197 protein-coding genes, 32 tRNA genes, 9 rRNA genes, 1 pseudogene and 1 riboswitch (2 of these 240 running past the window's edge) are annotated in these 230,686 nt (G+C 58.8%); of the genes and pseudogenes, 45 read left to right on the top strand and 194 right to left on the bottom strand.

Annotated features, from left to right (window positions below; genetic code table 11):
* The 43 genes and pseudogenes from QDI87_RS09950 to QDI87_RS09750 all read right to left on the bottom strand — a co-directional run.
* Positions 1–635: the 5' portion of an RNA-guided endonuclease InsQ/TnpB family protein gene (locus QDI87_RS09950; RefSeq protein WP_081828417.1), read on the bottom strand. Its footprint begins 574 nt before the window's first position; 635 of the gene's 1,209 nt are visible here — the first part of the coding sequence; it begins with the start codon at positions 633–635; its stop codon lies off the left edge, out of view.
* A pseudogene (locus tag QDI87_RS11780) lies at positions 574–798 on the bottom strand (IS607 family transposase); the annotation flags it as partial. The pseudogene QDI87_RS11780 and the gene QDI87_RS09950, both read right to left, overlap by 62 nt.
* Positions 799–875: 77 nt before the next feature.
* Positions 876–1,919 carry an ABC transporter substrate-binding protein gene (locus QDI87_RS09945; protein WP_036375948.1) on the bottom strand — a complete coding sequence of 348 codons (1,044 nt, stop codon included), beginning with the start codon at positions 1,917–1,919 and terminating at the stop codon, positions 876–878.
* A gap of 21 nt (positions 1,920–1,940) precedes the next feature.
* On the bottom strand, positions 1,941–2,897 hold the full coding sequence (locus QDI87_RS09940; protein WP_036375945.1) for a CvfB family protein: 957 nt from the start codon (positions 2,895–2,897) through the stop codon (positions 1,941–1,943).
* A 52-nt stretch (positions 2,898–2,949) separates the two neighbouring features.
* A complete protein-coding gene (rsfS, locus tag QDI87_RS09935) occupies positions 2,950–3,294 on the bottom strand; it encodes a ribosome silencing factor (RefSeq protein ID WP_036375943.1) in 345 nt (114 codons plus the stop codon).
* A 58-nt stretch (positions 3,295–3,352) separates the two neighbouring features.
* A complete protein-coding gene (locus tag QDI87_RS09930) occupies positions 3,353–4,369 on the bottom strand; it encodes an LCP family protein (RefSeq protein WP_036375940.1) in 1,017 nt (338 codons plus the stop codon).
* A gap of 3 nt (positions 4,370–4,372) precedes the next feature.
* Entirely contained in the window at positions 4,373–4,993 is a 621-nt protein-coding gene (gene yqeK / locus QDI87_RS09925) for a bis(5'-nucleosyl)-tetraphosphatase (symmetrical) YqeK (protein WP_036376108.1), read from the bottom strand.
* A gap of 8 nt (positions 4,994–5,001) precedes the next feature.
* Positions 5,002–5,604, bottom strand: a complete 603-nt coding sequence (nadD, locus tag QDI87_RS09920; protein WP_036375937.1) for a nicotinate-nucleotide adenylyltransferase — start codon at positions 5,602–5,604, stop codon at positions 5,002–5,004.
* A gap of 3 nt (positions 5,605–5,607) precedes the next feature.
* Complete coding sequence (locus QDI87_RS09915) at positions 5,608–5,757, bottom strand: hypothetical protein (RefSeq protein ID WP_169737571.1); 150 nt, start codon at positions 5,755–5,757, stop codon at positions 5,608–5,610.
* Positions 5,754–7,010 carry a glutamate-5-semialdehyde dehydrogenase gene (locus tag QDI87_RS09910; RefSeq protein WP_036375934.1) on the bottom strand — a complete coding sequence of 419 codons (1,257 nt, stop codon included), beginning with the start codon at positions 7,008–7,010 and terminating at the stop codon, positions 5,754–5,756. Before QDI87_RS09910 ends, QDI87_RS09915 begins: the two co-directional genes overlap by 4 nt.
* A 14-nt stretch (positions 7,011–7,024) precedes the next feature.
* Positions 7,025–8,149, bottom strand: coding sequence for a glutamate 5-kinase (gene proB / locus QDI87_RS09905; protein WP_036375931.1), 1,125 nt, complete (start codon positions 8,147–8,149; stop codon positions 7,025–7,027).
* A gap of 16 nt (positions 8,150–8,165) precedes the next feature.
* Positions 8,166–8,468: a ribosome assembly RNA-binding protein YhbY gene (yhbY, locus tag QDI87_RS09900; protein ID WP_036375928.1), complete on the bottom strand. Its 303-nt coding sequence runs from the start codon at positions 8,466–8,468 to the stop codon at positions 8,166–8,168.
* 42 nt (positions 8,469–8,510) lie between these two features.
* A complete protein-coding gene (gene obgE, locus QDI87_RS09895) occupies positions 8,511–9,791 on the bottom strand; it encodes a GTPase ObgE (protein ID WP_036375925.1) in 1,281 nt (426 codons plus the stop codon).
* Between the two features lie 207 nt (positions 9,792–9,998).
* Positions 9,999–10,289: a 50S ribosomal protein L27 gene (gene rpmA, locus QDI87_RS09890; RefSeq protein WP_036375921.1), complete on the bottom strand. Its 291-nt coding sequence runs from the start codon at positions 10,287–10,289 to the stop codon at positions 9,999–10,001.
* Positions 10,290–10,303: 14 nt separating this feature from the next.
* Positions 10,304–10,615: a ribosomal-processing cysteine protease Prp gene (locus tag QDI87_RS09885; RefSeq protein ID WP_036375916.1), complete on the bottom strand. Its 312-nt coding sequence runs from the start codon at positions 10,613–10,615 to the stop codon at positions 10,304–10,306.
* Between the two features lie 6 nt (positions 10,616–10,621).
* Positions 10,622–10,933: a 50S ribosomal protein L21 gene (rplU, locus tag QDI87_RS09880; protein WP_036375913.1), complete on the bottom strand. Its 312-nt coding sequence runs from the start codon at positions 10,931–10,933 to the stop codon at positions 10,622–10,624.
* Positions 10,934–11,079: 146 nt separating this feature from the next.
* Positions 11,080–12,411, bottom strand: coding sequence for an NCS2 family permease (locus tag QDI87_RS09875; protein ID WP_036375910.1), 1,332 nt, complete (start codon positions 12,409–12,411; stop codon positions 11,080–11,082).
* A 153-nt stretch (positions 12,412–12,564) separates the two neighbouring features.
* Positions 12,565–12,655: transfer RNA gene (locus QDI87_RS09870), tRNA-Ser, on the bottom strand.
* A 7-nt stretch (positions 12,656–12,662) separates the two neighbouring features.
* Positions 12,663–12,738: transfer RNA gene (locus tag QDI87_RS09865), tRNA-Trp, on the bottom strand.
* 9 nt (positions 12,739–12,747) lie between these two features.
* Positions 12,748–12,823, bottom strand: a tRNA-His gene (locus tag QDI87_RS09860).
* 6 nt (positions 12,824–12,829) lie between these two features.
* Positions 12,830–12,946: ribosomal RNA gene (gene rrf / locus QDI87_RS09855) — 5S ribosomal RNA — on the bottom strand.
* A 68-nt stretch (positions 12,947–13,014) separates the two neighbouring features.
* Positions 13,015–15,926: ribosomal RNA gene (locus QDI87_RS09850) — 23S ribosomal RNA — on the bottom strand.
* 163 nt (positions 15,927–16,089) lie between these two features.
* Positions 16,090–16,166: transfer RNA gene (locus QDI87_RS09845), tRNA-Ile, on the bottom strand.
* Positions 16,167–16,170: 4 nt separating this feature from the next.
* A tRNA-Ala gene (locus tag QDI87_RS09840) sits at positions 16,171–16,246 on the bottom strand.
* A 109-nt stretch (positions 16,247–16,355) separates the two neighbouring features.
* A 16S ribosomal RNA gene (locus QDI87_RS09835) occupies positions 16,356–17,916 on the bottom strand.
* The 16S, 23S and 5S rRNA genes sit together here with 7 tRNA genes alongside, the layout of an rRNA operon.
* Positions 17,917–18,394: 478 nt before the next feature.
* Positions 18,395–18,471 (bottom strand) — tRNA-Met (locus tag QDI87_RS09830).
* 5 nt (positions 18,472–18,476) lie between these two features.
* Positions 18,477–18,562: transfer RNA gene (locus QDI87_RS09825), tRNA-Tyr, on the bottom strand.
* Between the two features lie 73 nt (positions 18,563–18,635).
* Positions 18,636–19,775, bottom strand: a complete 1,140-nt coding sequence (gene ftsZ, locus QDI87_RS09820) for a cell division protein FtsZ (protein ID WP_423791146.1) — start codon at positions 19,773–19,775, stop codon at positions 18,636–18,638.
* Positions 19,776–19,924: 149 nt separating this feature from the next.
* The gene (locus QDI87_RS09815; protein WP_081828480.1) at positions 19,925–20,698 is read right to left on the bottom strand and encodes a cell division protein FtsQ/DivIB; all 774 of its coding nucleotides are present in this window, start codon (positions 20,696–20,698) and stop codon (positions 19,925–19,927) included.
* A 121-nt stretch (positions 20,699–20,819) separates the two neighbouring features.
* Positions 20,820–21,284, bottom strand: a complete 465-nt coding sequence (gene tnpA / locus QDI87_RS09810) for an IS200/IS605 family transposase (RefSeq protein ID WP_055161056.1) — start codon at positions 21,282–21,284, stop codon at positions 20,820–20,822.
* Positions 21,285–21,504: 220 nt separating this feature from the next.
* Positions 21,505–22,443, bottom strand: coding sequence for a D-alanine--D-alanine ligase family protein (locus QDI87_RS11775; protein WP_036378553.1), 939 nt, complete (start codon positions 22,441–22,443; stop codon positions 21,505–21,507).
* 79 nt (positions 22,444–22,522) lie between these two features.
* A complete protein-coding gene (murC, locus tag QDI87_RS11770) occupies positions 22,523–23,920 on the bottom strand; it encodes a UDP-N-acetylmuramate--L-alanine ligase (RefSeq protein WP_036378554.1) in 1,398 nt (465 codons plus the stop codon).
* Between the two features lie 34 nt (positions 23,921–23,954).
* Positions 23,955–25,064, bottom strand: a complete 1,110-nt coding sequence (murG, locus tag QDI87_RS09800) for an undecaprenyldiphospho-muramoylpentapeptide beta-N-acetylglucosaminyltransferase (RefSeq protein ID WP_036378555.1) — start codon at positions 25,062–25,064, stop codon at positions 23,955–23,957.
* Between the two features lie 22 nt (positions 25,065–25,086).
* Positions 25,087–26,481, bottom strand: coding sequence for a UDP-N-acetylmuramoyl-L-alanine--D-glutamate ligase (murD, locus tag QDI87_RS09795; protein WP_036378564.1), 1,395 nt, complete (start codon positions 26,479–26,481; stop codon positions 25,087–25,089).
* Positions 26,482–26,532: 51 nt separating this feature from the next.
* Positions 26,533–27,486 (bottom strand): phospho-N-acetylmuramoyl-pentapeptide-transferase, encoded by a 954-nt coding sequence (mraY, locus tag QDI87_RS09790; RefSeq protein WP_036378556.1) that lies wholly within the window; start codon positions 27,484–27,486, stop codon positions 26,533–26,535.
* Between the two features lie 47 nt (positions 27,487–27,533).
* The gene (locus tag QDI87_RS09785) at positions 27,534–28,907 is read right to left on the bottom strand and encodes a UDP-N-acetylmuramoyl-tripeptide--D-alanyl-D-alanine ligase (protein WP_036378557.1); all 1,374 of its coding nucleotides are present in this window, start codon (positions 28,905–28,907) and stop codon (positions 27,534–27,536) included.
* Between the two features lie 41 nt (positions 28,908–28,948).
* Complete coding sequence (locus QDI87_RS09780; protein WP_036378558.1) at positions 28,949–30,448, bottom strand: UDP-N-acetylmuramoyl-L-alanyl-D-glutamate--2,6-diaminopimelate ligase; 1,500 nt, start codon at positions 30,446–30,448, stop codon at positions 28,949–28,951.
* A gap of 127 nt (positions 30,449–30,575) precedes the next feature.
* Positions 30,576–30,944: a cell division protein FtsL gene (locus QDI87_RS09775; RefSeq protein ID WP_036378559.1), complete on the bottom strand. Its 369-nt coding sequence runs from the start codon at positions 30,942–30,944 to the stop codon at positions 30,576–30,578.
* A complete protein-coding gene (gene rsmH / locus QDI87_RS09770; protein ID WP_036378565.1) occupies positions 30,944–31,921 on the bottom strand; it encodes a 16S rRNA (cytosine(1402)-N(4))-methyltransferase RsmH in 978 nt (325 codons plus the stop codon). Before rsmH ends, QDI87_RS09775 begins: the two co-directional genes overlap by 1 nt.
* Before the next feature lie 34 nt (positions 31,922–31,955).
* A complete protein-coding gene (mraZ, locus tag QDI87_RS09765; protein ID WP_036378560.1) occupies positions 31,956–32,393 on the bottom strand; it encodes a division/cell wall cluster transcriptional repressor MraZ in 438 nt (145 codons plus the stop codon).
* A 181-nt stretch (positions 32,394–32,574) separates the two neighbouring features.
* Positions 32,575–38,970, bottom strand: coding sequence for a beta strand repeat-containing protein (locus tag QDI87_RS09760; RefSeq protein WP_148485503.1), 6,396 nt, complete (start codon positions 38,968–38,970; stop codon positions 32,575–32,577).
* Positions 38,971–39,038: 68 nt separating this feature from the next.
* Complete coding sequence (locus QDI87_RS09755) at positions 39,039–39,710, bottom strand: filamentous hemagglutinin N-terminal domain-containing protein (protein ID WP_081828497.1); 672 nt, start codon at positions 39,708–39,710, stop codon at positions 39,039–39,041.
* Between the two features lie 193 nt (positions 39,711–39,903).
* Positions 39,904–40,764, bottom strand: coding sequence for a polysaccharide deacetylase family protein (locus QDI87_RS09750; protein ID WP_036378942.1), 861 nt, complete (start codon positions 40,762–40,764; stop codon positions 39,904–39,906).
* A gap of 199 nt (positions 40,765–40,963) precedes the next feature.
* Between QDI87_RS09750 and QDI87_RS09745 the strand changes: the two genes are divergently transcribed.
* Positions 40,964–41,161 carry a DUF1858 domain-containing protein gene (locus QDI87_RS09745; RefSeq protein WP_036378940.1) on the top strand — a complete coding sequence of 66 codons (198 nt, stop codon included), beginning with the start codon at positions 40,964–40,966 and terminating at the stop codon, positions 41,159–41,161.
* A 117-nt stretch (positions 41,162–41,278) separates the two neighbouring features.
* On the opposite strand, the gene tnpA (QDI87_RS09740) is transcribed toward QDI87_RS09745, so the two are convergent.
* The 13 genes from tnpA (QDI87_RS09740) to rpsB all read right to left on the bottom strand — a co-directional run bounded on the left by tnpA (QDI87_RS09740) (position 41,279) and on the right by rpsB (position 52,365).
* On the bottom strand, positions 41,279–41,743 hold the full coding sequence (gene tnpA / locus QDI87_RS09740; protein ID WP_055161056.1) for an IS200/IS605 family transposase: 465 nt from the start codon (positions 41,741–41,743) through the stop codon (positions 41,279–41,281).
* 190 nt (positions 41,744–41,933) lie between these two features.
* Positions 41,934–43,649, bottom strand: a complete 1,716-nt coding sequence (locus QDI87_RS09735) for a proline--tRNA ligase (protein ID WP_036378254.1) — start codon at positions 43,647–43,649, stop codon at positions 41,934–41,936.
* Complete coding sequence (gene ispG, locus QDI87_RS09730; RefSeq protein WP_391510240.1) at positions 43,636–44,733, bottom strand: flavodoxin-dependent (E)-4-hydroxy-3-methylbut-2-enyl-diphosphate synthase; 1,098 nt, start codon at positions 44,731–44,733, stop codon at positions 43,636–43,638. Before ispG ends, QDI87_RS09735 begins: the two co-directional genes overlap by 14 nt.
* A 27-nt stretch (positions 44,734–44,760) precedes the next feature.
* Entirely contained in the window at positions 44,761–45,798 is a 1,038-nt protein-coding gene (rseP, locus tag QDI87_RS09725; RefSeq protein ID WP_036378258.1) for an RIP metalloprotease RseP, read from the bottom strand.
* Positions 45,799–45,858: 60 nt separating this feature from the next.
* The gene (locus tag QDI87_RS09720) at positions 45,859–47,007 is read right to left on the bottom strand and encodes a 1-deoxy-D-xylulose-5-phosphate reductoisomerase (RefSeq protein ID WP_036378260.1); all 1,149 of its coding nucleotides are present in this window, start codon (positions 47,005–47,007) and stop codon (positions 45,859–45,861) included.
* A gap of 10 nt (positions 47,008–47,017) precedes the next feature.
* Positions 47,018–47,848: a phosphatidate cytidylyltransferase gene (locus QDI87_RS09715; RefSeq protein ID WP_036378262.1), complete on the bottom strand. Its 831-nt coding sequence runs from the start codon at positions 47,846–47,848 to the stop codon at positions 47,018–47,020.
* 16 nt (positions 47,849–47,864) lie between these two features.
* Positions 47,865–48,662 carry an isoprenyl transferase gene (locus tag QDI87_RS09710; RefSeq protein ID WP_036378265.1) on the bottom strand — a complete coding sequence of 266 codons (798 nt, stop codon included), beginning with the start codon at positions 48,660–48,662 and terminating at the stop codon, positions 47,865–47,867.
* An 85-nt stretch (positions 48,663–48,747) separates the two neighbouring features.
* Positions 48,748–48,918 (bottom strand): DUF362 domain-containing protein, encoded by a 171-nt coding sequence (locus QDI87_RS09705; protein ID WP_036378266.1) that lies wholly within the window; start codon positions 48,916–48,918, stop codon positions 48,748–48,750.
* Between the two features lie 24 nt (positions 48,919–48,942).
* Positions 48,943–49,161 carry an RNA-3-phosphate cyclase gene (locus tag QDI87_RS09700; protein ID WP_244881914.1) on the bottom strand — a complete coding sequence of 73 codons (219 nt, stop codon included), beginning with the start codon at positions 49,159–49,161 and terminating at the stop codon, positions 48,943–48,945.
* Between the two features lies 1 nt (position 49,162).
* Complete coding sequence (gene frr, locus QDI87_RS09695; RefSeq protein WP_036378267.1) at positions 49,163–49,720, bottom strand: ribosome recycling factor; 558 nt, start codon at positions 49,718–49,720, stop codon at positions 49,163–49,165.
* Positions 49,720–50,460: a UMP kinase gene (gene pyrH, locus QDI87_RS09690; RefSeq protein ID WP_036378268.1), complete on the bottom strand. Its 741-nt coding sequence runs from the start codon at positions 50,458–50,460 to the stop codon at positions 49,720–49,722. The genes frr and pyrH overlap by 1 nt, the downstream gene beginning before the upstream one ends.
* A 223-nt stretch (positions 50,461–50,683) precedes the next feature.
* Complete coding sequence (tsf, locus tag QDI87_RS09685) at positions 50,684–51,553, bottom strand: translation elongation factor Ts (protein ID WP_036378269.1); 870 nt, start codon at positions 51,551–51,553, stop codon at positions 50,684–50,686.
* A gap of 86 nt (positions 51,554–51,639) precedes the next feature.
* The gene (gene rpsB, locus QDI87_RS09680) at positions 51,640–52,365 is read right to left on the bottom strand and encodes a 30S ribosomal protein S2 (RefSeq protein ID WP_036378270.1); all 726 of its coding nucleotides are present in this window, start codon (positions 52,363–52,365) and stop codon (positions 51,640–51,642) included.
* Between the two features lie 468 nt (positions 52,366–52,833).
* On the opposite strand from rpsB, the gene QDI87_RS09675 reads away from it, so the two are divergent.
* Both QDI87_RS09675 and QDI87_RS09670 read left to right on the top strand, forming a co-directional pair.
* Positions 52,834–54,048: a dicarboxylate/amino acid:cation symporter gene (locus QDI87_RS09675; RefSeq protein ID WP_036378271.1), complete on the top strand. Its 1,215-nt coding sequence runs from the start codon at positions 52,834–52,836 to the stop codon at positions 54,046–54,048.
* A 161-nt stretch (positions 54,049–54,209) separates the two neighbouring features.
* Positions 54,210–54,725, top strand: a complete 516-nt coding sequence (locus QDI87_RS09670) for a hypothetical protein (protein ID WP_148485479.1) — start codon at positions 54,210–54,212, stop codon at positions 54,723–54,725.
* A gap of 82 nt (positions 54,726–54,807) precedes the next feature.
* On the opposite strand, the gene QDI87_RS09665 is transcribed toward QDI87_RS09670, so the two are convergent.
* Positions 54,808–56,187, bottom strand: coding sequence for an amino acid permease (locus QDI87_RS09665; protein WP_036378274.1), 1,380 nt, complete (start codon positions 56,185–56,187; stop codon positions 54,808–54,810).
* Positions 56,188–56,395: 208 nt separating this feature from the next.
* Here QDI87_RS09665 and QDI87_RS09660 point away from each other — a divergent pair, with 208 nt between their 5' ends.
* The 4 genes from QDI87_RS09660 to QDI87_RS09645 all read left to right on the top strand — a co-directional run bounded on the left by QDI87_RS09660 (position 56,396) and on the right by QDI87_RS09645 (position 60,046).
* The gene (locus tag QDI87_RS09660; protein ID WP_036378276.1) at positions 56,396–57,034 is read left to right on the top strand and encodes a YigZ family protein; all 639 of its coding nucleotides are present in this window, start codon (positions 56,396–56,398) and stop codon (positions 57,032–57,034) included.
* 95 nt (positions 57,035–57,129) lie between these two features.
* A complete protein-coding gene (locus tag QDI87_RS09655; RefSeq protein WP_036378277.1) occupies positions 57,130–58,269 on the top strand; it encodes a trans-sulfuration enzyme family protein in 1,140 nt (379 codons plus the stop codon).
* A 48-nt stretch (positions 58,270–58,317) separates the two neighbouring features.
* A complete protein-coding gene (locus tag QDI87_RS09650) occupies positions 58,318–59,493 on the top strand; it encodes a MalY/PatB family protein (protein WP_036378278.1) in 1,176 nt (391 codons plus the stop codon).
* A 28-nt stretch (positions 59,494–59,521) separates the two neighbouring features.
* Positions 59,522–60,046, top strand: a complete 525-nt coding sequence (locus QDI87_RS09645) for a DNA-deoxyinosine glycosylase (RefSeq protein ID WP_036378279.1) — start codon at positions 59,522–59,524, stop codon at positions 60,044–60,046.
* A 207-nt stretch (positions 60,047–60,253) separates the two neighbouring features.
* Here the strand turns inward: QDI87_RS09645 and feoB are convergent, their stop codons facing one another.
* The 3 genes from feoB to QDI87_RS09630 all read right to left on the bottom strand — a co-directional run bounded on the left by feoB (position 60,254) and on the right by QDI87_RS09630 (position 64,507).
* Complete coding sequence (gene feoB, locus QDI87_RS09640) at positions 60,254–62,599, bottom strand: ferrous iron transport protein B (protein ID WP_036378280.1); 2,346 nt, start codon at positions 62,597–62,599, stop codon at positions 60,254–60,256.
* 172 nt (positions 62,600–62,771) lie between these two features.
* The gene (locus QDI87_RS09635) at positions 62,772–62,972 is read right to left on the bottom strand and encodes a Sec-independent protein translocase subunit TatA/TatB (RefSeq protein WP_036378305.1); all 201 of its coding nucleotides are present in this window, start codon (positions 62,970–62,972) and stop codon (positions 62,772–62,774) included.
* 134 nt (positions 62,973–63,106) lie between these two features.
* On the bottom strand, positions 63,107–64,507 hold the full coding sequence (locus QDI87_RS09630) for a PLP-dependent aminotransferase family protein (protein WP_036378281.1): 1,401 nt from the start codon (positions 64,505–64,507) through the stop codon (positions 63,107–63,109).
* Between the two features lie 138 nt (positions 64,508–64,645).
* Between QDI87_RS09630 and QDI87_RS09625 the strand changes: the two genes are divergently transcribed.
* Positions 64,646–65,170, top strand: coding sequence for an ECF transporter S component (locus tag QDI87_RS09625; protein ID WP_036378283.1), 525 nt, complete (start codon positions 64,646–64,648; stop codon positions 65,168–65,170).
* On the opposite strand, the gene QDI87_RS09620 is transcribed toward QDI87_RS09625, so the two are convergent.
* Complete coding sequence (locus QDI87_RS09620) at positions 65,167–65,628, bottom strand: methylated-DNA--[protein]-cysteine S-methyltransferase (RefSeq protein ID WP_036378306.1); 462 nt, start codon at positions 65,626–65,628, stop codon at positions 65,167–65,169. The two genes, QDI87_RS09625 and QDI87_RS09620, sit on opposite strands and share 4 nt — an antisense overlap.
* Positions 65,629–65,750: 122 nt before the next feature.
* Positions 65,751–66,425, bottom strand: coding sequence for a hypothetical protein (locus QDI87_RS09615; protein WP_036378285.1), 675 nt, complete (start codon positions 66,423–66,425; stop codon positions 65,751–65,753).
* A 184-nt stretch (positions 66,426–66,609) separates the two neighbouring features.
* Here QDI87_RS09615 and QDI87_RS09610 point away from each other — a divergent pair, with 184 nt between their 5' ends.
* Positions 66,610–66,972, top strand: coding sequence for a heavy-metal-associated domain-containing protein (locus QDI87_RS09610; protein WP_036378286.1), 363 nt, complete (start codon positions 66,610–66,612; stop codon positions 66,970–66,972).
* Positions 66,973–67,041: 69 nt separating this feature from the next.
* Here the strand turns inward: QDI87_RS09610 and QDI87_RS09605 are convergent, their stop codons facing one another.
* The 8 genes from QDI87_RS09605 to thiD all read right to left on the bottom strand — a co-directional run bounded on the left by QDI87_RS09605 (position 67,042) and on the right by thiD (position 74,069).
* Positions 67,042–68,433 (bottom strand): GDSL-type esterase/lipase family protein, encoded by a 1,392-nt coding sequence (locus QDI87_RS09605; protein ID WP_036378288.1) that lies wholly within the window; start codon positions 68,431–68,433, stop codon positions 67,042–67,044.
* 219 nt (positions 68,434–68,652) lie between these two features.
* A complete protein-coding gene (locus QDI87_RS09600; RefSeq protein ID WP_036378289.1) occupies positions 68,653–69,471 on the bottom strand; it encodes an SDR family oxidoreductase in 819 nt (272 codons plus the stop codon).
* Between the two features lie 84 nt (positions 69,472–69,555).
* Positions 69,556–69,924, bottom strand: a complete 369-nt coding sequence (locus QDI87_RS09595) for a PTS glucitol/sorbitol transporter subunit IIA (RefSeq protein ID WP_036378290.1) — start codon at positions 69,922–69,924, stop codon at positions 69,556–69,558.
* Between the two features lie 35 nt (positions 69,925–69,959).
* Complete coding sequence (gene srlE, locus QDI87_RS09590; protein ID WP_036378291.1) at positions 69,960–70,976, bottom strand: PTS glucitol/sorbitol transporter subunit IIB; 1,017 nt, start codon at positions 70,974–70,976, stop codon at positions 69,960–69,962.
* A 71-nt stretch (positions 70,977–71,047) separates the two neighbouring features.
* A complete protein-coding gene (gene srlA, locus QDI87_RS09585) occupies positions 71,048–71,602 on the bottom strand; it encodes a PTS glucitol/sorbitol transporter subunit IIC (protein WP_278743150.1) in 555 nt (184 codons plus the stop codon).
* A 41-nt stretch (positions 71,603–71,643) separates the two neighbouring features.
* Entirely contained in the window at positions 71,644–72,063 is a 420-nt protein-coding gene (locus QDI87_RS09580; protein WP_244881915.1) for a transcriptional regulator GutM, read from the bottom strand.
* An 18-nt stretch (positions 72,064–72,081) separates the two neighbouring features.
* Positions 72,082–73,020 (bottom strand): sugar-binding transcriptional regulator, encoded by a 939-nt coding sequence (locus QDI87_RS09575; protein WP_036378295.1) that lies wholly within the window; start codon positions 73,018–73,020, stop codon positions 72,082–72,084.
* 242 nt (positions 73,021–73,262) lie between these two features.
* The gene (thiD, locus tag QDI87_RS09570; RefSeq protein WP_036378296.1) at positions 73,263–74,069 is read right to left on the bottom strand and encodes a bifunctional hydroxymethylpyrimidine kinase/phosphomethylpyrimidine kinase; all 807 of its coding nucleotides are present in this window, start codon (positions 74,067–74,069) and stop codon (positions 73,263–73,265) included.
* A 258-nt stretch (positions 74,070–74,327) separates the two neighbouring features.
* Between thiD and QDI87_RS09565 the strand changes: the two genes are divergently transcribed.
* Positions 74,328–75,671 (top strand): MFS transporter, encoded by a 1,344-nt coding sequence (locus QDI87_RS09565; protein WP_036378297.1) that lies wholly within the window; start codon positions 74,328–74,330, stop codon positions 75,669–75,671.
* A 163-nt stretch (positions 75,672–75,834) separates the two neighbouring features.
* Positions 75,835–76,464, top strand: a complete 630-nt coding sequence (locus QDI87_RS09560) for a flavodoxin family protein (RefSeq protein WP_036378298.1) — start codon at positions 75,835–75,837, stop codon at positions 76,462–76,464.
* Between the two features lie 64 nt (positions 76,465–76,528).
* On the opposite strand, the gene QDI87_RS09555 is transcribed toward QDI87_RS09560, so the two are convergent.
* Positions 76,529–76,936 (bottom strand): hypothetical protein, encoded by a 408-nt coding sequence (locus tag QDI87_RS09555; RefSeq protein WP_036378299.1) that lies wholly within the window; start codon positions 76,934–76,936, stop codon positions 76,529–76,531.
* Positions 76,937–77,002: 66 nt separating this feature from the next.
* Positions 77,003–79,168, bottom strand: coding sequence for an ATP-dependent helicase (locus tag QDI87_RS09550; RefSeq protein WP_278743147.1), 2,166 nt, complete (start codon positions 79,166–79,168; stop codon positions 77,003–77,005).
* A gap of 195 nt (positions 79,169–79,363) precedes the next feature.
* Here QDI87_RS09550 and QDI87_RS09545 point away from each other — a divergent pair, with 195 nt between their 5' ends.
* Positions 79,364–79,690, top strand: coding sequence for a YibE/F family protein (locus QDI87_RS09545; RefSeq protein ID WP_278743386.1), 327 nt, complete (start codon positions 79,364–79,366; stop codon positions 79,688–79,690).
* Between the two features lie 103 nt (positions 79,691–79,793).
* On the opposite strand, the gene QDI87_RS09540 is transcribed toward QDI87_RS09545, so the two are convergent.
* The 26 genes from QDI87_RS09540 to deoC all read right to left on the bottom strand — a co-directional run bounded on the left by QDI87_RS09540 (position 79,794) and on the right by deoC (position 109,381).
* The gene (locus QDI87_RS09540) at positions 79,794–80,033 is read right to left on the bottom strand and encodes a hypothetical protein (protein WP_036378302.1); all 240 of its coding nucleotides are present in this window, start codon (positions 80,031–80,033) and stop codon (positions 79,794–79,796) included.
* A gap of 168 nt (positions 80,034–80,201) precedes the next feature.
* On the bottom strand, positions 80,202–82,418 hold the full coding sequence (locus tag QDI87_RS09535; RefSeq protein WP_391510241.1) for an ATP-dependent RecD-like DNA helicase: 2,217 nt from the start codon (positions 82,416–82,418) through the stop codon (positions 80,202–80,204).
* Between the two features lie 21 nt (positions 82,419–82,439).
* Positions 82,440–84,425 carry an ABC-F family ATP-binding cassette domain-containing protein gene (locus tag QDI87_RS09530; RefSeq protein WP_036378310.1) on the bottom strand — a complete coding sequence of 662 codons (1,986 nt, stop codon included), beginning with the start codon at positions 84,423–84,425 and terminating at the stop codon, positions 82,440–82,442.
* An 89-nt stretch (positions 84,426–84,514) separates the two neighbouring features.
* Positions 84,515–85,816: an LCP family protein gene (locus QDI87_RS09525; protein WP_248617176.1), complete on the bottom strand. Its 1,302-nt coding sequence runs from the start codon at positions 85,814–85,816 to the stop codon at positions 84,515–84,517.
* A gap of 157 nt (positions 85,817–85,973) precedes the next feature.
* Positions 85,974–86,090 (bottom strand): 5S ribosomal RNA (gene rrf / locus QDI87_RS09520).
* Between the two features lie 68 nt (positions 86,091–86,158).
* A 23S ribosomal RNA gene (locus tag QDI87_RS09515) occupies positions 86,159–89,237 on the bottom strand.
* A 225-nt stretch (positions 89,238–89,462) separates the two neighbouring features.
* Positions 89,463–91,023 (bottom strand): 16S ribosomal RNA (locus QDI87_RS09510).
* A 449-nt stretch (positions 91,024–91,472) separates the two neighbouring features.
* Positions 91,473–91,715, bottom strand: coding sequence for a pro-sigmaK processing inhibitor BofA family protein (locus tag QDI87_RS09505; protein ID WP_036376365.1), 243 nt, complete (start codon positions 91,713–91,715; stop codon positions 91,473–91,475).
* Complete coding sequence (gene recR / locus QDI87_RS09500) at positions 91,715–92,311, bottom strand: recombination mediator RecR (protein WP_036376362.1); 597 nt, start codon at positions 92,309–92,311, stop codon at positions 91,715–91,717. Before recR ends, QDI87_RS09505 begins: the two co-directional genes overlap by 1 nt.
* Positions 92,311–92,646 (bottom strand): YbaB/EbfC family nucleoid-associated protein, encoded by a 336-nt coding sequence (locus tag QDI87_RS09495; protein ID WP_005840407.1) that lies wholly within the window; start codon positions 92,644–92,646, stop codon positions 92,311–92,313. Before QDI87_RS09495 ends, recR begins: the two co-directional genes overlap by 1 nt.
* Positions 92,647–92,865: 219 nt before the next feature.
* A complete protein-coding gene (locus QDI87_RS09490; protein WP_278743146.1) occupies positions 92,866–94,656 on the bottom strand; it encodes a glycoside hydrolase family 9 protein in 1,791 nt (596 codons plus the stop codon).
* A gap of 10 nt (positions 94,657–94,666) precedes the next feature.
* On the bottom strand, positions 94,667–95,449 hold the full coding sequence (gene bglS / locus QDI87_RS09485) for a beta-glucanase (RefSeq protein ID WP_036376356.1): 783 nt from the start codon (positions 95,447–95,449) through the stop codon (positions 94,667–94,669).
* A 56-nt stretch (positions 95,450–95,505) separates the two neighbouring features.
* A complete protein-coding gene (locus QDI87_RS09480; RefSeq protein ID WP_036376353.1) occupies positions 95,506–96,921 on the bottom strand; it encodes a 6-phospho-beta-glucosidase in 1,416 nt (471 codons plus the stop codon).
* 21 nt (positions 96,922–96,942) lie between these two features.
* Positions 96,943–97,269 carry a PTS lactose/cellobiose transporter subunit IIA gene (locus QDI87_RS09475; RefSeq protein WP_036376351.1) on the bottom strand — a complete coding sequence of 109 codons (327 nt, stop codon included), beginning with the start codon at positions 97,267–97,269 and terminating at the stop codon, positions 96,943–96,945.
* Positions 97,270–97,322: 53 nt separating this feature from the next.
* A complete protein-coding gene (locus tag QDI87_RS09470) occupies positions 97,323–97,625 on the bottom strand; it encodes a PTS sugar transporter subunit IIB (protein WP_036376349.1) in 303 nt (100 codons plus the stop codon).
* An 80-nt stretch (positions 97,626–97,705) separates the two neighbouring features.
* A complete protein-coding gene (locus tag QDI87_RS09465) occupies positions 97,706–99,082 on the bottom strand; it encodes a hypothetical protein (protein WP_278743142.1) in 1,377 nt (458 codons plus the stop codon).
* A gap of 105 nt (positions 99,083–99,187) precedes the next feature.
* Positions 99,188–100,537: a PTS sugar transporter subunit IIC gene (locus QDI87_RS09460; protein WP_278743140.1), complete on the bottom strand. Its 1,350-nt coding sequence runs from the start codon at positions 100,535–100,537 to the stop codon at positions 99,188–99,190.
* Between the two features lie 78 nt (positions 100,538–100,615).
* On the bottom strand, positions 100,616–100,771 hold the full coding sequence (locus QDI87_RS09455) for a hypothetical protein (RefSeq protein ID WP_182405968.1): 156 nt from the start codon (positions 100,769–100,771) through the stop codon (positions 100,616–100,618).
* A complete protein-coding gene (locus QDI87_RS09450; protein ID WP_270528541.1) occupies positions 100,744–101,583 on the bottom strand; it encodes a MurR/RpiR family transcriptional regulator in 840 nt (279 codons plus the stop codon). Before QDI87_RS09450 ends, QDI87_RS09455 begins: the two co-directional genes overlap by 28 nt.
* Positions 101,580–103,484 carry a DNA polymerase III subunit gamma/tau gene (gene dnaX / locus QDI87_RS09445; RefSeq protein ID WP_278743136.1) on the bottom strand — a complete coding sequence of 635 codons (1,905 nt, stop codon included), beginning with the start codon at positions 103,482–103,484 and terminating at the stop codon, positions 101,580–101,582. The genes QDI87_RS09450 and dnaX overlap by 4 nt, the downstream gene beginning before the upstream one ends.
* A 680-nt stretch (positions 103,485–104,164) precedes the next feature.
* Positions 104,165–104,256: transfer RNA gene (locus QDI87_RS09440), tRNA-Ser, on the bottom strand.
* Between the two features lie 160 nt (positions 104,257–104,416).
* Positions 104,417–105,616 carry a NupC/NupG family nucleoside CNT transporter gene (locus QDI87_RS09435; protein WP_036376339.1) on the bottom strand — a complete coding sequence of 400 codons (1,200 nt, stop codon included), beginning with the start codon at positions 105,614–105,616 and terminating at the stop codon, positions 104,417–104,419.
* 85 nt (positions 105,617–105,701) lie between these two features.
* Positions 105,702–106,088 (bottom strand): cytidine deaminase, encoded by a 387-nt coding sequence (locus tag QDI87_RS09430; RefSeq protein ID WP_036376337.1) that lies wholly within the window; start codon positions 106,086–106,088, stop codon positions 105,702–105,704.
* Between the two features lie 20 nt (positions 106,089–106,108).
* On the bottom strand, positions 106,109–107,431 hold the full coding sequence (locus QDI87_RS09425) for a pyrimidine-nucleoside phosphorylase (RefSeq protein WP_278743123.1): 1,323 nt from the start codon (positions 107,429–107,431) through the stop codon (positions 106,109–106,111).
* Between the two features lie 69 nt (positions 107,432–107,500).
* The gene (locus QDI87_RS09420) at positions 107,501–108,679 is read right to left on the bottom strand and encodes a phosphopentomutase (protein WP_055161119.1); all 1,179 of its coding nucleotides are present in this window, start codon (positions 108,677–108,679) and stop codon (positions 107,501–107,503) included.
* Positions 108,680–108,727: 48 nt separating this feature from the next.
* Complete coding sequence (gene deoC, locus QDI87_RS09415; protein ID WP_278743118.1) at positions 108,728–109,381, bottom strand: deoxyribose-phosphate aldolase; 654 nt, start codon at positions 109,379–109,381, stop codon at positions 108,728–108,730.
* A 290-nt stretch (positions 109,382–109,671) separates the two neighbouring features.
* On the opposite strand from deoC, the gene QDI87_RS09410 reads away from it, so the two are divergent.
* Positions 109,672–113,499, top strand: coding sequence for an EAL domain-containing protein (locus QDI87_RS09410; protein ID WP_278743116.1), 3,828 nt, complete (start codon positions 109,672–109,674; stop codon positions 113,497–113,499).
* 76 nt (positions 113,500–113,575) lie between these two features.
* Here the strand turns inward: QDI87_RS09410 and treC are convergent, their stop codons facing one another.
* Together treC and QDI87_RS09400 are read right to left on the bottom strand one after the other, a co-directional pair.
* Positions 113,576–115,195, bottom strand: a complete 1,620-nt coding sequence (gene treC, locus QDI87_RS09405) for an alpha,alpha-phosphotrehalase (RefSeq protein WP_278743114.1) — start codon at positions 115,193–115,195, stop codon at positions 113,576–113,578.
* A 78-nt stretch (positions 115,196–115,273) separates the two neighbouring features.
* Positions 115,274–115,810 carry a GNAT family N-acetyltransferase gene (locus QDI87_RS09400; protein ID WP_036376312.1) on the bottom strand — a complete coding sequence of 179 codons (537 nt, stop codon included), beginning with the start codon at positions 115,808–115,810 and terminating at the stop codon, positions 115,274–115,276.
* A gap of 194 nt (positions 115,811–116,004) precedes the next feature.
* Here QDI87_RS09400 and QDI87_RS09395 point away from each other — a divergent pair, with 194 nt between their 5' ends.
* The 3 genes from QDI87_RS09395 (at position 116,005) to nrdG (ending at position 118,305) form a co-directional block, all read left to right on the top strand.
* Positions 116,005–117,030 (top strand): mechanosensitive ion channel family protein, encoded by a 1,026-nt coding sequence (locus QDI87_RS09395; protein ID WP_051652205.1) that lies wholly within the window; start codon positions 116,005–116,007, stop codon positions 117,028–117,030.
* A 393-nt stretch (positions 117,031–117,423) separates the two neighbouring features.
* A complete protein-coding gene (gene nrdD / locus QDI87_RS09390) occupies positions 117,424–117,708 on the top strand; it encodes an anaerobic ribonucleoside-triphosphate reductase (RefSeq protein WP_036376309.1) in 285 nt (94 codons plus the stop codon).
* Positions 117,709–117,792: 84 nt separating this feature from the next.
* A complete protein-coding gene (gene nrdG / locus QDI87_RS09385; protein WP_036376306.1) occupies positions 117,793–118,305 on the top strand; it encodes an anaerobic ribonucleoside-triphosphate reductase activating protein in 513 nt (170 codons plus the stop codon).
* Between the two features lie 140 nt (positions 118,306–118,445).
* Here the strand turns inward: nrdG and QDI87_RS09380 are convergent, their stop codons facing one another.
* The 3 genes from QDI87_RS09380 to QDI87_RS09370 are packed head-to-tail and all read right to left on the bottom strand — an operon-like array spanning position 118,446 to position 119,731.
* The gene (locus tag QDI87_RS09380; protein ID WP_051652201.1) at positions 118,446–118,796 is read right to left on the bottom strand and encodes a hypothetical protein; all 351 of its coding nucleotides are present in this window, start codon (positions 118,794–118,796) and stop codon (positions 118,446–118,448) included.
* A 44-nt stretch (positions 118,797–118,840) separates the two neighbouring features.
* A complete protein-coding gene (locus QDI87_RS09375) occupies positions 118,841–119,257 on the bottom strand; it encodes a universal stress protein (protein WP_005840368.1) in 417 nt (138 codons plus the stop codon).
* A 27-nt stretch (positions 119,258–119,284) separates the two neighbouring features.
* On the bottom strand, positions 119,285–119,731 hold the full coding sequence (locus QDI87_RS09370; protein WP_278743108.1) for a universal stress protein: 447 nt from the start codon (positions 119,729–119,731) through the stop codon (positions 119,285–119,287).
* A 209-nt stretch (positions 119,732–119,940) separates the two neighbouring features.
* Here QDI87_RS09370 and ilvA point away from each other — a divergent pair, with 209 nt between their 5' ends.
* The 7 genes from ilvA (at position 119,941) to QDI87_RS09335 (ending at position 127,800) form a co-directional block, all read left to right on the top strand.
* Positions 119,941–121,194, top strand: coding sequence for a threonine ammonia-lyase (gene ilvA / locus QDI87_RS09365; protein ID WP_036376295.1), 1,254 nt, complete (start codon positions 119,941–119,943; stop codon positions 121,192–121,194).
* A 204-nt stretch (positions 121,195–121,398) separates the two neighbouring features.
* Positions 121,399–122,931, top strand: coding sequence for an L-lactate permease (locus tag QDI87_RS09360; RefSeq protein ID WP_278743106.1), 1,533 nt, complete (start codon positions 121,399–121,401; stop codon positions 122,929–122,931).
* A gap of 109 nt (positions 122,932–123,040) precedes the next feature.
* Positions 123,041–123,955, top strand: a complete 915-nt coding sequence (murQ, locus tag QDI87_RS09355; RefSeq protein ID WP_278520524.1) for an N-acetylmuramic acid 6-phosphate etherase — start codon at positions 123,041–123,043, stop codon at positions 123,953–123,955.
* The gene (locus QDI87_RS09350; protein ID WP_278743104.1) at positions 123,952–125,418 is read left to right on the top strand and encodes a PTS transporter subunit EIIC; all 1,467 of its coding nucleotides are present in this window, start codon (positions 123,952–123,954) and stop codon (positions 125,416–125,418) included. The genes murQ and QDI87_RS09350 overlap by 4 nt, the downstream gene beginning before the upstream one ends.
* A gap of 47 nt (positions 125,419–125,465) precedes the next feature.
* Positions 125,466–126,569 (top strand): DUF871 domain-containing protein, encoded by a 1,104-nt coding sequence (locus QDI87_RS09345; protein WP_341460091.1) that lies wholly within the window; start codon positions 125,466–125,468, stop codon positions 126,567–126,569.
* 34 nt (positions 126,570–126,603) lie between these two features.
* Positions 126,604–126,984, top strand: coding sequence for an ArsR/SmtB family transcription factor (locus QDI87_RS09340; RefSeq protein WP_172674675.1), 381 nt, complete (start codon positions 126,604–126,606; stop codon positions 126,982–126,984).
* Between the two features lie 48 nt (positions 126,985–127,032).
* A complete protein-coding gene (locus tag QDI87_RS09335; protein WP_278743102.1) occupies positions 127,033–127,800 on the top strand; it encodes an NlpC/P60 family protein in 768 nt (255 codons plus the stop codon).
* A gap of 46 nt (positions 127,801–127,846) precedes the next feature.
* Here the strand turns inward: QDI87_RS09335 and pdxT are convergent, their stop codons facing one another.
* Positions 127,847–128,413, bottom strand: a complete 567-nt coding sequence (gene pdxT / locus QDI87_RS09330; protein ID WP_278743100.1) for a pyridoxal 5'-phosphate synthase glutaminase subunit PdxT — start codon at positions 128,411–128,413, stop codon at positions 127,847–127,849.
* 1 nt (position 128,414) lies between these two features.
* Positions 128,415–129,299 carry a pyridoxal 5'-phosphate synthase lyase subunit PdxS gene (gene pdxS, locus QDI87_RS09325; RefSeq protein WP_278743098.1) on the bottom strand — a complete coding sequence of 295 codons (885 nt, stop codon included), beginning with the start codon at positions 129,297–129,299 and terminating at the stop codon, positions 128,415–128,417.
* 238 nt (positions 129,300–129,537) lie between these two features.
* On the opposite strand from pdxS, the gene QDI87_RS09320 reads away from it, so the two are divergent.
* On the top strand, positions 129,538–130,416 hold the full coding sequence (locus QDI87_RS09320) for an aldose 1-epimerase family protein (RefSeq protein ID WP_278743096.1): 879 nt from the start codon (positions 129,538–129,540) through the stop codon (positions 130,414–130,416).
* A gap of 358 nt (positions 130,417–130,774) precedes the next feature.
* Here QDI87_RS09320 and hemL read toward each other — a convergent pair whose 3' ends face one another.
* From hemL to QDI87_RS09260, 12 genes are all read right to left on the bottom strand, one after another.
* Positions 130,775–132,094 (bottom strand): glutamate-1-semialdehyde 2,1-aminomutase, encoded by a 1,320-nt coding sequence (gene hemL, locus QDI87_RS09315; RefSeq protein ID WP_278743094.1) that lies wholly within the window; start codon positions 132,092–132,094, stop codon positions 130,775–130,777.
* A 3-nt stretch (positions 132,095–132,097) separates the two neighbouring features.
* A complete protein-coding gene (hemB, locus tag QDI87_RS09310) occupies positions 132,098–133,078 on the bottom strand; it encodes a porphobilinogen synthase (RefSeq protein ID WP_278743093.1) in 981 nt (326 codons plus the stop codon).
* 85 nt (positions 133,079–133,163) lie between these two features.
* Positions 133,164–134,690 carry a uroporphyrinogen-III C-methyltransferase gene (cobA, locus tag QDI87_RS09305; RefSeq protein WP_278743092.1) on the bottom strand — a complete coding sequence of 509 codons (1,527 nt, stop codon included), beginning with the start codon at positions 134,688–134,690 and terminating at the stop codon, positions 133,164–133,166.
* Between the two features lie 75 nt (positions 134,691–134,765).
* The gene (gene hemC / locus QDI87_RS09300) at positions 134,766–135,707 is read right to left on the bottom strand and encodes a hydroxymethylbilane synthase (protein WP_278743091.1); all 942 of its coding nucleotides are present in this window, start codon (positions 135,705–135,707) and stop codon (positions 134,766–134,768) included.
* Positions 135,667–136,986 (bottom strand): glutamyl-tRNA reductase, encoded by a 1,320-nt coding sequence (gene hemA / locus QDI87_RS09295; RefSeq protein ID WP_278743089.1) that lies wholly within the window; start codon positions 136,984–136,986, stop codon positions 135,667–135,669. The genes hemC and hemA overlap by 41 nt, the downstream gene beginning before the upstream one ends.
* Complete coding sequence (locus tag QDI87_RS09290; protein WP_278743087.1) at positions 136,955–137,635, bottom strand: precorrin-2 dehydrogenase/sirohydrochlorin ferrochelatase family protein; 681 nt, start codon at positions 137,633–137,635, stop codon at positions 136,955–136,957. Before QDI87_RS09290 ends, hemA begins: the two co-directional genes overlap by 32 nt.
* A 139-nt stretch (positions 137,636–137,774) precedes the next feature.
* The gene (locus QDI87_RS09285; RefSeq protein WP_415949922.1) at positions 137,775–139,082 is read right to left on the bottom strand and encodes a type II secretion system protein GspD; all 1,308 of its coding nucleotides are present in this window, start codon (positions 139,080–139,082) and stop codon (positions 137,775–137,777) included.
* 39 nt (positions 139,083–139,121) lie between these two features.
* Positions 139,122–139,745, bottom strand: a complete 624-nt coding sequence (locus tag QDI87_RS09280; RefSeq protein WP_036376257.1) for a hypothetical protein — start codon at positions 139,743–139,745, stop codon at positions 139,122–139,124.
* Between the two features lie 148 nt (positions 139,746–139,893).
* Positions 139,894–141,357 carry a glucose-6-phosphate isomerase gene (locus QDI87_RS09275; RefSeq protein WP_036376253.1) on the bottom strand — a complete coding sequence of 488 codons (1,464 nt, stop codon included), beginning with the start codon at positions 141,355–141,357 and terminating at the stop codon, positions 139,894–139,896.
* 155 nt (positions 141,358–141,512) lie between these two features.
* Complete coding sequence (locus QDI87_RS09270) at positions 141,513–143,195, bottom strand: phospho-sugar mutase (RefSeq protein WP_036376250.1); 1,683 nt, start codon at positions 143,193–143,195, stop codon at positions 141,513–141,515.
* Between the two features lie 121 nt (positions 143,196–143,316).
* On the bottom strand, positions 143,317–144,660 hold the full coding sequence (locus QDI87_RS09265) for an MATE family efflux transporter (RefSeq protein WP_036376247.1): 1,344 nt from the start codon (positions 144,658–144,660) through the stop codon (positions 143,317–143,319).
* Entirely contained in the window at positions 144,657–145,415 is a 759-nt protein-coding gene (locus tag QDI87_RS09260; protein ID WP_036376244.1) for a YdcF family protein, read from the bottom strand. The genes QDI87_RS09265 and QDI87_RS09260 overlap by 4 nt, the downstream gene beginning before the upstream one ends.
* Before the next feature lie 144 nt (positions 145,416–145,559).
* Here QDI87_RS09260 and QDI87_RS09255 point away from each other — a divergent pair, with 144 nt between their 5' ends.
* Positions 145,560–145,895: a cupin domain-containing protein gene (locus QDI87_RS09255; RefSeq protein WP_036376241.1), complete on the top strand. Its 336-nt coding sequence runs from the start codon at positions 145,560–145,562 to the stop codon at positions 145,893–145,895.
* 62 nt (positions 145,896–145,957) lie between these two features.
* On the opposite strand, the gene sstT is transcribed toward QDI87_RS09255, so the two are convergent.
* Positions 145,958–147,208, bottom strand: a complete 1,251-nt coding sequence (gene sstT / locus QDI87_RS09250; RefSeq protein WP_036376237.1) for a serine/threonine transporter SstT — start codon at positions 147,206–147,208, stop codon at positions 145,958–145,960.
* Positions 147,209–147,429: 221 nt separating this feature from the next.
* On the bottom strand, positions 147,430–148,305 hold the full coding sequence (rfbD, locus tag QDI87_RS09245) for a dTDP-4-dehydrorhamnose reductase (protein ID WP_036376380.1): 876 nt from the start codon (positions 148,303–148,305) through the stop codon (positions 147,430–147,432).
* Positions 148,306–148,585: 280 nt separating this feature from the next.
* Between rfbD and QDI87_RS09240 the strand changes: the two genes are divergently transcribed.
* On the top strand, positions 148,586–149,845 hold the full coding sequence (locus QDI87_RS09240; protein WP_036376234.1) for an SLC13 family permease: 1,260 nt from the start codon (positions 148,586–148,588) through the stop codon (positions 149,843–149,845).
* 53 nt (positions 149,846–149,898) lie between these two features.
* Positions 149,899–151,215 carry a hypothetical protein gene (locus QDI87_RS09235; RefSeq protein ID WP_036376231.1) on the top strand — a complete coding sequence of 439 codons (1,317 nt, stop codon included), beginning with the start codon at positions 149,899–149,901 and terminating at the stop codon, positions 151,213–151,215.
* Between the two features lie 69 nt (positions 151,216–151,284).
* On the opposite strand, the gene QDI87_RS09230 is transcribed toward QDI87_RS09235, so the two are convergent.
* The 3 genes from QDI87_RS09230 to QDI87_RS09220 all read right to left on the bottom strand — a co-directional run bounded on the left by QDI87_RS09230 (position 151,285) and on the right by QDI87_RS09220 (position 154,512).
* The gene (locus QDI87_RS09230) at positions 151,285–152,703 is read right to left on the bottom strand and encodes a sensor histidine kinase (protein WP_278743382.1); all 1,419 of its coding nucleotides are present in this window, start codon (positions 152,701–152,703) and stop codon (positions 151,285–151,287) included.
* Between the two features lie 43 nt (positions 152,704–152,746).
* Positions 152,747–153,454 carry a response regulator transcription factor gene (locus QDI87_RS09225; RefSeq protein WP_278743082.1) on the bottom strand — a complete coding sequence of 236 codons (708 nt, stop codon included), beginning with the start codon at positions 153,452–153,454 and terminating at the stop codon, positions 152,747–152,749.
* 146 nt (positions 153,455–153,600) lie between these two features.
* Positions 153,601–154,512 carry a LysR family transcriptional regulator gene (locus QDI87_RS09220; RefSeq protein ID WP_278743080.1) on the bottom strand — a complete coding sequence of 304 codons (912 nt, stop codon included), beginning with the start codon at positions 154,510–154,512 and terminating at the stop codon, positions 153,601–153,603.
* A 252-nt stretch (positions 154,513–154,764) separates the two neighbouring features.
* On the opposite strand from QDI87_RS09220, the gene dhaL reads away from it, so the two are divergent.
* The 6 genes from dhaL to QDI87_RS09190 all read left to right on the top strand — a co-directional run bounded on the left by dhaL (position 154,765) and on the right by QDI87_RS09190 (position 158,091).
* Positions 154,765–155,388, top strand: coding sequence for a dihydroxyacetone kinase subunit DhaL (gene dhaL / locus QDI87_RS09215; protein ID WP_270528514.1), 624 nt, complete (start codon positions 154,765–154,767; stop codon positions 155,386–155,388).
* Positions 155,389–155,524: 136 nt separating this feature from the next.
* Positions 155,525–156,985 carry a glutamate--tRNA ligase gene (gene gltX, locus QDI87_RS09210; protein ID WP_226867651.1) on the top strand — a complete coding sequence of 487 codons (1,461 nt, stop codon included), beginning with the start codon at positions 155,525–155,527 and terminating at the stop codon, positions 156,983–156,985.
* 24 nt (positions 156,986–157,009) lie between these two features.
* Positions 157,010–157,084, top strand: a tRNA-Glu gene (locus QDI87_RS09205).
* Between the two features lies 1 nt (position 157,085).
* A tRNA-Glu gene (locus tag QDI87_RS09200) sits at positions 157,086–157,160 on the top strand.
* A 2-nt stretch (positions 157,161–157,162) separates the two neighbouring features.
* A tRNA-Glu gene (locus QDI87_RS09195) sits at positions 157,163–157,237 on the top strand.
* 95 nt (positions 157,238–157,332) lie between these two features.
* Positions 157,333–158,091 (top strand): sulfite exporter TauE/SafE family protein, encoded by a 759-nt coding sequence (locus tag QDI87_RS09190; RefSeq protein ID WP_278743381.1) that lies wholly within the window; start codon positions 157,333–157,335, stop codon positions 158,089–158,091.
* 73 nt (positions 158,092–158,164) lie between these two features.
* Here the strand turns inward: QDI87_RS09190 and QDI87_RS09185 are convergent, their stop codons facing one another.
* From QDI87_RS09185 to hydF, 6 genes are all read right to left on the bottom strand, one after another.
* Positions 158,165–159,067 (bottom strand): ROK family protein, encoded by a 903-nt coding sequence (locus QDI87_RS09185; RefSeq protein ID WP_278743076.1) that lies wholly within the window; start codon positions 159,065–159,067, stop codon positions 158,165–158,167.
* Between the two features lie 39 nt (positions 159,068–159,106).
* Entirely contained in the window at positions 159,107–160,153 is a 1,047-nt protein-coding gene (hydE, locus tag QDI87_RS09180; RefSeq protein ID WP_278743074.1) for a [FeFe] hydrogenase H-cluster radical SAM maturase HydE, read from the bottom strand.
* Between the two features lie 27 nt (positions 160,154–160,180).
* Positions 160,181–160,840 carry a hypothetical protein gene (locus tag QDI87_RS09175; protein WP_278743072.1) on the bottom strand — a complete coding sequence of 220 codons (660 nt, stop codon included), beginning with the start codon at positions 160,838–160,840 and terminating at the stop codon, positions 160,181–160,183.
* A gap of 75 nt (positions 160,841–160,915) precedes the next feature.
* A complete protein-coding gene (gene metA, locus QDI87_RS09170) occupies positions 160,916–161,851 on the bottom strand; it encodes a homoserine O-acetyltransferase MetA (RefSeq protein WP_055161001.1) in 936 nt (311 codons plus the stop codon).
* A 144-nt stretch (positions 161,852–161,995) separates the two neighbouring features.
* The gene (locus QDI87_RS09165) at positions 161,996–162,874 is read right to left on the bottom strand and encodes a hypothetical protein (RefSeq protein ID WP_278743070.1); all 879 of its coding nucleotides are present in this window, start codon (positions 162,872–162,874) and stop codon (positions 161,996–161,998) included.
* Between the two features lie 88 nt (positions 162,875–162,962).
* Positions 162,963–164,189 (bottom strand): [FeFe] hydrogenase H-cluster maturation GTPase HydF, encoded by a 1,227-nt coding sequence (gene hydF, locus QDI87_RS09160; RefSeq protein ID WP_036376204.1) that lies wholly within the window; start codon positions 164,187–164,189, stop codon positions 162,963–162,965.
* A gap of 103 nt (positions 164,190–164,292) precedes the next feature.
* Between hydF and QDI87_RS09155 the strand changes: the two genes are divergently transcribed.
* On the top strand, positions 164,293–164,880 hold the full coding sequence (locus QDI87_RS09155; RefSeq protein WP_036376200.1) for a hypothetical protein: 588 nt from the start codon (positions 164,293–164,295) through the stop codon (positions 164,878–164,880).
* A gap of 71 nt (positions 164,881–164,951) precedes the next feature.
* On the opposite strand, the gene QDI87_RS09150 is transcribed toward QDI87_RS09155, so the two are convergent.
* The 3 genes from QDI87_RS09150 to QDI87_RS09140 all read right to left on the bottom strand — a co-directional run bounded on the left by QDI87_RS09150 (position 164,952) and on the right by QDI87_RS09140 (position 167,103).
* Positions 164,952–165,164, bottom strand: coding sequence for a hypothetical protein (locus tag QDI87_RS09150; RefSeq protein WP_036376198.1), 213 nt, complete (start codon positions 165,162–165,164; stop codon positions 164,952–164,954).
* 280 nt (positions 165,165–165,444) lie between these two features.
* Positions 165,445–166,299: a histidinol-phosphatase gene (locus tag QDI87_RS09145; protein ID WP_036376194.1), complete on the bottom strand. Its 855-nt coding sequence runs from the start codon at positions 166,297–166,299 to the stop codon at positions 165,445–165,447.
* A complete protein-coding gene (locus tag QDI87_RS09140) occupies positions 166,300–167,103 on the bottom strand; it encodes an HAD family hydrolase (RefSeq protein ID WP_036376189.1) in 804 nt (267 codons plus the stop codon). It abuts the gene before it with no gap.
* A 173-nt stretch (positions 167,104–167,276) separates the two neighbouring features.
* Between QDI87_RS09140 and nagA the strand changes: the two genes are divergently transcribed.
* Positions 167,277–168,440 carry an N-acetylglucosamine-6-phosphate deacetylase gene (nagA, locus tag QDI87_RS09135; protein WP_036376186.1) on the top strand — a complete coding sequence of 388 codons (1,164 nt, stop codon included), beginning with the start codon at positions 167,277–167,279 and terminating at the stop codon, positions 168,438–168,440.
* A 56-nt stretch (positions 168,441–168,496) separates the two neighbouring features.
* On the opposite strand, the gene QDI87_RS09130 is transcribed toward nagA, so the two are convergent.
* Positions 168,497–169,873: an MFS transporter gene (locus tag QDI87_RS09130; RefSeq protein WP_036376183.1), complete on the bottom strand. Its 1,377-nt coding sequence runs from the start codon at positions 169,871–169,873 to the stop codon at positions 168,497–168,499.
* Between the two features lie 145 nt (positions 169,874–170,018).
* Between QDI87_RS09130 and QDI87_RS09125 the strand changes: the two genes are divergently transcribed.
* A complete protein-coding gene (locus QDI87_RS09125) occupies positions 170,019–171,464 on the top strand; it encodes an MFS transporter (RefSeq protein ID WP_278521256.1) in 1,446 nt (481 codons plus the stop codon).
* Between the two features lie 104 nt (positions 171,465–171,568).
* A complete protein-coding gene (locus tag QDI87_RS09120) occupies positions 171,569–171,808 on the top strand; it encodes a DUF4405 domain-containing protein (protein ID WP_036376178.1) in 240 nt (79 codons plus the stop codon).
* 82 nt (positions 171,809–171,890) lie between these two features.
* Here the strand turns inward: QDI87_RS09120 and nirJ2 are convergent, their stop codons facing one another.
* From nirJ2 to QDI87_RS09105, 3 genes are read right to left on the bottom strand one after another with little or no spacing between them, the layout of a single operon-like run.
* On the bottom strand, positions 171,891–172,889 hold the full coding sequence (gene nirJ2 / locus QDI87_RS09115; protein ID WP_036376175.1) for a putative heme d1 biosynthesis radical SAM protein NirJ2: 999 nt from the start codon (positions 172,887–172,889) through the stop codon (positions 171,891–171,893).
* Positions 172,886–174,076, bottom strand: a complete 1,191-nt coding sequence (gene nirJ1 / locus QDI87_RS09110) for a putative heme d1 biosynthesis radical SAM protein NirJ1 (RefSeq protein ID WP_036376172.1) — start codon at positions 174,074–174,076, stop codon at positions 172,886–172,888. Before nirJ1 ends, nirJ2 begins: the two co-directional genes overlap by 4 nt.
* 45 nt (positions 174,077–174,121) lie before the next feature.
* Positions 174,122–174,733: a TetR/AcrR family transcriptional regulator gene (locus tag QDI87_RS09105; RefSeq protein WP_036376368.1), complete on the bottom strand. Its 612-nt coding sequence runs from the start codon at positions 174,731–174,733 to the stop codon at positions 174,122–174,124.
* 234 nt (positions 174,734–174,967) lie between these two features.
* On the opposite strand from QDI87_RS09105, the gene QDI87_RS09100 reads away from it, so the two are divergent.
* Both QDI87_RS09100 and QDI87_RS09095 read left to right on the top strand, forming a co-directional pair.
* A tRNA-Arg gene (locus tag QDI87_RS09100) sits at positions 174,968–175,045 on the top strand.
* Positions 175,046–175,120: 75 nt separating this feature from the next.
* Complete coding sequence (locus QDI87_RS09095) at positions 175,121–175,516, top strand: hypothetical protein (protein ID WP_036376170.1); 396 nt, start codon at positions 175,121–175,123, stop codon at positions 175,514–175,516.
* Positions 175,517–175,572: 56 nt separating this feature from the next.
* On the opposite strand, the gene QDI87_RS09090 is transcribed toward QDI87_RS09095, so the two are convergent.
* The 9 genes from QDI87_RS09090 to dcuC all read right to left on the bottom strand — a co-directional run bounded on the left by QDI87_RS09090 (position 175,573) and on the right by dcuC (position 180,881).
* Positions 175,573–176,976 carry a glycoside hydrolase family 1 protein gene (locus tag QDI87_RS09090; protein WP_036376167.1) on the bottom strand — a complete coding sequence of 468 codons (1,404 nt, stop codon included), beginning with the start codon at positions 176,974–176,976 and terminating at the stop codon, positions 175,573–175,575.
* Between the two features lie 146 nt (positions 176,977–177,122).
* A tRNA-Tyr gene (locus tag QDI87_RS09085) sits at positions 177,123–177,208 on the bottom strand.
* 4 nt (positions 177,209–177,212) lie between these two features.
* Positions 177,213–177,290, bottom strand: a tRNA-Arg gene (locus QDI87_RS09080).
* A 24-nt stretch (positions 177,291–177,314) separates the two neighbouring features.
* Positions 177,315–177,391: transfer RNA gene (locus tag QDI87_RS09075), tRNA-Ile, on the bottom strand.
* 37 nt (positions 177,392–177,428) lie between these two features.
* Positions 177,429–177,503 (bottom strand) — tRNA-Gly (locus tag QDI87_RS09070).
* A gap of 3 nt (positions 177,504–177,506) precedes the next feature.
* Positions 177,507–177,581, bottom strand: a tRNA-Gly gene (locus tag QDI87_RS09065).
* Positions 177,582–177,731: 150 nt separating this feature from the next.
* A complete protein-coding gene (locus QDI87_RS09060) occupies positions 177,732–178,397 on the bottom strand; it encodes a trimeric intracellular cation channel family protein (RefSeq protein WP_036378313.1) in 666 nt (221 codons plus the stop codon).
* Positions 178,398–178,429: 32 nt separating this feature from the next.
* Entirely contained in the window at positions 178,430–179,560 is a 1,131-nt protein-coding gene (locus QDI87_RS09055) for a M20/M25/M40 family metallo-hydrolase (protein WP_036378351.1), read from the bottom strand.
* 49 nt (positions 179,561–179,609) lie between these two features.
* Entirely contained in the window at positions 179,610–180,881 is a 1,272-nt protein-coding gene (gene dcuC, locus QDI87_RS09050; RefSeq protein WP_036378314.1) for a C4-dicarboxylate transporter DcuC, read from the bottom strand.
* Positions 180,882–181,102: 221 nt separating this feature from the next.
* Between dcuC and QDI87_RS09045 the strand changes: the two genes are divergently transcribed.
* Positions 181,103–181,570, top strand: a complete 468-nt coding sequence (locus QDI87_RS09045; RefSeq protein WP_036378315.1) for a low molecular weight protein-tyrosine-phosphatase — start codon at positions 181,103–181,105, stop codon at positions 181,568–181,570.
* 80 nt (positions 181,571–181,650) lie between these two features.
* Here the strand turns inward: QDI87_RS09045 and rbr are convergent, their stop codons facing one another.
* The 3 genes from rbr to QDI87_RS09030 all read right to left on the bottom strand — a co-directional run bounded on the left by rbr (position 181,651) and on the right by QDI87_RS09030 (position 183,857).
* Positions 181,651–182,199 carry a rubrerythrin gene (rbr, locus tag QDI87_RS09040; protein ID WP_036378317.1) on the bottom strand — a complete coding sequence of 183 codons (549 nt, stop codon included), beginning with the start codon at positions 182,197–182,199 and terminating at the stop codon, positions 181,651–181,653.
* A gap of 97 nt (positions 182,200–182,296) precedes the next feature.
* On the bottom strand, positions 182,297–182,881 hold the full coding sequence (locus tag QDI87_RS09035) for a hypothetical protein (RefSeq protein WP_036378319.1): 585 nt from the start codon (positions 182,879–182,881) through the stop codon (positions 182,297–182,299).
* A gap of 22 nt (positions 182,882–182,903) precedes the next feature.
* Positions 182,904–183,857: a LysR family transcriptional regulator gene (locus tag QDI87_RS09030; RefSeq protein ID WP_036378321.1), complete on the bottom strand. Its 954-nt coding sequence runs from the start codon at positions 183,855–183,857 to the stop codon at positions 182,904–182,906.
* A 146-nt stretch (positions 183,858–184,003) separates the two neighbouring features.
* Between QDI87_RS09030 and QDI87_RS09025 the strand changes: the two genes are divergently transcribed.
* The gene (locus QDI87_RS09025) at positions 184,004–185,014 is read left to right on the top strand and encodes a YeiH family protein (protein ID WP_278743059.1); all 1,011 of its coding nucleotides are present in this window, start codon (positions 184,004–184,006) and stop codon (positions 185,012–185,014) included.
* A gap of 79 nt (positions 185,015–185,093) precedes the next feature.
* Complete coding sequence (locus QDI87_RS09020; RefSeq protein ID WP_278743058.1) at positions 185,094–185,327, top strand: hypothetical protein; 234 nt, start codon at positions 185,094–185,096, stop codon at positions 185,325–185,327.
* Between the two features lie 22 nt (positions 185,328–185,349).
* On the opposite strand, the gene QDI87_RS09015 is transcribed toward QDI87_RS09020, so the two are convergent.
* Positions 185,350–187,203 carry a M48 family metalloprotease gene (locus QDI87_RS09015; RefSeq protein WP_423791166.1) on the bottom strand — a complete coding sequence of 618 codons (1,854 nt, stop codon included), beginning with the start codon at positions 187,201–187,203 and terminating at the stop codon, positions 185,350–185,352.
* Positions 187,204–187,431: 228 nt separating this feature from the next.
* Here QDI87_RS09015 and QDI87_RS09010 point away from each other — a divergent pair, with 228 nt between their 5' ends.
* Together QDI87_RS09010 and QDI87_RS09005 are read left to right on the top strand one after the other, a co-directional pair.
* Positions 187,432–188,757: a threonine/serine ThrE exporter family protein gene (locus tag QDI87_RS09010; RefSeq protein ID WP_278743054.1), complete on the top strand. Its 1,326-nt coding sequence runs from the start codon at positions 187,432–187,434 to the stop codon at positions 188,755–188,757.
* A gap of 188 nt (positions 188,758–188,945) precedes the next feature.
* Positions 188,946–190,490: an SLC13 family permease gene (locus QDI87_RS09005; RefSeq protein ID WP_278743052.1), complete on the top strand. Its 1,545-nt coding sequence runs from the start codon at positions 188,946–188,948 to the stop codon at positions 190,488–190,490.
* 59 nt (positions 190,491–190,549) lie between these two features.
* On the opposite strand, the gene QDI87_RS09000 is transcribed toward QDI87_RS09005, so the two are convergent.
* The 13 genes from QDI87_RS09000 to QDI87_RS08940 all read right to left on the bottom strand — a co-directional run bounded on the left by QDI87_RS09000 (position 190,550) and on the right by QDI87_RS08940 (position 204,942).
* Positions 190,550–191,131: a hypothetical protein gene (locus QDI87_RS09000; RefSeq protein WP_278743049.1), complete on the bottom strand. Its 582-nt coding sequence runs from the start codon at positions 191,129–191,131 to the stop codon at positions 190,550–190,552.
* A 172-nt stretch (positions 191,132–191,303) separates the two neighbouring features.
* Positions 191,304–191,987 (bottom strand): formate dehydrogenase subunit gamma, encoded by a 684-nt coding sequence (locus QDI87_RS08995; protein WP_036378330.1) that lies wholly within the window; start codon positions 191,985–191,987, stop codon positions 191,304–191,306.
* A complete protein-coding gene (locus QDI87_RS08990) occupies positions 191,987–192,793 on the bottom strand; it encodes a 4Fe-4S dicluster domain-containing protein (protein ID WP_055160938.1) in 807 nt (268 codons plus the stop codon). The genes QDI87_RS08995 and QDI87_RS08990 overlap by 1 nt, the downstream gene beginning before the upstream one ends.
* Positions 192,794–193,729: a formate dehydrogenase accessory protein FdhE gene (locus QDI87_RS08985; protein ID WP_278743046.1), complete on the bottom strand. Its 936-nt coding sequence runs from the start codon at positions 193,727–193,729 to the stop codon at positions 192,794–192,796. It abuts the gene before it with no gap.
* Between the two features lie 10 nt (positions 193,730–193,739).
* A complete protein-coding gene (fdnG, locus tag QDI87_RS08980; protein ID WP_278743044.1) occupies positions 193,740–196,757 on the bottom strand; it encodes a formate dehydrogenase-N subunit alpha in 3,018 nt (1,005 codons plus the stop codon).
* Between the two features lie 64 nt (positions 196,758–196,821).
* Entirely contained in the window at positions 196,822–197,622 is an 801-nt protein-coding gene (gene fdhD / locus QDI87_RS08975; RefSeq protein WP_278743042.1) for a formate dehydrogenase accessory sulfurtransferase FdhD, read from the bottom strand.
* A gap of 168 nt (positions 197,623–197,790) precedes the next feature.
* Positions 197,791–198,891 carry a molybdopterin-guanine dinucleotide biosynthesis protein B gene (gene mobB, locus QDI87_RS08970; RefSeq protein WP_278743041.1) on the bottom strand — a complete coding sequence of 367 codons (1,101 nt, stop codon included), beginning with the start codon at positions 198,889–198,891 and terminating at the stop codon, positions 197,791–197,793.
* A gap of 21 nt (positions 198,892–198,912) precedes the next feature.
* Positions 198,913–199,839: an MOSC domain-containing protein gene (locus tag QDI87_RS08965; RefSeq protein ID WP_278743039.1), complete on the bottom strand. Its 927-nt coding sequence runs from the start codon at positions 199,837–199,839 to the stop codon at positions 198,913–198,915.
* 50 nt (positions 199,840–199,889) lie between these two features.
* Positions 199,890–200,879 carry a GTP 3',8-cyclase MoaA gene (gene moaA / locus QDI87_RS08960; protein ID WP_278743037.1) on the bottom strand — a complete coding sequence of 330 codons (990 nt, stop codon included), beginning with the start codon at positions 200,877–200,879 and terminating at the stop codon, positions 199,890–199,892.
* A gap of 9 nt (positions 200,880–200,888) precedes the next feature.
* Complete coding sequence (gene glp, locus QDI87_RS08955) at positions 200,889–202,088, bottom strand: gephyrin-like molybdotransferase Glp (protein WP_278743035.1); 1,200 nt, start codon at positions 202,086–202,088, stop codon at positions 200,889–200,891.
* Positions 202,089–202,101: 13 nt separating this feature from the next.
* Positions 202,102–203,133 (bottom strand): molybdopterin-binding protein, encoded by a 1,032-nt coding sequence (locus QDI87_RS08950; RefSeq protein ID WP_278521154.1) that lies wholly within the window; start codon positions 203,131–203,133, stop codon positions 202,102–202,104.
* Positions 203,134–203,233: 100 nt separating this feature from the next.
* Positions 203,234–203,361: riboswitch (molybdenum cofactor riboswitch) on the bottom strand.
* A 45-nt stretch (positions 203,362–203,406) separates the two neighbouring features.
* Positions 203,407–204,591 carry a DNA polymerase IV gene (locus QDI87_RS08945; protein ID WP_278743033.1) on the bottom strand — a complete coding sequence of 395 codons (1,185 nt, stop codon included), beginning with the start codon at positions 204,589–204,591 and terminating at the stop codon, positions 203,407–203,409.
* Positions 204,592–204,756: 165 nt separating this feature from the next.
* Positions 204,757–204,942, bottom strand: coding sequence for a hypothetical protein (locus tag QDI87_RS08940; protein WP_155948119.1), 186 nt, complete (start codon positions 204,940–204,942; stop codon positions 204,757–204,759).
* Positions 204,943–205,146: 204 nt separating this feature from the next.
* Between QDI87_RS08940 and QDI87_RS08935 the strand changes: the two genes are divergently transcribed.
* Positions 205,147–206,037, top strand: coding sequence for a LysR family transcriptional regulator (locus tag QDI87_RS08935; RefSeq protein WP_278743031.1), 891 nt, complete (start codon positions 205,147–205,149; stop codon positions 206,035–206,037).
* 31 nt (positions 206,038–206,068) lie between these two features.
* Here QDI87_RS08935 and fliB read toward each other — a convergent pair whose 3' ends face one another.
* The 33 genes from fliB to QDI87_RS08770 form a co-directional block, all read right to left on the bottom strand.
* Entirely contained in the window at positions 206,069–206,974 is a 906-nt protein-coding gene (gene fliB / locus QDI87_RS08930; RefSeq protein WP_278743029.1) for a flagellin lysine-N-methylase, read from the bottom strand.
* Positions 206,967–208,202 (bottom strand): phenylacetate--CoA ligase family protein, encoded by a 1,236-nt coding sequence (locus QDI87_RS08925; RefSeq protein WP_055160909.1) that lies wholly within the window; start codon positions 208,200–208,202, stop codon positions 206,967–206,969. The genes fliB and QDI87_RS08925 overlap by 8 nt, the downstream gene beginning before the upstream one ends.
* A 40-nt stretch (positions 208,203–208,242) precedes the next feature.
* Positions 208,243–208,836 (bottom strand): indolepyruvate oxidoreductase subunit beta, encoded by a 594-nt coding sequence (locus QDI87_RS08920; protein ID WP_216597383.1) that lies wholly within the window; start codon positions 208,834–208,836, stop codon positions 208,243–208,245.
* Positions 208,833–210,683: an indolepyruvate ferredoxin oxidoreductase subunit alpha gene (gene iorA / locus QDI87_RS08915; RefSeq protein WP_278743026.1), complete on the bottom strand. Its 1,851-nt coding sequence runs from the start codon at positions 210,681–210,683 to the stop codon at positions 208,833–208,835. The genes QDI87_RS08920 and iorA overlap by 4 nt, the downstream gene beginning before the upstream one ends.
* 135 nt (positions 210,684–210,818) lie before the next feature.
* A complete protein-coding gene (locus QDI87_RS08910) occupies positions 210,819–211,352 on the bottom strand; it encodes a universal stress protein (protein WP_278743024.1) in 534 nt (177 codons plus the stop codon).
* A gap of 12 nt (positions 211,353–211,364) precedes the next feature.
* On the bottom strand, positions 211,365–212,573 hold the full coding sequence (locus QDI87_RS08905) for an ABC transporter permease (RefSeq protein ID WP_278743023.1): 1,209 nt from the start codon (positions 212,571–212,573) through the stop codon (positions 211,365–211,367).
* Positions 212,548–213,660 (bottom strand): HlyD family secretion protein, encoded by a 1,113-nt coding sequence (locus QDI87_RS08900; protein WP_278743021.1) that lies wholly within the window; start codon positions 213,658–213,660, stop codon positions 212,548–212,550. Before QDI87_RS08900 ends, QDI87_RS08905 begins: the two co-directional genes overlap by 26 nt.
* A gap of 29 nt (positions 213,661–213,689) precedes the next feature.
* The gene (locus QDI87_RS08895) at positions 213,690–214,184 is read right to left on the bottom strand and encodes a MarR family winged helix-turn-helix transcriptional regulator (RefSeq protein ID WP_278743019.1); all 495 of its coding nucleotides are present in this window, start codon (positions 214,182–214,184) and stop codon (positions 213,690–213,692) included.
* 104 nt (positions 214,185–214,288) lie between these two features.
* A complete protein-coding gene (locus QDI87_RS08890; protein ID WP_278743017.1) occupies positions 214,289–214,729 on the bottom strand; it encodes a GGDEF domain-containing protein in 441 nt (146 codons plus the stop codon).
* Positions 214,726–216,768 (bottom strand): sensor domain-containing phosphodiesterase, encoded by a 2,043-nt coding sequence (locus tag QDI87_RS08885; protein WP_278743014.1) that lies wholly within the window; start codon positions 216,766–216,768, stop codon positions 214,726–214,728. Before QDI87_RS08885 ends, QDI87_RS08890 begins: the two co-directional genes overlap by 4 nt.
* Positions 216,765–217,889 carry a DUF362 domain-containing protein gene (locus QDI87_RS08880; protein WP_211248200.1) on the bottom strand — a complete coding sequence of 375 codons (1,125 nt, stop codon included), beginning with the start codon at positions 217,887–217,889 and terminating at the stop codon, positions 216,765–216,767. Before QDI87_RS08880 ends, QDI87_RS08885 begins: the two co-directional genes overlap by 4 nt.
* Positions 217,890–218,271: 382 nt before the next feature.
* Complete coding sequence (locus QDI87_RS08875; protein ID WP_278743011.1) at positions 218,272–219,621, bottom strand: lipase family protein; 1,350 nt, start codon at positions 219,619–219,621, stop codon at positions 218,272–218,274.
* Positions 219,622–219,692: 71 nt separating this feature from the next.
* A tRNA-Leu gene (locus QDI87_RS08870) sits at positions 219,693–219,778 on the bottom strand.
* A gap of 6 nt (positions 219,779–219,784) precedes the next feature.
* A tRNA-Leu gene (locus QDI87_RS08865) sits at positions 219,785–219,871 on the bottom strand.
* Positions 219,872–219,919: 48 nt separating this feature from the next.
* Positions 219,920–220,005: transfer RNA gene (locus tag QDI87_RS08860), tRNA-Leu, on the bottom strand.
* Between the two features lie 24 nt (positions 220,006–220,029).
* A tRNA-Leu gene (locus QDI87_RS08855) sits at positions 220,030–220,115 on the bottom strand.
* 34 nt (positions 220,116–220,149) lie between these two features.
* Positions 220,150–220,238 (bottom strand) — tRNA-Leu (locus QDI87_RS08850).
* Positions 220,239–220,258: 20 nt separating this feature from the next.
* Positions 220,259–220,332: transfer RNA gene (locus QDI87_RS08845), tRNA-Gly, on the bottom strand.
* A gap of 11 nt (positions 220,333–220,343) precedes the next feature.
* Positions 220,344–220,419 (bottom strand) — tRNA-Thr (locus QDI87_RS08840).
* Between the two features lie 8 nt (positions 220,420–220,427).
* Positions 220,428–220,503: transfer RNA gene (locus tag QDI87_RS08835), tRNA-Phe, on the bottom strand.
* 49 nt (positions 220,504–220,552) lie between these two features.
* Positions 220,553–220,629, bottom strand: a tRNA-Asp gene (locus QDI87_RS08830).
* Between the two features lie 19 nt (positions 220,630–220,648).
* Positions 220,649–220,724, bottom strand: a tRNA-Val gene (locus QDI87_RS08825).
* A 6-nt stretch (positions 220,725–220,730) separates the two neighbouring features.
* Positions 220,731–220,806 (bottom strand) — tRNA-Lys (locus QDI87_RS08820).
* A gap of 7 nt (positions 220,807–220,813) precedes the next feature.
* Positions 220,814–220,888 (bottom strand) — tRNA-Glu (locus tag QDI87_RS08815).
* Between the two features lie 31 nt (positions 220,889–220,919).
* Positions 220,920–220,995 (bottom strand) — tRNA-Lys (locus tag QDI87_RS08810).
* Positions 220,996–220,999: 4 nt separating this feature from the next.
* A tRNA-Gln gene (locus QDI87_RS08805) sits at positions 221,000–221,076 on the bottom strand.
* 23 nt (positions 221,077–221,099) lie between these two features.
* Positions 221,100–221,175: transfer RNA gene (locus QDI87_RS08800), tRNA-Asn, on the bottom strand.
* Positions 221,176–221,179: 4 nt separating this feature from the next.
* A 5S ribosomal RNA gene (gene rrf, locus QDI87_RS08795) occupies positions 221,180–221,296 on the bottom strand.
* 60 nt (positions 221,297–221,356) lie between these two features.
* A 23S ribosomal RNA gene (locus tag QDI87_RS08790) occupies positions 221,357–224,277 on the bottom strand.
* 225 nt (positions 224,278–224,502) lie between these two features.
* Positions 224,503–226,153 (bottom strand): 16S ribosomal RNA (locus tag QDI87_RS08785).
* Positions 226,154–226,710: 557 nt separating this feature from the next.
* A complete protein-coding gene (locus QDI87_RS08780; protein ID WP_278743008.1) occupies positions 226,711–226,965 on the bottom strand; it encodes a hypothetical protein in 255 nt (84 codons plus the stop codon).
* 145 nt (positions 226,966–227,110) lie between these two features.
* Complete coding sequence (locus tag QDI87_RS08775) at positions 227,111–227,560, bottom strand: CAP domain-containing protein (RefSeq protein ID WP_051652274.1); 450 nt, start codon at positions 227,558–227,560, stop codon at positions 227,111–227,113.
* 236 nt (positions 227,561–227,796) lie between these two features.
* A protein-coding gene (locus QDI87_RS08770) for a filamentous hemagglutinin N-terminal domain-containing protein (protein ID WP_278743006.1) crosses the window boundary here: on the bottom strand, positions 227,797–230,686 show its 3' portion. The gene runs 5,420 nt beyond the window's last position; only the last 2,890 of its 8,310 coding nucleotides appear in the window; its start codon lies beyond the right edge, outside the window; it ends in the stop codon at positions 227,797–227,799.

Raw genomic sequence — 230,686 nt, 5'->3', positions numbered from 1 at the left:
GCAAGCGATTTGACACCGAGGTCCACACCGATGCCATCCGTCTGCGGATGGTACGATGCTTCCAAGTCGTTGTTATAGCGGCTCGTCTCCTCAATCTCAGCTGTGACCGAGACGTAGTAACGGCCCGCTTCATAGGAGACATGCCCATTCTTGATGGTCACGCCCTGCGGCAGGTAGCCCAATTCTTTCAGGCGTACCTTGCCGATGGTCGGGACCTGGATCTTGTGCCGCCAGATGGTCCAGTCGCCCTTATTGTTCTTCGGGAAGTAGAGCTTCACGTTCTGCTGGTTTTTCCGCTTGAAGCGCGGGAAGTGCGCCTGTCCTTTGAAGAAGCGCTTGAACGCCTGCTCCGCATTGACGAGGACCTTCTTGCGCGCCTTGGACCCGCACTGGTCAATCCAAGGGAATTTCTTCTTTAGTACATGGTTGACGTACTTGTCGAAGTTATTGGCGGTGACGAAATGGCGCTGCTTCTCATCGAGGACGCCGCGCTGATACAGGCGGTACAGCCAGATGTTGCGGGCGATGTACTGATTTGCGAGGAAGCGGCAGATACCGAGTGACCGACGTATCTTATCCTTTTGGCTTTCGGTGAGACGGAGTTCGGTCTTGAAGGATCTGAGCAACCGTTTCATCTCCTTTCAGCTTCCCTTCGTATTTCTGCAACACATGGATGCGGTTGGAAAACATACGGATGATGCTGATTAGGTCTTGGATCATCTCGCATTCCGGGCTGAGGTCCTCGTTGTTGACGACAATGATCTTTGCACCGTGTTCAGCCAGATGACGCTCGAACCAGCTGCAAGCTCCCTAGTATTGGTAGATGCAATCACACAAACCATACAAAGGAGGATGCCGCAAGGCATCCTCGCCAATCATTTGAATCGGATCTCGCGCGCCCACGTGTCGAGCAGGTCGTGCTTCTGCTGAGCCGAGAACTGCGGGTTCTGCGTGAAAAGCGTGAGATTCTTGCCGGGGAAGGACTGGTAGGCCATCGTCCCCGGATTTGTCGGCACGAAGAAGTAATTGTGGCTCTGCAGGGCGAGCTGCGCCTCATCGGAGAGCAGCCAGTCCGCAAAGTTCTGGGCGAGCCCCCGCTCTCTGTCCCCGCTGCCCGCGAGGATGCCCGTGCCGGTGATCCACGCCGTCGTGCCGTCTGCCGGATAGATGATCTGCAGCGGGTAGCCGTCGTGGATGTAGCGCAGCGTCTCGCTCTCGACGGCAATCGAGATGTCGACCTCTCCCATGCCGGCCTGGCGCACGGGATTCGAGAGGTAGCGGGCGTACTGCACGACGCGCGGATGGATCTTGTCGAGGAGCTCCAGCGTCTTCTCGTCGCCGAATTCCGCATCCATCGCGTAGAGCAGGTTCGAGGAGGCATCCGCGGCCATGAAATCCGTGATGCCGATGCGCCCGTCCTGGTCTGCGAGCGCCTGCCAGGTGTCGGGGATGTCTGTGTGCAGCGATATCAGGTAGTCCCTGTTGATGCAGAAGATGATGGGATCATACCAGACGCCCATCCAGTAGCCGTCATCCTGGCGGAAGGCTGCAGCGACCATGTCGCCGCGCTCCGACAAGTACGGCACGAGATAGCCGCTGCGCGACGCCTGGCCGAGCGTCTGCCAGTCGGCCAGCACCATCGCCGGGCCAGACTTCTGCGGCGAACCGGCCTGCGCCTTCGCGCGCTCGAGGACATCTGCCGAAGAAAGCGGCACAAACGTCACGTGGACACCAGAGCTGTCCTCATACGCCTGTGACAAGATCTCGGCTTCCTCCGCCGGCAGCGTTGTCAAGACTGTGATTTCCTGCTCTCTCGTCCGGTGGTCGATGTGTCCGGTGCCGGCGAGGTAGGCAGAACCAGCGATGACGATGGCCAGCAGCAGGAACGCTGTCAGCAGGAGTGTCGTATAACGTCTCATGAAACGCCCCCCATAATCGCGTTAATCTCTATCCTTCTCGCTTTTCTCGCTTTTCTCGCTGTCCGCTGCAGCGCTCACGTCGAGCAGATACGTCCAGCCGTCCTTCTCGGCGACACGGCCCTCTTTCATCAGATGACCGAGCGCGCGCTTGAAGGCGGCCTTGCTGATCTGGAACTTGTCGCGGATGACTTCAGGCGACGTCTCGTCGCTGTAGGGCATGCGGCCCTTGCGGCTCTCGAGAAGCTCAAGGATGCGGCTTGAATCCGTGACGAGTGCCTTCTCCTTGGCCTCGCGCAGCGAGGCGTTGAGGCGTCCGTCAGAGCGGACGAAGGTGACACGTGCCGTCACGATCTGCCCGACGCGCGGGCGCTCCTGCTCCTTCATCTCCTTGTTGGCGATGAAGACGATGTAGCGCTCATTCGAGAACAGGAAGGCACCGGCGTCCGTATAGTTGTAGATGGCCCCCGTGACCATCTGGCCGACCTTGACGTGTGTCGCCGGCTTCGAAGCGCGGCGCATCTCGTCCTCGACTTCCATCGTCACAGCCAGTCGGCCGGACTTGTCGGTGTAGAGCTTTGCCCAGACGACTTCGCCGACCTGCGGGCGGCCGCGCATGCCGGCGTACGGCATGAAGATGCCGCGCTCCGCGCCGACATCGAGGAAGGCGCCGTCCCGCGTCACATTGATGACGCGCAGGCGGGCAATCTGCCCCTCCTTCATCTTCGGCACGCGCATGCTGGCCGTCAGGCGGCGCTTCGGGTCCAGATAGAGGAATACATCGACGAGATCGCCGACGGCGACGGGATGCGTCTGCTGCGTCTTGTGCAGCAGGATATCATCCGAGGTATTCCCCGTCTGGGCATCGAGGAAAGCGCCCATCTCGCTGACGCGCGCAACCTGCAGGCGGGCGACCGTGCTCGGTCCGAACTTCCGCTTGGGGCGCGCAGCCTCCTGGGGCATTTCCGTCTTATCGTTCATAGTCTCCATCCTTCTGTACGGTTTCCCGCTGCTGTTCTCATGATTCATAGTCTCACTCTTCATAGGCCGTGAGCTTCGCATCGCCCCAGAGCTGTTCGAGCGCATAGTACTCGCGCATCTCCTGGCGGAAGACGTGGACGACGACATCGCCGAAGTCTAAAAGGACCCAGTCGCCCTCACGATAGCCTTCCTTGTGGCTGAAAGCAACGCCGTCCTTGGCGAGCTCTTCTTCGATGTTGTCGGCGATTGCGCGCACCTGCGTAGCCGTATTGGCCGAGCAGATGACGAAGTAATCCGGCGAGATCATGAGGCCCTGCATGTCCATCGTCACGATGTCACGCGCCTTCTTGTCGCTGGCAGCCTTGCAGATGGCCTTGCACATTTCCTGTTCCGTCATATTGTACCTCCTGTACCTTTATTCTCTATCAAAATCTTCACGTTATCAGGCAGTAGGCTCAGTTTCCCGCATCCGGGAAGAGCTCCTGCATCGCATGGCGGATGGCGTCCTGGTCCGGCATCCAGACCGTATCGTCGCCGAGCGCCGGCGAGCCCGGCAGGATGACCCCCTGCGGCTGGTCGCTCGAGAGATGGCGCACGACATTGGCGAGGTGCGCCGAGTCAAAGACCTCTGCGCTCGTCTTTACGTGCCTGCGCATCGTCTCGGCGATGAGCGGCAGCTTCGGCACCGTCTCGAGGCGCATGACCTGCTGGTAGAGCGACTTGACGAAGCGCTGCTGGCGCTGCTCGCGTCCGACATCGCCGAGCTCCGGGCTGCGGTAGCGCAGGTACTGCTGGGCCTGATTGCCGTCGAGATGCTGGTAGCCCTGCTTGAGATGGATGTTGAGCCCCCCCTCGGGGTCCTCGTAGTCCATGTCGCTCTCGACGTAGATGTCGATGCCGCCCAAAGCGTCGATGAGCGCCGAAAAGCCCTTGAGGTCGAGCACGACGTACTGGTGGATGGGGATGCCGAGCAGCTGGTTGACCTCGCGGACCATCAGCGGTGCGCCGCCCTCTGTGTAGACGGAGCGGATGCGCATGAAGTGCGCATTGCCCGGCGGATTGACCCAAGTGTCGCTCGGGATCGTGATGCAGCGGACCTTGCCGCTGCTGTTCTCCATGCTCAGGACGAGGATCGTGTCGGCCTTCGCTCCCTCCGTGTTCGTCGGGTCGGCGCCGTCGTCGATGCCCATGACGAGCACGTTCGTGTAGCCATCAAAGCTCGGGTTGACAGCGCCCTGCCAGGACGCGCGGCGCTCGGTGTAGCCGGCGTACATCGTCTGGTATTCCTGCACGAGGTATTCCGTTCCGCGCACGAGCGCGTAGATGCCGCCCGCCGCCAAGAGCAGCAGCACCGTGAAGATGACCATTGCGAGCAGGCGGCGCAGGAAACGGCGCCTGCGCAGGCGCGCGATTTCCCGCTTCTTCTGCTCGATATGGCGCCATGTTACGTTGTCCTCTTTCCGTTTCCCCATCGGTCAATCTTCCTTCTTTGCCTTCTTCGCCTGCTCTGCCTCTGCGTCCTTCCTCTTCATCTGCCCGAGCAGGATCTCGTTGCGCGCCAGCACCGTCGCCGGATGGACGAGATGGCCCTTCTGGACGACGAAGATGATGGAGTGGCTGAGCCCGGCGAGCATCATCTCGTCGAGCGAGGCCGTCTTGGCGAGTTCGCGCAGCTTGTCGACGCCGGGGAAATCCCGGTTCGGCTCGATCATGTCGGCGTACCAGATGATCTTGTCGAGCGGCGTCATCTGCGCGCCGCCGACCGTGTGGCGCGCGATGGCCTGCGAGATGGCAGGATCCTCCACGCCGTAGATCTCGCGCACGCGCACGGCGCCGATATCGGCGTGGAGCAAGAGCGGCATCGAGCGCTCGACCTCGCCGATAGCGATGCCGCGCTTCTCTGCCTCCTCGACCATAGCTTCATTGCGGAACTCTCTTGCGCAGTCGTGCAGGAGTCCGGCAACCCGCGCCTTCTCTTCGTCCACGCCGAAGCGGTGCGAAAGCTTCACAGCCGTCTCGGATACGCCGAGTGAATGGCGGAAGCGGCTCGGCTTGAGCCTTGCTTCCAGTTCCGCCTGCATCTGTTCTAACGTCATGCCATAACTCATCGATAAAGCCCTTCTTTTCTGATGTATGTCTCTACGGATTCCGGCACCATGTAGCGGATGGAGCGGCCCTCTCGGATGCGCCCGCGTATCTGTGTCGAGGAGATCTCCAGTTCCGGCGTCGCGAGCTCATGGATGTGCGCATCGCAGAGGCTGCCGAAAAAGCCGCGGAGCTTCGCCATGTCGAGCGCCGTGCCCTGGCGCCGCGCCGCGATGAAGTGGCACGATGCCAGGAGTTCCCGCGGTTGGTGCCAGTCCGGCAGGTCGTTGATGGCGTCCGCACCTGTGATGAAGTAGAGCGGCACCTCCGGGCCGAAGCGCTCAGCGAGCAGGGCGATCGTATCCGATGTGTAGGAGACGCCCTCGCGGCACATCTCGATGTCCGATGCCTCGAAGTGCGGGTTGCCCGCCACCGCGAGCTCCGTCATCGCGAGCCTGTCCTCTGCCGAGGCGACGCGCTTGTCCAGCTTGAAGGGCGAATGCGCCGCAGGGATGAACAGGACCTTCTCGAGTTCATACGCATCCCGCACGAATTCCGCCGTCAGCAGGTGGCCCGTGTGGATTGGGTCAAACGTGCCGCCCATGATACCGATGCCTTTCATGACTCACTCCCCCAGAAACAGCTCGACGACAAGCGCCAGGGCGGCCATGCTCAAGAGCATGAGCCCTGCCGCCTTCAAGTAATCCCTCGCGTCAAAGGCGCCCTTCGGCGTGGCGAGGTACTGGCGCATTGTGCGCAGATACCCGCCAATCATTCGCGGATCTGCCCTTCGCCGTAGATCAGGTATTTCGTGCTCGTCAGCGCCGTAAGGCCCATCGGGCCGCGCGCGTGGAGCTTCTGCGTGCTGATGCCGATCTCTGCACCAAAGCCGAACTCAAAGCCGTCCGTGAAGCGCGTCGAGGCGTTGACGTAGACGGCCGCTGCATCGACTTCCCGCTGGAAGCGATGCGCGTTCACGAGGTCCTTCGTGATGATGGCCTCGGAATGGCCCGTGTTGTAGCGGTTGATGTGCGCGATGGCCATCGTGAGGTCGTCGACGACGCGCACGGAGAGGATGAGGTCGCCGTACTCCGTCGACCAGTCCTCCTCCGTCGCCGACTCCATCTCCGGGCAGATGGCGCGCGCCCGCTCGCAGCCGCGCAGCACGACGTGCTTTGCCGTCATCGCCGCCATGAGCTTCGGCAGGAACTCCGCTGCGATGTCCTGATGGACGAGCAGCGTCTCCATGGCATTGCAGACCGAGCAACGGCTGGCTTTCGCATTGACAGCGATAGAGATTGCCATCTCCTGGTCAGCCGAAGCGTCAACATAGGTGTGGCAGACACCCGTGCCCGTCTCGATGACCGGCACCGCCGCGTTCTCGGTAACGTGCTTGATGAGTCCGGCGCCGCCGCGCGGGATGATGACATCGAGATAGCCGCGCAGGTGCATCATGACATCGACGGCCTCGCGGTCCGTGAAGTCGACGAACTGGATGGCGCCCTCGGGGATGCCCGCCTTGTAGGCAGCCTTGGCAAGCAGGGAGCTGATGGCGATATTCGAGCGGATGGCCTCAGAGCCGCCGCGCAGGATGACGGCGTTGCCGGCCTTGAGGCAGAGCCCCGCGGCATCGGCCGTGACATTCGGGCGCGCCTCGTAGATGATGCCGATGACGCCGAGCGGCACACGCACGCGGCGGATCTCGAGGCCGTTGGGGCGGACCGTCGAGTAGTCGCCCGTCGCAACGGGGTCCGGCAGGGCTGCCGTCTGGCGCAGGCCCTCCGCCATCGAGGCGATGCGGCCCTCGTCGAGCAGCAGGCGGTCGAGGTACGAGCGCTTGACCTTCTTCTGGCGCGCGTCCTCGATATCGAGCGCATTGGCCTGCAGGATGACCTCGCTGCGCTTCTCGAGCGCGTCGGCCATCGCCAGAAGCGCCTTGTTCTTGACATCTGCGCCGAGCAGAGCGAGCTTTGCCGCTGCGCCCTTCGCCGCCTCTGCCTTCTTCTTCATTTCTGCCTGGATATCCATCTCAGTATTCCCCCTCAGACCATCAGGACCATGTTATCCCGATGAATGACCTCTTCGTGGACAGCGCCCGCGACGAGATGCTCAAAGTCCTCCGTCTTGTGGCCGATGAGCCGGCGGAGGTCTTCTGTATTGTAGTTGACGATGCCGCGCGCGATCTCGCGGTTGTCCTCGGCGAGGACGCGCACCGTGCTGCCGGCCTCGAAGTCGCCGTCGACAGCCTTGATGCCGGCGGCCAGCAGGCTCGAACCACCTTCGAGCGCCTTGACGCAGCCCGCATCGACGACGAGATCGCCCTGCAGCCGCTTGCCAAAGGCCAGCCAGCTCTTGCGCACGCGCAGATGCGATTCGCGCGCGGCAAAGACCGTGCCGACCTCCTCGCCCTGCAGGATGCGGCGCAAAGCGCCCTCTTCACTGCCCGAGGCGATGACCATGTTGACGCCGGCGCTCATGGCCACCTGAGCGGCCTGCAGCTTCGTCGCCATGCCACCCGTGCCGAGCGAGGAGCCCGCGCCGCCGGCCATCTCGATGACCTCCGGCGTGATCTCCTCGACCTCGTGGATGAGGCGGGCATCTGGATGGGTTGCCGGATTTGCCGTGTAGAGGCCCTCGATGTCCGAGAGGATGATCAGCGCATCGGCATCGACGAGCGTCGCGACCATCGCCGAGAGATTGTCGTTATCCCCGATCTTGATCTCGTCGACGGCGACGGCATCGTTCTCATTGATGACTGGCACGGCCCCCATCGCGAGCAGGGCAAGCAGCGCATCGCGCGAGTGGCGGTACTGGTGGTGACGCACGGCGTTCTCCTTCGTCAGGAGCACCTGGCCGATGGTCTTGCCGTACTCGGCGAAGAACTTCTCGTAGATATGCATGAGCACGCCCTGGCCGATGGCGGCAACCGCCTGCTTTTCCGGAATGGAGTCCGGCTTCTTCGCGAGGCCGAGCTTGCTGAGGCCCGCCGCGATGGCGCCCGAGGAGACGAGGATGATCTCGCGCCCCTCATTCATGAGGTCGGCCAACTCCCGCAGGAGATGGTCGATGCGGTAGAGGTTGAGCATGCCCGTATCATGGGCAAGCGTACTCGTGCCGACTTTGACGACGATGCGCCTGGCTTCCCTGAGCCTCTGACGTGCGTCCATACTGCATCCCTCCGTCTTACGGCAGCTCGATCTTCGGCTTCTCGAAATTGCGCTTGAAGAGCAGGCCGTTGCGCCCGATGACCTGCACGAGGTTAGCGTCAGCGCGCTCTGCGAGCATGGCGATGGCATCGGCCGGCAGTTCCATGCAGTTCTGCAGCACGCGTACCTTGATGAGCTCGCGCTTCTTGATTGCCTCGCGTGCCGCCTGTACAACGGTCGGCGTCACGCCCTCCTTGCCAATCTGGACGACCGGCTCGAGCTTCATGCCCATTGAGCGCAGGAAGCTCTTCTGTTTTCCTGTCAGTGAATTGCGGATCAAATCGATTCCTCCGTATCCTATATGATATATCTCTTACTCGTCTCACTCACGGTACTCGAATTCCATCTCGCCGATGTGGACGGTCTGGCCTTCCTTGATGCCGCGCTCCTTGAGCTTCTCGTCGATGCCCTTGATGCGCCAGATGTACTGGAAGCGGCGCACAGCCTCATCGTTGTTGAAGTTCGTCATGATGACGAGCTTCTCGATGGCCTTGCCGTGCACGATGAAGTCGCCCGCATCATTGCGCGTGATCGTGATCTTGTCCGGGTCTTCGGCCGTCTCATCGTAGACCTTGACCTCTTCCTCCTGCTCCGGCTCCTCGACGTAGTTGTCGAGCCATTCACCGACGTAGGAGATGAGTTCCTTGACGCCCTCGCGCGTCGCCGCCGAGATGGCGAAGAACTTCAGGCCCTCCTTCTCGGCCAGCTCCTTGAGGCGCGGCAAATTCTCCTGCGCCTCCGGCAGGTCGATCTTGTTGGCCACGAGGATCTGCGTGCGGCGCGCGATCTTCTCGCTGTACTTCTTGAGCTCTGCATTGATCTTGTAGTAGTCGTCAACCGGGTCGCGGCCCTCGATGCCAGAGGCGTCAACGATGTGCAGGATGAGCTTCGTGCGCTCGACGTGGCGCAGGAAGTCGTGGCCGAGGCCGACGCCGTCGGCCGCACCCTCGATGAGCCCCGGGATATCCGCCATGACAAAGCTCTTCTCGTAGTCCGTCTTGACGACGCCGAGCACCGGCGTGATCGTCGTGAAGTGGTACTCCGCTATCTCCGGGCGCGCCGCGCTGACACTGGCGACGAGGCTCGACTTGCCGACCGACGGATAGCCGACGAGGCCGACATCTGCGAGCAGCTTGAGCTCGAGGATCAGGTTGCGCGCCTCACCCGGCTCGCCGAACTCCGCAAACGTCGGCGCACGGTTGGCGGCATTCGCGAATTTCGCATTGCCGCGGCCGCCGCGTCCGCCCTTGCAGATGACAGCCTCCTGGCCGATCTCCGTGAGGTCTGCGAGCACCTCACCCGTCTCCTCATCCTTGACAATCGTACCGGCCGGCACCTTGACGTAGCAGGCCGGTGCATTCTTGCCGTACTGGTTCTTGATATCGCCGTTCTCACCGTTCTCCGCCTTGAACTTGCGGTGGTAGCGGAAATCGAGCAGAGTATTCATGTTCTGGTCCACGACGAAGATGATGTCGCCGCCGCGTCCGCCGTCACCGCCAGACGGGCCTCCCTTCGGGATGAACTTCTCGCGGCGGAACGCCGATTTGCCGTGACCGCCATCGCCCGCCTTGACGATGACGCGTGTCCTGTCGATAAACTGCATGATAGCCTCCTTTTTCTCTTGAGATTTCTTGTCTATTTCAACAACTGCCTGCTGCATTCCTGTTTGTCATGCATAAAAAGCCGGCATTGTGATACCCAACACCGGCTTTTTATCCATCACAACGCAACTTAACGCCGTTTTATCTAGCAATATGCAGCAATATAACAATACCTGCGCCTTCCCGGAGGAATGCGCAGGTATCTTTCATTACATAGCCTCTTCAGCCGTGTAAACACTGATCTGACGGTTATAGCGGCCTTTGCGCTCGATAGCGACCTTGCCGGCAACCTTTGCGAACAGCGTATCATCCTTGCCGATACCAACATTGTGGCCCGGATGGAAATGCGTGCCGCGCTGACGAACGAGGATGCTGCCAGCCGTTACGATCGTGCCGGCATGCTCCTTGACGCCGAGGCGCTTGGATTCACTGTCGCGGCCGTTACGCGTGGAGCTGACGCCCTTCTTATGTGCGAAACGCTGAAGTTCAAACTTAAACATGGAATTCACCTCCACTATTTCAGGATACGTACAGCCTTGGGATACGCCTCAGCAATGGCTGAGAGCCCCAATAGCATCGTTTGCAGAATCGATTCTGTCTGCTCGTCTGGACTGTCCTTGAGTTCCATTCTGAGCTTCCCGCTCGCCGCGTCATAGCTGACCTCGCGATGCAGATACTCGGTTATCCCAAGGAACGCCGTGTCCGTTAAAGACGAGACACCAGCGCAGACGATATCCTCACCTGCCGCCGCCGTGCCGCTGTGGCCGGAGACGTCAAAGCCGGTTATCCTGCCGTCTGGCTGGCAAAAGATCTTGACCTTGATCATCGGTGATCAGGCTTCGATCTTCTCGATGACAACCTTCGTGAACGGCTGACGATGACCCTGGCGCTTGCGATAGTTCGACTTAGCCTTGTACTTGAAAACAAGGATCTTCTTATCTTTGCCCTGAGCCTCGACTTTGCCCGTTACCTTGGCACCCTCGACGACCGGCGTACCGATCTTGACATCAGCGTCATTGACGACCGTCAGGACCTGATCAAAGACAACTGCCTCGCCTTCGCCGGCAGCCAGTTTCTCGACCATGATGACATCGCCCTCGGCGACCTTATACTGCTTGCCGCCCGTTTTGATGATTGCGTACATGAAAACACCTCCCTGATAGATTACTCGCCAGCTACGGTACGATTGCTCGTTTCTCAAGACCTCGCTGTGCGGTTGGGGAAAGACGCCCTAGGCGTCTACAATATGAAATATTATCATAGCGTCAAATGCTTGTCAAGCTATTTCGCTCACGAACGCATGACGAGATTGATGACGAATGCGATAGAGACAAGCCACATGATCCAGCTGACTTCCTTGTACTTGCCGACAGCCGTCTTCATGAATACGTAGCTGACGAAGCCGAAGGCAAAGCCGTTGGCGATAGAGCCCGTCAGAGGCATCATGATGATCGTCAGGAAGGCCGGCAGGCCGTCCGAGAAGTCGACGAAGTTGATCTTGCCGACCTCGCTCATCATCAGCGCGCCGACGAGGATCAGCGGCGGAGCCGTCGCAAAGCCCGGCACGAGGCCGACGAGCGGAGCGAAGAGCAGCGCGATGAGGAAGCAGATGGACACCGTGACAGCCGTCAAGCCCGTCTTGCCGCCAGCCGCGATGCCGGCAGCGCTCTCGATGTAGCTCGTGACCGTCGACGTACCGAAGATCGAGGAGCAGATCGTGCCGACTGCATCCGTCGTCAGAGCACGGTCGAGGTTCTCGATCTCGCCGTTCGGCTTGATGAGCTTCGCCTTCGACGTCAAGCCGATCAGCGTGCCCATGTTATCGAAGAGCTCAACGACCGTGAACGTGAAGATGATGGAGACGATGCCGTAATTCCAGGCACCAGCGATGTCGAGCTTGCCGAACGTCTCGCCCATGTGCGGCAGGCTCGTGCTGACGACATCGCCGATGGCGTGCGGGACTGGCGAGTAGCCGAGTACCATCGAGAGCAGCGTCGTCACGATGATGCCGATGAGGATAGAGCCCTGGATATTGCGCGCCATCAGAGCGCCCGTCAGCACGAGGCCGAAGAGCGAGAGCATCGTCGTCGGATCCGTGACATGACCGAGACCGATGAACGTCGCCTTGTCCGGGATGATGAGGCCCGTGCCCTTGAGGCCGATGAAAGCGATGAAGAGGCCGATGCCGACGCTGATAGCGACGCGCAGGTTCTGCGGCACGGAATTGATGATGGCCTGGCGGATATGGCTGACCGTCAGGATCAGGAACAGGACGCCCGAAAAGAAGACGGCACCGAGTGCGACCGTCCAGTGGAGACCGAGTGTACCGCATACATAGTAGGCAAAGAACGCATTGAGGCCCATGCCCGGTGCGAGTGCGACCGGGTAGTTGGCGAATACGCCCATGACCATGGTCGAGAGTGCTGCGATCCAGATTGTCGAGGCGATAGCCGCTTCCTTCGGGATCCCTGCCTCCGACAGGATGTTTGGATTGACAAAGATAATATAAGCGAGTGCAATGAATGTGGTAAGACCTGCGAGGACTTCCGTCTTGACCGTCGTGTTCTTCTCACGGAGCTTGAAGAAACGATCAAGGAAGCCCTGATTCGCTTGCGTCTGCATTAGTGAATTCCTCCCTTTCACCCAAAATAAATCTTTCCATCACTCTTGTGATGGAATACCGTACAAGAATACCAAAAAAGAGGACACATGTCAATTTTCTTTTAGTGTATACAATAAAAAGCCCTGACAAAAGTCAGAGCTTTCATTTCGAAGTGGCGGAGTGGAGAGGATTCGAACCTCCGCACCAGTTACCCAGCCTAACGATTTAGCAAACCGTCCTCTTCAGCCTCTTGAGTACCACTCCAATAAAATGGCAGGGGCAGTAAGACTTGAACTCACAACCTACGGTTTTGGAGACCGTTGCTCTACCAGTTGAGCTATACCCCTATAAAAAAATGGGGCGACTTGTGGGGATCGAACCCACGCATGCTGGAGCCACAATCCAGTGTGTTAACCGCTTCACCAAAGCCGCCATGAAAACCGGCAATTTCCTATCCTCCCAGTCCGTCTCCAGACAAGTACTTTCGGCCTCTGAATGCTTAACTACTGTGTTCGGTATGGGAACAGGTGGAACCATTCAGGCATCATCACCGGATATTCTATTTGAATGCTTGCACATTCAAAACTATACAGAAGAAATTACTCTGCGAACACTTCAGTTCTCTAGTTAAGCCCTCGACATATTAGTAGTAGTCAGCTTCATGCCTTGCAGCACTTCCACATCTACCCTATCAACCTTGTCTTCTTCAAGGTGTCTTACTAGCTTGTGCTATGAGATACTTCATCTCGGGACGGGCTTCACGCTTAGATGCTTTCAGCGTTTATCCCTTCCGGACGCAGCTACCCAGCTGTGCTTCTGGCGAAACAACTGGTACACCGGCGGTCCGTCCACTCCGGTCCTCTCGTACTAGGAGCAGTCTCCCTCATGTATCTTGCGCCCGCGATGGATATGGACCGAACTGTCTCACGACGTTCTGAACCCAGCTCACGTACCACTTTAATGGGCGAACAGCCCAACCCTTGGGACCTGCTTCAGCCCCAGGATGTGATGAGCCGACATCGAGGTGCCAAACCTCCCCGTCGATATGGACTCTTGGGAGAGATTAGCCTGTTATCCCCAGGGTAGCTTTTATCCGTTGAGCGATGGCAATTCCACTCTCATTCCACCGGATCACTAAGCCCTACTTTCGTACCTGCTCGACCTGTATGTCTCGCAGTCAAGCTCCCTTCTGCCTTTATACTCTTCGCGCGATTTCTGTCCGCGCTGAGGGAACCTTTGGACGCCTCCGTTACTCTTTCGGAGGCGACCGCCCCAGTCAAACTGCCCACCTGATACTGTCCTCAGCTTCGTTACTTCTCGAGTTAGATCCCTAGCACATAAAGGTTGGTATCCCAACAGCGACTCTGATAAGCCTGGGGGCCTATCTTCTCCGTCTCCCAACTATCCTGTACGTTACATGCCAAAAATCAATGTCAGGCTGCAGTAAAGCTCCATGGGGTCTTTCTGTCCAGTCGCGGGTAACCTGCATCTTCACAGGTATTTCAATTTCACCGGGTCCCTCGTTGAGACAGTGCCCAAGTCGTTACACCTTTCGTGCGGGTCGGAACTTACCCGACAAGGAATTTCGCTACCTTAGGACCGTTATAGTTACGGCCGCCGTTTACTGGGGCTTCAATTCAAAGCTTCTTCTTGCGAATAACCTCTCCTCTTAACCTTCCAGCACCGGGCAGGTGTCAGCACCTATACGTCAGATTTCTCTTTAGCAGGCACCTGTGTTTGTGGTAAACAGTCGCTTGGGCTTCTCTTCTGCCGCCGGCTCCAGCTCCAACCGCAAGGTCTTCACCAGCTCCGGCCATCCTTCTCCCGAAGTTACGGATGCATTTTGCCGAGTTCCTTAACGAGGGTTTTCCCGCGCACCTTAGGATTCTCTCCCCGCCTACCTGTGTCGGTTTTGGTACGGGTACATGATGTCTCGTTAGAAGCTTTTCTCGACAGTGTAGTACGCTTGAATTTGGATTGTACCGAAGTACGCTCCTATCTATCAGTTCTCGGCCTTGATGCAGGGATTTGCCTCTACATCAGCCTACCGCCTTCGACGCGCATTTCCAATCGCGCGCTCAAGCTCCTTGCTGTGTCACTCCATCCTCAAACAACATCATGCAGTACAGGAATTTTCGCCTGTTGTCCATCGCCTATGCTTTGTGCCTCGGCTTAGGTCCCGACTTACCCTGAGTCGACGAGCGTTGCTCAGGATCCCTTAGGCTTTCGGTGGATCCGATTCTCACGGATCGTTTCGCTACTCATACCAGCATTCTCACTTCCAAGTCGTCCAGCTGTCCTTACGGTCCGCCTTCAACCAACTTGGAACGCTCCCCTACCCATGCTTGCGCATGCCGCGACTTCGGTTCTGTACTTGAGCCCCGGATATTTTCGGCGCAGGGCCTCTCGACCAGTGAGCTATTACGCACTCTTTGAATGGTGGCTGCTTCTGAGCCAACATCCTGGTTGTTTTGGAAGTCCTACATCCTTTTCCACTTAGTACAGCATTCGGGACCTTAGTCGGCGGTCTGGGCTGTTTCCCTTTTGAATACGGGTCTTATCACTCGCATTCTGACTCCCAGGCTCTTCTCATGAAGCCATTCGCAGTTTGACTAGGCTCGGTAAGCTTTACGCTCCCTTACCCGATCAGTGCTCTACCGTCTCCATGTGTTACCTGAGGCTAGCCCTAAAGCTATTTCGGGGAGAACCAGCTATCTCCACGTTCGATTGGCATTTCACCCCTATGCACAGCTCATCCCAAAGTTTTTCAACACTCACGGGTTCGGTCCTCCACTCATTTTTACCTGAGCTTCAACCTGGCCATGCATAGATCACTGTGGTTTCGGGTCTAATCCCAGAGACTTCCGCCCTATTCAGACTCGCTCTCGCTTCGGCTCCGCGTCTCCCGCTTAACCTCGCCTCTGAAATTAACTCGCCGGTTCATTCTTCAATAGGCACGCCGTCGCACATATAAAGTGCTTCGACTGCTTGTAGACATACGGTTTCAGGTTCTATTTCACTCCGCTCCCGCGGTTCTTTTCACCTTTCCCTCACGGTACTATGCGCTATCGGTCGTTCCGTAGTATTTTGCCTTGGATGGTGGTCCACCCTGCTTCCCACAAGGTTTCACGTGTCTCGTGGTACTCTGGATACCAGCCCACTTGGCAATCTTTCGTGTACGAGGGTTTCACTCTCTATGCCCAACCTTCCCAGGTTGTTCCACTAGATTACGTCTGCTTGATGCTGGTCCTCAACCCCGGTCGTCCGAAGACGTCCGGTTTGGGCTCTTCCCTGTTCGCTCGCCGCTACTGAGGGAATCTCGTTTGATTACTCTTCCTCCGGCTACTTAGATGTTTCAGTTCACCGGGTATGCCGTCCTTTCGGATGGTACGACATGACTCGTACCGGGTTGCCCCATTCGGAAATCCATGGATCGAAGCTTACTTGCGGCTCCCCATGGCTTTTCGCAGCTTATCGCGTCCTTCATCGGCTCGGAACGCCTAGGCATCCACCATATGCCCTTTGTAGCTTAACTATTTGTTATGCCATAGGTTTCATATGTCAATATGATGTCTATGCTTGAATCCTAAAATGTTCGTTCTAACCATTCTGTTCACACTGTCGTGCGACTCGATGATTTGATACATTTCATTTCTTCTATGTAGTTTTCAGTGTGCAAATACCATTTTGTTTTTTAATGGTGGGCCTAAGTGGACTTGAACTACTGACCTCACGCTTATCAGGCGTGCGCTCTAACCAGCTGAGCTATAGGCCCATAATGGTGGAGACGAGGAGAATCGAACTCCTGACCCCCTGCTTGCAAGGCAGGTGCTCTCCCAGCTGAGCTACGCCCCCATTATGGTATATAAGTTTTTTGAGAGGTTGTTCTCTCAAAACTAGACAATGCAAGACCAGATGAACGACCTGAACTCTCAATCCCTTCCGGGATTGATGTTCTCCTTAGAAAGGAGGTGATCCAGCCGCACCTTCCGATACGGCTACCTTGTTACGACTTCACCCCAGTCATCGCCCCCACCTTAGACGGCTGCCTCCTTGCGGTTAGCCTGCCGGCTTCGGGTGTGAATGACTTCCGTGGTGTGACGGGCGGTGTGTACAAGGCCCGGGAACGTATTCACCGCAGTATGCTGACCTGCGATTACTAGCGATTCCAACTTCATGCAGGCGGGTTGCAGCCTGCAATCCGAACTGGGAGATGGTTTATGGGGTTCGCTTGGCCTCGCGGCTTCGCTGCTCTCTGTCCATCCCATTGTAGTACGTGTGTAGCCCAGGACATAAGGGGCATGATGACTTGACGTCATCCCCGCCTTCCTCCGCGTTGTCCGCGGCAGTCTCCTTTGAGTTCCCACCATTGCGTGCTGGCAACAAAGGATAGGGGTTGCGCTCGTTGCGGGACTTAACCCAACATCTCACGACACGAGCTGACGACAGCCATGCACCACCTGTTTTCGTGTCTCCGAAGAGAGGGAACTATCTCTAGCCCTTTCACTCAATGTCAAGCCCTGGTAAGGTTCTTCGCGTTGCGTCGAATTAAACCACATACTCCACCGCTTGTGCGGGCCCCCGTCAATTCCTTTGAGTTTCAGCCTTGCGGCCGTACTCCCCAGGCGGAATGCTTATTGCGTTAACTCCGGCACAGGAGGGGTCGATACCTCCTACACCTAGCATTCATCGTTTACGGCGTGGACTACCAGGGTATCTAATCCTGTTCGCTCCCCACGCTTTCGAGCCTCAGCGTCAGTTACAGTCCAGAAAGCCGCCTTCGCCACTGGTGTTCCTCCTAATATCTACGCATTTCACCGCTACACTAGGAATTCCGCTTTCCTCTCCTGCACTCAAGAAAGATAGTTTCCATCCCCTCACGGGGTTGAGCCCCGCACTTTTAAGATAGACTTACCTTCCCGCCTGCGCTCCCTTTACGCCCAATAATTCCGGACAACGCTCGCCACCTACGTATTACCGCGGCTGCTGGCACGTAGTTAGCCGTGGCTTCCTCGTCAGGTACCGTCATTGGAAATGGTTATTCACCATCTCCACATTCGTCCCCGACAACAGAGCTTTACGAGTCGAAACCCTTCTTCACTCACGCGGCGTTGCTCCGTCAGGCTTGCGCCCATTGCGGAAGATTCCCCACTGCTGCCTCCCGTAGGAGTCTGGACCGTGTCTCAGTTCCAATGTGGCCGTTCATCCTCTCAGACCGGCTACTGATCGTCGCCTTGGTAGGCCATTACCCCACCAACTAGCTAATCAGACGCAGACCCATCGTAAAGCGATAGCTTACAAGTAGAGGCCACCTTTAGTAGGATTCCCATGCGGAAACTCTACAACATTCGGTATTAGCAGTCCTTTCGAACTGTTGTCCCCATCTTTACGGCAGGTTGTCTACGCGTTACTCACCCGTTTGCCACTCGACTCTCAAAAGCAAGCTTTCAATCGTCTCGTTCGACTTGCATGTGTTAAGCACGCCGCCAGCGTTCGTCCTGAGCCAGGATCAAACTCTCCATAAAATTATGAAGAACCTTGATTGGCTCTAATTGTCTTTTGGTCTAACCTTCAAAAAATGAAGCTTAGTAAAGAAATTGCCGATTGCTTATGTTCATAATCAATCGATGTTTTTTTTTAAACATCTGGCTTGAATCACAAATGATTCATGTTGCATTGTTTAGTTTTCAAAGAACAACTCTGTCTTTCGAAGCTCGCTTTCGTTTGAAAGGTTTTGCTTCAAGCGACTCATTTATTGTACCGCATCTCTTTCAGGCTGTCAAGAACTTTTTTATTTTTCTTTTTGTCTGAGTCATCCGCTCCAGCAAGGCGCTTCCAATCAAGGAGCATTTTCTTGCCAGGCCGGTGTCTCGCGGCGACTTGTACTATATTACAGGATGATGGTGCATTTGTCAACACTTTTTCTCAAAAACTGCAAAGTTTTTTGAGCTCCTGCAGTAAAACAAAAAACGCACCGATTACTCGATACGTCATATTAGCTATTGGTGGCGGCACAGAGATTTGAACTCCGGACACTGCGGGTATGAACCGCATGCTCTAGCCAACTGAGCTATGCCGCCATAAATGGTGGGCAGGGATGGATTCGAACCATCGTAATCCGAAGATGACAGATTTACAGTCTGTTCCCTTTAACCACTCGGGCACCTACCCATGTCTCAACAAGTGCGTCAAGAACAAGTATTATTATAGCGGCTCTCTACGCACTTGTCAACACCTTTTTATTTTATTTTCTGCGCATCCAGACAGGAATGTCGATGAAGCTGTCCGCGCCGACCGTGCTGCCGACAGACGGATTCTGTGCAGGCTGCTGGGCAGGCTGCTGGGCAGGGGCCTGCTGCTGTGCTGGCGCCTGATTCTCTGCCTTCTGCTGTGGCTTGAACTCAGGGATGCCGACCGTCTCCTCCGGCGCGTCAAAGCCCGTGGCGATGACGGTGACGCGCACCGTATCGCCCATCGAGTCGTCGATGGATGCACCCCAGATGATGTTGGCCTGCGAGTCTGCGGCCTTCTCGATGGCCTCCGATGCCTCCGTGACCTCGAACATGCTGAGGTTCTCCTCTGCGCCCGTCACATTGAGCAGGACACCGCGAGCACCGTCGATGCTCGTCTCGAGCAGCGGCGAAGCGATGGCAGCCTTGGCGGCCTCTACAGCGGCATTCTCGCCCGAAGCCTCGCCAATGCCCATCAGAGCAGACCCCGCATTGCTCATGATGCTCTTGACATCAGCAAAGTCGAGGTTGATGAGGCCCGGCAAGGCGATGAGATCCGAGATGCCCTTGACGCCCTGGCGCAGGACATCATCGGCAATGCTGAACGCCTGCGTGATCGGCGTCTTCTTGTCGACGACCTGCATGAGACGGTCGTTCGGGATCGTGATGATCGTATCGACGTGCTTCTTGAGGTTCTCAATGCCGAGCTCCGCATTGCGGCGGCGCTTCATGCCCTCGAACGAGAACGGACGCGTCACGACGCCGACCGTCAGCGCGCCAATCTCGCGGGCGCACTCCGCCACGACGGGTGCGGCACCAGTGCCCGTGCCGCCGCCCATGCCGGCCGTCACGAATACCATGTCTGCGCCGCGCAGTGTGTCGAGGATATCGTCGCGGCTCTCCTCAGCGGCCTTCTGGCCGATCTCCGGCTGTGCGCCGGCGCCAAGGCCGCGCGTGAGCTTCTCACCGATCTGCATGCGCTTCGGAGCCAGGGATTTGAGCAGGGCCTGCGCATCTGTATTGACGGCAATGAATTCCACACCCTGCAGTCCGAGATTGATCATGCGGTTGACGGCATTGCTGCCGCCGCCGCCTACACCGATTACTTTTATTTTGGCTAACTGATCGAGCCCATTGTCATCCAGTTCAAACACTGCCTTAACCCCCATCATCTATGAATACGATATCATATTCTGTATATTGTCCGGCATCCTCTGGATGCCTGTTTCTTGAAAAAAAAGATACCTTTATCATTTTACCATCATTCTATACGGATTTCCATAGGCAAAGTGAAAAATTTCGCTCAGGACTTGCCCTCCTCTTTCTCGAGATTCGGATCGAATCCCTTGAGCTTGATGAACGGTGCCTCGTAGCTGAAATCGACGTAATCGATGGCATGGCGGCTCGTCTTGAGCGATTTGACGAAGTCAGCCGTGAGGACTGCCTTCTCGTCGAGCCGGTCGAGCTTGCCGAGCCGGATCTGGACGGAGCTGTTCGCATAGGCGACGACGCCATCGGGATTGGCGATGTTGACCTCTGAAATCTGGTTGAGTGCCTCTGTGTCAATCTGGCTTAGGAAGTAGAGCACCTTCTTGACATTCTCATCCTTGACCTCATCACCGAGGTAGAGCCCCTTGACTTCCATGCCCGTGATCAGAGGGATCGGCACGCTGTGCAGCGCGCGGTAAGCCGCGATGATCTTGCCATTGTGGTCGAGATCCAGGTACCCGTAGTCACAGGCGACTGTCGCAACCGGCTTGCGCTCAACGACCTCGATCTCGAGGCGGTCCGGCAGGCGGCGCCGCACGACGGCCGACTCGATGCGCAGGTCGTGCATGAGGTTCTGCGCCACGGCATCCGTCTGCAGCTGGAAGAGCGGCTCGCCCGTGTGGATGCGCCCGATCTCAAGGACCTGCTCCCTTGTCAGATACGATATGCCGCTGACTTCCACGCGCTGCAGCGTGAAGATCGGCGTGTAGACCATGATGGCCATGACGAGGCCGCAGGCCGCCAGGAACAGGAGTCCCTTAAAAAGCCGCCTGCCGCTGCGATGTTTTTTCTGCTCTTGCTCCTTCAATCTCTCTCCCCCTGTACAATAAATATCCCCCGGCATAGCCGGGGGTTTTATATTTACGGCCTTATAAGGCCTCTGCTTACCAGCTGCGCTTAAAAGCGCTTGTCGGTCCGTCATACGCTTACTATTTCCGGCTACCCGTAAACGGGTCTGTCATATCCAGTACCAACTGTTCCGACATGTAATCTTCCTTCAGCTGGTTCTGAATGTATTCCGTTATTTTCTTTTCGTTCTTGCCTACCGTACTTACATAGTACCCTCGACACCAAAAGCTTCGATTTCTATATTTGTACTTCATATTCCCCCATTTCTCGTAAATCATCAAACTGCTCTTCCCCTTCAAAAAGCCCATAAAATTAGACACGCTAATCTTTGGCGGTACCTCAACTAAAATATGGATGTGGTCAGGACAGGCCTCGGCTTCTAACAAGTTCACCTGTTTCCACCGACACAGTTCCCTTAAGATTTGACCAATCTCGTACCGCTTCTGACCATAAAAGACCTTTCTTCTGTATTTAGGGGCAAATACAATATGATATTTACACTCCCATTTTGTATGTGATAAACTATGTACATCGTGATCTTTCATTACGATATACCTCCTTTGTCGTATTGGTTGCAGTTGACGGACCGCAACTTCATACTTCAAGGGAGGTTTATTAAATCCTTTAAAGACTCATCGCTAAAGCTTTATCGAGCCCCTGGTCTAACCAGGGGTTTTCTATATACAAAAAAGCGCCGGACGATGCCAGAGTCCGGCGCAGCAAATCAGTAGATCAAAGCGAGATCAGCGATCTCGCTTGGCAATCTCACTTCTGGAAACCAGCCATCTCGAGGATGCGCTCGCAGAGCTCCGGGAATTCCACGCCCATCGCGCGGCCGGCATCTGGCACGAGCGAGAGTTCCGTCATGCCCGGCACCGAGTTGACCTCGATGACGTACGGCGTGCCGTCCTCGCTGAGCATCATATCGACGCGGGCAACACCCTTGCAGCCGCAGGCCGTGAACGTCTTGATGGCGAGCTCCTGGATCTCCTTCGTCTTCTCGTCCGAGACGCGGGCTGGGATGATGTGCGTCGAAGCGCCCTTCGTGTACTTGCTCTCGTAATCGTAGCGGCCGGAAGCCGTCGTAATCTCGATGATCGGGAAAGCCTCTTTCTTCTCCTCGTTGCCCCAGACGGCTACCGTGAGCTCCTTGCCGCGGATGAACTCCTCGATGAGGACCTCGTCGTTGTAGGAGAAGGCTTCCTTGAGTGCGTCGGCGAGCGCCTCCTTCGTCTCGACGATGTAGACGCCGATGCTCGAGCCTTGCGAAGCGGCCTTGACGACGACCGGCAGCGAGAAGCCCTGCTCGATCTCGGCGGCGAGATCGCGCTTCATCTCATAGCGGTGGTATGTGTGCGAGCGCGGCGTCGAGATACCTTCGGCGACAAAGACGCGCTTCGAAGCTGCCTTGTCCATCGTGACAGCAGCAGCGAGGACGCCCGAGCCCGTGTACGGGATGCCGAGCATGTCGAGCGTGCCCTGCAGGACGCCGTCCTCGCCGAACTTGCCATGCAGCGCATTGAATACGATCGCGCAGCCGCTCTTCTTGATATCCTCGGCAAACGTCGGCGGATTGAGCTCCATGCCCTCTGCATTGTAGCCCTTCGACTGCAATGCCTTGAGGATGGCCGCCCCCGTCTGGCGCGAGATCTCTGCCTCCGTAGACGGGCCCCCCATGACGACGACGATCTTATCCTGATTCATGATGAAAATTTCTCCTTTATCCTCTTTATCTTATCCTTGACATCTTATCTTTGACGCCTGTCTGCTCTACAGCGCTTTCTCACTCAGCCTGCAGCAGCGCGACGAGCTCCTCGCCCGTCTTGTAGATGTCGCCGGCGCCCATCGTGATGACGAGGTCGCCCGGCTGCACGAAGTCCTTGAGATAGGCGGCGAGCTTCTCGCGCTCCGGTTCGTAGACGACATGCTGGCCCGACTGGCGCTTGACCTCGTCGACGATCGTCTGGCCGCTGATGCCCGGGATGGGCGCTTCGCCTGCGGCGTAGACATCGGTGAGCACGAGGACGTCAGCCGAGACGAATGCCTTGCCGAACTCCTCGTGCAGGAGCTGCGTGCGCGAGTAGCGATGCGGCTGGAAGACGCAGATCAGGCGCTTCGGGCTCGTCTCCTTGGCGGCCTTGAGCGTCGCGGCGATCTCCGTCGGATGGTGCGCGTAGTCGTCGACGATCCAGATGCCATTTGCGCGGCCCTTCGTCTGGAAGCGGCGCTTGGCACCGTGGAAGGCCGCGAGGCCCGCCGCCATCTTCTCGAAGCTCACACCGATCGAGAGGCCCGTGACGATGCAGGCCATCGCGTCGAGGACATTGTGGCGGCCCGGGATGTTGAGATCGACGTGGCCGAGCTCTTCCTCGCCGTGGAAGACATCGAACGAGATGCCCATGCCGCTGTGCGTGATGTTCTTCGCGCGGTAGTCGGCCTCATGGTCGATAGCGTAGGTGATGTACTTGCGGTCGAGATTCTTGGCCATCGTGCGCAGGTTCTCGTTGTCGAAGCAGATGACAGCGTAGCCCGTCTCCTTGTCGACGTTCTGGATGAACTGCGTGAAAGCCTTGATGATGTTCTCCATCGTGCCGTAGTGGTCCATGTGGTCGTCTTCGACATTCGTCACGACGGCGATGTGCGGGTGGAGCTTGAGGAAGGAACCGTCACTCTCATCCGCCTCCGACACGAGGTAATCGCTCGTGCCGAGCTCGGCATTCGTGCCGAGGTCGGGGACTTCGCCGCCGACGACGACGGACGGCGAGACGCCCGCGTGTGTCAGCGCGACGCCGAGCATTGAGGTCGTCGTCGTCTTGCCGTGCGCGCCGGCAACCGCGATGCCCTTGTACTCGTTGACGAGGGCCGCATTGATGTCCGAGCGGTGCAGCTTCGTGATACCGAGGTCCTTGGCCGCCAGGACTTCCGGATTGTCGAACGGGATGGCCGTCGAGACGACGATGGCGTCGACGCCGCGGACATTCTCCGCCTTCTGGCCGCCCAGCGTAATCTCCGCCCCCATCTGGCGCAGCTTCTCGATGATGCCCGAATCCTCGCGATCCGAACCCGACACCTCATAGCCGAGCTCGACCATCATCTTGGCCAGCGGGCTCATGCCGGCGCCGCCGATGCCCACGAAATGAATCTTCTTGATGCCTTTCAGCTCTTTGAGCTCTTTATGCACTCCAATCACCTTTTCCCTTTGTTCCATCTGTTCTTTATTTCTTGGCAATATCGAGGACGAGGTCTGCGATATCGCTGGCCGCCTGCGGACGCCCCATCGCGCGGCTGGCCTTCGCCATCGCCTGAAGCTTGTCGGGCTCGCTCAAGAGCTCGGTGAGCACAGAACTCAGGCGCTCCGGCGTCAATTCCCGGTCGAGGATCATGCGCGCTGCCCCTGCTTCCTCGAGCGCGCGCGCATTGTGCTCCTGGTGGTTTTCCGCCGCATAGGGATACGGGATCAGGATGGCCGGGATGCCGCGCGCCGTGAGCTCAGCAAGGCCCGTCGCGCCGGCGCGGAAGATGGCGAGGTCCGCCATCGCCATCGCCTGCGGCATGTTGTAGAGGTACGGCTTGACGAGGATGTGCGGGCAGGCGGTAAGGTCGACACCGGCCTCCTCGAGCCCCTTGAGCACCGGCTCGTAGCCGCGCTTGCCCGTCACATGCAAGAACTGCACCTCTGGATGCGCTGCCGCGTTCTTGATGACACCGATCATCGCGAGGTTGATGGCGCGCGCGCCGCGGCTGCCGCCCGATACGAGGACCGTCAGCTTCTTCGGGTCGAGGCCGAAAGACGCCGCGCCCTGCTCGCGCTGTGCCGAGAGCACTTCGCTGCGGATCGGGTTACCCGTGAAGACGACCTTGTCTGCCGGAAAGTGCTTCATGGCCTCCTCTGTGCCCGCCGCAATCTTCGTCACGAACTTCGAGAGGATCTTGTTGGTGATGCCCGGCACGACATTCTGCTCCTGTATGAGCGTCGGGATGTGCATGAGGCTGGCCGCGAGCAGGATTGGCCCGCAGACGTAGCCGCCCGTGCCGATGACGACGTCCGGCTTGAACTTGTGGACGATGCGCGTGGCCTTGGCCACGCCGACCATCGCGCGGCCGGCGCGCAGGATGTTGTCGGCCGTCAGATGGCGCTCGAATCCCTGGATGTCGACTGTCGTGAAGGGCAGTCCTTCCTTGGGGATGATGTCAGCCTCGAGGCCGCGCTTCGTGCCGACGTAGAGGAATCTCGCGTCGGGCACCTTCTGCTGGATAGTCCGGATGATGGTGATGGCCGGGTAGATATGGCCGCCCGTGCCGCCGCCTGAAACAATGATATTCAAGATGAGAAATCCTCCCGTCGAGTCACTTCTGCTGTTCTAATTCATGGACGAGATGCTTGAAGTCGCGGCCGCGCTCCGCCATGTTGTGGTACATGTCGAAGCTCGCACAGGCCGGCGAGAGCAGCACAACGCCCGGCTCCTTGGCCAGCGCATGCGCGATTTTCACGGCCTTGCGCATCGAGTAGCCGGCCGCATAGATCCGCTCCTCAGGGAAGCCATTCTCGACAGCGGCCCCGTAGAAGCGCGCGGCCGCGCGGCCGATGAGGACCAGTGCGTCAACGCGCTCGCAGACGAGCTTCATGAAATCCGTGAGGTCCGTCATCTTGTCGTCGCCGCCCGCCAGCAGGACGATGTGGCCGTCGAACGTCTCGAGCGCCTTGATGGCCGAGTCCGTATTCGTCGCCTTCGAGTCGTTGTAATACGGCACGCCGTCAATCGTCGTCACGTACTCGATGCGGTGCTCAACACCGCGGAACGACTTGAGCACGGGGACCATCAGCGCGGGCTCGCAGCCGGCGAAGAAGGCCACGGCGATAGCCGCGAGGGCATTCTCGACATTGTGCGGTCCCTTGATGCCGAGCTCATCCGTGCGGCAGAGCGCATGCTCCTCACCCTGCCAGCGGATGACGAGGAGGCCGTCGCGCACGCTGCCGCGCACAAAGACGCCCTCCTCAAGTTCTTCCCGGCGGCTGAAGTAGCAGACCTGCGCCTGCGTGCGCGCCTTCATGCCGCGCGTCTTCTCGTCGTCGTAGTTGAGGACGACGTAGTCATCCGGCGTCTCCTCGCGGAAGATGCGCTCCTTCATGGCCTGGTAGACCTCCATCGAGCCGTGACGCACGATGTGGTCCGGCGTCACATTGAGCAACGACGAGATGTGCGGGTGGAAGTGCTCCGTCGCCTCCATCTGGTAGCTCGAGATCTCCGCCGCGATGCAGCCGCCCTTGCCGATGCGCAGGGCCTCCTCCGACAGCGGCACACCGATGTTGCCGCCGACGCCGACCTTGTCGTAATGCGTCTCGAGCAAGAGTCCGAGCAGCGTCGTCGTCGTCGTCTTGCCGTTCGTGCCCGTCACCGCACAGATCGGCGACTCCGCGATGTCATAGGCGAGCTCCACCTCGCTCATGACGCGGATGCCCTTCTCGTAGGCCGCCTGGATGAGCGGGATGCGCACCGGCACGGCCGGCGAGACGATGACCGTATCCACGCTCTCGAGCAGGCTCTCCTGCTGCGGGCCGAAGGCGAGCGCGACGCCGAGCTCGCGCAGCTTCGAGAAGTCATCGCCGAGCTTCTCGAGCTCATCTTCCGTCTTTGCGTCGCTCAGCGTGACCGCCGCGCCGAAGCGGCGGGCGAGCTTCGCCGCGGCAAAGCCGCTGACGCCCGCGCCAATGACCAGTACGTTCTTCTGCTTCCAATCCAACTCCATGACAAGTCCCCCCGACTATACAAGAAAATCCGACGTTACCTCCCGTTACGGCATCATCAGCAGTCCGACGACGCTCGCGACAAGTCCGACCATCCAGAAGACAAAGACGACCTTCGTCTCCTTCCAGCCGCCGAGCTCGAAGTGATGGTGTATAGGACTCATGCGGAAGACGCGCTTGCCCGTCGTCTTGAACGAGATGACCTGGATGATGACCGAAAGCGCCTCACAGACGAAGACGAAGCCGATGATGGCCAGCAGGATCTCCGTATGCGTCAGGATGCCGACAGCAGCAATCGCGCCGCCGAGTGCCAGCGAGCCCGTATCGCCCATGAAGACCTTGGCCGGGTGGGCGTTGAAGCGCAGGAAGGCCACGCAGGCCATCATCATGGCCACGCAGAAGAGCGCGAGGTCAAAGTGGCCCGTCATATAGCAGACGAGCGCATAAGCGCCCGAGGCGATGGCCACCGTGCCCGAAGCCAGGCCGTCGAGGCCGTCCGTCAGATTGACGGCATTGCTCGTGCCGACGAGCACGAAGAGCACGAGGAAGTAGTAGCCGATGCCGATGTCGAGATTGATGTCGGCAATCGGGATCCAGATCGTCGTGTCGATGCCGAGCACGCGCGTGCCGACGATCATCGTCACAATGGCGATGAGGATCTGGCCGAGCATCTTCTGCTTCGCCTTGAGGCCGAGGTTGCGCTTCTTGACGACCTTGATGTAGTCGTCGAGAAAACCCAGCACGAAATGGCCGAGCGTGATGAAGAGGGCCAGCAGGACAGCCGGCGTCAGCGGCGCCGCCGCCACCGTCGCGATCACGATGGCCAGGATGATCATGATGCCGCCCATCGTCGGCGTGCCACTCTTGGCCTGATGGCTCTTCGGCCCTTCTTCACGGATGCTCTGTCCGAACTTGAGCTTGTGCAGCTCCGGAATCAGTAACGGCCCTGTGCAGAGCACGAGGCCGGCGGCAAAGATGGCCGCAAGAAGTATCTTATCCAAGTTCTAACGTCTCCACTCTCTTTATGATTTCCCACTCGAGCCAGTGCTCAGAGCAGGTCGATGATCTTTTCCATCTGCATGCCGCGCGAGCCCTTGAAGAGGATCGTATCGCCCGGCTCGAGGATCTTGTGCAGGTAGTCGGCTGCCGCCTCGTGCGAATCTGCGCGGAACACCTGCGGCACGCCGCCCGCCTCCGCGCCGTCCGCGATGAAGGCGCCCATCTGGCCGCGCGTGACGACGGCAGCAAAGCCGTGCACCGCGAGCTCACGGCCGACCTCGCGGTGCGCCTCCTCCGAGACGCTGCCGAGCTCGAGCATGTCGCCCATGACGGCGATCTTGCGTCCCTTCGTCAGCTCCGAGAGCGTCTCGATGGCCGCCTTCATCGACATCGGGCTTGCGTTGTAGGCATCGTTGACGACATGGTACATCTTGACATCCTGCACCTCGAAGCGCATCTTCGTCGCCTTGAGGTTGCGCAGGCCGGCGGCCGCCTCCGCAGGCGTCAGGCCGAGCGCGAAGCCGGCCGCGATAGCTGCGAGCGCGTTGTAGACATTGTGGCGGCCGACCATCGCAAACACAAACGTCTGCTCACGTCCCTTCCAGTCGAGCGTGAAGCGCGTCTCATGGCCGCCGACCGTCTCGATATCCCTGGCGCGCACATCGGCCTCGTTCTCGATGCCGAACGTCAGGACACGCACGCCCTCCTTCGCCTTCGAGCGCATCGCCGCGACGTACGGATTGTCCGCATTGAGGACGACCGCGCCGCCCGCGGGAATGGCCTCGACCATCTCCGACTTCGCCTTCGCGATGTTCTCGATGGAACCGAGGAGCTCCATGTGCGTCTCGCCGACATTCGTCACGATGCCGACAGACGGCGCCGCGATCGGCGACATGGCCTCAATCTGGTGCAGGCCGCGCATGCCGATCTCGACGACAGCAGCCGTGTGCTCCTTGCGCAGGCCCAGGAGCGTCAGCGGCAGGCCGATCTCATTGTTGTAGTTGGCCTGCGTCTTGAGGACAGGGCCGCGCGCCGAGAGCACCGCAGCCGTGAGATCCTTCGTCGTCGTCTTGCCGTTCGAGCCCGTGATGGCGACGACCGGTAGAGAGAAGCGCATGCGCCAGGCGTGCGCGAGCTGCTGATAGGCCGCGAGCGTGTCCGGCGCAATGAGCACCGTCGTCTTGAGGCCGGCCAGCTGCTCCTTCGGACAGCCCGTGCTGACCATGACGCCGCTCGCACCCTTCTCGACCGCATCGCGCACGAAATCCTCGCCGTTGAAGCGCTCGCCCTTGAAGGCGAGGAACAGGACTCCCGGCGTGATCTTGCGCGTATCCGTCACGATATCCGTGAACTCTTCATGCTCCATCTTGTAGAGCTGTGCCCCCGTCGCTTCGCGGACCTCATCAAGCGTAAATGCTGGCATCGGAAAACTCCCTCCTGCAACTCTGCAACTCTGTAATCTCGTCATTTCTTCTCGGCCAGCTTGGCAGCGACAGCTGCGCGGGCCTCTTCCTTATCGTCGAAGTGGATTGTCTTGTCCTTGAGGATCTGGTAGTTCTCGTGACCCTTGCCGAGGATGACGACGATATCGTCCTTCTCCGCCATCTCGACGGCGCGGTAGATGGCCTGGCGGCGGTCCACGATGAGCTCATGGTGCTTCGTGCCGATGGCCTCCTCGACCCCCTCCTCGACCTGCGAGAGGATGAACGCTGGGTCCTCCGTGCGCGGATTGTCCGACGTCGCGATGACGACATCGGCGAGCTCCGCCGCAAGGCGTCCCATGATTGGGCGCTTCGTGCGGTCGCGGTCACCGCCGCAGCCGAAGACAGCGATGATGCGCCGCTTCGCGATCTTGCGCGCCGTCTTGAGGACATTCTCGACGCCGTCCGGCGTGTGCGCGTAGTCGACGATGATGGAGAAGTCCTGGCCAGCCTTGACGAGCTCGAAGCGGCCCGGCACTGCCGTGAAGGCCTCGAGCGCCTCCTTGATGACGGATGCGTCGATGTGCTCAGAAAGAGCCGCGCCGACGGCGCTCATGACATTGTAGACATTGAAGATGCCCGTGATGTGGAGCGAGAGTTTCATCTCGCCGAAGCTCTCGTGATGGAGCACGAACTCCGCGCCGTTCGCATGGACGAGGATGTCCATCGCGCGAAGGTCGGCTTCCTTCTCGATGGCGTACGTCAGATGCTGGCATTCTGCATGTGCGAGCATCGTCGCACCGGCCGCATCGTCGATGTTGACGACAGCCGTCTTGCCCTGCTTGCAGCCCTTCTCCGACACATGGTCGAAGAGCTTCGCCTTCGCGAGCATGTAGTTCTCGAGCGTCTTGTGGTAGTCGAGGTGATCCTGCGTGAGATTCGTGAAGACAGCCGTGTCGAACTCGATGCCCGCTACGCGGTTCTGGTCGAGCGCGTGCGACGAGACTTCCATGACGACGTAGTCCATGCCCTTGTCGCGCATCATCGCCAGCGTGTGCTGCAGCTCGACGACATCCGGCGTCGTATTGTGGATTGGCAGCACCTCATCCTCGATCATGATCTGGATCGTGCCAATGAGGCCGACCTTATAGCCTGCCTTGCGCAGGATGGCGCGCGTGATGTAGCTCGTCGTCGTCTTGCCGTTCGTGCCCGTGATGCCCACGACGCGCATCTTGCGCGCCGGGTAGTCGTGGAAGTACGGCACGATCGTGTCGAGCGCCGGCTGCAGCTCCTTGACGCGCAGCACCGCGATGCCCTGCGGCACCTCGACATCCTCGCGCGTCGTCACGATGGCGCTTGCGCCCGCTGCGACAGCCTGCGGGATGAACTTGTGGCCGTCAACGTGGACGCCCGGGATGCAGACGAAGAGCGTGCCCTGCTGCACCTTGCGCGAATCGTGCTCGATGCCCGTGATGACCGTATCGCGATTTCCGATGATGACAGCATCCTCCAAGAGATCTGCCAGCTGACCGATAGTTTTCATTGTATTTCCTCCCCAAGGCTCCGCCTGCGGTCATGCCGCCGCGGGCCGTTACCTATTATAAACCGTATCCATGCGTCCTGCAAACACAAAAGAAGCTGCTCGTTCGATTTGCAGCCTCTTTTCCATCTTATTTACTTTCATGCGAAAAATACGTCTTCTTCGGGACCTGCATGCCAAGCTGGCTCTCCGCGATTGCCTTGATGCGCTCCGGGTTCTTGAGCTTCGCGATCTCCACATTGAGCCGTTCATTCTCCTGCTCGATGCGAGTGGCCTCGCTCTGCGTCTCGACGAGCGTGTAGCCGCGGCTCGCACTGATGCCGCTGCCGATCGTCACGAGCATCGCGAGCAGTGCCGTGACGATGAAGAGCACCTGGAAATGAGAGCGCAGCGACGTGTTGAGGACGCGGTGCACGAACATCTCCTGACGCTCCGGCTTGTGCTCCTCCGCCTGATGCACGGGGACCTCCTGATACGATTCGTCCTGTCTTTCCAGCATCAGCGCGCCTCCTTTCTCATCTCTTCCTGATCATCCGCTGTGTCCAGTTTCTCCGCGATGCGCAATTTGGCGCTCTTCGAGCGCGAGTTGTGCGCGAGCTCATCGGCCGTCGCCTGCTTCGGCTTGCCGAGCAAGCGGATCTCCGGCCTATGGTGGCAGACGCAGACCGGCAGCTCCGGCGGGCAGATGCAGCCGCGCGCCATCTCCTTGAGCGTCTGCTTCGCGATGCGGTCCTCCAGCGAGTGGAAGGTGATGATCGCGATGCGCCCGCCCGGCTTCAGGTGATGCACCGCCGTGCGGAACGCCTTCTCAAGGATGCCGAGCTCGTCGTTGACCTCGATGCGGATAGCCTGGAAGATGCGCTTCGCCGGATGGCCGCTGGCCGCCTGGCGCACCGCCTTCGGCACCGCCTTGCAGATGATGTCGACGAGCTCGCCCGTCCGCTCGATGGGCTTTATGGCGCGCTCTTTGACGATGAATTGCGCGATGCGGCGCCCCCAGCGCTCCTCGCCGTAATCGTGGAAGATGCGGTCGAGCTCCTTCTCGCTGTACGTGTTGACGACATCGTACGCCGAGAACTTTGCCTCCGGATCCATGCGCATGTCGAGCGGCGCATCGTGCATGTACGAGAAACCGCGCTCCGCCGTGTCGATCTGGTGCGACGAGACACCGAGGTCAAAGACGACGCCGTCGACGAGCGGCGCCCCCTGCGCCTCGAGAATCTCCTCGAGATGCGAGAAATTGCTGTGCACGATGTCGACGTGGCACTTGACGTCCTTGAGGCGCTCCTTCGCCGCCGCGATGGCCTCCTCATCCTGATCGATACCGATGATGCGGCCCTCAGGCGAGAGCAGTTCCGCGATGCGATGGGAATGGCCAGCGCCTCCCAGAGTACAGTCGACATAGATCCCTTCTTTATTTGTCACGAGACCCTTGACCGTCTCCTCCAGCATGACGCTGATATGATGAAACTCCACGTTTCCTTCCCCCATCTATCTATCGCTTCCTATTTTATATGCCGAGCTCCGCCAGCGACGCCGCGATGGCCGTCACATCCGGCTCGACTTCCTCGTTGTAGCGGCTCCACTGTTCCTTGCTCCAGACCTCGATGCGGTTGTCCGCCCCGGCCAGCACGACAGGCTGGCGCAGCGTGATGTCCGCATAGGCGCGCAGATTTGCCGGCACGAGGAAGCGCCCCTGCTTATCGCATTCGAGCGTGCGCGCCCCCGAGAAGAAGAACCGCACGATGGCGCGCGCCTCCGGCTTCGCGAGCGGCAAGGCCCGCAATTTTGCCGCGAGCTCCTCCCAAGCCTGCTGGCCGTAGAGGAAAAGGCACTTGTCGAGCCCCTTCGTGATGACAAAGGAAACACCGAGTTCCTGACGGAAATCAGCCGGAAGGATGACGCGTCCCTTCGCATCAATCGTATGGGCATACTCACCCATGAACATCCCGCTGCACCGCCTTTCCACACATCTGGCACTTTTCCCCACAATTCGCCACTTTATCTATTCTTTTTTATAGCAGATAAATCCTGCTTTTGCAAGTGGAAATTCATTTTTTACAGAAAAAGAAAAGCCCTCCCTATCCCCAAGGAGATGGAAAAGGCTTTCCCGAGCATCCAGAAGATGCTTATTCTTTGCCGAAATGGATGTAGACACCGTCGAGGTCAGCCACCTCGAGGCCCATCTTCGTGAAGGCCACATGGAGTGCCTTCTCGAAGAGATCGCGGTTCTTCGTCTCGTCGCCGACGACGATGAGCTGCGCTGCAGCATCATCGTCCGGCAGGATCGTGAAGCGCGAGCCATTGTACTTGAGCGTGAATTCGCCCGTGCCCTTGTCCGTCGTCAGCTCCGTGTCAAGCTCGCGATACTGCGTCGCAGGCTGGTTCGGTTCCGGCAGGACCTGAGCCGACGGCGCGATCTTGACTTCCGTCGTGCGCTTGGCGACATCATAGGTGCCGTAGCGGTGCGTCGTCTTGTCCTCCAGTACCTTGAAGAACGGCAGCGTCACCACGCGCTTGTCCTCCGGACGGTCGCCGCCGCGGTCGCGGTCACCGTCCCAGACCGTCTTGTCGCCCGTCGTCTCCGTCGTGTTCTCCGGCGTGTTCGGCGTGTTCTCCGGCATCTCCGGCAGCGGCGTCACCGTGCCCGTGCCCGGCGTCACCGGCGGATTGACCGGCGGCACGATATCCGGCTTGCTCGGCAGATTGACTGTGATATCACCGTCATAGTGATAGCGGTAATTGCCGTAGACCTTGCCGCTATCAATCGGACCATAGTCCGGCAGCGACGTGCTGACACCGTAGTGACCATTCGGCAGTCGGCCGTCCGGCGTGTACGACGGCGTCACCGTCTCGCCATAGACGAGCTGCCCATTGATCGGATCCGGGCTCGACGGATTGTTCGGATCCGTCACCGTGTAGACCACATCCCCAAGCGTATTGCCGTTGCCATCGACATGGAAGTGAACATCCTTCGGGTTGATGGTCAGCGTAGCATCGCCGCCCGAAATCGTGTAGTTCTTGAGGAAATCCTCCGACTTGTTGCTGACAGTCGTCTTAAAATCATAGTCGCCGACATGGTTCGTCTTCGTGTTATTCTCGATATAACCGCCGCCGTAATTGCCGTAGTCATAGGAAAGATCCGACGCCTTTTCCGCGTCGCCATTCGTCAGGCCATCAACCAACGAGACCGTCTTGCCGACCGTCGTACCGTAGTCGGTGCCGTAGTCGACGCGGACATCCTTCGTCGTGATCTCCAGCGGCGCCTTGTTGACGATGATGTCGCCCTCAATCGTAACGCTGTAGTTCTTGCGGGCATCACTGCCATCTTCGTGGACAATGCCGCCGCCATCCGATTCCAGGTCATTCTTGTACGTCCCAGCATCCGCCGTAGTCCGTCCATCCCGGTTCGTCTCATAAGCGCCGCCGGCCTTCGGCGTCATGCTCAGGCCAACCGTCGAGATGGCATCGCCATTGACGAGTGTCGGCGTCGTGACCTCCTTGAAGGTCTTGTCCGACGAGCCATACGTCTGGACCATCTCGTTGGTGATGGTGATGGGCACTGGCTTCAGCGTGACTGTCCCCGTCCGGTCCACGACCACATCGTAATTATCCAGCGATGTGTTGGCCACTGCAGTGCCGATCGTGTAACGGTCAAGGCTTCCATCGGCCTTGTATTTCACATCATTTGTGCGGTCGCTGCTCAGAAGAGCGTCCGTCGTATTCGTGATGCCCAGCTGGGAAACCAGCGCCTCCAGATCGTCGCCATTCGCATTGCCGGTCACAGCCGTGGCCGTATCGAGGTCCGACTGTACCGCTGCGGCATCACCATAGGCTTCCGTGTAGTCACCCGTGGTGAGATGCAGGGCAGCCTTGTTGATGGTGGCATTGCCCTTCTCGATCTCGATGTTGTAGTTCTTGAGCGTCTTGTCCGTGGATCCTTCCAGGTAGTACGGCCCGCCGTTCACCGTCTTGGTCACCTTGCCGGCTTGTTTTTCCTCTGCCGAGGCATCGCCCGTATTGATATAGGTGATATCGCCCTTGCCGTACGTCCCATCGAGAGCGCTCGTCACGACGTCTGAGCCATCGCCGTTCGTCAGGCCTTCGATCGTATCGGCATCATATCCATAAGCGCCGGTATCAAAAGCCGTGCCGTAAGTAGTGGAAACGTCGTTAAGCTTCACCTTGACGGTTGCTTTATCAACTGTGGCCTTGCCTGGTGTATTGGTTTCGATTTCGTAGTTCTTAGCGGTCTGTCCGGTCAGGGTAAAATCTCCCAACAGCTGATACTTCCCGTCAGCATCTTTGATGTAAATCTTCTTTTCATTGCTGGCAGCATCAGTGACAGCCCCGGTATTGGTGTATATTGCCGTAATCCCGTTTTCCTTTACAGAATCCACTGTATCCCCGTTGGCATTGCCGATTAGTGTGTAAGTGTAGGGCCTCCAGGCATCAGATCCGTAGGTGGTGCTGGTATCTCCCACCGTCAAGGCCAGTTTGGCCTTGTTCACCGTGGCCGTGCCGCTCGTGATATGGACATTGTAATCAGCAAGGGTGCTGTTCGCCGTTCCCTGGAGTGCATATGTCCCGGCGTTCTGCGTCACAGCGCCTTTGGCAATCTTATCCGGATCTGTGGCGTTGCCGGCATTGGTATAGCTGAGGAAATCATCTCCCAGTACAGCATCCTGGGTATCCCCGTTCACCAGCCCGCCTTTGGTGCTATCTACCGTATAGCCATACTTGGTATCATCAAAGGCCGTGCCATAGGTGGTGGACACATCCCCCACCGTCAGGTAAAGGTCTGCTGGATTCACGGTGATGGTGCCGCTACCGGTGACCTTATAGTTGGCGGAAGCATCGCTGCCATCGCTAGCCTTTACCTCTGCACTGGAAGTCAGATATTGGTCTTCATATTTGCCTACATGGGCCGTATCGTTGCTACCCTTGCTGTCAGCATAAGTACCATCAGTAGAAATGGTATACTTGATATCGCTATCAGTCAGAGTATCTCCGTTCACCAGCTGGGTTTTGTCGTAAGAAGGCGTCCCGCTCTTCACCCTGGAGTTGCCATAAGTCTGGGTACCATCGGTGTTGATGATCAGTGTCTTCCGAGTGATTTCCACTTCCCCATCATTGGCCGCCTTGTCATACCCGTTCATGGTCTTGACCCCATCCTGATAGGCCACATCCATCACGTAGAAGGCTTTGTTCCCATCGCTGGCCGTCTTATACGTTTTATTGCCATCTGCATCTGTCACCATTTCATTTCCGCTGGTCCGGGTGGCTGTTGGCACAGCACCGTCACTGGATGCGCTAACCGTAGCCAGGCCCGTCTTCGTTCCGTCCGAACTGGTCACATAAGTCAGATAACTGGATTCATCGAAGTTTTTGAAGCTGGTGACATCAATGTCATTCCCGCTGGAATCCTTATAAGTCGCTTTGGAAGTCAGTGTGTCCGTCATCATTTCTTCAGACAGGGTATCTCCATAGGTCTTGGAAGCATAGCCGCCGGAAATGGTAATCACCGGGGTTACCTGGAAGATGAACTTGTTGCTGCTCGTATCGGTATAGTCGGTCAGTGCATTGCCGGCACCATTGGCCGTGACCACACTGTTGGCACCGGATTTCGCCGTCCACTGGGCATTGGTACCGCTATTCAGATTGCTGCCCAGGCTGGTGTCATGGTCGCTGGGCGAATTGACATAGACCTGCCAGGTGCCCTTTTCGCCGGTGGTAATGGCATTTGTACCGGTGGTTTTGTTTACCAGAGCGCCATTGCTGCCCTGGGCATCAATGATGACAGCGCCATTATCCGAGCTGCCAGATGCTATCGTTCCAGCAGTAGCATTGCCATCATAATCGACACCAGCCCCCAACGTAATCTTGCCGGAATCTCCAGTGGAAGTCAGACTGATTTTACCACCATTAGCAGTCGTTGCCCCGCGTGCGGTATAAGGATTAGCGGTAATGCCATGAACTTCAATATTGCCAGAAGAAAGAATGGTCACGTTATCCTTGTATTTATCTTCCAGCGTAGTAAAAGTATCCGTTTCTTCGCTTTCGCCGGAATGGATTTCTCCGCCTACTTTGACACCATTTCCAGAGATATACAGTCCATGGTCGACATAGATAGTACCATGATAGTAATCAGTAACATTATTATTATCGGTTCCTACTGTCACTGCATTGTTACTTTCGATGCTTACCGTGTCCAGAGCCTTGGATTTACCAATATCTCCCTGCAGTTTGACTTCGCCAGTGCCGGAATTGATTTTCAGGCTGGAATTGGCAAGATTCTTTTCCTGAACAAATCCTTTAGCCCAGGCACTCTGATCGCCACCATAACCGCCAGCCATAGCAATATCATCCCACTGGTTTTGGGTGCCATAACCAACGGTCAGGAAGGGACCACTATTATCCGGCTGTGTTCTGGTAACTCCACTTACAGGCCAAGTCTGCCAGTTGACAAATCCATATATATTACTTCCACTGTTATAAGTCTTTTGGGCGGTTACAGTGCTCCAGTCAGATCCTACATTACTATAGAACTGTGTACCCTTACCATTATTCTCTAAGCCTTCTGGGCCAGTTACCCAGTACATACCATTCGAATAAAGCAGATCATCTGGCAAGCCATAGTAGGAATACGGCAAATGCTTCTCTCTATCTAGATTACCCCCAGTCTTATGGAGGACACCTGAACCTCTAGCACCAACAAAGAGAGCGGTTGCAGAATTTGGAGCCGTCAAAGAATTCTCCAAGACAGTTGTGAGGGTAGCTAAATAAGTATCACCGACAGCAGAGCCATTACCATTCTCCCCCTTCGCCAAGTTCTTAGCAACAAACCAGTTAACTGAAAGCAAGTCATTGATATCCGCCTTCAAGTTTTCATACATGGTCTTACCATTTCCCATAGTTGTCTTATCGTTCTTTAAAGCAGTTACTAGAGAGGTATTATCCGTGTAACTACTGGGATCAAATGAACCATACTTACTTGTATAGTTAGCGGAAGCAGCTGTCTTGTAATATACAAGGAATTCTTTGACAGTCATGCTATCCGCGACACTTGTTTCAGTGACTTTCACAGCTGTCCAGCCGTCACCCTTAGTAGTCGAATAACCTATACCTTTCCCTGTCCAACGGGGGTCTTCTGTATTGGCCTCAGCATAGGTGTAATGAGGACCATCAATCGTTTGTGAATCCGTGGTTGTTTCATAGTTTCCATTTTCATCAACCTTATAACTTCCATCAGGATTCTTTACATAATTAACAGACTTATAATGATAGGACGGAACAGTACCTGCTTCCAAATATTTATCTACAAGGCCAGAATTATTAATTAAATTTTCCCACTCATCTGTCCCGTAAATATACGTAGCATAGCTATTACCAGAATTAATGATTCCGGTCACCTTAACGGCACCATTCGTATCTTTCCCACTAGAATCCACAGTCAGTGTACCACCGTTAAGGCCGATAGCCACTTCACCATTTAAGGTAATATCTCCACCTTTCGTTTTAATATAACGATCAGCCTTGGAACCATCTGCGACAAAATTAACATTGACATTACCAAAATAGGTACCTACAGTAGAGCCATCTGACTTCGGCCCAGTTCCAGTTTTAATAGAACCTTTGTCATATCCCTTTGTTGTTTCGTTCTCTTTATTAGGAGAATAGACAAGATTTCCGCCACTAGAAGAAATAAAGTTACCGCCATTTGTATCAATATCAGCATTGATAATAACAGCACCAATCTTGTTGCCATCGGTATCTGAATTCAACAATACGTTCAGCTTTCCACTAGTCGAGGTAATGGCTTTATTGATAGTGATATTGCGCATAGCATCCAGCGTAAAGGTCGCATCTGTTCCTGCTTCCTTTTTAATGGGAGAATTGACCGTGATATTGGCCACACCATTAGTCGCTATAGCCTGGATGGTAACATCCGTTCCTTTGTTCAGTAAGTCTGTAATGGTTTTTGTCTTAATCCAAGTAATTGCCGAACTTACAGCAGATGCATCGGCCGTTTCCTTACTAGTGGGATCGTGATAGTTAATAGAAGTATTGCTAGACAGACTGTTATCCGACTCATATTTTTTTATATCAATCTTTGCTGCATCATACGCTGTAGTCGGGTCATTGTCCGCAATGTACACGTTAAGCGGGTCGAGCAGCCACTCGCCTGCCTTGCCGCGTTCGCCCTTGGCATCGATATTGAGATTGTTGCCGAGGTTCAGCACATCGCCGGAGGTTTCGATCTTGCCGCCGTCGATGGCGCCGCGGGCCAAGAGATTGGTTCCATCATTGACGACAGTTTTCTGGCCGATGACTTTGATGCTGCCTGCGCTCTGGCCTGCTTCTTTGCCGGAGGCGTCGAGGGTGCCGCTGACTTCGACCTGGCCGCTTTCGCCGCCGTCGAGCAGGATCTCGCCCTTGTCGTTCGCGTGCAGGGTCTTGGCCTCGATGACGCCCGTGTTGTTGACGACAGTGCTCATGAGGTCGCCGGCGCTCTTGGCCGTCATGACGAGGTAGCCGCCGTCATTCTGGAGCGTGCCGCTGTTGAGGGCCTTGGCGTTCGCGAGGCTGCCGTTTACCGTGAAGTTGAGCTTGCCCGCCGTGTCGGCTGCGAGGCTGAGGTTCTTTGCTGCGGCGAGGACAGTCTGGCCGCCCTCATTCGCGATGACCCCGTGTTCTCGACATTTGTCGCGTGCAGGGCGACAAGGCCGCCCTCGGCTTTGATGGTGCCGGCGTTGATCACGCTGGCCTCCCTGCCAGCTGCAATCTGCAGGCCGAGGTCGCCCTTGCCCTGCGCGAAGTTACGCATGTCGTCATCGGTCACGTTGGCCGTCGAGGCGACGAGGCCGCCGACGTCGACGCTGCTGTTCTTGCCGAAGAGCACGCCGTTCGGGTTGATGACGAAGACATGACCTTTAGCCGAGAGCGAGCCGTCGATGATGGACCGGCCGTCTCCTACGACGCGGTTGAGGGCGATAGCGCTCTTGCTGTTCTGGTCGAAGTGGACCTTTTCGTCCTTGGCGATGTTGAATTTCTGCCAGTCGAGAGCGAGGCGGTCTGTCTTCTGGTTGATGACCATCGTCTTTTCATCAGGACGTGCAATCTCACCCTGCCCGGCGACGACCTTGCCCTGCTCCGGCATGGCCTGCACGCTGCTGTGCAGCGACATGGCCATGATAGCGATGGCAATGGCGGCAGATTTCGACTGCCAGGTCATTGTTTTTCTGTGTTTATGTGTGTTCTTCATGATTCCTTTCCCCTTTATTCGTTACGCCAGAGGCATGACGTCTTGCTCAGTGATTTACCTCACATTCTATTGTATAAAAAACAGGATGCTTTTCTTTAGCATCGGGTTAAATTTACCGATTTATAAAAGAAAAACATCCTGTTTCTGGAAAACATTTCTTATTTATGTACTTTTTGTGCAAACACCTGTGTGCTCAGTGCTTCGTCCAGCCGAAACTCTCGAACTGCGGAGTGTAATGGATACGCTCGATGAAGTCGCGGTTCGTCTTCTCTGTGTGGAAGATAGGCACGCGCTCGAGGGCGTAGATGTTGCTCTTGCGGCTGACGCCGCCGTACTTGATGGTAAAGGCGGCCTTGTAGCCGGCCTCGCGCACGAGCTGGGCGATGTGGAGGTTGTAGGCACCCGTCGGGTAGGCCATGTACTTGACCTCATGGCCGAGCTCGGCTTCGGCCTTCTTCTTCGACTCGACGAGTTCGGCGCGCAGCTGGTCGTTCGTCAGGTCGGTCATCGACTTGTGGTCGACGGTGTGCGAAGCGACGGTCATGCCGTTCTTCTCCATCTCGCGGCACTCGTCCCAGGTCAGGTAGCCTTTGCGCGTGCCGAGGAAGCTCGTGACGACAAAGACCGTGCCCTTGAGGCCGTACTTCCTGAGGATCGGGTAGGCGTTGTCGTAGTTGTCCTGGTAGCCGTCGTCGAAGGTGATCAGGACGGGATTGTCGGGCAGCTGGCCCGTGCCCTCGAGCGCGTCGTAGAGCTCGTCGGGCGTGATCGCGTGATAGCCGTGCTCCTTGAGGTAGCGCATCTGCCAGTCGAAGTCGGCCGGTGCGACGGCAAGCGACAGGAATTCATCGCTGACCTTGTGGTAGTTGAGCACGAGGATCTGCGGGCCATCCTCGCCCGTGTCCGTCTCCTGTGCCGTGCTCGTCGCCTGCGTGTCATCTATGCTCCCTGCCATCTCAGCCTCGTGGCCGACCGTCGGCCGCAAGAGAACCACCGCCGCGAGGCAGACGACTGCCACCAACACCAGTCCCAGCAAACGCCATGAACGCTTCATCAAATCTTCCTCCTGCTTCTGTCCGTGTTACTCGCATCTATCATACCACAGATTCTGGAAAAAAGTGGAAAAGTTTTTGGCTATCTAGTGCATTTCTCGAAAATGTGGTATAATCCTCTTGGCGGTAATATACCCCATCCACGTATATGTGACGTAAATCACAGCGATTTTATATTGTTCCACAGGAGGAATTTTCATTATGGCAATCACGAAAGACATGAGCATCCTTGAAGTCGTCCAGAAGTACCCGGACACGGTTGACGTATTCGTCAACGCTGGCATGGGCTGCCTTGGCTGCGCTGCTGCACACTTTGAGAACATCGAGCAGGGCGCGATGGCACACGGCATCGATGTCGACCAGCTCGTCAAGGACCTCAACACGGTCGTCGGCGCATAAGACAGGCCTATAAAATAAATATCCCCCGGCATAGCCGGGGGTTTTATATTTACGGCCTTATAAGGCCTCTGCTTACCAGCTGCGCTTAAAAGCGCTTGTCGGTCCGTCATACGCTTACTATTTCCGGCTACCCGTAAACGGGTCTGTCATATCCAGTACCAACTGTTCCGACATGTAATCTTCCTTCAGCTGGTTCTGAATGTATTCCGTTATTTTCTTTTCGTTCTTGCCTACCGTACTTACATAGTACCCTCGACACCAAAAGCTTCGATTTCTATATTTGTACTTCATATTCCCCCATTTCTCGTAAATCATCAAACTGCTCTTCCCCTTCAAAAAGCCCATAAAATTAGACACGCTAATCTTTGGCGGTACCTCAACTAAAATATGGATGTGGTCAGGACAGGCCTCGGCTTCTAACAAGTTCACCTGTTTCCACCGACACAGTTCCCTTAAGATTTGACCAATCTCGTACCGCTTCTGACCATAAAAGACCTTTCTTCTGTATTTAGGGGCAAATACAATATGATATTTACACTCCCATTTTGTATGTGATAAACTATGTACATCGTGATCTTTCATTACGATATACCTCCTTTGTCGTATTGGTTGCAGTTGACGGACCGCAACTTCATACTTCAAGGGAGGTTTATTAAATCCTTTAAAGACTCATCGCTAAAGCTTTATCGAGCCCCTGGTCTAACCAGGGGTTTTCTATATACAAAAAGAGCTGCACCAGATGGTGCAGCTTTTTTGATTGCCGTTTTGGATCTCAAAGGTCCTTGAGCAGCGCCTGGACTTTCTCGAGGTAGTCGGCGCGGGTGAAGTTGTAGACTTCGCCGGTCTTGCGGACTTTGACTTCGATGACGTCTTCCTCGACAGCCTTCGGGCCGATGGTCACGCGGACCGGATAGCCGATGAGATCGCAGTCTTTGAACTTGACGCCGGCGCGCTCCTTGCGGTCGTCGAGCAGGACGTCGAGGCCGGCCTTGCGGCACTCTTCGTAGATGCCCTCGGCGTACGTCAGCTGCTCTTCCTTCTTGGCGTTGACGGCGACGACGACGACTTCGAACGGCGCGATGGCGCGCGGCCAGACGATGCCCTGGTCGTCGTTGTTCTGCTCGATGGCGGCGGCCATCGAGCGGCCGACGCCGATGCCGTAGCAGCCCATGACGAGCGGCTGCTCTTTGCCGTTCTCGTCGAGGAAGGTCGCGCCCATCGCCTGGCTGTACTTCGTGCCGAGCGTGAAGACCTGGCCGGCCTCGATGCCGCGCGTCATCTTGAGTGGTGCGCCGCAGTGCGGGCACGGGTCGCCCTCTTTGACCATGCGCAGGTCGGTGACGATGATGGCGTCCTTATCGAAGTCGCGCTGCGGGTTGACGTTCTTATAATGGACGTCTGTCTCGTTGGCACCCGTGACGGCGTTGTGCATGTTCATGACGGTCGCGTCGACGAGCACGTGCGTGCCCTTCTTGATGCCGATGGGGCCCATGAAGCCGGGGCAGCCGCCGGCAGCGCGGATGGCCTCTTCGTCGGCCATGCGCAAGTCGAGTGCGCCCTCGATCTGGTTGATGACCTTGATTTCGTTGACATCGTGGTCGCCGCGGATGAAGGCGAGCACGAGCTCATCCTTGTCGGTCTGGTAAGCGACGGCCTTAATCGTCTTGTCGGCCGGCACATGGAGGAAGTCGCAGAGGGCCTCGATGGTGTTCGTGCCCGGCGTGCTGACTTTCTCGAGCGGCAGTTCGTCCTCAAAGGGGATCTCTACCGGCTTGAGCTCGGCCTTCTCGTCGCTCGCTGCGTAGTCGCACTTCGTGCAGACGGCGATGTTCGACTCGCCGGCGTCGGCGAGGACAGTGAACTCGTGGGAGTGGCCGCCGCCGATGGCGCCGTTGTCGGCCTCGACCGGGCGGAACTCAAGGCCCATGCGGGTGAAGATGTTCGTGTAGGCGTCGTACATCTTCTTGTACGACTCGTTCATTCCCTCGACGTCCTTGTCGAAGGAGTAGAGGTCCTTCATGATGAACTCGCGGCTGCGCATGAGGCCGAAGCGCGGGCGGCGCTCATCGCGGAACTTGTCCTGGATCTGGTAGAGCATCAGCGGCAGCTGCTTGTAGGAGCGGACTTCGTCGCGCACGAGCGCCGTGATCATCTCTTCATGCGTCGGTCCGAGGCAGAAGTCGCGGCCATGGCGGTCCTTGATGCGCATCATCTCATCGCCGTAGACGCCCCAGCGGCCGCTCTCCTGCCAGTACTCTGCCGGCTGCAGGATCGGCATCATGATTTCCTGGCCGCCTGCTGCGTCCATCTCCTCGCGGATGATCTGCTCGATCTTGCGGATCGTGCGCCATGCGAGCGGCAGGAAGGTGTACATGCCGCCGGCCGTCTTACGGATCATGCCGGCGCGGTACATGAGCTGATGGCTGGCAATCTCGGCCTCAGCTGGCGTGTTTCTAAGTGTTGGTGCGTAAAGGTTACTTGCTCGCATGTTTGCGTTCCTCCAATATCTGGTCAATTTCCTGGAATAATTCGTTCACGAGGTCGGCTTCGGGCACTTTGCGGACGATCTCGCCCTTGCGGAAAATGAGGCCCTCGCCGTTGCCGCCGGCAATGCCGACGTCGGCGCCGCGCGCCTCGCCCGGGCCGTTGACGACGCAGCCCATGACGGCCACCTCGATGGGCTCTTCGATGTCCCTGAGCTTCTCCTCGACCTGGGCGGCGATGGCCGGCAGGTCGATGCTCGTGCGGCCGCAGGTCGGGCAGGCGACGAGCGTCGGACCGTACTCCTTGAGGCCGAGTGACTTCAAGATCTCATTGGCGACGCGGACCTCGACGACGGGGTCGCCCGTCAGCGAGATGCGGAAGGTGTCGCCAATGCCCTCGGCGAGCAACGCGCCGATGCCGACGGCCGACTTGATGATGCCCGTGTTGACCGTGCCAGCCTCGGTGATGCCGAGGTGCAGCGGGTAGTCGACCGTCTGGCTCATGAGGCGATAGGCCGCAATCGTCAGCGGCACGTCGTGCGCCTTGAGGGAGATCTTCATGTCGTGGAAGTCGAGTGCCTCTAGGATGCGCACGTGCTCCATCGCCGACTCGACGAGCGCCTCCGGCGTGACGCCGCCGTACTTCTTGAGGATCTTCTTGTCGAGGGAACCGGCGTTGACGCCGATGCGGATCGGGATGCCGGCCTCTTTGGCGGCCTCGACGACGGCCTTGACCTTCTCCTCGCCGCCGATGTTGCCCGGGTTGAGGCGCAGGGCGTGGATGCCCTGGTGGATGGCCTCGAGCGCGAGCTTGTAGTCAAAGTGGATGTCGGCAACGAGCGGCACGGTGACCTGGCGCAGGATATTGCCGAGGTTCCTGGCGGCCTCCATGTCGGGCACGGCGAGCCGCACGATATCGCAGCCTGCGGCCTGCAGGGCGCGGATCTGGGCGACAGTCGCCTCGGTGTCCGTCGTCTTCGTATTCGTCATCGACTGCACGGAGATCGGCGCACCGCCGCCAATCGCGACCTTGCCGATGTGGATCTGGCGCGTCGGACGGCGCTTCTGTAAATCGTACAAATCGTACACTTCCTTTCGAATTAGTCGGTGTCAGCCTCAGCCGCCGAAGATCACGCGGACGATGTCGTTCTTCGTCGCGAGCAGCATCAAGAGGAGCAGCAGGACGATGCCGACGTTCTGCGTGTAGCGCAGGGCAGTCGGACTCAGCGGCTTGCCGCGCACGGCCTCGACGCAGAGCGTCAGGAAGTGGCCGCCGTCGAGTGCCGGTATCGGGAAGAGGTTGACGATGCCGAGGTTGAGGCTCAGGAAGGCCGCGAAGTTGAGGAGCGGCACGAAGCCCATCTGGGCGACCTCACCCGCCATCTGCGCGACACCGATTGGGCCGGCGAGCTCCGCGCCCGACAGCTCGAGGACGATCTTGTAGAGGGCGTCGACCATCATGTAGAGGATGGCCCCCGTCTTCTGCACGGCGAGCTTGGCCGACTCGACAAAGCCCGGGTAGTGCGTGTCGACGGAGCCCATGACGCCGACCATCGCGCGCTGCGAGCTCGAGTCGTAGGCCGGCGTGACCGTCGTATCAAACGACTCCCCGCCGCGCTCGACGGTCAGGTTGACAGGCTTTCCCGCGCTGTCCTTGACGCCGGCGACGAAGTCGGACCACGTCGCGATTGGCGTTCCGTCAATGGCGAGCACGCGGTCGCCGTCCCTGAGGCCAGCTTCGGCCGCCGGCTTGCCCGCGAGCACCGTGCCGAAGACCGGCTCTGTGCTCGGCGTGCTGACGCCGGCGAAGAAGAAGATGCCGAAGAACAGGAAGAGCGGCAGTATGAAATTCATGATGGAGCCCGCGAGGATCACAATCATGCGCGAGCTCACAGGTTTCTCGCAGTAACCGCGGCTGCCTGCATCGTTCTGCTCGGGGTCCATGCCGGCGATGTCGTTGAAACCGCCGAGCGGGATCGCGCGGATGGAGTACACCGTCTCACCGCGCTGGAAGCTCACGAGCTTCGGCCCAAAGCCGATGGCAAACTCGTCGACGCGCATGCCCGTCATCTTCGCCGTGACGAAGTGGCCGAGCTCATGCACGAGGACGAGCAGGCCGAAGACAAAGACAGCTGCTGCTATTGTCAATACCATTGCTTCACCATCCTTTTATCGTGTCATAGTGAATCTTGCAGTGAATCAAATGAGGACGCATCACTTCGCGAGCAGCGAGGCAGCGTATGCGCGCGCCCACTTGTCTTCCTCGAAGAGCTCCTCGAGTGTCGGCTCGACGATGCATTCGCGCTTCATCATCGTCTCTTCGATGATGTCGTAGATGTCGAGGAAGTGGATGGCATCCTTGAGGAAGGCGCCGACGGCGACTTCGTTGGCCGCATTGAAGACGCACGGCATCGAGCCGCCCATCTTGCCGGCCTCGTAGGCAAAGCGCAGACCCTTGAAGGTATCGGTGTCCGGCTTCTCGAAAGTCAGGTCCTTGAGCTTCCAGAAGTCGAGTCGCTCAAAAGTCGAACTCTGGCGCGTCGGGTACGTCAGGGCGTACTGGATCGGCAGCTTCATGTCGGGGCAGCCGAGCTGCGCGATGACGGAGCCGTCGCAGAACTGGACCATCGAGTGGATGATGCTCTGCGGGTGGACGACGACCTGGATCTTGTCGTAGTCGACGCCGTAGAGCCACTTCGCCTCGATGACCTCAAGGCCCTTATTGACGAGCGAAGCTGAGTCGACCGTGATCTTCTGGCCCATGTTCCAGGTCGGATGCGCGAGGACCTGCGCCTTCGTCGCGCCGATGAGCGCTTCGCGCTTCTTGCCGCGGAACGGGCCGCCGGAGCAGGTCAAGAGGAGCTTCTCGATCGTCTCGCGCTTCTCGCCCTGCAAGCACTGGAAGAACGCACAGTGCTCGCTGTCGACAGGCAGGATGGAGACGCCCTGCTCCTTCGCGCGGCGCATGACGATTTCGCCGGCGACGACGAGCGTCTCCTTGTTGGCGAGCGCGATGTTCTTCTTGGCGTCGAGCGCCTTCATCGTCGGCTCGAGGCCGGCAAAGCCCATCATCGAGGTCACGACGGTGTCGACGTCCGGGTAGGCCGCCGCGTCGATGAAGGCCTGGCGGCCACCGGCGAGCTTCGTCTTGCCCGTGTAGCGCGACTTGAGGCGCGCGTAGGCGGCCTCGTCGGAGAGCACGGCGAGCTCCGGCTCGAACTCGCGGATCTGCTTTTCGAGCAGTTCGTCGCTCGCATTGGCCGCGAGCACGGAGATGTGGAAGAGCTCGCGATGGCCGCGCACGACGTCGAGCGTCTGCGTGCCGATGGAGCCCGTAGAGCCTAATACAGCAATATTCTTCATAGCATTTCCCTCACTTCAGGCCAAGGCCCGCGATCAGCACAAAGTAGTAGACGAGCGGTGCCGTGAAGAGCACGCTGTCAAAGCGGTCCCAGACGCCGCCGTGCCCCGGGATGATATTGCCCGAGTCCTTGATGCCCGTGTAGCGCTTCGCCACCGACTCGACGAGGTCGCCGAGCGTCGCCAGGAGCGAGATGCAGAAGCCGAGCACGGCCATCTCGACAATCGGCAGCGAGAAGAACGCGCCGAGGCCGGCGACGGCTGCCGTCGTGCCGATGACAGAGCCGAGGAAGCCCTCGACCGTCTTGTTGGGGCTGATCGTCGGGCAGAGCTTGTGGCGGCCGATGGCCGAGCCCGTGAAGTAGGCAAACGTGTCGCTGGCCCAGGTGCCGATGAACATGACCCAGATCATCGCGCAGCCGAACTCAAAGGAGCCCAGCGAGGTCATGAGGTGCTGCTCTGGATAGAGGTAGCGCAGCATGACCATGTGCGCAAACGGCAGGCCGAGGTAGAGGATGCCGGCGACCGACGTGCAGGCGTCGACGAAGGAGACGCGGCCGTGCAGCAGGACGCTCTCCAAGAGCACGATGAGCACGATGCCCGTCGTGACGGCCATCGACTCCTCGGCGTTGCCGAGCCACGCGCAGCCCCAGAGCAGGATGAGCCCGAGAATGCCCGTCAGGAACGTCAGATTGTTGCCCTTCCGGTGGAAGGCGCGCGCGTATTCAAACCAGGCCAACACGGAGAGCACGAGAGCAAAGCCAGCGAACAGGGCTCCGCCCGTCTGGATGACGAAAGCAGCCAGCGCGATGCCGACCACGCCTGTGATGATTCTTGTAAACAACGAAACCGCTCCTATCTTATTTATTGGTCAGGCCGCCAAAGCGGCGGTCGCGCCCGGCAAAGTCGACGAGCGCGTCGACGAAGCAGGCGGGCGTGAAGTCCGGCCAGTTGACATCGGTGAAGTAGAACTCCGCATAGGCCGACTGCCAGAGCAGGAAGTTCGAGAGGCGCTGGTCGCCGCTCGTGCGGATGACGAGGTCGACGGGCGGGTCGCCAGCCGTGTCGAGCTGCTGATCGATGGCCTCGGCGTCGATGTCCTCTGGGGCAATCTCCCCTGCCGCTGCCTTGCGCGCGAGCGACTGCGCCGCGCGGATGAGCTCATCCTGGCCGCCGTAATTGGCCGCGACGTTGAAGCGGATGCCCGTGTTGTCCTTCATGAGCGCCTCCGCCTCGCGCATCTGGCGCTGCAGGCCCTCGGGCATGCCCTCCATGCGGCCGATGAAGCGGATGCGCACATTGTAGTCGTTCATCTCCTCGAGCTCCTTGATGAGGTACTCCGAGAAGAGCTTCATGAGAAATTCGACCTCAGGGCGCGGGCGCTTCCAGTTCTCCGTCGAGAAGGCGTAGACCGTCAGGGCCTCGATGCGCAGATCGATGGCCGCCTTGAGGATGTTCTTGAGCGTCTTGACACCGGCCTTGTGGCCCGCCGTGCGGATGAGGCCCTTGCCCTGTGCCCAGCGGCCGTTGCCGTCCATGATGATGGCGACATGGCGCGGCAAGCGCTGCCAGTTGATTCTATCGTAGAGCGGGTTCTGATTGGCGGGCGCTTTTTCCTCGCGCGCCGTTTTTCCACCGCCAAATATCTTTTTCCACATACTATATCTCCATCCTGAGAGACTATTCCGTGTAGAATAACGAAAAGCCCCTCTCGCATAAAAAAGAGGGGCCGCTCGTCATCCATCAGGGAGCTTCGATTGCGGATACCGGGCAGCCGGCAGCGCAAGCACCGCACTCAACGCACTTGTCTGCGTCGATCTCGTAGTGCTCTGCACCCTCGCTGATTGCCTCAACCGGGCACGTAGCAGCGCAGGAACCGCAGGAAATGCAGTCATCAGTGATCTTGTAAGCCATTCATCTCGCCTCCTTCTCTAGTTTTTAGTGGTCCAGCTTCCTCTGCTTTGCCGCAAGAGTCAGCAGGATCGTGCCATCCGCCTGCTCTCGCACGCGGACGACGTAAAGACAGGTTGAATCTGTCTTGAAAAAATCACGCGTTGGGCGTGTTATTTCCGTTTGCCAGGGGCGGCCGGCCTCGCGAAGCATCGCTTCGGCCTCGGCGAGCGGCCGCGCCAGGATGTCAGGCGTCATCTGAGTCATATCAGACTTCCATGACCTCTTTCTCCTTGACGTCCTTCGCCGCATCGGCGAGCTTGACGTACTTGTCAACGAGTTTCTGCATGGACTCCTGACCGCGCTTCGAATCGTCCTCAGTGATCTCCTTGGACTTCTCGAGCTTCTTGATGGCCTCATTGCCGTCGCGGCGGATGTTGCGCAGGGCGACCTTGGCCTCCTCCGTCTTCTTGTTGACCGTCTTGACGAGCTCCTGGCGACGCTCCTGCGTCAGAGCCGGGATGGAGAGGCGGATGGCCGTGCCATCGGAGTTCGGGCTCAGGCCGAGATCCGACTTCATGATCGCGACTTCGATGTCGTGCAGGATGGATTTCTCCCACGGCTGGATCATGATCATGCGCGGCTCCGGCACGGAAACCTTCGCGATCTGGTTGACCGGCGTCGGGGCGCCGTAGTAGTTGACCATGACCTTGTCGAGCAGGGACGGCGTAGCGCGGCCTGCACGCAGCGAGGCGAACTCGTGCTTGAGGGCCTCGATGCTCTTCTTCATGCGTTCCTCATGGGACGCGAGAATGTCTTTTACCATTACTCATTTCCTCCTACCGTCGTGCCGATCTCCTCGCCGAGTGCTGCGCGGACGATGTTCTCGTGGTCATCGATGTTGAAGACGAGAAGCGGGATCTTGTTGTCCATGCAGAGGCTCGTGGCCGTCGTGTCCATGACCTGCAGGCCCTTGTTGAGGATCTCGATGTACGTCAGCGAATCAAATTTCTTCGCGTTGGCATTCTTGTTCGGATCGGAATCATAGATGCCATCCGTGCCCTTCTTGGCCATGAGGATGACATCGGCTTCGATCTCTGCAGCACGCAGAGCGGCCGTCGTATCCGTCGAGAAGTACGGATTGCCCGTGCCGGCGCCAAAGATGACGACGCGGCCCTTCTCCATGTGACGGATGGCCTTGCGGCGGATGTACGGCTCTGCGACCTGGCGCATCTCGATGGCGGTCTGTACGCGCGTGTCCACATCGAGCTTCTCGAGTGCATCCTGCAGGGCGAGTGCGTTCATGACCGTGGCCATCATGCCCATGTAGTCGGCCGTCGCGCGGTCCATGCCCTTGGCCGAGCCGGCGAGCCCGCGCCAGATGTTGCCGCCGCCGACGACGATGGCGACGTCGACGCCGCGCTCACGGATTTTCTTGATCTGCTTCGCGATATCCTCGACAACAGCCGGGTTGATGCCGAAGCCCTGATCGCCGGCAAGCGATTCACCACTGAGTTTCAGGACAATGCGTTTATATTTTGCTGGTTCCAAAATATTACCCTCCATCTAAATGTCACTGCATCTTTCTCTATTATAAGGCCATTGTTCCAGATTTTCCATAGGAAAATCCACCTTGCAGCCTTTCAACGAGGCGGGAGATAGGCTCACCGCCTATTTCTAGATGTTTCCCCCATTTACGGAGATTTTCTGCCTCGTTATAACCTCTAAAAAAAGAGAACACAATCCATTATGTGTTCTCTTTCTTTCCGGTCTGGCTTTTTCCGGTTGATTATTTCATCTGAGCAGCGACTTCAGCAGCGAAGTTCTCCTGCTTCTTCTCGATGCCTTCGCCGAGCTGGTAGCGCGTGAATGCCGTTACCTTGACGTCGCCGAGGATGTCCTTGACCGTCTTGTCGGAATCCTTGACGAAGATCTGCTCGTTGAGGCAGACTTCCTTGTAGTACTTGTTGATGCGGCCTTCGACCATGCGCTCAACGATCTTCTCCGGCTTGCCCTCTTCGAGAGCCTGCTTGCGGAGGACTTCCTTCTCGTGCTCGAGAGCTGCTGCATCGACACCGCTGCGGTCGATGGCTGCCGGAGCTGCTGCAGCGATCTGCATAGCAACGTCCTTGCCGAGCTCTTCATCGCCGCCCGTCATGTCGACGAGGACGCCGATCTTGCCGCCCATGTGAATGTAGCTGGCAACGCGGCCTTCCGACTCATAGCGGACAAAACGGCGCAGGGAGATCTTCTCGCCGATCGTAGCCGTAGCTTCCGTCACGAGAGCAGCGACCGTCTTGCCGTCAATCTCGCTTGCATTGAGGGCATCGAGGTCAGCCGGGTTCGTTGCAGCGATGTGCTTCGCGATCTTCTCTTCGAGAGCGCGGAACTGCTCGTTGCCAGCAGCGAAGTCCGTCTCGCAGTTGACTTCGACGAGAACGCCGACTTTTGCATCGTCGCTGATGTAAGCGGCGACAGCACCCTCTGCAGCGATGCGGCCAGCCTTCTTCTCAGCCTTCGAGATGCCCTTCTCACGGAGCCAGTCGATTGCCTTTTCCTTGTCGCCGTCCGTAGCCGTCAGGGCCTTCTTGCAGTCCATCATGCCTGCGCCCGTCGTCTCGCGCAGCTCTTTTACCATTGCAGCCGTAATCTTTGCCATTGGTTCTTTTCCTCCTAATAAAAAGGAGGGGCAAGGGATAACTCCCTTACCCCTCCCGGTCTTCTTATCGAATCTGGATTTCTGGATTATTCAGCAGCCGGTGCTTCTGCAGCTTCTGCTTCGCTATCCTCACCCTGACGACCCTCGAGGACTGCATCAGCCATGCGGCCCGTGAGGAGCTTGACAGCGCGGATTGCGTCATCGTTGCCCGGAATGACGTAGTCGATCTCATCCGGATCGCAGTTCGTGTCGACGATTGCAACGATAGGAATGTTGAGCTTGCGAGCCTCAGCAACGGCGATGCGCTCCTTGCGCGGATCGACGATGAAGAGTGCGCCCGGCAACTTGTTCATCTCTTTGATACCGCCGAGGTACTGCTCGAGCTTCTCCATCTCGTGGCGAAGACCCTGGACCTCTTTCTTCGTGAGGACTTCGAACGTGCCGTCTGCTTCCATAGCCTCGAGCTCTTTGAGACGAGCGATGCGCTTCTGGATCGTGCGGAAGTTCGTCATCATGCCGCCGAGCCAGCGCTCGTTGACATAGAACTGGCCAGCACGCGTAGCTTCTTCCTTGATGGCTTCCTGAGCCTGCTTCTTCGTGCCGACGAAGAGGACGCTCTTGCCTTCCTCTGCAACGCTGCGAAGGAATGCATAAGCCTCGTCAACCTTCTTGACCGTCTTCTGAAGGTCGATGATGTAGATGCCGTTGCGCTCCGTGAAGATGTACTTTGCCATCTTCGGGTTCCAACGACGGGTCTGATGTCCGAAGTGGACACCTGCTTCAAGTAACTGTTTCATGGAAATAACTGCCATGTTGGTGCACCTCCTGTTTTTTTCTTCCGCACCTTTCATTTCTCTGCACCACCCATTTCGGGCACAGGGCAGCGATCGAGGCGCGTGCTATTTTTACACCGTTAGAAATTATATCATAAGAGAAGTGCCTTGACAATCGTTTCCCCGCATTTTTTTTGCGCGCTGCTCACAGGAATCATGCACGGCAAAGCTGTCTTCCTTATTATAAGCAAAATTATACGCAAAGAGATTGTGTCAAGGAATCGGATTCGATTTACAATAATACAGAATACTGCCCCGCATTGTCCACGTACGATGTATGTATACCGTATACTTATTCCATACCAGTGGACATCCCCTGCTCTTTTCTCTATAATAAAAAACTGTAATAAGGAATTGGCATTATCTATCATACAAATGCGAAAATATATCGCAGCCAATGACTGATCACGCATACGCGAAGTACGCAATACCCAAGGAGTGATTTTCATGAACTTATCGATCAAGATCTTCATCGCGCTCGTGCTGGCCGTCATCGTCGGCCTGATTGCGGGCGAACCGGCACTGCCGTTCATCAACTGGTGGATCGCCCCGATCGGCACGATCTTCATCAACCTCATCAAGATGATGATCGTCCCCGTCGTCCTCTGCTCGCTCGTCGTCGGCATGACGAGCCTCGGTGACACGACGAAGCTCGGCCGCATCGGCATCAAGACGATCCTGCTCTACCTCGTCACGACGGCTATCGCCATCATCATCGGCTTCAGCGTCGCAGGCCTCGCGCATCCGGGCCTCGGCCTCCAGATGACATCGGACGCTGTCGTCAAGGTCAAGGAAGCGCCGTCGATCATGCAGGTCTTCGTCGCGATGGTCCCGGCTAACCCGGTCGCTTCGATGGCCAAGGCGGATATCCTGCCGGTCATCGTCTTCGCGCTCTTCATCGGCGTCGGCATCCTCAAGGTCGGCGGCGAGCGCGCAGACATCCTGATCAAGTTCTTCGACGCCTGCGCGGAGGTCTCCTACAAGATCATCGGCATCGTCATGAGCTTCGCTCCTATCGGTGTCTTCGCCCTGCTGCTGCCGGTCGTCGCCAAGAACGGCCCATCCGTCCTGCTGCCGCTGATCTCCGTCATCGCCTGCGTCGCCGTCGGCTGCCTCATCCATGCGGTTGCCGTCTACTCGACGCTCGCCAAGGTCTGGGGCGGCCATACGCCGGCACAGTTCTTCCGTGGCATGAGTGAGGCGATGCTGATCGCCTTCACGACTTGCTCGAGTGCAGCGGCGCTGCCGGTCAACATGAAGAACAGCCAGGAGAAACTCGGCGTCTCGCGCGATGTCTCCTCCTTCGTCCTGCCGCTCGGCGCGACGATCAACATGGATGGCACGGCACTCTACATGGGCGTCTGCTCCCTCTTCATCGCGAACGTCTTCGGCATCGACCTGACGTACGGCCAGATGGCCATGATCGTCCTGACGGGCACGCTGGCCTCCATCGGCACGGCAGGCGTCCCGGGCGCCGGCCTCATCATGCTCGCGATGGTCCTGCAGAGCGTCAACCTCCCGATGGAAGGCCTCGCTCTCGTCGCCGGCATCGACCGTGTCCTCGACATGTTCCGCACCTGCCTGAACATCACCGGTGACGGCGCCGTCGCCATCGTCATGGATCAGGAAGAAAAGAGATACGCCAAGAAGCAAGCTGCGTAATCGCTTCCCACAACGACACACATTACAAGAAGCCTCCTGCATGGCAGGGGGCTTTTGATTTGCAGGTGATTTGCGGATTCAGATTCGATTTACATCGAGTCATATAAGACGCCGCAGCGGGCAGACAACACTGCGCAGGGCAGGCTGCTGAAAGAATTTTTTTGCCCTTCAATTTGACCCTGAAAAAGACAAAAACGCGCTGCGCTTGGACGCTTGTCTTTTTCAGGGGATCTGGTCGGCAAAAAAATTCTTTCTTGACGCAGCTCTGCCAATGCTCCGCTTATGTCTGCCCACTGCGGCTCAGTTCCTTCCCGCCCTATTCACTCGCTTCATTCATCTTCTTTTTTGCAGCTTCCATGAAACGAGATGAAGCCTTCTGTCAACACACGGAACTGCCTGGCTATCTCGATGTCCGAAGGCTCAGTTGCTCGAAAGAAGGCGGCACCAGCACCCCGTTAGCGGAGCGTTCAAATTCCTGCGTGAAGAAGCGATTTTTGTCTTCCTCTCATGCCCCTAGAAAAGAGCAGCCGTTCAAGCGCAGCGCGTTTTGCTCTTTTCTAGGGATTCATTGGAAGACAAAAATCGCTTTAGCAGGAATTTGCCGCGCAGCGTTGGGGTGCTGGTGCCGCCGTCTCGCCATGCTGGATGTCACGCAGTCCTGCACAGCGCAACGTTGACAAGCAGCTACGGCGCCTCCCCATGCGAGATGGCAACAAAAAAGCCGCCTCTATCCAAGAAGCGGCTTTTGACGGATTCGATTCAGTGAAGTGCACGTGCGGCGCTGGTGGCGCGGCGGTGCTGGCGCAGGCGGTACCAGGCCATCGGGAATACGAGCATGGGGACGCCGGCGTAGAGGGCCTCGCGCAGCTCTGGCTCGAAGACCATGACGACGAGGCAGAAGACCTGTGCCCAGATGCCGAACAGCGTGACATACGGGAAGAACGGCGTCTTGTAGCGCAGCGCCCCTTCCGTGCCCTCGGCGATCTTGCGCTTGCGGCTGCGGTACTCGCTCCAGCAGATCGAGATCCAGGCAATCGCGCCCGTGAAGCCCGATACGGCCAAGAGGTACGTGTAGAGCGCTGAATCCGGGTCAAACGAGTAGAGCAGGATGACGGCCCAGCACGCGCAGATCGAGACGAGGATGGAGCGCGACGGCATGCCGTTCTTGTTGATGTGGCCGAGCGTGCTCGGGGCCATGTCCATGCGCGCGAGCGCATGCAGGGCGCGAGCCGCACCGTAGAGGCCCGAGTTCGAGCACGAGATGGCCGCCGTCAGGATGACGAAGGCGAAGAACGCGCCGAAGCCCGAAAGGCCGTACTGCGTGACAGCTGCCGCAAAGACACTCTCATCGAGGCCCGCCTTGTCCCAAGGCAGGATGGAGATCAGGAGCGAGATTGGGATGATGTAGAGCGCGATGATGCGCCATGTCACGTTGCGCACCGCAATCGGGATGCTCTTCTCCGGCTTCTCGCACTCGCCGGCGGCAAGGCCGATAATCTCCGTGCCCTGGAAGTTGACGAGGATGATGACCATCGTCAGCACGATCGACCAGTAGCCGTTCGGCGCGAAGCCGCCGCTGCCGAGAAGGACCTTTGTGCCGATATAGCCCTGATCGCCGATGAGGCCGAGGCAGATGAGGCCGGCCACGATACTGAAGGCTGCAAGAGCGATGATCTTGATCAGAGACAGCCAGAACTCACTCTCGCCGAACTTATCGACATGGAACAGATTGAGAATCGTCACCAGGAGTCCGAAGAACACAGCCCACCAGAGCTGGCTGACTTCTGGTATAAAGTTATTCATGATGATGCCAGCGGCAATCATCTCGGATGGAACGTACGCAACCCAGGTCGTCCAGTAGGCCCAGCCCACACCGCAGGCCCAGGTCGGAGAGATGTGCTCCCTTGCATACGTGACAAAAGAACCCGATACAGGTTTTTCCACCGCCAGCTCCGCGAGGCAGAGCATGACGCAAAGCACGATGACCCCGCCCAAGAGATAGGCGAGGATCGCGGCCGGGCCCGCTTTTTCGAGAACATACCCGGTGCCGAGGAAGTAACCACTGCCGATGACCCCGCCCAGCGAGATCAGTTGCAGATGGCGATTCTTTAACCCTCTGTTCATTTTCGACTCGTTCATTACCTTAATAACACAACCTTCCCAGTGCCGCTTCGATCTGTGATTTGTATAGCATTGCCATCCGCGACACTTCCATTATTTCAACCTAAAGGATACTACAAAACGATAGCAATTACCATAGCTCTGCAGATAAAATTTTCAGATGAGACATACGCGCAGGAAATAGGGTATAATTATTTTAAGAAAGAAATACATCCAGGAGGCAATCATGAACGGCTACCGAACCATACGCGAGACGGACGACTCCGTCGAGACGCTCTACGAGATACAGAAATCGAGATTCATCACGCACATCCGCCACGTCGAGACGGAGGAAGAAGCGCGCGCCTTCATCCAGGCCATGAAGAAGCAGTACTTCGACGCGCGCCACAACTGCTCTGCCTACGTGCTCGGCGAGCGCGCCGACAAGCAGAAGTCAAACGACGACGGCGAGCCGGGCGGCACGGCGGGCAACCCCATCCTCGAGGCCATCAAGAAGAACGCATTGACGGACGTTGTCATCGTCGTCACGCGCTACTTCGGCGGCATCAAGCTCGGCGCGGGCGGACTCATCCGCGCCTACGGCCATGCCGCCGTGCTCGGCATCGAAGCGGCCACGCGCATCGAGATGACGCCCTTTACCGAGCTCCATGTGACAATCGGCTACGACCTCCTGGCGACAGTCGAGCACTGGATCCGGCAGCAGGAGATCCGCACAGAGGAGGCCGACTACGCCGAAGCTGTCACGCTCCACCTCCTGCTGCCGCCCGCAGAAGTCGAGTCGCGGCTGATGGAACTGCGCGACCTCACAAGCGCCAACTTCCAGTCGGAAGAGGGTGCGACGCGGCGCATCGCCCTGCCGTGCTGATGTCATTGACAAGAACAGCTGCTTTCCCTTATAATAGCAGCTATACCTACTAGAACGATATGTCTTCCAAAGATTTGCTTAACAGGAGGAATCTCATGAACGATTACACCCTTGAAGTGCACGGCTGCCACAAATACGATGCGACCGGCGCCATCAGCGAACCGATCTACCTCTCGGCGACATACCGCCACCCGGGCTACAAGCAGAGCACGGGCTTTGACTACGGCCGCGTCGCCAATCCGACGCGCAAGGAGCTCGAGGACGTCCTCGCCAAGCTCGAGCGCGGCCAGCGCGCCTGGGCCGTCTCATCGGGCATGGCCGCCATCAACATGGTGCTCCATCTGCTGAATCCCGGCGACCACATCCTGCTCTCCGAGGACCTCTACGGCGGCACCGTCCGACTCGTCAACGACATCTACAAGAAGTACGGACTGACCTTCGACTACGTCAACACGGCCGACCTCGAGGCGACGGCGGCAAAAATCCGCCAGGAGACGAAGATGATCTTCATCGAGACGCCGTCAAACCCGATGATGCTCGTCAGCGATATCCGCGCCCTCGCTGCGCTCGCCCACGAGAACGGCGCCCTGCTCACCGTTGACAATACCTTCCTCTCGCCGCATTTCCAGAAGCCGCTGACGCTCGGCGCCGACATCGTCGTCCACAGTGCGACGAAGTACATCTGCGGCCACAACGACATCATCGCGGGCGTCATCGCGATTGCCGACGCTGATGCCGGCTACGGCAAAGATCTCGAGCTCTACATCAAGTCGGAAGGGCCGAACCTGACGCCGATCGACTCGTGGCTGCTGCTGCGCAGCATCAAGACGCTCGGCCTTCGCGTCGAGCGCCAGGAAAAAAATGCCATGAAGATTGCCGACTGGCTCAAGCGTCAGCCGACTGTCACCGATGTCTACTACGTCGGACTGCCCGACCATCCGGGCCACGCGCTCCACAAGAGCCAGGCCACGGGCTTTGGCAGCATGATCTCCTTCAAGGTCAAGTCGCCAGAACTCGCCATCAAAGTGCTCGGCCGCCTCAAGCTCATTGCCTTCGCCGAGAGCCTCGGCGGCGTCGAAAGTCTGCTGACGTACCCGATCGCCCAGACGCATGCCGAGATGCCGAAGGAGCTGCTCGCGCGCACGGGCCTCGACGACCGCCTGCTGCGCTTCTCTGTCGGCATTGAGGATCCCGAGGACCTCATTGCTGACCTCGACCAGGCCTTGAACAGCTGATCCCTCCGGCTCCCTGCTAGCCCTTCCCACAGAAAGCGAGTGATTTTTATGCCAATTGATTTTGATACAGTCATCGACCGCCGCGGCACCTCGTGCTTCAAATACGACTTTGCCGTCGAGCGCGGCTATCCGCAGGGCATCCTGCCGTTCTGGGTCGCCGACATGGACTTTTCCACACCGCAGCCCGTCATCGCGGAGCTCACGCGCCGCGTCCAGCACGGCATCTTCGGCTACACCGACCCGAAAGAGTCGTACAAGCAGACCATCGTCGACTGGATGACGGAGCACCACGACTGGACGCCCTCGACGAAGGCCCTGACCATCACGCCGGGCGTCGTCTTCGCGCTGGCCACAGCCGTGCGCTGCTTCACGAAGCCCGGCGATGCCGTCCTCCTGCAGCAGCCCGTCTACTATCCGTTCAGCGAGGTCATCCGCCAGAACGGCCGCCAGCTCGTCAACAGCTCTCTTGTCCTCAAGGACGGCCACTACGAGATTGACTTTGCGGACTTTGAAGATAAGATTGTCAAAAATAATGTCAAGCTCTTCCTGCTCTGCAGCCCGCACAATCCGGCCGGCCGCGTCTGGACGCGCGAGGAGCTGCTGCGCATCGCCTCCATCTGCCTCAAGCACGATGTGCTGATTGTCTCCGACGAGATCCATGAGGAGTTCGTGCGCCCTGGCTTCCGCCACACAGTGCTCGCCTCGCTCTCGCCGGAGATTGCGGCGCAAACGATCACCTGCACCTCGCCGTCGAAGACCTTTAATCTCGCCGGCCTGCAGATCTCGAACATCTTCATCGAGAATGACGAGCTTCGCAAGCGCTTCCGCGCTGAGATCTCGGCGGCCGGCTACAGCCAGCCGAACGCGCTCGGCCTCTTCGCCGCCCAGGCAGCCTACGCAGAAGGCGGCTCGTGGCTCAAGGAGCTCTTGGCCTACATCGAAGGCAATTACAAGAAGACGAAGGCCTTCCTCGCCGAGAAGATGCCCAAGGTGACGCTTATCGAGCCTGAGGGCACGTACCTTCTCTGGCTCGACTTCTCGGCCTACGGCCTCTCCGACGAAGAGCTCGACGACATCATCATCAACGACGCGAACCTCTGGCTCGACTCCGGCCACATCTTCGGCAAGGCGGGCCGCGGCTTCCAGCGCCTCAACATCGCCTGCCCCTGGAGCACGCTCCAAAATGGCCTCGAGCATCTGGCCAAGGCCTTTGAGAACCGCTGACTCGCTTATCCAGAAAGGTCGCATCCACATGCTCTGTATCGGACTGTCGCCCAGCATCGACAAGGATTGCCGGGCGCTCATCTTAGGCTCCATGCCCGGCGTCAAGTCGCTCGAGGAACAGCAGTACTACGCCCATCCGCAGAACCGCTTCTGGCCGATGATGGCCGACCTGCTCGGCGAAGCGCTGCCCTCCCGCTATGAGGAAAAGCTCGCTATGCTGCTAGACCACCACATTGCCCTCTGGGATTCTATCGGGCAGTGCGAGCGCGAGGGCAGCCTCGACTCCGCCATCCGCGAGGAGCGGGGCAATGACTTCACTGCGCTATTGCAGGCGTACCCGGCCATCCGGGCCATCTTCTTCAACGGCGGCAAGTCGTCCCAGGCCTTCCGGCGCCACAACAAGGCGCTGCTCCAGCGTCCCGACATCGCCTTTTACGCCATGCCCTCGACGAGCCCGGCCAACGCCCGCTGGCGCCTGCCCATGCTCGAAGAGACGTGGCGAAAAGCTTTGACAGAGGCCGGAATCCTCTGCTATACTGAAAGCAAGAAATAGCGGCGAACCATTCGTCCGCTGCCGATTCACCCCATGCCATAATCGACAGGAGGTCTATATGCCATCTTCCATCTGGCTGATCTTAGCCATCATCGTCACCGCGTTCTTCTTCTATCTCGAGACACGGGACGTCGAAGATTGACATGCAGAAAAGCGGCTGTACATCGCGTACAGCCGCTTTTTAGTATCTCGATATCTTGATCTTGATTACAGGAGCATGCCGATTGTATGGACGATAAAGGCGACGATCCAGGCGATGACGCACTGGAAGATGACGACCCAGATGGCCCACTTCGTGCCGAGCTCGCGTTTGACGGAGGTGATGGCAGCGACGCACGGCGTGTAGAGCAGGCAGAAGGCCAGAAGCGATGCAGCCGCAAGAGGCGTCAGCACCGTCGAGATGGAGCTCGTGCCGAACAGGACGCCGAGTGTCGAAACGACGCTCTCCTTGGCCATGAAGCCCGAGATCAGCGCCGTCGAGATGCGCCAGTCGCCGAAGCTGAGCGGCGCAAAGACAGGCGCGATGACGCCCGCGATCGAGGCGAGCATGCTCTCGGAGGAATCCGCGACCATGTCGAGGCGGAAGTCGAACGTCTGCAGGAACCAGATGACAATCGTCGCGATGAAGATGACGGAGAAGGCGCGCTCGAGGAAGTCCTTCGACTTTTCCCAGAGCAGCTGCATGACATTGCGGCGGCCCGGCATGCGGTAGTTCGGCAGCTCCATGACAAAAGGCACGGCCTCGCCCTTGAAGATGGTGTTCTTGCCGAGGTAGGCCATGAGGATGCCGACAAGCATCGCGCCGAAGTAGAGGACGATCATCGGCAGGGCGCCGTAGTCGCCGAAGAATGCCGCGATGAAGAAGCCGTAGATTGGCAGCTTGGCCGAGCAGCTCATGAACGGCGTCAAGAGAATCGTCATGCGGCGGTCGCGCTCAGAAGGCAGCGTGCGCGTCGACATGATGGCCGGGACCGAGCAGCCGAAGCCGATGAGCAGCGGCACGATACTGCGGCCCGACAGTCCGATCCTCCTGAGCCACTTGTCCATGACGAAGGCGATGCGCGCCATGTAGCCCGTGTCCTCGAGCAGGGACAGGAAGAAGAAGAGAGTCACGATGATCGGCAGGAACGACAGCACCGTGCCGACGCCCTGGAAGATGCCGTCGATGACGAGCGAGTGCATCGCCTCATTGACGCCGGCAGCCGTCATGGCGGCATCCGCCTCATCCTGCAGGAAGGCAATGGCTGCGGCCATGAGGTCCTGCAGGGCCGCGCCGATGACATTGAACGTCAGGTAGAAGACGAGGCTCATGATGGCGATGAAGGCCGGGATGGCCGTGTACTTGCCCGTCAGGATCTTGTCGATGCGGCGGCTGCGCTCGTGCTGGCGGCTCTCGTGCGCCTTGTGGAACGTGCGGTCGACGAGCTTGCCGATGAAGGAAAAGCGCATGTCGGCGATGGCCGCCGAGCGGTCGAGGCCGCGCTCCTTCTCCATCTGGCAGATGATGTGCTCGATCATCTCCATCTCGTTCTGGTCGAGCATCAGCGCTTCGATGACATGGCTGTCGCCCTCGACAATCTTCGTCGCGGCGAAGCGGACCGGGATGCGCGCTTCCTTCGCGTGATCCTCGATGAGGTGCATGATGCCGTGCAGGCAGCGGTGCACCGCGCCGCGATGACTCTCCGCATCGCAGAAGTCCATGCGGCCCGGCTTCTCCTGGTAATGCGCGACGTGCAGGGCGTGCGCGACGAGTTCCTCGATGCCCTCGCCCTTGGCTGCCGAGATCGGCACGACCGGGATGCCGAGCAAGGACTCCATCGCATTGATGTCGACGGAGCCGCCATTGCCCGTGAGCTCGTCCATCATGTTGAGTGCGAGGACCATCGGGCGGTCGAGCTCGATGAGCTGCAGCGTCAGGTAGAGGTTGCGCTCGATGTTCGTCGCGTCGACGATGTTGATGATGCCCGTCGGCTGCTCGCGCAGGATGAACTCGCGCGAGACGATTTCCTCTTCAGTATACGGCGACATCGAGTAGATGCCCGGCAGGTCCGTGATTTTCGTGTTCGCGTGGCCGCGGATGCTGCCGCTCTTTTGGTCGACCGTGACGCCCGGGAAGTTGCCGACATGCTGGTTCGAGCCCGTCAGCTGGTTAAAAAGCGTCGTCTTGCCGCAGTTCTGGTTGCCCGCGAGCGCAAACGTCAGCAACTGGCTGTCGGGCAGCGGGTGCTCGCCCTGCTGCACGTGGTAGCGGCCGCCCTCGCCGAGGCCCGGATGGTCCGTCGGTTCATGCGGGATGTGGACCGCTGGATGCTGGTCCGACTCCCAGCCCGGCAGCTTCTCGATACCAATCTGCTTCGCATCGTCGATGCGCAGTGTCAGCTCATACTCGTGGATGCGGAACTCAATGGGATCCCCCATCGGCGCGAACTTCACGAGCGTGATCTCCGCGCCCGGTATCACGCCCATGTCGAGGAAATGCTGCCGCAGCGCTCCCTCTCCGCCGACCGAGCGCACCACTGCGCGCTCACCGGCTTTTAATTCATTCAGATACATAAGACTCTCCTTTTGTCGTAAATACACACCTTCATTGTACTCAAAAAATCTGAGATTGCAAATCAAGTTTAACCGACTGCCCGTCATGACACGATGTTGGGCGACAACAAGGGGTTAAAAAAAGAGCATCCCTGAGGTATTCCTCAAAGATGCTCGTGCACGGATGCGAGATTCACTTTGCAACAGTCTCGGTCTTCTGCTCTGCCTGGGCAATCTGTTTGGCCTCCGCCTTCTCGTCTTCGGTGACGGCGGATTTGAATTCGCGGACGCTCTTGCCGAGCGATTTGCCGACGAGCGGCAGTTTGCCCGGTCCGAAGACCAGCAAGCCGATTGCGAAGATCAGCAGGAGTTTTGGTACGGTAAGACCCATCAACATAAGAAGCACCTCTATCTTTCATCTATCCACTGCGAGTGACGACTCTGTCTCATTGTTTCTCATTATATCATGAATCATCATATATGGAAAATATAGATTCCCTATCGGGTACATAGCAAATATCTATACGGTCACGCCTCAAGGCATGAGACGATGCGGTCGATGGCCTCGTCGAGGCAATCCTCTTCCATGCCAGAGTAGTTGAGCACGAAGGTGTGCGCCGCGCCCTCGGCACTACCGACGTAATAGTCGCTGAGCGGACGCATGCGGATGCCCTTCTGCGACAATTCCTGCTGCAGCACATGATCGTCTTTCCCCGTGTGGAAGCGCAGCAGGAAGTGGAGGCCGGAGCCGCGCTCGATGAGGTCGGCGTGATGGAAGAGGCCGCCCGCCTTCATCGTCTGCAGCAAGGCCTCGCGCCGCTTGCGGTAGCAGTTGCGCATGCGGTTGATGTGCTTCTCGAAGTAGCCTGCGCGGATGAAGCGCGCGAGCGTATACTGCTCAAAGTTCGAGACGGTGCAGCTGTAGAAGCCGAGTTCTCGGTGGAAGACCTTGACGAGCTTGTCGGGCAGGACCATGTAGCTGATGCGGATGGTCGGCGTCAGTGTCTTCGAGAAGGTGTTCATGTAGATGACACGGCCGCTGACATCGATGCCCATCATCGTCGGGATGGGGCGGCCCGTCAGCCGGAATTCACTGTCGTAATCGTCCTCGATGATAAAGCGGCCCTCGCCCGCGCTCGCCCATCCCAGCAGCTCATAGCGCCGGCTGATCGGCGTGATGCAGCCCGTCGGGAAGTGGTGCGACGGGCTGATGTGCAGGACGTCGACACCTTTTTCTTGGAGTTCCTGCGGGCAGATGCCCTGCTCGTCCATCGCCACGGGCACGCAGCGCACGGCATTCTGGCGGTAGACCTGGCGGATCTTGTCAAAGCCGGGATTCTCAACGCCGAAGCACTTGTCGCGCCCCAAAAGCTGCACGAGCAGTCCGTAGAGGTACTCCGTGCCCGCGCCGACGACGATCTGCTCCGGCGCGACATCGAGGCCGCGGAAGCTGCGCAGATGATTGGCGATTGTCTCGCGCAGGCTCATGATGCCCATACCGGGCGAGCGCTCCAAGAGCTCTTCGGCCTGCTGCGCCATGACCTGGCGCAAGAGGCGCGTCCACGTCTTAAACGGGAAATCCTCGGGGCGCAGACTGTTGGCCGTGAAGTCGGCCAGGTACTCAGGCAAACACGCTTCCGGTTTGCGATGGACACGCTGCGCCTGAGCGGGCTTGATGGGCAGGCTGGAAAGACGCGCGACAAAGAATCCCTTCTTCGGCACCGACTGGCAATAGCCTTCCGCCACCAACTGACCATATGCGCCCTCGACCGTGATGACGCTGATGCCGAGCTGGTGCGCGAGCGAGCGCTTCGACGGCAGCTTCTCGCCCGCCTGCAGGCGCCCGGCGAGTATGTCCGCACGGATGCAGCGGTAGAGGTGCTCGTAGAGCGATTCCGCCCCGATGTTCTCGAATGAATAGGTCAGCACAGCAAACGCCCTCTCTCCATCTGGTACTATCTTATCGTCATGCTTTGAATCTTTTTCTAAGGTCAAAACCAGTATATACTAGTCAGCAATAGGACACAAGTCCAGATTGAAAAAACAAGACGAAAGAAGGAAATCATCATGGCATCATCTGTACATCCATCCTCTTCATTCACCACGCGCGAGCTCTGCCTGGCGGCCGTCATGGCGGCCGTCGTCTTCCTCGCGACCTTCGTGCCGCGCATCCCGATCCCGCTCGGATACGCGCATCTCGGCGATGCGGCCATCTTCCTCATGGTGCTCTTCTGCGGGCGCCGCGAGACACTGATCGCGGCCTGCTTCGGCTCGGCGCTCTCGGACCTCATCGGCGGCTTCCCGCTCTGGATCTTGCCGACGCTCATCATCAAGTACTTCATGGCGGACATTGCCTGGCGCGTCATCCGACCAGACAAGACAAAGGCCTCGCCCGCTCGCCTCGTCGTCGGCTTCCTGCTCGCCTCGGCCTGGATGGCTGCTGCCTACACGCTCTTCGGCGCACTGCTCTACGACAGCCTCGCAGCAGGCCTCGCCTCAGCACCGGGCCTCATCGCAGAAGGCGTGCTGAACAGCGCGATCGCGATCGTCGCAGCGGGCATCCTGCAGAAGACACCGCTCGGACAGCGTTAACGGCGCTCCAGCTCCAATAAAGCCTCCTTCATCGGCAGCCCCCAGGCATATCCTGTGAGACTGCCGTTCGTGCCAATGACGCGGTGGCACGGGACACAGATACTCAGGGGATTGGCTCCGACGGCGCCGCCGACAGCATGGTAGGCCCCCGGCCGCCCGATGGCCTCCGCCAGTCTCTTGTAAGTCGTCGTCTCGCCGTAGGGGACTTTCTCGAGCTCCTTCCAGACCTGCAGGCGAAACGGCGTGCCCACGAGCCTGTAGGGGAACGTGAACGCGCGCCGCTCCCCTTCCAGATACTCGTGGAGCTCCCGCGCCGCCCAGTCCGTCACCTCGCTCGGGCGCTCTTCCTCCTGCCGCTCCTTCACGACATCGATAGCAACAACCGCGCCCCCTTCCTCCACGATGCGGAAGAAGCCGAACGGGCAGAGATACAGTCCGATGTGCTTTATCTTTTCCATGATCATCACCTCATGGCCATTCTAGCAGGATGCATGGCCATTTTCTACGAAAAAGCTCACCAAAAAAGAGATTCCCGATGTGCCCAATCACATCGTGGAATCTCTTTCTGTCTCACATAGTCTCACTGCCAGCCCTGCAGTGTCCAGTAATCCTCGATGCCCTTGACGATCGGGTCGAAGATCTCGTCGGTGTTCGTGATGTGCGTGACCTGGAAATGGCCATCGCTTTTCTGCACGAGCTCGACTTTGACGGTCATCTGCGGCACGAGGCGGCCGTAGTCGGAATCATCGCCTGTGACGAGGAACGTCGCCTCAGCCCAGTCGCCCCCCTTGCGCTCGACGCCCTGGAGCTTGGCGCTGTAGTGCTGCGTGAATTTCTCAGCCTCGCCCGCAATCCACTTCGCCTGCTCGTCGCTCTCGCCGATTGGCGCGATGGTCGGCGTCAGGAAGAATTCGAGACTGCGGTTGATGAAGACGAGATCGCTCTCGCGGCGCTCCTTGATGTACGATTCCATGAAGGCCGTGTCGTGGCAGAAGAACCAGTCCTGCGGATACTCTCGGTGGAGCCGCTCAATGTCGCGCGCGAGAATCTCTGTGCTGCTGTCATACCCTTTCGTGACGATAGAGGAAAGGTCAGCATAGCGCTGCACCTTCTGCGCGTCATGCTCTCTGGCGCCCTCCATGAGCTCGTTCAGCGCATATTCCGGCGTGCGGGCCGACTGGTAGCAGTAACCGCTGACACCGATGGCCACGAGCAAGAGGACCACGATCGCGATGAATCCCTTCCTGCGCTTCATAAATAAAACCTCCTAGAAGAATAAAATGATGGATGGATAGTATTCCCCGATTGTATTCAGTCATTTTAGCAGGCTTTTCTGAGTATTATCTGGAGACAGTAAGGCTTGACAGATACCCCCAGCTGGTATATAAATAGTAATGAAGTTTATTTTCAATTACGTTGTTATACAGGGGGAATCCATCATGGCTACAGCAATCGTCGGCATCGTCGTCCTCGTCGCGCTCTTCTTTGCCGTCAAGGGCGTGCTCAAGCATTTCCGTGGGGAAAGCAGCTGCTGCGGAGGCGGGGATGTCAAAGTCCCGAAAAAGAAACTCACAGGCACCATTGTCGCGACGAAGGTCGTCGATATCGAGGGCATGACCTGCGGTCACTGCAAGGCCCGCGTCGAGCAGGCACTCGACACGATTGACGGCGCTGCTGCTGAGGTCAACCTGCACCGCAATCACGCCATCGTCAAGATGACGCGCGAGGTCAGCGACGACGAGATCCGCCGCGCCCTCGCCGGCAGCGGCTATACGATCACGGGCATCCATATCAAAGACTGACTGCGCACCAAAAAAGCCGCATTCCATGACACGGAATGCGGCTTTTTGACGTATGAAACTGACACGCGGTCAGGAATTCGTCTTCTTCGTCAGGCTCTGCGTGACCCAGGGAAAGGTCGCCTCGAGGTACTGGCCGATCTTCTCGCCCATCGACTTCTTGGCGAGATAATCGGGGTGCAGACCGTCCGTCGTGTAGTCGGAGCGCAGCCAGCCGCGCTCGTCGGCCAGAGCGCTGGCTACATCGACAGAATACGGCTGCTTCTTGACCCAGGCGCAGACAAACTGCTGATGCGTGAGCCAGTCCGGCGTCGGATGCTCGATGCCGGCGCGGTGGATCATGAGGCTCGGATTGATCGGCGTCGGCGTCACGAAGACCGGGATGATGCCGTAGGCCGCGCACTTCTCCTTGAGCGCCTTGAGATGCTGCACGACGGTCCAGCCGTACGTGCCGGCGCGGTAGTCATTTACGCCGCCCATGATGACGAGGATGCGCGGGGAGAACGGCAGGACATCGTGCTCGAAGCGGTCGATCATGTCCTGCGTCGTGTTGCCGCTGACGCCGAGGTTCTTGATGGGCACGGACGAATACGTCTCCCAGTTGTAGAGCGGATACGAGGGCGGCACGCTCATGACGCCGCCGCCGTGCGTGATGCTGTCGCCGAGCGCCGCGATCGGGGTCGGCGAAGTCACCGTGAAGCCGTTCTTCGCCGACCAGTCACTCAAGGGCGCGCCGTCCGCATCCACAGAGCGCACGCGCCAGTAGTAGCGGCCCTGCGTCGTGTAGGCGTCCCAGTCGTAGACATCGTACTCACCAGCCTGCAGCGTCTTTAAGTACATGTCCTGCGAGCCCACCTCGCGGTAGACCTGCACCTCATGGTGCTTCGCGCCCGGCATCGGTATCCACGAGTAGACAGGGTACTCCGCCGCATAGTCCATCGCGTCGTAGTCCGACGTCGCAAGCGGTGCCGTCGGGTTCAGCGTGCCAGACGTCAGCGGCTGCGGCGTGGAATACGAGTTGACGGGATTGCCGTTGTAGTCGAGTCCGCGCACCTTCCAGTAGAAATTCGCCGCAGCCTTGCCGTAGCGGCCGACCTCAATGTCAACGCCATTGGCAAAAATCTGATTCTGCGTCATGATGACATTCGGCAGTGTGTCCTCTGCAGAGCCGAGGATCTCGACCTGGTACTTGACGGCCCCCGGCACGTGATCCCAGACCAGGCGCACACTGCGGATGTCAACCGACTGGCCCGCAGATGTATCCGCCTTGGCCGCCGCCTCGATCTGCTGCGCCGCCTTCGTCTCCGTCACAGCCGGTTTCTGCCCCGCCTTCTCCGCGAGCACCGATGTCGCCGTGACATGGCCATCATCCCCCGTCGCTGCCTGCGCGGCAGACGGCAGGGCCAGCCCTGCCGTCAGGCAGCAAAGCCCCAGCAGTTTCGCGAGTTTCTTTATCTTCATCATGATGGATTCATCTCTTCCTTTTCCTTCTTTTTGTTTGCGTTCCGTTCCAGACAAGCCCCTGCGGGGCATCTGGCGATTGCCTTTCCATCTTATCACGGTTGGCACAGTCAGGCAAATTTTTCAATTTCCCCGAAAAAGAAAAGAGATGCACTCTGCCAGAGAGTGCATCTCGAAAGACATAAAGAATGGGTAAGGATGGTGGATTGCGGCAGAAGGGCATCAGCCTCTCGTCTTGCCGCCGGCCACGTTGTACGTGACACCGTGGATATACGAAGCGCGGTCACTGGCGAGGAAAAGGACGAGATTGGCCACCTCGGTGAGCTTGCCGCTGCGGCCGAGCGGCGTCGTCTTCGTGTTCTTATAGCCCTTGCGCAGGTCTTCGACCGTGATGCCGCGCGTGTAGGAAAGCGCTTCTTCATAGGCCAGTGTGCGCAGGCCCGTCGCCTCGAGGATGCCCGGCGCCACGCCGACAACACGGACATTGTAGCGGCCGAGTTCCTTGGACCACGAACGCGTAAAGGAGTTGACCGCATTCTTCGTCGCCGCATAGATGCTCTGGCCTTCAGAGCCTTCGAGACCGCTCTCCGAGCTCATGTTGATGATGACACCAGCGCCATTGCGGACAAATTCATGGCCCAGGGCCTGTGCCATGAGGTACACGCCCTTGATGTTGACGCTCGTGACTTTGTCATAGACTCTTTCACTGAGCTCATACTTGCCGTGCGGATCCTTTGGATCCACGAGCAGGCACGGGATGTTGATGCCTGCGTTGTTGACGAGGATGTCGAGCTTGCCAAAAGCCGCTTTTGCCTTCTCGACCATCGCTGTGACGCTCTCCGCTTTCGTGACATCGGTCACGACGTAGAGCAGCTTTCCCCTGCTCCCGCCGAGCTCAAATTCCGGCTCGTCCGGGTTCATGTCACAGACTACGACATTCGCACCATTATCGAGAAATGACTGCGCAACCGTTTTGCCGATGCCGGATGCACCGCCCGTCACTACTGCTGTTTTCCCTTCCAGATTCAACCACGAAGTCATGAATATCTCTCCTATCTTTTCTTACCACACGACATCTGAATGATGTCTGATGCTGGGGACGTTTCACATCGCTTGCCAGCCCCTTCATCTCTTATAGATGGCAATCTCCTCGCCGGGAGCAATGTCGCCGATCTCTTTGTCCTCGAGATAGAGGCTACCTTCCAGATTCTCCCCTTCTTTGTTTCCATTGAAGCGCAGTGTGATGTGACCGAGGTCGCGCAGGTTCTTCTGGACCTGGCTGCCGACATAGATAATCTTGTACGCTTCCTTGCCGAGCTGGAAGATGTCGCCTGGTTCGACGATATCCTCGAGCTTGTTGCCGCGGTGCAGGACGCAGTATTCGCGGAGTTCCTGAGGCGCATTCTCATTGAACAGGATGAGCATGCGCGCCCCCTTGAACGCATGAACCTGAGCACCGAGTTCCTGTACGATTGTACTGTAATATTTTTTCATTGGAATACCTCCTGATATACATCCATGGAAATTCATCAAGCCTCATAGAGCCCGAAGCTGGCGAGCCAAGCGAGAATGACGGAAAGCGGTCCCGTGATGAAGCGGGAATAGAGCACGGAAGGCACACCGACTTCGACCGTCTTCGCATCTGCTTCGGCCAAGCCGAGACCGACCGGGATAAAATCACAGGCGCACTGCGCATTGATGGCGAACAGCGCCGGCAGGGCAAGATGCGGCGGGACTGCGCCCTTGCCGATCTCGACGCCGATGAGCACGCCGATGACCTGCGCGATAACGGCCCCCGGTCCGAGGAACGGTGAGAGGAACGGGAAGGAGCAGATCAGCGACAAGATGATGAGTCCGCCCACATTGCCAGCTAGCGGCACGAGCAGGTGGGCAATGATGTCGCCGATGCCTGTCGAGAGGATGATGCCGATGAGCATCGAGACGAAGGCCATGAACGGCAGGATGGTCTTGATCATCGTGTTGATGGTCTCACGGCCGGCCTGATAAAAGACAGCAACGATACCGCCCATGAACTGACCGACCTTCGCCATAAAACCGGCCTGCTGCTCCGAGATTTTCTTCGACGTGTCATAGTGACGGCTGCCCATGCCGCCCGGTGCCGCCGCATCATGCTGCACTTCTTCTGCCGCGGCCGGTTCAGCAGCGTCAGTTTCCTCTGCAAAAGCCAGATCCTTTTCGCGCACAGCCGAGACGTAGATATCCGGTTTGATGAACTGCGCGAGCGGACCGCTCGGGCCAGTCGGATTGAGGTTGATCGTCCGGATACGCTTCTGCGGGTAAATGCCACAGCGCAATGTGCCGCCGCAATCAATGACGACTGCCAGGATTTCCGCGTCAGGAACACTCGTCTTGAAGCCATCCACCAGCTCACAGCCCGTCATTTCCGCCAGTCTCTTGGCAACGGGCGAGATGACACCGCCCGTGATATTGACGATCTTGTTCTGTTTCTTATTGGGATGCAGGTGCAGCGGACCGCCGAAACCGCCGGAACCAGCTGTGACGATGACGTCTTTATACTTTGCCATGATGCCTTTCTCCTTTTTCATGTATCACATATGTCCATATGTTGTAGTATCAGCCTAAAATTTTTTAGGGATCACGATTTTGTCGGCACAAGCTCCTTGCTGAGCTTCACTCCCTGCTGCTTTTGCACGTAAGCCGTCATGAAATCTGTGATCCAGCCGCGCAGGAAATTGATGACAATGCCGATGAGGAAGTAGCGCAGTGCAAGATCAACCGTCGGCAGTCCGAGTGCCGAGATGCCGTTTGCCACACCGAGGAAGACAAAGATTTCCGCCGGGTCGACGTGCGGGAAGAGCCCGTTCATCGTATGGCAGGAAGCGGATGCTGCTGCGTAATACGATGGCTTATAGTACTCCGGCAGGAATTTGCCCAGAGACAAGGTCATCGGATTGCAGAAGAAGAACGTGCCGACGACCGGCAGCAGGATGTAGCGCGTGATGACGTTGCCACCGCAGATGCGCGCAAACTTCTCGATTTTTTCCTGCCCCACAAAAGCGATGATCGAATTCATGGCGACAAGCAGGCAGATGAGTGTCGGAATGATGCCGCCCACCCAGCCGACAAAGGTCTCACCACCTTTGTTGAACATGCCGATAAAGCCCTGTGCCAATAAAACCATGGTGTCCATCAAAATCTCTCCTTTTCTTTTTCCCTTTCTTTTTCCCTATTCTATCTTCCAGCAGGCGTCACGGATACATGGCGTTTTTCTTGCTGGAGCTCCTGATAGGAAAGATAGTCCTGACGCGCATTCAACGCGGCTCTGACCTGTTGGCGTGTCAGGCCTCTTTCCTCACAGATCGATTTGTGAATACTTAGAAGATTTAGTTCATTAAGAGCGGTGAAGGGGCGGCATTTGGCAAAGACCGTGACACCTTCCAATAATTCTCCCTTGATGATGCGGCAATCTTCGTCAATGCAGAGCAGGACAATGGCTCCCGCCAGGAACCTCCCCTTCGATTTGCCGATGGCCACGCGCCCAAACCGGCGGAGCTCCTTGACGCGGCGGTTGAAGCGGCGGAATTGCCAGAGCGCCAGCAGGGTCTGCATAACCCAGACTACAATCGCCGCCAAGAACAACATCCCTATCATGAAATCTCACCCTCCTCATCATTCATGCAGCAGAATGGTTGCCGTCGACTCGTCCGTGATCAGCACATTGATGAGATGGCCGCGCAAGGCCCCCATGATCGCTGGAACTTTCTCACGTGAAGCAGCCATGCCGATGCTGTACGGCAAGCCGCGCAAGGTATCGAGCGGTATGGCAATCGTGCGATCCGTAAAGGGCGTCTGCACGGGACTTCCATCCTTGTCGTAGAAGACGGAGCAAATCTCCCCCACGGCCCCAGTGCGCCGCATGGAATCGATAGCATCCCGGCCAAAGTATCCCGCCCAGACGAGATTCGACGACTTGACCGGTGCACCGATACCGACAATCGCAATGTCAAGGCGCTGCCAGAACTGCGAGATCTTCTCATAATTCGCATCCTGTACGATGGCATCGCGGATCTCCGGCGTGCGCGTAATGGCCGGTGCGTAGATGTAATGACTGCGGCCGCCGACCGTCTTGGCCATCTCATAACAGATTGTATTGACGTGATGATCACTGTCAATGCTCTCCGGCCCTCCGTCAATCGGCACAAAATCGATGTCAAGCTGCGGCATCTTCTCGTGATGCGCGTATTTCGTGAGTTCCTGGATGGTAGAACCCCACGCCATGCCGACGACCTGTCCATCCGCCATGATGCGGCGCAGCAGGTTGAGTCCGGCCTGCGCCATGCTCTGCTTGATGGCGAGCATGTCGTAGCTCTTGGGCACGACGTAAGCCTCGCGCAGACCGAAACGCCGTTCCAGGGCCGCTTCAAGATCTTCATACGAATCGCTCTCAACCTCTATCTTGACAATGCCGCTCTTCATCGCCTTCTTGAGATACTTGCTGATGGTCGTGCGGTCAACGCCCATGCGCGAGGCAATCTCGCTCTGCTTCAGATGGTCGAGATAGTACATGCTGGCCGCCTTGATCAGGATGCGTCGCTCTACTGGCATCATGATGTCTTCGCCTCCCTTTTTATTGTCACATTTGTGATATTATTTCTCGTTTGCTCTCTTGTTGGTTCTTATATTAGCAGTAAAGCTACCTACTTTCAATCTTTTTCTTATGTTTTCTAATGATTTTTCTGCTATTCTCAATGAATTTCTCATTTATTGTCACATATGTTTCAACTATGTCTCATTTGTGCGAATCAAAAAAGCCCCTTGCGGGGCTTCTGTCACACAGGCACATCAGATATTCAGTTCTCGAAGAAATCGCCATGGAGATTCCAGCTGTGGTCGACCGGCCCGCTGCCCATGCCAAGGTCCATCTTCGCCAGCAGAGCCCCAAACAGGTATGACTTCGCGCGGCCAATCGACTCCGCAAGGTCGAAACCTTTGGCGAGGTTTGCCGCAATCGCGCTCGAGAGCGTGCAGCCCGTGCCATGCGTATTGGGATTCTCGACGCGCGTGCCGCGGTACCATTTCTCACCCTTGCCGTCTGCCATGACGAGCAGGTCGCTCGCCTCGCCAGCGGAGTGACCGCCCTTGGCCAGCACATTGACACCGGCCTGCGCCGCGAGATGTTCGGCCGCCCGCTGGAAGGCCGCCTCATCCGCAATCTCTTGTCCCGTCAGGACGCTGAGCTCTGGGATGTTCGGCGTGATGACCTCTGCGAGCGGGAAGAGCTCCTGCACGAGTACCTCGACGGCATCATCGGCGAGCAACTTTGCCCCGCTCGTCGCGACCATGACGGGATCCACCACCACGTGTTCTGCCCCGTAGCCCTGCAGCTTTTCTGCGATGACGTGAATGAGTGCGGGCGAAGCAACCATGCCGATCTTGACGGCATCCGGGCGGATGTCTTCCAAGACAGCATCGAGCTCTGCCGCCAGGAACTCCGGCGTGGCCTCCTGCACCATGCGGACGCCCTGCGTGTTCTGCGCCGTCAGGGCCGTGATGGCACTCATGCCGTAGACGCCGTTGGCCAGCATCGTCTTGAGGTCCGCTTGCACGCCTGCGCCGCCGCTCGAATCACTGCCCGCGATTGTCAGTACCTTTTTCATATGGATTCCTCCTGCATATCACGAAAAATTTTAACACTTCCATCTTACAACGCAGGCCGCTTCCTGTAAAGGAAATCAGTCGGTTCCATTCGGATTCCATCGGCTCAGTGATGAATTGCTCCGACTTCTCGCCGGGCCCTTGCATTTTCCTGAGAATCCGTTAAAATAACAATAACGCATTCAGCTGTCATGACAGTTGAATGAAGATATCATCATCGATTCATCTCATTTGAGGATTTTGGGAAAGAGGTTATTTGCATGATTCTCGAACGCCTGGAAGCCCTGCCGGTTGGCTCCTTCCACTACAAGCTTCTCTTGGTCACGGGCCTCGGCTGGCTCTTCGACTCGATGGACACGGGTCTGATTGCCTTCGTCCTGCCTGTCTTGACAAAGGACTGGGGACTCACGCCTGCACAGGCCGGCTGGATTGGCTCGATTGGCCTCATCGGCATGGCGCTTGGCGCCGTGCTCGCCGGCACGGTCGCCGACCGCATCGGCCGCAAGAAGGTCTTCACGATCACAGTACTGCTCTACAGCATCTCGACAGGACTCTGTGCTCTTTCTTGGAGCTATGAGTCGCTGCTCGTCTTCCGCTTCCTCGTCGGCTTCGGACTCGGCGGTGAGTTGCCGGTCGCTGCGACGCTCATGAGCGAGTACGCACCGAGCCATCTGCGCGGGCGCTTCATCGTCCTGCTCGAGAGCTTCTGGGGCGTGGGCTGGCTCGTCGCCGCCTGCATCGCCTACCTGCTGATCCCGCGCTTTGGCTGGCAGATTGCCTTTGTCATCGGCACGATTCCGGCGCTCTACGTCTTCCTAATCCGCCTGCACATGCCGGAGTCCGTGCGCTATCTGATCTCGCACGGCCGCATCAATGACGCCAAGGACATCATCCTCGAACTCGAGCGCAAGCTCCACGTCGAGAGCCGCCCGTTCGCCAAAGAGCTCAGTGAAGCAGAGCGCGAACAGCCAAACGCCGCTGCGACGAGCTTCACGACGCTCTGGACGAAGCCATTCCGCACGCGCACCATCATGCTCTGGCTCGCCTGGTTCGGCATTGTCTTCAGCTACTACGGTATCTTCATGTGGCTGCCGTCCATCGTCTTTGCCCAGGGCTTTGCCGTCGTCAAGACGTTTGAATACGTGCTCATCATGACGCTCGCCCAGCTGCCAGGATACTACGCTGCCGCCTGGCTCGTCGACGTCATCGGCCGCAAGTACACGCTCTCGCTGTTCCTTCTGATGTCCGGTATCTGCAGTTTTTTCTTCGGCAATGCCGCAAGCGCTTCTTCGCTTCTCGCCTGGGGTGCGGCCATGAGCTTCTTCAACCTCGGTGCCTGGGGCGTCATCTACACTTACACGCCAGAGCAGTACCCGACGACGATCCGCGCACTCGGCTCCGGCTGGGCGGCAGGCTTCGGCCGCATCGGCGGCATGATTGCCCCGATGCTCGTCGGCATGATGCTCGCCAACGCCTTCGGCATGAGCACCATCTTCCTGATGTTCGCCTCTGTCTTCGTCATCATCTCCGCCGTCGTCCTGACACTCGGCAAGGAGAGCAAGCAGAAGACGCTCGAAGAGCTCGAAGAAGCCTACGAGAACTGATTTCCGTTCACCACATTTCAAATCTCGCACATCGCATGCAAAAAAGAGCTTGGCCGCCAAGCTCTTTTTCTGTCATAATCTGCATCGTTGACAGGACTTTGGGCCATGGAGCGCGAAGAAGATAGGCAAACGTATTATAATCTTATTCGCAGAGGTAATCACTATGAGCAAAATCCTTTTGATCAACGGCAGTCCCAATGAGAAGGGCTGCACCTACACCGCACTGGCAGAGATTGCCGCCACACTCCACGAGCAGGGCGTCGAGACGGAGATGATCTGGCTCGGCAAGAAACCGGTGCAGGACTGCATTGCCTGCCACAGCTGTATGAAGACCGGCCGCTGTGTCTTTGCGGACATCGTCAATGAGACGGCCGACAAACTCGCCGCTGCCGATGGCCTCGTCGTCGGCTCGCCCGTCTACTACGGCGGCCCGACGGGCTTCATCACGAGCTTCCTCGACCGCCTGACCTTCAGCTGCACGAAGGACACCAGAATGCACGGCAAAGTGGCCGCCTCCATCGTCTCCTGCCGCCGCGGCGGCGCGACGGCAGCCTTTGACCGCCTGAACAAGTACTTCCAGATGTCCAACATGGTCGTCGTCGGCTCCCAGTACTGGAACCAGGTACACGGCTTCACACCGGACGAAGTCCGCAAGGACCTCGAAGGCCTGCAGACGATGCGCACACTCGCGCGCAATATCGCCTGGATCACGAAGTGCATCGAGGCCGGCAGACAGGCTGGCATCGACTATCCCACGCACGAACTCGTCACCATGACGAACTTCATCGACTGATCTTCCCATAAAAAATGCTGCCATAGAGGAGCGCTCTCCTCTGTGGCAGCATTTTTTGTCGCAATCAGTTCAGCACGACGTAGCCGATAACAAAGCTGATGATGAAGATCATAAAGTAGATGACGATGGCCTTGTTGCTGAGCCAGTCGCTCGAGAGGTCGACCTCGGGCAGTTCGACATGGGGCTTCTCGAGATGCGGCATCGCGACATGTGGGACCTCGATATGCGGTGTCTCAATATGAGGCATCGTGACATGCGGTGCTTCAAGATGCGGCTTCTCGATGGAGGGTACCTGCGGCAGCCTGCCCTGCTTGGCCCGCGCGCGCAGCTCCGGCACGAGCGGGATGAGGAAGGCCAGCGCTGCGAATATCACAGCGCCGCGCGTCCCCACGGTCTTGATGGCGATGACACCGAGCAAGATGCCGATGGCCACGCCGAAGCACAGGACTTTCTTTTCTCTATCACTCATCATGATTCCATTCACATCCTTTTCCTGAAGTATAGCACCGCGGCCGCATTCAGGCAAGGAGAGCGATAGTCAGCCGATTTTCTGCAACTTCGCGCGGAAGGCAATGCTGCGGTTCGTCGCCAGCTCATCAAAGTGGATGACATACGCTCCCTTTTCTGCATCGATGGCAACGACGGTTCCGTCACCGAAGACACGGTGTGTCACGCGGTCCCCCTCCCGGAAAGCCAGGGATTCCGTCTGGCGCGAAAGGCGACGCGCGGAGGCCCGGACGAAGTCGCGCGCCGCGCGCACGAGGCGCTCGGGCAGCGGCGCGGTGAAGTCGAGGAGCGCGTGGTCGATGTCGAGGATGAAGCGCGAGGGGTAGCGCATCGAGCCGTCGATGTTGAGTCCTTCGGCATCCGACAGATAGAGGCCCTTCTCCGCCCGCGTCATCGCGACGAAGGCGAGCCGCCGCTCCTCCTCCATCGCCTCCGGCGTGCGCGTCTTGCGCGAGGGGAAGACACCCTCGTTGAGCGCCACGAGAAATACGTACGGGAACTCCAGCCCCTTGGCCGTATGAACGGTCATGAGCTTCACTTTGTCGCCCGGATCGCCGACATCCTGATTCGTGAAGAGCGCCGCATGCGCGAGGTAGTCTGTGAGCCCCGCCTCCTCGCCGCAGCTGACTTCGTACTCGCGGACAGACTGCTTGAGCTCCGCGAGGTTGTCGAGGCGCGCCTGACTGCCCTCCGTGCGCAGCATGGCCTCGTAGCCGCTCCTGTCGAGCACCTCCGCCAGCACCTCCGAGACGGACGCCCCCTCACTGACATCAGCCAGCCCCTCGACGAGCTGCAGGAATTCCCTTGCCTTCGTGCCCTTCCAGATTGGGTCCTCGATACTCGCCTGCATGGCCTGATAGAGCGTCATCTCATGTGCTTCAGCATATTCCGTCAGGAACTTGCGCCGCCGCTGGCCGATGTTGCGCTTCGGCACGTTGACGACGCGCAGGAAGGACAGGTCATCGCGGTAAGCGAGAAGGCGCAGGTACGAGAGCGCGTCCTTGATCTCGCGCCGCGTGAAGAACTGGACACCGCTGTAGATCATGTAGGGAATCTCCGCCCGGAGGAGCTGCTCTTCGATACTGCGCGTGATGTAGTGGGCGCGGTAGAGCACTGCCATCTCGCGGTAGGCGACGCCCTCTTCGTGGAGCCTCGCCATCTCGCCGGCCAGCCAGCTCGCCTCCTCGCTCGCGGCAGTCGCATGGTGGCAGATGACCTTATGGCCATGTCCCTTGACAGGCACAAGGTCCTTCTCGATGCGGCTTGTGTTCTTGGCAATCAGCGAGTTGACGACAGAAAGAATCTCCGGTGTCGAGCGGTAGTTCTCGAGCATGTAGATTGTCTTTGTCCCCGGGAAGTGCGTATCGAAGTCCAGGAGATAGCGCCCCGAAGCACCGCGCCACGTGTAGATGGTCTGGTCGGGGTCGCCGACGACGAAGAGGTTCTTGTGCCAGCCGCAGAGCACATTCATGAGGCGGTACTGCGGCTCGTCGATGTCCTGGAACTCGTCGATCATGATGTACTCGAGGCGCTGCTGCCACTTCTTGCGGATGTCCTCGTGCTCGGCGAAGATGTGCAGCGAGAACTTGATGAGGTCGTTGTAGTCGAGGCCGAAGCACTTCTTCTCTTCATAGAGATAGCCGTAGAAGAGGATGTCCTGCTTCGTCTGCGCCCTGTCGTACTTCTCCTTGAGCGCGGTGAGCGGCAGAGCAATGAGCTCCTTGTAGTAGTCGGGCTGCTGCACGAGCTTGCGCATCTCGAACATGTCGCGCGCCTGGCCGTACGTCATATCGCGCAGGGTCAGGCCGCGCTCCTCGTAGATCTTGGCGAGCATGTCGTCGATGTCGGCGTTGTCGAGCACGAGGAAACTCTTCGGGTAGCCAACGGCATGGCTGTCCTCCTGCAGGATGGAGACGCAGAAGCCGTGGAACGTGTTGATGTAGCCCGTGTCGTTGTCGCCCGTCAAGGCGTGAATGCGGCTGCGCATCTCCGTCGCCGCCTTGTTGGTAAACGTCACGCAGAGGATGTTGCCCGGCAGGATGCCGAGCTCCTCGACGAGGTAGGCAAAGCGGTGCGTGAGCGCCCGCGTCTTCCCTGAACCCGCGCCCGCCAGCACACGCACAAAGCCCTCTGTCGTCGTCACCGCCTCGCGCTGCGCATCGTTGAGCCCCTCGAGCAAATCCTGCCAATCTTCCATATCGCTGCACCTCCTGATCCTGTCCGCATTCCCTTCCATTCTACCACAGCCCCGCCCGAGAATAACAAAAACTTTACATGCCGGTAACAACGCCAATGCATTCAGATGATAGAGTGGAATCGTCAAGAATCAAGTGACAGTATCGAAGAGAATATGGTGTATATCTGAGGAGGTTCTTTTCATGTCGATGTCAAGATCCACAGCCAGAACCCGGATACATCCGCGCGGGCGCTCTTCAAGAGCGGCATGCGCGTCGAGCAGGATGTCATGGGCACGATGGCCGCCACGCTGATTCTCGCCGTCTTCGGCGGCAGCCTCAGCACCTGGGTGCTCGACTACGTCTACGACCTGCCGTTCCTGCAGCTGCTGAACTCGAACAGCCTCGACATTGTCATCATGCAAGGCCTCTCAGGCGGCATCGGCGTCATCCTGACCGTCCCCATCGCGGCGGGATGTTCAGCCTTCCTACTCGCCCACAAGAGAGCCTCTGTCCACGAGACGAGCCCATCCCAGATTGGATGAGCCGGATATCTTCCATCTTCTTCTAACAAGACATAGCAAAAGAAGGGCGCGCCCAGAGCGCAGCCCTTCTTTTTTGACGTATAGCGAGTTGACACGTGTCGGCTCAGCGAGGAAGCTGGCCGTTCTCCGATACCTCGACAACACCGGCCTGGCCGCCCTCATAGTAGGCGACTTTATAGACCTTGTCTGCCCCGACCTGCGTGACGTTCTCGACTTCTGCCTGCGGGTGCATCGTCTGCACGACTTCTGCAGCGATCTCCTCGCTGACTTTCGGCGTGCCCTGCAGCATGAGCAGGCCACCCCATACGCATAAGCCGACGATTGCCAGGATCCCATTCTTCATGATACCATTCCCTTTCCATACAGACCTAGATGAGTTCTTCTTTCCAGGGACTAGTATACTCTATTTTTCAGCAATTGTTTACACTTCAACCGGAAGTATTCTGTATTCTTGCAAAGTTGTGTAACAATTAAGATTAATACTTGTGCATATACTGTATGCATGTATATCTCAGCGTTCAAAACCGTAGTGGAGGCGCTCGGCCAGCAGCGTGTAGCGCTTGCTCGTGCGGTTGTTGGCAACAGCCGTGTTAAGCGCAGCTTTGGAGCCGAGCAGGATGACCTCGCGCTTGGCGCGCGTCACGGCCGTGTAGAGCAGGTTGCGCTGCATCATGATCGTGTGCGAGCGCACGAGCGGCAGGATGACGACAGGGTACTCGCTGCCCTGGCTCTTATGGACGGTCAGTGCGTAGGCGAGCGAGAGTTCACCGAACTCGCCGCTCTCGTAGTCGACCTCGAGCTCATCACCGAAGTGGACCGTCATGCGGCCCGGCTCGATGGCCATGACGAAGCCGATGTCGCCGTTGAAGACCTGCTTCGTGTAGTTGTTCTTCGTCTGGATGACCTTGTCGCCGAGGCGGAAGGTCTGCGCGGCGTTCGTGAGTTCCGGCCGCTGCGGCGACTTCGGGTTCAGGGCCGCCTGCAGGACCTTGTTGAGGTTGTCCGTGCCGCAGGCCTGGCGGTGCATCGGCGCCAGCACCTGGATGTCCGTCAGCGGGGAGAAGCCCTGCTGCGGCAGGGTCTTCGTGCAGAGTTCGACAATCTTCTGGGCCACAGCATCCTCATCGTCGATTTCCCAGAACTGGAAATCCCCCTGCGGCGAGCAGACGGGCAGGCGGCCCGCATTGATCGCATGCGCGTTCATGACGATGCTGCTCTCCCCCTTCTGACGGAAGATGTCGGTCAGTCGGACGCTCGGGATGACGCCGGAGCGCAGGATGTCGCGCAGGACCGTGCCCGGGCCGACGGACGGCAGCTGGTCGACATCGCCGACGAAGATGACGTGCGAGCCGTCCGGCACGGCGGCGAGGAAGTGCTGCATGAGCGTGATGTCCATCATCGAGACTTCATCGAGGATGATGACATCGGCCTCGAGCTGCTCGTCCTCGTTCTTGCCGAAAGTCGGCGCGCCCGAACCGCCTGCGCCCTGCGCCTCGAGCATGCGGTGGACAGTCACAGCCTTCTGCCCCGTCGCCTCGGCGAGGCGCTTGGCCGCGCGCCCCGTCGGCGCGCCGAGCAGGACAGTAAGGCCCTGCAGGTGCAGGAGGTCGATCATGCCGCGCACGACAGTCGTCTTGCCCGTGCCGGGGCCGCCTGTCAGCACGAAGACGCCGTACTGCAGAACGTCTTCGAGCGCTTCTTTCTGCTTGTCCGCGAGCTGGATGCCCGCAATCTGCTCCCAGTGCGCGACGAGCGTCGACGGGTCCGTCTCCATCGCGATGGAATCGGCGTACTTCTGCAGGTAGAGCAGCTTGCGCGCTGCTTTGATCTCCGCGCGGTAGAGGTACGGCGGGTAGATGAGCGTCTCCGCGCCAACATACTCGACAGCGAGCTGCTTGGCCTGAAGAAGGTCTTTCAGGACCTTGCGCACCGTCTCCTGCTCGACTTTGAGGAGGTCTGCTGCCTGCTTCTCAAGCGCTGCTTCAGGGATGCAGCAGTGCCCCTGCTGTGCGATCTTCTGCAGGGCAAAGTCGATACCCGCAGAGATGCGACTGCGATCCTCCGCGGCGATGCCGAGGCTCTTCGCGATGGAGTCCGCGATGATGAAGCCGATGCCTTCGACCTCTCTGGCCAGCTGGTACGGGTGATTCTCGAGGGTGTCGATGGAGAAGGAGCCGTACTTCTTGAAGATGCGCGCCGCATACGTGCCCGAGATGTGATGTGTCTCTAGCCAGAGCATGATGTCGCGGAGCTCCGACTGCGAGGTGTACGAGGCCGTGATCTTCTCGATGGTCTTCTTGCCGATGCCTGCTACCTCGCTGAGGCGGTGTGGCGTCTGCTCGATGACGGTCAGCGTTTTCTTGCCGAACTTCTGCACGATGCGCTTGGCCAGCGACGGGCCGATGCCGTCGACGACGCCGGAGGCTAGGAAGCGCTCAATGCCCTCGGCACTTGACGGCGCCTCGATGCGAAGCCCCGTGACCTGGAACTGCTGGCCGTAGCGCTTGTGCTGTGTCCAGTGGCCGCGCAGGCGAAGCTGCTGGCCGACGAGCGGTGCCTCGACGTTCGCGAGTGCTGTGATGCGGCTTTTCTTGCGCAGCGGCTTGAACGAGAAGACCGTGAAGGGGCTCGCCTCATTCGTAAAGACGATGCGCTCGACGACGCCCTCGATCTCCTCTTCCGTCTCCAATCCCGGCAGGGATGTCTGAATCGTTTCGTTCTTCATCATGCTGCCTCCTCTCGCATATCATCACGCCTCTGTCAGGCGCTCCCACTTCTCATAGCGCATCTCGATCTCCTTCTCCTTCGCCGCATACGCCTCGGCAATGGCCTGGCTCTGCTGCGGGTCGGCCTGGACGGCCGGATTGTTCATCTGGAATTCGAGGCCCTTGAGCTCTGCCTCGGCCATCGCGATCTCCGCCTCGGCGCGCTGGACCATCTCCTCGCGTTTCGCATCGCTCATACTCTGGATGCGCCCGAGCTCAGCGCGCTTCTTCTCCTCGGCACGGCGCTCTGCCGCCTTTTTCACCTCATCATCTGTCTTCTCTTCCTGCGCCGCAGCCTTTCGTCTCGCCTCTGCCTCGTGCTTGGCTTTGGCCTGCTGTTCCCGTTCGGCTGCTTCAAGCGCTTCGCGCTCCTCGCGCGCCTCTTCCTCCGCGACTTCCTTCTTCATGAGGTAGTAGCTGTAGTTGCCGAGGTATTCCGTCAGCTTGCCGTTCTCGAGCTCTAACGTGCAGTTTGCGACCTTATCGAGGAAGTAGCGGTCGTGTGAGACGGCCAGGAACGTGCCAGGGAAGGCCATGAGCGCCTCCTCGACGGCCTCGCGCGCGGGAATGTCGAGGTGGTTCGTCGGCTCGTCGAGCACGAGGAAATTCGCGCCCGTGAGCATGAGCTTGAGGAAGGCCACGCGCGACTGTTCGCCGCCTGAGAGGTCACCGATGCGCCGCAGGACTTCGTCACCATGGAACAGGAAAGCGCCGAGGTAGCGGCGCGCCTGCTCCTCGTTGATGCCGTACTCGTAGATGAGCTCATCGAGGATGGTGTTGTCCATGTTCAGGCCCTCGTGCTGCTGCGAGAAGTAGCCGATCTTGACGCGGCTGCCGATCTTGACGCGGCCCGTCGAGGATTCGAGTTCGCCGACGAGGACACGCAAGAGCGTCGTCTTGCCCGCGCCGTTCGGTCCGACGAGGGCCACACCGTCACCGCGTCGGATGAGCATCGAGAGGTGATCGAAGATCTTGTGGCTGCCGAACGACACCGAGACGTCCTCAAGCTCTGCCACGCGCTCCGCGCACTCAGGCGGCTTATTGAGCGCGAAGTAGTTGAAGGACGCATCTTCCGGCGGCAGCACGATGCGCTCGAGCCGGTTGAGCTGGCTCTGGCGGCCGCGCGCCTGCTTGCTCTTGATGCCCGCCTTGTACTTGCGGATGTACTCCTCCGTCTTCCTGATGTGCTCCTGCTGCTTCTCGTAGGCTGACTGCAGCGCCGCGCGGCGCTCTGTCTTTACCTTCATGTAGTAGGTGTAGTTTCCGTCGTAATCCGTGACCGTATGGCCAGAAAGCTCGAGAATACGCGTGGCGACGCGGTCAAGGAAGTATCGGTCATGCGAGATGATCAGGACCCCGCCGGAGTAATTCTTGAGGAAGCCCTCGAGCCACTCGATCATGTGGATGTCGAGGTGGTTCGTCGGCTCGTCGAGGAAGAGGAAGTCCGGCTCGCGCAAGAGCGCCTTCGTCAGGCAGATGCGCGTCTTCTGGCCGCCGGAGAAATGCGCGACGTTCTTCTCAAAGTCCTCCTCTGTGAAGCCGAGGCCGAAGGCCACACGGCGGATGCGGCTCTCGTAGTCGTAGCCGCCGAGCAGTTCGAAGCGCTCGACGACCTTGCTGTAGGCGCGCATCGTCTCCTCTGCGTGGTCGACGGCAATCTTCTTCTCGAGCGCCTTCTTGCGCTCGCCGAGCGCGATGACATCGTCAAAGGCGCGCAGGAACTCCTCGTAGAGCGTCCCTGTGCCGAAGTCGGCCTGCTGCTCGACATAGCCGATAGTCGCCGCCTCATCGAGCTGTATCGTGCCGCCGTCATTCTCCTCCTGGCCGAGCAGGCAGCGCATGAGCGTCGTCTTGCCGGCACCATTTGCCCCGACAAAGCCGACCTTGTCGCCGCGCGCGACCTCGAAACTGACATCGTGGAAGAGCTCGTCGATGCCGAATGACTTCTTGAGCCCCGTAACTCGTAGCATTGCCAATGTATTCACTCCAATAAATCAAGTCTGTAAAAATCCAGCGAATTGCGAGAAAGACGGAGCGTCTGCTCCGTCTCTTTCATCCGTCATTTCCCTTTTTTGTGATAGTCACGGCCGATGTTGACGACAGCCTGGTTCGAACTGCCGCCGTCGCGGATGACGCAGGCAAATGGCATGCCGTAGAAGACATCCGTATTGCGCGTCGACGTCGTGATCGTCGTCGTCGGGTTCGAGCTCGTCTTGCCCGTCTCGACACCCGAGATGATGAAGCCCTTGCGCTGCAGGGCAGCGGCGACTTCCGCACCGGCACCGTCGATGCCGCTCGAGTTGATGACCATGACCGCGATCTCCTCCGGCTTCATCGGCTCATCATCCGAATCCTTCTTATCCTGATCCGTGAGCTTCGTGCCGCCGCTCGTCTTGTGGGCGAGCATCTTGAGGTCCTTCGGCAGATCCGCATCATACTTGTCCTCAGCCTCCTGCGCCTCCTGCTCTGCCTGCTCTGTCAGAGTGAGGCCGAGCTCTGACGCCAGCAGATCGCGCACGTCCGTGATATCCGGGATCCAATAGCTGATATCCTTGTGGTAGGCTGGCTGACCCGGGACCATCTGCGCCTCGAGACCGTTTGCCTGGAACGTCTTCATCATCTTGGCAAAGCTCAAGAGCTCTGTCACCGACATGTCCGTCTTGACAGCCGAACTGACTTCCTTGACGATGTCCGGCAGGCGCGGCAGAATCTCCGGCGTGAGGACCTGAGCGAGGCAGGCCTTCATGAACTTCTGCTGACGCCCGATGCGCCCGATATCGCCCTCTCCATCGCGGTAACGCACGTATTGGATGGCTTTTTTGCCATCCATATGCTGTTCTCCAGGATAAAGATCGATGACGAGTCCGCCGTTATCGTCCCAGGGATCCTCATAATGCATGCGCTTCTCGACGTCGATGTCAACACCGCCAATCGCATCGATGATGCGTTCAAAGGATTTCGTATCGATGATGATGTAATGATCCATCGGCACGCCGAGCAGTCCTTCGAGGGACTTCTGCGACAGTTCATGACCGCCGTAGGCGTAAGCATGATTGATCTTATCGTAACCATGGCCGTCGATTGCCACGCGCGTATCGCGGGGAACAGACAGCAGCGCAGCCTTCTCCGCCGTCTTGTCGATGGAAGCCACCATCAAGGTATCACTGCGGCCCACATCATCCTTGCGGCTGTCCACACCCATGATCATGACGTGGATGATCTCATGGTCTGTATCACCGATCTCATGAGCAGGATTCTTTCTATTTATGCCAGCGTAGCAGCCAAGCACGACAGCAATGATGACGACGAGGATGAGTCCAAGCCACTTGACCCGTCGAAAGCTGCGTCTCTGTTTGCGCATCTCAGGCATCCAATATCGCCCCTTATATCTAAAATAAAACGTTACAACTCATTCAGTATATCAAATATCAAATCGGTCTGCAAATACGAAAACCATCTCCATGAGATACGGAAGGACAATACACAAAAAGGGCTCCACCTCAGCGGAGCCCTTGCTTAACCGGCAACTTCCTATCCTCCCAGTCCGTCTCCAGACAAGTACTTTCGGCCTCTGAATGCTTAACTACTGTGTTCGGTATGGGAACAGGTGGAACCATTCAGGCATCATCACCGGATATTCTATTTGAATGCTTGCACATTCAAAACTATACAGAAGAAATTACTCTGCGAACATTTCAGTTCTCTAGTTAAGCCCTCGACATATTAGTAGTAGTCAGCTTCATGCCTTGCAGCACTTCCACATCTACCCTATCAACCTTGTCTTCTTCAAGGTGTCTTACTAGCTTGTGCTATGAGATACTTCATCTCGGGACGGGCTTCACGCTTAGATGCTTTCAGCGTTTATCCCTTCCGGACGCAGCTACCCAGCTGTGCTTCTGGCGAAACAACTGGTACACCGGCGGTCCGTCCACTCCGGTCCTCTCGTACTAGGAGCAGTCTCCCTCATGTATCTTGCGCCCGCGATGGATATGGACCGAACTGTCTCACGACGTTCTGAACCCAGCTCACGTACCACTTTAATGGGCGAACAGCCCAACCCTTGGGACCTGCTTCAGCCCCAGGATGTGATGAGCCGACATCGAGGTGCCAAACCTCCCCGTCGATATGGACTCTTGGGAGAGATTAGCCTGTTATCCCCAGGGTAGCTTTTATCCGTTGAGCGATGGCAATTCCACTCTCATTCCACCGGATCACTAAGCCCTACTTTCGTACCTGCTCGACCTGTATGTCTCGCAGTCAAGCTCCCTTCTGCCTTTATACTCTTCGCGCGATTTCTGTCCGCGCTGAGGGAACCTTTGGACGCCTCCGTTACTCTTTCGGAGGCGACCGCCCCAGTCAAACTGCCCACCTGATACTGTCCTCAGCTTCGTTACTTCTCGAGTTAGATCCCTAGCACATAAAGGTTGGTATCCCAACAGCGACTCTGATAAGCCTGGGGGCCTATCTTCTCCGTCTCCCAACTATCCTGTACGTTACATGCCAAAAATCAATGTCAGGCTGCAGTAAAGCTCCATGGGGTCTTTCTGTCCAGTCGCGGGTAACCTGCATCTTCACAGGTATTTCAATTTCACCGGGTCCCTCGTTGAGACAGTGCCCAAGTCGTTACACCTTTCGTGCGGGTCGGAACTTACCCGACAAGGAATTTCGCTACCTTAGGACCGTTATAGTTACGGCCGCCGTTTACTGGGGCTTCAATTCAAAGCTTCTTCTTGCGAATAACCTCTCCTCTTAACCTTCCAGCACCGGGCAGGTGTCAGCACCTATACGTCAGATTTCTCTTTAGCAGGCACCTGTGTTTGTGGTAAACAGTCGCTTGGGCTTCTCTTCTGCCGCCGGCTCCAGCTCCAACCGCGAAGGTCTTCACCAGCTCCGGCCATCCTTCTCCCGAAGTTACGGATGCATTTTGCCGAGTTCCTTAACGAGGGTTTTCCCGCGCACCTTAGGATTCTCTCCCCGCCTACCTGTGTCGGTTTTGGTACGGGTACATGATGTCTCGTTAGAAGCTTTTCTCGACAGTGTAGTACGCTTGAATTTGGATTGTACCGAAGTACGCTCCTATCTATCAGTTCTCGGCCTTGATGCAGGGATTTGCCTCTACATCAGCCTACCGCCTTCGACGCGCATTTCCAATCGCGCGCTCAAGCTCCTTGCTGTGTCACTCCATCCTCAAACAACATCATGCAGTACAGGAATTTTCGCCTGTTGTCCATCGCCTATGCTTGATGCCTCGGCTTAGGTCCCGACTTACCCTGAGTCGACGAGCGTTGCTCAGGATCCCTTAGGCTTTCGGTGGATCCGATTCTCACGGATCGTTTCGCTACTCATACCAGCATTCTCACTTCCAAGTCGTCCAGCTGTCCTTACGGTCCGCCTTCAACCAACTTGGAACGCTCCCCTACCCATGGGTGTGTCATCTACAGAACACCTGAGTGCATCTGCTCGTCTTCACTGCCATCTGCGTCGTCATCGTCACTCGCCATAACCACCGCTATGACTCGCTCCTCTTCCTCGCATCTGACACTGAATCCTTCGCATCTGCCCTCTCAGTTACTCTGTAGATGACACTCCGCATGCCGCGACTTCGGTTCTGTACTTGAGCCCCGGATATTTTCGGCGCAGGGCCTCTCGACCAGTGAGCTATTACGCACTCTTTGAATGGTGGCTGCTTCTGAGCCAACATCCTGGTTGTTTTGGAAGTCCTACATCCTTTTCCACTTAGTACAGCATTCGGGACCTTAGTCGGCGGTCTGGGCTGTTTCCCTTTTGAATACGGGTCTTATCACTCGCATTCTGACTCCCAGGCTCTTCTCATGAAGCCATTCGCAGTTTGACTAGGCTCGGTAAGCTTTACGCTCCCTTACCCGATCAGTGCTCTACCGTCTCCATGTGTTACCTGAGGCTAGCCCTAAAGCTATTTCGGGGAGAACCAGCTATCTCCACGTTCGATTGGCATTTCACCCCTATGCACAGCTCATCCCAAAGTTTTTCAACACTCACGGGTTCGGTCCTCCACTCATTTTTACCTGAGCTTCAACCTGGCCATGCATAGATCACTGTGGTTTCGGGTCTAATCCCAGAGACTTCCGCCCTATTCAGACTCGCTCTCGCTTCGGCTCCGCGTCTCCCGCTTAACCTCGCCTCTGAAATTAACTCGCCGGTTCATTCTTCAATAGGCACGCCGTCGCACATATAAAGTGCTTCGACTGCTTGTAGACATACGGTTTCAGGTTCTATTTCACTCCGCTCCCGCGGTTCTTTTCACCTTTCCCTCACGGTACTATGCGCTATCGGTCGTTCCGTAGTATTTTGCCTTGGATGGTGGTCCACCCTGCTTCCCACAAGGTTTCACGTGTCTCGTGGTACTCTGGATACCAGCCCGCTCAGCAAGATTTCGCCTACCGGAGTTTCACCGTCTATGCTCAGCCTTCCCAGACTGTTCGGCTATCTTGCCTTCCCTTGATGCTGGTCCTCAACCCCGGTCGTCCGAAGACGTCCGGTTTGGGCTCTTCCCTGTTCGCTCGCCGCTACTGAGGGAATCTCGTTTGATTACTCTTCCTCCGGCTACTTAGATGTTTCAGTTCACCGGGTGTGCCGTCCATGTCACACATGGATGATACGACATGACTCGTATCGGGTTGCCCCATTCGGAAATCCATGGATCGAAGCCTACTTGCGGCTCCCCATGACTTTTCGCAGCTTATCGCGTCCTTCATCGGCTCGGAACGCCTAGGCATCCACCATATGCCCTTTGTAGCTTAACTATTTGTTATGCCATAGGTTCATATAAATATGATGTCTATGCTTGAATCCTAAAATGTTCGTTCTAACCATTCTGTTCACACTGTCGTGCGACTCGATGATTTCGATACATTTCATTTCTTCTGTGTAGTTTTCAGTGTGCATTGAGGGCTGTTCCCTCAAAACTAGACAATGCAACAGCCGGATGATCGACCAGAGTCATGGACTCGCGTCCATTTACTCCTTAGAAAGGAGGTGATCCAGCCGCACCTTCCGATACGGCTACCTTGTTACGACTTCACCCCAGTCATCGCCCCCACCTTAGACGGCTGCCTCCTTGCGGTTAGCCTGCCGGCTTCGGGTGTGAATGACTTCCGTGGTGTGACGGGCGGTGTGTACAAGGCCCGGGAACGTATTCACCGCAGTATGCTGACCTGCGATTACTAGCGATTCCAACTTCATGCAGGCGGGTTGCAGCCTGCAATCCGAACTGGGAGATGGTTTATGGGGTTCGCTTGGCCTCGCGGCTTCGCTGCTCTCTGTCCATCCCATTGTAGTACGTGTGTAGCCCAGGACATAAGGGGCATGATGACTTGACGTCATCCCCGCCTTCCTCCGCGTTGTCCGCGGCAGTCTCCTTTGAGTTCCCACCATTGCGTGCTGGCAACAAAGGATAGGGGTTGCGCTCGTTGCGGGACTTAACCCAACATCTCACGACACGAGCTGACGACAGCCATGCACCACCTGTTTTCGTGTCTCCGAAGAGAGGGAACTATCTCTAGCCCTTTCACTCAATGTCAAGCCCTGGTAAGGTTCTTCGCGTTGCGTCGAATTAAACCACATACTCCACCGCTTGTGCGGGCCCCCGTCAATTCCTTTGAGTTTCAGCCTTGCGGCCGTACTCCCCAGGCGGAATGCTTATTGCGTTAACTCCGGCACAGGAGGGGTCGATACCTCCTACACCTAGCATTCATCGTTTACGGCGTGGACTACCAGGGTATCTAATCCTGTTCGCTCCCCACGCTTTCGAGCCTCAGCGTCAGTTACAGTCCAGAAAGCCGCCTTCGCCACTGGTGTTCCTCCTAATATCTACGCATTTCACCGCTACACTAGGAATTCCGCTTTCCTCTCCTGCACTCAAGAAAGATAGTTTCCATCCCCTCACGGGGTTGAGCCCCGCACTTTTAAGATAGACTTACCTTCCCGCCTGCGCTCCCTTTACGCCCAATAATTCCGGACAACGCTCGCCACCTACGTATTACCGCGGCTGCTGGCACGTAGTTAGCCGTGGCTTCCTCGTCAGGTACCGTCATTGGAAATGGTTATTCACCATCTCCACATTCGTCCCCGACAACAGAGCTTTACGAGTCGAGACCCTTCTTCACTCACGCGGCGTTGCTCCGTCAGGCTTGCGCCCATTGCGGAAGATTCCCCACTGCTGCCTCCCGTAGGAGTCTGGACCGTGTCTCAGTTCCAATGTGGCCGTTCATCCTCTCAGACCGGCTACTGATTGTCGCCTTGGTAGGCCGTTACCCCACCAACTAGCTAATCAGACGCAGACCCATCGTAAAGCGATAGCTTACAAGTAGAGGCCATCTTTAGTAGGATTCCCATGCGGAAACTCTACAACATTCGGTATTAGCAGTCCTTTCGAACTGTTGTCCCCATCTTTACGGCAGGTTGTCTACGCGTTACTCACCCGTTTGCCACTCGACTTTCAAAAGCAAGCTTTCAATCGTCTCGTACGACTTGCATGTGTTAAGCACGCCGCCAGCGTTCGTCCTGAGCCAGGATCAAACTCTCCATAAAATTTAGGAAAGCCTTGATTGGCTCTAATAATCTTTTTTGGCCTAGGCTTCGAATAAATCCAAAGCCTAGTAAAGAAATTGCCGATTGCTTATGTTCATAATCAATCGATGTTTTAAAAAACATCTGGCTTGAATCACAAATGATTCATGTTGCATTGTTTAGTTTTCAAAGAACAACTCTGTCTCTCGAAGCGCTTTGCTTCAAGCGACTTTTATATCTTATCGCATCGAGCGGAGCTTGTCAAGAAGTTTTTTCTTTCTTTTTTCAAGTTCTTTCGGCTCCTGCAATCCCCTGCCAGTCAAGGCTTCTGGGCTCTTGCCGGTGCCGTATCGCTCAGCGACTTGTACTATATTACAGGATGGCGGACGAGTTGTCAACAGCTTCTTTGAAAAAAATGCAAAAAGCTGTTGAATCCCTCATTTCTCCGCCCGCTGCACGCTCTCGAGCAATCAGAGATATGTGTAGAGCAGCACAGCGATGACGCCCGGCACGCCGAAGAAGCCGGCGACGAGCGCGCTCAGGAAGGTGATCTGCACCTTGACGGCCACGAGCTTGACAAACCAGAGCAGGATGGCGCCGACAATGCTGTTCGTGATCAGCTTCCAGACGAGATGAAGCGGCAGGGAGACAACTTTGCCGACGAGGCAAAGCACCACCAGGCCGATGGCAAATGCCGTTATGAACTCAAACATCAGATTTCCCTCCGATTCTCCATGGCCTTCGCGAGCGTCACCTCATCGGCGTACTCCAAGTCGCCGCCAATCGGCAGGCCGTGCGCGATGCGCGTGACCTTGATGCCGAGCGGCTTCAGGAGCTTGGCGATGTACATGGCCGTCGCCTCCCCTTCGACATTCGGGTTTGTCGCCATGATGACCTCTTTGACCGTATCGTCCTGCAGGCGGCCCAGGAGTTCCTTGATGCGGATGTCGGACGGTCCGACACCCTCTAAGGGTGACAACGCCCCGTGCAGGACATGATAGACGCCCTGGTAGTCGCGCATGCGCTCCATCGCCGCGACGTCCTGCGGCTGCTCGACGACGCAGATGACGGAGTGGTCGCGCTCATCCGAGCCGCAGATGGCGCAGGGATTCTGATCACTGAGGTTGAAGCAGGTATTGCAGTAGCCGATCTTCTCCTTGGCATCGACGATGGCCGCGGCCAGCGACCTCGCCTGAGCAGGGTCCATGTCGAGCACGTGATAAGCAAGACGCACTGCCGTCTTCTGGCCAATGCCCGGCAGTGCGCGAAAGTGCTCGATTAAGTTTGCCAAGGGTGCAATGTACTGCATCAGAGCAGTCCCGGCGGCAGACCGAGGCCGCTCGTCAGCTTGCCCATTTCCGACGCCATCATCTCGTCGACTTTCTTCGTCGCCTCATTGAAGGCAGCCGAGATGAGATCCTGCAGCATCTCGACGTCTTCCGGGTCGACAGCAGCCGGGTCGATCGTCAGGGACTGAACCTGCTTCTCACCGTTCATGACGATCTTGACAGCACCGCCGCCAGCCGTGACGTCGACGGTCTTGCGCTTGAGCTCGTCCTGCATCTTCTTCATCTCGTTCTGCATCTTCTGGACTTTCTTCATCATGCCGGCCATGTTGCCCATGTTGCCCATTCCACCAAACATAGATTACACCTCTCGTTCTCATGCGATCTGCATGCATCTTGATTATTCTCTAGATTAGACTATCAAATTAACGTGCGTCCGTCAACTCAAAACGGACTCCCCTGCCCCAAAAGACAGGAAAAAGCTATCCCGAGGGGAAATCGGGATAGCTCGTCCTGTCTTTTGAGACATCACATTTAAAAAGGGAATTTATGCAAGAAAGAGCATCGCGGGGGATACTCATTTCTTCGTGATAGGAGGGTAGCTGCGCTTTAGCTTCAGCATATCGATGTTCATCGCCTTCGGTTTGGCGAAGTACGAGAGCGCATAGGCTGCAGTGCCCGTGTAGTCGATGGCGTACTCATTCGTCGACCACGACGTCAGGACATCGAGGTACGACTTGGCCACAGGGATATGGCCGCTCTTGAGGTAGGCCGTCTGGTCAGGATCGCCGCCCGCGACCGCATTCGGACCGCCGACGATGAGGCCCGGGACATAGGCGCCCGTGCTTTCGTGGATGCGGTTGTGCGGATGCTCCGGCGGATTGTCGCCCATGCCAGTCGCGAAGCTCTTGTCGAGCGAATTGCGGCCGAAGAGGTAGTGGAGCTGGGAGAGAGCGCCCTCTACGTAAGCCGCGTTCGGCTGGATCTGGTTGGCCATGAGCAGGATGTCACCCTGCGTCAGCGCGTTCTTCGTGCTGCCCCAGGTGTACTCGGTCCTTGCGAGCGCACAGCCAAAGCCGTCGGACTCGATCTTCCTGGTGATGTCATCGGCGTAGCCGAGAAAGGCGGCCTTGACCTTTGCCTGCAGGGCAGGGTTGGCATTCTGCGCCTTGAGGTAAGCGAACTGGCCGAGTGCCAGCGTGTTGTCCCAGGTGAAGAAGCTCGGCTTCTGCGTGAAGCGGTCCGCAACGGACTGGAGGTACTTCTCGTACTTCTTGTCGCCCGTCGTGCGGAAGAGCTCTGCGGCGAGCCAGATGCGCTCCTCGATGTCCGTGCTCTTGTTGTACGGGCCCGAGCCACTCTCCTGGCCTTCGTCGACGCGGTAGATGGGGTTCTTCGTCTTGGCGAGGTAGCCCCAGATGCGCTCTGCGCTCTTGCGCATTGTCTCGCCATACGCCTTGTCAAACGGCGCGTAGATGCGCGAGGCGATGGCAAAGCTGGCGCCGCTCATCGCAGCGCTCGACGTGCAGCTGCCGAAGATGTAGCGCTCCTGCGTGTCAGTGTCCGGCGACTTGTCAAAGCCCGGCCACGCCAGGCCTGCAACCTTGTGGAACATGCTACCGTCCTTGCGCTGCATCTTGCGCATCCAGTCGAGCTCGAACTGGACTTCCTGGAGCGCATCGGGAAGCTTTGTCTCTTCCTGCGTGCCCTTCGGGAAGAAAAGCTGGCCGCGCGTGAAGTGCGAGGGGTTTGCTTCATAGGCCAGCAGGAGCTCTGCGCTGCTGATGGCAGCCGTCGTCACGTACTTGCCGTAGTCGCCGGCATCATACCAGCCGCCGCTGACATCGAGGCGGTCACCCTTCTTGTTGAGCTTGTCCGTGAAGTAGACCTGTGCCTGGCGGTCCTGCGCATGGCCATCTTTGACCTTGAGGCCCGTCACAGGGTCGTCGATCGGCGTATTGCTGCGCGAGAGCGTGTACGAGCGCCACGTCTCGACGGCCGGCACGGCGTAGACATTGTCGCCGATCTCGAAGTCGTACGACTCGCGCGAGCCGACGCGCAGCTTGTAGGTACCCTCCTTGTTGAAGGAACTGAAGTCCGCCTTGCGCAGCGTCTCTTCTGACATCGCGTCCTTCTTGGCAGCGGAGAGCTTGCCCTCGTAGACCGTCTGGCCCGTCTTCGCATCGACGAGCGAGAAATCCGTGTCGCCCGTATCGGTGACCATGGCCGTCTTGCTGTATCCATTCAGGTAGCCGACCTGATCGACGTGCATGCCGGCATCAGCGGCCTCGCTGAATCCTGGGAGGCCGCAAGTGCCGAGAAGGATCCCGCTGAGCACGAGCCAGCGGAGTTTCCTGCTCACCATCATCGCTGTCACCTCATTCCGCAAACGGCGTGTACTTGACCCACTGATACTCAGCCGTCAGCGGGAGGTTCTCGTCATTGAACGGCTTCAGCCATGAGTCAACACCCTTGCCGCACCATGCATTCATCATGATCTTGCCCTTCGTGCACGGCAGGTTTGCACCCTCGCGGCGGAAAACTTCCTTGCCGTCGACGAACCAGATGATCTTGTCCTTATGCCATTCAAAGGCGTACGTGTGGAAGTCATCCGACGCATCGAAGCCGAGGTCGATCATCTTCTCGTGGCCGCCGACGCCATTGCGGAAGTAATTGAGCTGGACCTTGGAGGTATCCTTGCCGAGGACCTCGAAGTCGATCTCATCCCACGGATCGCCGTCATACGGGCCTGTGTAAGTGAAGAACGAGGAGACGCAGCCGTCATTCTTGATGGCCTTCATGCTGACCTCGTAGCGGCCGTAGCCGTACGTCTTCTTGCTGCGGAACTCGCCGCCCGAATACGGGACCTTGTCCTGCGAGGAATCGTAGTCGATCGTCAGCTGCATCGTGCCGTCTTCGAACGTGACGTTGTCCTTGTGCCAGAATACGTTGAACGGATCACCGTTCGTCCAGCCGTCAGACGGCTCGAAGATAGCGGGCTGACCCTTCTTGAAGTCAACGGCAAAGGCGTCACTTGCCTGCGTCTCCGTTGCCGGCGTCGCATAGGCCATCGCCGGCGCTGCAAAATCCATCGAGACGGAGAGCGGTGCTGCGCAAGCCAGGAGCACGGCGGCAGCGATTGCTTTCTTGCGGATATCCATATCTATTCCTCCTGAATCTTTCCCATTCACGCATTGCGCATTGCCTGCCGTGCAGGTCAGTGCGCGAGGTCCTCGCCATTCGAGGCGATGACCTTCTTGTACCAGTAGAAGGACTTCTTGGGCTTGCGCGAAAGCGTGCCCTCGCCCTTGTTGTTCTTGTCGACGTAGATGAAGCCGTAGCGCTTCTCCATCTCGCCTGTGCTGGCCGAAACGAGGTCAATCGGTCCCCACGGGCAGTAGCCCATGAGCGTCACACCATCGAGCTCGATGGCCTTCTTCATCTCGGCGATGTGCGCGGCGAAGTAATTGATGCGCTCATCGTCCTGGACGAGGCCCGTCTCATCCGGCTGCTCGTGCAGGCCGATGCCGTTCTCGACGATCATCATCGGTAGCTCGTAGCGCTCAGCGAGTACGTCGAGCATGTAGCGCAGGCCGACCGGGTCGATCTGCCAGCCCCAGTCCGATGCCTTGACGAACGGGTTCGGGACTTCCTTGAAGGAATCCGTCTGCTCGTCGTAGGCGCGGACGAAGCTCATGTAGTACGACAGAGCGAAGTAGTCGACGCAGCCCTGTTCAAGGACAGCGAGATCATCGGGCTCCATCTTGATGTGGTAGCCCTTGTTCTCCCACTCCTTGAGAATGTAGGAAGGATAATGGCCGCGGCACTGGACGTCCGCGAAATAGAAGGTCTTATCCATTTCCTTGAGCGCTGCAATCTGATCCATCGGCTTGCACGTCTCAGGATAGACAGGCGACATCGCCATCATGCAGCCGATCTGGAAGTCCGGGTTGATCTTGTGGCCCTCGATGACGGCTTTTGCCGAAGCGAGGAACTCATGGTGGGCGACCTGATAGAGCACCTCGTGGCGGTCCTCACCCGGCTGATAGAGCACGCCGGAATTCGTGAAGGCCGTGAACGGCGTGTCGACGTCGCGCTGGTTGTTGATCTCGTTGAACGTCATCCAGTACTTGACCTTGTCCTTGTAGCGCTTGAAGACCGTGACAGCAAAGCGCACGAAGAAGTCGACGAGCTTGCGGTTGCGCCAACCGCCGTACTCCGTGACGAGGTGGTACGGCATCTCGAAGTGCGAGAGCGTGATGACCGGCTCCATGCCGTAGGCATGCATCGTGTCGAAGAGATCGTCGTAGAACTTCAGGCCCTCTTCATTCGGCTCCGTCTCGTCGCCGTTCGGGAAGATGCGCGTCCAGGCAATACTCGTGCGGAAGCACTTGAAGCCCATCTCAGCAAGCAGCGCAATGTCCTCTTTGTAGCGATGGTAGAAGTCGATGGCATCGTGATTCGGATAGACCTTGTCCGGCAAGACGCCGTCCGTGATCTCACGCGGCTTCCCCGGGCCGCCGACCGTCATGACGTCGGCAACGCTTATCCCCTTGCCGCCCTCTTTCCAGCCGCCTTCGAGCTGATGGGCAGCGACGGCGCCGCCCCATAAAAATCCCTTTGGAAATGGCATGATAAAACCTCCCTGCCTGACTCAGGCTTTTTTCTCGAGTGCCTCGATGCGCTTGTAGGCATCGATGAACTCGAGGGAAATCGTCTTGAACGCCTCTGCACTCATGAGCTGATCTTCTGCGTGCAGGATCAGCAGATTGACCGTGTTGCCCTCGCCAGAGGCCTCCTTCTGCAGCAGGCCTGCATGAGCGTCATGCCCTTCAATGAAAGCCTCGTCGCCTTCCTTGATCAACTTCTCGGCCTCTTCGTAGTCGCCCTTCTTCGCGGCCTGGATGGCCTCGATGTAGCAGCTGCGCGCCGTGCCGACGGACGAAATGATCTGGAATGCCGTGAGCTCTAATCCTTCCATGTCAATACCCCTTCTCTGAAATAAATGAAATAACTGCTTCGTCTGAACTGCAATCAGTCGTTCATGAGCTTGCGGGCAAGGGCGAGAGCGCCTTTGCCGTCCATGCGGCCGTACATGCGCATGTCGATCGCATCGACCGGAACATTCGGGATCTGCGCAGCGATCTTATTCTTCTGGAAGCGGATCTGGGGTCCGAGCAGGACGACATCGGCGTCAGCAGCCTTCGTAGCGGCCTCCGAAGCGGAGAACGCATCGATGGAGCACTCATAGCCATCGGCCTTGGCAGCTTCCTGCATCTTCTTGACGAGCATACTCGTGGACATTCCCGAAGCGCATAACAGTACAATCTTTTTCATGGTAAAAACTCCCTTTCTAGATACAATCATGATGTCAGTAAAAGTGATAGCAGCAAAGCATATCGCTTGGATATCGTTTATCAGAAGTGATAGTCGACCATCGTGCGGACGAAGTTGCGGTGGTACGTCTCGTTCTTGTGGCCGTACAGCGTGTTCTGTGCCGTTGCCATCTCATAGAACGTCTCCCACTCGATGTTCTTGGCCGGCACGTACTTGAAGCCGAGGATCCAGCCCTTCGAGCCCGGCTGCAGAGCGCCCCACTCCTTGTCACCGAAGATGCCGACGAGGTTGTTGATGTTGCGCGCGTAATTGTACCAGCGCGCGTAGAGCTGGAAGGAACCCGGGTCGTTGATGTTGGACCAGCGGTAGTTGAGGCGAAGTGCCGTGCAATCGTGCTTGTCGTACTTCGTCTCCGTGTAGCCATTTGCGCCCCACTCGCCGACCGTGTAATCCTGGCCATTCGTGCGCGCATAGTCACCGATCAGGAAGATGTTCTTCATGGGGTTCCACATCGCACTGAGGACAAAGCCGAGGCTACCGGCCGTGTTCCGATATTCCGACGGCGTCTCCGTGACCGTGTAGGTGCCGCTTGCATTGGCTGTTCCTTTCACGTCACCGTAATAGAGGGAAAGTGGTTTTTCATCATTGTTGATGAAGGTCTTCGTCGTATCGTAGACGTTCTGACCCATCGACTCATGCTTGCCGATGTTCAGCTTGGCGATTGCCGCACTGATCTGCAAGCCGTGGCCGACCTGGCCCTGGACGCCAGCACCGTAGACGCTGAAGTCATAGCCTTTGTCCGTCGGCGTGAGGTAGAAGGCATTGGCCGTTAGTTTCGATTTCGGGATGGCCGTGCTGATGACGGCACCATCCGTCTCGTTGCCGAGCAGGATATTCTGGAAGCCAAGACCGCGCCATCTGCGGCCGATGTCGTAGTTGACGACGCCCGTCTTGCCTTCCGCCCAGACGCGCTGGATGACACCATCTTCATCGTCATGGCCATTGTGGGATTTGAGTGTGCCATCGGCCATGACATAATTCGCGTAGCGCGGGTTTGTCTCGCTCTCGAAGTTGAAGTTCCAGTCGTCATTGACCTTGAACTTGCCCTTGAGGTCGAGGTAAAAGCGGCGGTTGTCGTTGCGGTCAGTGTAGCCCTTGATGTTGTCGTTATCCCAGCTGACGCGGCCGAAGCCGGAAATATGGACGCGGTCGAGCTCGCTCTTGACGCTCTTGCTCAGGCCGCTCAGCTGCTTCTTCTGGCTGCGCGTCTGATTCTTGAGCTGGCTGTTCTGGTGGCGGAGCTCCTTGATCTCTTTCTCCAGATTACTCTGCTGCTGCTCGAGCGCAGCGATGCGGCTGTCGATGTCCTGGGCCTGGTCAGTCGGGGCGGCGAAGGCCGTGCCCGTCAGGCTCATGGTAAGTCCAAGCAGAAGTGCTGTTGTCTTTTTCTGATTCATTGCAGAACATCCTCTTTCCTTCAAATTTTCTATTCTCTCTTCATGATTTCTCTTGTTCTCAGCGCTGTGCTGCAGCGCATTCCCCAGCCGCAGCGCAGCGATGGCTCACGGATTGATGGCAGATTCTGCCCTTCCCTGATTCTCTTTCTCTGCAGCGGCATCGGCCATCTCCTCTTTGAGGAAAGCACGGTCCTGTGCTTTGAGGAACGGGAAGTAGATAACCGTCGCGATGACGAGGTTGATGATCTGGATGACAGCGCCCTGCCAGCCGTCGAGCAGGAAGCCTGCGATGATCGGCGGCGTCGTCCACGGGACCTGGACTGCGCTGAGCGGAGCCATGAAGCCCGAGGCGATGGCACCGTATGTGATGAACATCGCGATGAGCGGGACGATGATGAACGGTACGAGCAGGTACGGATTGAATACGATCGGCAGGCCGAAGATGATCGGCTCATTGATGTTGAAGAGGCCCGGTACAAAGGCCATCTTCATCAGGGACTTGAGCTGGTCGGACTTGGCCGTGAAGATGCCGGCGATCAGGAGGCCGAGCGTCAGGCCGCAGCCGCCGCTCTTGACGAATACATCATTGATCTGCGTCGTGAAGATCTTAGCCTGCGGATTGTTGACGAGGGACATGCCCATGTCAAGGAGGTGCTGGTTATCGAGCGAGTTGGCGATGAGCAGCGGGCTCACGACGCCGCCGACGACGTTCGGGCCGTGGATACCGGCCCAGAACAGGATGCTCTGGAGGCCGACGATGATCGTGCCGCCTGCGAGCGAATCGGACAAGCCCTGCAGCGGCGTCTGGATGACCTTAAAGATGAGTTCCGGCAGCGTCGTCGCGCCGATGTAATGGCAGAGGCCATAGAGGACGGATGCGCTCGTGAAGAAGATCATGCCCGGTACGAGTGCCGTGAATGCTTTCGCGACGCCCTGCGGGACGGCATCCGGCATCTTGATGCCGATGTGGTTCTTCTCGCAGTAGCAGAAGATGTAGGAGACGAAGAAAGAAACGAAGATGGCGGTGATGACGCCGTTGCTGCCCGCCCATGCCTTCGGGATGATGTCGCTGACTGTCTCGCCGCCCTTCGTCAGGATTGTCGGCGGCATCAGGATAAGGAAGGTCGACAATGCGAGGATGGCGGCCATCATGGCATCGCAACCTTCATTCTCGACGAACTTGTAGGTGATGGACAATACGACGATGAGTGCCAGCACACTGAACGTGCCACCTGCGACGGCGTTCAGCGGCGCCGTCCAGTCTGTCCCGAAAATCGACGCCATGAAGTCGGCGTATCCCGGGACTGGCAGGTTGGCCAGCAGCAGGAATACCGAACCACAGATGGTGAATGGCGTCGTCATAATGAAGCCATCACGAAGAGCTGCTACAGCGCGGATCTGAGCGAACTCCCCCATGATTTCGATAAACTTATCGAAAATCTCTTGTTTACTCATGTTCTCTCCTCTTTCCTTTGATATCCTCTCTATCTTTCTCTATCTTTCTTCAGGAACCGGGGTTCCATTCCCCGTTCCTCACTGTGTCTTCACTATACCATCTGCCACAATCGCGTTCAATAAATCGAAATCAATAGGAAACGAGGTTCCAGAAAAGAGCATAAAAAAAACAGCGTCGTGAAACGCTGTTTCATATTCACCGATACTCAATAATGGAAGTGCTGGCTGAGCCATGACTCCTTCTCCTGCGCATTGTGGAAGTCGACGCGCGTCATGAGCACGGCGAACAGGACATCCATGACATACTTAGCGCCCATGAGGAAGACGCGCGGGCCGAGCTCTTCCATCGTCTTGACGGAGGCCACGGGGAAGGCGACGTCGGCGAGCGAACCGAGCGTCGAGTCCTTCTTGCCCGTAATCAGCAGGACGGGGTTGCCGCGCATCTTCAGCAGGCGTGCGATGTCAATGAGCATGCGGTTCTCGCCCGTGCGGCTGATCAGGAAGCCGACGTGGTCCTTGGGCGCCCCCGTCGCCTGCAAATACTGCATCGTCATGGCAGGATGCACCGTCGAGCACTTGTTGGCCATGATGAAGCCGGAAGCCGCCATGTTCGCAATATCGAGGTTGTTGTCCATCGCGTAGAAATCGATGTGCGCGGTCTTCGACAGGATGGCGAAGGCCCGGACGAAGTCGGCGGGGTCCAGCATGCGATACGTCTCCTGCATGGCGTCGATCTCGAGGCGCGTGACCTTCTCGAGGATGGAGTGGACGGAATCGCGGTCCGTCATGGAAAGCTCCATGCCACACGGACTCTCGATGTACTGGATCATCTGCGCGAGGAACTCGACGCGGAACTCCGTGTAGCCGCCAAAGCCGAGCTTCTGGCAGAAGCGCACGATGGCAGCAGAGCTCGTGTACGTCTTCTGGGCCAGCTGGCGCGTCGTCATGCTCGGCAGCAGACGGGAGTGCTTCAACAGGTAATCGGCAATCGTCCGCTCTGAATCGGAAAATCCTTTTTTCTCTTGCAATTCCTTGATGAGGTTCATTCGTCTTCCTCCGTCGGCAGTGGCACGTCGCTGTCTTCTGGCAGGGGGATGGCGCCGTCCCCGTAGATGTCGGCACCATCGTCTGGTATTGGTGCGTCTTCCTGCGGCGCGTCAACCATCGCCATGCCGTCCACACCGACGACATTGGCACCGAATACGTCAAAGGCTTTCTTGAGTGAAGCGCGCTCGTCGGGCGCGACTTCCTCGAGGATGGCGGCAGGCTCAGGCTTCTTCGCTGCCATCTCGCGCTTTGGCTCTGGCTTCGGCACGGCGGCAGGGCGCGGACGCGGCGGCGTCCTCATCGGCGCATCTTCACCCGAGCAGACGAGGCGCAGTTCGCGACCCGTGAGTTCCTGCAGGATGCGCTCGATGGTCTTGCGGTAATTGCGCATGACAAGCGAGGCCATGAGGCCGCTCTGCATGCGCATGTGGAACTGGCTGGCCGTCAGCCCCATGAAGCGGGCATTCTGGATGCAGGCGAGTATTGGCGCCTTGTGCTGGTCGCGAAGCGCCTGGAATAGCTTGTTCCAGACCTGGAGCCCTGCTTCGTCAACAGAGGCGGGTTCCTCGGCCACGGCTGCCGCTGCCGGAGCGGCGGCCGGCACGGCAGGCGGCACCGTAGATGGCATGCTCGCAGCAGGAGCCGCTGAGGCAGGCTGGACGCGCCCCGCGCCTGCTGTCGCCTGCTTGAGCAGGGCTGTGACCTCGGCGAGCGCGGCCTCGAGCTTGGCGATGCGCGCCTCGTCGGCAGGATTGCGCGCGACGGCCTGCTGCACCTGGCCTGCTGGCTGCTCCTCTCTCTCTCCCTGCGAGGCGAGCTCAGGCCGACAGAGTTCCATCAGCGCGACCTCGACAGTGATGCGCGGCTGTGGCGACCACTTCATCTCCGTCATCGCCTCGTGCAGGCGCGCAATCATGCGCGGCAGGACATCGGGCACAAAGAGCTTGCCCTGCTGCTGCAGAACGTCCTGCGGCTCGGCGTAGAGATCCATCGCCTCGACCGTGCCGGCTGCCTGGAAGATCATGAGGCTGCGCAGGTGCAGCGAGAGCTCAGAGAGGACCTGCTTGAGGTCCTTGCCGTCACGCAGGAGCTCCGCGAGAATCTGTAAAACATCCTGCACATTGCGTGCGGCGAGCGCCTTCGTCATCTTGTAGATCCAGTCGTGGCCGACGAGGCCGAGGATCTGGCGCACGCGCTCCGCTGTAATGGTGCCGTCTGCAAGCGCTGCGCACTGGTCGAGGATGGAGAGCGCATCGCGCATGCCGCCGTCAGCCTGGATGGCAATCATAGAGAGTGCCTCATCCTCAGCCTCCATCTTCATCTCCTTGGCAATGTAGCGCAGGCGGCTCTCGATCTCCCCAACAGTGATGCGCTTGAAGTCGTAGCGCTGGCAGCGCGACTGGATTGTCGGCGGCACTTTATGAGCTTCTGTTGTCGCGAGGATAAAGACGACGTGCGCGGGCGGCTCCTCGAGCGTCTTGAGGAGCGCATTGAACGCCTCCGTCGTCAGCATGTGGACCTCATCGATGATGTAGACCTTATAGCGGCCGTCGACCGGCGCGAACTTGACCGTCTCGCGCAGGTCGCGGATCTCGTCGATGCCACGGTTGGATGCCGCATCAATCTCGAAGACGTCCATCGAGGAGCCCTCTGTGATCTTGCGGCACTGCTCGCACTGCCCGCAGGGCTCCGGTGTCGGCCCGTGCTCGCAGTTGAGCGCCTTCGCGAGGATCTTCGCCGTACTCGTCTTGCCCGTGCCGCGCGGGCCGGCAAAGAGGTACGCATGGCCGATGTGGCCGCTCGTAATGGCATTTGCCAGCGTCCGGCTGATATGCTCCTGCCCCACGAGGTCCTTGAACGTCTGCGGCCTCCACTTCCGATACAGCGCAATATACGCCATCGCAATCCCTCTCCTCTCTTAATAGTTCCCACAATCTATTTCGCAGACATCGCAGGTCTGAGGCCCAGCTGGAGACGGCTGGGGACGGCTGACCAACGCTTCGCGCGATGTTTACCGAATCTTCTTCTCTTCAAACAAGCCGCCATGGAAGGGTATCCAACGTTCCGCGCAGCAGGCTGAAGCTCCACTTATGGATACCCTTCCATGGCTCAAGGCCGAGCACCGATGAGCATACAGCAGCACTGCTCGGGCCGCCGGGGATGGATGACCATAAGAGGAGCCTTGACGCGCTGCGTGAAGAACGGATTTTTTGGCCCACGAAAATCCTTTCGAAAGAGCGTCGTTCAAACGAAGTGCGTTCAGCGCTTTCGGAAGGATGCGTTGAAAGGCAAAAAATCTGTTTAGCAGCGCGTCACCGCGGAGCGTTGGTCAGCCATCCCCGGCGGCCTCCTTCATCGGCGCCTCGCCTCTTCGAACAATAATGATATCATTATAGTAAAAAAGCAGCCGTTTCTGGCTGCTCTCCATCCTTTTCCACGTCGAACCGCAGTTCCCAGGCGACCTTGCGGCACATGGAACGATTCGCTTAACGCTGCTTCCTTCCGGACCTGACGTGGTTCACGAGGCTCCATTGCGCAAGACCCAGGCACTGCGGCCCGACCTGAAAAAGGATATAAAAATGGCGGAGAGTGAGAGATTCGAACTCTCGATACAGGTTTCCCCGTATACACGCTTTCCAGGCGTGCTCCTTCAACCACTCGGACAACTCTCCACAATGCTCTACTATAAGAAGCTATTCAGTTTTGTTGCCCTGCTGCGTGATTGCCGCCTGCAACGATATATATCTTACCATCCCATCTTTCTCCTGTCAACACCTTTTTATCTTTTTTCATAAAAAATCTCCGCAGAAAAATCTGCGGAGATTCTTTGTATTACCAGATGAAGAGACCGGCAAGTCCTGCGGACAAGAGCGAGACGAGGATACCCGAGAGCAGCATGTAGCCGACGTTGCGGGAGATCAGGTCGTTCTTGTTGTCGTCGACGAGGCCCTTGAAGCAGCCGATGATCATGCCGAGCGTCGAGAAGTTGGCAAACGACGTGATGAAGACCGTCAGCACGCCCTGCATGTGGCGGCTGTAGGTGCTCAGGAGATCCTGTACGCTGAGCATGACGACAAACTCATTCGTGACGAGCTTCGTGCCCATGTACTGGGCCATCGCGAAGGCTTCCGTCGAATCGAGGCCGAGCAGCCAGGCAAACGGGAACATGATGCAGCCGAGGATGTTCTCGAGCGTGATGGCCGGATGGATCAGCACGAGCAGCATGTCGATGAGCTTCGCGAGTGCGACAAACGCGATGACATTCGCGCAGATGATCAGGACCAGCTTGCCGGCGCCGAGAATGGAGTTGCCGAGGAACGAGAAGAACGGCTCGCGCTCCTTGCCGCCGTCATCGAGACGGGCGACGGTATCCTCTTCCTCCGTGATCTTGACCGGATGCAGCAAGTTCGTGACAATCAGCGCATTGATGACGTTCAAGGGCACTGCCGTCAGGATGAACTCGGCCGGCATCATCTTCGTGTAGACGCCGATCAGGGCGGCTGTGACGCAACTCATGGACATCATGGCGAGCGTCAGACAGCGGTCAGCCTTCATGCGCTTGAGCTGGAGGCTTGAGACGGCCAGCGCCTCGGTGTTGCCGAGGAACATCATCTCGATGGCGAAGAAGGACTCGAACTTCGGTTCGTGCGTGAGGAAGGCCAGTGCCTTGCCGATCCACTTGATGACAAATGGCAGCAGGCCGATGTACGTCAGGATATCGAAGAGCGGCACGACGAGGAGGATCGGCAGCAGGGCCGAGGTGAAGAAGTTCATCTGCGGCACGTGGACCCAATCCGGGAACGCGAAGGCGATGCCCTCGTAGGCGACGCTGACGAGCCAGGTGAAGCCTGCGGCTGCGCCCTGGACGATGTCGCGGCCAATCGGGAAGGAGGTCAGGAACCAGGCGATGAAGACGTTGAGCGCGAGCAGCGAGCCGACGCCGCGCCAGTGGATGTCCTTGCGCTTCTTTGAGAGAAGCACGCCGACGGCTAGGAAGACCAGCACGCCGATGAGATTGATGACGAAATACATAAAGTCTCTCCTATTCTTTTGCTGAAATGAGATCGTCGCGGCCACCGACCAAAAAGAGACACGTGACCGACTTTTCCATTATATATCAGAGGTCATTATCCGTAAAGGCAAACGGGAGGATTTCCGCGAGTGTCGCCACCTGCACGGCTCCCTTGAGGTTTGCCATGATGATGCGCGGGATCTTGAATTCGCTGATGGCCTGGCGGCACATGCCGCACGGTGAGCACGGGCCCGGCGTGTCGGCGACGATCGCGATGGCCGCGAACTCCCGGTATCCCTCGGAGACGGCCTTGAAGATGGCCGTACGCTCCGCGCAGTTCGTGACGGGATAGCTGGCGTTCTCGATGTTGCAGCCGCCGAAGACCTTGCCGTCTTTCGTCAGCACGGCTGCACCGACCTTGAAGTGCGAGTAGGCCGCATAGGCGCGCTCGCGATAGGCTTTCGCCACTTCGATGAGTTCCTGATCCGTCATTTCTCTTCCCTCTTTCCGTATCAATACTTCTCGACTTTGTCTTTCTCGACGCGCGCATAGACGAGCGGCTCTTTTGCGGGCTGGACGTCGCCGATGGCGATGGCATCGCGGTACATCTTCTCGGCGTCAGCAAGAGCCGACTCCTTCGAGGTGTAGAGTGTGACGAGCGTGTCGCCTTCCTTGACTTCGTCGCCGTACTTCTTGTGCAGGATGAGGCCTGCCGAGAAGTCGATATCGCTCTCCTTCGTCTCGCGGCCAGCGCCGAGCACGACGGACGTCTCGCCGATCTCCTCGGCGTTCATCTTCGTAATGAAGCCCGAACGCTCAGCCTTGATCTCGGCGCGGTACGGTGCCTGCTGGAACTTCGTGTAATCGCGCAGGACGCTGTCGTCGCCGCCCTGGGCGCGGACCATCGTGCAGAACGTCTCGAAGGCACTGCCGTCAGCAATCGACTGCTCGGCCATTGCGCGGCATTCTTCCGGCGTGCCCTTGCCAACGAGGTAGAGCATGTTGGCGGCGAGCTGCAGCGATACCTCGCGCAGGTCGGCCGGACCCTTGCCCTTGAGGACGTCCATCGACTCCATGACCTCGATGCTGTTGCCGATGCCGTAGCCGAGCGGCGTGTCCATGTCGGTGATCAGGGCGACCGTGCGGCGGCCGGCGAGCTCGCCGATGGTGACCATCGTCTGCGCGAGCTTGATGGAGTCATCGAGCGTCTTCATGAAGGCACCGCTGCCCGTCTTGACATCGAGCAGGATGCAGTCGGAGCCGGCGGCGAGCTTCTTGCTCATGATCGACGAGGCAATCAGCGGGATGCAGTCGACTGTCGCCGTGACATCGCGCAGCGCGTAGAGCTTCTTGTCGGCCGGCGCGAGGTTGCCCGACTGTCCGATGACGCTGACGCCGCACTTGTTGACCGTGTCGAAGAACTTCTCGCGCGAGAGCGCCGTCTGGTAGCCCGGGATCGACTCGAGCTTGTCGACTGTGCCGCCCGTGTGGCCGAGGCCGCGGCCGCTCATCTTGGCGACCTTACCGCCGCAGGCCGCGACAATCGGCGCGCAAATCAGCGTCGTCTTGTCGCCGACACCGCCCGTCGAGTGCTTGTCGACCTTCTTGCCCGCGATGGCCGAGAGGTCAATCATGTCGCCAGACTTGGCCATGACCTTCGTGAGCTCCGTGATCTCGTGATCCGTCATGCCCTGGAACCAGATGGCCATGAGCATTGCCGACATCTGGTAGTCGGGGATATCCCCCTTGACATACCCGTCGATCATATAGGTGATTTCAGCGTCCGTCAGGACTTCTCCGTGCTTCTTCTTCGTGATTAGATCGTACATGCGCATAATAATATTCCCCTTATTCGATATATTTTGATTTATTCCCCTCTACACCTCCCCGAAGGGAGGTGTGTATCATCCGATGATGCGCGGCAGCAGGCTCTCGCCCTTCGTGTAGAGGTCTGCACCGAACATGTCCGAGATCGTCGCACCGATCATCGCAAACGTCGGATACGTGCCGAGATTGAGTCCCGCCTTGACGTGCTTGCCGTACATCAGGAGCGGCACGTACTCGCGCGTGTGATCCGTGCCCGGAGCGCCCGGATCGCAGCCGTGGTCCGCCGTGATCATGAGGATGTCGTCGTCCTTCATCTTCGCCATGAATTCGCCGAGCTGGCGGTCAAAGACGGTCGCTGCCTTCGCGTAGCCATCGATATTGCGGCGATGGCCGTACTGCATGTCGAAGTCGACGAGGTTGACAAACGCGAGCCCCGTGAAATCCTCATCCATGAGCTTCAGTGTCTTCTCCATGCCGTCCTCGTTGTTCTTGTTGATGCCGAGCGTGCGGCTGATGCTGCGGCCCGCGAAGATATCGGAGATCTTGCCGACGCCGATCGTCGCGAGTCCCTTGCGCACGAGCGCATCCATCATCGTGTCCCCCGTCGGGTCGAGCGAGAAGTCATGGCGGCGCGACGTGCGCGTGTAGTTCGGATATTCGCCGACATACGGGCGCGCGATGATGCGGCCGACGCCATGCTCACCCTGCATGATCTTGCGCGCCATGCGGCAGTAGTCGTAGAGCTGCTCAACCGGCACATCGTCCTCGTGCGCCGCAATCTGCAGCACGCTGTCAGCCGATGTGTAGACAATGAGCGCTCCCGTCTCCTTCTGCTCGCGGCCGTAATCGTGGATGACCTGCGTGCCTGAATACGGCTTGTTGCAGATGATCTTGCGGCCGAACGCCTTCTCAAGCTCGGCGATGACTTCCGGCGGGAAGCCGTCCGGATACGTCGGCATCGGGCGCTCCGAGACGATGCCCGCAATCTCCCAGTGGCCCGTCGTCGTATCCTTGCCGCGCGAGAGCTCGCGCAGGCGGGCAAAGGCGCCGATTGGCTGAGCCTCCGGCGTGCCGCAGCCGACACCGTCGATGTTGAAGAGGCCGATTTTCTTCATATTCGGCGTATCATACTCCTTCGACGCGACGATGGAGCGCAGCGTGTTGCAGTCGCCGTCGCCGAATTCCTTCGCATCCGGCTCCGCGCCGATGCCGAAGCTGTCGAGAACAATGATGAATGCGCGCTTGAATGCCTGCATGTCTGTCATTCCTTTCTACAATATATCCTGAACAACCGAGTCTATCAATCAGAGCTCATCCTTGAGGACACTGACTGCCGCACTGGCGCCGAGGCGCGTGCAGCCCGCTTCGAGGAACGCTTCCATCTCCTCGCGCGTGTGGATGCCGCCCGCAGCCTTCATCTGCACCTTCGGGCCGATGTGCTTCTTGAAGCAGTCGATATCCGAGAGCTTTGCTCCTGCCGAGCCGAAGCCCGTCGACGTCTTGATGAAGTCCGCACCGCCGTCCGTCACGCAGTGGCAGGCTGCGACCATCTCATCTTCCGTCAGGAAGCAAGTCTCGACGATGACCTTGAGCACGCGCTCGCCGCAGAGCTTCTTGAGCGCGCGGATCTCGTCGGTCACATAGTCCGTCTCACCGGCCTTGAGCATGCCGATATTGATGACCATGTCGATCTCCTGCGCGCCGTCCGCGAGCGCCTGTGCCGTCTCCGCGATCTTTGCTGCCGTATTGCAGTTGCCGTTCGGGAAGCCGACGACCGTCGCGACCTTCAGCGTGTCCCCATATTCAGCCACAATGCGCGGCACATAAGCCGACGGCACCATGACCGTCGCCGTGTGGTACTTCACCGCCTCATCGCAGATGCGCTGGATATCGGCCCAGGTCGCCGTCTGCTTCAGGAGCGTGTGGTCTACGTGTGCCAGGATCTCTTCTGCTTTCATGATAAATCCTCCTAATCATCAGGTCAATGCATAAGCTCTGACGTTCTGTTCACTCTGTTTACAATCGTCAGATTTCTTCTGTCAGGCTATCGCTTGTTCTTGTTTCTATTGTAATCAATACCAAACGAAATGAAAAGGACATCTGTCTTAAAAGATGGTCCTGCTCCAAAAATCTCGTCTCGTCCTAAAAAAGACAGAGCAAATTGTTCTGCACCCCCCCGAAAAATGATATAATGGTATAAAATAATAGCTAGAACGTGATACCTATATCGGGGAAGGGGTACACAACATTGGACAACACCATACTCGACTACATTGTGAGTCATTTCAAAGAGGCTCTGCGCAGCGGCTGCATCACCGTCTGCTACGAGCCTGTCTTACGTGCCTTAACGGGCAAGATCTGCGCCTTTGAGGCGCTGGCACGCTGGCACGATCCAGAATACGGGGACATCGCCCCGCACGACTTCATACCCGTGCTCGAAGCACACGACAAGGTCCACCTGCTCGACTACTTCGTCACCAAGGTGACCATGCAGAATCTCCACACGCGCCGACGACAGAAACTGCCGATCGTGCCGGTCATACTCAACTTGTCGCGCCGCGACTTTCTCGTGTCGGACCCTGTCCGGGTTCTCAATCACCTGACCGAGAAGTACCAGGTGCCGCACGCTTATCTGCAGATCGAGATCACAGAGACGGCCTTTGTCGAGGATGAGGCCATCATCGCGCAGGCCATATCACGTCTGCGTCAAGAAAGCTACAGCGTCACGCTCGACAACTTCGGCGAGGGCCATTCCTCGCTTGCTGCACTGCAGCGCAGCGCCATCGATGAGATCAGTCTCGATGGCATCTTCTTCGATAATTTTACAGAGGCAACACGGCAGCTGCTGACATCCATCCTGCTCATGGCCAAGACACTCGGTATCCACACGGCCGCTGAAGGCGTTCAGACTGAAGAGCAGGCTGACTTCCTGCGCCGCATCGGTTGCGAGAAGATGCAGGGGCCGATCTGCCGCACGATGGCGCGCCCTCTGGAAGAGGGTGCGCTTTCGAAGCCGTACCGCTTCGAAACGCGGCTCGAGCAGCAAATCTTCCACCGGGCAGGCCTGACAAACCTTGTGACCGACACGCCTACCGCCTTATTCTCAGACGACGGGAACCATCTGCATATCCTCACCGCCAACGCAAACTACCAGAATATGCTGCGCCTCAGCCATTTTGACAGCCTCCAGGAAGCAAACAAGCTCCTGCTCGAATTGCCACAAGTCATCCATGTGAGACTGCGCGCGCTGGCCGATGCGACCATCCGCAGCCACCAGATGGAGACAGAGCTTTTCATCAGCAACGGCCGCTACTTCTATCTCAAACTGCACAACATCGCCGGCACGAACGGCTTCTACATCCACCGCGCGGAGCTGCAATTCCTGCAACAGGGACAGGAATCCTCCACGGACGAAGAGTACGACCACATCGTGCGCCACCTCATGCGGTTCTACCACGACATCTACCTCATCGACAATCAGCAGAACCGCATCGAGATCATCACAGCGAGTATCTCATCAAAGAGAGCGGGCAGCCATCTGCAGGGCATCATGACCGCGTTCATGCGATTTGCCAGACTGCACATCCACCAGGATGACCAAAGGCGCTTCCTGCAGTACATCCACGACCTTGCACAAGGGAATCAGATACCTCTTGCCTCGACAAAGTTTGACCTCTTCCGCGTCAAGGTGCCAAATGGCAGCTTCCATTGGACCAATTTCAGCCTCACGTCATTCCAGTATAACGATCATCCCTGCCAGCTGCTCTGCCTGCGCGACTTTGTCTTCGAGGAACTGACAGACCGCGACAGGCTCATCAACACGGTCATGGCCTCCTACGGTTTCACGACCTTGCCGGAGGACCCGGAACGCCAGATCACGGATGCCGCCCTCTGGCGGACGTTGACGCAGTTCTCGAGCCGCAAGCTCTTCTGGAAGGACAGAGATGGCCACTTTTGCGGCGCAAGCCCGGCTTTCCTGCGCTACTACGGCATCCAGAACATCAATGAGCTCATCGGCAAGTCCGACCGCGACCTCGGCTGGCACCTCTCCGACACTTACATGGACCAGGGCGAAATGACCGTCCTGCAGAAGGGCGAGCCCATCCACAACGGCCACGGCCGCTGCATCGCACGCGGCCGCCAGCACGCCATCTCGTTCTCAAAATATCCCATCTATCAGGGAACCGAGATTGTCGGACTCCTCGGCGAATTCCGCGATGTCGAGGAAGAGCGCAGCTACCACCAGCTGCAGCGCAAGCTCTACCTCATCGATGAGGAGACCGACCTCTACAACTATCGCGGCATGATTCTCGCGAGCGTCGAATTCGCCGACAATCTGCGCCAAAACAAGGTCGGCTATGTCGGCGCCATGTTCGTCGTGCCGGAGTTTGCCTCATTTGCCAAGCTCTACGGCGATTCCATTCGGCACGCAGCGATGAAGCGCATCTGCGCCATCATCAAAAAGACCATGCCAGCAACCACGGTCATCGCTCATACGGGCAGCGGTGTCTTCGTGCTGTTCCTCAAGGGGCAAACCGTCGGCACCATGCGCACCTTCATCGAGCAGATCCAGGCGGAGCTCACCACCATCACAGAGATTGAGGGCTTCACCTGTCACTTCTCGGTGCGCTACGCCCTCGAGTCCGGCTCCGAAGCCCGCAGTTCCGATGAATTCCTCCAGATCCTCTCCTCGCGCTGTTTCGACTACATGCCGTCGTTCGGCGTCACGGGCATGATCCACGATCAGATTCCCTTTGACCTCGAGAAATTCGACCACACCAACCGTCTCATCTACATCGCAGACCCGGAGACGTACGACCTCCTCTACGCCAACCCCGCCCAGCTCCTGCACAGCCAACAGCCGCCCGACTGCCAGTACGCCGGACAGAAATGCTACCGGCTGATTGCGGGCTTATCCGCGCCGTGCAGCACCTGCCCGAAGGACAAGCTGCGCCGTGACCGCTTCCATTTCCGCCAATTCCACTCCATGCGCACCAGCAAGGACTACCTCATCTGGAACACGCTGATCTCCTGGGAGAATCGCAGCTGTATCTTCTCCGACAGCCTTGATGTCGAGCACATGCTTGCCATCTACGCAAATGGCAGACTGACAACGAGAGATGACATCTCCATCAATGACATCACGAGCCTCGCCATACAGGAAGAAGACCCGAATGTCGGCATCCTGCGCATGATGGAAAAGCTCGGGCGCACGCTCAAGGCCACGCATGTCGTCCTGATGGAAGAGGAGTCCGACGGCTTCCATCTAAGCTGTACGTACGAATGGCATCCAGATGACGCCACACCGCTGCGCCAGCGCCTGCAGCACATCACTATTCTCGAGAACAAAGCGTTCTACAACGCATTCCACAGCAGTCCCGTCCTGCTCGTCGACAATGCCGCAGCCTATCAGAAGCGCCACCCCGAGATCCAGGCCATCCACCAGACGGAGTGGCAGCGCTACGCCATCGGCCAGCTCACGATTGAGCACCGCTCGCTCGGCTACATCGCCATCATCAATCCGGCCAAAGACCGCTTCACGGCCATCGCCAAGCCGCTGCACACCGTCCTGCGCGTCACCTCCATCATGATGCGCAACCGCGACAACATCAAGAAACTGCACGCGATCAGCACGATCGACCAGCTCACGGGCGTCGGCAATCGCCGCGCCCTGACGGACTTCATCGCCAATCGCCTGCATCCGGGAAGCATGTACGCCATCTTCTTCATCGATGTCAACGGCCTCAAGAAGATGAACGACACCTTCGGCCACGCGCGCGGCGATCTCCTGATCCAGACCATTGCCTACGTCCTCTCGAACATCGCCGGCAAGGACCACATCTTCCGGCTCGGCGGCGACGAATTCCTCGCGCTCATGCCCTGCCGCAGCGATGAAGAGGCCATCATCATCATCGACCGCATCGAGCAGAGCATGCACATACACCACTGCAGCGCCGCCATCGGCTACGTCCTCTGCCTCGCCCCCTTCAGCGACCTTGACGCCATCATCCACGAAGCAGATGAGAAGATGTACCGGGACAAGAAAAAGAAGCATATGTGCCGCGAAGACGAATGATCCGCCTATGTTGCGGCAATAAAAAATCAGCTCCATGACCTGGAGCTGATTTTTTATTGCAGGATAATCATCGGGTTCATTCGACCCAGCGCAGGGCAATGACTTCATAGGGGCGCAGATGAGCGGCCATGCCCGGATAATTGCCGATGAGCTTCTCGCCAGCTGCGTGCAGCGCCGGCATCGCGATCTCAGCTGCGCGGAAGTTGCAAAGGACAAGCAGATGCTCTCCTTCAAGCTCGCGCTCATAGGCGAGGATCTCGTCGTTCTCCCGCTCGAGGAAGCGGATGGAACCCTCCGCGATGATGCGGTACTCCTTGCGCAGCGCGATGAGCCTGCGGTAGAACGCGAGGATGGAGTCATCGTCCTCGCGCTCTGCCTCGACATTGATGACGGCATGGTTGCGATTGACGCCGAGCCACGGCGTGCCTGTGGTGAAGCCGGCCGACTCGCCTGCCGTCCACTGCATCGGCGTGCGGCCGTTGTCGCGCGAGCGCGCCCCGATGATCTTCATCGTCTCATCCTCCGACTGGCCAGAGGCACGCAGGATGTCGTGGTAATTGATGCTCTCGACGTCGCGGTAGTCAGCGATGTCCATGAAGTCGGCATTCGTCATGCCAATCTCCTCGCCCTGGTAGATGTAGGGCGTGCCGCGCATGAGGTGGATGGCAGCCGCGAGCATCTTAGCCGACGCCTTCCAGTAGCGGCCCGTCGCGCCGAAGCGCGAGACGACGCGCGGCTGGTCGTGGTTGCACCAGAAGACGGCGTTCCAGCCGCCGCCTCGTGCCATCCCCTCCTGCCACGAGGCGAAGATCTCCTTGAGCGCGTGGATGTCGGGCGCCATCAGCGACCACTTGTCGCCATCCTTGTAGTCGACCTTTAGGTGGTGGAAGGAAAACGTCATCGAGAGCTCGTGCTCATGGGGGTTCGTGTAGCGAATGCAGTTCGCGATTGTCGTCGAACTCATCTCTCCGACCGTCACCATGCCCTCGATGCCGCTGTCGTGCACGAGCTCCTTGAGGTATTCGTGCACATGCGGGCCGTCCGTGTAGAAACGGCGACCGTCTCCCTCTTTGTCATCAATGAATTCGCCCTTCGAGATGAGGTTGACGACATCGAAGCGGAAGCCCTTGACGCCCTTCGCTTTCCAGAAGCGCAGGATGTCCTTGAGCTCCTCGCGCACCGCTGGGTTCTCCCAGTTGAGATCAGCCTGCGTGACATCGAAGAGGTGCAGGTACCACTTGCCGAGCGCGGGCACGTACTCCCAGGCCGGGCCGCCGAACTTCGACTGCCAGTTCGTCGGCGGCTCATCGGGCGTGCCGTCGCGGAAGATGTAGTAGTCCATGTACTTCGCATCACCCTGCAGTGCCTTCTGGAACCACTCGTGCGCCGTCGAAGTGTGGTTGAAGACCATGTCAAACATCAGGCCGATGCCGCGCGCCTCAGCCTCTGCAATCAGCGCCTCGAGGTCCGCCATCGTGCCGAAGAGCAGGTCGACTGCGCGGTAGTCGGCGACATCGTAGCCATTGTCGCGCTGCGGCGACGGGAAGAACGGCGTGAGCCACAGATAGTCGACCCCGAGTCCCGCGAGATAGTCCATACGGCTCCTAATGCCATTGATATCCCCCCAGCCGTCGCCATTCGAATCCTGGAACGACTTCGGGTAGATCTGATAGACGACCTTATTTTCAAAACGCATCGCATTTTCTCCTGAATACAGCAGACTGGGAAACCCTGATGAGTTTCCCAGTCTGCTGCCGTTTCGTCTCTCCCATTATCAGAGCTCGAGGCCTTTTGCCTTGCGCTCCTGGTATTCGCGGTCGAGGATGCCGAGGATCACAAGGTTCTCGTAGACGCCGTTCGTCAGGATCGTCTCGCGGATCAGGCCCTCGCGCTGCAAGCCCTCCGACTCGTAGAGGTGCAGCGCGCGCGCATTGTAGTCCTTGCAGTCGAGCCACGCGCGGTGGAACTTGAGGTCATCAAAGCCCCATGCCTTGAGGAGCTTCATCGCCTCGTGGCCGTAGCCCATGCCCTTCTTTGCGATGATGACATGCGTCCACTCGAGCTCCTTGGCAGGCGTCGTCAGCCCGTTGATGAGCAGGTAACCGACCGGCTCCTTCGTCTCGATCTCCTCGACGATGACGTCCATCGACGCCTTGCCCTCTTCAATGATCTTCGTGTGGACATCGCGGTCGAACGGCACGATGAACTTGAGGTTCTCCGGGTCGTATTCGAGCTTCAGGATGAAGTCGAGGTCATCCATTGTCGCCTTGCGGATCTGCAGGCGCTTGCCTTTGTGCAGGATTTCTGCCATGAAAAACACTCCTTTTTATACAAGTGACGCATCACTGCATCTCGTGATTTTATACTTTTCTTTTCCCACAGCTATAGTATAATAGAAATACTTTGTACTGCAAGGCCATTTGTCAAATCCGATGTGCCTTTATTCTAAAGGAGGTTATTTTCTTGTCTTATGATTGGCTGTCCTGGATTGACTGGACACACCTGATGGAGATGCTCTTCATCCCGATCTGCATCCTCGCAGCATCGCTGACGGTCGGCATCATGCTCAACAAGCTCATCAACCGCCGCATCGAGAATCACCTGAACATCGACGAGAACTCGTGGTTCTACATCTTCATCAACGCGCTGCGCGGCGTTCCCGTCTCGCTCTGCCTCGTCGTCGGCCTTTACTGGATCGTCAACACGATCAACATCATCGAGCCGCTGACACGCCTCTTCTCCTACATCCTCTTCACCGTCATCATCCTCTCGATCACGCGCGTCGCAGCCCGCACGATCAACGGCTTCATCTCGCTGCACATCGAGAGCTCCCAGCAGAAGCTGCCGAAGACGACGCTGCTCAACACGATCCTCAACGTCGTCATCTACGCGATGGGCGTGCTCGTCGTGCTCCAGTACTACGGCATCTCGATTGCCCCGATCCTCACCGCCATGGGTGTCGGTGGTATGGCCGTCGCCCTCGCGCTGCAGGAGACGCTCGCGAATATCTTCTCGGGCCTGCACCTGATTCTCTCGAAGCAGCTGCGCCTCGACGACTACATCAAGCTCAGCACAGGTGAAGAAGGCCGCGTCACGGACATCACCTGGCGCTTTACGACAATCGTGCCGGCCGGCGGCGGCAACATGATCGTCATCCCGAATCAGAAGATTGCCTCGTCGAACATCACGAACTACAGCATGCCGCGCAAGGACATCGTCATCAGCATCCCCGTCGGCGTCGCCTACGACAGTGACCTCGACAAAGTCGAGCGCGTGACGCTCGATGTCGCCAAGGAAGTCATGGCTCAGATCGACAAGGATGTCAAGATGGAGCCTGCCGTCCGCTTCCACACCTTCGGCGAGTCGAGCATTGACTTCAATGTCGTGCTGCACTCAAGCTACTTCGAGCATCAGTTCCTGCTCAAGCATGAATTCATCAAGGCCCTGACACGCCGCTACCGCGAGGAAGGCATCGAGATTCCGTATCCGACGCGCACGGTCCTGCAGCCGGAGGAACCCGCCACAAGATAAAGGGGCTGTGGATAAGTCAGCCCCAACATATTGTTCCCGTTTATCCACAGAAAGCCTGGGATTTATCCATCGCTTTCTGTGGATAAGTTTATTATGGAGAATCTTTATTCATTCGCTTTTTCTATCTTCACGATACCCGCCTTGAATCAGGCGACTGCATGCCTTCCCAGGATTTTGTCAAGATGAATATATATTTACTAGAAGCATGAAAAATCACTTTTTCTTGTGGATAAGTAGAATTGTCAGAAAACTATATGTAGTGGGTGTCTTGACGCGTCAGCAATACATATTGTATAATTGACGCAAGTCCTCGAGACGAAGCACGATTCTCGGGATGGTTAAACATACAGATTGCAAGATGGATTCAATACAGAGAAGGATTGGTGACCCCAGATGGTAGTAAACGGCATTGATGTCACGGTAAATGGACTCAACGATATCTCCGAGCAGGAGATCGTCAATTATATCGACTATGTTCAGGCTCAGACGAAGGAAAAGGTCAACAGCCTGAAGCTCTCCGCCACGAAGGACGGTCAGGTCGACATCCGCTACGAGCTCCAGCCGCAGAAATTCGAGCGCATCCGCCGCATCACGGGCTACCTCGTCGGCACCATCGACCGCTGGAATGACGCCAAGCGCGCCGAAGAGCACGACCGCGTCAAGCACGGCCTGCATTGATTGATGCAAGGAGAAGCCGCTGCCACTCCCCCCGGCAGCGGCTTTTCTATTGGGATGACCACAATAAGGAAAGGACGATTGACCATGTCACTAGATGATACGCTGCACGTCGCTGGCCTCGTCGAAGACTCGATTGTCGACGGCGACGGCTTCCGCTTCACGATCTTCGTGCAGGGTTGCAAGCGCCGCTGCCCGAACTGCCAGAACCCGGAGACGCAGCCGCTCGAGGGCGGCCACGAGGAAACGCTCGCGGAGCTCCTGCAGAAGATACGCCTGAACCCGCTGCTGACGGGCGTGACGTTCAGCGGCGGCGAGCCCTTCCTGCAGTGCGCACCGCTCGCCGAACTCGCCAGAGAGATCCACGCGGCAGGCCTCGACATCTGGAGCTACTCGGGCTACACGCTCGAAGAACTCCAGGCGCGCCACGACAAGGCGACAGATGATCTGCTCGCGGAAGTCGACGTACTCGTCGACGGTGCGTACGTCGAGGAACTGCGCGACCTCACCCTCCATTTCCGCGGCTCCTCCAACCAGCGCGTCATCGACATGAACGCCACGCGCCAGCAGGGAAAGATCGTACTGCTATACGAAGATTGATTTCTCGAATTCGCAGAAGCGCGGCGTCATCTGGGGGGTATCCAACGTTCCGCGCAGCAGGCTGAAGCTCCACTTATGGATACCCCCAGATGACTTCACTCCCATCAGTTCAGCAAGAACTCTCATCCCGCTACTGCCAGTCATACAGTCAGCACAATACAAAATGCCAGGCATCGAAGATACATCTTCCAGATACCTGGCATTTTCTCTATCAACTTGTTTCCCACGAAAGCAGGGGAAGGACTGCCCATAAGCGGAGCTTTGACCAGCTGCGTCAAGAACCTGTTTTTTGCCGACCAGACTCCTTGCCAAAGAGCGTCGTTCAAGCGCAGCGCGTTCAGCTCTTTGGTAAGGATTGATTCCAAGGCAAAAAACAGGTTCAGCAGCTGGTCATGCGCAGCGTTGGGCAGTCCTTCCCCGTCCTTTAAGAAAAAAGTCGGCCATAGATGTCCATGGCGCAGCTTCAGCTTGCTGTGCGGAGCAATGGACATCTATGGCCGACGGCTCATTTCCACAAAAGGACACGAATGAAACCTTACTTCACGACCAGTACCGGGCACTTCGACTGCTCTACGATGTACTGGCTGACACTGCCGAGCAGCACGCCCTTGACGACGCCGAGGCCGCGGCTGCCCATGACGATGAGGTCCATGTCATTGCTCGTCGCGAAGTCGAGGATGACGACGGCTGGCGAGCCCGTCTCCGAGAACGCTTCCTTCTCGATGCCCGACGGCACCATCTCCATCGCGCGGTCGAGCACGACGTTGCCGGCCTTCGTCACGGCCTCGAGAATGGCGTCTGACAGGCAGGCATTGATTGCGAGCTGGTTGATGTTCGCGACGTAGAGGAAGTTGAGCTTCGCTTCACAAGCCTCTGCAATGGAAATCGCTTCCGTTACAGCACGGTCCGAACCTTCCGAACCATCGACCGGTACCAGGATATTCTTCATCATAGTATTACCCCCTTAGCATGATATCCATTATGGATGAGGATTCTCTTTGACCACGGTTACTGGGCACTTCGCCTCATAGAGGACCTGCGTGCTGACGCTCCCGAGCAGCGCTGCATGAAGTGCATCGAGTCGGCGGCTGCCGACGACGATCAGGTCACTTCGCCGCTCTTCGGCAAAGTCGAGGATCGTCTGCGCCGGACTGCCGGTGCGGTGATGCGCTTCATAGAGGACTGCCTCCGGGATAAGCCGCTTCGCCCCTTCGAGGATCTTCTTGGCTTCGGGCCCGATGGGACCTGCCACGCATTCCGGCAGCCACGATACTTCATCCGCATCCGTACTGCTATCAAAATACGATACATGCAGGATGTCGACAGAAGCACCTGTCGCATCTGCCAGAATGGCGGCAAAACGCACGGCTTGGTCGGAAGCACCAGATCCGTCAACCGGAACCAGGATACGAGCCAACCTTTCCATACAATGAATCCCTCCCGTAGCATTTCTCTTTCATGGTGTATAATTCGCGAACACATGGGCAAATTCCTCTAAATTCTCCAAAAACTTCTCGTACTTTTTCAAGAAATCTCTGCTCAGCCCATCTGTAAAGTTGTAATTGACTTTTGCGCACCCGAGGTGATAAACTGGATAAAATACGAGAAGTATCGCATAAAAAGGAGGACGCAACTATGCCTGAAGAGAAGAAATCGTCGAAACGTTCGAATGCCGAGATCGTGGAGAGCACGACGATTGCCGACGTCTACCGCGCAGCCAAGCAGCTCGAGGGAGTAGCTCGGAAGACGAGGCTCATCCACAGTGACTATTTCTCCGAGCTCTGCCACAACGATGTCTATCTCAAGCCGGAGAACCTTCAGCATACGGGTGCCTTCAAGCTCCGCGGTGCCTACAACAAGATCAGCCAGCTCACACCGGAGGAGCGCGTGCGCGGCGTCATCACGGCCTCGGCCGGCAACCACGCGCAGGGCGTAGCGTACGCAGCGCGGAAGCTCGGCGTCAAGGCCGTCATCTGCATGCCGGCGACGACGCCGATCCTCAAGGTCGAGGGCACGCGCGCGCTCGGCGCGGAAGTCGTACTGCACGGCGACGGCTTTGACGACGCCTATGCGCACAGCCTCGAGCTCCAGAAGAAGCACGGTTATGTCTACATCCACCCGTTCAACGACCTGCAGGTGCTCCTCGGCCAGGGCACAACGGCGCTCGAGATCATCGATGCGCTCAAGGATGTCGACGCCATCCTCTGCCCGATTGGCGGCGGCGGCTTCGCCTCGGGCGTCGCGCTCGCGACGAAGCTCGTCAACCCGAACGTCAAGGTCATCGGCGTCGAGCCGGAGAATGCGGCCTGCATGAAGGCGGCGCTCGCGGCTGACAAAGTCGTGACGCTCGACTCGGCTGACACGGTCGCCGACGGCTGCGCCGTCAAGACAGCTGGCACGCTGACATTTGAGTTCTGCAAGAAGTACCTTGACGACATCATCACCGTCTCGGAGATCGACATCATGAACGCCCTGCTCTCGCTGATCGAGAAGCACAAGCTCGTCGCAGAGGGCGCTGGCGTCCTCTCGCTCGCCGCACTCGCGAAGCTGCCGTTCCACGACAAGAAGGTCGTCTCGATCATCTCGGGCGGCAACATCGACATCTCGACCATCTCGGCGCTCATCGACAAGGCTCTGATCGCGCGCGGCCGCGTCTTCTGCTTCGCCGTCCAGCTGCCGGACAAGCCGGGCCAGCTGCTCAACGTCTCGCGCATCCTCGCCGAAGAGAATGCCAACGTCATCAAGCTCGACCACGACCAGACAAAGGTCACCGACAGCTTCAAGAAGGTCGTATTGACCGTCACCGTCGAGACGCACAACGAGCAGCACATCCAGAAGATCATCCAGGCCCTCAACGCGAACGGCTACGAAATCCAGAAAATCTACTGAGTAAACGGGCAGGAAAAAACCTCTCTTCGGAGAGGTTTTTTCCGCCCGTTTTCCTGTCTGAAGATTTTTATTCTTAGAAAGATAAAACCTTTATTTTCACCATTGACTTTCTGCGAAAGCTGTCTATATAATGAGGTATCCATTCATCTCTTTTTCAGATGGAACCCATCATTTTAAACGATAAGCATAGAAAGGAAGGACAAAATGTTTCTCATCGCGCTCTCCCCAATCCTATGGCTCATCATCGCGCTGAGTGTGCTCAAGATAGCGGCTTACAAGGCTTGCCCAATCGCACTCGTCATCGCCCTGACGGCCGGCATCTTCGTCAATGACATGACGATTCCCCACGCAGTCCAGGCGACGCTCGAAGGTGTCGCACTCGCCTGCTGGCCTATCCTGCTCGTCATCATCGCCGCTATCTTCACCTACAACCTGACCCTCCAGACGAAGGCGATGGACACGATCAAGAAGATGCTGACCTCCGTCAGCAATGACCGCCGCGTGCTGATCCTGCTGATTGGCTGGGGCTTTGGCGGCTTCCTCGAGGGCATGGCCGGCTTCGGCACGGCCGTCGCGATACCAGCCGGCATGCTCGCCGGCATCGGCGTCAACCCGGTGCTCGCGGCCATGGTCTGCCTGATCGCGAACTCAGTCCCGACTGCCTACGGCTCCATCGGCATCCCGATCGTCACGCTCGGCAATGTCACGGGCATCGACCCGATACAACTCGCGACCTACACGGCTCTACAGCTCATACCGCTCACCGTCCTCTGCCCGTTTCTCATGGTCATCGTCGCAAGTCACAGCCTCAAAGGCCTCAAGGGCATGGTGCTCATGTGCCTGGCGGCCGGCGTCGGCTTTTCTGCCACAGAGCTTGCCATCGCCATGTTCATGGGCCCGGAGCTCGCCGTCGTCGGCGGTTCCATCGTCGCGATGGCCGCCATCATCGCCTGTGCCAAGCTCTTCCCCGTCAATGACCCGGAACACGCCCTGCCACCGCATGACGACGAAGCGCCCATCACGGCAGGCACGGCCGTCCGCGCCTGGATGCCATTCATCCTCATCTTCATCTTCCTGCTCATGACGTCGAAGCTCATCCCGGCCATCCATGATCCATTGAACCTCATCAAGACCAGCGTGCTGATCTACGACGGTCCCGGCGGTGAACCGTACACCTTCACCTGGCTCGCAACGCCCGGTGTTCTCATCCTGCTCGCGGCCTTCATCGGTGGTACCATCCAGGGTGCCGGCTTCGGCAGCATGGTGGGCTGCCTGCGCCGCACGGCTTGGAACCTGCGCTTCACCATCATCACGATCATCACGGTCATCGCCACGGCTAAGGTCATGGGCTATGCGGGCATGACGCACGAGATTGCGGAGACGGCCGTCGCCGCGACGGGCACGTTGTACCCGTTCATCGCCGCCTTCATCGGCTCCATCGGCACGTTCATCACGGGCTCCGCTACCTCGTCCTGCGTCCTCTTCGGCAAGCTGCAGACGGACTCGGCCATGGCCATCGGCGCGAGCGAGAGCGTCCAGGCCTGGATTGCTGCCTCGAATCCGCTGGGCGCCTGCGCCGGCAAGATGATCTCCCCGCAGAACATCGCGATTGCCGTCGCCGCCATCGGCACGGTCGGCTGCGAGGGCAAGCTCCTGTACTTCGCCGTCAATATCTACATCCCGTTCGTCATCATCATGGGATGCATCGTCTACTTCGGTCAGTCCCTCGTCAGCTGAGCCGTCAAGCAAGAGAGCCTTCCCCTTCTCGGGGAGGGCTTTTTTCGTCTCTTGTGTTATACTATAGGTATTATGTTCTACAATAAAGATAGAGAGAAGGAGTTTTTCTTTGGATTTATCAAGACTCACGACGGAGCGCCGCAACCCGGCCTCCGCTCATATCGACAGCTGCACGACGCTCGAGATGGTCACGATCATGCAGCAGGAGGACAGCAAGATCGCCTCGGCCATTAAGAAGATCCTGCCGGAGATTGCCCGGGCCATTGATGCGACGAGCCAGCGCCTCGAAAATGGCGGCCGTCTCTTCTACCTCGGCGCGGGCACCTCGGGCCGTCTCGGCATCCTCGACGCCTCCGAATGCCCGCCGACGTACGGCACGGACCCCGAGCTCGTGCAGGGGCTCATCGCGGGCGGCATTCCCGCGATCTTCCGCGCGCAGGAAGGTGCCGAGGACAACCCGGACCTCGCCGTCCACGACCTCAAAGAGCACGGCTTCTCCGCGAAAGACGTTCTTGTCGGCATCGCGGCGTCGGGCCGCACGCCCTACGTCATCGGAGGGCTGAAGTACGCAAGAGAGCTCGGCGCGCTGACGATTGCGCTCGCGTGCAGTGAGCACGCAGAGATCGCCGCGCTCGCCGACATCGCTCTGACGCCTGTCACGGGGCCCGAGGTCGTCACGGGCTCGACGCGCATGAAGGCGGGCACGGCACAGAAACTCGTGCTCAACATGCTCTCGACCGGCACGATGATCAAGCTCGGCAAGGTCTACGGCAACCTCATGGTCGACGTCAAGGCCAGCAACAAGAAACTCGAAGAGCGCGCCATCCGCATCGTCATGGAAGGCAGCGGCTGCGAGCGCACAGAGGCGGAGAAGGCCCTCAAGGGAGCCGACGGCCACGCCAAACTCGCCATCCTCATGGTCGTCGCAGGCGTCTCCGCCGGCGAGGGCAAGGCATTGCTCGAGCGCACAGCCGGCCATCTGGCAGCCGCCATCCGCCTGGCCGCAGGAGGAGTTAAAGCATGAATTACACGGATATCGCCAAACAGCTATTCTCTCTTGTGGGCCCTGCCGACAACATCCTATCGGCCACGCACTGCATGACGAGGCTGCGCCTCGTGCTGCACGCGAAGAGCCCCGAGCAAATTGAAGCGCTCAAGAAGGTCGAAGGCGTGCTCGGCGTCTACGACGCGGGCGAAGAGCTGCAGATCATCTTCGGCCCGGGGCGCGTCGACCGCGTGACTGAGGCCTTCCTGAAGGAACTCGAAGCGGCACGCGCTAGCGCTTCCCCAGCATCACCATCCTCTGCTGGCCGTCCGACTGCCGGCAAAGTCGGACTGTCGGACGGCGCACAGTCAGTCGGACCGTCCACCGCGACTGCTCTCTCGGAGTCATCAGACAGACCGGAGATTGGCGACGGCAAGGCGCTGCACGCGAAGATTCGCGCCAAGAACGCGACGCCCGTCAAGCTGCTCTTCAAGCGCATCGCGAGCATCTTCATCCCGCTCATACCGGCCTTCATCGCCTGCGGCCTCATCAGCGGCACCTTGAATGTCGTCAGCAAAGTTGAACCTGCATTTACCCAGACGGCCGTCTACCAGCTGCTCGCCATCGGCGGCAGCACCGTCTTCTGGGGCATGAACCTCTTCGTCGGCTACAACGCCGCCAAGGAGTTTGGCGGCACGCCGATACTCGGCGGCATCCTCGGCGCGCTGCTCGCCCATCCCGCACTCGCCTCGGTCGAACTCACGGACGGTCCGCTCGTGCCGGGGCGCGGCGGCGTCATCTCCGTGCTGCTCGTCGCTGCGCTCGCCGCCGCGCTCGAGAAGCAACTGCGCCGCATCATCCCCGAGATGTTCAGCCTCTTCCTCACGCCGCTCTTCACCTTCCTGATCTCAGGCACCGTTGCCATCTGCGTGCTGCAGCCTCTAGGCGGCTTCCTGTCCGACTGCATCGGCACGGCGGCCACGAGCGCCATCGGCTCTGGCGGCGCCGTCACGGGCTTCATCCTCGGCGGCACCTTCCTGCCGATGGTCATGCTCGGCATCCACCAGACGCTCACGCCGATCCACGCGGAGCTCCTCTCGCGCTACGGCGTCACGATCCTCCTGCCCGTGCTCGCCATGGCCGGCGCGGGACAGGTCGGCGCGAGCTTTGCCGTCTACTGCAAGACGAAGAACCACTTCCTCAAGAAGACGATTGCCTCGGCACTGCCCGTCGGCATCATGGGTGTCGGTGAGCCTTTGATCTACGGCGTCACGCTGCCGCTCGGCAAGCCCTTCATCGGCGCCTGCATCGGTGGTGCCTGCGGCGGTGCCGTGCAGGCGCAGTTCATGGTCGGCGCCGCCACGCTCGGCATCTCCGGCCTGCCGCTCGCCGCAGCAACAGACCATATCCCCGTCTACCTCTTAGGCCTCGTCGCGGCCTACATCGGCGGCTTCATCGCGACGTGGCTCATCGGCTTCGATGACCCGCCAGAGGAAAAATGACAACCTTCCCCTGTCAGACGCATATGCAAACAGAAAGGGAGTTTTACATGGATATGGATAATGGAATCTCGCTCTATCCCGGCCTCGACAACACGCCGGCGGAGAATCTGGCACTCTTGGAGGAGGCCGCGCATGATGGCATCCGGCGCATCTTCACCTCACTGCACATCCCTGAGACGGATGTCAGCGCACTCAAGCAGGAGATCGGCACGCTGCTGCAGGCGGCGCGCCGCCACGGCATGGAAGTCATCTCCGACGTCTCGCCGGCGACCTGCCAGCTGCTCGACCTACCCGACTTCAACCCGACTTCATTCCGCATGCTCGGCATTACGACGCTGCGCCTCGACTACGGCTTCTCCGCCGAGGAGATCGCGCGCCTCACGCACCGCTTCCCCGAGATGCGCTTCCAACTCAACGCCTCGACGATCACGCGACGCATCCTCAAGGACCTGCAGGATGCCGGCACGGACTTCTCGCGCATCGACGCCCTGCACAACTTCTACCCGCGCCGCGGCACGGGCCTCAGCGAGCAGAGCCTCGTCCACGCCAACATCCTGCTGCACCGCTACGGCATCCGCGTCGGCGCCTTCGTCGCGAGCCAGGGGCGCCGGCGCTCGCCGCTCAAGGACGGCCTGCCGACACTAGAAGAGCACCGCGACGAAGCGGCCGAGCTCTCCGCCCGCCACCTCGTCGCACTCGGCTGCGATTCCGTCTTCCTCGCCGACTCCCTGCCGACCGATGAAGAAATCCAGGCCATCGGCCATCTCCAGGGCGACCAGGTCACGCTGCACGCGCGCTACATGACGAAGGATCCCGTCCAGCGCGAACTCCTCGCCCACACCTTCACCGCGCGCCTCGACGAAGCGCGCGATGCCATCCGCGCGCAGGAGAGCCGCCGGCTGCTGCGCGAGATGCACGCCAGAGTCCTGCCCGACAACGCGACGACGCACCCCATAGGCGCCATCACCATCGACAACGAAGGCTACGGCCGCTACATGGGCGAGCTCCAGATCATCCGCGTGCCGCAGCCGTCCGACCCACGCACAAATGTCGCCGCCATGATCGACGAGAGCGAGTGCAACCTGCTGCAGTACATCACGCCGGGAAGAAAATTTTCGTTCCGGTTCGCCCCTGAAACTGATATAATATAACTATATACCCTATGCGAGAGGAAATACGAAACAAATGGACGATACCATCAAAAATGAAGACCGTTGCGCGCTCTGCGAGGTCAATCACCCGCATCCCGAGCGGATCCAATACGCACTGACCCACAAGCTCGACGACGAGACGAGCCTGCGCCTGTCGGAGCTCTTCAAGGTGCTCGGCGACAAGACGCGCATCAAGCTGCTCTCCTTGCTCGTTGTCGAAGAGGAGATGTGCGTCTGCGACATCGCCGAAGCCCTGCAGATGGGCCAGTCGGCCATCTCGCACCAGCTGCGCGTCCTGCGCACGGCCAGGCTCGTCAAGTACCGCAAGGACGGCAAGGAAGCCTGGTATTCCCTCGCAGACGACCACGTCGTCAAGCTCATGTGCCAGGGACTCGACCACGTGCGCGAATCCTGACACATCATCCCCGTTGACCCTTGTTACCCTTGGAAAGGACTCGATCGTATGCACAGGAGTCATCTCATAAAAACCGGCCTGCTTGCCGGACTCTTTTCCGTGCTGTTCTCAGCCACCGTCTTTGCCGCCCCCGTCCTCAAGATCAATTCCTCCGGACGCGACGTCATGCTACTGCAGCAGAAGCTCCAGAACGTCGGCTACACGATCAAGGACATCGACGGCATCTTCGGCGAAGAGACGAAGCGCGTCGTCATGCAGTTCCAGAAGGACAACAACCTGCGCGCGACAGGCGTCGTCAACAACGCGACCTGGCGCGCCCTCAAAGATACAAAGTCCATCCACCACGGCTCAATCAAGGATAAGGAAGCCCTGCTCGAGCGCCTGAAGAGCACGGCGCCGAACTACGGCCCGACCGTGCCCAACAATAAGCCGATCCTCGAGCGCAGCAAGGTCAGCAGCATCATCTCGACAGCCAAGTCCTACATCGGCGTGCCCTACAGCTTCGGCGGCGCGACGCCAAAGGCCTTTGACTGCTCCGGCTACCTGCAGTACGTCTTCGGCAAGAACGGCATCAGCATCCCGCGTCTCGCCGACGACCAGTACCGCCTCGGCCTGCGCACGACGAGCAAGAGCCAGCTCGAGCCCGGCGACCTCGTCTTCTTCACCACCTACGAGCCCGGCCCCTCCCACTGCGGCATCTACCTCGGCGACGACCAGTTCATCCACGCCTCCTCCAGCCGCGGCGTCCGCATCGACAGCCTCTCCAACAGCTACTGGCAGCCGCGCTACATCGGCGGCAAGCACATCATCAAATGAAAATAGGAGATACCGGATGGTATCTCCTATTTTTTTGCGCCGTTTCTCATATCAAGTTTAGGAACGCCTCGTGTAGCCGCGTGTCGTGTCCGACTTCGGGATGAAAGGCGAGCGCCAGCTGCTGGCCATAGCGCACGGCAGTGATATGGCCGTCTGTCTCGGAAAGCACTTCGACGCCTGGGCCGACCGTTTCGATGTACGGCGCGCGGATGAAATTCTGGCGCATCGTGCCGATGTGGCGGACTTCGGCCTCCGTGACGAAACTGCCGAGCTGGTGGCCGTAGGCATTGCGGCGCACGGTGACGGGCAGCGTCTTGAAGCACGTGCGCGCATCGTTGCTCAGGTGCTCGGCCAGCAGGATAAGGCCGGCGCACGTCGCGAGCACGGGCATGCCCTCCTCGATCCACGACTTAATGGGCGCGAGCATGCCGCTCTCTATCAGGATCTTGCGCTGGACTGTGCTCTCACCGCCCGGCAGCACGAGAGCGTCGGGCTTTTCCTCAAGGTCTGTTCGATTGCGCAGCTCATGGCATTCGGCACCGAGCGCACCGAGCATCGCCTCATGCTCGGCAAAGGCGCCCTGCACGGCGAGCACGCCGATTCTCTTTGCCATATCATTCCCCCCTCTCGGCCATCAGGAGCTCGATATCCTCTTCGTTGATGCCGACCATCGCCTCGCCGAGGTCTTCGGAGAGCTCCGCGATGATCTTCGGGTCCTCGTAGTTCGTCACGGCCTGCACGATGGCGCGAGCGCGCTTTGCCGGATTGCCCGACTTGAAGATGCCCGAGCCGACGAAAACGCCCTCGGCGCCGAGCTGCATCATCAGCGCAGCATCGGCAGGCGTCGCGACGCCGCCCGCGGCGAAGTTGACGACCGGCAGGCGACCGTTGTCGTGGACGTGCTGGACGAGTGCGTACGGCACAGCGAGTGCCTTGGCCGCCTCAAAGAGCTCATCCTCGCGCTTTGCCGTCAGCGCGGCAATCTGGGCATTGATCTTGCGCATGTGGCGCACGGCCTGCACGACATCGCCCGTGCCCGGCTCGCCCTTCGTGCGGATCATCGAGGCCCCCTCGGCAATGCGGCGCAGTGCCTCACCGAGGTCGCGCGCACCGCAGACGAACGGCACGCGGAACTTGCGCTTGTCGATGTGATAGACATCATCGGCTGGCGACAGGACCTCGCTCTCGTCGATGTAGTCAATCTCGATGGCCTCGAGCACCTGCGCCTCGACGGAGTGGCCGATGCGGCACTTGGCCATGACCGGGATGGAGACGGCCTGCTGGATGCCCTTGATCATCTTCGGATCGCTCATGCGCGAGACACCGCCCGCCGCGCGGATGTCAGCCGGGATGCGCTCGAGCGCCATGACGGCACAGGCACCGGCCTCCTCCGCAATCTGCGCCTGCTTCGGCGTCGTGACGTCCATGATGACGCCGCCCTTGAGCATCTGGGCGAGCTGCTTGTTGAGTTCATAGCGATTGTCAAATTGTTCTGCCATATCGATTCCTCCATCTCTCTTGCTGTGCACTGGAATGATTACATTCCCCAGTATACGCCTTTCTGGCTTTATCAAAAGTCTCAATCCACTTTATTTTCGCAAGGTCAAAAAACACGGTCAGCCCACCTCCTGGTCAAAGCGACGGAAGAAATCTGGCCTTGCCTTGCAGGAATAGACTGACCCTAACGCGAATGAACAACAAAAGGTAATTTTCCAGAAAAAGAAATGAGGGAATCAAATGCTTTATACTATCGAGAACAACGAGCTCTGCGTGCAGGTGCGCGATCACGGCGCGGAGCTGCGCTCCATCAAGGAACGCGAGGACGAGACGGAATACCTCTGGAACGGCGACCCGACCTGGTGGCGCTACAGCTCACCGGTGCTCTTCCCGATCGTCGGCAAGCTCAAGGGCAACAAGTACCGTGTGGGCGGCAAGACGTACGAACTGCCGAGCCACGGCCTCGGCCGCATCTCCGATTTCCAGCTCGTCGAGAAAGAGGCGGACCGCATCGCCTTCTCGCTCTGCTGGACGGAGGAATCGCTCGCGCACTATCCGTGGAAATTCGAGCTCCAGGTGGCCTACGAACTCCACGGGAAACAGGTCAAGGTCATCTGGACGGTGCACAACCACGACGACCACGAGATGATCTACTCAATCGGCGCACACGGCGCCTTCCGCTGCCCGATTGTGCACGGGGAAGCATTCTCCGACTATTACCTCGAGTTCAACCATGAAGAAGATGCGCCGAACATGCCTCTCAACAAGGAGGGCCAGTACCTTCGCGCGCATGGCACGAAACCGCTCAAGGGTACGCGCCTGCCGCTCTGCTATGAAGAATTCAAGGACGACGTCCTCGCCTACCACAATCTCAAGTCGGACAAGGTCACGCTGCGCTCGACAAAGAGCGATAAGTCGCTGTCTGTCATCGCCAAGGACTTCCCCTACTGGGGCTTCTGGACCCCGGGCCAGGGCGGTGCGCCGTTCATCTGCATCGAGCCATGGCACGGCCACGCCGACTACGAGGACTTCGATGGCGACTTCGCCGACCGCGAGGGAAGTGAACGCCTCGCAGCAGGCGAAGAAGCGGTGTTCAGCTATACGATTGAGATTGGCTGACACAGTGAGTCGGCAGCAGGGCAGCAGGGCCCTGCCACCCTGCCGCCATGTCACGATTGACCATCGAGGCCGCACAAATCCCACGAAAAAAACGCTGGCAAAAGCTGTCAGCGTTTTTGTATGCAAGAAAACGGGCGATGCGCTAGCCAGAGGGACGGGGCTGGCCAGAAGCGGAGCGTTGAGGCCCTGCGTGAAGAACCGATTTTTTGCCATCCCGCCCTTGCCAAAGAGCGTCGTCCAAGCAACGCGCGTTTAGCTCTTTGGCAAGGATTGATTCTGAGGCAAAAAATCGGTTTAGCAGGGGCTCATCGCGCAGTGCTGGCCAGCCTCGTCCCGTCGGCGTCAACTTTGCAAAAACTCAGCGGCGGCTCTCTGCCACTGCCTTGAAGGCCCTGCCTGCCGCCTCGATCGTGCGGTCGATGTCTTCGTCACTGTGTGCGCCGGACATGAAGAGCGTCTCGAACTGCGACGGGGCGAGGTAGATGCCCTGCTCGAGCATGCTCTTGAACCAGACCTTAAAGGCTTCCTGATCCGAAGCACACGAGTCATCGTAATTGTAGACCTCATGCTCGTTGAAGAAGATGCCGAACATCGAGCCGGCCTGATGCGCCTGGATCGTGACGCCGGCTTCCTTGGCCTTCTCGAGCCAGCCGAGCAGGAGCTTCTTCGTCTTGAGCGTCAGCATGCGGCTGTAGTCCGCCTCGCCCGGCTCCGGCTCTGCCGTGATGATCTTGAGCGTCTCGATGCCGGCCGTCATCGCGAGCGGATTGCCCGAGAGCGTGCCCGCCTGGTAGACGGGGCCCGCCGGCGAGACCTTCATCATGATGTCGCGTCGTCCGCCGTAGGCCGCGACCGGCAGGCCGCCGCCGATGATCTTGCCGAGGCATGTGAGGTCCGGCGTGATGCCATAGGCCGCCTGTGCGCCGCCGAGCGATGCGCGGAAGCCGCACATGACTTCATCGAAGATCAGGATCGTGCCGTGTGCCTGCGTGAGCTCGCGGATCTTGCGCAGGTAGCCCTGCTTCGGCGGCACGCAGCCCATATTGCCCGCGACCGGCTCGATGATGACCGCTGCGATCTCGTCGCCCATCTCATCCATGACCTTCGTGATGGCCTCGACATCGTTGTAGGGTACCGAGATCGTGTCCGCCGCCGTGCCCTTCGTGACGCCGGGCGAACTCGGCACGCCGAACGTCGCCATGCCCGAACCGGCGTTGACGAGCAGGCTGTCGCTGTGGCCGTGGTAGCAGCCGATGAACTTGACGATCTTCTCGCGCCCCGTGTAGCCGCGCGCCAGGCGCAGCGCGCTCATCGTCGCCTCCGTGCCCGAGTTGACCATGCGAATCGTCTCGATGGACGGGTAGACCTGCATGACGAGCTTCGCGAGCTCCGACTCTAAGAGCGTCGGGGCGCCGTAGCTCGTGCCGCGCGTCGCCGCCTCCTGCAGCGCCTTGACGACGTTCGGGTGAGCATGGCCGACGACCATCGGGCCCCATGAGCCCACGTAGTCGATATACTCGTTGCCGTCGATGTCGAAGATGCGGTCACCCTTCGCCTTCGCGATGAACGGCGGGTTGCAGTCGACATTGGCGTACGAGCGGACCGGGCTGTTGACGCCGCCCGGCATGAGCGTCTTGGCTTCGTTGAAAGCCGCCAGAGATTTTTCGAGATTCAGCATACCTTACTCCTCTTCCTTGAGCCATCTTGCCGCATCCAGTGCGTGGTACGTGATGATGATGTCCGCACCGGCGCGCTTCATGCTCGTCAGCGTCTCGAGCACGATGCGCTTCTCGTCGATCCAGCCGTTCGCCGCCGCAGCCTTGACCATCGCGTACTCGCCGCTGACATTGTAGACGGCGACTGGATGATGGATGTGGTCGCGAACCTGGCGCACGACATCGAGGTAGGCGAGTGCCGGCTTGACCATGATGATGTCAGCGCCTTCCATGAGGTCGAGGTCGACTTCCTTGAGGGCCTCGCGCGCATTGGCCGGATCCATCTGGTACTGGCGGCGGTCGCCGAACTGCGGCGCGCTGTCGGCAGCATCGCGGAACGGGCCGTAGTAGCCCGAAGCGTACTTGACGGCGTAGCTCATGATGGAGACGTTGAGGAAGCCATGCGCGTCGAGCGCTTCGCGGATGGCGGCGACGCGGCCGTCCATCATGTCGGACGGCGCGATGATGTCGGCACCGGCCTCAGCCTGCGAGACGGCGACTTTCTGCAGGAGTTTGAGCGTCTTGTCGTTGTCGACGTAATGGCCCTCGAGATGGCCACAGTGGCCATGCGTCGTGTACTGGCAGAGGCAGACATCGCCGATAATCATGAGCTCTGGCACCGCGGTCTTGATGGCCTTGATGGCGCGCTGCACCGGGCTCGTCGGGTCCCAGGCCGAAGAGCCGTCTGCATCCTTGTACTCCGGCAGGCCGAAGACCTCGACAGCCGGGATGCCGAGTTCGGCAATCTCCTTGGCAAGCTCGACCGCATTGTCGACCGAGAGATGGTAGCAGTTCGGCATGCTCGGGATCTCTTCCTTGACATGCTCGCCCGGAACGACAAAGATCGGGTAGACAAAATCCTTCGCCGAGAGAGTCGTCTCCCGGACCATGGCGCGCATGGCCGGCGTGATGCGCATGCGGCGCGGACGAAGCTTCTGGTTATACATAACAACATCTCCTAAATACATAGATGTCTGGCAGATACCTGCCATGGCAATCGCAGAACAGAATGAAGTCGGCTCTCGCCTTTGCTCAGACGAGGCTTTCGCGCATGGCCTCGACGAGACCTTCGATGGTGTACGTCGAAGCCACGATGGCAGGCTCGATGCCGTGCCGACGGGCCGTCTCGGCCGTCACCGGGCCGATGCAGGCGGTCTTGACGCCCGCGAGCGGCTCGATGCCGCCGAGCAGCTTGACGAGGTTCTCGACGGTCGAGGAGCTCGTGAACGTCACGAAGTCGATGGCGCCGCTCTCGAGCTCTTTCCGGAGCGCCGCGCGCTCTTCCTCACTCGTTTCGGCCATGACCGTCTGGTAGACCGGCACGACGTCGACCTCGGCCCCCTGCTCGCGCAGTTTCTCGGGCAGGATCTCGCGCGCTGCCGCAGCGCGCGGCAGGAGGATCTTCGCGTGCGGCGGCAGCTTGCCCTTGAGGGCTTCTAAGATGCCCTCTGCGCGGAACTCCTGCGGCACGACGTCGGCGCGGATGCCGTACGAGGCGAGCTTCCCCGCCGTCGTCTTCCCGATGGCCGCAACCTTCGCGTAGCCGAGTGCGCGGACATCGCGGCCCGCGGCGAAGAGGCGCTCCATGAAGCGCTCGACGCCGTTCGTGCTCGTGAAGATCAGCCACTGGTAGGCGTCGATTCCTGCGATGGCCGCATCGACGGCCGCATAGCCGTCATCCGGCGCAGCGATCGCGATGGCCGGCTTCTCGATGACGCGGGCACCGAGGTCTTCGAGGCACGCAGTGAGCTTCGATGCCTGGCTGCGCGCGCGCGTGACGAGCACCGTCCGCCCGAAGAGCGGCTTCTGGCTCAGCTTATCGAACCACTGCAGGTTCTCGCGCAGCTTGACGACCTCGCCGACGATGAAGATGGCCGGCGGCTTGAGTCCCTTCCGCTTGACGTCCTCAGCGGCCGTGCCGACCGTCGTCATGAGGACTTCCTGCTCCGGCTTCGTGCCCCAGCGTATGACGGCTGCCGGCGTATCTGCCGGGCGTCCGTTTTCTATGAGCTCTTCCGTGATGTGCGGCAGATTGGCGACGCCCATGAGGAAGACGAGCGTGTCGACACCCGTCGCCAGCCTATCCCAGCGGATATTGCTCTTGCCCTTCGTCGGGTCCTCGTGGCCCGTGACGACGGCAAACGACGTCGCAATGCCGCGGTGCGTGACGGGAATGCCCGCGTAAGCCGGCACCGAGATGGCGGACGTAATGCCCGGCACGACCTCAAACGGCAGGCCGTTCTCCTCGAGCAGCAGACCCTCTTCGCCGCCGCGGCCGAAGACGAAGGGATCGCCGCCCTTGAGGCGCACGACTATCTTGCCCTCTTTCGCCTTGTCGACGAGCAACTGATTGATGTCCGGCTGCTTCATCGTGTGGTGGCTCGACGCCTTGCCGACGTAGATGAACTCGGCATCGCGCGGCGCCCAGCCGAGGATGCGGTCATCCGCGAGGCGGTCGTAGACAACGACCTCGGCGCGCTTCAGGCAGTCGACTGCCTTGAGGCTGATGAGGCGGTAGTCCCCAGGACCAGCCCCGACCAGATATACCATACCTGCCATAATAAAACTCTCCTCTTCTCTTCGTGAAATATCGCCAGCGCAGACGCAGCTGCGCCCAGGTTCTCTCTGCCCGCCTCATCGGTCGAGCAGCAGGCCGATCTCGTGCAGGATCTCGATGCCGCCCATCGCGAGCAGCTTGTCGGCAAGCGATGTGCCGAGCGACTCGGCCTCTGCCGCGCTGCCCACAGTAGTGTCGCGGTAGAGGCGCGCGCCGTCGAGCGAGGCGATGACCGCCTCGACATGAAGCCGCTCTCCGGCAGCAGGCACTGCGTAGACGCCGACAGGCACCTGGCAGCCGCCTTCGACGCGGGCCAGGAAGGCGCGCTCCGCCCTGGCGCAGGCCACCGTCTCCTCGTCGTTGAGGAAGGCGATGAGATTGCGCACCTCGCCGTCATCCGCGCGCGTCTCGATGGCAAGAGCGCCCTGCCCGACGGCCGGCAGCACCATCTCGCGCGGCAGCACCTCCGTGATGCGGTCCGCAAAGCCGAGGCGCTTGAGGCCTGCCACGGCCAGGATGATCGCGTCGAAGTGCTCGCGCTCAAGCTTCTCCAGGCGCGTGTTGACATTGCCGCGCAGGTCCGAAATATTGAGGTCCGGCCGTGCGTGCAGGAGCTGCGCCTTGCGGCGCAAGCTCGAGGTGCCGACCTTTGCACCCTGCGGCAGATTCTCGAGCGTCTTGTACACAGGGCTCACCACAGCGTCCCCCGGATCAAATCGCTTCGTGATGGCAGAGATCACGAGACCCTCCGGCACCTCTGTCGGCATGTCCTTGAGGCTGTGCACCGCGATGTCGATGCCGCCCTCGAGCATCTCCTGCTCGAGCTCTTTCGTGAAGAGCCCCTTGCCGCCGATCTTGGCGAGCGGCGCGTCGAGGATCTTGTCGCCCTTTGTCGTCATGAGCTTCTTCTCGACCCGCAGCTCTGGATAGCGCTCCTTCAGGCGCTCTGCCACATAGTCCGCCTGCCAGAGCGCGAGCTTACTGCTTCGCGTCCCGATAACGATTGTGCCGTTCTTCACTCGTTGCCGCCTCCCCTATCGTGTCCAGCTTGAACAAGGCCCGCATGGCCTCGATGTAGAATGACTCCTGCGGCGTGCCCGCCGAAGCATTGAGCTTCATCATCGGCATGCGCAGGATCTTGCGCACGATCATGCGCGTCATGTGCTCAATCTGCCGACGCTCCGACTTCGTGAGGTCCGGCAGCTTCGACGATGCGCGGCGCACCTCGCGCTGGCGGATGCGCTCGCAGCGCTCCGAGAGCAGCGCCATGAGCGGACGGAAGGAGAGGTACTGGAATTTGTCCTCGATGGACTTCACTTCCTCCTCCACAATGGCATGCGCGAGCTTTGCCTCCTGCAGCCGCTCCTCCTTGTGCTCGTCGACGACGGCCTCCAACGCATCGATGTTGTAGAGCGTCACGCCCTTGATGCCCGCGACCTCCGGATCGACGTCGCGCGGCACGGCGATATCGATGAAGAAGAGCGGCCTGCCCTTGCGCTTCGTCATGAGCTGGCGCGTCTCCCAGGGCTTGACGACGTAATGCGGCGCGCCCGTCGACGTCACGATGACATCGACATCCACCGCCCGCTTCAGCGCACCGTCGAACGGGACGGCCTCGCCGCCGAACTCCGCCGCGAGCTGCTCAGCCCGCTCGATGTGACGGTTTGCCACGTAGATCTTGCGCACGCCGTGTGCGACGAGGTGCTGTGCCGTGAGCTCCGCCATCTTGCCCGCGCCAAAGATCAGCGCATTCGAGGCCGCAAGCGAGCCGAACTTCTCCTCGGCAAGCTCGACGGCCGCATAGCTGACGGAAACCGAATTGTAGGCGATGCGCGTCTCCGTGCGCACGCGCTTGCCCGTCGCGATGGCACGGTGGAAGAGCGTATTGAGCACGGTGCTCGTCGTGCCGGCCTCGCGCGCAATCGCGTACGCCTCCTTGACCTGCGAGAGGATCTGCCCCTCGCCGAGCACGAGCGAATCGAGGCTCGACGCCACGTTGAAGAGATGGCGGATGCATTCCTCGTCGACGAACGAGTAGAGATACGCGTCGATGTCCTCGTCGTTGCCCGTCAAGTCAAACAGGAACTGCTTGAGCGTCGCTGCATCTTCCTCTGCATCGTCGACGACGGCGTACATCTCGCTGCGGTTGCAGGTCGAGAGCACGACGGCCTCCGATATCCCCTCGTATTCGTTGAGATTTTCCAGCCCGTCGCGAACGGCCTGCCGGGAAATCGCGAAGTGCTCGCGCACCTCCACAGGCGCCGTCTTATGATTGAGGCCTAAAATCAATAATTGCATGTCGAATCATTACCTCCGCCCGGTTCAGACGACCGGCCTTGACTAATTCCATGATGTCCCGCGACAATGCCGCGCGCCAGAATGCCTGACGGTCATCGCTCGTCGGCAGCTTGTCCTTCATCTCCTGACGGATCGCGGCCAGCCTCTCGATCCAGAGGCCGAAGGCCGGCGGGAATGCCTGCTCGAGCTGTTCGCGCAGGCTGCGCGAAAAGGCAGGGCTAAGGCCGCCCGTGCCGATGGTCAGCAGGAAGCGGCCGCGCCGGATGCTCGCCGGCACAAAGAAGTCCGAGAGCTCCGGCTCATCGGCCACATTGACGAGCGCACCGGATGCGCGCGCCTCCTCGGCCGCCACGCGGTTGACCGCATGATCATCTGCCGTGCAGAAGACAAGGAACGGGCGCACGCGCTGCAGGAACCCCGCCTCGTACGGCTGGGCCAGCCAGAAGAAGCATCCTGTCGACGCCTCCTGATAGAGCAGCCTCGTCAGGGCCGGTGCGATGACAATGAGGTGCGCGCCCGCCTGCAAGAGCACATGTGCCTTGCGCTCGGCAACGCGCCCGCCGCCGATGATCACGCAGACACGCCCTGCGATCTCCATATTGACCGGATACTGCACGCTCATCCCCCCGCCCATAATCTGAACATTCATCAATTACGAATCTCATTCACTTATTGTAATCACCTTCTTATTATAACGGATGTTTATGCAAAAGAAAAGAAGCTCCGAGCAAAAGTCGTCATGACTTTTATCAAAGCTTCTGATTCTGTATCTTATCGTATTATCTGCATCACGTCGAACCGTCGTCGGGGATGACATGCGCGGTCAGGAAGATCATGATCTCAGACTCGGAGCGGCTCTGGCGTACGCTGCGGAAGAAGGCACCGAGGATGGGCAGGTCGCCGAGGAACGGGATCTTCGACAGCGTCCTCGATTCATCGCTGCCGATGAGGCCGCCGATGACCATCGTCTCGCCGTCGCGCAGGCTGACCGTCGTGTCGGCACTGCGGTTCTGGAAGCGGTAGGCCTTGATGTCCTCGACGTACAGCGGCGAGCTGACCTCTGTGTGCACCGTCGCCGTGATGCGGCCGTCCTCGTGGATGCGCGGCGTGCAGCGCAGGATGATGCCGGCCTGGCGGTAGGTGTACGTCGTCGTCGTCGTGCTGTTCGTCACCGACTGCGTCGGCACGGGGACCTCGCCGCCGATGTTGATAAGCGCCTCCCGGCCCTGTACCGTCGTGATATTCGGCCGCGCGAGCATCTTGGCCTTGCCCTGCGTCACGAGCGCCTGTATTGTCGCGCTGTAGTAGAACTCGAACGGCACCCCCTCCGGGCCGCGTCCGAACTGGATGATGCCCGGCACCGTTCCGTCCTGCGTGTGGCGCTTGATCTCCTTTTCCTGCACTTCATGGTCCGTGCCCTTGTGGCGGTACGTCGTCTCGAAGTCTGGATATTGCGGCAGCGATGACCACTGCCACTCGACGCCGAGTTTCTTGGATGCGTCCTTTGAGAGCGCCACGACCTTTGCTTCAAGCGATACCTGCTGCGGCTTGCAGTCGAGATGGCGCACGAGTTCCGCCACGCCAGATGCCTCTGCTGCCGTGCCATAGAACAGCACGGAATTCGTCGCGCTATCGACGAGGACGCGGCGCGCACTGCCGCCCGCGCCTTCCTGCTGCGCATCCGCCTTGTCAGCCGCGCTGCGCAGCGAGAGCTCCGCCGCACGCGCGATGTCAGCGGGGTCGGCATGGCGCACGGGGTAGACGTGCACGCTCCTGAGGCCGTCTGCCCGCGCGGCCGTCGTCACGAGGTACGTCGTGCCCTCCTTGACGAGCACGAGCCCCTTCGAAGCAGCGACCATGCGCAGGAGTTTCGTCGGCTCCTCTGTCACATGGAGCGTCACCGTCCCCTCCACGCTGTCATCGAGCACGATGTTCTCGTGGCCCGCACGCGCCAGCGACATGAGCACGGAGCGCACATCGCCTTCGACGACCTGCATCTCGATGGGTGCGGCCTCCACGCCGCCTGTCAAAAAGCACCCGAGCAATACCGTGCCGAACATTACCCTCCCTATCCTCTTTGTCCAGTTGACCGTCATCGGCTGCCTCCTTTCCTCTTCTCTTTTACGCATCTTGTGCTAACGCGTCTCTATCCTGTCATCTTGTCCGGCAGCTTCTCCATCCGAATGGAATGAAGCCATTGGCAGCCAGATTTCACCGTCTGGGCCGCAAAGCCGCACACCCGCCCTGCCGATCTCGACGACCTCGTAGCCGAAGAAGTGCTCGCCGACGGCCAGGGATCGGCTCTGCGCGCCGTCCGAGAGGATGACGAGCGGCTCCGCGCCCTGCACGATGCCTCGAAGTGCCAGTACAGGCTCAGGCGCGGAGACGGGCATCTCTGGAGCCGCCTCCGCCCTCATAGACGCTCGGGCGGGCGGCGCGGGCGGCTGCACATTTTGGGCAGATTCCGTCTTCTGCGCGGCTTTCACAGGCGCGGCCGCCGCTTCGCCGCGCTTCTCGTGCCCAGGCGAGAAGGGATTGCGCAGGTCTTCGACTGCCACCTGGCTCTCCATGCCGCGAATCTTCTCGTAGCGCGCGCCATCCCGGCTCTTCTGCGCCACCGCGGGCGCGCTGCCTCCATCTGCGGCCGTCTCCGGCAGTTCCTGGTCCATCCCATCGGCTGCGCCCTGCCAGAACAGCACCACTGCCAGCAGCACAGCGGCTACAGCTGCAAAGGCAATCTGCTTTGGCGTCACATGCATCAGCATCCCTCCCCTTATATTATTATATTTACATTATTCTGATTTTATTTTATACGAAGAAAGGCTCTGCCAAACGGACAGAGCCTTTCCTGCGCCTTTGACTGCGTCTGTGTACTGCCACAGATAAGCCTCGGGTATGTGCTATGGATTATTTTGCAGCTTTAGCAGCCTTGAGTGCCTGGAGCTTCGGTCCCATGATGCGCTTGTAGGACTCGACGCCCGGCTGGTTGAAGGCATCGACATCTGCGAGTTCACCCTCATAAGCAACGCTCATCGCGAGCATGTAGAGGAGTTCGCCGAGGTGATAGGCATTGAGCTCCGGCAGTGCGAAGCATGCATTATAGCGTTTGTTCGAAGCGAGTGCATCGGCATTCGACTGGCGGGCAACCTCGAGGGCCTCGCTCATCGTGACGCCGGAGATGTCAGCCAGCTTCTTGGCCTCCGGGAAGGTGTTCGGGATCACGAGGTCATTCGCCCACTTCTCGATCTTGACAAACTGAACGACCTTGTTGAGCTTGCCTTCCTGATGCTGCTGCGTCTGGGAGTGCATGTCCGTCGTGCCGACAGCGACGAGCGGCGTGCGGCCGTAGCAGACTTCCTTGCCCTCTTTGTTGAACTGCTTGCCGAGGGATTCTGCGAGCAGCTGGATGTACCACTCGGATACGGACTTGAGGTAATCGCCGTACGGCATCATGACCTCGATGTCGCGGCCGTGCTTCTCCGAGGCAGCGAACTTCAGCGCTGCGTTGAGCATAGCCGGGTTCTGCCAGATATCATCGTTCTGGCAAGCCTTGTCCATGTCCTTGGCACCGTCGAGGAAGCTCTTGATGTCAAAGCCGATGCAGGCGGCCAGCGTCAGGCCGACTTCCGTGAAGACCGTGAAGCGTCCGCCGACACCGTCCGGTACAGCAAACTGCGGCCAGCCCTTCTCGATGGCCAGCTTCTTGAGGAGCGTCTGCTTCTCCATGTTCGGGTCCGTGACCGCGATGACTTCGACGTCGATGCCCGGGTATTTCTGCAGGGCGTCATAGACGACCATGAAGTTCGACATCGTGTCGAGCGTACCGCCGGACTTCGAGATGACAAGCAGCAGGACCTTGAGGTTGCGCTTCTCATGGTACTTGAGGATCTTGGACTCATCTTCGAGATGATGGATGAGATCACCCGTGCTGCGCGGATCGATGTTGTTGCCGCTGAAGTAGACCTGCGGGAAACCGTTGCGCTCTTCCTTCGTGAGTTCATTCCAGTATGCACCGCACTGCACGTCGAAGAGGACCTTGTTGCCGAGGTAGGAACCGCCGATGCCCATCGAGACGACGACGTCGACATTCCCCTTGACGTGGTCCGTCAGTTCCTGCAGGCGCTTCAGCGAGCTCGGGCTGTTGATGTGGCCTTCCTCAACGTACGGCGTCTGAGAGAACAGTACCTTCTCCGGTTCGCCGTCCTTCGAGAGATGCGCACGGATGAAGCCCGTCTCGCGCATGACCTTCATGGCTTCATGCGCCTTCTTGAGATCTTCCTCGTAGGATTTGAGGTCCGCTTCCGTGACTTTGCCTTCACCGTAAAGATTGTCGTAGTCGAACGTAAAACCGGATTTCAGCTTTAAACTCATGTTCTAACACTCCTCTTCTTGTTCTGCTGCAGGTTCTCTCACCGCGGCCATTTGCTCAGGAATACGGAAGGGATACCGGCAGCAGATCGCTTATTCCATACGATTCCATTATACCATGTATCCCTTATTCTGTGAACTATTCTCTTCTGTGAAAGTCAGGCTAAGAGAGGCTTGACGGCCTCTGCGAGCTTCTCCTTCTCGGCCTGTGCCTCTGCGAGGTCCTTGCCGAGCGTCGTGAAGTACGTCTTGATCTTCGGCTCCGTGCCGGACGGGCGAACGACAACCGTCGAGCCGTCATCGAGCTTGTAAATGAGCACGTTTGCCTTCGGCAGCCCCGTCTTCTCCGGCTCTGCGTAGTCAATCGTCTCGACGACCTTCTTGCCGGCAAACTCCGTCGGCGGGGTCTGGCGCAGGCTGACCATGATGCCCTTCATCTTGTCCATGCCCGAGAGGCCCGGGAACGAGAAGGCATCGACCTTGTTGTAGTAGCGGCCATACTGCTGATAGATCTCTTCAAGGCGCTGCTTGATCGACGAGCCGATGGAGCGGTAATAAGCTGCCATCTCGCAGATCAGCATCGAGGAGACGACGGCATCCTTGTCGCGGACGTACGGGCCGGCGAGGTAGCCGTAGCTCTCCTCGAAGCCGAAGATGAAGCGATCCGTCTCGCCAGCTGCCTCAAGCTGTGCAATCTGGTCGCCGATCCACTTGAAGCCCGTCAGCACGTGGCGGAGCTCCACGCCGTAATGCTCGGCGACCTTGTCAGCAAGAGGCGTCGAGACGATGGACATGACAGCCACCGGGTTCTTCGGCATCGTGCCCTTCTCGATGCGGCCCTGGCAGATGTAGTCGAGCAGCAGGACACCCATCTCGTTGCCCGAGACGAGCTCGTAGCTGCCGTCAGCGCACTTCATCGCGATGCCGACGCGGTCAGCATCCGGGTCCGTCGCGAGCATGAGGTCAGCCTGCTCCTTCTTCGCGAGCTCAAGGCCTTTCTCAAGTGCCGCAAAGATCTCCGGATTCGGGTAACTGCAGGTCGTGAAGTAGCCGTTCGGGTACTCCTGCTCCGGCACGATCGTGATGTCCGTGATGCCGATGTCCTTGAGCACGCGCGTGACTGGCACGAGGCCCGTGCCGTTGAGCGGCGAATAGACGAGCTTGAGGCCAGCCGTCTTCGCGAGGCCCGGGCGGACCTGGCGCGCCTCGATAGCCTTGTAGAAGGCATCTTTGCAGTCCTCGCCGACGAACTGGATCAGGCCCTTCTCGACGCCCTCGGCAAAACTCATGTGCTTTGCGCCCGTCAGCACATCCGTCTTCTGGATGGACGCGTAGACAACAGCGGCCGCATCATCTGTCATCTGGCAGCCGTCCGGGCCGTATGCCTTGTAGCCGTTGTACTGCGCCGGGTTGTGCGAAGCCGTGATCATGATGCCGGCGTTGCAGTGGTAGTAGCGCGTCGCAAAGCTCAGGGCCGGTACCGGCATGAGCTCCTCGTAGAGGCGCACGTGGATGTCATTTGCCGCGAGGACGCCGGCGGCCTCGCGCGCGAAGTTCCAGCCCTTGAGACGGCTGTCGTAGCTGATGGCGACGGTCTGCGTGCCGCCCTGCGTCTTGACCCAGTCGGCAACGCCCTGCGTAGCCTGGCGAACGACCCAGATGTTCATGCGGTTCGTGCCTGCACCAAGCACGCCGCGCAGGCCGGCCGTGCCGAACTCCAAAGCGACGGCGAAGCGGTCCTTGATGGCCTCATCATCACCGGCGATGTCATTGAGTTCCTTGTTCAGATCGAAGTCCACGAGATCGGCAGTTGCCCAGCGTTTGTACTCATCCTGATACATATTGAATCCATCCCTTCCTGAATCCCTTTTCAGCAATCACTGTCATTGTGATGTTTTGATTTATTGTTGTAGTTCTTTTTCGACAGAAATTGCCTGAATCCTGCAAATCCTACAAAAAGGCTCAGGCGAGATGATATTTTTTCTTGAAGCTCCGGTGCGTCCAGTAGAAAGCGATGGCCAGAGGAACGCAGGAGCCGATCCAGGCCATCGGGTTGGCGAGGCAGGCGCCAAGGTAGCCGAGCCAGCCGCAGAGGAAGAGCGCTGCTGCCGTGCGCATCAAGAGCTCCATGATGCCCGCGATCGTCGGCACGACGCTCTGGCCGAGTCCCTGCAGCGTGTAGCGGAAGATGAAGAGGAAGGAGAGGATCCAGTAGCACGAGCCGTTGACAATCAGGTACTCGTGGCCGAAGTCGATGACCTGCTGCGCCCCATCACCGACAAAGAGGTGCATGAGCGAAGGGCCGAAGAAGATGAGCCCCGCGCCGGCAAGCACGGCAAACGTCACGGACATGTAGCAGCACTTGCGCACCCCCTCGCCGATGCGCTCGAACTTGCGCGCGCCGTAGTTCTGTGCCGTGTAGGCCGACATCGCGATGCCGAACGACATCATCGGCATCATCGCGATGGACTCGATCTTCTGGGCTGCTGCATAGGCCGCAACGGCCGTAGGGCCGAGGTCATTGAGCGCAACCTGCAGGATGACAGCGCCAATCGCGATGATGCTCGACTGGAAACCCATCGGCAGGGCGATGCGCAGGTGTTCCCAGTAGAGCTTGAAGTCCGGACACCAGTCCTTCCGGTGCGTGCGCAGCGCAGGCACCTTGCGCAGGATGAAGAAGAGGCAGAGCAGGTTGCCGCAGACCTGCGAGGCGAGTGTCGCCAGAGCAGCGCCCGGGATGCCCCAGCCGAAGACGAGGATCGCGATCGGCTCGAAGATGATGTTGAGCGTAAGCCCGCAGGCGAGCAGCACGGTCGGCGTCTTGCTGTCGCCGAGCGCGCGGATGAGATTCGTCTGCGTCTGGTAGAATACGAAGAGGCCGATGCCTGCGTAGACGAGGCTGATGAAGGAATAGGCCCCGTCGAGGATCTCCGCCGGCGTCTGCATCCAGACTAGGAGCTGGCGGCAGAGCAGCACGCCGACGGTCGTCAGGACGATTGAGGCCAGGAGAGAGAGCACGGCACAGGCCGCCGCGCTCTTGCGCACACCCTCCTCGTCGCGCGCGCCGAAGCGCTGGCCCGTGTAGATGGAGAGCCCTGTCGAGAAGCCTATGACGAAGCCGAGCATCAAAAACATCAGGGCGCCCGTGCAGCCGACGGCCGCCAGGGCATTGACGCCGAGGAAGCGGCCGACGATCAAGGTGTCGACAAAGGCGTAGAGCTGCTGGAAGATATTGCCCGCAATCAGCGGCATGGTGAAGAAGAAAATCAGCTTGGCCGGCGATCCTTCTGTCAAGTTCTTTGTCATTCGATATACCTCGTCACAAAGGTGCGCAGTGTCTCCTGCAGCACCGTCACATTGTCTAGGAGTGCCTCTGTCTGCGGGCGCAGCTTCGTGTAGTGGAATACAGGATGGTGCGCGACCAGGTAGTCTGTCGGGAACGGCTCGACGGCCACGCCCTGCTTCTGGAAGTTGAGCACCGAGCGCTTCATGTGGAAGGCGCTCGTCACGAGTATCGGGTGCGAGAGGCCGTTCTCGCGCAGGATCTCAGCTGAGAAGCGGGCATTCTGACTCGTGTTGATGCTCTTCGTCTCCGTCAGTATCTTCTCCTCCGGCACGCCGAGGCTCATGAGCACGCGCTTGGCGATCTTCGCCTCCGCGCCCGTGTCCTCGTAGACCTGGCCGCCCGACAGCAGGATCGGCACGCCGAGCTGACGCTGCAGGCGCACGGCCGTCAAGAGGCGGCTCGCAGGGCTTGCGCAGAGCGTCCCCGTGCCGTCGACATCCGGCGTGTCGCTGTAGGCGCCGCCGCCGAGCATGATGATGACATCGCCCGACGCCTGCTCCGGCGGCTGGTAAGCAGATTCCAGCCAGCCCATCGTCTTCTCGGCAACGAAGCCCGTGCAGAGCAGGTAGAAGGCAAAGGTCAGGCCAAACAGGATTGCTGCCGCTTTTTTCTCGCCGCGCTTCTTCAAGAGCCACCAGGACAAGACAAAGAGCGCCAGGATGAAAATGCCAGGCGGCAGTACCCAGCTGGCCCCGAATTTCAAGAGATAAACCATATCGCATCCTCCAAAAAAATAAAGCGCAAATCCCATCTTCATAGAGGAATCCCCGCATTTATCTAGAATCTATAAATTGTATATCCATTGTAACAAACTTGCCGCCCTGCGGCAAGGCTCGAACAGCGAAAAGGAGATTTTACCATGGCATTCATTGAACCAGCACCGGGACAGGCAGAAAAAGGCATTGGCACGATCACGATCGTCAAACTCCTGACACCTAAAGAACTCGACGGCAAGTGCGACATGTACGCAAAGGTCATTGTGCCGCCACTCTGCGGCATCGGCGTCCACCAGCACGTCGGCAACACGGAGACGTATCACATCCTCTCCGGCCATGCGCTCTACAACGACAACGGCAAGGAAGTCGAGATTGGTGCCGGTGCGACGACGTTCTGCCCGGACGGCGAGCAGCACGGCATCAAGAACACATCCAAGACAGAAGATCTCGTCTTCATGGCGCTGATCATCCGCAAATGATCGCCTCTATACAGCAAAAATGCGATCCAGCAGAGCTGGACCGCATTTTTTATGTCGTAAAATCAGTTGTTGTGCGAAACCATGTCCTCATTGCGCAACTTGCCTTCCTTGGCGCGCTGTGCGAATTCAGCCGTCGCCGTGAAGAGCACGTCCGTCGAGCTGTTGAGGGCCGTCTCACAGGCATCCTGGATGACGCCGATGATGAAGCCGACGCCGACGACCTGCATGGCGATGTCATTGCCGATGCCGAACGATGCACAGGCGACAGGGATCAGCAGCAGGGAGCCGCCAGCCACACCCGAGGCGCCGCAGGCACCGACAGTCGAGACGAGGCAGAGAAGGAGTGCCGTCGGCAGGTCGACGCTGATGCCGAGCGTGTGCGCTGCGGCGAGCGAGAGAACGGCAATCGTGATGGCCGCGCCGCTCATGTTGATCGTCGCGCCGAGCGGGATGGAGATCGAGTACGTGTCCTCATCGAGGCCGAGGCGCTCGCAGAGTGCGAGATTGACCGGAATGTTGGCCGCAGAGCTTCTCGTGAAGAAGGCGTAGAGGCCGCTCTCCTTGAGCGTCGTCCAGACGAGCGGATACGGATTGCGGTGAATGTGCAGGTAGACGATCAGCGGATTCATGACCAGTGCGACCGTGAAGAACGCCGCGAGCAGGACGCCGAGGATCTGGACGTAGCCGAGCAGTGCACCGAGACCATTCGTGCCGATGGCGTTGGCAACGAGGCCCATGATGCCGAACGGTGCAAAGCGGATGACCCACTGCACGATCTTCGTGACCGTCTTCGCGAAGTCGTTGAGCATGTTCTTCGTCGTGTCACTGGCCGCATGGAGCGCGATGCCAGCCAGGCAGGCCCAGCCGAGGATGCCGATGTAGTTGGCATTGGCCAGCGCGTGGATCGGGTTGTCGACGACCGAGAGGATCAGGTTGTGCAGGACCTCGACGATGCCGGACGGTGGCGCGAGCTGCGCATCGGCAACCTGCAGGTGCAGGACCGTCGGGAACGCAAACGAGTATGCGACGGCAACAAGTGAGGCGCAGAACGTCGCGAAGACGTAGAGACGCACGATTGGCTTCATCGAAGCGCTGGCATCCGAATTCTTCTGAGCCAGAGCATTCATGACGAGCACGAAGACGAGGACCGGTGCGATGCCCTTGAGGGCACGGACGAAAAGATCGCCGAGCACCGAGACGGCCGGCACGGCCTGCGGGGCTGCCAGCGCGATGATGATGCCGAGGATAAGGCCGACGATGATCAGCTTAATCAGTGCAGTCTCCCGGTATTTCTTACCAATCTTATGAAACATATGAATCCCCCTTGATTGCAATTGACGCAGTGAAACGAAATACGTTTCTCTCAAAAGTACATGTGTTAGTATACACTAAACAGTAGCAGGATGCAATACTTTTTCCTGTAATTTGTGTTTTATACGCGTACTCTGTATCCCAGGAAAATAAAAAGCGTGTACACCTCGCCGAGATGTACACGCTCAGAGGACAAATCCTGTAATGCAATGCTCCATTCATTTCATTCTGCGCGGGCTTCCTGCTGCTCCCTCAGGCTCTCGAGCTCGATGAGATAGCGCCCGACGGCATCCTGCCAGCGCGGCAGCAGCGAAAACCCTGCCTCCGTCAAGCTCCTCTTGCTCATGCGGGAGTTATGCGGCCGTACAGCGCGTGTCGGATAGGCAGATGACGGCACGGGCTCGACGACAACCGGCATGCCGGCCTGGCGGAAGACCTCTGCCGCCAGCTCGGCCCACGAGCAGAAGCCCTCGTTCGTCGCATGGTAGACGCCATAGCGCTCCGTCTGGATCATGTCGGCTAGCAGCACCGCGAGGTCGCGCGTGTATGTCGGCGAGCCGACCTGGTCATCGACGACCGTGAGCTTTGCATGGGACTGGCCGAGGCGCAGCATCGTGCGGATGAAGTTCTTGCCGTTGATGCCGAAGACCCACGAGATGCGCACGATGAAGCAGCGCCGGAGTATCGAGCTGACGGCCTCCTCGCCCATGAGCTTCGACTTCCCGTAGACATTCGTCGGCCCCTTTGGCGCGTCCGTCTCATATGGCTCCGTGCCGTCTCCCGGGAAGACGTAGTCCGTGCTGATGTAGACCATCTTCGCGTGGAACTCGCGGCAGAGCTTGGCAAGGTTCGCCGTGCCCGCTGCATTGACAGCCATGCAGGCCGCCTCATCATCCTCCGCCCGGTCCACTGCCGTGTAGGCCGCACAGTGGATGACGCATGTCGGCTTGTAGATGGCCATATAGCGGCGCATCGCCTCCACATCCGTCAGGGGGAATTCCCGGCTCGACACGCCCTGCACTTCAATGCCTCTATCCTTCAGCTCCAGGACACAATCGTGCCCGAGCTGTCCCGTTACACCCGTGACAAGTACCCTCATCCTCATGAACGCTCCTTCCATTCTTCCAATCTCTCATTCTTTCTTTACAATCCCAGATGCCCAGATGGTTTCTTACCCTATTCTTTCCAGAGCGGCTGACTTCCTGCTTCAATTGCACAAAAGTACACAAATTTTCAACTCTCGTCGTTTGAGACTCTTTTTTTGTAGAGCCTAAGAGGAAAACGGTAAAAACGCGACGAATAGATAAGAGATAACGAGAGGGATGGCGAAATATCCCGTTCCTCATGCGAGAAGCTTTCAGAAAGAAGGGAGTCTATTTATGGATCCAGCAGTATTGACCCTGATTGTCCTCGGGGTAGCAGCCTTTTTCTTCGTGACCGAGCTCATCCCGCTCGCCGTCACAGCAATGGGCGCCTCAATCGCCCTCGGCCTGCTCGGCGTGCTAACGCCGAAACAGGTATTCTCCGGCCTGTCGAATTCCACCGTCGTACTCTTCGCCGGCATGTTCGTCATCGGCGCCGCGATGTTCCAGACGGGCCTCGCCCAGCGCATCGGTATCACCGTCGTCCATGCCGCAGGCACGGGCGAGAAGCGCCTGATGGCCGCCATCATGATTGTCACGATCATCCTGTCCTCTGTCTCGTCGAACACCGCGACCGTCGCCTGCCTGCTGCCGGTCGTCGTGCAGATCTGCGCCGTCGCGCGCCTCGCCGTCTCGCCGCAGCTCATGGCCCTGGCCGTCGCGGCCAATGTTGGCGGCACCGTCACGATGATCGGCACGCCGCCGAACATCCTCATGAGCGCAACGCTCTCCGCCAGCGGCCTGCAGCCCTTCGGCTTCTTTGAATTCGCCTGGATCGGCATCCCGCTCTCGATCGCCGGCGTCATCTACATGCTGACGATTGGCAGGCGGCTCTGCCCGCACGGCCATATCGACAGCAACCTCAGCGACCTGACGTCTGACCTGCCGAAGGATACGCGCAAGATGGCCATCTGTGCCATCATCCTCATCCTCGTCGTCGTCGCCATGGCACTCTCGAAGACGATCAACGTGCCGATGCAGACGGCCGCCATCATCGGCGCACTCGCCTGCGTCATCACGGGCTGCCTCAGCGAGAAGCAGGCATACGGCGGCATCGACTGGACGACCATCTTCCTGTTCGCCGGCATGCTGCCGCTCGCAGAGGCCATGGACAAGACGGGAGCCGGTGCGATGATCGCCAACGGCGTCGTCGGCATCATCGGCAGCAACGCCTCCCCGCTCATCATCGTCATGGCGCTGTTCCTTCTGTCCTGCGGCCTCACGCAGTTCATGTCGAACACGGCCGCCGCAGCGCTGCTCGCCCCGATCGGCATCTCGATTGCCCAGTCGATCGGCGTCTCGCCGTTCCCCGTGCTCATGGCCATCGGCATCGCCGCATCCTGTGCCTTCACGACGCCGGTCGCCACGCCGCCGAACACACTTATCCTCGGCCCTGGCAAGTTCCACTTCATGGACTATGTCAAGGTCGGCCTGCCGCTCGTCCTCGTCTCGATGATTGTCTGCACGGTCATCATCCCGCTCGTCTGGCCGTTCTGATGCCGGATGTGCACTACCAGCCGAAACAATTCCACAAAAAGTGAGGTACTTATATGGACAGAGAAGAATTACTGAGCACGCTCAAGAAGCTCGATGAAGAAGTATTTGCCGAATTCCAGGACGAGATCGAGGAGCAGCGCTTCACGATGTCCCTGATCCCGACCGTCAATGCCGAATCACCGTTTGCCGCCTACCTCGAAGGCAGCATCCTCGCCAACGTCAGCACGGATTACCACGGCATCAGCCGCACTGGGCGCTTTGAGCGCATGGCGGTCGAGCGCGCGCTCAAGTGCTTCCATGCGGAACACGCCATCGTACGCCTCGACAGCATCAGCGCCGCCTCGCGCGTCGTCTTCAAGGCGCTCTTGAAATCCGGCAATCCCGTCCTCTCCTTCAATGGCCGCAAACAGGAGCTCTGCCACGGCCTCTCCTACCGCTTCTCCATCTTCGGAGCAGACTGGGAGAACCGCGACATCGACTGGAAGGAACTCGACGAGCAGATTGCACGCCACCAGCCCAAGATCGTGATTTTCTCGCCGACGAGTTTCCCGTTCGCCATCGACACGAAGCGCCTCGCGAAAGTCACGCACGAGGCCGGCGCGCTGCTCTGGGTCGACATCGGCCAGAACGTCGGCCTCGTTGCCGCAGGCCTCATGCCGTCGCCCGTCGCTGACGCCGACATCGTGACCTTCCCGACGAATGACTCGCTGCAGGGCCCTGAAGGCGCCATCATCCTCTGCAAGAAAGATCTGGCCGAGACGATTGAGCGCTCCGTCATCGACAACGGTCATTCCGCCCTGCACAAGAACCGCCTCGCAGCCCTCGCCGTCTCGTTGCGCGAGGCTTCCGAGCCGTCCTTCCGCCTCTACGGGCAGCAGGTCATCGCCAATGCGCGTGCCCTAAGCAAAGCCCTGCAAGAGAACGGCATCCCCATCTGGGGCGACGGCACAGACTGCCACCTCGTCGTCGCGGCATTGCCCCCAGATGCTGACCCGCAGAAGACCGAGCAGAAGCTGCACCGCGCGGGCTTCATGATCAAGACGGCACGCCTGCCGGATGCAGAGCGCAGGCCCGCACACCCCGTACTGCGCCTCTCCAGCCTCAATCCGACGACGCGTTCCCTGAAGGAAAAGGACATGGAGAAGATTGGCCAGCTCCTCGCCGCCGCCCTCAATGTGGATGATCCAGCCGCACTCGAGGTCATCCGCAAGAAGGTCAGCTCCCTGCTCATGGACAAGCCGATTTACTCGGAGGAGTGGGTCGAGAGCATCGCCAACCCCGACATCTTCTTCAACGGAGCCGACGAGATCAGCGTCCGCCACATCGCCTCGAATGAGAAGAAGCACCTCTTCGGGCGCTTGTTCCACTGACAAAGAATCCATACACTGCATGAAAAGAGCGGCCATGGGAAAATTCCCATGGCCGCTTCCTTATGCCTGTTATCCTTCTTTATCGCTTGTATCTCTTTCGTCATCCTCTGCCAGTGGGATGGTCAGGATGAATTTCGTGCCCTTGTCAAGCTCGCTCTCGACGGCAATCTCGATCTCGTGCTGCTCGGCAATCCAGCTCGCGATGGAGAGGCCGAGGCCTGTTCCGCCGATGCTGCCGGCCTTCTTCGTGCGCGCGCTGTCCGCGCGGTAGAAGCGCTCGAAAATCTTGTCCTTGTCCTCCTGCGCGATGCCGATGCCATCATCGGCAAACGTCAGCTCCATGCAGCCCTTCTCTGGCAGGCGGCGAGACGAAACCGCGATATGGCCGCCTGCCGGCGTGTACTTGACCGCGTTCTCGAGAAAGATGCGCATCATCTGGCGCATCGTGGCCGGGTCCGCGTAGATGATGCCCGGCTCATTGACCGCAATCTGCACAGTGTGCTCCTTGGCAACGAGCTTCATCTTGCGGACGGCGTCGTCGACGAGCTCATCGAGGTGAACGAAGTCCTTGTGCAGGATCTGGCGCTTCTGGTCGGCGCGCGCGAGGAACAGCAGCTTCTCGATGAGGTCCTGCATATCCTCAGCCTCCGAGCGGATCGAAGTGATGCCCTCCTCGAGGATCTTCGCATCGGAGCGGCCCCAGCGCGCGAGCAGGTCGGAGTAGCCGAGAATGACCGTCACCGGTGTCCGGAGCTCATGTGAGGCATCCGAGACGAAGTGCTGCTGCTGATTGAAGCCGCGCTCCAAGCGGTCGAGCATGTGGTTGAACGTCAGGGCGAGCTCTGACAGCTCGTCCTGCGCCGGCGGCACCTCGATGCGCTTGTCCATGCGCTCCACCTCGATCTTGCGCGCCGTCTGCGTGAGGTTCCGGATGGGCTGGAGTATCCTGTTGCTCAGGAAATATCCCGCGAGAAGCGCGACGAGCGTGCCCGCGATCGTGATGAGGAACAGCAGGCGCTGGAGTTCCATGAGGAAGTTCTTCTCCGCCGTAATCGTGCGGAAGAAGTGGATCTGATAAATCTGCCCGTGATCGGCTACATCCATTGACGTATAGTACATCATGAAGCGCTTGAACTCGACGACCTCCATGTCCTTGGCCGCCCAGAACGGGGGGTTCTTCACGCGATAAGCCTCTACGACCTCAAGAGAAGGATAGTGCGAGTCGTTCTCGTAGATGACACTGCCCGTCAGGTCCGTCACGCGCATCACGACACCGGGCGGGACGAGATCGCCGCGTTTCAGGAATGCCTGCAGGCTGCGCGACGAGGACAGCCCCTTCTGCACGTTCTGCATCGCGATGTGGATTTCCGTCTCCGCTTCATGGTAGAACGAGAAGTAGATGCCGAGGCCCATGATGGCGCTCGTGAGGAGCAGCACGACGAGCAGGATGGCCGCATAGAGGCAGGTGATCTTCGTCGAGATCTTCATGCGCCAGAGCGGGCTCCTGCAGTAGAGGCGCTGCCAGAAGCCCTTACTCCTTGACCGCATAGCCTACGCCTCGGACCGTGTAGATGTACTTCTCATGGAAGTGGTCGTCGAGCTTGGCGCGCAGGTAGCGGATGTAGACATCGACGACATTCGTGTCGCCGCTGTAATCGTAGCCCCAGACTTTCTCGAGGATCTGGTCGCGCGTGAGGACCGTGCGCTTATTGCGCATCATGTACTCGAGCAGCGAGTACTCCTTCTTCGTCAGGTGGACCGTCTCGCCGTCGACCTCGACCTCATAGCGCTTCGGGTACATGACGAGATTCTTGACCTGCAGGCGCTCCTCGAGCGGCACGCCATTGTCCGGCACGTGCTTGCGCAGCGCATTGCGGATGCGGGCCATGAGCTCCTCGATGGCAAACGGCTTCGTCATGTAGTCGTCAGCACCGATGTCGAGGCCGGCCACCTTGTCCTCGACCTCGTCTTTGGCCGTCAGCATGATGATCGGCAGAGACGAGACCTCGCGCACGCGCTTGCAGATGGTCAGGCCATCCATGCCCGGCAGCATGACATCGAGCAGCACAAGGTCGAAGTTGCCCTGCATGATGCGCTCATAGGCGCGCGTGCCGTTCTCCTCGATCTCCGTCTCAAAGCCCTCGTGCTCGAGCTCGATTTGCAGGAAGCGCGCGATGCGGTGCTCGTCCTCGACAATGAAGATGCGTACTGGTTTGCTCGGCTGATTTGCCTGATCCATGTGATCCCCTCCATATCCAGATGATATCCAATGACAAACGGAAGATAAGAAAAAAAGAGATATATTTTTTAATATATCTCTACTATATAGCAGCTCCCTGGAAAAAGAAAGGGATTCCTGCCGAATTAATTCGATTCTAATTGCTTTCACACCGTCTCTTCATCGCTGTGCTGCGCCCTCTCGCCGAGGAACATCTCGCGGAAGAGCTTGATGAAGTGCTCGCTCGACGAAGAGAGCGTGCGGTTCTTGAGCCAGGCGATGACCGTGTGCGTGCTCATCTCCGGCGAGACGAGCTTCTTGTAATGGAGATTGCCGTCCGTCAGCAAGGTGCGCGATGAGACGGGCAGGATGGCCGCGCCCATGCCGCGCTTGACGAGCAGGAGGTCCTGCACGATGCTGTCCGAGACGCAGAGGATGTGCGGGTCGAAGCCGAGCTTGCGGCAGTTCGCGATGAAGAGGCTCTGCCAGCGCAGCGGGATGATGATCGGCGTGTCGCGCAGCTCCTCCATGCGGACTTCGCTGTCGGACGCACCGATGACCTGGTCCTTATTCATGACGACGACGAGCGGCTCATTCGGCAGCACGATCGACTCGTAGACCTTGGAGTCCACCTGCGTGCGCGTGATGGCGATCTCGATGACGCGGTTGTCGAGCAGCTCCAGGATGCGCGCGCCCTCGGCCTCCCAGATCTGATACGTGACCTGCGGGTAGCGGCGGTGGAACTCGGAGATGAGCTCCGGCAACAGCAGTGCGCCCGACGTCGTGATTGTCCCGAGCTGGATCGAGCCGGCGATGCCGGAGCCGATCTCCGTGATCTCGCGCACCGTCCCGTCGACCATGCCGAGGATGTGCTCGACGCGCGAGTAGAGCACGCGCCCCGCATCCGTCAGGCGGATGCGCCGGCTACCGCGCTCGAAGAGCTGCACGCCGAGCGAAGTCTCCAGCCGCTTCATCTGGCGCGAGAGCGCCGGCTGCGCAATGTCGAGGCGCTGTGCCGCATGACTGATGTTGCCCTCTTCCACGATGGCATAGAATGCCCGCATATCCTTGATTTCCATAGTGATCTCTCTTTCCGGCCGGAGCCGCCTATAGCAAATATTCATACGTCCTATATCTCTTTCTTGCTATTATACTTTTTCTCACAAAAATAGGCAAATCTTTTTCCCAAAAATCATAGGTAGAAAGAGTTTATCTTCTCCCATATTTCTGTCAATTCACTCTTGTGCTTTTTCGTCCTCATGTTATAATATAATATCATTGGTATAGATAATCATCACGATATCGGTGGACGATAAAAAGGAGTTTTTCATATGACCAGAATCAAAGACGCACTCGATGCAGTTGCCGCGGCGATCATCGCCCAGAAAGATTACCTGACGGATCTCGACCGCCAGATCGCCGATGGCGACCACGGCATCAACATGGCCCGCGGCTTCCAGGCCGCGCTCGATGCCGTCGAGGAGATGGACGACACGACGAAGCCGGGCCCCGTCCTCTACACGATTGGCAAGGCATTCATCCGCAACGTCGGCGGCGCCGCCGGCCCACTCTACGGCACGGGATTCGTCAGAGCCTCCGAGGTCTGCGACGAGGACACGAAACTCAGCGTCGCCTCCTTCGAAAAGCTACTCGGCGCGGCTATTGCCGGCATCGAGAAGCGCGGCCATGCCCAGAAAGGCGACAAGACCATGCTCGACGTGCTGATTCCCATCCACGAGTGCTTCCTGCCAGAACATGCTGAGGGCAAGACGCTCTTCGAGGTCCTCCAAGAGGCCTCGCATGCCGCCAAAGAGGGTGTGGACTTCACGAAGACCATTGCCGCGCGCCGCGGCCGCGCAAGCCTCGTCGGCGAGCGCAGCATCGGCCATGAGGACCCGGGCGCTGTGAGCTCCATGCTCATGTACCGCGCACTCTACAACTTCCTGCGGAAGTGAACCGATAAAAATCGCTGAACCAGTCAGGCAAGGGCTCCATCCCTTGCCTTTTCTTGTCTCATAAGCTGTTCTGTAGTATACTTTTTAAAGATATCCCGCAATGCACACATCGTATACATAAAGAGGAGGAATTCCATTGACTAAGCAGACTGTCCGCACGCGTTTTGCGCCGAGCCCGACGGGCTACATGCATATCGGCAACCTGCGCACGGCCCTTTACGGCTATCTTTACGCAAAATCCCAGCAGGGCCAGTTCATCCTGCGCATCGAGGATACGGATCGCACGCGCTACGTCGCCGACGCCGTCGACTTCATCAACCGCACGCTCGAGATGGCGCACATCGTCCCGGACGAGAGCCCATCCCTCGGCGGCCCGTATGGCCCGTACGTCCAGAGCGAGCGCATGGATCTCTACAAGCAGTACGCCGAGGAGCTCGTCAAGACGGGCCACGCCTACTACTGCTTCTGTGACCCGGACGAAGATCACTCGGCCGGCCAGTTCGGCGGCTATGACCGCACCTGCCGCAACCTCTCGCCGGAGGTCATCGAAGAGCACCTCAAGAACGGCGATCCCTATGTCATCCGCCAGAAGATGCCGCTCACGGGCGAGACGACGTTCTTCGATGTGCTCCACGGCAACATCACGATCAAGAACGAAGAGCTCGAGGACCAGGTACTCCTTAAGCGTGACGGCATGCCGACCTACAACTTCGCCAACGTCATCGACGACCATCTCATGCACATCACGCACATCATGCGCGGTGCGGAGTTCATCACCTCGACGCCGAAGTACATCCTGCTCTATGAGTCGTTCGGCTGGGATGTCCCTACCTTCATCCACCTCGCCCCTGTCATGGGCAAGAACGAGGACGGCTCCATCTCGAAGCTCTCGAAGCGCCACGGTGCCACGAGTTTCGATGACCTCGTCAAGGCCGGCTACCTGCCCGACGCCATCGTCAACTACGTCGCGCTGCTCGGCTGGAACCCGAAGACGACGAACCAGGAGATTTTCTCGATGGATGAGCTCATCGCGCACTTCAGCCTCGAAGGCCTCTCGAAGTCCCCGGCTGTCTTTGACTACGACAAACTCGGCTGGATCAACGGCGAATACCTCAAAGCCATGAGCGATGAGGACTTCGCCAAGATGGCGCGCCCGTTCGCCGGCGACCTGCCCGACTACCTCGAGAAGAACTGGGCGCATCTCGCCGCACTGCTCAAGACGCGCATCCAGCGCCTCGGCGACCTGCCGCAGGAGATTGCCTTCCTCTGCGAGCAGCCGGCCTTCGATGCAGAGCTCTACGTCAACAAGCGCAACAAGGTCACGCCGGAGAAGGCCGCTGAACTGCTGCCGGGCATGATGGCCCTCTTAGAGGACGTGCCGGAGTCCGAATGGAGCAACGATGCACTCTACGAGAAGCTCAACGCCTACATCGAAGAGAAGGAAATCAAGAAGGGCCTCGCCATGTGGGTCCTGCGCATCGCCGCAGCAGGCCAGAAAGTCACGCCAGGCGGCGCCACGGAAATCCTCTCTCTGCTCGGCAAAAAAATTTCTTTGGATCGCCTCAAAAAAAGTCTTGCCAAACTGCAGGAAGTGTAATATAATAAATCAAGTCAGTTACGTGGCACCTTCGTCAAGCGGTTAAGACACCGGCCTCTCACGCCGGGTTCATGGGTTCGAATCCCATAGGTGTCACCACGGCGCCTTCGTCAAGCGGTTAAGACACCGGCCTCTCACGCCGGGTTCATGGGTTCGAATCCCATAGGCGTCACCATCGGCACCTTCGTCAAGCGGTTAAGACACCGGCCTCTCACGCCGGGTTCATGGGTTCGAATCCCATAGGTGTCACCATTGTATATCACAGCCAGGATGCAGTTGCTCCTGGCTTTTTTGCTTCTCTCAAAGCGCGCTCAGACAAACATCAGAAATCAGAAAGGATGATTCTCTTGCTATTCGCCTCCATGCTCGCCCTCGGCGCATTGATCGGCTTTGTCGGGGCCGGCGGCGCCGGCGTCACGATTGCCCTGTTGACCGTCGGCTTCCACGTGCCCATCCACACAGCGCTCGCCGTGGCCCTCGCCTCGATGGTCTTCACGATGCTGTCCGGCACGATCAGCCATTTCCGCCAGCACGAGGTGCTTGTCAAGACGGGTGCCATCATGGGCGCAGGCGGCATCGCCGGTGCCTATCTCGGCGCCAACTTCTCCAACATCGTGCCGTCCGCCATCCTCAGCGCAATCACAGGCATCATGCTCGCCTCGAGCGCTTTGACACTCTACATCAAGATGTACCAGGCCGAATGGCTCGGCCGCCACATCAAGATCCGTCAGGAGCCTCTGACGGGGCGCAAGCTCTGGATCTACGGCATCGCCATCGGCCTCTTCATGGGCTTCCTCTCCGGTGCCTTCGGCATCGGCGCGGCGGCCTACATCCAGCTCGCCCTCATGGTCGTCTTCGGCGTGCCGCTATTGCAGACCATCGGCACCTGCATGATGGTCATCCTGCCCATCTCGGCAGCAGGCGGCCTGAGCTACCTCTTCAACGGTCGGCTCGACTTCCCGATTTTCATCCAAACGCTCGTCGGCCTCATGATCGGCGCCTGGTTCGGTGCGAAGATGACGCACCTCGCTCCGCTCCCCCTGCTTCGCGTCTTCATCGTCGGCATGCCGGCCGTCGGCGGCCTCGTCATGATCCTGTTCCACTGATCCACAAGACAACAAAAAAGCCATCCGCACGCTGTCGCGGATGGCTTTTCCTGTTCTCTGTCATTTCCTATCTTCACTGCACTTCAACATGTTCCTGCTGCAGCAGCGCGTAGAGCGCGCCGAGCATGCCGGCATCGTTGCCGAGTACGGCGAAGGCGAGGCGTGTCTTTACGCGCATGGCAGGCATGACGAGCTGCTCGAGGCGCCGCTCGAGCAGCGGCCCGAGAACCTCGCTCTGCGCCATGACACCGCCGCCGAGCACGATGACCTCTGGATTGAGCAGGCAGCAGACGGCCGCTAGGCCCTCGCCGAGGTTGTCAGCCAGTCCTTGGATGGCCGCCAATGCCTCCTCGTCGCCTTCGCGCGCCCAGTCGAAGACCGTCTCGCCCGTGAGCTCTGAGGGGCTCATGTTGTGTGAGAAGGCAGCCTCGCGGATCATGGCGCGCGTCGAGGCGACGTCCTCCAAGATGCGCTTCTCATTGTGCAGGCGCAGATAGCCGATCTCGCCGGCGCTGAAGCTCGCACCATGCCAGATGCAGCCCTGCTGCACGAAGCAGCCGCCGAGGTTCGTGCCGACCGTGATCATGAAGGCAGAGGATGCGCCGCGGGCCGCACCGCGCCATACTTCGCCGAGCGCCGCAGCATTGACGTCGTTCTCGACGAGCACGGGCAGCTGCATCGTCTCGCGCACAATGCGGCCGAGCTTCGTGCCGCTGTAGCCGGGGAACGTCGTCTCACCGGCAAAGACGATCTCGCCGTCCTCGCCCGGCCGCACGATGCCAGCCGTATCGATGGCGATGCCCGCAAGCTCATGGCGCGCTGCCATGTCCTTGACGATGGCGAGGACCGCATCGGGGATGCTCACGGCCCCCGCTCTGGTCGGGCGGGAAGCTTTCTCGAGGAACTGGCCCTCCTCTGTTGCACAGCCGTACTTGATGGCCGTGCCGCCGATATCGATGACAGCATATGCACGCATAACATCCTCTCCTCTCTCTTCGTTCTTGGCACCATCGGTTCACGACTGGCGGTGTCGGCGAAAGCCCTTATCCTTCGCGACGAAGCGCCCCATCGCCCGGATGCGGCCGCTCATGCAGCTGCGGCAGGCGGCCGGCGTGTCGGCCACGCAGACCTTGCCGGGGTACAGGGCATAGTTGCGGCGCGGGTCGCCCTCGGTGACATTCGGCATGACGACATTGGCCCCCGACGCGAGGATGAGCTCGCGGCCGTGCGGCACCATCGTCTCCATGGCCGTCGTTGCGGGGATGTTGGCCTCGGGCAGCAGCAGGCGCAGCAGGGCGACCATGCGTCGCGTCAGGTGAAAGTCACCAGGCACCGCCGTGCCGAGCGGCGTGTCGGGATTCGGGATCAAGGGGCCGATGCCGACCATGTCCGCATCGAGCTGCTGGTAGAACAGGATGTCTGCCGCAATCGAAGCAAGGCTCTGCCCCGGCAGGCCCACGAGGGTCCCCGTGCCGACCTCATAGCCGAGCGCGCGCAGGTCGCGCAGGCAGCGCACGCGGTTCGCGTAGTCCATGCCCGGGTCCCAGCGCTCGTAGACCGCCTCGTCCGTCGTCTCGATGCGCAGCAGATAGCGGTCGGCACCGGCAGTGCGCCAGAGTGCGTACTCCTCATAGCTGCGCTCCCCCACCGACAGCGTCACCGCGAGGTCGAGCTCCTTGAGGCGACGGACGATGGCAGCGAGACGCTCTGCCGTGAAATACAGGTCCTCGCCCGACTGCAGGACGACAGTCTGATAGCCGTAGCCCTTTGCCTTGTGCGCGAGCTCCACGATGGTATCGGCGTCGAGCCGATAGCGCTCGACCTTGCCGTTCTCGCGCCGCAGGCCGCAGTACATGCAGTTCTGGCGGCAGATGTTCGAGAATTCGATGAGTCCGCGCAGGTGCACGCCGTCGCCGACAAATGCATGGCGCACGCGGTCAGCAGCCGCAGCGAGGCATTCTTCCACCTCCGGTGCGCCCAGTAGTGCTGTGATCTCCTCGCGTGTCAGCACATGCGACGCTTCCGCCCGCTTCACGCACACTTCGAGTTCCTGCTGCTGCACGCCGCACCTCCTCTCAGATCTATCCTCTTACTTCCTCGCGCGGTGCTTCGCCGTGCCGGCCGTGCTGTCGGCATCTGCTGACTGCGGCGCGGCTGCAAGCTGGAACAGCGGGTCCTTCTTCGTCTTGAGGATCTTGGCATCGGCTGCACTGAGCTTGCCCTTCGTGCGCGCGATGAGCTCATCCTGATGCTTGGCCGCATACTGCAGGACAGCGTTGCAGAACTTCGAGTCGACATCCTTGCCCGAGAGCTTCTTCATGTCGATGGTTGCCGCGTCGACAGTCGAGTCGAGCGCCGACCACGTGCTGTCGAGGTCGTCATGCTTCGTGACCTTTATCGTGCTGTCGCGCAGGTCGATGGCGAGGTAGTCGGCACAGCCGACGAGGTCGTCGTACCCCTTGACTGACAGCATCTTCCAGCGGCGCTTGTCGATGACATCCTGTTTCTGGACATCATCGAACGTGCGCAGCGTCGGCACGATCAGCGTACCGATATCGATTTCCCCGTTTGGATTGACCGCGTAGCACATCTGCTCCTTATTGAAGTAGTAATTCTGCCGCGCCGTCGACTGGACCCACTGGAAGACATTCTCCGGCACATCTATGCTGGCCGCCTCACAGGCCGGCACTGCCGTGAAGAAGGCAGCAGCAGCCATCAGGCCGAGGCAGGTATTCTTGAACTTGTTCATGAGATTCCCTCCTGTATCGTGCTGTATCGTGACACCATCAGTATAGAGCTGTCGGCTGAAAGTTTAGTGAAGCACTCAGTCGTCGCTCTCCTTGTAGAGTTCGTCGAGGACGTACGGCGTCTCCTGGTAGACGTAGTAGTTGAGCCAGTTGGCAAAGAGCAGGTGCGCGACGCTGCGCCAGCGCACGATGGGCTTCTTCGTCGGATCGTCATCGGGATAGTAGTTCTGCGGGATCTTCGGATGCATACCAGCCTTCTCGTCGCGGTCGTACTCCTGCTTGAGCGTCAGCGGGTCGTACTCTGCATGGCCCGTGATGAAGAACTGGCGCTTCTTGAGGTTGGCGATGGCGTAGACGCCGGCATCCCCCTCGGCCTCCGCCAGGATTGTGAGCTCCGGCACCTTCTCGATGTCCTCGCGGTGGTTCTCCGTATGGCGCGAGTGCGGCACGAAGAACTCATCGTCGAAGCCGCGGAAGAGCTTCTCGTGCTCGACGCAGAGGTGATGCTTGTAGACGCCGAAGATCTTCTCTGGCACCTGGTACTTCGGGACGCCGTAGTGGTAGTAGAGGCCGGCCTGCGCGCCCCAGCAGATGTGGAACGTCGAGTAGACATGCGTCTTGCTCCACTCCATGATCTCCGAGATCTCATCCCAGTAGGCGACTTCCTCGAATGGCATCATCTCAACGGGCGCGCCCGTGATGATCATGCCATCGTACTTCTTGTGGCGGACTTCTGCGAACGTGCCGTAGAACTCCGTCAGGTATTCCTGCGAGGTATGGCTCGGCGTGTACGACTCGGTGTAGATGAAGTCCACCTCGATCTGCAGCGGCGTATTGCCGAGCAGGCGTAAGAGCTGCGTCTCGGTGATGTACTTGATCGGCATGAGGTTCAGTATGAGGATCTTGAGCGGGCGAATATCCTGGCTGTAAGCGCGGTCCGCATCCATGACGAAGATATTTTCTCCTTCGAGGATATGGGCGGCCGGCAAGTTGTTCGGTATCTTGATTGGCATGAAAACACTTCCTTCCACATGCCACGGCAGTAAAACGGAAACAAATACAATATTTCTTATTATATCACATCCAACAGTCTGTACACAAAAAGGCAGACCCCTTTGAATAAAAGAGATCTGCCCGCTTGATTCCCGTATATCGACTCACCAGATGCTGTAGCGATGGACCCAGCTGGCATTGGCCTTCGCATAGGCGCGCAGCTGCAGGAGCCCTTGATACGCTGGCGAATCGGCCGCAATCATGTGATAAGCGCCGTCGAGACCGCTCTCCACATCCTGCCATCCCTGAGACGGCGTCCAGGTCTCCGCGCGGATCAGGCGCTCTGTTCCCTGCGGCAGATTGACCGTCCGCTTCATGAAGGTGACCTTCGTGACATTGCCGTCGGCGTCCTTGTGCTCGGACCACTGCCAGAAGAGCAGATTGTCGCCTTTCATGCGCATCGTCGTCGTGTCGGCCGTCACATGCGTCTGCGTGCCATCGACGTCCGCATGCGAGTAAAGCGTGAGCCAGCGGTCCTTGGCGCTGGCCCTGTCCACCTCGCCGACACCGAATACCGAATCGACGATGGCATCATAGAACGCCTCATCAAACTGCTGGCTCGTAATCTCCTTCACGCGCCCGTCCACCTTCGACCAGATGACTGCGCCCTGCGGGTTGTAGAAATCCTCTTTCGTGTACTGGATGGTCCTGTTCTGCGGATTGATGGCCACCTCCGCAAGGCTGTATGACAGCTGCGCGGGGTCAGGAATCAGGCCGCTAAGGCCGTAATTGTCGAGCGTCTCCTTGGCGCCCTCGTAGCTGTACGTCGTCTTCGTCCATGCCGTAATCTCCGTCGCGACGGAGCCGTGGCTCGTCTCCGCGCTGTGCGTGACGTGAACAGAAGACGGTTCAAAATACTTGCTGTACTTGCTGTCCGACGACAGCCAGTACCAGCCCTCCGCCCGCACAATGCCGAGCGGCATGAACAAGAAGCAGACGAGCAGCAGGAGCAGTCTCGCCGTAATGCAGGATGCGTGTTTCATGTTACTCACCTCTGTTGTATTTGTTTCTCTTCTATTGTATCGTATTCATGCAGGTACAGCAAGGACAGCCAACTAAAACGAGCCACAATCAGTCAACACCTGGTATCGCGACATCGTCGAGGATGCCGAGCAGTGCGGCGATGGCCATACCGTAATTCGTCATCGGCACGTGCGCGCTCCGGCAGGCCGCGACGCGGCTCATGACATAGGCGCGGTTGAACATGCAGGCGCCGCAGTGGATGACGATGTCGAAGGGCGTGAGATCCTCGGGGAAGTCGCGGCCCGCTGTCACCGTCACGGTGATTGCATCGCCGAGCACCTTCTTGAGCAGGCGCGGCAGCTTGACGCGGCCGATATCCTCGCGCAGTGGCTTGTGGGCGCAGGCCTCGGCGATCAGGATCTTTGCATCGGCGGGCAGTGCGCGCAGACGGCGGGCCGACTCCGCAAAGAACGGCGCCTCGCCCTTGTAAGCCGCAAACAGCACCGAGAACGAGGTCAGGCGGCTGTCGGCAGGCAATTGCGCATGCACCGTGCGGAATGCCTGCGAGTCCGTGATGACAAGGTCCGGTGCCTTTGCCATCGAGGCGAGCATCGCGGGCAGGCAGTCCGTCGTGCAGCACGAGACGAGGCACTTGCGGTCGAGCAGTTCGCGCAGCGTCTGGACCTGCGGCAGGATCAGGCGTCCCTTCGGCGCCTGGATGTCCTGCGGCATGACGAGCAGGACTGCATCCCCGCTCTCGCAGACCTCGGCCGTGATGCTGCGCGCCCGGTAGTCCTCTGGCAAATGGCGCGCGATTTCCGCGCGCAGCGCCGCTAGACCCTCGCCCGTCGCAGCGCTGACGAGCACGGAACGCTCACCTGTCCTCGCTTCGATGACCTGCGCAAGAGATGCGGCCGCCGTGCTCTCATCGATGCGGCTGATGACGGAGATGGCGGGAACGCCGCGCCTCTTCAGCTGCTCGAGCCAGCGAAAGGCATCTTCATTCCCTGCCGCTCCTGCTCCATCATCCGGACCGGTTGAAAGCAGCACGAGGGCGATGTCCGTCTCCTTCGCTGCATCTCTCGTGCGCTCGACGCGCAACGCTCCGAGGCTGCCGCTGTCGTCGAAGCCTGCCGTGTCGATGAAGACGACGGGACCGATGCCGTGGATCTCCATCGACTTGTAGACCGGGTCTGTTGTCGTGCCCGGAACATCCGAGACGGTCGCGACATGCTGTCCCGTCAACGCGTTGATAAGAGACGACTTGCCGCTGTTGCGGCGGCCGAACAGGCCGATGTGAAGGCGCATCGCGCGCGGTGTATCATTGAGGCTCATGCTCATTCCCCCTTTTCCCTAAGTATAGCACAGCCGGATGTTCCCACCCATGAGATTGTGGTAAAATAGAAAGAGCACATACGAAGAAAACGAGGGATACAACATGAGTGAGTACACGAATTTTGAGATTGGCCAGAAATTCCCGATGCCGATTGCCACGCAGGCCGACGGCGCGATGTTCCAGGTCGACGCCAACGGCGCGATGTTCATCCTGCAACTCTCGCGCACGGACGTCATCGCGCGCGAGGCCTTCCGCACGGGTGAGATGGAATTCGCCTTCTACGAGCAGGACGGCCTGCTCTTCCTGCTCTACCAGATTGACGGCATCTTCAAGGAGGGCTGGGGCGATGCGCCGCTGTCGCTCCACAACCTCAAAGAGGGACTGATGCCGACAGAGAAGAGCCTGCAGGACAAGACCCTGCACCTCTACCTCGTCGACACGACGCTGCAGATCCTGCTCGCCCAGCGCGACATCGAGCTATCGGACAAATGCCAGTCTGTCATCAGGAAGCACGTCGCCGCCCAGAAGAAGAACCCCTTCTCGGCAGAAGGCTTCCGCAAGAAGGTCCAGCGCATCTGGGCCGAGAAGACCCCGGCGATGATGCGCGAAACGGCCGCGGCCGTTCAGCACGTCGCCCTCTCCATCCCGCATGCTCCGCAGATGCCAGAGACAGCCAAAAAACTCCATTGAGCATTGACCGAGGCTCAACGGCATAAAAAAAGACTCGCCAGACGGCGAGTCTTCTGTATTTTCGCGTGTGTTCAGGCAACGCCCTCTGCAGCGATTGCAGCAGAGCGCTTACTCAGCCAGCTTTCGACGAGCTCGCGCTCATCGGCCTTGTCAGCTTTCACATTATCCGCGGCAGCATACTGCTCGAAGCTCTTGCCCATGAGCTTCGCTGCCTTGGCAAACTGTCTCACGCGGACCGGCACATAAACTTCTTCCATCCACTGCGAATAAATCTGTACTTTCACGATAATCTCTCCTTGAAACTGCATGAATAACAAAAAAGTAATGGTAACAAACACCCACGACTCACTTCTGTCAATCATCCAGACTACAAGACAAACTTCCCTACATGTGATGGCTCTCAAGAAGAACTCGCATGTGGCTCATCAGTCTGTGCCACCATCTTGCTAATCAGATGACTTTCCTCAAGCTGAGTTGTTTTTCTCGGTTCGATGTTATTATAACGTTACCGGTTCCATTCGTCAAGGGGTAAAACAATAATAATCATGATACAATATATGAAATTTATTCCAAATCGAACGAAACAAGCGTACGCTGACGCTTGTCGAAGCGGATGCTGCCCGCATAGCCGAAGCTCTTGGCGTAGTCGACAGCCATCTCATTGTAATTGCCGCAATCCTCGGGCTTGTGCGCATCAGAAGTCGTGATGATGGGCAGGTCATAATGAGCCGCGAGCTTCATGAAATCAGGGTATGGCGAGATCTCGTGGATGGGATAGCGGTAGTACGTGCCCGTATTGACGTCGACGACCATATCAGCTTTCTTGAGCGCCTTCGCCACGCGCGTGAGGTACGGCGTCACATCGAAATCCGGCAGGTAGCGGAACAGGCGGATGTTGAACGGATGGCCGAGCACATCGTAGAGGCCGGAGTCCGCGAGCTTCTCCACTTCTTCCGTATACCACTCGTAGATGTCCTCGAGCGAGTGCTTCTCCCACTCCGCCTTGATTTCCGACGAGTCGTAAGCCCAGCCGCGCAGGAAATGCACCGAGCCGATGATGTAGTCAAAATCGTAATCCTTGAGGATGTCGCGTACCTTCGCCTGGTCCTGGAAGTTACAGACCTCGATGCCGATCTTGACGCGATGCTTCTGCTGCAGCTTGTGCATGAAGGCGAAGTACTCGTCGAGCGTGTACTTGAACTTGTTGCTCTTGAGCCACTGCTGCTGGAACGTGCCGATGAACGAATCATCGAGTACGAGGTCTTCATAGTAAAGGTCCTTGAATTCCGGGAACGTGTGTGAGTGCTCTGAGATGCCGATCTCCGCAAGGCCGCGCTTCTTGGCGGCCTCGAAGAAGCCCTCGACCCATGTCTCGTCGTAGGAACCCTTCTCGAAATGCATGTGATAGTCCATGCGCATTTAAATCAGTCCTTCCTTCATCAGGCGCTCGATGCCCATCAGGACGCCCTTCTCCACATTTGTACCCGTCTCGAAGCGCGCGAGCTTCTTGATTGCAGGGTACGCATTGCCCATCGCGAAGCTGTACGAGACGGCTTCCATCATCTCGGCGTCGTTCATGTAGTCGCCGAACGCGGCACATTCCTCAGGGCGGATGCCGAAGCGCTTCTGCACTTCCCTGACGGCCACGCCCTTGTTGATGCCAGGATTCATGAGGTCTACCCAGTAATCGCTGGCCAGGACAACCTGCAGGTCCTTCTCGAACTGACGCACGAGCGGGTAGATCGTCTCTTCCGCGCGGCCCGTCGGATCGAACAGGGACACCTTGACCGGTTCATCCGGCACATCGATGAACGACGGGATCGGTTCAGAGTGCGTGTAGTACTTGTGGAGTTCCTGCAGGAATTCATCCGTGTACTGCCGGGAAAGCACGTAGCCGTTCTTCGTGCCGCAGAAGACGCCGTAAATCTCCGGGAATGGCTCGACTACCTTGAGCACCTGCTGCGCGATCTGCTTGTCCATCGGGCACGTGAAGATCTTCTCTCCCTTGTAGATGACGACCGTGCCGTTCTCCGCGAGGAACAGGAAGCGGTCCTTGTACTTCATGAAGCTGTCCTCGAGTGAGTAGTACTGCCGCCCGGAGGCCGGCGCAAACATGACGCCGCGCTTTTGGAGTTCCTCCGCTATCTCGTCAAATCCCTCGGGGACATTGCCATGTTCGTCCAGCAGCGTCCCATCCATATCCGAAAAAATGATCTTGATCATACCATCCCTCACAATCTCAACATGCCGCCTGCAGCAGCTGATGCAACACCACAAAATTCCTCTTCATTATAGCAGGAATCGCCGATACTTTTCAATTCCTGCCAGACGGTTCTGCCATCATGCGCGATGGTGTATAATAAAAGCAACGATTCTAAGATAGTGAGGGAACATCCATGAAAGCAATCATCAACGGCCGGTTCATCGTACCAGACAAAGCGGGGCGCTTTGCCGTAGAAGAAGGACTCGCGCTCTTCTTCGATGAGACCATCCAGAAAATCTGTCCCGCCGCCTCCGTATCGGAAGCGGAGCGGGCGGCACTTGAGGCGTGCATCGACGCGCGCGGAGCCTATGTCGCGCCGGGCTTTCTCAACGTCCACATCCACGGCTGTGTCGGCGCCGATACGATGGATGACACGCCGGAAGCCATCCGGAAGATGCAGCGCTTCCAGGCCAGGACCGGCGTGACCTCCTTTTTGCCCACGACCATGACGTACGACTTCCCGACGCTCGAACGCGCCTTCCGCCACGTACGCGAGGCCATGGCGCGCGAAGAAGGCGCACGCGTGCTCGGCTGCCACATGGAAGGACCGTTCATCAGCCCGGCCAAGAAAGGCGCCCAGGCCGAAAAGAACATCGCTAAGGCCGACTTCGAGAAGATTGCACCATATGAGGACATCGTCAAGATCATCACCGTCGCACCGGAGGAGCTGCACGACCAGGGCAAGTTCATCGCCGACTGCCATGAGCGCGGCATCGTCGTCTCGCTCGGCCACACGGCAGCCGATTACGAGACGGCGCGCCAGGCCATCGAGCAGTACGGTGCCAAGCACATCACACATCTCTTCAATGCGATGACTGGCCTGCATCAGCGGCATCCCGGCGTCGTCGGCGCCGCACTCGATACGGATGCCAACTGCGAGCTCATCGTCGATAACGTCCACATCCATCCAGCCGTACAGCGCCTCGTCTACCGCCTCAAGAAGGACCACCTCATCCTCATCACTGACTCCCTGCGCGCCTGCGGACTCGGCGACGGTCCGTCCGAGCTTGGCGGCCAGAAGGTCTTCGTCAAGGGCACGCTCGCAACGCTCGAGGACGGCACGATTGCCGGCAGCGTGCTCTGCATGAACGACGGCCTGCGCATCTTCCGCGAAAACACCGGTGCACCGATTGAAGAGGTCATCGAGGCGGTCACCAAGACGCCGGCTGCGGAGCTTGGCCTCTACGACAAGCTCGGCTCGCTGAGCGTCGGCAAAAATGCAGACATCACGATCTTTGACAATGCGCTGAACGTCCAGCGCACGATTGTCGCCGGACGCGACGCCTGGCATGCATGACCACCACGCAAGAATCCCCGCCCTCTCATGCCAGAGAGGCGGGGATTCTTGCTATCCTATCCTACGTTCCCATCACCCTTCTTCAGCCGGGCTGCCCAGGAGGGGAAGACGCCGATGGCACAGAGCACGGTGAAGACGATGAACGATAGCTCGATGTTGTAGACGAGTTCCTCCATCTCCGTCAGCGAATCCCAGTCAAGCGACAGGACCATCGTCACGATGGCCACCGAGACGACCTGCCCGACGAGACGCACCGTGCCAATCATCGCCGTCGCGAGGCTGTAGTGCCTTTTGGCGACAGACCCCATGATGGCATTGTTGTTCGGCGCAGCAAAGAAGGCACAGCCGACGCCGATGACGATGACGACCGGCACGACGAGCCAGAGCGACTGCAGCCGTACGGCCGCGACGAGGCCCAGTATCCCGAGCGCCGTGACAGCCATGCCGAAGGCTGCTATCTTCGCCGGCTGATATTTATCCGACAGCTTGCCCGCGGTCGGGGCAAGCAGAGCCATGATGACAGGCTGGATCAGCATCATGAGGCCCGCTTCGCGAGACGAAAGGCCGAGGACCGACTGCAGGTAAATCGACAGCAAGAAGCTGATGGCAAATGTCGCGCTGTAGTCGATCATCGCTGTGAGATTCGACAGCGAAAAGACGCGGTTCTCGACGAGCATGAAGACGGGCAGGATGGGATCTTTCGTCCTGCACTCGTGCCAGAGGAATGCGCCGAGAAGCACCATCCCCAGGAGCAGCAAACTCCAAGCCCAGGAGAGTTCCGCCAGCTCCGACAGACCGAACATCGCAAAGATCATCGCGAGACCGTAGAGCAGTGCGCCCCTGCCATCGACGCCTGTCACCTCCTGTTCCTTCCATTCCTGATGCAGGTAGCGCAATGTCGCGCAGGTACAGGCAAGACTGACGAGCGTGATGGAGAGGAAGATGCTCTGCCAGCCCGCGTAGTAATTGAGCAGTCCGCCGAGTACCGGGCCACAGGCCAGGCCCACGTAGACCATCGAGACCATCCAGCCGAGCGCGCGGCCGCGCTGCGTCGTCGGAAAGCAGAGCGCGACGATCGACATGTTCGTCGCATACAGCATCGATGCCGCCAGGCCCTGCAGCGCACGTGCCACGAGCAGGAAGCCCATATCCGGCATGACGGCACAGAGCGCGGAGGACAATGTGAAGAGCGTCGTCCCCAAGAGAAAGATGCGCCGCTTGCCGAAACGGTCTGCCATCTTGCCCATCGGCAGCAGGAATACGATGGAGGCGAGCAGAAAAATCTCGAGCACCCAGCCGAGTTCATTAGCCGAGACGCCGTAAGCGAGTCCGATATCCGGCAGCGAGAGCGTCAGGGCACTGCCCGTGAACGGCGTCACGAAGGCCGACATCATCATGGGCAACAGGATCTTCTCGCGATCCGTCAAAGTCATACAATCACCTGAATCCCCAAAAAATATATCACAACCCCATTTATTTTAATCGCATACTTTAAAAATCTTATTATACTGATACATATTTCCCAAGCGGAGAAATACCCCCATCGATTCATCAGAGTTATTCAGAAAGGATGTACTTATGCCAACCTCCAAATCGATATCCGGATTCCAGCGACGGGCAGACCTGCGCTTTTTCCTCTCCATCATCGCCGCCGGCCTTCTCTCCTTCACAGGCGTCGTCATCGAGACGGCCATGAACATCACCTTCCCGACGCTCATGCAGGAATTTGCCATCTCCACTTCCACCGTCCAGTGGATCACGACAGGCTACCTGCTGATCCTCGCCATCGTCATCCCGACATCCAGTTACCTCAAGCAGCGCTTCGCCATGAAGCGGCTCTTCCTCGCAGCCAACCTGCTCTTCCTGACAGGCACCTTGCTCGATGCGACCTCCGCGAGTTTTGCCCAACTGCTGTTCGGCCGCCTTTTGCAGGGCGCCGGCACGGGCATCGCTCTGCCGCTGATGTTCCTCATCGTCATGGAGCAGGCGCCGCTCGACAAGATGGGCCTGATGATGGGCGCCGCCATGCTCGTCTGTGCACTCGCGCCGGCCGTCGGTCCCTCCGTCGGCGGCTACATCGTCAGCACCTTCGGCTGGCGCATGATCTTCATCGCCCTGCTGCCCGTGCTGCTCTTCTCGCTCGCAGCCGGCACGTACGCCATCCGCCAGTCCTCCGACTACGGCCCGCGCCCCTTCGATTCCCGTGGGCTCATCCTGCTCGGAGCTGCCTTTACCGCCTTCCTGCTGCTCACGAGCTATCTCCACGACCTGCTTTCAGAGCCGCTGCTGCTCGCCCTCCTGTTGCTCCTGACCGTCTTTTCGCTGCTGCTTTTCGTCCGTCAGGAGAAGCGCCTGCTCCAGCGCGGCGCGCATCCACTGCTCAACATCACCATCCTGCGCCACAGGGCCTTCACGCTCTCGGCGATGGGACTGCTCTGCTTCCAGTTCGTCTGCCTCGGCATCGGCTTTCTCCTGCCGAACTTCTCCCAGATCGTGCAGGGCGAGACAGCCTTCACAGCCGGCTGCATCCTGCTTCCGGGCTGCATCGTCGGCGCCATGTTCGCACCCGTCAGCGGCCGCATCTACGACAGCCTCGGCGCCAGGAAGCCCCTGCTTACCGGCAGTGCGCTGCTGCTGCTGAGCCTCCTCCTCTTCCAATTTGCCATCCCTGAAGTCGGCACGCTCGGGCTCACTGCCATCTACGTCCTCTTCGCCATGGGACAGGGCCTCTCCGTCGGCAACATCCTGACGTACGGCCTCAGCGCACTGCCCAAAGCAATCCGCGCAGACGGCAACGCCTTCTGCAACACCGTACAGCAGCTCGCCGGCGCTGTCGGTACCTCCATCCCAGCCGCCATCGTCGCGGCCTGCCAGCAGAGCACGCAAAGCCTCGCCCCAGCGACCAGCCTCGGCACGAGCCGCGCCCTCCTGCTGCTGCTCTTCGTCGGCCTGCTGCAGGCGCTCTGCATGAGCATTGCACTGCGCCGCACCCCTGCACCGCACCACTCAAGCCACGAGTGTTAAGATGAGAAAATATAATTTCATTTTCATAGAATCTCCATGCAGTTTTCAGCCCTCTCCCGTAAACTGAGCACATGAATACAGCGAATCAGAAAGAAGGGATTCTCATGAAGAAGAACTTTTACATGGACCTGCTGCTGTTTGTCAGCGGCCTCGTCTGCATCATCACGGGCATCGTGCTCGACTTCCATCTCTTCGGCGGCTTCGGCGGCGGCCGCACCCTCAAGGGCATCATCACAGACGTCCACACTTACAGCGGCTACATCATGATGGTCGGCCTGATTTTCCACCTCGTCTGGCACTGGAAGTGGATCAAGGCCGTGGCCAAGAAGCAGATCGGTCATTGAACCCCGACATGCATCAAAAAAGACGCATCCCCGATGGGATTGCGTCTTTTTTGATGTCTTCTTATGTAGATAGCGTCTCGCGTCATTCGCCGCGGCGGCCGTGGTAGAGGCACCACGGCTCTTCGCTCATGTAGTCGCCGCCGTGGTAGTAGGCTGCGCGCGCGCGGCAGCCGCCGCAGGCGCCCTTGTACTGGCAGGCGCCGCAGCCGCCGCTGTAGTCGAGCGTGCGGAGCTTCTGCAGGACTTCGTTCTTGGCCCAGATCTCGTCAAACGGCGTCTCGCGCACGTCGCCGAGCTCCATGTTGAGGTAAGCGCACGGCTGGACCTTGCCGCGCGGGCTGATGATGCAGTACGAGAGACCGGCGAGGCAGCCGCGGTGGAAGCGCGTCTTGTAGCCGAGCTGGTCGGCGATGCGCAGGAACTGCGGTGCGCACGTCGGCTTGAGCTCAATGTCGACTTCCTGCTGCTTCTTCATGATGCGCGTGAGCACATCCTCATACTGCTCAGCGCGCAGCGACTCCTCTTCGATGGTCTTCGCACGGCCCGTCGGCACGAGGAAGAAGAAGTGATGGGCCTTCGCGCCGATCTCGACGGCAAAGTCCGTCATGGCCTCGAGCTCGCCCTGATTCCAGTCCATGACCGTCGTGTGGATCTGGAACGGCAGGCCGACAGCGGCACAGTTCTTCATGCCCTGCACGGCGCCTTCCCAGCCGCCCGGGAAGCTGCGGAACGTGTCGTGCTTCTTCGGGTCGAGCGAATCGAGCGAGATGCCCATCGCACGGGCACCGGCTTCCTTGAGCTTCTTCGCCATGTCGAGCGTGATCAGCGTGCCGTTCGTGCCGAAGACCGGGATCATGTGCAGGTCCGAGGCGTACTTGACGAGCTCGAGGATATCGGGGCGCATCAAAGGCTCGCCGCCCGAGAAGATCATGATCTTGAACCCGGCCTTGGCAATCTCCGAGAGGAGCTTCTTGCCCTCCTCCGTACTCAGTTCTTCTTCCGCCTTGCAGCCGGCGTCGCGGTAGCAGTGGGCGCAGTACATGTTGCAGGCATTCGTCGTATTCCACGAGATGATCTTCATTTCGTCTCCTCCGTCAGTCCAATCTCTTCATCCGTCAGATAGCAGCTCGGGTCCGACTCCCAGAAGTCACCCGTGCGTGCCTCCGCGCGCGTGCGGAAGTTGCCGTTGCAGTTCTCAAGCCACTTGCACTTCGCGCAGCGCCCTTTGAGGAGCGGCTTGCGGTCTTTGAGTCCCGCCATGATGGGGTTCGTCGTATCCTGCCAGATATCGCCGAACTTGCGCTCACGCACATTGCCGAACGTGTGATGCTGCGTGAACTGGTCCGGGTGAACGTAGCCCAAGGGATCGACCTCGCCAAAGGCGATGCCCGAGCGGTTGCCGCCGTTCATCGAGATGTACTTCTTGATCTGGGCCGCCGTCTCGAGGTCGCCCGCCTCGAGCGCCTTGATGTACATGTAAGGGCCGTCGCAGTGGTTGTCGACCGTCAGGATCTCCTTCTTGAGCCCGCGCTCCTCGAAGTCCTTCGTGCGGCGGATGATCGTGTCCATCGCGCGGCGTGATTCCTCCGGCGTGACATCCTGGTCCATCATCTGCTCACCGCGCCCCGAGTAGACGAGGTGGTAGAAGCAGACGCGGTTGATGTTCTCCGCTTCGATGAAGTCGAAGATGCGGTCGAGCTCCTGGATGTTGTGGTGGTTGATCGTGAAGCGCAGGCCGACACGCTGGCCGACAGCCACGCAGTTCTTGATGCCCTGCATGGCCTTCTCATAGGCGCCGTCGACGCCGCGGAACTTGTCGTTGACATCCTTGAGGCCGTCGAGCGAGATGCCGACGTAGCCGACGCCGATGTCCTTGATGCGCTGCGCGACCTCGCGCGTGATCAGCGTGCCATTCGTCGAGAGCGTCGGACGCACGCCCTTTGCCTGCGCGTAAGCCGCTAGCTCGAAGAAGTCCGGACGGATCAAAGGTTCGCCGCCCGAGAACAGCAGCACGGGCACATGGAAGTCCGCGAGGTCGTCGATGAACTTCTTCGCCTCTTCCGTCGTCAGCTCGTCCTTGTATTTCTTGGCATCCGACTGCATGTAGCAGTGCATGCACTTGAGGTTGCATGTCTTCGTCGAGTTCCAGACGACGACAGGGCCAACGCCCTCTGCCGCGCCATTGCGCATCGTGTGCGCGTTCTTCGTATAGCGCAGGCGGTCGCCAAAGTATTCCCGTGCGAATAAGAGTTTCGTTACACTGATCATAAGCCTCTCCTAAAACATAGATAACATCATCTCATTGCGGCTCAGTCACGCCTTGCGTATCCCAGCGAGCAACAGGCGCGTCTTGAGTGCCACATTCTCTTGAAAACCAACGGGGAGCTTGCTGAAGGCCGCAGCCTGATAGACGGAATGGAACATCTCAGCGATGAGATCAGCCGGGACATCGTCGCGGATCTCCCCCGCAAGCTGCCCCTCGCGCAGGATGTCCTCGAAGATCGGCTTGAAGCCAGGCGTCACCATGCCCTTGGGCATCTTGTCGTGCGCTTCAGTCTGCGGCTTGGCCGAATGCTCGGCGGCCGCGAGAAAGAGCGGCAGCAGGAAGCGGTTCTCGTCGAGGAAGCGCGCCGTGATGCGGCAGCCTGCATCGAGGAGTTCGTACGACGGCCGCTTGGCCGCGCGCATGTCCTTGAGCGCCTCATCGACTTCGTGCACGAGACGGCCCAGCAGGCACATGAGGATCTCTTCCTTCGACTCAAAGTAGTTGTAGAACGTGCCGATGCCGAGGTCTGCGGCATTCATGATGTCGGCCACAGAAGTTTCCTTGAAGCCCTTGCGCGAGAACTCGCGGACGGCGGCATCCAGAATTGCCTTGCGCGACAGCAGCTTCTTCCGCTCCCGGCGGCCCATTTTCTCTTCCATGTCCATCGCTCCAGTCCATAAGAATTCATTCCCTTTATCATTGACTCTTTCTATTATAAAGGAAAATGCTCCCTTTATAAAGAGAAAAATGAATATAATTCATCTTTTTATTGTGGCGGCCCTCAAACCGGGATTTTCCGGCTCTATACACTTTTTTCAAAAAAAGTGTTGACACATGCGCCAAGGGGTGATATTATAATATCCGTTGACAGCGATAAACACCAACAAGAACATGACTCAGTAGCTCAGCTGGATTAGAGTATTTGACTACGAATCAAAGGGTCGGGGGTTCGAGTCCCTCCTGGGTCACCATTTGAAATCAGAAGCACTTGCCTCGGCAAGTGCTTTTTTCGTACCAGAGTCAACGTACATTGAAAGGATGATCTCATGCTCTACATCGTCACGAAACTCGTCACGGAAGGCCAGCAGAAAGCCTTCTCCATCATCGGTGCCTCCGAGGACAAGAAGCGCGCAGCCTCGATTGCCGCAGAGGTCTACAAAGACTACAACAAGAACGCTTCGTTCCAGAACATCGAGATGATCACGGAGTGGCTCGCCACGCGCCAGAACTATTCCTTCCGCAAGGACAAGGACCACCGCCTGCAGCTCGCCATCACGGCACTCGAGGGCGAAGTACAGCCAGAAGAGAAGCAGCTTGTCTTCAGCGCCGCCGCCGAGGAGGAAGAGCTCATGCGCCGCGTGAGTCAGGCGCTCTTCGAGGGCAAGCACACGGCTGAGCGCGGCCCAAAAGCCCAGACGCACTCCTGCCCGCTCGAATCGTGATGCATCCATAGAGACAAAAAATCCGCTCTTCACCGAGCGGATTTTTTGTCTCACGGTCACGCCTTGAGCGCCGCACCATTTGAAGCGATGACATCCCTGTACCAGTAGAACGACTTCTTGGGGTAGCGCGCGAGCGTGCCCGTGCCATCGTCGTTGCGGTCGACATAGATGAAGCCGTAGCGCTTGCTCATCTGTGCCGTCGAGGCCGAGACGAGGTCAATGCAGCCCCAGGTCGTGTAGCCCATGACGGGCACGCCGTCTGCGATGGCCTCGCCAACCTGCACGAGGTGGTCGTTGAGGTAAGCGATGCGGTAATCGTCCTCGACCGTCCTGCCGCCCTTGCCGTCATCGACGAGCACATCGCGGGCGCCGAGGCCGTTCTCGACGATGAAGAGCGGCTTCTGCCAGCGGTCGTAGAAGCGGTTGAGCGTGTACCGAAGCCCCTGCGGATCGATCTGCCAGCCCCATTCGCTGGCTTTGAGATACGGATTCTTCTTGCCGCCCAGGATATTGCCGCCGCCGTTCTCTCCGCCATGACCTTCGCAGATGCTGACATAATAGCTGAAGGATACAAAGTCGACCGTATTCTCGCGCAGCAGCTGCTCCTCCTCCGGCGTCATCCGGATTTCAATGCCGTTTTCCCGGAAGTAGCGCTTCATGTAGCCCGGATAGCGCCCGCGCACATGCATATCGCCAAAGAAATCATTGAAGTGGTTTGCCTGCATCACCGCGATCATGTCGTCAGGGGCGGGTGTCAGCGGGTAGATGGGCATCGCCAGGATCATGCAGCCGACTTTTGCCTCCGGCATGATCTCATGTGCGAGCTTCGTCGCGAGCGCCGAGGCCACGAATTCGTGATGGCACGCCTGGTAGAGGTCTGTGAGGCTGAGTTTCTCGCGCGGCGTCATGATGCCGCCTGAGAGCAGCGGCTGGTGCAGGACGGAGTTGATCTCGTTGAACGTCAGCCAGTACTTGACCTTGCCCCGGTAGCGCGCAAAGAGCGTGCGCACATAGCGCTCGTAAAAGCCGATGAGCGCGTGATTCGCCCAGCCATTGTACGCCTTCGCGAGGTGCAGCGGCGTCTCGTAGTGCGAGATCGTCACCAAGGGTTCGATGCCGTACTTGCGGCATTCATCGAAGAGGCGGTCGTAGAATGCCAGCCCCTCCTCGTTCGGCTCCGCATCGTCGCCATTCGGATAGATGCGGCTCCAGGCAATTGACGTGCGGAAGACCTTGAAGCCCATCTCTGCAAAGAGCTTGATGTCCTCCGGATAGCGATGGTAGAAGTCGATGGCCTTGAGCTTGAGATTGTCAGGTGTCGGCTCCGCCGTCGGCCCCGACAGGATGCCTTTCGGCATGACATCCTGGATGTCGAGCCCCTTGCCGTCCTCATGATAAGCACCTTCACACTGGTTGGCAGCCACAGCACCGCCCCAGAGAAAATCATCTGGAAATATCATCGTTCTAACCTCCTCGAATCAGCAGATTTTCCTCTGATGTACATCTTCTGCTTCGTTATCGTATCATTTTATCGTATCATTTTTCTCAGTCAGGAGCAAGATGGACATGAAAAAAGCGCCGCTTGCGCGACGCTATGCATTCAAGGTGGTGGGCAGGGATGGATTCGAACCATCGTAATCCGAAGATGACAGATTTACAGTCTGTTCCCTTTAACCACTCGGGCACCTACCCACAATGGTGACCCAGGAGGGACTCGAACCCCCGACCCTTTGATTCGTAGTCAAATACTCTAATCCAGCTGAGCTACTGAGTCATGTGATTGGTTATAAGATTGTTTTGGTGGGCCCACTTGGACTCGAACCAAGGACCGACCGGTTATGAGCCGGTTGCTCTAACCAACTGAGCTATAGGCCCATTGATATATGTAATCCGCAGAGCGGAATCAGGCAAATGGAGCGGAAAACGAGGCTCGAACTCGCGACCCCCACCTTGGCAAGGTGGTGCTCTACCACTGAGCTATTTCCGCAAATGGAGCGGAAAACGAGGCTCGAACTCGCGACCCCCACCTTGGCAAGGTGGTGCTCTACCACTGAGCTATTTCCGCATCTCATCTTTTGTTTTCATTCAGCCTCAGGAGAACTTGTGTCTCGCTGACTGACAAAAACTATTTTACTCAGTCCTGCCCTATTTGTCAACACCTTTTTTGAAAAAAGATAAAAAAATATCGCCTCAGCTTGAGGCGATATCCAGGAAGTCATGCTTTCGGCGGTTTCCTGCGGCGGAAGATGCGGCTGCTCGGCCTTGGATGGTAGAGCTGCCATCCGTAATGGATCGCAAAGCCGCGCAACAGCAGCACAAAGAAGAAGCAGAGCCAGGATGCCGTATCCGCTCCCCAGCGCGGCCAGCTCCAGCACATGAGCCAGGCTCCGGCCAAAGAGGCCACGGCGTAGACGTCCATGCGCAGGACGACGGGCACGCGCTGCGCCATGAGATCGCGCAGCATGCCGCCGCCGACAGCCGTGATGACGCCGAGCATCATCGGGAAAACATAGGGATCGCCCGTGCCGAGCGTCAGTCCGCGCAGCGTTCCCGTGACGGTGAACGACGCAAGGCCGATGGTGTCCGACAGCTCGTAGAGCAGCGTCATCGTGTGGCGCTGCTTGCGGTCAATCGAGAGCGCCGCATAGCCGCCCGAGACGAGGACGGCCATCACCACTGACAGCAGCAGGTCAGTCGGTTCCGTCAGAGCCACAGGCGGCGTGATACCGGCCAGGACGTCGCGGACCATGCCGCCGCCGACAGCCGTCAGCAGGGCCAGCACCGTGACGCCGAAGATGTCCATGCGGCGCGACAGTCCGACCATCGCGCCGGACACAGCAAAGGCCAGCGTCCCAGCCCAGTCAAACAACATCCAAGTCATACGTTTCCCTTTCTCTGCGCATCAAAGCCCTCTCAGCGCATCTCAGCGGCCTCCATGACGATGGCAAGTGCCCAGGCCGCCGCGCGATAGAGGTCTTCTTCCTCGATGTACTCATCCTTCGTGTGGCAGTTCGTCATGCCGACGCCCAGCACGACAGTCGGCACACCGTACGTGTTGAAGTGATTGGCATCCGAGCCGCCGCCCGACTCCTCGAGCTCGACGGGGAAGCCGAGCTTCTCTGCCGCGCGCGCCGCCGCCTTGATGGCAGGCGCATCCTTCGCAATCTCATAGGGGCCATAGTCGGGGCTGACCTCTGCCGTGATCTTGCAGCCCGTGCTCTCCTCACCGAGCCTGAAGTGGTCGATGATGCGCTGCGTGATGCGCTCGAGCTTTTCCTTGTCGCGGCTGCGCGACTCGTAGTAGATATCGCAAGAGTCGGCTACGACATTCGTCGCACTGCCGCCCGCGATGCGGCCGATGTTGCACGTCGTCTCCACGTCGATGCGGCCCTGCGGTGCATCGGCGAGCAGTACGCCGGCCGCCTGTATCGCGTTGATGCCGTTCTCCGGTTCGACACCGGCATGAGCGGCCTTGCCCGCGATATGGATGTGGATCTGGTTCTTGCCCGGCGCCTTGTAACTCATGACGCCCGGATGACCGTGCGTGTCGAGCGTGAAACCCATGTCCGCGTGCAGCAAGCTGCTGTCGAGATGCTGCGAGCCATGCACGCCGTTCTCCTCGGCCACTGTGAATACGACCTGCAGCGGGCCGTGCGGAATCGCGTGCTCGCGCAGCTGGCGCAGCGCCTCCAGGATGGCCGTGACGCCCGCCTTGTCATCTGCGCCGAGGATCGTCGTGCCATCCGAGCGGATAATGCCATCCTCGATGACCGGGTGGATGCCCGCACAGGGCTCCACGCAGTCCATATGCGCCGTCAGCATGACCGTCGGCAAGGCTTCAAGCCCATCTGTAGCCGGGAAGTCCGCGACGAGATTGCCACAGTTGCCGCCGATTACCTCACCGGCCTTGTCCTCGCGCACCGTGCCGCCGAGCTCCTGCAGGCGCTTCGTCAACAGGTCACCAATCTGCCGCTCGTCATGCGTCGAACACGGAATGGCAATGAGCTCCAAAAACTCCGCGAGCACGCGCTTTTTATCAATCATATCTTCATATCCCATCGAAAAAATCTCCTTTATAAAACCTACACGTCCATTATAACAGAAGCATCAGCACAATGGCAGAGGCCAGGCATGGCAGGGCATTGCGCTTCGACACCTCGATCGGGTTGACCTTGGCGAGGCCAGCACAGATGATAGCGGCACCGGCAATCGGCGACATCGAGCGGCCCATCGCACCAGCGATCTGCGCGAGCGAGCCGAGGTCCATGATGGAGAGGCCGAACTGCTCCGCAAACGGCGTGATTGCTCCGTTGAAGGCAAAGGCCGCCGCATCGCCGGAGCCTGAGATGACGGCGATGAAGAACGGGCCGAACGTGCCAGCAGCCGCGGCGGCCGCCTGCGAGCCCTCCATGAGATCCGTCAGTGCGCCCGTCAGACCGATGGCCGTCATGCCCGTCGTGAAGACGCTGGCGCAGACGATGAGGCCGATGACATCCGCATAGGCATTCCCCATGCCCTCAAAGAACTTGCGGCAGATTGCCTGCGCATCCTTCAATGTGACGAGGAAGCCGAGCGCGACGCCGATGAGCATCGAGAGCGGCACGCTGATCTCCGGCAGCAGGCCGACCTGCTTCGAGCCGAGGATCAAGAGGAAGAGCGGCACAAGCGGCACGATGGCAAGCAGCGGGCGCACGTGGAACGCCTCTTCCTTCGCCCCTTCCTCCCCGAGTGCCTCAAGATACGCAAGGCGGCGTTCTTCCGTCGCGCCTTCCCGGCGAAGGACAGCATAGACCGTCATGACAGCGACGCAGGCAATCGAGGCAATGACAGACGCCGGCGTCTCATTGATGATGACCGTCATCATGTCCGTACCCGCAAGGTCGGCTACAAACGGGTTGTGAGCATTGCCCGGGCTGATGGCGCTGCCCCAAGTGCCCGCGAGCACCGTCGCCGCTGCCATCGCCGGATGGACACCAGCTGCGATGAGTGTCGGGATGAGGATACTGCCGACAGCAGCCGAGCAGCCCGACGCCGACGGGATGGCCAGGCTGATCCACCAGGTCAGGAAGAACGAAATCGGCACGAGCAGAGCCCGGCCGCGCTTCAGGACGCCCGAGATGGACTGTACGAGGTGCTGGTCACACGTCGTCAGGCGCATGACGTACGAGAAGCCCATGACGGTGCAGATCGTCGGCACAAGCGAATTGTTGACCATCGCCTTCGTGAACGCCTTCATGACATCCCCCGGCAATCCCCCAATCAGGCACATCAAGAGACCGGCCAGGAACAGCACGAGTCTCGCTTCGTACTTCTTGACGATCAGCACGAACGTCAAGATGACAATAAGACCTCCAGCAAATAACATAGTGAAAACCTCCGTTCAAATTTATTTGACTTTTCAGTTCTTTGCTATGTATATATTCTATATATTTTCTATTTATCTTTCAATAACTATAAATAATTTTATTGTCCATCATGAGTGTACCAGAAAAGGATGCATCCTGTAATCGTGTATCATCTTTGCCATTTCCCCACGGAAAATCACATGCTATAATGAATCAGACAAGCAAACGAAAGGATCATGCCATGAAGAAACAGAAATTACTCTTTGTCTGCCACGGCAACATCTGCCGCTCGACGATGGCGGAATTCGTCATGAAGGACCTCGTGCAGAAAGCGGGGCTTGCGGATGTTTTCACGATCGACTCTGCGGCCTGCCGGCGCGATGAGATTGGCTCCGATACCCATTGGGGCACGAAGCAGAAACTCCGCGAGATGGGCGTTCCCTTCACGCCGCGCCATGCGCGCCAGATCACGAGCGCAGACTACGCGAAGTACGACTGGATCATCGCCATGGACGGCGAGAACATGCGCGACCTCCAGCGCCTGACGCACGGCGACCCTGCGCACAAGACGGCCCTGCTGCTCGACTTCGCCGGCGAGCACCGCGAAGTCGCCGACCCCTGGTACACCGGCAATTTCGACGCGACATACGACGACGTCCTCAAGGGATGTCGGGCCCTGCTGTCTTCCCTTACGAAACCAGCGCGATAAGACAAAAAGGCCTTCCCGAGAGGAACCCCTCTCGGGAAGGCTTTTTGCAAGATGCGATTGGCCCGCTGGCCAGCTGTGCATCAATAATTCTCGGCGTGAATCTCGAAGAAGCTCTGTGGATGAGCGCAGGTCGGGCAGATCTCCGGCGCTTTCGTGCCGATGACGATGTGACCGCAGTTGCGGCACTCCCAGACCTTGACTTCGCTCTTCTCGAAGACCTGAGCCGTCTCGACATTCTTCAAGAGGGCGCGATAGCGCTCCTCATGATGTTTCTCGATCTCTGCGACGAGGCGGAACTTCGCTGCCAGTGCCTTGAAGCCCTCTTTCTCGGCCGTCTCAGCAAAGCCCTTGTACATGTCCGTCCACTCGTAGTTCTCGCCTTCAGCGGCGCTCAGCAGGTTCTCTGCCGTCGTGCCGATGCCGAAGAGCTCCTTGAACCAGAGCTTTGCGTGCTCGCGCTCGTTGCTCGCCGTCTTGAGGAACAGAGCGGCAATCTGCTCATAGCCGTCTTTCTTGGCGCGAGAAGCGAAGTACGTGTATTTATTCGTCGCTTCACTCTCACCTGCCAGTGCTGCTAAAAGATTTTTCTCAGTCTGCGTGCCTGCATACGGATTTTTCTTCTCTGCCATTTCGTTTCCTCCTAATCAATAATTGTTATTTTTTATTTTAATTCATTATAACATAATCGATTTGATAAATCCAGCCACTTTGAGATTTTCTTGATACTCAGTCAAGGCTGATGACATCGCTGACGGCCGGGATGCGGCAGAGACGCTCCGTACCCGGATCGTGATGGTGGAATTCCTTCAAATACTGGCTCTCGATGCGGTAGACATCGATGTCGAGGCAGGCTGCTGCCATAGCCGCGGCCGGCGCGGCGAGCGACGAGCCGCCCGTGATATCGATGGCCGTGCGCCCGACCGAATCCCAGATATCGTGCTGCTTCTTCATGACACGGTAGAGCGACGGGATGTCCTCGCCCTGGATGTAGGTGCAGCATAGGCTGCCGTCATCGAGGCCGAGGTTCTGCTGCAGGAGCTTGACCTGCAGTGCCTGCTCCTTCCGGCAGAAAATATGCACGTTCTGCGGCTCGAACAGCGCGACCGTGAAGGTCGAGAGCTCCCAGAGCGGCCCCATGAGCAGGAAGAGGCCGTAGTAATCGCGCTTCTCCGCTGCATAATGGCCACGGAAGCGCTCCTGTGCCATGGGCATGAGCTCCGCATCGTAGTAATTGTCTGCCCAAAGCTGCTGTTCCGGCGTTTCCTGAGGCATGCCGCGCCATATCTCTTTCTTGTCTGACAAACTCATCATGCCACATCACCCCTGAATCACTTTACTCTATAGGAGTATTCGACCCAGCCCCCGCTCTTCCCTGCTTGTCTGAAAAAAACTCTGCCACCCCGGCAAATTCTCGCAGCTCGCGGCAGAAAGCGGCGTATACATCTGTGTAGATGCTGCCCTTCTCCCAGATGAAGTCGAAATCGTGCTGCATGGAGAAACCCGCGAGCGGGATCTCGCGCAAGAGGCCTGCCTGCAGCTCTTGCTCGACGGCAATCCGGTAGAGAAAGGAGATGCCGGCATCGCGCATCAGCAGGCCGATGATCGTGTGCATGTTGCCGACCTCCGTATAATGCACGAAGTCGCTGACCTTCATGCCGCAGAGCGCGAGGTTGCGCTCGAGGATGTTGCGCGTGCCAGAGCCCGGCTCGCGTATGAGCAGGCGCTCTGCCAGCAGGTCGTGGAAGTGCCTGGGCTCCGGCATGGCGAACGCGTGATGCGCGGCGCAGACGCCGATGTATGTTTCCGTACTATAACGGACGTGCTCGTACTCATCCTGCGGGTAGTAGCCCTCGACGAGTGCGAGCTGTATGCTGCCGTCTGCAAGCATCTGCAGCAGCTGTTTCGTATTGCCGAAGACGAGACGGACATTGCGCTGCGGATGGGCGCGCAGCATCCGCGCAAGCGGCTCCATGATGGCGTACTCGCCGACCGTCATCGTCACGCCGAGCGAGATCTCCTCGATGCCAGACACCTGGTTCCGGAGTTCTGCGAGCAGTTCCTCCTCGTCGTTCTTCATCGCGACGAAGCGCTTGCGCAGGATCTTGCCGGCCGCTGTCAGCGAGAGCTTCTTGTTCTCGTAGCGGAAGAGCGCCATGCCGTAGGCCTCCTCCAGGAAGTGGATGTGCTGCGAGACAGCCGGCTGCGTAATGTTCAGGATGCGGGCCGCCCGCGTGAAATTCATCGTCTGGCAGACGCAGAGAAAGGTGGCAACGCGAAAGTCCAGCATTGTATTCCCCCCTTATCGATAAGATTATCTTATCGATATATTATAATACATCATTTTACATATTCAATCCCTTCTCCTATAATTCGGATTGTCGCAATCACATTGCACGGAAATCTGCAACCACCACGAAGATAAGGAGTTATACTATGCAATCCATTCATCTCTACTGGCGCCGCGCGAGCATCGGGCTCATCGTGACGCTCGTCTGCTCGATTGCCGGCCAGGCTCTCGCCAAACTGCCAGGCTTCTCGCTGATTGGCCACCTCGTGCTCGCCCTCGTGCTCGGCATGTGTCTGCAGTTCGCGCGCTCTCTGACGACCGCCGCTCAGCAGAGCACGCCGTTCATCGCCAATAAATTCCTGCGCGCGGGCATCATCCTCCTGGGCTTCAAGCTCAACCTCGTCATCCTCATGAGCGCCGGCCTCAAGAGCCTCGAGGCTGCCATCGTCATCGTCGCCGTCATGATCCCGCTCAACTATTTCGTCGCCCGCTTCTTCAAAGTCGAGCACACGCTCGCCATCTTGACGGCCTGCGGCTGCAGCATTTGCGGCGCAGCGGCCGTCATGGGTGTCTCGAGCGCCGTCAAGGCCAAGACTGACCAGTCGGTCCTCGCCGTCGCCATCGTCGCCATTCTCGGCACGCTCTTCACGCTCATTGAGGTCGGCCTGCAGCCATTCCTCGTCTTCACGGACGCGCAGTTCGGCGTCATGGCCGGCCTGAGCCTGCACGAGATCGCGCATGCCGTCGCCGCCGGCGGTGCGGCCGGTGCCGTCGGCACGGACAGCGCCATCATCGCCAAGCTCTCACGCGTCCTGCTGCTCGCGCCTGTCGCCATCATCATCGGCATCCTCGAGGCGCGCCGCTTCCGCAAGCAGGACGGCGCGAGCGAGGGCAAGATGACGGTGCCGATCCCGTGGTTCATGGGCGGCTTCATCCTGGCCAGCGCCGTCGGCTCCTACCTGCCGTTCGTCAGCGATTTCGTTCCGTCGCTCGTCCAGCTCGCCTATTTGCTGCTCGGTATGGCCATGGCCGCACTCGGCCTCAACGTCAACTTCGGCGTCATCCTCGAGAAGGGCGTCCGCCCGATGCTCGGTGCCATCCTCTGCTCCTTCGTCATCATGGGGCTCGCCATCAGCATCGTTCACATGTTCTTCTAATAATAAACTAATCTGGTGCTGAGCCAAAATTCACACCGTTTTGCTATCATAGAGGCAGGTAAAGAAAGGAGGAACCATCATGAAGAAAATCATCATGGCCATCACCACGGCTCTTGTCGTGGCTGTCTCTGTACCTGTCCTGGCGGCTTCGTCCGAGGACAACACCTGCCCGGTCGAGAGCTGCTGGCAGAACAATGCCTCCTGCAACAACGGAGCGTATTGCCGGAACGGCCGGTCCTACTGCCAGGATGACTCGTACGGCTGCGCACCGGCTCGCGGCTGCGGCGGTGCGCGCTATACCTACTGCCGCTGAGCGGCAATAAAAAAGAGATGCCTCATGGCATCTCTTTTTTATTGCGCGGATTTCTTGCTGGCTGCTCCGCTTTCACCGCCTTGCCAGCGCTGTCTTTCGCATCCACTTTGGCAGCCTGCTTCTCTTTCTGCTTCTTCTTCCAGGCTTCCTCGCGCGCCTTGTCCTTTGCGGCCTTCTCCTTCTGGTAGGTCCTGTAATCCTTCGCCGAGATCTTCTCGAGGTATTCCGGCGGGATGCGGCGGAAGGCAGCGGGGCGCAGGCGATGAAACTCCTTGTAGTCGGCCAGCGCTGCCTCTTTTCTCTCCATCTCATCCTCGATCTGCGCGCTCATGAGATAGCTGTAGGGATTGTCGGCATCGACCTTCTTGGCCGCGGCGCAGTCAGCGAGCGCCGCCTCTCGATTGCCGACCATGCGGTAGATGTCGGCGCGATTGAGGAAGTTGTAGGCGTTCTTGCTGTCCTGCGCGACACCGCGGTTAGCGTAGTCGAGAGCGCCCGCATAGTCGCCCTCGACGGCCTTCGCGCGGCCGCACATGACGTAGCTCGCCGCTTCATCATCCAGATTCTTGGCCGAGAGCACGCGCGAAAATTCCCAGAGCGCCTGCTTGCCCATAGCGTAGTCACTGTAGGCGTCACCGTTCTCGCGCATCTTCTTGACGTCTTTTGCATCGGCCGCCCAGACGCTCTGAAGCGCCTCAGAATGTTCCTTACGGCGTGCCGCTTCCGCTGCCTTCATCTTTGTCCGCGCACCAGAAGCGGCTTCCTTGGCATACGCCTCCTTCACGAGCTGCTGCAGGCGGCCGCCAAGATTGCCCGCAGCCACGAAGTGGCGCAGCGGCCCGTAGACGCGGTCATCCGTCAGGAAGGTAACGCCGCCCTCGCCGTCCGGGCGGAAGTCCCAGCCTGCAAGCGAGTCATAGTCATGGAAGGCCCTGGCCAGGCCGCCCGCAACATAGTAGGCATTCTCGACTGTATTGTCGTAGTCATCGCGCGTCCAGTCCGCCGTCAGGAGTTCCTGCCCGTCAATATAGACAGTCTTGCGATCCTTGACCGTCACATGGCCGCAGCCGTAATCCGTCATCATCTGCGCCAGGCGCTTCTCGCGCAGCTCCGTCTCCGGGTGATCGGAGAACGTCTCCTGCCCCTTCGCCTTTTCGTCGAGGTCCTGGTATTCGAGCACATTGCGCGTCTCATACGTCAGGTAATAGGCCATGCGGTACATGGCTGCAGCGGGGCCGCCCGGATTGAAGCCGGCGCTCGTCATGATGTAGAAGCCGCCTGCATCAGCCTCGTACTCCGTCGGCAGCGTGACGTTCTTGGCGATGGAGTAATTGGCCAACGCATTGAGCTTGTTCCAGTCCATGAGCCCGGCATCCATGTTGAGGAAGCTCATGCCGTAGTACTGCGCCACGGCCTTAGCGTAATTCTTGGCGCTGTGCTGCTCGATGCCATGCGTCATCTCGTGGGCGAAGACGGCGGCGAGCTCATCTTCATCGCACTCGAGGCCGCGCACGAGCGCCCTGTTGATGCTGATGTAGTCTGTCGGAAAGCAGGCGGCATTGAAGTCGCTGCTGTTGTTGACGCCCCAGACGAACGGCAGCGAGTTGACCTTGAGCACGTAGTCGCCCTTGTCGATGAGCTGCTTCATGACCCGGTTGACAACCTCGACATCGTGGTGGTTGTCGTCCTCCCCGTTCTCACGCAGGTCCTGACGCGCGCTCTGCACCTGCGCGCTGACATCATTGCCGAGCGCGAGGATACTCGCAAGGCTAGACTTGTAGGCCGCAAAGATGCCGAGCGACTGCGCGGCAACGGCCCAGGCATCAACGGCCTCCGCCCGCCCCGCCGGCAAAGAGACTGCCGAGAAGCCCAGCATGCCGCAGACGAGCACCGTCAGCAATTTCTTCTTCCAAGGATACAAATAAAGCACCTCCTCGTTTCTACTGCCCCGATTATAACAGATAGAGCCCCTGATGGGAATACTTTGTTGAGTCAATTATTAGCCATGCCTTGAAAGCCCCTGCCCTGCATTGTATAATTTTAATGGAATTTTATCTAGTATAGTCTCGCTTCATGAAGAACAGCAGAAAAAGGAGGCAGGATCATGGAGACGAAAGACGAAAAGGTGCTCAAGGAGCCCTTCGCCGAAATCGGCACGAAGATGCATCTCTTGCTGCACACGGGCCAGATGTTGATGGAGAACGGCGCGGACAGCGACCGCACAGTGCGCGACATGATGCGCACCGCGGCCTACATGGGCATCCCGAAAGACCGCATCCACCAGCATGTCATGTACACGACGCTGATGCTCAATGTCAACGACGAGCAGCACTCTTACACGGAATTCCGCAAGTGCACGACACACGGCATCAACATGACGACGTTGACGGCCATCAGCAAGCTGACTTGGCGTGCACTCGAGAAGAATTACTCGCTGCATGAATTCGAGCGCCATCTCTTGCACATCAAGAACAAGCCGCGCAACTATCCGGTCTGGCTCACGGCCTTCGGCGCCGGCGCGGCCTGCGGTGGCTTCTGCAAACTCTTCGGCGGCAGCTGGCTCGACTTCGTGCTCACGGCCATCTGCGCCTTCCTCGGCTTCTACGTCAGAAGGCTCTTTGCCAGCTATGCGTTCAACACGTACGCCGTCATCGCCATCACCTCATTCGCGACGACGATGTTCGCCTGGGCCACGCAATTCCTGACGGGGTCCATGAACTGGTATCCGCTGATATCCTGCACGCTCTTCCTCGTCCCGGGCATCCCGCTCATCAACGCCGTCGACGACTTCCTCAACAACTTCATCGTCTCGGGCATGACGCGGGCCATCCACACCCTGCTGATTGTCGGCGCGATGACGTTCGGCATCGTCATCGCCATCCGCCTCGGCAATGTCGCTGACTTCACGGCGGTCAGCCTGCGGCCCGATAACATCTACTTCTCGCAGGCCATTGCCGCCGCAATCTCCGCGATGGGCTTCTCCATCATCTTCAACATCCCGCGGCGGCTGCTGCCCGTCGTCGCCGTCGGCGGCATCATCACCGTCCTGCTGCGCAACATCATGGTCCTGCAGCTCGGCTTTTCGCAGACGGCTGGTTCCTTCCTCGGCGCGGCTGTCGTCGGCGTCCTCGCGCTCAAGGCCATCCACTGGTTCCACGCGCCGAACATCATCCTGACCATCCCATCCGCCATCCCGATGATCCCTGGCGTGCTGCTCTACCGCGTGCTCTTCGCCCTGCTCAACATCCAGGACATCACCGCATCTGCCCTGCTCACTATGATGCGCAATGGTGTCGAAGCCGTCACGATCATCATCGGCATCGCCATCGGCGTCGCCATCCCGAACATCTTCATCCACCGCTACATCGAGAGCAACAAGCAGCGCACGGTCAAGGATCTGCTCGACAAGCGCTACATCCAAGAAGATTGAGGAGGCTCTGAAGCCATTCCCGCACGATGCTATCCAACTATTCCTAAAAAGAATCGTTTGGATAGCATTTTTCTATTGAAAAAGTTCAGATATTTCTATATCATAAGATATGTAACACAACGACATGCGCAGTCAACAGGATATCCACTCAACATGAAACACGACATACAGAAAGGGAGGCATCATCCATGAACAAGATCAATCAAGAAGCCCTGGCCGTCAAGCGGGCGGAGCAGCTCTTTGACCGCCGCCGCCGCACGGTTGGCCTGTTCGGCGGCCCGCTACTGGCCCTGCTCGTATTCTTCACGCCGATCGACGGGCTGACGCTCGAAGCGCATAAACTCCTCTCCATCATGGTCCTCGTCGCCATCTGGTGGATCACGGAGCCCGTCTCCATCCCCGTCACCTCGCTCATCGGCCCGACACTCGCCGTCATGACGGGCGTCGTCCCCGTCAGCATGGCATTCGCCGCCTTTGCCAATCCCATGATCTTCCTGTTCATGGGCGGCTTCATCCTCGCGAAGGCCATGATGACGCACGGCATCGACAAGCGCTTCGCCTACTGGCTGCTCTCGCGGTCCTGGGTCGGCTCCAATCCGCGCCGCATCTTCCTGGCCATCGGCCTCGCCGCGGCGCTCTGCTCCGGCTGGATCAGCAACACGGCCACGGCGGCCATGATGTTCCCGATCTGCCTCGGACTGCTCGCCTCCATCAAGGAGATGTTTGCCGCTAACGGCCGCAACATCGACCTCTACGACTACAAGTACGCGACTGGACTCATGCTCATGACGGCCTACGCCTGCTCGATTGGCGGCGTCCTGACGCCGATCGGCACGCCGCCGAACCTCATCATGCTCGGCTTCCTCGACCAGATGTGCGACATCCACGTCTCTTTCTTCGAGTGGATGACCTGGGGCGTCATCGCGATGATCCTCTACTTCATCATCGCCTACGTCGTGCTCGCGCGCATGTTCCCGGCCGATGTCACGAAGATTGAGGGCGCTGAGCAGTTCATCCATGACAAGCTTCGCGAACTCGGCCACTGGACGCGCGCCCAGAAGAACACGGTCATCTGCTTCGGCGTCTCCGTCATTCTCTGGATCCTGCCGGGCTTTCTCTCAATCGCACTCGGCAGCACCTCGCCGGTGCTCAAGATGTACAACCGCCTCTTCCCTGAGGCTGTCGCCGCCATGCTCGGCGCCCTGCTGCTCTTCCTACTGCCCGTCAACTTCAAGAAGCGCGAGTTCACACTGACGTGGAAGGATGCGCGTGACGGCATCGAGTGGGGCACGCTGATCCTCTTCGGCGGTGGCCTCGCGATGGGCGGCATGATGTACAAGACAGGCCTCTCGAAGTGGGTCGGCGACAGCATCATCGCGATGATGGGCGGCGAGCCGTCTGCCATCGCCATGGTCGCCATCTTCTCCATCATGGCCCTGCTGCTCTCGGAGCTCACGAGCCACACAGCCGCGACAAACATGATCGGCCCGCTGGCCATCACGGCCGCCATCTCGGCCGGCATAAACCCCGTCCCCGTCTCGGTCGCCATCGCGCTCTCGGCATCGCTCGGCTTCATGCTGCCGGTCTCGACGCCGCCGAACGCCATCGTCTACGCCTCGGGCTACATCCCCATCACGAAGATGATCCGCACGGGCGTCTACATCGATATCATCGGCATCGCCTGCGTGACGATCCCGCTCTGCATCTACTTCGTCTCCTGGATCATCGGCTGATCGGCCAAAATTGCAATAAGAAATGCTGCACCATGGATATGATGCAGCATTTTTTTGCCTCAATTATTGATGCGGTAATCCTCGAACGAGGCGATCATGCCGGAGTCGAGGCCCGCGATGAGCTCGCGCAGCACAGAGGGGGCCGTGTAGTCGAGCGGCAGGAAGCAGTCCTTCGCCTCATTGTAGTGGCGGCGTATCGTGTTCTCGATATCGCGGATGGCGCGCTCGTTCTGCCGGAGACACGATGCGTAATGCGAGGCGGAACGGCTGTAGCCGAAGTAGGAGATCACGCCCCAGAGCGCGACGAAGATCCAGGCGGCCATCGCCGGCAGGTGGATGCCGACGATCAGGTAGAGCAGAAGCGCCAGCAGGAAGCCGCCGATAATCCAGCGCACCTTGGACGGCTGCTGCCAGTATGCCGACTTGAGCCAGAGGTCGGCAAGCGTCGCGTACTTGTCGTCAAGCTCCTCAAAATACGGCGCAAGGCGCCGCAGCTCCACGAGCGTCTCCTTGCGCGTCGCCGGCACCGGCGCCAGATCCTTGAGCAACACGAGCTCCGGCATGCCCTCCGAGACGGGGCTGGCCGCCAGCGTCGCGGGCTCGCCGCAGAAGGGGCAGATCCGCGTCCCCGATTCCAGCATACAGCCACATTTCCTGCAGATCATGATTGATCCCTTCTTTCTCACTTAACTCACTCACTTAACTCACTGAATCGAATACATTATTGATATTCGCCAGCCCACGAAAAAATCCTGCTGCAAAGCGATGCAGCAGGATTTTTTTATGGAAAGATGGGCAGATGGATTGCCTCGCTCATTTGACCGTGCGCTCCACTGTCTCGAGCTTGCCCTCTTTCTCGAGGCCCTCGACCCATTTTGCATGGTGGTGCTTGGCATAGCTCTCCTTGACCGTGCCGTCGCGCATGCCCTGGAACGAATCCGGGTTGACGCCGATGGCCAGGTAGATGTGGCCGATCGCTGCGGCAAAGCCGAGGCCGGCGCAGATGCTGTGCAGCGGGATCATCCAGGTGCGGATGGCCGGCGAGATGTGACCGGCACCGAGCCAGAGCGTGAGGCCCGAGACGACGAAGCCGAGCCACAGCAGCGCCTGCAGCAGGATGTTCATGCGCTCACCGCCGTTGTAGAAGCCCTGTTTCGGCATGCCCTCCGGCTCCTTGCCAATGAGCTCTGCCGGGAACTTCACGAGGAACTTCACATCGTCCTTGTCGAAGTGCAGGACCTCACGGATCAGCGTCATGATGCCGGAACGCGCCGTGATGAGCAGGGCGACGATTGGATTCAGGATGAAGATGACGCCGAGCATATGGTGCATGGTCTGCAGCGTCTCTGCACCGAAAGCCTCGTAGAGGAACAGGAACTTATTGGTGTAGAGCGGCATCGCCGTCAGGAATAGCAGGAAAAACGTCACGGCGTTGATCCAGTGGAAGTAGATGAACCCCTTCTTATGGCGCTTGATGTAGGTTACGTTCTTGGACATCACTTCTCCCCCTTCCCGTTCTCGTCATCGTCTTTCTTGCCCCTCATGCCCTTGACGGCAGCGAGGCCGAGCACGCCGACGAGCGCACCGACACCGGCGACCTTGCCGAGCGGGCGCACGACGTCCTTCCAGATGTCGATGGAGACAGGCGTCTTGGCCTGCGGCTTGAAGCCGTAGACTTCCGGCTTCTCCGGCAGCACGTAGATCATGTGGACGCCGCCGACGCCCTGCGGGTTGAACACGTTGGCATCCGGATAGCCGTCTTCCTGGAGCTCCTTGACGCGCTGGCGCGCGATCTCCTCGATCTCCTCGTACGGTGCGAACTGCAGGGCATCGGCCGTGCAGGTCTTGGCGCACGACGGCGTCATGCCCTCTTCGATGCGGTCGAAGCAGAGGTCGCATTTCGTCGACTTGTGCGTCTCCTTGTTGATTTTCGGGACGTCGAACGGGCAGTTGGCCACGCAGTAACCGCAGCCAACGCACTTGTCGGCGTTGATGACGACAGCACCCGAGTCGAGCTTGTCGATGGCCTCCTCCGGGCATCCCTTCGCGCAGGCGGGATCGCCGCAGTGCATGCACTGGACTTTGACGAAATCCCAGTGGAATTTGCCTTTCGCGTCCGTGCGCTCCGTCATGCGGATGAGGTTCCACGTCGTCGGTGTCAGTGTGGCATGCGACTGGTACTGACCCTCGAACGGGGTCGACATGTCAGCCGGCAGGTCATGCCACTGCTTGCAGGCGACCATGCAGGCCCTGCAGGCGCTGCAGCGCGCGATGTCGTGCAGCATTGCCATTTCTTGTGCCATTTACTTTTCCTCCCCTTCATCGAAAACCGGCGCAGCGGCCAGCAGTACACTGCCCCGCTTCACGAGCCCCTGCTCCTGAGCCAGGAGGTCAAGGTGGAGCGTCGCCCAGTCATGCCGGTAGATGATCTCAGATGCATCCGGACCGTCCGGCGCTTTCGGGTCCATCTGCTTGCCGCCCTGATACGTCTTGAGGTATGTGTGGCATTCCTCGCAGACATCGAGGCGCATCTCTTCTTCCCCCTCCGGCTCCAGCACCTTCATCTTCTCGAGGTCCTGGTTGCCGCAGTAGGCGCAGCCGACGCGCGCGTACGGCCAGACCGTGTGGCAGCCGTCACAGACGAGAAAGCGCGCGCGGCCCTGCTGCTCCTTGCGCAGGACAGCCAAGACAGGTGGCCTGCCGCAGACCGGACAGTAATTGCGCTTCCAGCCGATCTCTTCCCAGACGGCTGCATCCTTGGCCTCTGCCGGCACGAGCGCATCGACGACGGCCCAGCCGAGGAGGCGCAGGCCTGTCTCATGGAGTCCGCGCGCTTCTGCGAAAGCATGGATGCGCGCATCCGCCTGCTGAAGAAGCAACGCAAAGAAGGCAGCTGCCTCCTCCGGTGTATCGGTAAATGTGCGCATCGAGGCGAACGACTGGCGCAATCCATCCGGCATCGTCAGCTGCTCGCTCGCGAGCAGCTTGGATATGGCGCGGCCGAATGAGGCTGCCGCTGCTTCGGCCATATGCTCTTGCAGCTCGCTGTGCTGCAAGAGCGGCAGGCCGTCCTTCGTCATCGCCTTCCAGGATGCTTTCTCGGGGAACGCGACAGGCGTCAGCGCTTCGCCCAGCAGGCCCTCGAGTGCGAGCTGCCAGCCGGCCGTCTGCTCGAGATAGCCATGCTGCGCGAAGTAGTCCTGCCACATCGCCTGGCAATCCTTTCGATTCTTTTCCATCATCAATACCTCATGCCTTCTCTACGTTGACGAGGCAAGCCTTGAACTCCTGTTCCTCGGAGTTCGGGTCGAGCGCGTCATTCGTCAGGTAATTCGTGCTCGGGCCCGTCGAGAGGCCCTTGAATCCGAAGGAGTACGGCATCCAGACCATGTGCGTCTCCTCGCCGTTGACCGTCAGCGGCTGCGCGCGCTTCGTGACCATCGCCTTGACGACGACAGAGCTGCGGGCCGAGCTGACCTTGACCTTGTCGCCGGCCTTGACGCCGATCTTCTTGGCGAGCTGTTCGCTGATCTCGATGAAGTTCTCCTTGACGAGCTCATTGAGCCACGGAATGTTGCGCGTGACCGTGCCGGAGCACCAGTGCTCCGCGATGCCCGAGCTGCAGAGCACGTACGGGAACTTGTCCTTCGTGCCGATTGGCTGCTTCTCCGGCAGGCGCGGGTACTTGATGCACGGATTGTGCTGTGCGTTCTCATTCTCGTGCATCGCATTGTGCGTCGGGCTCTCGAACGGCTCGTAGTGCTCGGGGATTGGACCGTCGACCGGCGTCGAGGATGCATCGCGCGTCGTACCGTCCGGATTCTTATCCTGATACGGTGCAGCGTAGATGCGCGCGATGCCCTCGCCGTTCATGCGGAATGGCTTCTGGCCTGCCGGCGTCGAGGGACCGGCCGTGCGATTGCCGACATCCGGCACATCGTAGCCCGTCCACTTACCCGCTGCCGCATCCCACCAGACAAGCGGATGCTCTTTGTCTGCGGGGCTGCCGTCTGCGAGGCACGAAGCGCGGTTGTAGAGGATGTGGATGTTGTCCGGCCATGCCCAGCCGAACTTCGGGAAGATGCCGATATTGCCCGGATCTTCCTGACCGCGGCGCGCCGTCATATTGCCCTCGCGGCCGTAGTAGCCTGCGTAGATCCACATGCCAGAGGCCGTCTCACCGTTGTCCTTGAGCTCGCCGATGCCGTTGACGACCGTTCCCGTCGCGACATCGTAGCCGCTGATCTCCTTCATGATGTCCTCGAGGTAGTGGTCCTCACGGTAGTCCCAGGTCATGAACTTGATCGGATCGTCTTTCGTCTCCGTCGAGTCCGCGTAGAGCTCGCGGATGCGCTTCCAGAGCATGTCGTTGATCTCGTAGTCCGGCTTCGAATCGCCGAGCGTATCCGGGCCCTTCATTCGCCACTGGATCAGGCGCATCGAGTTCGTGATGGAGCCCTCGCGCTCGAGGTAGGAGCAGGCCGGCAGGAAGATGACCTCCGTCTGTATGTCGGCCGGATTGTCGCCCGGACGGTTCCAGAACTCCGCCGTCTCATTGATGAAGATATCCTGCACGATGAGGGAGTCCATCTTGCAGAGGCCGTCGTGGACGAGGCCGGCATTGGCATTCGTCACGTGCGGGTTCTGGCCGCAGAGGTAGAGCGCGTGCATCGTGCCGCGCCATGCATCCTCGAAGATCGCGTAGATGGAATCTGGATGATTGCCGTTGCGGATGGCGCCGTAATTGAAGCCGTAGTCGTTCTCGGCCGTCGCGTGCTCGCCGAACCATGCCTTCGTCATGTTGACGTACCACTTGCGGCGGAACGTGCCGAAGGCATCCGTCCACTTCGCGAGCGTGTTCGTCTTGTGCGTCGGCGCGACGAGGTAACCCGGCTGCATGTTGAACTCGATGCCAAAATCCGTCGAGGCCTGAACGTTTGGCTGCCCGCGCATGGCGATGATACCGCCGCCCGGGATGCCGATGTTGCCCTTGAGCAGCTGCATGATCGTGAAGCAGCGGATGTTCTGGACGCCGATCGTATGCTGCGTCATGCCGAGCGCGTACATGATGATGGCCGGGCCCTCGTGGTTGACCCAGATGTCGGCAGCGCGCTGGATGTCATCGGCCGGCATGCCCGTGACATTCGAGACCATCTCGACCGTGTAGCGGCTGTAGAACTCCTTGAGACGCGAGAGGACCGTGTTCGGTGCAAAGAGATCATCGGCCTTCTGCGGCTTGCCGTCCGCGCCGAGCGCATAGCCCCAGCTCTTCTTGTCCGTGTACGACTTCTTGGCCTCATCGAAGCCGGAGAACAGGCCGTCGTGGAACGAGAAGTCGTCGCGCAGCAGGCAGGCAGCGTTCGTATTGCGCAGCACGTAATCCTTGTCGAACTTCTCACGCTCGAGCATCTGCGAGATGATGTAGCCCATGAAGGCGATGTCCGTGCCCGGGCGCAGCTGGAAGAACTCGTCCGCGATCTTCGACGTGCGCGTGTAGCGGACGTCGACGTGGACGATCTTGGTGCCGTTCTGCTCACGCGCCTTCATGACATTCTTGAGGCCCATCGGATGGCATTCCGCGAGGTTCGAGCCCTCAATCCAGACGAGCTTCGTGTTCTTGAGGTCGCCCCACGGGTTCGTCATGGCACCGCGGCCGAAGGCAGCGCTCATCGCCGGCGGCGTGTTGGCATGGCAGACGCGCGTCTGGTTGTCGATGTAGACGACGCCAAGTGCGCGGGCCATCTTGATGTTCTGGTAGCATTCCTCGTTGTTGATCTGAGAGCCGCCGATAAAGGCGAGCCCGTCCGTGCGGCGGACCTCATACGTCTCGCCGTCAATCTCTTCGGTCTGCTTCCAGCCCTTTTCGCGGGCATTCTTCATGGCCTTTGCCGCGCGGTCGATGGCCTCGTCCCAGCTGATCTCCTCCCAGTGATCACTGCCCGGCGCGCGGTACAGTGGCTTCGTCGCGCGCTCCTTCGAGTTCGGGATCGTCGCGTAGCCGAGTCCCTTGCTGCAGAGCGCACCGCGATTGATTGGGCTGTCCGTCGCACCCTCGAGGTTGATGAGCTTGCCGTCCTTCACATAGCCGATGACGCCGCATCCGCAGGCGCAGAAGTGGCAGATTGACGTGAACTCACGTGCTCCCTTGAGCTTGAACGCATGAGCTGCTGCCCTGGCTTCCTTGAGGTCGAAGCCGAGGCTGGAAAGTGCCAGACTGATGCCGCCGATGCCGGTGGCCTTGAGAAAATCGCGTCTGCTCAAATCCATTTTATCTCTCTCCTTTGATACGTGTATTTATGTAAATGGTATTTACATCGATGTAAGCAACCGGTCAGCAGATGATGCGCTCCGGATTCGTGTAGACGCAGAAGCTGCCCGGGGCCATGCGCGCGACGAGCGTGATGCCGAGCTTCTTGGCGAGCGCCAGCGAGAGCGTCGTCGGCACGGACTTTGCCGCAACCGTCGAGATGCCCATGCGGCCGAGCTTCATCATCATCTCAGACGAACAGCGCCCGCTGAAGATGATGATCTTGTCCGTGATGTCAACATGGTTGCGCAGCGTCCATCCGTAGAGCTTGTCAAAGACATTGTGGCGGCCGATGTCCTCGCGGAAGACGAGGATCTTCTCGGCCTGCTGGTCCCAGATGATGCCGCTGTGCACGCCGTTCGTCTTCTCGTGCGTGGCCGCAAGCTCTGCGAGCAGCTTGTCGGCACAGGCGAGGATATCGCCGGCCTTGAAGCGCACATCGCGCGGACGTTCGAAAATCTTCTCCGGCTCGCAGTCCAGGATCTCACGGGCGCGGAAATAGCGCGGGTCTGTCGCATTGCCGGCGGCCCATGCCTGTGCCTCCGCCGTCGTCACGACCACAGCCTGCAGCGTCTCCTCGTCGATATCCATGCGGACGATGTCGTCGTACGTGCGAATCTGGCCCATCTGCGCCAGGATGCCGATGACGAGGTCCGTGTGGTCACCCGGTGAACAGAACGATGTCGTAAAGCGCTTTCCATTGAGGTAGATGTCAAGATAGCACTCCATAGATGTGTACTTGTGATCGTCCACAAAGGAATCCTTCTCGCTCACATAGCGGATGACGGGGTAATCGATGAGTTCTTCCTCTCTTGCCTGCACCATAGCTTCCTCCTATTTTGCATTATTAAAATTTATTAATATGTTTTCGTATCATTTTTTATTATTATTGCACTTCTTAATCCGCTTGTAAACAACTTTTTTCACAGATGCGATGAAAAACTAGCCTGACACAAAAACAGCCTGCTCGAATGAGCAGGCTGTCACCTGATTTCAAACACCTATTCGCTTATTCCCCATGAGGAAGACGATGACCTCTGCCGCCTTCGCCGCATCGTCGAGGGCGTATTCCCTGACCTCCGTCAATCCCTGTTGCGGCTTGGTGAAGCAGGCTGCTGCATCACAAGGCAGCGTGAGCTCGCCGCGCTCGCGGAAGAGCTCGATGCGCGGGGCCGTGCCATGGCGGCGGCTCTCGATGAGCACGAGGTCAATATCCGTGAAGCGTGCGGCAATGGCTACGAGGTCTGCGCGCTCTGCGGTCCGCTGCTCGATAAAGTAGCCGTTCGGCGAGACGACGGCGACGCCCGCAGCGCCCGCCTCCTTGAAGCGCCAGCTGTCCTTGCCCCGCTCGTCGACATCGTAGCCGTGGCAGTCGCCCTTGACGACACCGACGCGGATGCCCCGCACGCGAAGCTCCGGCAGCACGCGCTCGATGAACGTCGTCTTGCCCGTGTTCGAGACGGGCGCCGAGATCGTCACGAGCGGGCGGCTGCGCCGTTCGTTGGCCATGCGCCCGCAGGCCAGATGCCAGTCGGCAACGGTGTTGACATTGAAGAACAACGCCGCGTCCGGGAAATCCACATAAGCGTGCGGGACAGAGTCTATGACGATGCCGAGCTTGCGCTCCCCCCTCGCGAGGGCCTCGGCAAAGCGCGCTGAGAGGTCCCAGCGATAGAGGGCTGCCAGCGGCTGGCGGCGCCCTGCGCGAGGCAGGACGGCCTGACAGCTTCCCTCCTCCGCTGCCTTCAAGAGAGGCCGGAGCTCCGCGAGCTCGAGGAACGGCATATCGCATGAGACGGCCAGTGCATAGCCTGCCTCTATCTTAGACAGGCCGCGCATCAGGCCTTCCATCGGACCCCGGCCCTGCACACCGTCTTCGACGAGCGTCAGGCCATAGCGCTCCGCGATATCCTGCAGGGCAGGCGTCCTTTCCTCCACGCAGAGGCAGCGCTCCGCAAAGGGCAGGGCTGCCGCCCTGCGCGCGAGCCGCTCGAGCAGCCCCTCGCCATCATATGACAGGAAGCGCTTATCGCGCCCCATGCGCGAGCTCTTGCCGCCCGCGATGATCAGCAGTGAAGCATCCGAAAATTCCACGATTGTCTCTCCTCTGTCGCGTCACTTGCGCGCGCATTCACCGGCATCGCCGCGCAGGATCTCGATGCCGTGCAAGAGCTCCGGCAGCACGAAGCTCAGGCATTCCTCGACGGCCTTGCGGCTGCCTGGCAGATTGACGATGAGCGTGCGCTTGTAGATGCCGGCCTGTGCGCGGCTCAGCATCGCGCGGTGCGTCACCTGCATCGAGAGGGCGCGCATCGCTTCAGGGATGCCTGGCACCAGGCGCTCGCAGACGGCAAGCGTCGCCTCGGGCGTGACGTCGCGGACCGAGAAGCCCGTGCCGCCCGTCGTGACGACGAGCGCGATGCCGCGGTCGCCGAAGGAGCGCATCTTGTGCTCAAGGTCGTGCTGCTCGTCGGGCAGGATGACCTTCTCGGCCACCGTGTAGCCAGCTGCCTCGAGCATCTCCTGCACCTTCACGCCGCTCTCGTCCTCGCGCAGCCCCTTGCTGCCCTTGTCGCTCGCCGTGATAATGGCCGCATCGAGAGGGATTTTCTCTTTTGTGATCTCAAGCGCATCGCCTTCCTCGATCCAGCCGCCGTGTAGCACGCGCGCGAAGACGCCCTCGCGCGGCATGATGCAGTCGCCGACCTGACTCCTTATCGCGCAGCTCTTGTGGCATTCCTTACCGATCTGCGTGATCTCGAACCAGACTTCGCCGGCGCGCAGGCGCGTGCCGACCGGCAGTTCCTTGAAGTGGAAGCCCTCCGCGACGATGTTCTCGCCGAAGGCGCCGAGCTTGACATCGATGCCGCGCTTGCGGAACTCCTCGATCTCCGCGAGCCCGAGGAAGCTGACCTGACGATGCCATCTGCCCGCGTGCGCATCGCCGACCATGCCCCATTCCGTCTGGAAGAGCGCCTTGTGTACCGGCGTCTTGAGCGTGCCCTTCTTCTCACTGATGCAGAGTGCCTTGATCGTTCCCATGAATATCCTCCATTCTATCCGGATATGCTTCTATCTCTATCCGCTTGCCATCAGCCGCCGACCTGATACATGGCCCGGCTGTCCTTCTCGTCATACGATGCCGCCTTGAAATAATGTTCCTGCGGCTTGTGGTAGATTGCCTGCTGCAGGGCATGCCTGAGCCCGTCGTCGCTCATGCCGCTGCGCAGCATTCCCCGGAGATCCGTGCCCGTCCTCGCATTGAGGCAGAGCTTCAGGAAACCCTCCGCCGTCAGCCGCACGCGGTTGCACGAGGAGCAGAATTGATGCTCCATCGCGTCGATGAAGCCGACCTGCCCCGCAAAGCCATCAGCTTGGTAGTAGACGGCAGGGCCGTGCACACCGCGTTCCGGCAGGACGGGCCGCAGCGGGCCAAACGCCGCCTCGAGGCTGCTCCTGACCTCCGCCATCGGCAGTCCCCTGAGCCCCGCCTCGTAGGCGCAGCCAATCGGCATGAGCTCGATGAAGCGGAACTTCCAGGGTCGCTCGCGCGTGAAGCGCGCGACGAGCTCCGGCAATTCCACCTCATTGACGCCGGCAATCGGCACGCAGTTGAACTTGACATCGCGAAGCCCCGTCGCCGCGATGGCCTCGATGCCATCTTCGACGCGCGCGAAGAACGGGCGCCGCGTGAGCTCCGTAAAGGAAGCCGCCTTGAGCGTGTCGAGGCTGATGTTGACGCCCGTGAGCCCGGCTTGCACGAGGTCTTCAGCCATGTCCGCGAGCAGGACGCCGTTCGTCGTCAACGCGACGGACTCGATGCCCGGCACAGAGCGGATCTCGCGCACGAGCTCGACGACGTTTCGCCGGATGAGCGGTTCGCCGCCCGTCAGCCGTACCTTGCGCACGCCGAGCGAGGCCAGCGCCCGCACGATGCGGACGATCTCGTCAAAGCGCAGGATGTCCTCGTGCCGGAGTTTCTCGACGCCATTTTCTGGCATGCAGTAGCGGCAGCGCAGGTTGCAGCGGTCCGTCAGCGAGATGCGCACGTATTCGATTTTTCGTTGGTAGCGGTCGTACATACTATCACCTCAAAGAAGAACGCCCTTGACCCGCGTGCCGGCCATGAGAGGCCCCGTGCCGGCCGGGATGTCAATCAGCGCATTGCAGCCAGCCGCCGAGAAGAGCGAGCCCGAGTCGTGCTGCGCCGGGATCTCGAAGATGCCCGCCTCGTAATGCGCGCGGATGAAGCGCCGCCCGTAGCTCGGCTTCGGGAACGCATCGGCGAGGAAGCCCTCGACCGCACGGCCTGCGACAGGGCTGCGGCCCGAGAACGCTTCGAGCACGGGGCGCGTCAGGAGCTCGAACGTCGCGTAGGACGCGAACGGATTGCCCGAGAGCGCGATGCCGAGCATATCGCCGACCGTGTAGGCGATGACAGGAGCGCCCGGCTTGATGCAGACGCGCCAGAAGAGGCGCGTGCCGATGAGGCGGACGACCTCGTGCATGATGTCCTTCTTGCCGACCGAGACGCCACCCGTCGTCAGGAAGAGGTCCGCCTTCGCCTGCCAGTCAGCGATGACAGCAGCCGCCTGTTCGGCGTCATCCGGCAGGATACCAAGCACCTCCGGCTCAAAGCCGAGTTCCCGCAGCCTGCCCGCAAGAGCGTAGAGGTTGCTGTTGTAGATCTTGCCGGGGCGCAGCGGCTCACCCGGCAGCACGAGCTCATCGCCCGTGCTCGCGATCGCGACGCGCGGACGGCGGAGGACCTTGACCGTGCCGAATCCCAGGCTCGCGAGCACGCCGAGATGTGCCGCCGTGAGCTCCGTGCCACGCTCGACAGCCCGTGTCCCCTTGCGGACATCCTCGCCCGCAAAGCAGTAGTTCTCGTGATGGTGGAGCTCGTACGGCACAAAAATGCGGCCATCCTCCACCGTGACATCTTCCTGGCGCACGACGCAGTCACAGCCCTTTGGGATGGCCGCGCCCGTCATCAGACGCACAGCCGAGCCCGCTGGCACTTCTGCCGCGAAGAAATCCCCGGCGCACTCCTCGCCGATGACCGTAAAGGCAGCCGGTGCCTCCTTCGTCGCCCCCTTCGTGCCGGCGGCCGCAAAGGTGTAGCCGTCGAGCGGCGAGCGGTCGAACGGCGGATTGTCAAATGTCGCGACAGCATCCTCAGCGAGGACGCGCCCGAGCGCCTCTAAAAGAGGCACCTCCTCGACGGCTTCGATTTTCTTCGTGTGTTCGAGCAGGACCGAGATGGCCTGCTCCAGAGAAATATCCTGCATGAGCAACCTCGCTTTACTTCTGGAAGGGGCAGATGGGATAGCGGCAGACCTCGCAGCGCATGCAGAGGCCGCCGATGCCGAAGTGGCGGATCTCCTTGCGCGTCACGCGGTCACCGGCAATCGCGCGCGGCAGGATCATGTCGAAGACCGTCGCCTTGTCGAACATGACGCAGCCAGGCAGGCCCATGACCGTGACCTCGCGTCCCTCGCGCACAGAGTAGCCGAGCAGGAACATCGCGCCCGGCAGCACAGGTGCTCCGTACGTCACGATGTCGACGCCGGCATCGCGGATGGCCGCCGGCGTGCGGTCGTCGGGGTCGACACTCATGCCGCCCGTGCAGAGGATGATGTCCATACCGAGGTCCAGGAGCTCCTCGATAGCCGCCTTCGTGTGCTCTGTCACGTCATCCGACAGACGGTGCTCCGCGATCGTCAGGCCGAATTTCTTGAGCTTTGCCGCGATGACCGGCGTGAAGGTGTCCTCGATGCGGCCGAGGAAGACCTCCGTGCCCGTCGTCACGACGCCAACCTTGAGGTCCTTGCGGTACGGCAGCAGGCGAAGGAGCGGCTCCGTACCTGCCGTGCGGCGCACCTCCTCCATCTTCTCGCGTGCAATGAAGAGCGGCGTCACGCGCATGCCCGCAAGCTTCATGCCCTTCTTGACCGGCATGTTCTGCGCGAGCGTCGCGATCGTGACATCCTCGAGCTCATTGACCGCATCAAAGCGGTCTTCATCGACCTGGAATACGCCGTCGCAGTCCGCGATGAGCTCGATCTTGCCCTCCTTCGGCGCCGTCGCCGTCATATGCTCGTTCTGGCAGAGCTCGCGTAGGACATCGGCCGCCTCATTCTCGTGCATCTCCGTCGCATCCTCATCCCAGACGTAGATGTGGTCCTTGCCGAGCGAGAGCAGTACGGGGACGTCCTCTTCCTGGATCACATGGCCCTTGCGGAACCGCGCATTCTTCGTCACGCCGCGCACGATCTGCGTGATATCGTGGCAGAGCACCTGCCCGACTGCATCGACTGTCCTGATTTCCTTCATCGCGCTCATCTCTCCTATCTGCTGCACACGTGCATATTGTGCGAATCATCAAAAATCAATCAAAAAGACCATCCTCCCGCAATTGCAAAAGGATGGTCTTCGCCCCTTGGATTTCGCCCCTTTTCAATCACGGAAGGCCCCGGCGTTTCCCCCGGGACCCTGGCTCGTCCACATAGCCAGCCCATGATGCCCGGCCTTAGCGGATTTCGCTCGGAGTCGTATCGTATCTTTTCTTATTTTAGCAGACTTGCTGCCCTTTTCCTATAATATTTTTCACACCTCATCCTCTTTATCGCCATCATCCGCACGTTCTCTCTTGAGCAGATGTGCCTTAGTGATGCCCTGCTCTCCGAAGCGCTTCTTGATGGAATCGATGGCGGCGTAGAGATTCTCCTTGCGCACCTCCTCGTGAAAGAGTGAGATGGCGCCTGAAGTGTCAAAGCCGGAAATAGCGATGCCGAGCAGGCGGATGCCCTGATGCACGCCGAGTGCCCGGTAGAGCGCGAGCGCCGTCTCGTAGATGTCGCGGTCGTAGCACGTCGCCTCCGCCAAGGTGCGGCTCCTCGTGTAGGTGCGGAAGTCGCCGAGGCGCAGTTTGAGCTGGATGGTCCGCCCCTTGCAGCCCTTGCGGCGCAGGCGGTAGCCGACTTTCTCGGAAAGGTCGAGAAGTACCCGCTCCACTTCCTCTACGGACTCGATATCCGCGGGGAATGTGACTTCCTTGCCGATGGACTTCGCCGCTTCGCGCGGCGCCACAGGCCGCGCGTCGATGCCCGAGGCCAGCGCGAGCAGGTGGTCCGCCATGTGCGCGCCGAGGCTGCGGACGAGCTTCTCGCGCGGCGTCCGCCGGAGCTGGCCGATCGTGCGGATGCGCAGCGCTTCGAGCCTGGCTGCCGTCTTCTCGCCGACACCCCAGATGCGGCCGACTGGCAGCGGGTCGAGGACGGCCTGCTTCCCCTCCTCCGTGATGATGACGAGGCCGTCCGGCTTCTCGAGATCCGAGGCCAATTTCGCGAGGAATTTATTCGGCGCGATGCCGACAGAGGCGACGAGGCCCGTCTTTTCGCGGATCTCCGCCTTGAGCTTCTCGGCATAAGCGCGCGGCGACTCCATCAGGAGCTCCATGCCCGTGAGGTCGAGGAACGCCTCGTCGATGGACAGCGGCTCGACGACGGGCGCGTAGCGCGCAAAGATCGCGAAGATCCCCTGCGACACCGCGCGGTAATGCGCGTAGTCGCCTTCGATAAAGATGCCCTGCGGGCAGAGCCGCTTCGCCCGCACGATTGGCATCGCCGAGTGCACGCCGAAACGGCGCGCCTCGTAAGAGCAAGTCGAGACGACACCGCGCCCGGAAAGCCCGCCGACAATCAGCGGCTTCCCGCGGTACTCCTCGTGATCGCGCTGCTCAATTGAAGCAAAGAACGCATCCATATCCACATGCATGACAAGCCGCTTCATCCAATCGCCCCCTTTCCTCTATTCTAGCGCAGGCCGAAAGTCCCGCGCAACCTTCTAAGACAAGACACCTGCTGGCCATTCCCCTGCGATGATCTAAAAAATACACCCCGCACTGGCAAGCAAGTCTTGCAGCGCGGGGTGTTCTGTTTGGATGTAGCAAATCATTCACTCCAGCACATAATCACAATCCATCGCATCATCGGCATAACTGGAATTTCCCGTGTATACCGTCGGGATGGGCTGTACTCGTTCCGTGCTCTCGGCGGTGCCAGCCAAAGCGATATTGACAGAAACCGGCAATACAAAAAGGATTGCTGCTGCGATGCCGATCAGGATATTCTTCTTCGTCATGATAATCACTCTCCATTTCTCCTATGATGCATGTATCTGTTTTCAGAGCTCTTTTCTTTTGACATCTTTATTATGACATGGAGAAGGCGATTTGAAAAACGGATAAATCCGATAAATCCATCGGTTAAACCGATTGGTTTTTCGACAGAGGTGCGGTACAATTGTATGGCAGCCACAACATAACGTCTGATAGGAGATGATTCCATGACGATTCAGCAAATGCGCTATTTCCTGGTCGTCTGCCGGCTTCAGAACATCACACATGCCGCAGCAGAGCTGCACATCGCCCAGTCGACACTGAGCCAGGCCATGCAGACCATCGAAGATGAGACAGGGCTCAATCTCTTCCTGCGCGCCGGCCGCACGATCCGGATCAGCCAGGACGGACAGAAGCTCTATCAGAAAGTCACCGCGCTCCTGCGCGAGGTCGATGCATTCGAAGACGGCGTGCGCGAGATGAGTTGCCGTCACGGCAAGATCAGCCTCGCCATCCCGCAGCAGCAGGCCTCCTTCTTGATCCCGCGCCTGCTTCACACCTTCCAGCACGAACACCCGGAGATACAGCTCGACATCGTCGAGCCGTACGGGGTGGAAGCGGCCCGTTTCGTGCAGGAGGAAAAAGTCGATCTCGCCGTCGTCAACTACGACGGCTCCACGCTTCCCGACCTCCAGTATCGGCGCATCGACTCTCGTCCTGTCAAATTCATCGCCTGGCCCGGCCATCCACTGGCAGACCGCCCGAGCATCAGCCTGGCCGAAGCCGCCCAGGAGCCGCTTGTCCTGCTGTCGGAGGAGTTTTTCGTTACGCGGCTCCTCATGCACACCTTCGCCGCGGCGCACATCGAGCCAAATGTCGCCTACTACTCGCCGCACCTCTCTACGCTCTACAGCCTCCTGCGCACCCACACGGCCCCCAGCATCCTCTTTGAGCAGGCCGTCACCGCTCTTTCCGATATCGTCACGATCCCGTTTGACACGCCGCTCTCGCTGACGAGCTGTATCATCACCAAAAAGAGCCGCCAGATCTCAAAAGACCAGCGGCTCGTCATGAAATTCATCCGTCAGCAGCTGCTTGCCCGCCAGGCAATGCCCTGAACACGAATTTATTTTTCAGCAGAGGCATGATTCACAGAATGGACGATGGTGCTCTGCCGCACGCCCGGATGAGGCGTGCGGTATTTTCTTCGTCGTACTCGATCTGCTCCGACCAGCGGCGCACGGCCTCGGGCAGATCCTCTGTCTCGGCGGCCAGCAGGTAGATGAAGACGACGTTGAAGCGCGCGTAGCGGCAAAGCGCCTCCATGCCATACCGCTCGGCCTTGTCGAGCTGGCGGTAGAGGACATAGGAAACAAGCTTCTCTGCCGCATCCGCTCCCTGCGCAGCGAGAAGTTTCGCATAGCGCGGCAGCAGCTTATGGCAGTCCAGGCGCAGGGCTGTGAGCTGCTGTGGCCAGGCGTCATCGATGGGTTCCGTATCCTTCATTTGCGCGAGCAGGAACGAGAACTGCGCGAGCGTCAGGCGAGCGGGCGGCAGCAGCCATTCGCGCGGTACCGCCTTGCCGAGGAATGCCAGCAGCGCGCCAAAGTCAAAGGACTGACTCTCGCCCTCCGCCCGCAGGCGCAAGCTGTCAACCGCGAGCAGCAGTTCGACCGCCTTCTCGCAGGCCAGGCCAAAGCCCGCAAGCTCGACACCGCCACTCATGATGAAGAAGCGCGGATGCATCGTGCAGACTTCGCATAGCGCCTCCTCGCCAATCTCGCGAATGAGGCGGCAAAGGCCGTCCGCGCGCAGGAAGGGGCAGTGCTCATCCGCCGTCAGGTGGAAGGCGTGCGTGCCGTCTGCCTGCACGTCGATGTTCGCGCGCAGCGCTTCACCCAAGGGGTCGTCCAGCGATGCATAATACGCCGCCGTCGCCTCGTCGATATCGATCTCCCAGCCGCGGCAGCAGCTATGCTGGCAGCGGTCGGCCTTGCAGGCGAAATCCTCTGCAAAGTCAGGCCAGACCGTGACGATTTCCTGCGGCTCACTCATAGCGTGTATCGATCACGCGCTTCGTCTTCTTCTCGGAGCGCGGCAGAACACCGATCTCGACGACCTTGACGAGCGGCGTGAAGCCAATGCGGCTCTTGACGCGCTCAGCGATGCGCTTCGCGAGGTCGAGGAAGTCGACACTGCCGTTCGTCTCGACGTAGAGGCGCATCGTGTCCTTGCCGTCGAGATGCGAAATGTGCATCTGGTATTCGCTCGAGACCTCGGGGAAGGTCTTGAGGATCTCCTCGATCTGGCTCGGGAAGAGGTTGACGCCCTTGATCTTGACCATGTCGTCCGTGCGGCCCTGGATCGTGTCGAGGCGCGGGAACTTGCTGCCGCACGGGCAGTCGCCCGGCAGGATGCGCGAGAGGTCGTGCGTGCGGAAGCGGATGAGCGGCGCCCCCTCTTTGCGCAGCGTCGTGATGACGATCTCGCCCCACTCGCCGTCGGGCAGGTTCTCACCCGTCTGCGGGTCGATGATCTCGATGTAGACGAAGTCATCCCAGTAGTGGATGCCGTCGTGCGCGTCGCAGCTGATGCCGATGCCCGGGCCGTAGACTTCCGTCAATCCGTAGATGTCGTAGGCGTCGATGCCGAGCTTCTCGCAGATGGACTTCCTCATCTTCTCGCTCCAGCGTTCCGAGCCGATGATGCCCTTGCGCAGGTGGATCTTGTCCTTGATGCCGCGCTTCTCGATCTCCTCGGCCAGCAGCAGTGCATAGGAGCTCGTCGCACAGAGGACTGTGCTCTCCATGTCCATCATCATCTGCAGCTGCTTCTCCGTGTTGCCCGGGCCCATCGGCACGGCCATGGCGCCGAGCTTCTCGCAGCCGGCCTGGAAGCCGATGCCGGCCGTCCAGAGGCCATAGCCCGGCGTGATCTGCACGCGGTCGCGATTCGTCACGCCTGCCATCGCGTAGCAGCGCGCAAACTGCGTGGCCCAGTCCTCGACGTCCTTGGCCGTATACGGGATGATGACGGGCTTGCCCGTCGTGCCCGACGAGGAGTGCATGCGCACGATCTTCTCCTCGGGCACGCTCATGAGCCCGAGCGGATAGGCGTCGCGGAGGTCCTTTTTCTCCGAGAACGGCAGTTTCTTGAAGTCCTCCGGAGAGGATACGCCGTCGATGCCGTGCTCGCGCAGGCGCTTGCCGTAGAAGCTGTCTGCGTGGAGGAGCTGGGCGATGCGCTCATTGACGAGCGCGAGCTGTTCATTCGAGATTTCCATAAAAATACCTGCCTTTATCTTCGACAAATCCACACATCCGTCACGGACGAGCCAACTCAAACGCATAGCGCAGGGCTTTCTCGTTGAGCGCAACGAACTTCGGCTTGACCTTCTCGCGGATGGCTTCGAGCACATCTTCTTCCGTCAGGAAGTCAAGCGCACCGCTCTCGAGAGCCGCGCCGAGCATGATGACGTTGAGCGTCTTCGGGTTGCCGATCGTCTCGACGGCCTCCTGACCGTCGAGGACGAGGACATGCGCCGCGTTCTCCCGGAGATAAGCGACCATCTCCGCCCCCGTGTAATCCGTGCCCTTGAGCGCCGCCGTAACGGGCATGATGGGATGCGAGTTGACGACGACCATGCCGTCCTTCTTGAGGTACGGCAGCATGCGCACGGCCTCCGCCGGCTCGAAGGCCAGCAGGAGGTCTGCCGTGCCGCGCCGTATCATCGGGCTCCTGACGCCCTCGCCGATGCGCAGGTGGCTGAAGACAGCGCCGCCCTTCTGGGCCATGCCGATCGTCTCCGCGCTCATGACGGGCAGCCCTTTCTTCATCGCGGCCGCCGCGATGAGCTTCGAGGCGAGCACCGTGCCCTGTCCGCCGACGCCCGTCAGGATGATATTCTTCTGCATCATTTTGCGCTCCCTTCTCGTTTCTCAAACGATGTGACCTCGATGGCATCGAACGGGCAGATGTCCGCGCAGATGCCGCAGCCCGTGCACTGTGAAGCGTCGACCATGATCTTGCCGTCCTCGACGACGATGCCGGGGCAGCCAATCTCGCGGATGCACTTCTTGCACTTGCGGCAAGCGTCCTGAAGGACCTCGGCCTTGCCGAGCGGCTTGACGATCGCGATGCACGGCGACTTGAAGATGATGGCCTTAACGCCTGGCTCAGCTGCCACATCCTTGACGGCTTTGATGGCTGCCTCGAGGTCGAGCGGATCGACCGTGCGCACCGTCTTGACGCCGATGCCCTTGAGCGTCTCTTCGATGGAGACCTTGTCGACGATCTGGCCCATCATCGTATGGCCCGTGCCCGGATGCGGCTGATGGCCCGTCATGGCCGTCGTCGAGTTGTCGAGGATGCAGACTGTGAGATCCGCCTGATTGTAGACACCGTTGACGATGCCCGTGATCGACGAGGCGAAGAAGGTCGAATCGCCGACAAAGGCAAAGCATTTCATGCCGGGCGTCACGGCACCGATGCCCTGCGCGATGTCGATGCCCGCACCCATGCAGAGGCAGGTGTCGACCATGTCGAGCGGCATGGCATTGCCGAGCGTGTAGCAGCCGATATCGCCGCAGAAGACGCTCTTCTGGCCCTTCATCGCGCGCTTGACCGCGTAAAATGAAGCGCGGTGCGGGCAGCCGGCACAGAGGACCGGCGGGCGCACGACGGAGACGGGCGGCTCCGGCAGCGCCGAGGTCTCCGCCTTCGGCCATCCCATAAAGGCGGCGATGTCATCGTAGACCGTATCACGCGTGTTCTCGCCGGCCCGCTTGACATCGCCCGTGAGCTTGCCGCGAATCTTGACGGGCAGCTGGTACTTGCCGCAGAGGAAGATGAGCTCGCGCTCGATGACGGGGTCGAGCTCCTCGATGCAGAGCACCTCGTCGAGCCCCTGCAGGAACTCCACCGCCAGCTTCTCGGGGAACGGGAAGGGCGTCGCGACCTTGAGCACGCGCGGCATTTCTCTCGCCTCATCCGCCCGCTCTGCGAGCGTCTCCGCGACGTACGAGTAGCTGACGCCCTGCGTCGCGATGCCGCGGCGGCACGAAGCACCGCCCAGCTCCAGCTGATTGCGTGCATACGACGAGAATACCTCACCAAGCTCTTCATTGCGCTGCTCGATTGCCTGATGCGCCCGGTACGAGAGGCGCGGAAAGATGACCCAGCGCGCCGGATCGCGCTCGAAGCCTTCCGGCTCATGGACGCAGTACTCGCTTTCATCCTTAACCGTGATGGAGGCATAGCCGTGGTCGATGCGCGTCGTCGGGCGCAGGAAGACAGGCGTGTGGTAGCGCTCCGAGAAGTCGAACGCTTCCTGGATCATCTCGTACGCTTCCTGCACGCTCGAAGGATCGAAGCACGGCACCTTGGCAAACGAAGCGAAGTGGCGCGTATCCTGCTCCGTCTGCGAGGAAATCGGCCCCGGATCGTCGGCGACGAGCACGACGAGACCACCCTTGACGCCGAGATACTCAAGGCTCATCAAAGGGTCCGAGGCGACGTTGAGGCCGACCTGCTTCATCGTCACAAGTGCGCGGGCACCCGACCAGGCAGCGCCCGCCGCCACTTCCATGCCGGCCTTCTCATTCGTCGACCACTCCACGTGGATCTTGCCATCCGGATTTTGTCGGGCAACCGTCTCGAGGACCTCCGTCGAAGGCGTGCCCGGATAGCCGGCGACGACATTGACGCCGGCTGCAACAGCCCCCATGGCAATGGCCTCATTGCCCATCAGATATTCTACATGCATAGCTTTCTCTCCCCAATTGCGATAATACTCCTCTATTATACTATGTGACACGACAAGATGCCACCTGTCGTAGATACATTTTACAACAGGTGGCATCTTATCATTCTGGTATGTCTCTCTTATGTCATTGTCTGCTCACTCATCAGCAGGTGCGAGGTAATTCTCCTCATCGTCCCAGTCGTCCGGCATGCCCTTGACGATGAGCACGGGGCAGTGTGCCTGCTGCAGGACGTAGTGGGAGACCGAGCCGACAAGCATGCTCCGGAACGTGCCAAAGCCGCGCGAGCCCATGATGATGAGGTCGCTCTGCTCCTCGTCGGCCACATCGCAGATGACTTCGCTTGGATTGCCGACCTCAACGCGCGTCCTCGCCTTGATCTCCGGCGGGACGACATGCATGAGATCCGCGAGGAACTGGTATGCCGCGATCTTGAGTTCTGCCGGCACGTAGCCGCTGAGGCTGACCTGTTCAAAGGCCGCCACATGCTTGTTGAGATCGACGACCATGAGGACCGTCAGGTGAGCCCCCGTCATGGCCGCGATCTGGATGGCCTCATTGACAGCCCGGAATGCCTGTCCCGAGCCGTCCGTCGGCACGAGGATGCGGTCGCAGCGAATGGTCTGCGGCTTCCGGTGCTGGATTTCCTCGATCAGCTCTTCTCTTTTCATCGTGATTCCTCCTTATTCCGCCGGTCCGGCAGCCGCGCTCTCATTGAGGCGCATCTGCTGCAGCTTCTGACGGTGAAGCTCGTCCTGCGCCTGGCGCTTCAGCAGCGCGCGCCGCGCCGAGAAGAATTTCGCGCAGAACAGGATGAGCGCGACGGCCATGTAGATCAGGAAGGCGCCGAACTCCTTCGAGATGTCGCCAAAGCCTGCGCCGCGCGAGATGATGTCGCGCACGAAGTGATATTCCCAGGTCAGCGGAAAGAGATGCGATGCGGCGACGACCCAGTCCGGATAGAAGGAGATCGGGCCCGTCGGCCCGCCGAAGATGAAGCCGCCCGGGATGAACAAGATCATGCGCGAGGACGCAATGCCCGGATTCGCCGCCGTCCAGCCGAACAATGTGCTCAGCGTGCCGACCGTCATGACGTAGAAGATCTGGACGGCGAGGAACAGTAGCAGGCTACCCGAGAACGTCATATCGCCCAAGAGGCGCAGGATGGCCATGCCGAAGACGAAGGAGACGATGAGGCAGGCACCGTACGGCACGAGGCGCACGAGGATGTCCCACGGCGTGCCCTCGAGCAGGATTTTGTCGAGCTGATGCGAGAGGCGCAGCCGCGGCACCATGCCGATTGTCGCGAACGTGAAGAACATCGAACCGAAGAAGAACAGGAAGCCCTGCACCTCGACATTGTAGTTGGAACCGTTCGGATTGAAGAGATTGCGGTCTGCCAGCCCGATCGTGCCGTTCAGGCTGTCGTTCGTGCTGCCCGGGTCACCCTGTGCCGCCGCATTGTCGAGGCCGATGAGCTCATTGAGCGCGACCTTGATATCCGAGGTCTGCGCCGTATTCGTATTGTCGTAGAACACGCCGATGTTGCTCGCTGCTCCCGTGTAGCGGTCCTTCTCGAGCCCGCGCGGGAAATAAACGACGGCGACCGCTTGGTCGCGGTAGAAGAGCGTCGTGGGGTCGACCGGCGTGTTGAGCACCGTCGTGACTTCCATGTACTCTGAGGCATCGATGCGGCTCGTGAGCTCATGGCTGTAAGCCGAGTTATCGAGGTCAATGACCGCCACCTTCGCATCATTCGAGATATTGCTGCTGAGCATCGTGCCGAGCACGATGCAGACGACGGCCGCGACCATCAGGCAGACCTTCTCGTACGGCATGCCCTGTCCCGAGAACAGGAAACGGATCTCATCTCTTAGTGAATTCACGTTCATTCACCCCAATCGTCATGCCTGGCATCACGCCGTCCTGCGGCTCCACGTAAATGCGGACCTGGAAGGCCGTGAGGTCGGCCTGTCCCTTCTCGCGCGACTGCTTGAGGTCGGCAAAGCCCGGGGCCTTCGTCAAGAGGCGGATCGTCCCCGGCACAGACTTGTCGCCCGCGACCGTGCGGCCCGTGATCGTATCGCCCTCAGATATGCCCTGCGCTTGCTTCTCGCTGATGTAGATGTCGTAGTAGCTGCGGTCGCTCTCCAGGAGCACGACAGGCGTGCCAGCGGCGACCATCTCGCCCTCCTTCGCGAGGACCTTGATGACGCGGCCGTCCTCCGGCGCGCGCAGCGTCAGGCGCTCCTTCTGGACTTCGAGCTGCTTGAGCTGCACGACGAGCGCCTGCTTCTGCTGCGTGAGCGCATCGATGTCGTTGCTCATATTGCCCGCCGCTTCGCGCTGCTGCGCGATGGTCGGCAGGCTTATGGAATCTGTATTGCCCGTATCCTGCGCGCCCGACAGCAGCTTATCGAGGAGCTGCTGCTGCTGTGTGACATTGGCCTCCGCGACATTCAGGGCCATCTCCGCATCGTCGAGCTGCGACTTCGCGATAGCACCGGCATCGAGCAGCGCCGACTTGCGGTTGTAGTCGATCTGGCTGTTCTTGAGCGTGGCCTGCGCCGCCGAGACGGCTGCGCGCTGCTGGTCGATCTGGCGGAAGCTCTGCTGTTCATCCGAGTCCGCCTTCATGTAGTTGACCGACTGCGTGCCGCCCGTCGAGCGGATCTGCGCGTCGAGCTGCGCAATCTGCGCCTTCGTGCGCTCGATCGAGAGGTCCGTATCCGTCGAGTCAAGCTCCATGATGACATCGCCGGCCTTGACCGTGTCACCCTCCTTGACCGCCTCCTTGAGCAGGCGGCCGCTCACGCTGTCGAATGACATCTTGACCTGTTCTGCCGTCAGGATGCCTTCTTTCTTCTCCATGCCAATCGCCACGGCATCATTGCCCTTGTAGAGCAACAGTAGTCCCGCCACGATGAGCACCGCGATAAAGATAGCCCCTGTGCGCAGGGCCTTTTGTCTCGTATTCATGTGTCAAATCCTCACTTTCGTCTTCTCTCTCATGCGTGTACCCGGCCCGACATCTTCTTGAGCAGGTGGATGAGCTCTTTCTGCTCTGCCTCACTCAGGCGTTCCATGAGCTTCGTGACGCGCAGATAATGCGGCGGCAGGATCTCATTCATGAATGCCCGCCCTTTCTCTGTCAGACAGACGATCTTGGCCCTGGCATCGTCGGGTGACGGCTTTGTCACAATCATGCCATCGCGCTCCATGCGCATGAGCATGTTGCTGATCGTCGCCTTTGTCACCCCAATCTTCGCGGCAATCTCAGACGGCGCAATGCCCTGCGGATTCTGGTGCAGGACGATGAGCAGGCAGAATTTCCCCTCCGACAGATGGTACTCCTTCTGCAGGACGTCGAGGATGCTCGCCTGGACTTCATCACTGGCTTGCTTGATCTCGAGCATAGCGATGACGGCCGCCGGATTGATTTCCGGCACAGTTTTCTTATGTGCCTCGAGTTCCTCCCAGCTCGGTATGAGTTCTCGCTTCATGATTCTCCTCCATTTAGTTAGCTTGCTAACTAATAGTATAGAGCTTATGCACACAAATGTCAAAAAGAGCTGCTGCGCGAGCAGCAACTCTTTCCTTCCCCGTTTCATGATTTCTTTTTCCAGCGGTCCAGCAGTGCGGCGATGATGTCCTCGTAGAAGTCCGACTGGTCCTGCGGATAGGCCATGTGCATCTCGACGAACAGCGTGCAGCTGCGCTGGCCAAAGCTGTGGATGGCCTCGATGCCCGTGCGCAGGCGCTGGCCGAGGTCGCGCACCTCCTCCTGCGAGGTATACTGGCTGAACACCAAGAACTGATTCCTGTCAAAGCGGCCGGATGCGCCGACAGGGCCCACGATGCGCCGGATCTCGTCTGCGATGCAGCCGAGCAATTCGTTGCAAGCCTCCTCGCCGTAACGGCGCAAGAGCCTGTCAATGGCGCGAATGCGGATGAAGACCGCGACGAAATTGCGATGGCCGAACCGGTACTCATCGAGGTACTGCGCGAGCAGGAACAGCAGTCCCTTGACATTGGCGAGTCTCGTCACGCGGTCGACAAAGAGGGCCTCGTGCGACTGCTGCTGCGCTGCTGCACATGAGCCAGTGCCTCCGCAGAGACGAAGTAACCCATGAGGCCCGCGATATTCCCCTGCACATCGTAGACCGGCCACTTCGTTGCGAGGATATTGCGCTGCACGCCGCGCGCCAAGCACTGCCCTGGCACGTCGCGGATCGTGAGGCCCTTCTCGAGCACATCGTGCTCATCGCGCTCAAACGGCTCGGGATGGACGTGCCAGTTCATGTCCTCATCCGTTCTTTCCAGGAGCTCCCGCACGGAATCGAAGTCGTAGAAGTCCAGGAACTTCTGGTTGACGCCGCGGAAGCGACGCTGATTGTCCTTCCAAAAGGCCGGCAGCGGGAAGCCCGTGATGAAGTTCTTCCAGAGCAGCTCCATGCTGTCTTCCGCGCCGTCTGACGGCAGGACGTACTGCGCGCGGCACTTCTCTTCGTAATGCGACATGTCCTGCGCATCCGACACACGCACGACACAGAAGTAGATGTCCTGCTCGCTGCTGGCGATGCGCGCGATGCGGTGCGTCTTCCAGATCAGCGTGCCGTCCGGCCCCTTCGTGCGGAATGCCTCGACGATGCTGCCGAGCTTCGACGCAGCCACGCGCTCCGGGATGGTCTTGAAGTCGAAGAAGTCGGCAAAGCGCTTGCGATCGGCATGGTAGATGGACTGCTCCGCGTACTCGGCCAGTGCTTGCCCGAGCGGCAGCTTGTGGAGCCCAGACCGCAACTGCGGCTGTGTCAGCTCGATGATCTCGTGTTTCGTCAAGTTGATCGTCGCCACCTTGTCGTAAAGGTAGAATAGGTTGCGCAGGAAGTACGCCGGCCGGAACAGATCGCCCTCGTGCGCGATCTTGTGCAGGCGGCAGTCTACGGCGAGCAGGCAGCGGCCGCTGTAGGAGATGACGCGGTGGCAGTCCATCATGACGAAGTCGCCGTTCAAGGGATACGCGAGCTCCTCGTCCTCGCCATTGAGCATGACGCGGTGCAGGCCGCGGCGCAGGTAGCGCATGGAAGGCTGCGTGTAGGTATTCAGTGCTTTTTCCCACTGCTTGTACTTCTCTGCATCCCCCTGCCAGAAGAGCTCGCAGCTCTTCTGGTTGGCAAACAAGATGTGGTAGGCATGGTCGCGATACTCGATGAGCAGCAGCGCATGCCCCGTGAGGAAGTCGACCTCCATGATGGCATCATAATAGGCCTTCCAACAGCCCAGTTCGACCGTGATGTCCTTCTCGAGGCAGTTGTGTATCGTCTCGTCGTAGGGGCGCGGCCGTCCGAGATAGTAGCCCTGGATTTTCTCGCAGCCGATCTCGCGCAGGAACTCGAACTGCTCCTGCGTCTCGACGCCCTCCGCGAGCGTCCGGTTGCCGATGCGCTTGTCCATCGAGATAATCGAGATGATGATGTCGCGCGCCCGCTGCGTGTCGCTCTTGAGGAACGCCATATCCATCTTCAGGAGGTCGAAGCGCTGATCCTTGAGGAACTTGAGGCTCGAGTACCCGCTGCCGAAGTCATCCATCCAGATCTCGTAGCCAGCCGCGCGGAAGCGGTCGAGCACCTCGCCGATCTTCTTGTTGCGGTCGGTCAGGATGTTCTCGACAATCTCGAGGTGCAGGAGGTCGCGCGGCACATTGTACTTGCGCACGGCGCGTTCGACAATCGCGAAGATGTCGCAGTTGATGAAGTCGAGACGCGAGAGGTTCAGCGAGACTGGCACCGACGGCAGTCCTGCCTTCCTGACGCGCGCCTGATTGCGGCAGACCTCTTCGATGAGGAAGGCGTCGAGCTTGTGGATGAGATTGTGCTGTTCGAGGATGCTGATGAAGAAAGGCGGCGTCAAGAAGCCCCAGTTCGGGTCATCCCAGCGCGCGAGGCCCTCCATCGCGCAGAGCTGCCCCGAGATCGTGCGCACGATGGGCTGGTAGTGCACCCTCACCCAGTGCTTCTCGATGGCCTCATCGAGGTGCTCGATGACGTATGACGGCGGCATGTCAATCTGCCTGCGCTTTTTCCTCATTTAATCTTCACCAACTCATACGAGCGCGTGCCCATGCCGATCTTCTCGCCGTGCTCGAGCGTCTCTTTCCAATGGATGTTCGGGTTGTTGTCGAGGAAGTGGTCGTGGTGATGATGCCAGTCCGGTTTCGCGAGATTGTCCGAGAGCTGGCTGTTCGGCAGCGGCGTCGCCTTGAGGCAAGCGTCAGCACAGGCCTGGTCGAGTGCGACGGGGTCAAACGAGGCGAACATGCCCTGGTCCGGCAGAATCGGCGCATCGTTCTCGCCATGACAGTCGCAGTTCGGCGAGATGTCGCGCACGATGTTGATGTGGAAGCACGGGCGGTCCTGTACGACGGCCTGTGCGTACTCCGCCATCTTGCGGTCGAGCAGATCACCAGCATCCCACTGCTCGTTGCGGATGGCATCGTACGAGCAGGCACCGATGCAGCGGCCGCAGCCCTTGCAGAGGTCTTCATGGATCACAGCCTTGTTGTTCTCGTAGGTGATGGCATCCGAGCCGCACTCCTTTGCGCACTTGCGGCAGCCGCGGCAAAGCTCTTCGTTGACGACGCACTTGCCCGATGAATGCTGCTCCATCTTGCCAGCGCGGCTGCCGCAGCCCATGCCGATGTTCTTAATGGCGCCGCCAAAGCCCGTCGCCTCATGGCCCTTGAAATGCGAGAGGCTGATGAAGACGTCGGCATCCATGATGGCGCGGCCGATCTTGGCCTTCTCGATGTACTCGCCGTTCTTGACCGGCACCTCGACATCATCCGTACCGCGCAGGCCGTCGCCGATGATGATCTGGCAGCCTGTCGTCACCGTGTTGAAGCCGTTGAAGTTCGCGCAGTCCATGTGCTCGAGCGCGTGTTTGCGGCTGCCCGGATAGAGTGTGTTGCAGTCCGTCAGGAAGGGCATGCCGCCCTGCTCCTTGACGAGGTCAGCGACGACCTTCGCGTACTGCGGGCGAAGATACGCCATGTTGCCGAGCTCACCAAAGTGCATCTTGATCGCGACGAACTTGCCGTCCATGTCAATCTTCTTGATGCCAGCAGCGAGGCAGAGTGCCCGGAGCTTCTGCATGATATTGCGGCCGACCGGCACGCGGAAATCCGTGAAATAAACTTTTGCCTTGTCCATGATTACCCTCCTGAAAGACCTGGTAGACACAAAATACATATAAAAAGGAGGCTCTGCGCCTCTCGTTTTTACTGTTTGATATGATGAAATTAATTTCGACAGCCTGCACCGATTTTCCTGTTTGGACAAAAATAAATAACCATCAGCAGCTTTCTCGTCACCGCTGATGGTTATCTGTGAGATAGTAACCTTCCGATCGTGTTGTTCATGTCATGCATGGGATACACTGTGTTCCACTTGGACTCGTTAACTAGCCCATTGGACTCTCCTCCATCCTGAGTAAGTAAATCGGCTGTCTGGAAAGGGTGAACCTGACCTTTCCTTGGCTTATCTTTATTGTACAGGATGACGGGCTAAAAGTCAAGATAGTTTTCAGAGAATTTTATGTATTCTGTGTTACGAATACTGTATCGAGATCGCGCAGCGTCGCGAACTGCAGGTAGGCCACAGCTTCTAGAGGCGTCATGCGGCGGTCCGTCGTGCTCTTCGAGACAACTGTGATGAAAGTTCCCTGCGCATCGTAGACAGATGTCTCGAGGACGACGCGGACGGTATCGGCCTCATCGCGGCTCCGCTTGACCGATACATGCTGGCGCACGGCGTAGCGGCATTGCGCGGCGCGCGCCTCAGCGATCAGTCCATCCATATCTGCGCCACGCTGTCCATCACTCTGCACGGTACAGGGCGCATAACGGGTCTGCCAGGCCCCCTGCAGGATGCGGATGTCGGCCGCATCATCTCCCGCAACAAGCGGGTCAAGGTCGAGCTGCGGCACTGCGACAAAGATCCCACCGCGAGCGGCCAGCGAACGGCTCTCGAGCATGTCGCCATCGCCCACCTCATCCTCGCTGAAGTAGAGGCGCAAGGCTCTGTCGAGATAGACAACCATTGCGTGCTCGAAGCGCGCCGAGCTGCGATCCTGCTTCCACGCCACGCGCTCTCCGAACTGCACGTAGCGCGTGCCGAGCGACTGCAATGCCGCCGCCACAGGATCGCCATCCATGACGATGCGCGTGAGCTGCATGCGCTTCTCGTAATACCTTGCAAAAGCCACATTGCCGACAGCCGGTGAGCCGAACGTGATGACGCGCAGCTGCTCGGGCCGCACGCCCATATCACTGAGCCGTGCGGCCGTCAGGATGGCAGCTGCACCGCCGAGACTGTGCCCCGTCAGGTAGAGCACCTCTGTTGGATGCGCACGGAGCTCCTGCGCGAGGTGCTCGCCCATCGTCTCACACGCTCCACTGCCCGCAAGATCGACAGGCTCATGGAAGAGCGCCGTCATCGTGTAATCGTCAAAGCCCTTGTGAACGAGCGGATACGATGTCGCATGACGGTCCTGCTGCGCAACATCGCGGAATTCCTCGACGCTTGAGCCACCAAACGGTACCGAGCGCGTGCGCAGGTCCACCTTGGCGTCCTTGGCGTTCTCCGTGCCGGGGAAGGCGAGCAGCACAGCGCGATGGCCATCAGGCATCTCCTTTGTCACGAGATGATAGCGCCCCTGTGCCAAAGACGTCGCTGTCGTCTGACTCTGGAACTCCCAGCCCGTCTCTGCGAGCCACTCGCGCGCGAGCAAGCTGAGTTCGTCGGAGTACGAGGCCATCGCCACAAGCGAAGAGAGAAGCTCGAGTTCCTGCTCGCCCGTAGCCGTCATGGCCCGCGCCGGGCAGAGCAAGCCCAGTACCAGCACAAGAGGAAGCAGCAAAGTCGCCAGAGCGTGTCGCATCATGATTTCCCTCCAAACAGAAGATATCGAGATACAGAAAAAGCCCAGATAAAATCTGAGCTTGTACTTTCAAATGGTGCGGTCGATGGGACTTGAACCCATACGTCTTGTGAACACTACCCCCTCAAAGTAGCGCGTCTGCCAATTCCGCCACGACCGCGAGATATGGTGCGGTCAAGAGGACTTGAACCTCCAAGGTGTTGCCACCACTAGCGCCTGAAGCTAGCGCGTCTGCCAATTCCGCCATAACCGCATGATATGTAATTTTATGAAAACAGCACCAGGTGCTGCTTTAAGCAAATGGTGCGGTCGATGGGACTTGAACCCATACGTCTTGTGAACACTACCCCCTCAAAGTAGCGCGTCTGCCAATTCCGCCACGACCGCATGATACAATATGAAGATTTTTGATGGTGCGGTCGAGAGGACTTGAACCTCCATGATGTTGCCATCACTAGCGCCTGAAGCTAGCGCGTCTGCCATTCCGCCACGACCGCATAATATGAAAATGAGAGGTATTGATACAATTGGTGGTGCCGAGGACCGGAATCGAACCGGTACGGTTGTTTCCAACCGACGGATTTTAAGTCCGTTGCGTCTGCCAGTTCCGCCACCCCGGCAGTATCAAATTGCTGACTAATGGAGCGGGTGATGGGAATCGAACCCACGTGATCAGCTTGGAAGGCTGGAGCTCTACCATTGAGCTACACCCGCATAATGCAAAGTGGAGCTGGCGAGAGGAATTGAACCCCCAACCTGCTGATTACAAGTCAGCTGCTCTACCAATTGAGCTACACCAGCTTGAAAAATGGTGCCTCAGAGCGGAATCGAACCACTGACACGGGGATTTTCAGTCCCCTGCTCTACCGACTGAGCTACCGAGGCATTTCACAAGTTAGATAATATTATAACACATTACTGTGTAATAAACAAGTGGCGACCCGAATGGGACTTGAACCCATGACCTCCGCCGTGACAGGGCGGCATTCTAACCAACTAAACTACCGGGCCGTATAAAATTAGGTTTTAATGGTGGGCGATAACAGGATCGAACTGCTGACATCTTGCTTGTAAGGCAAGCGCTCTCCCAGCTGAGCTAATCGCCCATAAAATGGTGACCCACCACGGAATCGAACCGTGAACCTACTGATTAAGAGTCAGTTGCTCTGCCAGTTGAGCTAGTGAGTCATGATGATGGTGACGCCAATGGGATTCGAACCCATGAACCCGCCGTGAAAGGGCGGTGTCTTAACCGCTTGACGATGGCGCCAAGAAAAAATCAAGTGGACCTTTATATAAAATGGTGGCTCACCCGGGATTCGAACCCGGGACACCCTGATTAAAAGTCAGGTGCTCTGCCAACTGAGCTAGTGAACCGCACTGGCTGGGGTAGTTGGACTCGAACCAACGAATGCGGGAGTCAAAGTCCCGTGCCTTAACCGACTTGGCTATACCCCAATCACCCCAGGGGTTTGTAAAATTGGCTCCTCGAGCAGGATTCGAACCTGCGACAGCCTGATTAACAGTCAGGTGCTCTACCGGCTGAGCTATCGAGGAATGAAACCGGCAACTTCCTATCCTCCCAGTCCGTCTCCAGACAAGTACTTTCGGCCTCTGAATGCTTAACTACTGTGTTCGGTATGGGAACAGGTGGAACCATTCAGGCATCATCACCGGATATTCTATTTGAATGCTTGCACATTCAAAACTATACAGAAGAAATTACATTTTAGGTCGTCTAGTTAAGCCCTCGACATATTAGTAGTAGTCAGCTTCATGCCTTGCGGCACTTCCACATCTACCCTATCAACCTTGTCTTCTTCAAGGTGTCTTACTAGCTTGTGCTATGAGATACTTCATCTCGGGACGGGCTTCACGCTTAGATGCTTTCAGCGTTTATCCCTTCCGGACGCAGCTACCCAGCTGTGCTTCTGGCGAAACAACTGGTACACCGGCGGTCCGTCCACTCCGGTCCTCTCGTACTAGGAGCAGTCTCCCTCATGTATCTTACGCCCGCGATGGATATGGACCGAACTGTCTCACGACGTTCTGAACCCAGCTCACGTACCACTTTAATGGGCGAACAGCCCAACCCTTGGGACCTGCTTCAGCCCCAGGATGTGATGAGCCGACATCGAGGTGCCAAACCTCCCCGTCGATATGGACTCTTGGGAGAGATTAGCCTGTTATCCCCAGGGTAGCTTTTATCCGTTGAGCGATGGCAATTCCACTCTCATTCCACCGGATCACTAAGCCCTACTTTCGTACCTGCTCGACCTGTATGTCTCGCAGTCAAGCTCCCTTCTGCCTTTATACTCTTCGCGCGATTTCTGTCCGCGCTGAGGGAACCTTTGGACGCCTCCGTTACTCTTTCGGAGGCGACCGCCCCAGTCAAACTGCCCACCTGATACTGTCCTCAGTTTCGTTACTTCTCGAGTTAGATCCCTAGCACATAAAGGTTGGTATCCCAACAGCGACTCTGATAAGCCTGGGGGCCTATCTTCTCCGTCTCCCAACTATCCTGTACGTTACATGCCAAAAATCAATGTCAGGCTGCAGTAAAGCTCCATGGGGTCTTTCTGTCCAGTCGCGGGTAACCTGCATCTTCACAGGTATTTCAATTTCACCGGGTCCCTCGTTGAGACAGTGCCCAAGTCGTTACACCTTTCGTGCGGGTCGGAACTTACCCGACAAGGAATTTCGCTACCTTAGGACCGTTATAGTTACGGCCGCCGTTTACTGGGGCTTCAATTCAAAGCTTCTTCTTGCGAATAACCTCTCCTCTTAACCTTCCAGCACCGGGCAGGTGTCAGCACCTATACGTCAGATTTCTCTTTAGCAGGCACCTGTGTTTGTGGTAAACAGTCGCTTGGGCTTCTCTTCTGCCGCCGACTCCAGCTCCAACCGCGAAGGTCTTCACCAGCTCCGGCCATCCTTCTCCCGAAGTTACGGATGCATTTTGCCGAGTTCCTTAACGAGGGTTTTCCCGCGCACCTTAGGATTCTCTCCCCGCCTACCTGTGTCGGTTTTGGTACGGGTACATGATGTCTCGTTAGAAGCTTTTCTCGACAGTGTAGTACGCTTGAATTTGGATTGTACCGAAGTACGCTCCTATCTATCAGTTCTCGGCCTTGATGCAGGGATTTACCTCTACATCAGCCTACCGCCTTCGACGCGCATTTCCAATCGCGCGCTCAAGCTCCTTGCTGTGTCACTCCATCCTCAAACAACATCATGCAGTACAGGAATTTTCGCCTGTTGTCCATCGCCTATGCTTTATGCCTCGGCTTAGGTCCCGACTTACCCTGAGTCGACGAGCGTTGCTCAGGATCCCTTAGGCTTTCGGTGGATCCGATTCTCACGGATCGTTTCGCTACTCATACCAGCATTCTCACTTCCAAGTCGTCCAGCCGTCCTTCCGGTCTGCCTTCAACCAACTTGGAACGCTCCCCTACCCATGCTTGCGCATGCCGCGACTTCGGTTCTGTACTTGAGCCCCGGATATTTTCGGCGCAGGGCCTCTCGACCAGTGAGCTATTACGCACTCTTTGAATGGTGGCTGCTTCTGAGCCAACATCCTGGTTGTTTTGGAAGTCCTACATCCTTTTCCACTTAGTACAGCATTCGGGACCTTAGTCGGCGGTCTGGGCTGTTTCCCTTTTGAATACGGGTCTTATCACTCGCATTCTGACTCCCAGGCTCTTCTCATGAAGCCATTCGCAGTTTGACTAGGCTCGGTAAGCTTTACGCTCCCTTACCCGATCAGTGCTCTACCGTCTCCATGTGTTACCTGAGGCTAGCCCTAAAGCTATTTCGGGGAGAACCAGCTATCTCCACGTTCGATTGGCATTTCACCCCTATGCACAGCTCATCCCAAAGTTTTTCAACACTCACGGGTTCGGTCCTCCACTCATTTTTACCTGAGCTTCAACCTGGCCATGCATAGATCACTGTGGTTTCGGGTCTAATCCCAGAGACTTCCGCCCTATTCAGACTCGCTCTCGCTTCGGCTCCGCGTCTCCCGCTTAACCTCGCCTCTGAAATTAACTCGCCGGTTCATTCTTCAATAGGCACGCCGTCGCACATATAAAGTGCTTCGACTGCTTGTAGACATACGGTTTCAGGTTCTATTTCACTCCGCTCCCGCGGTTCTTTTCACCTTTCCCTCACGGTACTATGCGCTATCGGTCGTTCCGTAGTATTTCGCCTTGGATGGTGGTCCACCCTGCTTCCCACAAGGTTTCACGTGTCTCGTGGTACTCTGGATACCAGCCCATCAGCTCTGGATTTCGTCTACCGGAGTTTCACCGTCTGTGCTCAACCTTCCCAGATTGTTCGACTATCCCTGACTGACTTGATGCTGGTCCTCAACCCCGGTCGTCCGAAGACGTCCGGTTTGGGCTCTTCCCTGTTCGCTCGCCGCTACTGAGGGAATCTCGTTTGATTACTCTTCCTCCGGCTACTTAGATGTTTCAGTTCACCGGGTGTGCCGTCCATGTCACACATGGATGATACGACATGACTCGTATCGGGTTGCCCCATTCGGAAATCCATGGATCGAAGCCTACTTGCGGCTCCCCATGACTTTTCGCAGCTTATCGCGTCCTTCATCGGCTCGGAACGCCTAGGCATCCACCATATGCCCTTTGTAGCTTAACTATTTGTTATGCCATAGGTTCATATAAATATGATGTCTATGCTTGAATCCTAAAATGTTCGTTCTAACCATTCTGTTCACACTGTCGTGCGACTCGATGATTTCGATACATTTCATTTCTTCTGTGTAGTTTTCAGTGTGCAATGAGGGTTATTCCCTCAAAACTAGACAATGCAACAGCCGGATGACCGACCAGAGTCATGGACTCGCGTCCATTTACTCCTTAGAAAGGAGGTGATCCAGCCGCACCTTCCGATACGGCTACCTTGTTACGACTTCACCCCAGTCATCGCCCCCACCTTAGACGGCTGCCTCCTTGCGGTTAGCCTGCCGGCTTCGGGTGTGAATGACTTCCGTGGTGTGACGGGCGGTGTGTACAAGGCCCGGGAACGTATTCACCGCAGTATGCTGACCTGCGATTACTAGCGATTCCAACTTCATGCAGGCGGGTTGCAGCCTGCAATCCGAACTGGGAGATGGTTTATGGGGTTCGCTTGGCCTCACGGCTTCGCTGCTCTCTGTCCATCCCATTGTAGTACGTGTGTAGCCCAGGACATAAGGGGCATGATGACTTGACGTCATCCCCGCCTTCCTCCGCGTTGTCCGCGGCAGTCTCCTTTGAGTTCCCACCATTACGTGCTGGCAACAAAGGATAGGGGTTGCGCTCGTTGCGGGACTTAACCCAACATCTCACGACACGAGCTGACGACAGCCATGCACCACCTGTTTTCGTGTCTCCGAAGAGAGGGGACTATCTCTAGCCCTTTCACTCAATGTCAAGCCCTGGTAAGGTTCTTCGCGTTGCGTCGAATTAAACCACATACTCCACCGCTTGTGCGGGCCCCCGTCAATTCCTTTGAGTTTCAGCCTTGCGGCCGTACTCCCCAGGCGGAATGCTTATTGCGTTAACTCCGGCACAGGAGGGGTCGATACCTCCTACACCTAGCATTCATCGTTTACGGCGTGGACTACCAGGGTATCTAATCCTGTTCGCTCCCCACGCTTTCGAGCCTCAGCGTCAGTTACAGTCCAGAAAGCCGCCTTCGCCACTGGTGTTCCTCCTAATATCTACGCATTTCACCGCTACACTAGGAATTCCGCTTTCCTCTCCTGCACTCAAGAAAGATAGTTTCCATCCCCTCACGGGGTTGAGCCCCGCACTTTTAAGATAGACTTACCTTCCCGCCTGCGCTCCCTTTACGCCCAATAATTCCGGACAACGCTCGCCACCTACGTATTACCGCGGCTGCTGGCACGTAGTTAGCCGTGGCTTCCTCGTCAGGTACCGTCATTCAGAACCCATATTCTGAGTCCTGACATTCGTCCCCGACAACAGAGCTTTACGAGTCGAAACCCTTCTTCACTCACGCGGCGTTGCTCCGTCAGGCTTGCGCCCATTGCGGAAGATTCCCCACTGCTGCCTCCCGTAGGAGTCTGGACCGTGTCTCAGTTCCAATGTGGCCGTTCATCCTCTCAGACCGGCTACTGATCGTCGCCTTGGTAGGCCGTTACCCCACCAACTAGCTAATCAGACGCAGACCCATCGTAAAGCGATAGCTTACAAGTAGAGGCCATCTTTAGTAGGATTCCCATGCGGAAACTCTACAACATTCGGTATTAGCAGTCCTTTCGAACTGTTGTCCCCATCTTTACGGCAGGTTGTCTACGCGTTACTCACCCGTTTGCCACTCGGCATCTTTTCATCACTCAGCCTTAAAGTTAAGCACTTTATAAAAGTGTGGTGAATGCTTCGCATTCACGACGCCTCTCATCAGTCCGCTCTTTAAAGTTCAGTGATGAAAATCTGCCTCGTACGACTTGCATGTGTTAAGCACGCCGCCAGCGTTCGTCCTGAGCCAGGATCAAACTCTCCATAAAATTTTAGGAAAGCCTTGATTGGCTCAAATAATCTTTTTGGCCTGAACCTTGATAAATCAAAGCTCAGTAAAGAAATTGCCGATTGCTTATGTTCATAATCAATCGATGTTTTAAAAACATCTGGCTTGAATCACAAATGATTCATGTTGCATTGTTTAGTTTTCAAAGAACAACTTTGTCTTCCGAAGCTCGCTTTCGTTTGAAAGGCTTTGCTTCAAGCGACTCATTTATTATACCGCATCTCTTTCAGACTGTCAAGAACTTTTTTATTTTTCTTTTTGTCTGAGTCATCCACTCCAGCAAGGCGCTTCCAATCAAGGAGCATTTTCTTGCCAGGCCGGTGTCTCGCGGCGACTTGTATTATATTACAGGACACGCAGGCATTTGTCAACAGCTTTTTCAAAAAAACTTGCAAAAAAAGTCCCGCATCGTCAAAGCGAGCACTGCTACGCGCAGACGATGCGGGATTCCGGCATCCATTTCAGTCTTTCAGTTTCAGTCATTCAGTTGTAGATCCGACAGCATCTCAACGACAAGACGGATTCAGAGCGCCCAGATCACGGACCTTCCGTGTAAGCCTCTGCGTCGATGACGACATCGTCATCGGCTTCGGAGATCTTGTAGTTGCCACGCGGCGTGCCGCGACGCTCAAGGTCGCGCACGATGGCCGCACCTGCACCAGAGCTGAGCTCGGTCAACGAAGCAGCACTCTGTGCATGAGCGCAGCCAGCCAGACCACCAGACGGGATCGACATCGCCACGGCGAAGAACGCCGCGAGGAAGATTCCTGTCCTGGATATCATTCTGCCCATACTCTCACCTCATTCTCTCACCACCGGCAAGACAAGGAGCTTTGCCAGCGGAGCCAACCATGCCCCGATAAAGAGAAAACAGGCTGCATGAATCCATACAGCCTGCTCGGGAATATCCAGTCCGGTCCTCACCGGTCAGCCAGGGTCAGTCACCAATCAGTTCCATGGCCCAATAGTAGTGGCCATCATTGCCTCTCACACAAGATACACCCATCTTCGTGAAATGATGGTTAAGGAGATTTGCGCGATGCGTCGGGGAACCCATCCAAGCGCGAACGATCTTTTTAGCATCCACTACGCTGCTGATGGCAAGGTTTTCACCGAACCAGGAGCAGGACGCACCATTCAAAACCGATTTGACAGGGCTGCCATCCGGGCGCTGATGCGCGAACAAGATGCCCGCTTCCTGCGCACGGGTCCCAGCCGCCTGGTCAAGATAAACAATCCCGCTTAACGGCTGGATGCCGGCTGCCGTACGTTCAAGATTGACTTCGTTCAAGACTTCATCCTGAAGGCTGGCCGCAAAAGCCGTGCTCGATGCAAAAACGATACATGCCATGACGAGTAAAGTCATGATCTGCCGCAAGGTTTTCATATTGGCCGCCTCTTTCGTTACGATAGTTTGACTTGAGAGCACTTGGTCTCCAAACCACCTTGCGCTGCCTTCATCAGGCTGTCATCCATATCGCTCCGAAACTTAAGCAGATCCGCTACCGCTGTGGGCGCTGCGCGACCACAGGGCATGTTCGCACCGATTCAGTTTTGTCTGGTTTATCCTTACTACTTATAGTTTACCATACATATTTTATTGGGTCAATCCAATTCCCTACATTAATATAGATTCTCAAAGTGGACGTAGACACCATCGAGGTCTTCAAGCAGGATGCCCATCTCGCTGAAACCAGCGTGGAGAGCTTCTGCCGAAAGCTCGACGTTGTTCTTGACGTCGCCCGTGCGAACGAGTGCGAGAGCAGCATCGTCGGTCGGCGTGATGCGGAAGACGGAACCGTCATAGACCATGCGGAACATGCCCGTGCCGTCCGTCGTCGTCAGTGCCTTCGTGTACTCGCGGTACTGCGTCTTCGGCTGATTCGGCTCTGGCAGGCGCTTGCCCGTCGGCTCAAGGCGAACCTTGTCCGGATCCGCTGCGACATCGTACGTGCCGTAATGCGAGACCTGACCAGACTCGACCTTGAAGAACGGAAGCTCAGCACTCGCCAAACCTGCGACGCGCTCGACGCCCGGTACACCATGGTTGCCCATGTTGCTCGTCCAGGAGCCAGAACCATCGAGATTCGACGGGTTATGCGGGTCGATATCCGGCTTCGTCGGCACCGTCGGCGAGAGCGTGATCAGGCCGCCGTAGTTGTAACGGTAGTTGCCTGCCACATCGCCCGTGACGATTGGCGTGCCGTTGATGTGCGCCACGACTCCGTACTGGTTGCTGCCCAGATCGTTGCCCGGCGTGTAGTCCGCATCGACATGCTCGCCATAGGCCAGCTGTGCATCGATGTCCGGATCTACCGTATAGGTGACGTCTGCAAGCGTGTTACCCGTACCGGAGACGAAGAACGTGACATCCTTCGGGTCGATCTTCACATCAGCCTCACCACCCGTGATCGTGTAGTTGTTGAGGAAGTCTGCACCCGAGAGGTCCGTGCCGAAGTGGTACGTGTTGACATCATTCGTCTTGGTGTTGCCATCCAGATAAGCTCCGCCATAGTCGCCATAGTCGTAGATGAACCCAGTCGGAAGATCGCCATTGACAAGGCCCTTGACCTCAGAAGTCGTCGTCTTGACCGTGCCGTACTCCGTCTCGACATCTTTCGTCTCAATCGTGAGATCGGCCGGCGTGACGCTTGCAGTGTTATCGAAGGTTTTGCTCGTTGCACCATCTGCGAACTGGTAATTCTTGTTCTTCAGGCTCTCCAAACTTACCGTCGTATCGTAGATGTTGTCGCCGACATTCTCCGTGATGCGACCATCTGCCGCACCCGTAAGTGCACTCGAGTCCGTAATGTCAAGAAGCAGCGTGCCATCGCCATTGACACCCGCAAAGGTTGCCTTACCGAAATCGGCTTTCGTGCCGTAGACCGTCTTGTACGTCGCGTTCGTGATGAAGTCGTTGACGTTGTCTTCCGTGATGTTCAGCGGCTTGATGTCGACGTAGTTCGTACCATCATCGTGGACGTCGTAGTTCCGCAGGACGTCGCTCTCACTGTTGAGCGTTGCCTTGTAGTTGTACTTGCCGACGTCGTTCGTCTTCGTCAGTTCATCATTGTAGGCCGTACCGTAGTTGCCATTGTCGATGGCAATGTCGTCCGTGTCGCCATTGACGAGCGTCGTGTAGGTCGTCATATCGCCCGGATCTGTCTTGACCGTGCCATAGACCGTCTCGATGCCCTTGCGCGTGACCGTGAGGTCGGCCTTCTCGACCGTCGCGCTCTTGTCGAACGTGAAGGAGCTCGTGTCTTCGAGACCGTAGTTCTTCTTGTCCTGTGCGCTGAGGCCGTCGAGCGAGACAACCGTGTCATACGCATTCTTGGCTGCATCCTTGGTAATGACGCCTTCCGTGTTGCCCGTCAGTGCGCTCGAACCCGTGATCGACAGGTCGCGTGTACCGTCACCATTGACGCCCGTGAAGACTGCCTTACCGAAATCGGCTTTCGTACCGTAGACCGTCTTGTACGTCGCGTTCGTGATGAAGTCGTTGACGTTGTCTTCCGTGATGTTCAGCGGCTTGATGTCGACGTAGTTCGTACCATCATCGTGGACGTCGTAGTTCCGCAGGACGTTGCTCTCACTGTTGAGCGTTGCCCTGTAGTCGTACTTGCCGACGTTGTTCGTCTTCGTCAGTTCATCATTGTAAGCCGTACCGTAGTTGCCATTGTCGATGGCAATGTCGTCCGTGTCGCCATTGACGAGCGTCGTGTAGGTCGTCATATCGCCCGGATCTGTCTTGACCGTGCCATAGACCGTCTCGATGCCCTTGCGCGTGACCGTGAGGTCGGCCTTCTCGACCGTCGCGCTCTTGTCGAACGTGAAGGAGCTCGTGTCTTCGAGACCGTAGTTCTTCTTGTCCTGTGCGCTGAGGCCGTCGAGCGAGACAACCGTGTCATACGCATTCTTGGCTGCATCCTTGGTAATGACGCCTTCCGTGTTGCCCGTCAGTGCGCTCGAACCCGTGATCGACAGGTCGCGTGTACCGTCACCATTGACGCCCGTGAAGACTGCCTTACCGAAATCGGCTTTCGTACCGTAGACCGTCTTGTACGTCGCGTTCGTGATGAAGTCGTTGACGTTGTCTTCCGTGATGTTCAGCGGCTTGATGTCGACGTAGTTCGTACCATCATCGTGGACGTCGTAGTTCCGCAGGACGTTGCTCTCACTGTTGAGCGTTGCCCTGTAGTCGTACTTGCCGACGTTGTTCGTCTTCGTCAGTTCATCATTGTAAGCCGTACCGTAGTTGCCATTGTCGATGGCAATGTCGTCCGTGTCGCCATTGACGAGCGTCGTGTAGGTCGTCATATCGCCCGGATCTGTCTTGACCGTGCCATAGACCGTCTCGATGCCCTTGCGCGTGACCGTGAGGTCGGCCTTCTCGACCGTCGCGCTCTTGTCGAACGTGAAGGAGCTCGTGTCTTCGAGACCGTAGTTCTTCTTGTCCTGTGCGCTGAGGCCGTCGAGCGAGACAACCGTGTCATACGCATTCTTGGCTGCA

This window comes from Mitsuokella jalaludinii (assembly GCF_928722185.1).
Lineage (GTDB): Bacteria > Bacillota > Negativicutes > Selenomonadales > Selenomonadaceae > Mitsuokella > Mitsuokella jalaludinii.
This window is presented reverse-complemented; position numbering and strand designations above follow the sequence as displayed.

Coding starts and splice junctions, on each gene's coding strand:
- QDI87_RS09945 (WP_036375948.1), bottom strand. CDS start 1,919: ATGAGACGTTATACGACACTCCTGCTGACAGCGTTCCTGCTGCTGGCC.
- QDI87_RS09940 (WP_036375945.1), bottom strand. CDS start 2,897: ATGAACGATAAGACGGAAATGCCCCAGGAGGCTGCGCGCCCCAAGCGG.
- rsfS (WP_036375943.1), bottom strand. CDS start 3,294: ATGACGGAACAGGAAATGTGCAAGGCCATCTGCAAGGCTGCCAGCGAC.
- QDI87_RS09930 (WP_036375940.1), bottom strand. CDS start 4,369: ATGGGGAAACGGAAAGAGGACAACGTAACATGGCGCCATATCGAGCAG.
- yqeK (WP_036376108.1), bottom strand. CDS start 4,993: ATGACGTTAGAACAGATGCAGGCGGAACTGGAAGCAAGGCTCAAGCCG.
- nadD (WP_036375937.1), bottom strand. CDS start 5,604: ATGAAAGGCATCGGTATCATGGGCGGCACGTTTGACCCAATCCACACG.
- QDI87_RS09915 (WP_169737571.1), bottom strand. CDS start 5,757: ATGATTGGCGGGTATCTGCGCACAATGCGCCAGTACCTCGCCACGCCG.
- QDI87_RS09910 (WP_036375934.1), bottom strand. CDS start 7,010: ATGGATATCCAGGCAGAAATGAAGAAGAAGGCAGAGGCGGCGAAGGGC.
- proB (WP_036375931.1), bottom strand. CDS start 8,149: ATGGACGCACGTCAGAGGCTCAGGGAAGCCAGGCGCATCGTCGTCAAA.
- obgE (WP_036375925.1), bottom strand. CDS start 9,791: ATGCAGTTTATCGACAGGACACGCGTCATCGTCAAGGCGGGCGATGGC.
- rpmA (WP_036375921.1), bottom strand. CDS start 10,289: ATGTTTAAGTTTGAACTTCAGCGTTTCGCACATAAGAAGGGCGTCAGC.
- QDI87_RS09885 (WP_036375916.1), bottom strand. CDS start 10,615: ATGATCAAGGTCAAGATCTTTTGCCAGCCAGACGGCAGGATAACCGGC.
- rplU (WP_036375913.1), bottom strand. CDS start 10,933: ATGTACGCAATCATCAAAACGGGCGGCAAGCAGTATAAGGTCGCCGAG.
- QDI87_RS09875 (WP_036375910.1), bottom strand. CDS start 12,411: ATGCAGACGCAAGCGAATCAGGGCTTCCTTGATCGTTTCTTCAAGCTC.
- tnpA (WP_055161056.1), bottom strand. CDS start 21,284: ATGAAAGATCACGATGTACATAGTTTATCACATACAAAATGGGAGTGT.
- QDI87_RS11775 (WP_036378553.1), bottom strand. CDS start 22,443: ATGAATCAGGATAAGATCGTCGTCGTCATGGGGGGCCCGTCTACGGAG.
- QDI87_RS09785 (WP_036378557.1), bottom strand. CDS start 28,907: ATGCCAGCATTTACGCTTGATGAGGTCCGCGAAGCGACGGGGGCACAG.
- QDI87_RS09780 (WP_036378558.1), bottom strand. CDS start 30,448: ATGAAAACTATCGGTCAGCTGGCAGATCTCTTGGAGGATGCTGTCATC.
- QDI87_RS09775 (WP_036378559.1), bottom strand. CDS start 30,944: ATGCTGGAAAGACAGGACGAATCGTATCAGGAGGTCCCCGTGCATCAG.
- mraZ (WP_036378560.1), bottom strand. CDS start 32,393: ATGTTCATGGGTGAGTATGCCCATACGATTGATGCGAAGGGACGCGTC.
- QDI87_RS09760 (WP_148485503.1), bottom strand. CDS start 38,970: ATGACGGCCAAGAGCGCCGGCGACCTCATGAGCACTGTCGTCAACAAC.
- QDI87_RS09755 (WP_081828497.1), bottom strand. CDS start 39,710: ATGAAGAACACACATAAACACAGAAAAACAATGACCTGGCAGTCGAAA.
- QDI87_RS09750 (WP_036378942.1), bottom strand. CDS start 40,764: ATGAAGCGTTCATGGCGTTTGCTGGGACTGGTGTTGGTGGCAGTCGTC.
- QDI87_RS09745 (WP_036378940.1), top strand. CDS start 40,964: ATGGCAATCACGAAAGACATGAGCATCCTTGAAGTCGTCCAGAAGTAC.
- tnpA (WP_055161056.1), bottom strand. CDS start 41,743: ATGAAAGATCACGATGTACATAGTTTATCACATACAAAATGGGAGTGT.
- QDI87_RS09735 (WP_036378254.1), bottom strand. CDS start 43,649: ATGCGAGCAAGTAACCTTTACGCACCAACACTTAGAAACACGCCAGCT.
- rseP (WP_036378258.1), bottom strand. CDS start 45,798: ATGGTATTGACAATAGCAGCAGCTGTCTTTGTCTTCGGCCTGCTCGTC.
- QDI87_RS09720 (WP_036378260.1), bottom strand. CDS start 47,007: ATGAAGAATATTGCTGTATTAGGCTCTACGGGCTCCATCGGCACGCAG.
- QDI87_RS09710 (WP_036378265.1), bottom strand. CDS start 48,662: ATGTGGAAAAAGATATTTGGCGGTGGAAAAACGGCGCGCGAGGAAAAA.
- QDI87_RS09705 (WP_036378266.1), bottom strand. CDS start 48,918: ATGGCTTACAAGATCACTGATGACTGCATTTCCTGCGGTTCCTGCGCT.
- QDI87_RS09700 (WP_244881914.1), bottom strand. CDS start 49,161: ATGACTCAGATGACGCCTGACATCCTGGCGCGGCCGCTCGCCGAGGCC.
- frr (WP_036378267.1), bottom strand. CDS start 49,720: ATGGTAAAAGACATTCTCGCGTCCCATGAGGAACGCATGAAGAAGAGC.
- pyrH (WP_036378268.1), bottom strand. CDS start 50,460: ATGGAGGGTAATATTTTGGAACCAGCAAAATATAAACGCATTGTCCTG.
- tsf (WP_036378269.1), bottom strand. CDS start 51,553: ATGGCAAAGATTACGGCTGCAATGGTAAAAGAGCTGCGCGAGACGACG.
- rpsB (WP_036378270.1), bottom strand. CDS start 52,365: ATGGCAGTTATTTCCATGAAACAGTTACTTGAAGCAGGTGTCCACTTC.
- QDI87_RS09675 (WP_036378271.1), top strand. CDS start 52,834: ATGAACTTATCGATCAAGATCTTCATCGCGCTCGTGCTGGCCGTCATC.
- QDI87_RS09665 (WP_036378274.1), bottom strand. CDS start 56,187: ATGAACGAGTCGAAAATGAACAGAGGGTTAAAGAATCGCCATCTGCAA.
- QDI87_RS09660 (WP_036378276.1), top strand. CDS start 56,396: ATGAACGGCTACCGAACCATACGCGAGACGGACGACTCCGTCGAGACG.
- QDI87_RS09655 (WP_036378277.1), top strand. CDS start 57,130: ATGAACGATTACACCCTTGAAGTGCACGGCTGCCACAAATACGATGCG.
- QDI87_RS09650 (WP_036378278.1), top strand. CDS start 58,318: ATGCCAATTGATTTTGATACAGTCATCGACCGCCGCGGCACCTCGTGC.
- QDI87_RS09645 (WP_036378279.1), top strand. CDS start 59,522: ATGCTCTGTATCGGACTGTCGCCCAGCATCGACAAGGATTGCCGGGCG.
- feoB (WP_036378280.1), bottom strand. CDS start 62,599: ATGTATCTGAATGAATTAAAAGCCGGTGAGCGCGCAGTGGTGCGCTCG.
- QDI87_RS09625 (WP_036378283.1), top strand. CDS start 64,646: ATGGCATCATCTGTACATCCATCCTCTTCATTCACCACGCGCGAGCTC.
- QDI87_RS09620 (WP_036378306.1), bottom strand. CDS start 65,628: ATGGAAAAGATAAAGCACATCGGACTGTATCTCTGCCCGTTCGGCTTC.
- QDI87_RS09615 (WP_036378285.1), bottom strand. CDS start 66,425: ATGAAGCGCAGGAAGGGATTCATCGCGATCGTGGTCCTCTTGCTCGTG.
- QDI87_RS09610 (WP_036378286.1), top strand. CDS start 66,610: ATGGCTACAGCAATCGTCGGCATCGTCGTCCTCGTCGCGCTCTTCTTT.
- QDI87_RS09605 (WP_036378288.1), bottom strand. CDS start 68,433: ATGATGAAGATAAAGAAACTCGCGAAACTGCTGGGGCTTTGCTGCCTG.
- QDI87_RS09600 (WP_036378289.1), bottom strand. CDS start 69,471: ATGACTTCGTGGTTGAATCTGGAAGGGAAAACAGCAGTAGTGACGGGC.
- QDI87_RS09595 (WP_036378290.1), bottom strand. CDS start 69,924: ATGAAAAAATATTACAGTACAATCGTACAGGAACTCGGTGCTCAGGTT.
- srlE (WP_036378291.1), bottom strand. CDS start 70,976: ATGGCAAAGTATAAAGACGTCATCGTCACAGCTGGTTCCGGCGGTTTC.
- srlA (WP_278743150.1), bottom strand. CDS start 71,602: ATGGACACCATGGTTTTATTGGCACAGGGCTTTATCGGCATGTTCAAC.
- QDI87_RS09580 (WP_244881915.1), bottom strand. CDS start 72,063: ATGATAGGGATGTTGTTCTTGGCGGCGATTGTAGTCTGGGTTATGCAG.
- QDI87_RS09575 (WP_036378295.1), bottom strand. CDS start 73,020: ATGATGCCAGTAGAGCGACGCATCCTGATCAAGGCGGCCAGCATGTAC.
- thiD (WP_036378296.1), bottom strand. CDS start 74,069: ATGAAAAAGGTACTGACAATCGCGGGCAGTGATTCGAGCGGCGGCGCA.
- QDI87_RS09565 (WP_036378297.1), top strand. CDS start 74,328: ATGATTCTCGAACGCCTGGAAGCCCTGCCGGTTGGCTCCTTCCACTAC.
- QDI87_RS09560 (WP_036378298.1), top strand. CDS start 75,835: ATGAGCAAAATCCTTTTGATCAACGGCAGTCCCAATGAGAAGGGCTGC.
- QDI87_RS09555 (WP_036378299.1), bottom strand. CDS start 76,936: ATGATGAGTGATAGAGAAAAGAAAGTCCTGTGCTTCGGCGTGGCCATC.
- QDI87_RS09550 (WP_278743147.1), bottom strand. CDS start 79,168: ATGGAAGATTGGCAGGATTTGCTCGAGGGGCTCAACGATGCGCAGCGC.
- QDI87_RS09540 (WP_036378302.1), bottom strand. CDS start 80,033: ATGAAGAATGGGATCCTGGCAATCGTCGGCTTATGCGTATGGGGTGGC.
- QDI87_RS09535 (WP_391510241.1), bottom strand. CDS start 82,418: ATGATGAAGAACGAAACGATTCAGACATCCCTGCCGGGATTGGAGACG.
- QDI87_RS09530 (WP_036378310.1), bottom strand. CDS start 84,425: ATGCTACGAGTTACGGGGCTCAAGAAGTCATTCGGCATCGACGAGCTC.
- QDI87_RS09525 (WP_248617176.1), bottom strand. CDS start 85,816: ATGCGCAAACAGAGACGCAGCTTTCGACGGGTCAAGTGGCTTGGACTC.
- QDI87_RS09505 (WP_036376365.1), bottom strand. CDS start 91,715: ATGTTTGAGTTCATAACGGCATTTGCCATCGGCCTGGTGGTGCTTTGC.
- recR (WP_036376362.1), bottom strand. CDS start 92,311: ATGCAGTACATTGCACCCTTGGCAAACTTAATCGAGCACTTTCGCGCA.
- QDI87_RS09495 (WP_005840407.1), bottom strand. CDS start 92,646: ATGTTTGGTGGAATGGGCAACATGGGCAACATGGCCGGCATGATGAAG.
- QDI87_RS09490 (WP_278743146.1), bottom strand. CDS start 94,656: ATGATGGTGAGCAGGAAACTCCGCTGGCTCGTGCTCAGCGGGATCCTT.
- bglS (WP_036376356.1), bottom strand. CDS start 95,449: ATGGATATCCGCAAGAAAGCAATCGCTGCCGCCGTGCTCCTGGCTTGC.
- QDI87_RS09480 (WP_036376353.1), bottom strand. CDS start 96,921: ATGCCATTTCCAAAGGGATTTTTATGGGGCGGCGCCGTCGCTGCCCAT.
- QDI87_RS09475 (WP_036376351.1), bottom strand. CDS start 97,269: ATGGAAGGATTAGAGCTCACGGCATTCCAGATCATTTCGTCCGTCGGC.
- QDI87_RS09470 (WP_036376349.1), bottom strand. CDS start 97,625: ATGAAAAAGATTGTACTGTTATGCGCTTCGGGAATGTCCACGAGTATG.
- QDI87_RS09465 (WP_278743142.1), bottom strand. CDS start 99,082: ATGAATCAGAAAAAGACAACAGCACTTCTGCTTGGACTTACCATGAGC.
- QDI87_RS09460 (WP_278743140.1), bottom strand. CDS start 100,537: ATGAGTAAACAAGAGATTTTCGATAAGTTTATCGAAATCATGGGGGAG.
- QDI87_RS09455 (WP_182405968.1), bottom strand. CDS start 100,771: ATGGCTCAGCCAGCACTTCCATTATTGAGTATCGGTGAATATGAAACA.
- QDI87_RS09450 (WP_270528541.1), bottom strand. CDS start 101,583: ATGAACCTCATCAAGGAATTGCAAGAGAAAAAAGGATTTTCCGATTCA.
- dnaX (WP_278743136.1), bottom strand. CDS start 103,484: ATGGCGTATATTGCGCTGTATCGGAAGTGGAGGCCGCAGACGTTCAAG.
- QDI87_RS09435 (WP_036376339.1), bottom strand. CDS start 105,616: ATGTATTTCGTCATCAATCTCATCGGCGTGCTGGTCTTCCTAGCCGTC.
- QDI87_RS09430 (WP_036376337.1), bottom strand. CDS start 106,088: ATGACGGATCAGGAACTCATCGAAGTGGCGAAAGCCTATCGCGAGCGC.
- QDI87_RS09425 (WP_278743123.1), bottom strand. CDS start 107,431: ATGCGCATGTACGATCTAATCACGAAGAAGAAGCACGGAGAAGTCCTG.
- QDI87_RS09420 (WP_055161119.1), bottom strand. CDS start 108,679: ATGCAGGCATTCAAGCGCGCATTCATCATTGTTCTCGACAGCTTCGGC.
- deoC (WP_278743118.1), bottom strand. CDS start 109,381: ATGAAAGCAGAAGAGATCCTGGCACACGTAGACCACACGCTCCTGAAG.
- treC (WP_278743114.1), bottom strand. CDS start 115,195: ATGCGTTTTGAAAATAAGGTCGTCTATCAGATCTACCCGAAGTCGTTC.
- QDI87_RS09400 (WP_036376312.1), bottom strand. CDS start 115,810: ATGGCAGAAATCCTGCACAAAGGCAAGCGCCTGCAGATCCGCAAGGCG.
- QDI87_RS09395 (WP_051652205.1), top strand. CDS start 116,005: ATGGAGATGCTCTTCATCCCGATCTGCATCCTCGCAGCATCGCTGACG.
- nrdD (WP_036376309.1), top strand. CDS start 117,424: ATGGTAGTAAACGGCATTGATGTCACGGTAAATGGACTCAACGATATC.
- nrdG (WP_036376306.1), top strand. CDS start 117,793: ATGTCACTAGATGATACGCTGCACGTCGCTGGCCTCGTCGAAGACTCG.
- QDI87_RS09380 (WP_051652201.1), bottom strand. CDS start 118,796: ATGTCCATTGCTCCGCACAGCAAGCTGAAGCTGCGCCATGGACATCTA.
- QDI87_RS09375 (WP_005840368.1), bottom strand. CDS start 119,257: ATGATGAAGAATATCCTGGTACCGGTCGATGGTTCGGAAGGTTCGGAC.
- QDI87_RS09370 (WP_278743108.1), bottom strand. CDS start 119,731: ATGGAAAGGTTGGCTCGTATCCTGGTTCCGGTTGACGGATCTGGTGCT.
- ilvA (WP_036376295.1), top strand. CDS start 119,941: ATGCCTGAAGAGAAGAAATCGTCGAAACGTTCGAATGCCGAGATCGTG.
- QDI87_RS09360 (WP_278743106.1), top strand. CDS start 121,399: ATGTTTCTCATCGCGCTCTCCCCAATCCTATGGCTCATCATCGCGCTG.
- QDI87_RS09350 (WP_278743104.1), top strand. CDS start 123,952: ATGAATTACACGGATATCGCCAAACAGCTATTCTCTCTTGTGGGCCCT.
- QDI87_RS09345 (WP_341460091.1), top strand. CDS start 125,466: ATGGATATGGATAATGGAATCTCGCTCTATCCCGGCCTCGACAACACG.
- QDI87_RS09340 (WP_172674675.1), top strand. CDS start 126,604: ATGGACGATACCATCAAAAATGAAGACCGTTGCGCGCTCTGCGAGGTC.
- QDI87_RS09335 (WP_278743102.1), top strand. CDS start 127,033: ATGCACAGGAGTCATCTCATAAAAACCGGCCTGCTTGCCGGACTCTTT.
- pdxT (WP_278743100.1), bottom strand. CDS start 128,413: ATGGCAAAGAGAATCGGCGTGCTCGCCGTGCAGGGCGCCTTTGCCGAG.
- pdxS (WP_278743098.1), bottom strand. CDS start 129,299: ATGGCAGAACAATTTGACAATCGCTATGAACTCAACAAGCAGCTCGCC.
- QDI87_RS09320 (WP_278743096.1), top strand. CDS start 129,538: ATGCTTTATACTATCGAGAACAACGAGCTCTGCGTGCAGGTGCGCGAT.
- hemL (WP_278743094.1), bottom strand. CDS start 132,094: ATGCTGAATCTCGAAAAATCTCTGGCGGCTTTCAACGAAGCCAAGACG.
- hemB (WP_278743093.1), bottom strand. CDS start 133,078: ATGTATAACCAGAAGCTTCGTCCGCGCCGCATGCGCATCACGCCGGCC.
- cobA (WP_278743092.1), bottom strand. CDS start 134,690: ATGGCAGGTATGGTATATCTGGTCGGGGCTGGTCCTGGGGACTACCGC.
- hemA (WP_278743089.1), bottom strand. CDS start 136,986: ATGCAATTATTGATTTTAGGCCTCAATCATAAGACGGCGCCTGTGGAG.
- QDI87_RS09290 (WP_278743087.1), bottom strand. CDS start 137,635: ATGAATGTTCAGATTATGGGCGGGGGGATGAGCGTGCAGTATCCGGTC.
- QDI87_RS09285 (WP_415949922.1), bottom strand. CDS start 139,082: ATGACGGTCAACTGGACAAAGAGGATAGGGAGGGTAATGTTCGGCACG.
- QDI87_RS09280 (WP_036376257.1), bottom strand. CDS start 139,745: ATGCATGTGACGCCAAAGCAGATTGCCTTTGCAGCTGTAGCCGCTGTG.
- QDI87_RS09275 (WP_036376253.1), bottom strand. CDS start 141,357: ATGAGTTTAAAGCTGAAATCCGGTTTTACGTTCGACTACGACAATCTT.
- QDI87_RS09270 (WP_036376250.1), bottom strand. CDS start 143,195: ATGTATCAGGATGAGTACAAACGCTGGGCAACTGCCGATCTCGTGGAC.
- QDI87_RS09265 (WP_036376247.1), bottom strand. CDS start 144,660: ATGACAAAGAACTTGACAGAAGGATCGCCGGCCAAGCTGATTTTCTTC.
- QDI87_RS09260 (WP_036376244.1), bottom strand. CDS start 145,415: ATGGTTTATCTCTTGAAATTCGGGGCCAGCTGGGTACTGCCGCCTGGC.
- QDI87_RS09255 (WP_036376241.1), top strand. CDS start 145,560: ATGGCATTCATTGAACCAGCACCGGGACAGGCAGAAAAAGGCATTGGC.
- sstT (WP_036376237.1), bottom strand. CDS start 147,208: ATGTTTCATAAGATTGGTAAGAAATACCGGGAGACTGCACTGATTAAG.
- rfbD (WP_036376380.1), bottom strand. CDS start 148,305: ATGAGGGTACTTGTCACGGGTGTAACGGGACAGCTCGGGCACGATTGT.
- QDI87_RS09240 (WP_036376234.1), top strand. CDS start 148,586: ATGGATCCAGCAGTATTGACCCTGATTGTCCTCGGGGTAGCAGCCTTT.
- QDI87_RS09235 (WP_036376231.1), top strand. CDS start 149,899: ATGGACAGAGAAGAATTACTGAGCACGCTCAAGAAGCTCGATGAAGAA.
- QDI87_RS09230 (WP_278743382.1), bottom strand. CDS start 152,703: ATGAAGATCTCGACGAAGATCACCTGCCTCTATGCGGCCATCCTGCTC.
- QDI87_RS09225 (WP_278743082.1), bottom strand. CDS start 153,454: ATGGATCAGGCAAATCAGCCGAGCAAACCAGTACGCATCTTCATTGTC.
- QDI87_RS09220 (WP_278743080.1), bottom strand. CDS start 154,512: ATGGAAATCAAGGATATGCGGGCATTCTATGCCATCGTGGAAGAGGGC.
- dhaL (WP_270528514.1), top strand. CDS start 154,765: ATGACCAGAATCAAAGACGCACTCGATGCAGTTGCCGCGGCGATCATC.
- QDI87_RS09185 (WP_278743076.1), bottom strand. CDS start 159,067: ATGCGTGCATATGCTGTCATCGATATCGGCGGCACGGCCATCAAGTAC.
- QDI87_RS09175 (WP_278743072.1), bottom strand. CDS start 160,840: ATGAACAAGTTCAAGAATACCTGCCTCGGCCTGATGGCTGCTGCTGCC.
- metA (WP_055161001.1), bottom strand. CDS start 161,851: ATGCCAATCAAGATACCGAACAACTTGCCGGCCGCCCATATCCTCGAA.
- QDI87_RS09165 (WP_278743070.1), bottom strand. CDS start 162,874: ATGAAACACGCATCCTGCATTACGGCGAGACTGCTCCTGCTGCTCGTC.
- hydF (WP_036376204.1), bottom strand. CDS start 164,189: ATGAGCCTCAATGATACACCGCGCGCGATGCGCCTTCACATCGGCCTG.
- QDI87_RS09155 (WP_036376200.1), top strand. CDS start 164,293: ATGAGTGAGTACACGAATTTTGAGATTGGCCAGAAATTCCCGATGCCG.
- QDI87_RS09145 (WP_036376194.1), bottom strand. CDS start 166,299: ATGCGCATGGACTATCACATGCATTTCGAGAAGGGTTCCTACGACGAG.
- QDI87_RS09140 (WP_036376189.1), bottom strand. CDS start 167,103: ATGATCAAGATCATTTTTTCGGATATGGATGGGACGCTGCTGGACGAA.
- nagA (WP_036376186.1), top strand. CDS start 167,277: ATGAAAGCAATCATCAACGGCCGGTTCATCGTACCAGACAAAGCGGGG.
- QDI87_RS09130 (WP_036376183.1), bottom strand. CDS start 169,873: ATGACTTTGACGGATCGCGAGAAGATCCTGTTGCCCATGATGATGTCG.
- QDI87_RS09125 (WP_278521256.1), top strand. CDS start 170,019: ATGCCAACCTCCAAATCGATATCCGGATTCCAGCGACGGGCAGACCTG.
- QDI87_RS09120 (WP_036376178.1), top strand. CDS start 171,569: ATGAAGAAGAACTTTTACATGGACCTGCTGCTGTTTGTCAGCGGCCTC.
- nirJ2 (WP_036376175.1), bottom strand. CDS start 172,889: ATGAAGATCATCTCGTGGAATACGACGAATGCCTGCAACATGTACTGC.
- nirJ1 (WP_036376172.1), bottom strand. CDS start 174,076: ATGATCAGTGTAACGAAACTCTTATTCGCACGGGAATACTTTGGCGAC.
- QDI87_RS09105 (WP_036376368.1), bottom strand. CDS start 174,733: ATGGAAGAGAAAATGGGCCGCCGGGAGCGGAAGAAGCTGCTGTCGCGC.
- QDI87_RS09095 (WP_036376170.1), top strand. CDS start 175,121: ATGCTCTACATCGTCACGAAACTCGTCACGGAAGGCCAGCAGAAAGCC.
- QDI87_RS09090 (WP_036376167.1), bottom strand. CDS start 176,976: ATGATATTTCCAGATGATTTTCTCTGGGGCGGTGCTGTGGCTGCCAAC.
- QDI87_RS09060 (WP_036378313.1), bottom strand. CDS start 178,397: ATGACTTGGATGTTGTTTGACTGGGCTGGGACGCTGGCCTTTGCTGTG.
- QDI87_RS09055 (WP_036378351.1), bottom strand. CDS start 179,560: ATGATTGATAAAAAGCGCGTGCTCGCGGAGTTTTTGGAGCTCATTGCC.
- dcuC (WP_036378314.1), bottom strand. CDS start 180,881: ATGTTATTTGCTGGAGGTCTTATTGTCATCTTGACGTTCGTGCTGATC.
- QDI87_RS09045 (WP_036378315.1), top strand. CDS start 181,103: ATGAAGAAACAGAAATTACTCTTTGTCTGCCACGGCAACATCTGCCGC.
- rbr (WP_036378317.1), bottom strand. CDS start 182,199: ATGGCAGAGAAGAAAAATCCGTATGCAGGCACGCAGACTGAGAAAAAT.
- QDI87_RS09035 (WP_036378319.1), bottom strand. CDS start 182,881: ATGATGAGTTTGTCAGACAAGAAAGAGATATGGCGCGGCATGCCTCAG.
- QDI87_RS09030 (WP_036378321.1), bottom strand. CDS start 183,857: ATGCTGGACTTTCGCGTTGCCACCTTTCTCTGCGTCTGCCAGACGATG.
- QDI87_RS09025 (WP_278743059.1), top strand. CDS start 184,004: ATGCAATCCATTCATCTCTACTGGCGCCGCGCGAGCATCGGGCTCATC.
- QDI87_RS09020 (WP_278743058.1), top strand. CDS start 185,094: ATGAAGAAAATCATCATGGCCATCACCACGGCTCTTGTCGTGGCTGTC.
- QDI87_RS09015 (WP_423791166.1), bottom strand. CDS start 187,203: ATGCTGGGCTTCTCGGCAGTCTCTTTGCCGGCGGGGCGGGCGGAGGCC.
- QDI87_RS09010 (WP_278743054.1), top strand. CDS start 187,432: ATGGAGACGAAAGACGAAAAGGTGCTCAAGGAGCCCTTCGCCGAAATC.
- QDI87_RS09005 (WP_278743052.1), top strand. CDS start 188,946: ATGAACAAGATCAATCAAGAAGCCCTGGCCGTCAAGCGGGCGGAGCAG.
- QDI87_RS09000 (WP_278743049.1), bottom strand. CDS start 191,131: ATGCTGGAATCGGGGACGCGGATCTGCCCCTTCTGCGGCGAGCCCGCG.
- QDI87_RS08995 (WP_036378330.1), bottom strand. CDS start 191,987: ATGTCCAAGAACGTAACCTACATCAAGCGCCATAAGAAGGGGTTCATC.
- QDI87_RS08990 (WP_055160938.1), bottom strand. CDS start 192,793: ATGGCACAAGAAATGGCAATGCTGCACGACATCGCGCGCTGCAGCGCC.
- QDI87_RS08985 (WP_278743046.1), bottom strand. CDS start 193,729: ATGGAAAAGAATCGAAAGGATTGCCAGGCGATGTGGCAGGACTACTTC.
- fdnG (WP_278743044.1), bottom strand. CDS start 196,757: ATGGATTTGAGCAGACGCGATTTTCTCAAGGCCACCGGCATCGGCGGC.
- fdhD (WP_278743042.1), bottom strand. CDS start 197,622: ATGGTGCAGGCAAGAGAGGAAGAACTCATCGATTACCCCGTCATCCGC.
- QDI87_RS08965 (WP_278743039.1), bottom strand. CDS start 199,839: ATGGGAACGATCAAGGCACTCTGCATCAGTGAGAAGAAGGGCACGCTC.
- moaA (WP_278743037.1), bottom strand. CDS start 200,879: ATGTACGACCGCTACCAACGAAAAATCGAATACGTGCGCATCTCGCTG.
- glp (WP_278743035.1), bottom strand. CDS start 202,088: ATGCAGGATATTTCTCTGGAGCAGGCCATCTCGGTCCTGCTCGAACAC.
- QDI87_RS08950 (WP_278521154.1), bottom strand. CDS start 203,133: ATGAAGGAAATCAGGACAGTCGATGCAGTCGGGCAGGTGCTCTGCCAC.
- QDI87_RS08945 (WP_278743033.1), bottom strand. CDS start 204,591: ATGAAGCGGCTTGTCATGCATGTGGATATGGATGCGTTCTTTGCTTCA.
- QDI87_RS08940 (WP_155948119.1), bottom strand. CDS start 204,942: ATGACGAAGAAGAATATCCTGATCGGCATCGCAGCAGCAATCCTTTTT.
- QDI87_RS08935 (WP_278743031.1), top strand. CDS start 205,147: ATGACGATTCAGCAAATGCGCTATTTCCTGGTCGTCTGCCGGCTTCAG.
- fliB (WP_278743029.1), bottom strand. CDS start 206,974: ATGAGTGAGCCGCAGGAAATCGTCACGGTCTGGCCTGACTTTGCAGAG.
- QDI87_RS08925 (WP_055160909.1), bottom strand. CDS start 208,202: ATGGAAATCTCGAATGAACAGCTCGCGCTCGTCAATGAGCGCATCGCC.
- QDI87_RS08920 (WP_216597383.1), bottom strand. CDS start 208,836: ATGATGCAGAAGAATATCATCCTGACGGGCGTCGGCGGACAGGGCACG.
- iorA (WP_278743026.1), bottom strand. CDS start 210,683: ATGCATGTAGAATATCTGATGGGCAATGAGGCCATTGCCATGGGGGCT.
- QDI87_RS08910 (WP_278743024.1), bottom strand. CDS start 211,352: ATGAAAAGAGAAGAGCTGATCGAGGAAATCCAGCACCGGAAGCCGCAG.
- QDI87_RS08905 (WP_278743023.1), bottom strand. CDS start 212,573: ATGAACGTGAATTCACTAAGAGATGAGATCCGTTTCCTGTTCTCGGGA.
- QDI87_RS08900 (WP_278743021.1), bottom strand. CDS start 213,660: ATGAATACGAGACAAAAGGCCCTGCGCACAGGGGCTATCTTTATCGCG.
- QDI87_RS08895 (WP_278743019.1), bottom strand. CDS start 214,184: ATGAAGCGAGAACTCATACCGAGCTGGGAGGAACTCGAGGCACATAAG.
- QDI87_RS08885 (WP_278743014.1), bottom strand. CDS start 216,768: ATGAGGAAAAAGCGCAGGCAGATTGACATGCCGCCGTCATACGTCATC.
- QDI87_RS08880 (WP_211248200.1), bottom strand. CDS start 217,889: ATGGACAAGGCAAAAGTTTATTTCACGGATTTCCGCGTGCCGGTCGGC.
- QDI87_RS08875 (WP_278743011.1), bottom strand. CDS start 219,621: ATGATGCGACACGCTCTGGCGACTTTGCTGCTTCCTCTTGTGCTGGTA.
- QDI87_RS08780 (WP_278743008.1), bottom strand. CDS start 226,965: ATGGGCAGAATGATATCCAGGACAGGAATCTTCCTCGCGGCGTTCTTC.
- QDI87_RS08775 (WP_051652274.1), bottom strand. CDS start 227,560: ATGAAAACCTTGCGGCAGATCATGACTTTACTCGTCATGGCATGTATC.